Origin of the sequence: Streptomyces sp. NPDC001401, from assembly GCF_042895385.1 — a bacterium.
In the GTDB taxonomy this organism is placed as follows: Bacteria; Actinomycetota; Actinomycetes; order Streptomycetales; family Streptomycetaceae; genus Streptomyces.
This window is the reverse complement of the sequence record NZ_JBIAWI010000003.1, coordinates 112100-339083: the sequence shown is the minus strand read 5'-3', so window position 1 is coordinate 339083 and position 226984 is coordinate 112100. Positions and strand designations below refer to the sequence as shown.

General features: G+C 70.7%; 208 protein-coding genes, 1 tRNA gene, 2 pseudogenes and 1 riboswitch (2 of these 212 cut by a window edge). Of the genes and pseudogenes, 126 read left to right on the top strand and 85 right to left on the bottom strand.

Features of this window, described 5'->3' with window-relative positions:
* From ACFY10_RS13535 to ACFY10_RS13525, 3 genes are all read right to left on the bottom strand, one after another.
* Positions 1 to 202, bottom strand: the beginning of a protein-coding gene (locus ACFY10_RS13535) for a hypothetical protein (RefSeq protein ID WP_390665237.1). Its footprint begins 533 nt before the window's first position; the window shows 202 of its 735 coding nt (coding positions 1–202); it begins with the start codon at positions 200 to 202; the stop codon falls past the left edge of the window.
* A 142-nt stretch (positions 203 to 344) separates the two neighbouring features.
* Complete coding sequence (locus tag ACFY10_RS13530; RefSeq protein WP_390665236.1) at positions 345 to 2030, bottom strand: carbohydrate binding domain-containing protein; 1686 nt, start codon at positions 2028 to 2030, stop codon at positions 345 to 347.
* A gap of 220 nt (positions 2031 to 2250) precedes the next feature.
* The gene (locus ACFY10_RS13525) at positions 2251 to 3387 is read right to left on the bottom strand and encodes an ATP-grasp domain-containing protein (protein WP_390665235.1); all 1137 of its coding nucleotides are present in this window, start codon (positions 3385 to 3387) and stop codon (positions 2251 to 2253) included.
* A 268-nt stretch (positions 3388 to 3655) separates the two neighbouring features.
* Here ACFY10_RS13525 and ACFY10_RS13520 point away from each other — a divergent pair, with 268 nt between their 5' ends.
* Positions 3656 to 4516: a metallophosphoesterase family protein gene (locus ACFY10_RS13520; protein ID WP_390665234.1), complete on the top strand. Its 861-nt coding sequence runs from the start codon at positions 3656 to 3658 to the stop codon at positions 4514 to 4516.
* Entirely contained in the window at positions 4513 to 5196 is a 684-nt protein-coding gene (locus tag ACFY10_RS13515; RefSeq protein ID WP_390665233.1) for a 4'-phosphopantetheinyl transferase, read from the top strand. The genes ACFY10_RS13520 and ACFY10_RS13515 overlap by 4 nt, the downstream gene beginning before the upstream one ends.
* A gap of 25 nt (positions 5197 to 5221) precedes the next feature.
* On the opposite strand, the gene ACFY10_RS13510 is transcribed toward ACFY10_RS13515, so the two are convergent.
* A complete protein-coding gene (locus ACFY10_RS13510; protein WP_390665232.1) occupies positions 5222 to 5458 on the bottom strand; it encodes a hypothetical protein in 237 nt (78 codons plus the stop codon).
* Between the two features lie 240 nt (positions 5459 to 5698).
* Here ACFY10_RS13510 and ACFY10_RS13505 point away from each other — a divergent pair, with 240 nt between their 5' ends.
* Positions 5699 to 6742 carry an alpha/beta fold hydrolase gene (locus tag ACFY10_RS13505; protein WP_390665231.1) on the top strand — a complete coding sequence of 348 codons (1044 nt, stop codon included), beginning with the start codon at positions 5699 to 5701 and terminating at the stop codon, positions 6740 to 6742.
* Positions 6739 to 7257, top strand: coding sequence for an ankyrin repeat domain-containing protein (locus ACFY10_RS13500; protein ID WP_390665230.1), 519 nt, complete (start codon positions 6739 to 6741; stop codon positions 7255 to 7257). Before ACFY10_RS13505 ends, ACFY10_RS13500 begins: the two co-directional genes overlap by 4 nt.
* Before the next feature lie 20 nt (positions 7258 to 7277).
* Here the strand turns inward: ACFY10_RS13500 and ACFY10_RS13495 are convergent, their stop codons facing one another.
* Positions 7278 to 7808 carry a toxin-antitoxin system, toxin component gene (locus ACFY10_RS13495; RefSeq protein WP_390665564.1) on the bottom strand — a complete coding sequence of 177 codons (531 nt, stop codon included), beginning with the start codon at positions 7806 to 7808 and terminating at the stop codon, positions 7278 to 7280.
* 32 nt (positions 7809 to 7840) lie between these two features.
* The gene (locus ACFY10_RS13490) at positions 7841 to 8494 is read right to left on the bottom strand and encodes a helix-turn-helix domain-containing protein (RefSeq protein ID WP_390665229.1); all 654 of its coding nucleotides are present in this window, start codon (positions 8492 to 8494) and stop codon (positions 7841 to 7843) included.
* Positions 8495 to 8717: 223 nt separating this feature from the next.
* On the opposite strand from ACFY10_RS13490, the gene ACFY10_RS13485 reads away from it, so the two are divergent.
* A complete protein-coding gene (locus tag ACFY10_RS13485; RefSeq protein WP_390665228.1) occupies positions 8718 to 9380 on the top strand; it encodes a hypothetical protein in 663 nt (220 codons plus the stop codon).
* Positions 9381 to 9394: 14 nt separating this feature from the next.
* Here the strand turns inward: ACFY10_RS13485 and ACFY10_RS13480 are convergent, their stop codons facing one another.
* Both ACFY10_RS13480 and ACFY10_RS13475 read right to left on the bottom strand, forming a co-directional pair.
* On the bottom strand, positions 9395 to 10156 hold the full coding sequence (locus tag ACFY10_RS13480) for a cache domain-containing protein (protein ID WP_390665227.1): 762 nt from the start codon (positions 10154 to 10156) through the stop codon (positions 9395 to 9397).
* A 35-nt stretch (positions 10157 to 10191) separates the two neighbouring features.
* Positions 10192 to 10917 (bottom strand): FadR/GntR family transcriptional regulator, encoded by a 726-nt coding sequence (locus ACFY10_RS13475; RefSeq protein ID WP_390665563.1) that lies wholly within the window; start codon positions 10915 to 10917, stop codon positions 10192 to 10194.
* 136 nt (positions 10918 to 11053) lie between these two features.
* Between ACFY10_RS13475 and ACFY10_RS13470 the strand changes: the two genes are divergently transcribed.
* The 16 genes from ACFY10_RS13470 to ACFY10_RS13395 all read left to right on the top strand — a co-directional run bounded on the left by ACFY10_RS13470 (position 11054) and on the right by ACFY10_RS13395 (position 28858).
* On the top strand, positions 11054 to 12091 hold the full coding sequence (locus ACFY10_RS13470) for an ABC transporter ATP-binding protein (protein ID WP_390665226.1): 1038 nt from the start codon (positions 11054 to 11056) through the stop codon (positions 12089 to 12091).
* A 26-nt stretch (positions 12092 to 12117) separates the two neighbouring features.
* Positions 12118 to 13317, top strand: a complete 1200-nt coding sequence (locus tag ACFY10_RS13465; RefSeq protein WP_390665225.1) for an ABC transporter substrate-binding protein — start codon at positions 12118 to 12120, stop codon at positions 13315 to 13317.
* Between the two features lie 5 nt (positions 13318 to 13322).
* Positions 13323 to 14216: an ABC transporter permease gene (locus tag ACFY10_RS13460; RefSeq protein ID WP_390665224.1), complete on the top strand. Its 894-nt coding sequence runs from the start codon at positions 13323 to 13325 to the stop codon at positions 14214 to 14216.
* A 50-nt stretch (positions 14217 to 14266) separates the two neighbouring features.
* A complete protein-coding gene (locus ACFY10_RS13455; RefSeq protein ID WP_390665223.1) occupies positions 14267 to 15082 on the top strand; it encodes an ABC transporter permease in 816 nt (271 codons plus the stop codon).
* A 69-nt stretch (positions 15083 to 15151) separates the two neighbouring features.
* The gene (locus ACFY10_RS13450) at positions 15152 to 16303 is read left to right on the top strand and encodes an NAD(P)/FAD-dependent oxidoreductase (RefSeq protein ID WP_390665222.1); all 1152 of its coding nucleotides are present in this window, start codon (positions 15152 to 15154) and stop codon (positions 16301 to 16303) included.
* On the top strand, positions 16300 to 16602 hold the full coding sequence (locus ACFY10_RS13445; RefSeq protein WP_390665221.1) for a (2Fe-2S)-binding protein: 303 nt from the start codon (positions 16300 to 16302) through the stop codon (positions 16600 to 16602). Before ACFY10_RS13450 ends, ACFY10_RS13445 begins: the two co-directional genes overlap by 4 nt.
* Positions 16595 to 18004 carry an NAD(P)/FAD-dependent oxidoreductase gene (locus tag ACFY10_RS13440; protein ID WP_390665220.1) on the top strand — a complete coding sequence of 470 codons (1410 nt, stop codon included), beginning with the start codon at positions 16595 to 16597 and terminating at the stop codon, positions 18002 to 18004. The genes ACFY10_RS13445 and ACFY10_RS13440 overlap by 8 nt, the downstream gene beginning before the upstream one ends.
* On the top strand, positions 18001 to 18891 hold the full coding sequence (locus ACFY10_RS13435; protein ID WP_390665219.1) for a dihydrodipicolinate synthase family protein: 891 nt from the start codon (positions 18001 to 18003) through the stop codon (positions 18889 to 18891). The genes ACFY10_RS13440 and ACFY10_RS13435 overlap by 4 nt, the downstream gene beginning before the upstream one ends.
* Positions 18892 to 18907: 16 nt before the next feature.
* Entirely contained in the window at positions 18908 to 19909 is a 1002-nt protein-coding gene (locus ACFY10_RS13430; protein WP_390665218.1) for a proline racemase family protein, read from the top strand.
* A 41-nt stretch (positions 19910 to 19950) separates the two neighbouring features.
* Positions 19951 to 20631 carry a GntR family transcriptional regulator gene (locus tag ACFY10_RS13425; protein ID WP_390665217.1) on the top strand — a complete coding sequence of 227 codons (681 nt, stop codon included), beginning with the start codon at positions 19951 to 19953 and terminating at the stop codon, positions 20629 to 20631.
* A 46-nt stretch (positions 20632 to 20677) separates the two neighbouring features.
* On the top strand, positions 20678 to 21673 hold the full coding sequence (locus tag ACFY10_RS13420) for a LacI family DNA-binding transcriptional regulator (protein ID WP_390665216.1): 996 nt from the start codon (positions 20678 to 20680) through the stop codon (positions 21671 to 21673).
* Positions 21674 to 21783: 110 nt separating this feature from the next.
* Entirely contained in the window at positions 21784 to 23127 is a 1344-nt protein-coding gene (locus ACFY10_RS13415; RefSeq protein WP_390665215.1) for an ABC transporter substrate-binding protein, read from the top strand.
* A gap of 5 nt (positions 23128 to 23132) precedes the next feature.
* Positions 23133 to 24089, top strand: a complete 957-nt coding sequence (locus tag ACFY10_RS13410; RefSeq protein ID WP_390665214.1) for a carbohydrate ABC transporter permease — start codon at positions 23133 to 23135, stop codon at positions 24087 to 24089.
* Positions 24086 to 24964, top strand: coding sequence for a carbohydrate ABC transporter permease (locus ACFY10_RS13405; protein ID WP_390665213.1), 879 nt, complete (start codon positions 24086 to 24088; stop codon positions 24962 to 24964). Before ACFY10_RS13410 ends, ACFY10_RS13405 begins: the two co-directional genes overlap by 4 nt.
* 42 nt (positions 24965 to 25006) lie before the next feature.
* Complete coding sequence (locus ACFY10_RS13400; protein WP_390665212.1) at positions 25007 to 26626, top strand: glycoside hydrolase family 13 protein; 1620 nt, start codon at positions 25007 to 25009, stop codon at positions 26624 to 26626.
* 87 nt (positions 26627 to 26713) lie between these two features.
* Complete coding sequence (locus ACFY10_RS13395; RefSeq protein WP_390665211.1) at positions 26714 to 28858, top strand: discoidin domain-containing protein; 2145 nt, start codon at positions 26714 to 26716, stop codon at positions 28856 to 28858.
* On the opposite strand, the gene ACFY10_RS13390 is transcribed toward ACFY10_RS13395, so the two are convergent.
* From ACFY10_RS13390 to ACFY10_RS13375, 4 genes are read right to left on the bottom strand one after another with little or no spacing between them, the layout of a single operon-like run.
* Positions 28827 to 29648, bottom strand: coding sequence for an ABC transporter ATP-binding protein (locus ACFY10_RS13390; protein WP_390665210.1), 822 nt, complete (start codon positions 29646 to 29648; stop codon positions 28827 to 28829). The two genes, ACFY10_RS13395 and ACFY10_RS13390, sit on opposite strands and share 32 nt — an antisense overlap.
* A 24-nt stretch (positions 29649 to 29672) precedes the next feature.
* Entirely contained in the window at positions 29673 to 30449 is a 777-nt protein-coding gene (locus tag ACFY10_RS13385; protein WP_390665209.1) for an ABC transporter permease, read from the bottom strand.
* Complete coding sequence (locus tag ACFY10_RS13380) at positions 30446 to 31219, bottom strand: ABC transporter permease (RefSeq protein WP_390665208.1); 774 nt, start codon at positions 31217 to 31219, stop codon at positions 30446 to 30448. The genes ACFY10_RS13385 and ACFY10_RS13380 overlap by 4 nt, the downstream gene beginning before the upstream one ends.
* The gene (locus ACFY10_RS13375) at positions 31216 to 32184 is read right to left on the bottom strand and encodes an ABC transporter substrate-binding protein (RefSeq protein ID WP_390665207.1); all 969 of its coding nucleotides are present in this window, start codon (positions 32182 to 32184) and stop codon (positions 31216 to 31218) included. The genes ACFY10_RS13380 and ACFY10_RS13375 overlap by 4 nt, the downstream gene beginning before the upstream one ends.
* Positions 32185 to 32340: 156 nt before the next feature.
* On the opposite strand from ACFY10_RS13375, the gene ACFY10_RS13370 reads away from it, so the two are divergent.
* Positions 32341 to 33192, top strand: coding sequence for an IclR family transcriptional regulator C-terminal domain-containing protein (locus ACFY10_RS13370; RefSeq protein ID WP_390665562.1), 852 nt, complete (start codon positions 32341 to 32343; stop codon positions 33190 to 33192).
* Here ACFY10_RS13370 and ACFY10_RS13365 read toward each other — a convergent pair.
* Genes ACFY10_RS13365 through ACFY10_RS13355 form a run of 3 tightly spaced genes read right to left on the bottom strand, consistent with a single transcriptional unit; the run spans position 33107 to position 35288 of the window.
* Positions 33107 to 34042: a PDR/VanB family oxidoreductase gene (locus ACFY10_RS13365; RefSeq protein WP_390665206.1), complete on the bottom strand. Its 936-nt coding sequence runs from the start codon at positions 34040 to 34042 to the stop codon at positions 33107 to 33109. The genes ACFY10_RS13370 and ACFY10_RS13365 overlap by 86 nt on opposite strands.
* Positions 34039 to 34218, bottom strand: coding sequence for a hypothetical protein (locus ACFY10_RS13360; RefSeq protein WP_390665205.1), 180 nt, complete (start codon positions 34216 to 34218; stop codon positions 34039 to 34041). The genes ACFY10_RS13365 and ACFY10_RS13360 overlap by 4 nt, the downstream gene beginning before the upstream one ends.
* Positions 34215 to 35288: a Rieske 2Fe-2S domain-containing protein gene (locus ACFY10_RS13355; RefSeq protein ID WP_390665204.1), complete on the bottom strand. Its 1074-nt coding sequence runs from the start codon at positions 35286 to 35288 to the stop codon at positions 34215 to 34217. Before ACFY10_RS13355 ends, ACFY10_RS13360 begins: the two co-directional genes overlap by 4 nt.
* Before the next feature lie 347 nt (positions 35289 to 35635).
* Here ACFY10_RS13355 and ACFY10_RS13350 point away from each other — a divergent pair, with 347 nt between their 5' ends.
* Positions 35636 to 37015 carry a DEAD/DEAH box helicase gene (locus ACFY10_RS13350; RefSeq protein WP_390665561.1) on the top strand — a complete coding sequence of 460 codons (1380 nt, stop codon included), beginning with the start codon at positions 35636 to 35638 and terminating at the stop codon, positions 37013 to 37015.
* 133 nt (positions 37016 to 37148) lie between these two features.
* A complete protein-coding gene (locus ACFY10_RS13345) occupies positions 37149 to 38549 on the top strand; it encodes a RodZ domain-containing protein (protein WP_390665560.1) in 1401 nt (466 codons plus the stop codon).
* Positions 38550 to 38675: 126 nt separating this feature from the next.
* Here the strand turns inward: ACFY10_RS13345 and ACFY10_RS13340 are convergent, their stop codons facing one another.
* Both ACFY10_RS13340 and ACFY10_RS13335 read right to left on the bottom strand, forming a co-directional pair.
* On the bottom strand, positions 38676 to 39515 hold the full coding sequence (locus ACFY10_RS13340; protein WP_390665203.1) for a hypothetical protein: 840 nt from the start codon (positions 39513 to 39515) through the stop codon (positions 38676 to 38678).
* 279 nt (positions 39516 to 39794) lie between these two features.
* Positions 39795 to 41186: a glutamate decarboxylase gene (locus ACFY10_RS13335; RefSeq protein ID WP_390665202.1), complete on the bottom strand. Its 1392-nt coding sequence runs from the start codon at positions 41184 to 41186 to the stop codon at positions 39795 to 39797.
* A 323-nt stretch (positions 41187 to 41509) separates the two neighbouring features.
* On the opposite strand from ACFY10_RS13335, the gene ACFY10_RS13330 reads away from it, so the two are divergent.
* A complete protein-coding gene (locus tag ACFY10_RS13330) occupies positions 41510 to 42820 on the top strand; it encodes a chloride channel protein (RefSeq protein WP_390665559.1) in 1311 nt (436 codons plus the stop codon).
* A 296-nt stretch (positions 42821 to 43116) separates the two neighbouring features.
* Here ACFY10_RS13330 and ACFY10_RS13325 read toward each other — a convergent pair whose 3' ends face one another.
* Together ACFY10_RS13325 and ACFY10_RS13320 are read right to left on the bottom strand one after the other, a co-directional pair.
* Positions 43117 to 44535, bottom strand: coding sequence for a DUF2252 domain-containing protein (locus tag ACFY10_RS13325; protein WP_390665201.1), 1419 nt, complete (start codon positions 44533 to 44535; stop codon positions 43117 to 43119).
* 427 nt (positions 44536 to 44962) lie between these two features.
* Entirely contained in the window at positions 44963 to 45892 is a 930-nt protein-coding gene (locus ACFY10_RS13320) for a YhjD/YihY/BrkB family envelope integrity protein (RefSeq protein ID WP_390665200.1), read from the bottom strand.
* Positions 45893 to 46086: 194 nt separating this feature from the next.
* Here ACFY10_RS13320 and ACFY10_RS13315 point away from each other — a divergent pair, with 194 nt between their 5' ends.
* Positions 46087 to 46731, top strand: a complete 645-nt coding sequence (locus ACFY10_RS13315) for a GAP family protein (RefSeq protein WP_390665199.1) — start codon at positions 46087 to 46089, stop codon at positions 46729 to 46731.
* An 18-nt stretch (positions 46732 to 46749) separates the two neighbouring features.
* Here the strand turns inward: ACFY10_RS13315 and ACFY10_RS13310 are convergent, their stop codons facing one another.
* Both ACFY10_RS13310 and ACFY10_RS13305 read right to left on the bottom strand, forming a co-directional pair.
* Positions 46750 to 47145, bottom strand: coding sequence for a hypothetical protein (locus tag ACFY10_RS13310; protein WP_390665198.1), 396 nt, complete (start codon positions 47143 to 47145; stop codon positions 46750 to 46752).
* A 94-nt stretch (positions 47146 to 47239) separates the two neighbouring features.
* Entirely contained in the window at positions 47240 to 48577 is a 1338-nt protein-coding gene (locus tag ACFY10_RS13305; protein WP_390665197.1) for a hypothetical protein, read from the bottom strand.
* Positions 48578 to 48734: 157 nt separating this feature from the next.
* Here ACFY10_RS13305 and ACFY10_RS13300 point away from each other — a divergent pair, with 157 nt between their 5' ends.
* Positions 48735 to 49157 (top strand): DUF6325 family protein, encoded by a 423-nt coding sequence (locus tag ACFY10_RS13300; RefSeq protein ID WP_390665558.1) that lies wholly within the window; start codon positions 48735 to 48737, stop codon positions 49155 to 49157.
* A gap of 16 nt (positions 49158 to 49173) precedes the next feature.
* Here the strand turns inward: ACFY10_RS13300 and ACFY10_RS13295 are convergent, their stop codons facing one another.
* The gene (locus ACFY10_RS13295) at positions 49174 to 49542 is read right to left on the bottom strand and encodes a hypothetical protein (RefSeq protein ID WP_390665196.1); all 369 of its coding nucleotides are present in this window, start codon (positions 49540 to 49542) and stop codon (positions 49174 to 49176) included.
* Positions 49543 to 49918: 376 nt separating this feature from the next.
* On the opposite strand from ACFY10_RS13295, the gene ACFY10_RS13290 reads away from it, so the two are divergent.
* Positions 49919 to 50176: an SHOCT domain-containing protein gene (locus ACFY10_RS13290; protein ID WP_390665195.1), complete on the top strand. Its 258-nt coding sequence runs from the start codon at positions 49919 to 49921 to the stop codon at positions 50174 to 50176.
* Positions 50177 to 50344: 168 nt separating this feature from the next.
* On the opposite strand, the gene ACFY10_RS13285 is transcribed toward ACFY10_RS13290, so the two are convergent.
* A complete protein-coding gene (locus tag ACFY10_RS13285) occupies positions 50345 to 51493 on the bottom strand; it encodes a PucR family transcriptional regulator (RefSeq protein WP_390665557.1) in 1149 nt (382 codons plus the stop codon).
* A gap of 164 nt (positions 51494 to 51657) precedes the next feature.
* On the opposite strand from ACFY10_RS13285, the gene ACFY10_RS13280 reads away from it, so the two are divergent.
* Positions 51658 to 53145 carry a long-chain fatty acid--CoA ligase gene (locus ACFY10_RS13280; RefSeq protein ID WP_390665194.1) on the top strand — a complete coding sequence of 496 codons (1488 nt, stop codon included), beginning with the start codon at positions 51658 to 51660 and terminating at the stop codon, positions 53143 to 53145.
* 43 nt (positions 53146 to 53188) lie between these two features.
* On the opposite strand, the gene ACFY10_RS13275 is transcribed toward ACFY10_RS13280, so the two are convergent.
* Complete coding sequence (locus tag ACFY10_RS13275; protein ID WP_390665193.1) at positions 53189 to 54106, bottom strand: LysR family transcriptional regulator; 918 nt, start codon at positions 54104 to 54106, stop codon at positions 53189 to 53191.
* Between the two features lie 260 nt (positions 54107 to 54366).
* On the opposite strand from ACFY10_RS13275, the gene ACFY10_RS13270 reads away from it, so the two are divergent.
* Both ACFY10_RS13270 and ACFY10_RS13265 read left to right on the top strand, forming a co-directional pair.
* Entirely contained in the window at positions 54367 to 55038 is a 672-nt protein-coding gene (locus ACFY10_RS13270) for a type 1 glutamine amidotransferase domain-containing protein (RefSeq protein WP_390665192.1), read from the top strand.
* A gap of 98 nt (positions 55039 to 55136) precedes the next feature.
* Positions 55137 to 55304, top strand: a pseudogene (locus ACFY10_RS13265) (type 1 glutamine amidotransferase domain-containing protein); the annotation flags it as partial.
* A gap of 432 nt (positions 55305 to 55736) precedes the next feature.
* Here the strand turns inward: ACFY10_RS13265 and ACFY10_RS13260 are convergent.
* Positions 55737 to 56063 carry a carboxymuconolactone decarboxylase family protein gene (locus ACFY10_RS13260; RefSeq protein WP_390665191.1) on the bottom strand — a complete coding sequence of 109 codons (327 nt, stop codon included), beginning with the start codon at positions 56061 to 56063 and terminating at the stop codon, positions 55737 to 55739.
* Between the two features lie 310 nt (positions 56064 to 56373).
* On the opposite strand from ACFY10_RS13260, the gene ACFY10_RS13255 reads away from it, so the two are divergent.
* Positions 56374 to 56742 (top strand): amphi-Trp domain-containing protein, encoded by a 369-nt coding sequence (locus tag ACFY10_RS13255; RefSeq protein ID WP_390665190.1) that lies wholly within the window; start codon positions 56374 to 56376, stop codon positions 56740 to 56742.
* A 573-nt stretch (positions 56743 to 57315) separates the two neighbouring features.
* Here ACFY10_RS13255 and ACFY10_RS13250 read toward each other — a convergent pair.
* The 4 genes from ACFY10_RS13250 to ACFY10_RS13235 all read right to left on the bottom strand — a co-directional run bounded on the left by ACFY10_RS13250 (position 57316) and on the right by ACFY10_RS13235 (position 62054).
* Complete coding sequence (locus ACFY10_RS13250; RefSeq protein WP_390665556.1) at positions 57316 to 58020, bottom strand: NPP1 family protein; 705 nt, start codon at positions 58018 to 58020, stop codon at positions 57316 to 57318.
* An 86-nt stretch (positions 58021 to 58106) separates the two neighbouring features.
* Positions 58107 to 60287, bottom strand: a complete 2181-nt coding sequence (locus tag ACFY10_RS13245; RefSeq protein WP_390665189.1) for an RICIN domain-containing protein — start codon at positions 60285 to 60287, stop codon at positions 58107 to 58109.
* A gap of 53 nt (positions 60288 to 60340) precedes the next feature.
* Positions 60341 to 61711: a lectin gene (locus ACFY10_RS13240; protein ID WP_390665188.1), complete on the bottom strand. Its 1371-nt coding sequence runs from the start codon at positions 61709 to 61711 to the stop codon at positions 60341 to 60343.
* Between the two features lie 127 nt (positions 61712 to 61838).
* On the bottom strand, positions 61839 to 62054 hold the full coding sequence (locus ACFY10_RS13235) for a hypothetical protein (protein ID WP_390665187.1): 216 nt from the start codon (positions 62052 to 62054) through the stop codon (positions 61839 to 61841).
* A 90-nt stretch (positions 62055 to 62144) separates the two neighbouring features.
* Here ACFY10_RS13235 and ACFY10_RS13230 point away from each other — a divergent pair, with 90 nt between their 5' ends.
* Positions 62145 to 63206: an NAD(+)/NADH kinase gene (locus ACFY10_RS13230; protein WP_390665186.1), complete on the top strand. Its 1062-nt coding sequence runs from the start codon at positions 62145 to 62147 to the stop codon at positions 63204 to 63206.
* Between the two features lie 19 nt (positions 63207 to 63225).
* On the opposite strand, the gene arsM is transcribed toward ACFY10_RS13230, so the two are convergent.
* Positions 63226 to 64122, bottom strand: coding sequence for an arsenite methyltransferase (gene arsM / locus ACFY10_RS13225; RefSeq protein ID WP_390665185.1), 897 nt, complete (start codon positions 64120 to 64122; stop codon positions 63226 to 63228).
* 127 nt (positions 64123 to 64249) lie between these two features.
* Between arsM and ACFY10_RS13220 the strand changes: the two genes are divergently transcribed.
* The 4 genes from ACFY10_RS13220 (at position 64250) to ACFY10_RS13205 (ending at position 66576) form a co-directional block, all read left to right on the top strand.
* Entirely contained in the window at positions 64250 to 64621 is a 372-nt protein-coding gene (locus ACFY10_RS13220) for an ArsR/SmtB family transcription factor (protein ID WP_390665184.1), read from the top strand.
* Complete coding sequence (locus ACFY10_RS13215) at positions 64618 to 65352, top strand: aquaporin (RefSeq protein ID WP_390665183.1); 735 nt, start codon at positions 64618 to 64620, stop codon at positions 65350 to 65352. The genes ACFY10_RS13220 and ACFY10_RS13215 overlap by 4 nt, the downstream gene beginning before the upstream one ends.
* A gap of 29 nt (positions 65353 to 65381) precedes the next feature.
* Positions 65382 to 65807 carry an arsenate reductase ArsC gene (locus ACFY10_RS13210; protein ID WP_390665182.1) on the top strand — a complete coding sequence of 142 codons (426 nt, stop codon included), beginning with the start codon at positions 65382 to 65384 and terminating at the stop codon, positions 65805 to 65807.
* Positions 65808 to 65952: 145 nt separating this feature from the next.
* Positions 65953 to 66576: a DUF1326 domain-containing protein gene (locus tag ACFY10_RS13205; protein WP_390665181.1), complete on the top strand. Its 624-nt coding sequence runs from the start codon at positions 65953 to 65955 to the stop codon at positions 66574 to 66576.
* A gap of 14 nt (positions 66577 to 66590) precedes the next feature.
* On the opposite strand, the gene ACFY10_RS13200 is transcribed toward ACFY10_RS13205, so the two are convergent.
* Genes ACFY10_RS13200 through ACFY10_RS13185 form a run of 4 tightly spaced genes read right to left on the bottom strand, consistent with a single transcriptional unit; the run spans position 66591 to position 71256 of the window.
* A complete protein-coding gene (locus ACFY10_RS13200) occupies positions 66591 to 67253 on the bottom strand; it encodes an ATP-binding protein (RefSeq protein ID WP_390665180.1) in 663 nt (220 codons plus the stop codon).
* 7 nt (positions 67254 to 67260) lie between these two features.
* A complete protein-coding gene (locus ACFY10_RS13195; RefSeq protein WP_390665179.1) occupies positions 67261 to 67488 on the bottom strand; it encodes a hypothetical protein in 228 nt (75 codons plus the stop codon).
* Between the two features lie 32 nt (positions 67489 to 67520).
* Complete coding sequence (locus ACFY10_RS13190) at positions 67521 to 70898, bottom strand: NACHT domain-containing protein (protein ID WP_390665178.1); 3378 nt, start codon at positions 70896 to 70898, stop codon at positions 67521 to 67523.
* A 13-nt stretch (positions 70899 to 70911) separates the two neighbouring features.
* The gene (locus tag ACFY10_RS13185; protein ID WP_390665177.1) at positions 70912 to 71256 is read right to left on the bottom strand and encodes a trypco2 family protein; all 345 of its coding nucleotides are present in this window, start codon (positions 71254 to 71256) and stop codon (positions 70912 to 70914) included.
* 471 nt (positions 71257 to 71727) lie between these two features.
* Between ACFY10_RS13185 and ACFY10_RS13180 the strand changes: the two genes are divergently transcribed.
* Positions 71728 to 73782 (top strand): phosphocholine-specific phospholipase C, encoded by a 2055-nt coding sequence (locus ACFY10_RS13180; RefSeq protein ID WP_390665176.1) that lies wholly within the window; start codon positions 71728 to 71730, stop codon positions 73780 to 73782.
* Between the two features lie 77 nt (positions 73783 to 73859).
* Positions 73860 to 74699 (top strand): phospholipid scramblase-related protein, encoded by an 840-nt coding sequence (locus ACFY10_RS13175; RefSeq protein ID WP_390665175.1) that lies wholly within the window; start codon positions 73860 to 73862, stop codon positions 74697 to 74699.
* Positions 74700 to 74815: 116 nt separating this feature from the next.
* Here the strand turns inward: ACFY10_RS13175 and ACFY10_RS13170 are convergent, their stop codons facing one another.
* Together ACFY10_RS13170 and ACFY10_RS13165 are read right to left on the bottom strand one after the other, a co-directional pair.
* Positions 74816 to 75781 (bottom strand): hypothetical protein, encoded by a 966-nt coding sequence (locus tag ACFY10_RS13170; protein WP_390665174.1) that lies wholly within the window; start codon positions 75779 to 75781, stop codon positions 74816 to 74818.
* Complete coding sequence (locus ACFY10_RS13165) at positions 75778 to 76587, bottom strand: phosphatase PAP2 family protein (RefSeq protein WP_390665173.1); 810 nt, start codon at positions 76585 to 76587, stop codon at positions 75778 to 75780. The genes ACFY10_RS13170 and ACFY10_RS13165 overlap by 4 nt, the downstream gene beginning before the upstream one ends.
* A gap of 239 nt (positions 76588 to 76826) precedes the next feature.
* Here ACFY10_RS13165 and ACFY10_RS13160 point away from each other — a divergent pair, with 239 nt between their 5' ends.
* Positions 76827 to 77441 (top strand): TetR/AcrR family transcriptional regulator C-terminal ligand-binding domain-containing protein, encoded by a 615-nt coding sequence (locus ACFY10_RS13160; RefSeq protein WP_390665172.1) that lies wholly within the window; start codon positions 76827 to 76829, stop codon positions 77439 to 77441.
* Positions 77442 to 77587: 146 nt separating this feature from the next.
* Here the strand turns inward: ACFY10_RS13160 and ACFY10_RS13155 are convergent, their stop codons facing one another.
* Genes ACFY10_RS13155 through ACFY10_RS13145 form a run of 3 tightly spaced genes read right to left on the bottom strand, consistent with a single transcriptional unit; the run spans position 77588 to position 81124 of the window.
* Positions 77588 to 78634, bottom strand: a complete 1047-nt coding sequence (locus ACFY10_RS13155) for a DUF2510 domain-containing protein (protein ID WP_390665171.1) — start codon at positions 78632 to 78634, stop codon at positions 77588 to 77590.
* 50 nt (positions 78635 to 78684) lie between these two features.
* A complete protein-coding gene (locus tag ACFY10_RS13150; RefSeq protein WP_390665170.1) occupies positions 78685 to 79839 on the bottom strand; it encodes an anhydro-N-acetylmuramic acid kinase in 1155 nt (384 codons plus the stop codon).
* Positions 79840 to 79843: 4 nt separating this feature from the next.
* Positions 79844 to 81124 carry an MFS transporter gene (locus ACFY10_RS13145; RefSeq protein ID WP_390665169.1) on the bottom strand — a complete coding sequence of 427 codons (1281 nt, stop codon included), beginning with the start codon at positions 81122 to 81124 and terminating at the stop codon, positions 79844 to 79846.
* Between the two features lie 181 nt (positions 81125 to 81305).
* On the opposite strand from ACFY10_RS13145, the gene ACFY10_RS13140 reads away from it, so the two are divergent.
* Positions 81306 to 83990 carry an ATP-binding protein gene (locus ACFY10_RS13140; RefSeq protein WP_390665168.1) on the top strand — a complete coding sequence of 895 codons (2685 nt, stop codon included), beginning with the start codon at positions 81306 to 81308 and terminating at the stop codon, positions 83988 to 83990.
* 106 nt (positions 83991 to 84096) lie between these two features.
* Here ACFY10_RS13140 and ACFY10_RS13135 read toward each other — a convergent pair whose 3' ends face one another.
* The 8 genes from ACFY10_RS13135 to ACFY10_RS13100 form a co-directional block, all read right to left on the bottom strand.
* On the bottom strand, positions 84097 to 84888 hold the full coding sequence (locus tag ACFY10_RS13135; RefSeq protein WP_390665167.1) for an SDR family NAD(P)-dependent oxidoreductase: 792 nt from the start codon (positions 84886 to 84888) through the stop codon (positions 84097 to 84099).
* A gap of 81 nt (positions 84889 to 84969) precedes the next feature.
* The gene (pcaD, locus tag ACFY10_RS13130) at positions 84970 to 86094 is read right to left on the bottom strand and encodes a 3-oxoadipate enol-lactonase (protein WP_390665166.1); all 1125 of its coding nucleotides are present in this window, start codon (positions 86092 to 86094) and stop codon (positions 84970 to 84972) included.
* Positions 86091 to 87425 carry a 3-carboxy-cis,cis-muconate cycloisomerase gene (pcaB, locus tag ACFY10_RS13125; RefSeq protein ID WP_390665165.1) on the bottom strand — a complete coding sequence of 445 codons (1335 nt, stop codon included), beginning with the start codon at positions 87423 to 87425 and terminating at the stop codon, positions 86091 to 86093. The genes pcaD and pcaB overlap by 4 nt, the downstream gene beginning before the upstream one ends.
* Positions 87422 to 88027, bottom strand: coding sequence for a protocatechuate 3,4-dioxygenase subunit alpha (pcaG, locus tag ACFY10_RS13120; RefSeq protein WP_390665164.1), 606 nt, complete (start codon positions 88025 to 88027; stop codon positions 87422 to 87424). The genes pcaB and pcaG overlap by 4 nt, the downstream gene beginning before the upstream one ends.
* 6 nt (positions 88028 to 88033) lie before the next feature.
* Entirely contained in the window at positions 88034 to 88807 is a 774-nt protein-coding gene (pcaH, locus tag ACFY10_RS13115; protein WP_390665163.1) for a protocatechuate 3,4-dioxygenase subunit beta, read from the bottom strand.
* 20 nt (positions 88808 to 88827) lie between these two features.
* Positions 88828 to 90030, bottom strand: coding sequence for a thiolase family protein (locus ACFY10_RS13110; protein ID WP_390665162.1), 1203 nt, complete (start codon positions 90028 to 90030; stop codon positions 88828 to 88830).
* Positions 90027 to 90671 (bottom strand): CoA transferase subunit B, encoded by a 645-nt coding sequence (locus ACFY10_RS13105; protein WP_390665161.1) that lies wholly within the window; start codon positions 90669 to 90671, stop codon positions 90027 to 90029. Before ACFY10_RS13105 ends, ACFY10_RS13110 begins: the two co-directional genes overlap by 4 nt.
* The gene (locus ACFY10_RS13100; protein WP_390665160.1) at positions 90671 to 91426 is read right to left on the bottom strand and encodes a CoA transferase subunit A; all 756 of its coding nucleotides are present in this window, start codon (positions 91424 to 91426) and stop codon (positions 90671 to 90673) included. Before ACFY10_RS13100 ends, ACFY10_RS13105 begins: the two co-directional genes overlap by 1 nt.
* 210 nt (positions 91427 to 91636) lie before the next feature.
* On the opposite strand from ACFY10_RS13100, the gene ACFY10_RS13095 reads away from it, so the two are divergent.
* The gene (locus ACFY10_RS13095; protein ID WP_390665159.1) at positions 91637 to 92101 is read left to right on the top strand and encodes a MarR family winged helix-turn-helix transcriptional regulator; all 465 of its coding nucleotides are present in this window, start codon (positions 91637 to 91639) and stop codon (positions 92099 to 92101) included.
* Positions 92102 to 92115: 14 nt separating this feature from the next.
* Here the strand turns inward: ACFY10_RS13095 and ACFY10_RS13090 are convergent, their stop codons facing one another.
* The gene (locus ACFY10_RS13090; protein WP_390665555.1) at positions 92116 to 93066 is read right to left on the bottom strand and encodes a DUF3048 domain-containing protein; all 951 of its coding nucleotides are present in this window, start codon (positions 93064 to 93066) and stop codon (positions 92116 to 92118) included.
* A 265-nt stretch (positions 93067 to 93331) separates the two neighbouring features.
* Here ACFY10_RS13090 and ACFY10_RS13085 point away from each other — a divergent pair, with 265 nt between their 5' ends.
* Positions 93332 to 94522, top strand: coding sequence for a zinc-dependent alcohol dehydrogenase (locus ACFY10_RS13085; protein WP_390665158.1), 1191 nt, complete (start codon positions 93332 to 93334; stop codon positions 94520 to 94522).
* Positions 94523 to 94531: 9 nt separating this feature from the next.
* Here the strand turns inward: ACFY10_RS13085 and ACFY10_RS13080 are convergent, their stop codons facing one another.
* Entirely contained in the window at positions 94532 to 95593 is a 1062-nt protein-coding gene (locus tag ACFY10_RS13080; protein WP_390665157.1) for an ATP-dependent DNA ligase, read from the bottom strand.
* 74 nt (positions 95594 to 95667) lie between these two features.
* Between ACFY10_RS13080 and ligD the strand changes: the two genes are divergently transcribed.
* Complete coding sequence (gene ligD, locus ACFY10_RS13075) at positions 95668 to 96678, top strand: non-homologous end-joining DNA ligase (RefSeq protein WP_390665156.1); 1011 nt, start codon at positions 95668 to 95670, stop codon at positions 96676 to 96678.
* On the opposite strand, the gene ACFY10_RS13070 is transcribed toward ligD, so the two are convergent.
* From ACFY10_RS13070 to ACFY10_RS13050, 5 genes are all read right to left on the bottom strand, one after another.
* Entirely contained in the window at positions 96675 to 97499 is an 825-nt protein-coding gene (locus tag ACFY10_RS13070) for a hypothetical protein (RefSeq protein ID WP_390665155.1), read from the bottom strand. The two genes, ligD and ACFY10_RS13070, sit on opposite strands and share 4 nt — an antisense overlap.
* A complete protein-coding gene (locus tag ACFY10_RS13065) occupies positions 97499 to 100276 on the bottom strand; it encodes a CHAT domain-containing protein (RefSeq protein WP_390665154.1) in 2778 nt (925 codons plus the stop codon). Before ACFY10_RS13065 ends, ACFY10_RS13070 begins: the two co-directional genes overlap by 1 nt.
* Entirely contained in the window at positions 100269 to 101183 is a 915-nt protein-coding gene (locus ACFY10_RS13060) for a hypothetical protein (protein ID WP_390665153.1), read from the bottom strand. The genes ACFY10_RS13065 and ACFY10_RS13060 overlap by 8 nt, the downstream gene beginning before the upstream one ends.
* 175 nt (positions 101184 to 101358) lie before the next feature.
* A complete protein-coding gene (locus ACFY10_RS13055; RefSeq protein WP_390665152.1) occupies positions 101359 to 103554 on the bottom strand; it encodes an OmpL47-type beta-barrel domain-containing protein in 2196 nt (731 codons plus the stop codon).
* Complete coding sequence (locus tag ACFY10_RS13050; RefSeq protein WP_390665151.1) at positions 103554 to 106040, bottom strand: ThuA domain-containing protein; 2487 nt, start codon at positions 106038 to 106040, stop codon at positions 103554 to 103556. Before ACFY10_RS13050 ends, ACFY10_RS13055 begins: the two co-directional genes overlap by 1 nt.
* A 189-nt stretch (positions 106041 to 106229) precedes the next feature.
* On the opposite strand from ACFY10_RS13050, the gene ACFY10_RS13045 reads away from it, so the two are divergent.
* Positions 106230 to 107177: a multicopper oxidase domain-containing protein gene (locus tag ACFY10_RS13045; RefSeq protein WP_390665150.1), complete on the top strand. Its 948-nt coding sequence runs from the start codon at positions 106230 to 106232 to the stop codon at positions 107175 to 107177.
* A 68-nt stretch (positions 107178 to 107245) separates the two neighbouring features.
* Positions 107246 to 108283, top strand: coding sequence for a LacI family DNA-binding transcriptional regulator (locus tag ACFY10_RS13040; protein WP_390665149.1), 1038 nt, complete (start codon positions 107246 to 107248; stop codon positions 108281 to 108283).
* 79 nt (positions 108284 to 108362) lie between these two features.
* Here ACFY10_RS13040 and ACFY10_RS13035 read toward each other — a convergent pair.
* Positions 108363 to 108579, bottom strand: a pseudogene (locus tag ACFY10_RS13035) (hypothetical protein).
* A gap of 204 nt (positions 108580 to 108783) precedes the next feature.
* Positions 108784 to 109569, bottom strand: coding sequence for a VOC family protein (locus ACFY10_RS13030; RefSeq protein WP_390665148.1), 786 nt, complete (start codon positions 109567 to 109569; stop codon positions 108784 to 108786).
* A 215-nt stretch (positions 109570 to 109784) separates the two neighbouring features.
* Between ACFY10_RS13030 and ACFY10_RS13025 the strand changes: the two genes are divergently transcribed.
* From ACFY10_RS13025 to ACFY10_RS13010, 4 genes are all read left to right on the top strand, one after another.
* Positions 109785 to 110030 carry a WhiB family transcriptional regulator gene (locus ACFY10_RS13025; RefSeq protein WP_390665147.1) on the top strand — a complete coding sequence of 82 codons (246 nt, stop codon included), beginning with the start codon at positions 109785 to 109787 and terminating at the stop codon, positions 110028 to 110030.
* 415 nt (positions 110031 to 110445) lie between these two features.
* Complete coding sequence (locus tag ACFY10_RS13020) at positions 110446 to 110634, top strand: hypothetical protein (protein WP_390665146.1); 189 nt, start codon at positions 110446 to 110448, stop codon at positions 110632 to 110634.
* The gene (locus ACFY10_RS13015) at positions 110631 to 111332 is read left to right on the top strand and encodes a cytochrome b N-terminal domain-containing protein (protein ID WP_390665145.1); all 702 of its coding nucleotides are present in this window, start codon (positions 110631 to 110633) and stop codon (positions 111330 to 111332) included. The genes ACFY10_RS13020 and ACFY10_RS13015 overlap by 4 nt, the downstream gene beginning before the upstream one ends.
* The gene (locus tag ACFY10_RS13010) at positions 111332 to 112306 is read left to right on the top strand and encodes a hypothetical protein (RefSeq protein WP_390665144.1); all 975 of its coding nucleotides are present in this window, start codon (positions 111332 to 111334) and stop codon (positions 112304 to 112306) included. The genes ACFY10_RS13015 and ACFY10_RS13010 overlap by 1 nt, the downstream gene beginning before the upstream one ends.
* A gap of 73 nt (positions 112307 to 112379) precedes the next feature.
* On the opposite strand, the gene ACFY10_RS13005 is transcribed toward ACFY10_RS13010, so the two are convergent.
* The 3 genes from ACFY10_RS13005 to ACFY10_RS12995 all read right to left on the bottom strand — a co-directional run bounded on the left by ACFY10_RS13005 (position 112380) and on the right by ACFY10_RS12995 (position 116099).
* The gene (locus tag ACFY10_RS13005; protein ID WP_390665143.1) at positions 112380 to 113354 is read right to left on the bottom strand and encodes an acyl-ACP desaturase; all 975 of its coding nucleotides are present in this window, start codon (positions 113352 to 113354) and stop codon (positions 112380 to 112382) included.
* Between the two features lie 216 nt (positions 113355 to 113570).
* Entirely contained in the window at positions 113571 to 114347 is a 777-nt protein-coding gene (ddaH, locus tag ACFY10_RS13000) for a dimethylargininase (protein WP_390665142.1), read from the bottom strand.
* A 138-nt stretch (positions 114348 to 114485) separates the two neighbouring features.
* Entirely contained in the window at positions 114486 to 116099 is a 1614-nt protein-coding gene (locus tag ACFY10_RS12995) for an ABC-F family ATP-binding cassette domain-containing protein (protein WP_390665141.1), read from the bottom strand.
* Between the two features lie 311 nt (positions 116100 to 116410).
* On the opposite strand from ACFY10_RS12995, the gene ACFY10_RS12990 reads away from it, so the two are divergent.
* A complete protein-coding gene (locus tag ACFY10_RS12990; RefSeq protein ID WP_390665140.1) occupies positions 116411 to 117082 on the top strand; it encodes a GPP34 family phosphoprotein in 672 nt (223 codons plus the stop codon).
* Between the two features lie 276 nt (positions 117083 to 117358).
* Here ACFY10_RS12990 and ACFY10_RS12985 read toward each other — a convergent pair whose 3' ends face one another.
* Complete coding sequence (locus ACFY10_RS12985) at positions 117359 to 117775, bottom strand: SsgA family sporulation/cell division regulator (RefSeq protein ID WP_390665139.1); 417 nt, start codon at positions 117773 to 117775, stop codon at positions 117359 to 117361.
* A gap of 252 nt (positions 117776 to 118027) precedes the next feature.
* Here ACFY10_RS12985 and ACFY10_RS12980 point away from each other — a divergent pair, with 252 nt between their 5' ends.
* The 5 genes from ACFY10_RS12980 (at position 118028) to mmpA (ending at position 120828) form a co-directional block, all read left to right on the top strand.
* Positions 118028 to 119104: a WD40/YVTN/BNR-like repeat-containing protein gene (locus tag ACFY10_RS12980; RefSeq protein ID WP_390665138.1), complete on the top strand. Its 1077-nt coding sequence runs from the start codon at positions 118028 to 118030 to the stop codon at positions 119102 to 119104.
* 56 nt (positions 119105 to 119160) lie between these two features.
* Positions 119161 to 119523 (top strand): plasmid stabilization protein, encoded by a 363-nt coding sequence (locus ACFY10_RS12975; RefSeq protein ID WP_390665137.1) that lies wholly within the window; start codon positions 119161 to 119163, stop codon positions 119521 to 119523.
* Between the two features lie 24 nt (positions 119524 to 119547).
* Positions 119548 to 120285, top strand: a complete 738-nt coding sequence (locus ACFY10_RS12970; protein WP_390665136.1) for an endonuclease V — start codon at positions 119548 to 119550, stop codon at positions 120283 to 120285.
* 71 nt (positions 120286 to 120356) lie between these two features.
* Positions 120357 to 120614 (top strand): hypothetical protein, encoded by a 258-nt coding sequence (locus ACFY10_RS12965; protein WP_390665135.1) that lies wholly within the window; start codon positions 120357 to 120359, stop codon positions 120612 to 120614.
* 67 nt (positions 120615 to 120681) lie between these two features.
* Positions 120682 to 120828, top strand: coding sequence for a morphogenic membrane protein MmpA (gene mmpA, locus ACFY10_RS12960; RefSeq protein ID WP_390665134.1), 147 nt, complete (start codon positions 120682 to 120684; stop codon positions 120826 to 120828).
* Positions 120829 to 120835: 7 nt separating this feature from the next.
* On the opposite strand, the gene ACFY10_RS12955 is transcribed toward mmpA, so the two are convergent.
* A complete protein-coding gene (locus tag ACFY10_RS12955; protein WP_390665133.1) occupies positions 120836 to 122014 on the bottom strand; it encodes a saccharopine dehydrogenase family protein in 1179 nt (392 codons plus the stop codon).
* 90 nt (positions 122015 to 122104) lie between these two features.
* On the opposite strand from ACFY10_RS12955, the gene ACFY10_RS12950 reads away from it, so the two are divergent.
* The 8 genes from ACFY10_RS12950 to ACFY10_RS12915 all read left to right on the top strand — a co-directional run bounded on the left by ACFY10_RS12950 (position 122105) and on the right by ACFY10_RS12915 (position 132693).
* Positions 122105 to 122485 carry an MmcQ/YjbR family DNA-binding protein gene (locus tag ACFY10_RS12950; RefSeq protein WP_390665132.1) on the top strand — a complete coding sequence of 127 codons (381 nt, stop codon included), beginning with the start codon at positions 122105 to 122107 and terminating at the stop codon, positions 122483 to 122485.
* A gap of 122 nt (positions 122486 to 122607) precedes the next feature.
* Positions 122608 to 123744 (top strand): CaiB/BaiF CoA transferase family protein, encoded by a 1137-nt coding sequence (locus tag ACFY10_RS12945; RefSeq protein WP_390665131.1) that lies wholly within the window; start codon positions 122608 to 122610, stop codon positions 123742 to 123744.
* Positions 123741 to 124883, top strand: a complete 1143-nt coding sequence (locus ACFY10_RS12940) for an acyl-CoA dehydrogenase family protein (protein WP_390665130.1) — start codon at positions 123741 to 123743, stop codon at positions 124881 to 124883. Before ACFY10_RS12945 ends, ACFY10_RS12940 begins: the two co-directional genes overlap by 4 nt.
* A 44-nt stretch (positions 124884 to 124927) precedes the next feature.
* Entirely contained in the window at positions 124928 to 126142 is a 1215-nt protein-coding gene (locus tag ACFY10_RS12935) for an acetyl-CoA C-acetyltransferase (RefSeq protein WP_390665129.1), read from the top strand.
* A 50-nt stretch (positions 126143 to 126192) separates the two neighbouring features.
* Positions 126193 to 128364 carry a 3-hydroxyacyl-CoA dehydrogenase NAD-binding domain-containing protein gene (locus ACFY10_RS12930; protein WP_390665128.1) on the top strand — a complete coding sequence of 724 codons (2172 nt, stop codon included), beginning with the start codon at positions 126193 to 126195 and terminating at the stop codon, positions 128362 to 128364.
* Between the two features lie 312 nt (positions 128365 to 128676).
* Positions 128677 to 130305 carry a thiamine pyrophosphate-binding protein gene (locus ACFY10_RS12925; protein ID WP_390665127.1) on the top strand — a complete coding sequence of 543 codons (1629 nt, stop codon included), beginning with the start codon at positions 128677 to 128679 and terminating at the stop codon, positions 130303 to 130305.
* 109 nt (positions 130306 to 130414) lie between these two features.
* Entirely contained in the window at positions 130415 to 131890 is a 1476-nt protein-coding gene (locus tag ACFY10_RS12920) for an ROK family protein (RefSeq protein ID WP_390665126.1), read from the top strand.
* A gap of 62 nt (positions 131891 to 131952) precedes the next feature.
* Entirely contained in the window at positions 131953 to 132693 is a 741-nt protein-coding gene (locus ACFY10_RS12915; RefSeq protein WP_390665125.1) for an IclR family transcriptional regulator, read from the top strand.
* A 19-nt stretch (positions 132694 to 132712) separates the two neighbouring features.
* Here the strand turns inward: ACFY10_RS12915 and ACFY10_RS12910 are convergent, their stop codons facing one another.
* From ACFY10_RS12910 to ACFY10_RS12900, 3 genes are read right to left on the bottom strand one after another with little or no spacing between them, the layout of a single operon-like run.
* Entirely contained in the window at positions 132713 to 134173 is a 1461-nt protein-coding gene (locus ACFY10_RS12910) for a sugar ABC transporter ATP-binding protein (RefSeq protein WP_390665124.1), read from the bottom strand.
* A gap of 1 nt (position 134174) precedes the next feature.
* Positions 134175 to 135239: a sugar ABC transporter substrate-binding protein gene (locus ACFY10_RS12905; protein WP_390665123.1), complete on the bottom strand. Its 1065-nt coding sequence runs from the start codon at positions 135237 to 135239 to the stop codon at positions 134175 to 134177.
* Positions 135240 to 135274: 35 nt separating this feature from the next.
* The gene (locus ACFY10_RS12900; RefSeq protein WP_390665122.1) at positions 135275 to 136303 is read right to left on the bottom strand and encodes an ABC transporter permease; all 1029 of its coding nucleotides are present in this window, start codon (positions 136301 to 136303) and stop codon (positions 135275 to 135277) included.
* Between the two features lie 347 nt (positions 136304 to 136650).
* Here ACFY10_RS12900 and ACFY10_RS12895 point away from each other — a divergent pair, with 347 nt between their 5' ends.
* On the top strand, positions 136651 to 137376 hold the full coding sequence (locus ACFY10_RS12895) for an SDR family NAD(P)-dependent oxidoreductase (protein ID WP_390665121.1): 726 nt from the start codon (positions 136651 to 136653) through the stop codon (positions 137374 to 137376).
* Here the strand turns inward: ACFY10_RS12895 and ACFY10_RS12890 are convergent.
* Positions 137353 to 138084, bottom strand: coding sequence for a MerR family transcriptional regulator (locus tag ACFY10_RS12890; RefSeq protein ID WP_390665120.1), 732 nt, complete (start codon positions 138082 to 138084; stop codon positions 137353 to 137355). The genes ACFY10_RS12895 and ACFY10_RS12890 overlap by 24 nt on opposite strands.
* A 221-nt stretch (positions 138085 to 138305) precedes the next feature.
* On the opposite strand from ACFY10_RS12890, the gene ACFY10_RS12885 reads away from it, so the two are divergent.
* Genes ACFY10_RS12885 through ACFY10_RS12875 form a run of 3 tightly spaced genes read left to right on the top strand, consistent with a single transcriptional unit; the run spans position 138306 to position 141217 of the window.
* On the top strand, positions 138306 to 139772 hold the full coding sequence (locus ACFY10_RS12885; protein WP_390665119.1) for an amino acid permease: 1467 nt from the start codon (positions 138306 to 138308) through the stop codon (positions 139770 to 139772).
* Between the two features lie 42 nt (positions 139773 to 139814).
* The gene (locus ACFY10_RS12880; RefSeq protein WP_390665118.1) at positions 139815 to 140303 is read left to right on the top strand and encodes a macro domain-containing protein; all 489 of its coding nucleotides are present in this window, start codon (positions 139815 to 139817) and stop codon (positions 140301 to 140303) included.
* On the top strand, positions 140300 to 141217 hold the full coding sequence (locus tag ACFY10_RS12875; RefSeq protein ID WP_390665117.1) for a PfkB family carbohydrate kinase: 918 nt from the start codon (positions 140300 to 140302) through the stop codon (positions 141215 to 141217). The genes ACFY10_RS12880 and ACFY10_RS12875 overlap by 4 nt, the downstream gene beginning before the upstream one ends.
* Positions 141218 to 141251: 34 nt before the next feature.
* Here the strand turns inward: ACFY10_RS12875 and ACFY10_RS12870 are convergent, their stop codons facing one another.
* Positions 141252 to 142742, bottom strand: a complete 1491-nt coding sequence (locus tag ACFY10_RS12870) for a M1 family metallopeptidase (protein ID WP_390665116.1) — start codon at positions 142740 to 142742, stop codon at positions 141252 to 141254.
* Between the two features lie 199 nt (positions 142743 to 142941).
* On the opposite strand from ACFY10_RS12870, the gene ACFY10_RS12865 reads away from it, so the two are divergent.
* Positions 142942 to 144900, top strand: coding sequence for a Xaa-Pro dipeptidyl-peptidase (locus ACFY10_RS12865; RefSeq protein ID WP_390665115.1), 1959 nt, complete (start codon positions 142942 to 142944; stop codon positions 144898 to 144900).
* Positions 144901 to 145012: 112 nt separating this feature from the next.
* Here the strand turns inward: ACFY10_RS12865 and ACFY10_RS12860 are convergent, their stop codons facing one another.
* On the bottom strand, positions 145013 to 145969 hold the full coding sequence (locus ACFY10_RS12860) for an FAD-dependent oxidoreductase (RefSeq protein WP_390665114.1): 957 nt from the start codon (positions 145967 to 145969) through the stop codon (positions 145013 to 145015).
* Positions 145970 to 146035: 66 nt separating this feature from the next.
* Here ACFY10_RS12860 and ACFY10_RS12855 point away from each other — a divergent pair, with 66 nt between their 5' ends.
* The 4 genes from ACFY10_RS12855 (at position 146036) to ACFY10_RS12840 (ending at position 153723) form a co-directional block, all read left to right on the top strand.
* Positions 146036 to 147067, top strand: a complete 1032-nt coding sequence (locus ACFY10_RS12855) for an oxidoreductase (protein WP_390665113.1) — start codon at positions 146036 to 146038, stop codon at positions 147065 to 147067.
* Positions 147068 to 147197: 130 nt separating this feature from the next.
* Positions 147198 to 151433: a trypsin-like peptidase domain-containing protein gene (locus ACFY10_RS12850; RefSeq protein ID WP_390665112.1), complete on the top strand. Its 4236-nt coding sequence runs from the start codon at positions 147198 to 147200 to the stop codon at positions 151431 to 151433.
* Between the two features lie 51 nt (positions 151434 to 151484).
* Positions 151485 to 153125 (top strand): ABC-F family ATP-binding cassette domain-containing protein, encoded by a 1641-nt coding sequence (locus tag ACFY10_RS12845; RefSeq protein WP_390665111.1) that lies wholly within the window; start codon positions 151485 to 151487, stop codon positions 153123 to 153125.
* A 121-nt stretch (positions 153126 to 153246) separates the two neighbouring features.
* Positions 153247 to 153723 (top strand): DUF1003 domain-containing protein, encoded by a 477-nt coding sequence (locus tag ACFY10_RS12840; RefSeq protein WP_390665110.1) that lies wholly within the window; start codon positions 153247 to 153249, stop codon positions 153721 to 153723.
* A 42-nt stretch (positions 153724 to 153765) separates the two neighbouring features.
* Here ACFY10_RS12840 and ACFY10_RS12835 read toward each other — a convergent pair whose 3' ends face one another.
* From ACFY10_RS12835 to ACFY10_RS12825, 3 genes are all read right to left on the bottom strand, one after another.
* A complete protein-coding gene (locus tag ACFY10_RS12835; RefSeq protein WP_390665109.1) occupies positions 153766 to 154329 on the bottom strand; it encodes a putative glycolipid-binding domain-containing protein in 564 nt (187 codons plus the stop codon).
* 139 nt (positions 154330 to 154468) lie between these two features.
* Positions 154469 to 156862, bottom strand: a complete 2394-nt coding sequence (locus tag ACFY10_RS12830) for a Tex family protein (protein WP_390665108.1) — start codon at positions 156860 to 156862, stop codon at positions 154469 to 154471.
* Between the two features lie 154 nt (positions 156863 to 157016).
* Positions 157017 to 157886 carry a hypothetical protein gene (locus ACFY10_RS12825; protein ID WP_390665107.1) on the bottom strand — a complete coding sequence of 290 codons (870 nt, stop codon included), beginning with the start codon at positions 157884 to 157886 and terminating at the stop codon, positions 157017 to 157019.
* A 113-nt stretch (positions 157887 to 157999) separates the two neighbouring features.
* Here ACFY10_RS12825 and ACFY10_RS12820 point away from each other — a divergent pair, with 113 nt between their 5' ends.
* Together ACFY10_RS12820 and ACFY10_RS12815 are read left to right on the top strand one after the other, a co-directional pair.
* The gene (locus ACFY10_RS12820) at positions 158000 to 158971 is read left to right on the top strand and encodes a GlxA family transcriptional regulator (protein ID WP_390665106.1); all 972 of its coding nucleotides are present in this window, start codon (positions 158000 to 158002) and stop codon (positions 158969 to 158971) included.
* Between the two features lie 9 nt (positions 158972 to 158980).
* Positions 158981 to 159616 carry a DJ-1/PfpI family protein gene (locus ACFY10_RS12815; protein WP_390665105.1) on the top strand — a complete coding sequence of 212 codons (636 nt, stop codon included), beginning with the start codon at positions 158981 to 158983 and terminating at the stop codon, positions 159614 to 159616.
* Here the strand turns inward: ACFY10_RS12815 and ACFY10_RS12810 are convergent.
* Positions 159603 to 160358, bottom strand: a complete 756-nt coding sequence (locus ACFY10_RS12810) for an enoyl-CoA hydratase/isomerase family protein (protein WP_390665104.1) — start codon at positions 160356 to 160358, stop codon at positions 159603 to 159605. The genes ACFY10_RS12815 and ACFY10_RS12810 overlap by 14 nt on opposite strands.
* A gap of 245 nt (positions 160359 to 160603) precedes the next feature.
* On the opposite strand from ACFY10_RS12810, the gene ACFY10_RS12805 reads away from it, so the two are divergent.
* Entirely contained in the window at positions 160604 to 161116 is a 513-nt protein-coding gene (locus tag ACFY10_RS12805; RefSeq protein ID WP_390665554.1) for an ATP-binding protein, read from the top strand.
* A 23-nt stretch (positions 161117 to 161139) separates the two neighbouring features.
* Here the strand turns inward: ACFY10_RS12805 and idi are convergent, their stop codons facing one another.
* From idi to galE, 3 genes are all read right to left on the bottom strand, one after another.
* Positions 161140 to 161733 carry an isopentenyl-diphosphate Delta-isomerase gene (gene idi / locus ACFY10_RS12800; RefSeq protein WP_390665103.1) on the bottom strand — a complete coding sequence of 198 codons (594 nt, stop codon included), beginning with the start codon at positions 161731 to 161733 and terminating at the stop codon, positions 161140 to 161142.
* Positions 161734 to 161988: 255 nt separating this feature from the next.
* Positions 161989 to 162930 carry a cation diffusion facilitator family transporter gene (locus tag ACFY10_RS12795; RefSeq protein ID WP_390665102.1) on the bottom strand — a complete coding sequence of 314 codons (942 nt, stop codon included), beginning with the start codon at positions 162928 to 162930 and terminating at the stop codon, positions 161989 to 161991.
* A gap of 149 nt (positions 162931 to 163079) precedes the next feature.
* On the bottom strand, positions 163080 to 164045 hold the full coding sequence (galE, locus tag ACFY10_RS12790) for a UDP-glucose 4-epimerase GalE (RefSeq protein WP_390665101.1): 966 nt from the start codon (positions 164043 to 164045) through the stop codon (positions 163080 to 163082).
* Between the two features lie 278 nt (positions 164046 to 164323).
* Between galE and ACFY10_RS12785 the strand changes: the two genes are divergently transcribed.
* The 21 genes from ACFY10_RS12785 (at position 164324) to ACFY10_RS12685 (ending at position 188916) form a co-directional block, all read left to right on the top strand.
* The gene (locus tag ACFY10_RS12785; RefSeq protein ID WP_390665100.1) at positions 164324 to 166117 is read left to right on the top strand and encodes a DUF5941 domain-containing protein; all 1794 of its coding nucleotides are present in this window, start codon (positions 164324 to 164326) and stop codon (positions 166115 to 166117) included.
* On the top strand, positions 166114 to 166866 hold the full coding sequence (locus tag ACFY10_RS12780) for a sugar phosphate nucleotidyltransferase (RefSeq protein WP_390665099.1): 753 nt from the start codon (positions 166114 to 166116) through the stop codon (positions 166864 to 166866). The genes ACFY10_RS12785 and ACFY10_RS12780 overlap by 4 nt, the downstream gene beginning before the upstream one ends.
* Positions 166854 to 167915, top strand: coding sequence for an iron-containing alcohol dehydrogenase family protein (locus ACFY10_RS12775; protein ID WP_390665098.1), 1062 nt, complete (start codon positions 166854 to 166856; stop codon positions 167913 to 167915). The genes ACFY10_RS12780 and ACFY10_RS12775 overlap by 13 nt, the downstream gene beginning before the upstream one ends.
* On the top strand, positions 167893 to 168672 hold the full coding sequence (locus ACFY10_RS12770; protein ID WP_390665097.1) for a CDP-alcohol phosphatidyltransferase family protein: 780 nt from the start codon (positions 167893 to 167895) through the stop codon (positions 168670 to 168672). Before ACFY10_RS12775 ends, ACFY10_RS12770 begins: the two co-directional genes overlap by 23 nt.
* 5 nt (positions 168673 to 168677) lie before the next feature.
* The gene (locus tag ACFY10_RS12765; protein WP_390665553.1) at positions 168678 to 169550 is read left to right on the top strand and encodes a glycosyltransferase family 2 protein; all 873 of its coding nucleotides are present in this window, start codon (positions 168678 to 168680) and stop codon (positions 169548 to 169550) included.
* Positions 169551 to 169649: 99 nt separating this feature from the next.
* Positions 169650 to 170579: an ABC transporter permease gene (locus ACFY10_RS12760; protein ID WP_390665096.1), complete on the top strand. Its 930-nt coding sequence runs from the start codon at positions 169650 to 169652 to the stop codon at positions 170577 to 170579.
* Positions 170572 to 171351, top strand: a complete 780-nt coding sequence (locus tag ACFY10_RS12755; RefSeq protein ID WP_390665095.1) for an ABC transporter ATP-binding protein — start codon at positions 170572 to 170574, stop codon at positions 171349 to 171351. Before ACFY10_RS12760 ends, ACFY10_RS12755 begins: the two co-directional genes overlap by 8 nt.
* A 401-nt stretch (positions 171352 to 171752) precedes the next feature.
* Positions 171753 to 172640: a squalene synthase HpnC gene (gene hpnC, locus ACFY10_RS12750; protein ID WP_390665094.1), complete on the top strand. Its 888-nt coding sequence runs from the start codon at positions 171753 to 171755 to the stop codon at positions 172638 to 172640.
* Positions 172637 to 173587, top strand: coding sequence for a presqualene diphosphate synthase HpnD (gene hpnD, locus ACFY10_RS12745; protein ID WP_390665093.1), 951 nt, complete (start codon positions 172637 to 172639; stop codon positions 173585 to 173587). The genes hpnC and hpnD overlap by 4 nt, the downstream gene beginning before the upstream one ends.
* On the top strand, positions 173587 to 173724 hold the full coding sequence (locus ACFY10_RS12740; RefSeq protein ID WP_390665092.1) for a DUF6380 family protein: 138 nt from the start codon (positions 173587 to 173589) through the stop codon (positions 173722 to 173724). The genes hpnD and ACFY10_RS12740 overlap by 1 nt, the downstream gene beginning before the upstream one ends.
* Positions 173721 to 175151, top strand: a complete 1431-nt coding sequence (gene hpnE / locus ACFY10_RS12735; RefSeq protein WP_390665091.1) for a hydroxysqualene dehydroxylase HpnE — start codon at positions 173721 to 173723, stop codon at positions 175149 to 175151. Before ACFY10_RS12740 ends, hpnE begins: the two co-directional genes overlap by 4 nt.
* Positions 175151 to 176278 carry a polyprenyl synthetase family protein gene (locus ACFY10_RS12730; protein WP_390665090.1) on the top strand — a complete coding sequence of 376 codons (1128 nt, stop codon included), beginning with the start codon at positions 175151 to 175153 and terminating at the stop codon, positions 176276 to 176278. Before hpnE ends, ACFY10_RS12730 begins: the two co-directional genes overlap by 1 nt.
* A gap of 116 nt (positions 176279 to 176394) precedes the next feature.
* Positions 176395 to 178401: a squalene--hopene cyclase gene (gene shc, locus ACFY10_RS12725; protein WP_390665089.1), complete on the top strand. Its 2007-nt coding sequence runs from the start codon at positions 176395 to 176397 to the stop codon at positions 178399 to 178401.
* A complete protein-coding gene (locus tag ACFY10_RS12720) occupies positions 178401 to 179042 on the top strand; it encodes a 1-hydroxy-2-methyl-2-butenyl 4-diphosphate reductase (protein WP_390665088.1) in 642 nt (213 codons plus the stop codon). Before shc ends, ACFY10_RS12720 begins: the two co-directional genes overlap by 1 nt.
* Before the next feature lie 5 nt (positions 179043 to 179047).
* Complete coding sequence (hpnH, locus tag ACFY10_RS12715; RefSeq protein ID WP_390665552.1) at positions 179048 to 180070, top strand: adenosyl-hopene transferase HpnH; 1023 nt, start codon at positions 179048 to 179050, stop codon at positions 180068 to 180070.
* A gap of 4 nt (positions 180071 to 180074) precedes the next feature.
* Positions 180075 to 181232, top strand: a complete 1158-nt coding sequence (ispG, locus tag ACFY10_RS12710) for a flavodoxin-dependent (E)-4-hydroxy-3-methylbut-2-enyl-diphosphate synthase (RefSeq protein ID WP_390665087.1) — start codon at positions 180075 to 180077, stop codon at positions 181230 to 181232.
* A gap of 27 nt (positions 181233 to 181259) precedes the next feature.
* Positions 181260 to 183194 (top strand): 1-deoxy-D-xylulose-5-phosphate synthase, encoded by a 1935-nt coding sequence (gene dxs, locus ACFY10_RS12705; RefSeq protein ID WP_390665086.1) that lies wholly within the window; start codon positions 181260 to 181262, stop codon positions 183192 to 183194.
* On the top strand, positions 183191 to 184576 hold the full coding sequence (locus ACFY10_RS12700; protein ID WP_390665085.1) for an aspartate aminotransferase family protein: 1386 nt from the start codon (positions 183191 to 183193) through the stop codon (positions 184574 to 184576). The genes dxs and ACFY10_RS12700 overlap by 4 nt, the downstream gene beginning before the upstream one ends.
* Before the next feature lie 98 nt (positions 184577 to 184674).
* A complete protein-coding gene (locus ACFY10_RS12695) occupies positions 184675 to 188064 on the top strand; it encodes a hypothetical protein (protein WP_390665084.1) in 3390 nt (1129 codons plus the stop codon).
* A 97-nt stretch (positions 188065 to 188161) separates the two neighbouring features.
* Positions 188162 to 188800: a helix-turn-helix domain-containing protein gene (locus ACFY10_RS12690; protein WP_390665083.1), complete on the top strand. Its 639-nt coding sequence runs from the start codon at positions 188162 to 188164 to the stop codon at positions 188798 to 188800.
* Positions 188797 to 188916 carry a DUF6126 family protein gene (locus ACFY10_RS12685; RefSeq protein ID WP_384255167.1) on the top strand — a complete coding sequence of 40 codons (120 nt, stop codon included), beginning with the start codon at positions 188797 to 188799 and terminating at the stop codon, positions 188914 to 188916. The genes ACFY10_RS12690 and ACFY10_RS12685 overlap by 4 nt, the downstream gene beginning before the upstream one ends.
* A gap of 33 nt (positions 188917 to 188949) precedes the next feature.
* Here ACFY10_RS12685 and ACFY10_RS12680 read toward each other — a convergent pair whose 3' ends face one another.
* Positions 188950 to 189747: a tyrosine-protein phosphatase gene (locus ACFY10_RS12680; RefSeq protein ID WP_390665082.1), complete on the bottom strand. Its 798-nt coding sequence runs from the start codon at positions 189745 to 189747 to the stop codon at positions 188950 to 188952.
* 170 nt (positions 189748 to 189917) lie between these two features.
* On the opposite strand from ACFY10_RS12680, the gene ACFY10_RS12675 reads away from it, so the two are divergent.
* The 5 genes from ACFY10_RS12675 (at position 189918) to ACFY10_RS12655 (ending at position 196372) form a co-directional block, all read left to right on the top strand.
* Positions 189918 to 191987: an alpha-galactosidase gene (locus ACFY10_RS12675; RefSeq protein ID WP_390665081.1), complete on the top strand. Its 2070-nt coding sequence runs from the start codon at positions 189918 to 189920 to the stop codon at positions 191985 to 191987.
* A 324-nt stretch (positions 191988 to 192311) separates the two neighbouring features.
* Positions 192312 to 192470: riboswitch (cyclic di-AMP (ydaO/yuaA leader) on the top strand.
* 4 nt (positions 192471 to 192474) lie between these two features.
* Entirely contained in the window at positions 192475 to 193389 is a 915-nt protein-coding gene (locus tag ACFY10_RS12670) for a peptidoglycan DD-metalloendopeptidase family protein (RefSeq protein ID WP_390665080.1), read from the top strand.
* Between the two features lie 210 nt (positions 193390 to 193599).
* Positions 193600 to 194745 (top strand): GDSL-type esterase/lipase family protein, encoded by a 1146-nt coding sequence (locus ACFY10_RS12665; RefSeq protein WP_390665079.1) that lies wholly within the window; start codon positions 193600 to 193602, stop codon positions 194743 to 194745.
* Positions 194729 to 195442, top strand: coding sequence for a DUF6250 domain-containing protein (locus ACFY10_RS12660; protein WP_390665078.1), 714 nt, complete (start codon positions 194729 to 194731; stop codon positions 195440 to 195442). Before ACFY10_RS12665 ends, ACFY10_RS12660 begins: the two co-directional genes overlap by 17 nt.
* 144 nt (positions 195443 to 195586) lie before the next feature.
* Positions 195587 to 196372 carry an SGNH/GDSL hydrolase family protein gene (locus ACFY10_RS12655; RefSeq protein ID WP_390665551.1) on the top strand — a complete coding sequence of 262 codons (786 nt, stop codon included), beginning with the start codon at positions 195587 to 195589 and terminating at the stop codon, positions 196370 to 196372.
* A 78-nt stretch (positions 196373 to 196450) separates the two neighbouring features.
* Here the strand turns inward: ACFY10_RS12655 and ACFY10_RS12650 are convergent, their stop codons facing one another.
* The 3 genes from ACFY10_RS12650 to ACFY10_RS12640 form a co-directional block, all read right to left on the bottom strand.
* Positions 196451 to 197071: a TetR/AcrR family transcriptional regulator gene (locus ACFY10_RS12650; RefSeq protein WP_390665077.1), complete on the bottom strand. Its 621-nt coding sequence runs from the start codon at positions 197069 to 197071 to the stop codon at positions 196451 to 196453.
* Positions 197072 to 197181: 110 nt separating this feature from the next.
* Entirely contained in the window at positions 197182 to 197565 is a 384-nt protein-coding gene (locus ACFY10_RS12645; protein ID WP_390665076.1) for a VOC family protein, read from the bottom strand.
* Between the two features lie 82 nt (positions 197566 to 197647).
* Positions 197648 to 198826 carry a Glu/Leu/Phe/Val dehydrogenase dimerization domain-containing protein gene (locus ACFY10_RS12640; RefSeq protein ID WP_390665075.1) on the bottom strand — a complete coding sequence of 393 codons (1179 nt, stop codon included), beginning with the start codon at positions 198824 to 198826 and terminating at the stop codon, positions 197648 to 197650.
* A gap of 391 nt (positions 198827 to 199217) precedes the next feature.
* Between ACFY10_RS12640 and ACFY10_RS12635 the strand changes: the two genes are divergently transcribed.
* Entirely contained in the window at positions 199218 to 200474 is a 1257-nt protein-coding gene (locus tag ACFY10_RS12635) for an MBL fold metallo-hydrolase (protein ID WP_390665074.1), read from the top strand.
* 52 nt (positions 200475 to 200526) lie between these two features.
* The gene (locus ACFY10_RS12630; RefSeq protein WP_390665073.1) at positions 200527 to 201315 is read left to right on the top strand and encodes a DUF429 domain-containing protein; all 789 of its coding nucleotides are present in this window, start codon (positions 200527 to 200529) and stop codon (positions 201313 to 201315) included.
* Between the two features lie 37 nt (positions 201316 to 201352).
* Here the strand turns inward: ACFY10_RS12630 and ACFY10_RS12625 are convergent, their stop codons facing one another.
* Positions 201353 to 201739, bottom strand: coding sequence for a cupin domain-containing protein (locus ACFY10_RS12625; protein ID WP_390665072.1), 387 nt, complete (start codon positions 201737 to 201739; stop codon positions 201353 to 201355).
* A gap of 113 nt (positions 201740 to 201852) precedes the next feature.
* On the opposite strand from ACFY10_RS12625, the gene ACFY10_RS12620 reads away from it, so the two are divergent.
* The 8 genes from ACFY10_RS12620 (at position 201853) to ACFY10_RS12585 (ending at position 208046) form a co-directional block, all read left to right on the top strand.
* Positions 201853 to 202245 carry a helix-turn-helix domain-containing protein gene (locus tag ACFY10_RS12620; RefSeq protein WP_390665071.1) on the top strand — a complete coding sequence of 131 codons (393 nt, stop codon included), beginning with the start codon at positions 201853 to 201855 and terminating at the stop codon, positions 202243 to 202245.
* A gap of 75 nt (positions 202246 to 202320) precedes the next feature.
* Complete coding sequence (locus ACFY10_RS12615) at positions 202321 to 202731, top strand: VOC family protein (protein WP_266963214.1); 411 nt, start codon at positions 202321 to 202323, stop codon at positions 202729 to 202731.
* Between the two features lie 384 nt (positions 202732 to 203115).
* A complete protein-coding gene (locus ACFY10_RS12610; RefSeq protein WP_390665070.1) occupies positions 203116 to 205281 on the top strand; it encodes an ATP-binding protein in 2166 nt (721 codons plus the stop codon).
* Positions 205282 to 205361: 80 nt separating this feature from the next.
* Positions 205362 to 205796: a roadblock/LC7 domain-containing protein gene (locus ACFY10_RS12605; protein ID WP_030936144.1), complete on the top strand. Its 435-nt coding sequence runs from the start codon at positions 205362 to 205364 to the stop codon at positions 205794 to 205796.
* A 2-nt stretch (positions 205797 to 205798) separates the two neighbouring features.
* Complete coding sequence (locus tag ACFY10_RS12600; protein ID WP_030936141.1) at positions 205799 to 206170, top strand: DUF742 domain-containing protein; 372 nt, start codon at positions 205799 to 205801, stop codon at positions 206168 to 206170.
* Positions 206148 to 206747, top strand: coding sequence for an ATP/GTP-binding protein (locus ACFY10_RS12595; protein ID WP_099932743.1), 600 nt, complete (start codon positions 206148 to 206150; stop codon positions 206745 to 206747). The genes ACFY10_RS12600 and ACFY10_RS12595 overlap by 23 nt, the downstream gene beginning before the upstream one ends.
* A 60-nt stretch (positions 206748 to 206807) precedes the next feature.
* The gene (locus ACFY10_RS12590) at positions 206808 to 207389 is read left to right on the top strand and encodes a GAF domain-containing protein (RefSeq protein WP_390665069.1); all 582 of its coding nucleotides are present in this window, start codon (positions 206808 to 206810) and stop codon (positions 207387 to 207389) included.
* A gap of 57 nt (positions 207390 to 207446) precedes the next feature.
* Positions 207447 to 208046: a TetR/AcrR family transcriptional regulator gene (locus ACFY10_RS12585; RefSeq protein ID WP_390665068.1), complete on the top strand. Its 600-nt coding sequence runs from the start codon at positions 207447 to 207449 to the stop codon at positions 208044 to 208046.
* Between the two features lie 20 nt (positions 208047 to 208066).
* Here the strand turns inward: ACFY10_RS12585 and ACFY10_RS12580 are convergent, their stop codons facing one another.
* Positions 208067 to 211789: a CHAT domain-containing protein gene (locus ACFY10_RS12580; protein WP_390665067.1), complete on the bottom strand. Its 3723-nt coding sequence runs from the start codon at positions 211787 to 211789 to the stop codon at positions 208067 to 208069.
* A gap of 43 nt (positions 211790 to 211832) precedes the next feature.
* Here ACFY10_RS12580 and ACFY10_RS12575 point away from each other — a divergent pair, with 43 nt between their 5' ends.
* Together ACFY10_RS12575 and ACFY10_RS12570 are read left to right on the top strand one after the other, a co-directional pair.
* A complete protein-coding gene (locus ACFY10_RS12575) occupies positions 211833 to 212180 on the top strand; it encodes a hypothetical protein (RefSeq protein ID WP_390665066.1) in 348 nt (115 codons plus the stop codon).
* Positions 212181 to 212185: 5 nt separating this feature from the next.
* Positions 212186 to 213097: a hypothetical protein gene (locus ACFY10_RS12570; RefSeq protein ID WP_390665065.1), complete on the top strand. Its 912-nt coding sequence runs from the start codon at positions 212186 to 212188 to the stop codon at positions 213095 to 213097.
* Between the two features lie 224 nt (positions 213098 to 213321).
* Here ACFY10_RS12570 and ACFY10_RS12565 read toward each other — a convergent pair whose 3' ends face one another.
* From ACFY10_RS12565 to ACFY10_RS12555, 3 genes are all read right to left on the bottom strand, one after another.
* Positions 213322 to 213927 (bottom strand): GPP34 family phosphoprotein, encoded by a 606-nt coding sequence (locus ACFY10_RS12565; protein WP_390665064.1) that lies wholly within the window; start codon positions 213925 to 213927, stop codon positions 213322 to 213324.
* A 141-nt stretch (positions 213928 to 214068) separates the two neighbouring features.
* A complete protein-coding gene (locus tag ACFY10_RS12560) occupies positions 214069 to 215301 on the bottom strand; it encodes a YbfB/YjiJ family MFS transporter (protein ID WP_390665063.1) in 1233 nt (410 codons plus the stop codon).
* Positions 215298 to 215600, bottom strand: coding sequence for a muconolactone Delta-isomerase family protein (locus ACFY10_RS12555; protein WP_390665062.1), 303 nt, complete (start codon positions 215598 to 215600; stop codon positions 215298 to 215300). Before ACFY10_RS12555 ends, ACFY10_RS12560 begins: the two co-directional genes overlap by 4 nt.
* Positions 215601 to 215751: 151 nt before the next feature.
* Here ACFY10_RS12555 and ACFY10_RS12550 point away from each other — a divergent pair, with 151 nt between their 5' ends.
* The 10 genes from ACFY10_RS12550 to ACFY10_RS12505 all read left to right on the top strand — a co-directional run bounded on the left by ACFY10_RS12550 (position 215752) and on the right by ACFY10_RS12505 (position 224665).
* Positions 215752 to 216690: a LysR family transcriptional regulator gene (locus ACFY10_RS12550; RefSeq protein WP_390665061.1), complete on the top strand. Its 939-nt coding sequence runs from the start codon at positions 215752 to 215754 to the stop codon at positions 216688 to 216690.
* 128 nt (positions 216691 to 216818) lie between these two features.
* On the top strand, positions 216819 to 217532 hold the full coding sequence (locus tag ACFY10_RS12545) for an SDR family NAD(P)-dependent oxidoreductase (RefSeq protein WP_390665060.1): 714 nt from the start codon (positions 216819 to 216821) through the stop codon (positions 217530 to 217532).
* 32 nt (positions 217533 to 217564) lie between these two features.
* The gene (locus ACFY10_RS12540; protein WP_390665059.1) at positions 217565 to 217936 is read left to right on the top strand and encodes a YybH family protein; all 372 of its coding nucleotides are present in this window, start codon (positions 217565 to 217567) and stop codon (positions 217934 to 217936) included.
* Positions 217937 to 218158: 222 nt separating this feature from the next.
* Positions 218159 to 219187, top strand: a complete 1029-nt coding sequence (gene tdh / locus ACFY10_RS12535) for an L-threonine 3-dehydrogenase (RefSeq protein WP_390665058.1) — start codon at positions 218159 to 218161, stop codon at positions 219185 to 219187.
* Between the two features lie 49 nt (positions 219188 to 219236).
* On the top strand, positions 219237 to 220430 hold the full coding sequence (locus ACFY10_RS12530) for a glycine C-acetyltransferase (RefSeq protein ID WP_390665057.1): 1194 nt from the start codon (positions 219237 to 219239) through the stop codon (positions 220428 to 220430).
* A 31-nt stretch (positions 220431 to 220461) separates the two neighbouring features.
* Entirely contained in the window at positions 220462 to 221364 is a 903-nt protein-coding gene (locus ACFY10_RS12525) for a LysR family transcriptional regulator (protein WP_390665056.1), read from the top strand.
* 194 nt (positions 221365 to 221558) lie between these two features.
* Positions 221559 to 222143, top strand: a complete 585-nt coding sequence (locus ACFY10_RS12520) for a helix-turn-helix domain-containing protein (protein WP_390665055.1) — start codon at positions 221559 to 221561, stop codon at positions 222141 to 222143.
* On the top strand, positions 222140 to 222673 hold the full coding sequence (locus ACFY10_RS12515; protein WP_390665054.1) for a GNAT family N-acetyltransferase: 534 nt from the start codon (positions 222140 to 222142) through the stop codon (positions 222671 to 222673). Before ACFY10_RS12520 ends, ACFY10_RS12515 begins: the two co-directional genes overlap by 4 nt.
* 54 nt (positions 222674 to 222727) lie before the next feature.
* The gene (locus ACFY10_RS12510) at positions 222728 to 223087 is read left to right on the top strand and encodes an MmcQ/YjbR family DNA-binding protein (RefSeq protein ID WP_390665053.1); all 360 of its coding nucleotides are present in this window, start codon (positions 222728 to 222730) and stop codon (positions 223085 to 223087) included.
* A 237-nt stretch (positions 223088 to 223324) separates the two neighbouring features.
* Positions 223325 to 224665, top strand: a complete 1341-nt coding sequence (locus ACFY10_RS12505; RefSeq protein ID WP_390665550.1) for an MFS transporter — start codon at positions 223325 to 223327, stop codon at positions 224663 to 224665.
* A 73-nt stretch (positions 224666 to 224738) separates the two neighbouring features.
* On the opposite strand, the gene ACFY10_RS12500 is transcribed toward ACFY10_RS12505, so the two are convergent.
* Entirely contained in the window at positions 224739 to 225662 is a 924-nt protein-coding gene (locus tag ACFY10_RS12500; RefSeq protein WP_390665052.1) for a transketolase family protein, read from the bottom strand.
* 90 nt (positions 225663 to 225752) lie between these two features.
* On the bottom strand, positions 225753 to 226460 hold the full coding sequence (locus ACFY10_RS12495; protein WP_390665051.1) for a transketolase: 708 nt from the start codon (positions 226458 to 226460) through the stop codon (positions 225753 to 225755).
* 149 nt (positions 226461 to 226609) lie between these two features.
* On the opposite strand from ACFY10_RS12495, the gene ACFY10_RS12490 reads away from it, so the two are divergent.
* A tRNA-Pro gene (locus ACFY10_RS12490) sits at positions 226610 to 226683 on the top strand.
* A gap of 225 nt (positions 226684 to 226908) precedes the next feature.
* Positions 226909 to 226984 carry the beginning of a phosphatidylserine/phosphatidylglycerophosphate/cardiolipin synthase family protein gene (locus ACFY10_RS12485; RefSeq protein ID WP_390665050.1) on the top strand. 1223 nt of this gene lie beyond the right edge of the window, so the window shows 76 of its 1299 coding nt (coding positions 1–76); it begins with the start codon at positions 226909 to 226911; its stop codon lies beyond the right edge, outside the window.

Sequence of the window (226984 nt, the reverse complement as noted above, 5' to 3'; positions counted from 1 at the left end):
CGTAGGCGAGCGACCCGTTGAAGAGGTGCTTGCGGTCGCTCACGACCGAGGCCTGTAAGTCCGCCTGCCCGGGGCGCAGCCCCGGCGCCTCGCCACTGCCGCCGCTGGTGTCGCCCACACCGCAGGAGGCGAGGAGGGCGACGAGGCCGAGAGCGAAGAGGAACGACAGACGCCGGCCGGCAGTGATGCTCCTTCTCCTCACGCCTGCGCCGCCTCGGTCATGAGCCGCCCCCGGATCCCGTGCCGTCGAGCCGCGGGAAAGCCCCCGCGGCGGGTCGGTTCAAGATTCTTCCCGCCGCGGGGGCCCGGGCGCCAGCCCTTCTTCCAGCCTCCTCAATTGCTCCTCAGCCGGTGAAGCCGGCCGTGATCGAGGTGAACTGCCAGTTGTTCTGGCTGATGCCGGAGCAGTTGCTCACCACGCCGCCGCCCGGGCACGGCCGGTCGCGGTTGACCGACCAGAAGGCGAGCCGGGCGATGTGGTGCGCGTTCGACCAGTCCTTGATCTGGGTCCAGATCGCCGGAGTGGTGGTCTCCTGCTGGTCGGACAGGCCGTTCATGCCGGAGATCCCGATGTGGGAGTAGGCGGTCGTGTCGTCCCAGCCGAACGTCGACTTCAGCTTGGCCTTCAGGCCCTCCGCCGCGTTCACGGTGTTGCCGTACATGTCGGAGCCGCCGCCGAAGTCGAACGGCATGATCGTGAAGACGTCGATGTTGGCGCCGAGCGACTGCGCCTGCTCGATGAGCCGGTTGCCGTAGTACGTCGGGCCGGTGGTCGACGTGCCGAAGGTGACGATGGTCTTCAGGCCGGGGTTGTTGGCCTTGACCGTCTTCAGGGCGGTGAGGATCTTCGCCTGGACGGCCTCGTTCTCGAACTCGTCGGAGTTCTCGATGTCCATGTCGATCGCCTTGAGCGAGTAGGCGTCGATCACCTTCTGCAGGGCTCCGGCGAGCGCGCTCGCGGAGGAGCAGTTGGCGCCGAGCTTGCTGCCCTGCCAGCCGCCGAACGACGGCACGATGTCACCGCCGGCGGAGCGGATGGCGTTGATCGCGGACTGGTCGGCGCCGCCGGTCAGCGGCCGGCTGCCGTCCCAGGCGGGGGTGCAGCCGCCCGAGTCGAGCACGAAGGCCATCGTGAACCACTTGATGCCGGTCGCGCTCATCACCGTCGAGGGGCTGGGCGGATCGCCCCAGCCTTCGTAGAGATACGGCGCGGCCTGCTTGAAGCCGCTCCCGCCGCCACTGCCCGCGTCCGTCGTCACGCTCACGGAGTTGGAGGCCCCGGAGGTGTTCCCGGCCGCGTCCCGCGCCTTGACGGTGAAGGTGTACGACGTGCTGGGCGAGAGCCCGCTGACCGTAGCGGACGTACCGGACACGGTGAGCACGTTGTTCGAGCCGCTGTAGATGTCGTACGCCGTGACACCCACGTTGTCCGTCGACGCGTTCCACTTCAGCGACACGCTCGACGAGGTCTTGCCGGTGGAGGTCAGCCCGGTCGGCGCGGTCGGCGCCTGGGTGTCCGAGCCGCCACCGCCACCGGGTCCGTCGAGGCTGATGTCGTCCGCGTAGTAGGCGCCCTGGGCGTACCAGCCGTGGACGTAGATGGTGGCGCTGGTCTGCGAGGCACCGGTGGTGAAGGAGACGGACAGCTGGCTGTACGCCGACGGGGACGTGGTCCAGTTCGAGGCGCCGCCGCTCACGCCCAGGTAGACGTAACTGCCGCGCACCCAACCGGCAAGGCTGTACGTGGTGTTGGGCTGCACGGAGACGGTCTGCGTGCACTGGGCGTTGTCGCTGTCCGTCACCGCCCCCTGCAGGGCCTTGGAGCCGCCGTGCACGGGGGAGGAGACGACCGAACCGAGGTTGCCGGTGCAGGTCCAGGGGGAGAGGCTGCCCGACTCGAAGCCGGGATTGGTCAGGATGTTGGCCGCTTGGGCCGTGCCGGGAAGGGCGATGGCTCCGGCGAGCGCGAGGGCGGCGGAGCCGAGCAGTGCGAGAAGCCGACGTCTGTGACGTCCGAGTGTGTTGCGCACGCGATCTCCCTGAAGGAATGGGGGCGTTCGGGAGTGCACAGAGGTGCAGAGAGGTGCGCAACACAAGTTGGTATGGACCAATCCCGGTGTCAAGGCCTGACGCCGAATTGGTCCATACCGGTGGGTGGACCCGGGGTTTTAGGGGCGCGGGGCTGTGCCGATATGCGGCTCCGCCGCGTGGGCGCGACAAGCCACAGACAACCCGCACCCGGCCGACAACCTAAAGCGGCAGTACCGACGCCGCAGCCCCGACGGAGTCAACCGGCTCGGATACGGGTGCGGGCAGCGCCGGCAGCAACGGCCCGGCCTCCTCCACCCTCTGCTGCGGCAGCGAAACCGCCCGCAACGGCCGCGGCCCCGACACCACCGTGTAGTCCTGCCCCACGAACGGCGGAACCATCTCGCCCGGGTCCTCGCCCAGCGCCAACTGCACCGCCGCCCAAGGGGCGTTGACGCCACACAGCGACAGCTGATGCAGTCCACCCGCCGGCCGCGTGTTGACATCCATCAACACCGGCTCGTCGCCGAACATCCGGAACTGGATGTTGGAAAGATAGTGCAGCCCGAAACCCTCGGCCAGACGTCGCGCCGGCTCCAGCCACTGCTCGTGCAGCGTGAACCCGCGCCGCCGGCCGTTCTTGGTGCGCCCGATCGCCAGCCGCACCCGGTTGTCCGGCCCGGTCAGGCAGTCCACCGACACCTCCGGCTGCTCCAGGCGCGGCATCACCAGCCAGTCGACCGGCTCGTCGGCCTGCTGCAGCGCCTCCACCACCAGATCCAGCGGCACATACGGGCCCGGGAAGCCGTTGAGGTGAACGAGTGAGAAGGGGGCGCGCGTGACGATGCGGAAGCCCACCCCGCCCGCGCCGGACGCCGGCTTGAAGCACGCCTTGTGCCCGCCCGCCTCCAACTCCTCCACGGCGGCGACGAGTTCACCCGCGGTCCGCACCCGCCACCACGGCGGCACGGGCACACCGATCGCCTGGACCGCCTCGTACGCGATCACCTTGTCGTGGAAGACGGCCACCGCCTCCGGAGGCGGCGCCAGCAGCGCCGTACCGACCGCCTCGAACTCGGCGCGGTGCGCCACGATCGCCGACTGGTGCAGCCGCGGCACGAACACGTCGATGCCGCGCCGCGCGCACTGGTCCAGTGCGAACTCCACATACGCGGCCGGGGACAGGCCCTCCGGCTCCAGCTCGGCGGTGTCGGCGGCGGCCAGCACGGGGGAGTCCGCGTCCCCGTGCGTCGCATGGATCTCCACGGCCCGATCGCTGGGATTTCGCCGCAGCTGATCCATGAAGAACACGTTCTCCGCGTACGTGCGGTTGAGCCAGACGCGTACGCGAGAGACCATGCAGGGCCGTCCTTTCACGGTTCGCGGGCACGGCTGAGCAGCCCGTGCCCGGGCAGGGGAGTTGGAGGGTCACCAAACCGCCCTTGAATGAAGGGAAGTTCGTGGCGGTGGTGTTGGGGCGATCATACGGCTTCGAAGAGGCCGCGCGTGCAACGTCCGTGTTACGGATTCCGCGATCTTGCCGCCTTGAAGGTGAGCCGGGAAATGTGTTCTCGTGGTCTCATTCGTGAGTGCGCGGGGTGCTCAGGGTGCACGGAGGGGGCGAGAGGTGACGTCGACGGCCGGTGGTGCCGGACAACTGCTGGCCATCAGCGACCTGCACATCGGATACGCCGAGAACCGCGCCCTCGTCGAGGCGATGCGCCCCGAGTCCGACGAGGACTGGCTGCTCGTGGCCGGCGACGTCTCGGAGACCGTCTCCGACATCCGCTGGGCCCTGAAGACCCTCGCGAGCCGCTTCCGCAAGGTCGTCTGGGCGCCGGGCAACCACGAACTGTGGACCCACCCGAAGGACCCCGTCACCCTGCGCGGCGTCGCCCGCTACGAGCACCTGGTCGCCATGTGCCGCGAGCTGGGCGTGACGACACCCGAGGACCCCTACCCGGTGTGGCAGGGCCCCGACGGCCCGGTGGCCGTGGCACCGCTCTTCCTCCTCTACGACTACTCGTTCCTGCCGGCCGGCTGCGCCACCAAGGAGCAGGGCCTGGAGTACGCGCACGGCACCGGCATCGTCTGCAGCGACGAGTTCCTGCTGCACCCCGACCCCTACCCGAGCCGCGAGGCCTGGTGCCGGGCCCGGGTCGCCGAGACCGAACGCAGGCTCGCCGCCCTCCCCGCCGACCTGCCCACCGTCCTGGTCAACCACTACCCGCTGGACCGGCACCCCTGCGACGTCCTGTGGCACCCGGAGTTCGCCATGTGGTGCGGCACCGGACTCACCGCCGACTGGCACCGCCGCTACCGCGTCGAGACCATGGTGTACGGGCACCTCCACATCCCGCGGACCACCTGGCACGAGGGTGTCCGCTTCGAGGAGGTGTCCGTCGGCTACCCCCGCGAATGGCGCAAGCGGCCGCAGCCGCCGGGGAGACTGCGCCGCGTACTGCCGAAGGAGGTCGGGGTCGGGTGATCGAGGAGCTGCTGCCGGACGAGGTGGTGGCCGTGGAGGTGCACGGCGACGACGGGAGCGAGCCCGCGCCGCTGTACCCCGAGGAGGCACAGGTCGTGGCGCAGGCGGTCGAGAAACGCCGCCGCGAGTTCGCCCTCGTACGCGCCTGCGCACGCCGCGCCATGGAGAAGCTCGGCGTGCCGCCGCAGCCCCTCCTGCCCGGCGAACGCGGCGCACCGGGCTGGCCGCCCGGCCTGGCCGGCAGCATGACCCACTGCGACGGCTACTGCGCCGCCGCCCTGGTCCGCGCCACCGACCTGGCCTCCGTCGGCATCGACGCCGAACCCCACCGGCCGCTCCCGGGGGGCGTCCTGGACGCGGTCGCCCTGCCCGCCGAGGCGGCCAGGCTGCGCCACCTGGCAGTGCAGCACCCCGAGGTCCACTGGGACCGGCTCCTGTTCAGCGCCAAGGAGTCCGTCTACAAGGCATGGTTCCCCCTCACCGGACTGTGGCTCGAGTTCACCGAGGCCGACATCGAGGTCTTCGTCGACCCCGACGAGCGGCTGCACGGCGGCTTCCGCGCCGAACTCCTCGTCCCCGGCCCGATGGTCGGCGGCCGGCGGCTCGGCCACTTCGAGGGCCGGTGGACCGTCCAGCGGGGGCTGGTGGCGACGGCGATCGCGGTCCCGCACACGCCCTGAGCCCCCGCCCGGCGGCCGCCGGCCGTCACGGCTGCGGGCACCAGCTCTGCAGCAGCCGGAAGAACTCCTCCTCGTTCCCCGCCAGTCCCGCGGCAGCGAGCGCCTGCTCCGCCTCGGCCAGCACGGCGGGCGGGACGACGGCTGGTCGGCACGCCTCCGGCGGACCGGGCACGTCTGCGAACGCGGCCCGTACGGTGTGCAGCAGCCGGAGATAGGCCTGTACGGCGGTGCGCTCGCGGTCGGTCAGTACAGCAGTGGGCATCGGTCGGCTCTCCCCGTGTCGGCGTCGTCTCTCCCGCACCCGTCGGTGCGCACACCCCGCACAAGGGGGCGCAACTCCAGCTTGCCGCCCGCCACTGACAATCGGGTTTGCCTGTGTGTCGATTCGCCCGCTTAGCGGAGGCGAAACGTCCCCGAAATCCCTTGTGGGAAACCGGCCCTACGCTGGATTACAAGGGCTTTCGGCCGCTTCCGCGGCGGCCACGGAACGGGAGGCAAGTGCGTGGTCGACGTCCCGCACCGGCGCCCGGTGCGCACCGTACGGCTGCGCCCGGTGGGCGACGGAGAACTCGAGTTGCAGTACCGCGTGGTGCACGGATACCGGCGCGCCTTCCGCATGGCCGGCGAGGGTCCGGCGCTGGTGCTCATCCACGGCATCGGCGACTCCTCCGCGACCTGGGCCGAGCTGATCCCCGACCTCGCCCGCACGCACACCGTGATCGCCCCCGACCTGCTCGGCCACGGGGCTTCGGACAAACCGCGCGCCGACTACTCGGTGGCGGCGTACGCGAACGGCGTACGGGACCTGCTCACCACGCTCGGCATCGAGTCGGCAACCCTGGTCGGGCACTCGCTGGGCGGGGGCGTGGCCATGCAGTTCGCCTACCAGTTCCCCGAGCGCACCGAGCGGCTCATCCTGGTGAGCGCGGGCGGTGTGGGACGCGAGGTCAATCCCGTGCTGCGGCTGGTCTCCCTGCCCGGGGCCCACCTGATGCTGTCCACCCTGCGGTTGCCGGGAATGCGGCTGCAAGTGGGGCTGGCGGTGCGCCTGATGAAGCTCCTGGACACCGACCTCGGCCAGGACGCACCCGAACTGCTCACCCTCGTCGACGCCCTGCCGGACGAGACCTCCCGCAACGCCTTCATCCGCACCCTGCGCGCGGTCGTCGACTGGCGCGGGCAGGTCGTCACCATGCTCGACCGGTGCTATCTCACCGAGGGCATGCCGACCATGCTGCTGTGGGGCGACCGGGACAGTGTGGTGCCGGTGCGGCACGCGTACGGGGCGCACGAGGCGATGCCGGGGAGCCGGCTGGAGATCTTCGAACAGGCAGGTCATTTTCCGTTCCACAGCGACCCCGCGCGGTTTGTGTCGCTGGTCGAGGAGTTCACGGCGAGCACGCATCCGGCCGACTGGAGTCGGGAGCACTGGCGTGAACTCCTCGTCGAGGGGCGTCCCGGGAGCAGTGCCGGGCGGCCGGACACGGCCCGGAATCGGGAGGTGGAGCGGGATCTGAGGGAGGCGAGCGAGCGCAGTGCAACGTGACAGATCCCGGCTGGTCGCGGCCGTCGACGAGTGGATATTGCCTTGCCCCCTCAGGTGATCCGTCGGTAGCCTCGGCTCTCATGAACCGTCGGCGGCAGAAGAAGCTCTCGCGTCATCTCTTCGCGGCGATTCCGATGGGCGACACCGCCCGCGCGAGGGCTCTCCTGCGGGCCGGGGCCGATCCGGCAAGGGCCGACGGCGAGGGCACCACGCCCCTCTATGCGGCATCCGTGAACGGGGAAGCCGCCATCGTCCGTCTGCTCCTGACGTCCGGTGCCGCCCCGGACACCGAGAGCCGTGGAATCGGCGCGGAGGGCACACCGTTGTGCGCTGCCGCGTGCTGGGGGCACACGCAGGTGGTGCGCGAGCTGTTGGCACACGGCGCCGACCCGAATCTTCGTGAGGACCACGGCACCGGCTGGTCCCCGCTGGACTGGGCGGACAACGGCCCTCATCCCGCAACCGCCGCTCTCCTCACCGCGGCGGGCGCGACGCCCCGCCTGCCAACCACGTGACAGAGCCGACCGACGCGTACTCAGCCCTGCGGCCCCAGATACCCCAACGACGCCTCGATCCGCCCCGCCAGATGATCGCGCGGCACCGGCCCCCGCAGCCCCGAACCCGCCAGCCAGGTACGGCACTTGCTGGCGAGGAGCAGGCCGAAGGTCTCGGCCTCCTGCTCGTCGGCCAGGTCGAAATGGCTGCGGGCGGCCACCTTGCGGACGGTGGCCCGCAGGTCCGCGTCGTCGCTGAGCAGGCGGGCCGCGACCCTGGCGCCCTCGACGTGATGGCTGCAGTGCCCGGCCTTCATGTGCCACAGTTCGTGGCCGAGGATCACCAACTGGTGGTCCGGGGCGGTCCGTTCCTCGATCACGACGAGGTCCTGGTCTGTCATGTCCAGCCACAGCCCGCTCGCCGTGCCGGTCGGAAAGGCGGCCACGCGGAAGTGGACCGGCCGGCCGCGGCGCCTGCTCATCGCGTCGCACAGCGCCCCGTACAGGTCGTCGGGCGGCGCCGGCGCGGCCAGTGTGAGCTCCGCGACCAGTTCGCCGCACAGGCGGCGCATTTCCCTTCCGATGCCCACAGCTCTCCCCAGGCTCACGCTTCGGGCCGCTTGACGCTCTCCAGGAGCATGTCCAGCCACTCGGCGACCTTGTCGCGGTGCTGGTCGGTGGGCAGTTGTGCGGCCCGCCAGGCGATTCCGCGGACGCCGTGGTCCTGCAGCAGCCGCTCGAGCGGGTCGTCGGCGGCCGCGGCCGCCTCCCGCTCGGCGAGTCTTTGCAGGAGTTCCTGCTCCACGCCCTGCAGGGCGCCCGTGAGGGCCTCGGGGTCCTCGGCCGTGAGGAATCCGGCGTGCACCCGGAAGAAGCGCTGGATGGCGTCGCAGTGCTCCATGGTGGGGCGCCGGTCGCCGTTGATGAGCGCGCCGGCCTGCTGGCGCGACATCCCCGCGCCGTCGGCGATCTCCTGCTGCGTGTACTTGCGCCCGTTGGGCTTGAGCCGGGTGCGGCGCAGCAGGTCCAGCCGCTGCAGGAACCGTTCCTGCACATCGGGCTCGCCCGCGGGGCGGCCCCTCAGCAGGGCCCTGACCACGGGTTCGGGGACGCCCGAGGCGGTGGACAGGCGGCCGGTGTCGAAGACCTCCGCGTGCGGCACGCCGAGCCGGTCGGCGAGCGCGGTGACGCGTGCGACGACGGCCGGTAGCGCAGCGGTCGTAGCCGTGGTGCCCGGACCCTCGAAGCCATCCGTCACCGACAGATCTCCTACGTTTCTCACAGGCTTCTCACAAGCGGTTGCCGTGAACTCGACGGAGATTACCGGGTAGTTCGAACTCGCATCCAGGTGTCGCCACAACTGTGGCCAATTTCAGCCGTCAACAAGCACGAAATGCCACGATAGTTGACACGACTTGAGTCGGGGCCGCAGGATCAAGGCGCCGCGTGAAGGCCGCAGAGGCAAGAGGGGTGACCTCCCGATGGCGTATCAGGCAGGAGGGCAGCGTCCGGCACCGCGGCCCGTCCCCGAGAGTCTCGAGGCCCAGGCGTATCTGCAGGACTACGCCGCCCTCCTGGAGGCAGTTCCCTTTCCGTCGTTCGTCCTCGACCACCGCTGGGACGTCGTTCTCTCGAACAACGCTTTCGCGTCACTTTTCCGTGAGATGAGCCCGCATCCGACGGCGATGCCGGGCGACAACTTCCTCAGGTTCGTCCTGTTCCACCCGGACGCGGGCACGGTCCTCGGCGAGCACGAGTCCAGCTGGTGCCTGCCGATGCTGGCGCACTTCGCGGCCGCGGTCGAGCGCTACGGCCACGACCACGGGCTGCAGTCCATCCGCCGCGACATCGCCCAGGACCCGATCATGGAGGCCGCCTACCGGCAGGGCCTGCCGCACTGGATCCGCGCGGTCGGCGAACAGGCGGTGGCGCACGACGGCGCCGTACGCCCCCTGACGCACCCCGATCCGCGCTGGGGCGCCACCGACTGCCGCGTGGTCGACGAGACCCCGAGGACGCTGCAGGACATGGGGTACACGCGGATGACGCTGGTGCTGCGGGAGACGCGCCCCGCCCGCTCCAAGGCCCGTAAGGCCCGGCATGCGGCGGCGCACCTGAGGGTGGTGCCGGCCGCCGAGGCCTGACCGCCCCCCCACCGTCAGCGCGGGGAGATCACCAGCACGAGGGGGATGTCCCGGCAGGGCACCAGCCGCAGTCCGCGATACCGTGCCGGCCGCGCCCGCTCCAGTACGGCGGCGAAGTCCGGCCCCTTGGTGAGGGATCCGGCGAGATGGGCGGGGTCCGCGGAGGCCGTCACCCGCCCGCGTGCGTTCACCAGATGGGCCGGCCCGGGCAGTCGGCGCAGCATCGGCATCACGGCCGCCTCGAAGTGCCGTAGGTACACGTCCGCCGCGGCGACTCCGGCGAACCGGCCTGCCATCTCGACCGGCGCGGACAGGGTGAGGCTGTACTCGTCGGAGCAGAGGTAGTCGACGTAGGGCCCGGCCACCGCGCGTTTGCCGGTGTCGCGGGGGAGGGCGAACCAGTCCCAGTGGGTGTAGTCCGCGTACGCCGACTGCTCGGGGTCGAGGTCGAGCAGCAGCGGCCGCACATCGCCGTCCGAGCCGCTCTGCCACCACTCCAGCCAGGCCGGTACGTCGGTGAGCAGCCCCGGTGCGGCGACGAAGCCGACGCCGGAGACCAACTCGTTGCGGGCGAGGCGCAGATGCAGGCCGGGGCGGAGTGCGGCGAGGTCCACGGTCGCGGGGCGGCGGCCCTCGGCGGCCACCCGGCCCAGCAGCTCGGCGGTGTCGGTGCGGGTGGCGGCCACGGCGTCGAAAACGCTCTCCAGAGCGGAGCGGACCCCTGCCGCGACCGACTTCTCCGGTGCCGTGCCGACTACTGCCGTCGCGAGGCTCATGCGCGCCCTCCAGCGGACGGGGACCGGTCGCGGCGCTACAGGGTCAGGCGCAGGGCGATGAGCCGCGCCGTGGAGTCCTGGACGCACCGCTCGGCCAGTTCCCTGGCCGTTTGGTGGGCCCCATCCTGCACGGCCGAGATTACGGAGCGGTGACGGTCCGCCACCTCTTCACGATATGTGTCGTCCCCGAGCACAAGACACAGCAGCGCCCCGATCTCGGTCTGCAGCGCCACCTGTTCCCGGGTGAGGCGCGCCGACTGCGCGGCGGCGGCCAGCTCCACATGGAAGCGGCCGTAGACACGACTGCGGGCCGCCGCGTCCGCCGCCTGCTCCAACTCCTCGGCCGTACGCCTGAGTTGTACGAGGTCGTCCGGCTCGGTGCGCTCGGCGGCGAGCCGGGCCGCCGTGCCCGACAGGGCGGCCCAGTGGTCGCCGAGGTCGCGCAGCTCCTCGGTGCTCCAGCCGCGCAGACGCACCTTGAGCCGCTCCTCGCCGGGGACCTCGGGCAGGGACACGAAGGAGCCGCCGCCGCGGCCCCGGCGGGTGGTGAGCAGGCCCTGCTGGCGAAGGGCCATCAGGGCCTCGCGCAGGGTCACCGTGGACACCCCGAGCTGCCCGGCCAGCTCGCTCTCGCCGGGCAGCTGCTCGCCGTCGGCGAGCAGCCCGAGCTCGATGGCGTCGCCGATCCGGCGGACCACGGCGTCGACGCGCGCCCGGCTGTCCACCGGGGTGAAGACGGCTCTGCGGGCGCCGCCGTTCATCTGCTGCTGCTTCACGGCCACCACCTTGTGCGTTGACTCAAGCTTTACCCTAAGGGGGCCTTGAGCTTTGAACTATGACTTCATATCTTTCCGTGCAACGTAGCAACGTACGAGAACGCCAGAAAGGTTCCCGTCCATGGAGGGAATTGCGATCCGGCTGCAGGATCTGCGGAAGTCGTTCGGGGAGACGACCGCCGTGGCCGGGATCGACCTGGAGATCCGGGACGGCGAGTTCTTCTCGATGCTCGGCCCCTCCGGCTCCGGCAAGACCACCGTCCTGCGCATGATCGCCGGGTTCGAGATCCCCACCGCGGGCCGGATCGAACTGGCCGGCCAGGAGGTCACCGGCCTCGCCCCCTTCGAGCGGGACGTGCACACCGTCTTCCAGGACTACGCGCTGTTCCCGCACATGACCGTCGAGCAGAACGTCGCCTACGCCCTCAAGATCCGCAGGGTGCCCAAGGCCGAACGCCTCGTCCGCGCCCGCAAGGCCCTCTCCGAGGTCCGCCTCGAAGGCTTCGGCAAGCGGCGCCCCGCCCAGCTCTCCGGCGGCCAGCGCCAGCGCGTCGCCCTCGCCCGTGCCCTGGTCGGCCGCCCCCGTGTGCTGCTGCTCGACGAACCGCTCGGCGCCCTCGACCTCAAGCTGCGCGAGCAGATGCAGGTCGAGCTCAAGGAGCTCCAGCGCGAGGTCGGCATCACCTTCGTCTTCGTCACCCACGACCAGCAGGAGGCCCTGACGATGAGCGACCGCATCGCCGTCTTCGACCAGGGCCGCATCCAGCAGGTCGGCACCCCCGCCGAGATCTACGAACGCCCCGCGACCCCCTTCGTCGCCTCCTTCGTCGGCACCTCGAACCTGCTCGAGGGCGAGTCCGCCCAGCGCGTCGTCGGCAGCCCCGGCATCTACAGCATCCGCCCCGAGAAGATCCGCGTCCTGAAGGAGTCCGCGGAGGCCGACCAGCCGGACCACACCACCGCCACCGGCACCGTCGCCGAGGTCGTCTACCTCGGGGACGCCACCCGCTTCCTGGTCGACCTCGACGCCGGCGGCCGCCTCACCGCACTCCAGCAGAACCTGGAGACCTCCGCCGAGGACGTCGCCGCCTACCGCGGCACCCGGGTGCGACTGCAATGGCACCGCCGCCACACCGTCCAGGTCCCCGACACCCGCTGAAGCCCTTGTCCCGTAGGGAGAACGACGTGCGCCCCACCCGAACGCTCCAGGTCGCGGCTTCCGCAGCCGCCCTGCTCCTCGCCGCCACCGCCTGCTCGTCCTCCGGCAACGGCGGCTCCTCGGCCACCGGCCTCAACCCCCCTGATCTCAAGGCGCCCACGAAACTCGGCAAGACCGAGGGCAAGGTCAACCTGATCGCCTGGGCCGGCTATGTCGAGGACGGCTCCAACGACCCCAAGGTCGACTGGGTCAGCGACTTCCAGAAGCAGACCGGCTGCCAGGTCAACTCCAAGGTCGCCGCCAGCTCCGACGAGATGGTCAAGCTGATGAAGACCGGCGAGTACGACGCCGTCTCCGCCTCCGGCGACGCATCCCTGCGCCTCATAGCGTCGGGCGACGCCGCACCCGTCAACACCAAGCTCGTACCCAACTACAAGGACATCTTCAGCGGCCTGAAGAACGGCAGCTGGAACTCCGTCAAGGGCCAGATGTACGGCATCCCGCACGGCCGCGGCGCCAACCTGCTGATGTACAACACACAGAAGGTCACGCCCGCGCCGACCTCCTGGTCCGCGGTCTTCGACGGCGCCGCCAAGTACAAGGGTCACGTCACTGCGTACGACTCGCCGATCTACATCGCCGACGCCGCGCTGTATCTCAAGGCCACCAAGCCCGAGTTGAAGATCAAGGACCCGTACGCGCTCGACCAGAAGCAGTTCGACGCCGCTGTCGCCCTGCTGAAGAAGCAGAACGCGGACATCGGCGAGTACTGGAGCGACTACCTCAAGGAGATCTCCGCCTTCAAGAGCGGCGACTCCGTCGTCGGCACCACCTGGCAGGTCATCGCCAACCTGGCCGCCGGCGAGGGCGCCAAGGTCAAGGCCTTCGTGCCCAAGGAGGGTTCGACCGGCTGGTCCGACACCTGGATGGTCTCGGCCAAGGCCAAGCACCCCAACTGCGCCTACAAATGGCTGAACTGGATCGTCTCCCCGAAGGTCAACGCCCAGGTCGCCGAGTACTTCGGCGAGGCGCCCGCCAACTCCAAGGCCTGCGAACTGACTTCGGACAAGAACTTCTGCACCACCTACCACGCGGCCGACGAGAGCTACTGGAAGAACATCGCCTTCTGGAACACGCCCATCGAGCAGTGCCTCGACGGCCGGACCGACGTCAAGTGCGTGCCGTACGCCAAGTGGGTCCAGGCCTGGACCGAGATCAAGGGCTGAGCCGGATGACCGTCGCTGTCGAGCGAGCCGGCGGGCGGGGCACCGTCCGGCGGCTCGCCGGGGCGCTGCACCGCCGTCCCCGGCTCCGGCTGACCCTGCTGCTGGCCGCCCCGCTGCTGTGGCTGGCCGTGCTCTATCTCGGCTCGCTCGCCGTGCTGTTCGTCTCCGCGTTCTGGACCACCAACTCCTTCACCTCCGAGGTCGTGAAGGTCTGGTCGACCGACAACTTCCGCGAGTTGTTCACGACACCGGTGTTCCGTCAGGTGATCCTGCGAAGCGTGGGCGTGGCTCTGGCCGTCACCGCCCTGTGCGCGGTGATCGCCTTCCCGCTCGCCTTCTACACCGCGCGCGTGGCCGGGCCGAGGTGGCGGCCGCTGCTGGTGGTCGCCATCCTCACGCCGCTGTGGGCCAGCTATCTGGTGAAGGTGTATGCGTGGCGGCTGATCCTGTCCGAAGGCGGGCTCGCGGACTGGATGCTGAAGCCGTTCGGGCTGAGCGGGCCGGGGTTCGGCCTGCCGGCCACGGTGCTGACACTGACGTACCTGTGGCTGCCGTACATGATCCTGCCGATCCACACGGCGTTGGAGCAGCTGCCCGCCAATTTGGTCGATGCGTCCGCCGACTTGGGCGCGCGGGGCTGGCGGACCTTCCGGTCGGTGGTGCTGCCGATGGTGCTGCCGTCCGTCGCCGCCGGGTCGATCTTCACCTTCTCGCTGAGTCTCGGCGACTACATCACCGTGCAGATCGTCGGCGGCAAGACCCAGCTGATCGGCAACGTCGTCTACTCCAACATCGAACTCAACCTGCCGATGGCGGCAGCGCTCGGCACCGTGCCGGTCGTCGTCATCGTGGTGTATCTGCTGGCGATGCGTCGTACAGGTGCACTGAGCAGCCTCTGAGTCCCTGAATCCCTGCGTTTCTGAGCCTCTGAAAGGGGGTGCTATGTCACATGCCACTCTCCCGATCCGCGCGTATCGCGCTGCGCATCGCCGCCGGCCTCGGCTTCGCCGTCATCTACGTGCCACTGCTGCTCGTCCTCGTCAACTCCCTCAACCCTGACCGCAGTGCGAGCTGGCCACCGCCCTCCCTCACCCTCCACTGGTGGTCCGTCGCCTGGCAGAACTCCGGTGCGAGGGAAGCCCTCTGGGTCTCCGTCAAGGCGGGCCTCGGCGCCACCGCCATCGCCCTGGTCCTGGGCACTCTGATCGCCTTCGCCGTCGCCCGGCACCGGTTCTTCGGCCGCGACGCCATCTCCTTCGTGGTCGTCCTGCCGATCGCCCTGCCCGGAATCGTCACGGGCATCGCCCTCAACTCGGCCTTCGGTACGGTCCTTGCGCCGCTCGGCGTGGGCCTCGGCCTGTTCACGGTGGTCGTCGGACACGCCACCTTCTGCATCGTCGTCGTCTTCAACAACGTCGTCGCCCGGCTGCGCCGCACCGCCGGCTCGTACGAGGAAGCGGCGATGGACCTGGGTGCCAACACCTTCCGGGCCTTCGCCGACGTCACCTTCCCGCTGGTGCGCTCGGCGCTGTTCGCGGGCGGACTGCTCGCCTTCGCGCTCTCCTTCGACGAGATCGTGGTGACGACCTTCACCGCCGGGCCCGGCATCGAGACGCTCCCCATCTGGATCTTCAACAACATGACCCGCCCGCAGCAGGCGCCGGTGGTGAACGTGGTGGCGGCCGTGCTCGTCCTGCTCTCCGTCATACCGATCTACGTCGCTCAGCGGCTGTCGGCGGATACGGCGACGGGTAGTCGCGTGTGACGGGCGCTCGTGGGTGAAGGGCGCTCGCGCCCTGTTCCCAGCCTCAGTGATATGTGACATAGTACTGACGTGAGTCAGCCACTGACCTGCGACGTCATGGTCGTCGGAGCCGGCATGACAGGCGCCGCCTGCGCCCTGTACGCCTCCCGCGCCGGCCTGGACGTCATCGTCGTGGACCGCGGCCCCGTGGCCGGCGGCACCACCGGTGCGGGAGAAGGCAACCTCCTCGTCTCCGACAAGGAGCCCGGCCCGGAGCTCGACCTCGCACTCCTCTCCAACCGCCTGTGGGCCGAACTGGCGCAGGAGTTCGGGGAGGCCATCGAGTACGAGGCCAAGGGCGGCGTCGTGGTGGCCACCTCCCCCGGCAGCCTCACCGCGCTGGAGCGCTTCGCCGGCGAGCAGCGGGCGGCCGGAGTCGTCGCCGAACCCGTCGCGGGCGACGCGTTGTACGCCCTCGAACCCCATCTCGCCCCCGGCCTGCCCGGCGCCGTCCACTACCCGCAGGACTCCCAGGTCATGCCCGCCCTGGCCGCCGCCCACCTCGTCCGGGCCTCCGGCGCCCGCCTGTTCACCGGCCGCACGGTGACCGGCGTCCTGCACAGGGCGGACGGCACTGTGCTGGGAGTTCGCACCGACAAAGGCGACATCCACACCCCGGCGGTGGTCAACGCGGCCGGCACCTGGGGTGCCGACCTCGCCGCGCTCGCGGGCACGAGCCTGCCCGTTCTCCCGCGGCGCGGCTTCGTCCTCGTCACCGAACCGCTCCCGCGCATGGTCCACCACAAGGTGTACGCCGCCGACTACGTGGCCGACGTGGCCAGCGACTCGGCCGCGCTGCAGACCTCGCCGGTCGTGGAGGGCACGGCGGCGGGACCGATCCTGATCGGCGCGAGCCGCGAACGGGTCGGCTTCGACCGCTCGTTCTCGCTGCCCGCCCTGCGGGCCCTCGCGGCGGGCGCGACCCGCCTGTTCCCTTTCCTCGCCGACGTCCACGCCATCCGCTCCTACGCCGGCTTCCGCCCGTACATGCCCGACCATCTGCCCGCCATCGGCCCCGACCCCAGGGTCCCCGGCCTCTTCCACGCCTGCGGACACGAGGGCGCGGGCATCGGGCTCGCCACCGGCACCGGGCACCTGATCGCCCAGACCCTGACCGCGAAGACACCCGACCTGGACCTGGACCCGTTCCGACCCGACCGCTTCCCCGAGGAGGCGCCGTGAGCTCCCCCCTGGACCTGGCACAGGCCCACCCGCGCCCGGCCTTCACGGTCACGCTGGACGGCCGCGAGATCGAGGCGCTGCCCGGCCAGACGGTCGCCGCCGCGCTCTGGGCGGTGGGCGTCACATCGTGGCGCACCACTCGGGGCGCGGGCCGCCCGCGCGGCGTCTTCTGCGGGATCGGCGTCTGCTTCGACTGCCTGGTCACCGTCAACGACCGCCCGGGCAGGCGGGCTTGCCTGGTTCCCCTGCAGCCGGGCGACGCGATCCGCACCCAGGAGGGGACCGGCCACGATGACTGACCGACCCCACCTCGCCGTCATCGGTGCGGGCCCGGCGGGCCTGGCCGCGACCGTGGCCGCCGCGGCGCACGGTGTCCGGGTCACGCTCGTCGACTCTGCCGGGCAGGCGGGCGGCCAGTTCTACCGGCAGCCCGCCGCCGAACTGCGCGCGCACCGCCCCCAGGCGCTGCACCATGACTGGCGGACGTGGGAGCGGCTGCGGGACGGCCTGGACACACACGTAAGGGCAGGCACAGCAACGCACTTGACGGACCATCACGTCTGGTTCGTCGAGCGGCACGCGGACCGGTTCACCGTGCACGCCCTGCTCGGCCCCGAGCAGGAGGACCCGGTGGCCGTGCACGCCGACGCCGTGCTCCTGGCCACCGGCGGCTACGAGAAGGTGCTGCCCTTCCCCGGCTGGACCCTCCCCGGCGTCCTTTCCGCGGGCGGCGCCCAGGCCATGCTCAAGGGAACCCTCGCGGTGTCCGGACGTACCGCCGTGGTCGCCGGCACCGGACCGCTGCTCCTGCCGGTCGCGACCGGCCTCGCGGCGGCCGGAGTGGAAGTGGCGGCGCTCGTGGAGTCCGCCGACCCCCGGGCGTTCGTACGGCGGACCCGGGCGCTGGCGGCACAGCCCGGCAAGCTCGCCGAAGGGGCCCGGTACGCCGCCCAGTTGGCCCGCCACCGCGTACGCACCCTCACCCGGCACAACGTCGTCGAGGCGCACGGCACCGAACGCCTGGAGGCGGTGACGGTTGCCGCCCTCGACGGCGAAGGGCGGGTCCGGCCCGGCACCGGGCGGCGCATCCCCTGCGACACCCTCGCCGTCGGCCACGGCATGCTCCCGCACACCGACCTCGCCGAAACCCTCGGCTGCCGCCTCGACGCGATGAACGTCCACGTCGACGACGAGCAGCGCACCGACGTGCCCGGCGTCTGGGCCGCGGGCGAGACCACCGGCATCGGCGGCTCGGCCCTCGCGCTCGCCGAGGGCCACATCGCCGGACGCTCGGCGGCAGCACGCCTCGCGGGCCGCGCACCGGACCCGCGCGAGTGGGCCGCGGCCGCCAGGACCCGTACCCGGCTACGGGAGTTCGCCGCCGCGCTCGACTCCGTGTACACCCCGCCCGCCCACTGGAGCGAGCAGGCCACCGACGACACCGTCGTGTGCCGCTGCGAGGAGGTCACCGCGGGCGCCGTCCGCGAGGCCGTCGCGGAACTCGGCGCCGGCGACGTACGCACCGTGAAGCTGCTGACCCGGGCCGGCATGGGCTGGTGCCAGGGCCGGATGTGCGCACCCGCGGTCGCCGGGCTCGCCGGGTGCGAACTCGCCCCGTCCAGAAGGCCGTTCGCACGGCCCGTGCCGCTCGGCGTCCTCGCCCGCGAGCACGCTCACCCCACCGAGAGAGGATCCTCATGACCGACCACCGTCCCTGGCGCGGCGTCCTCGTCGCCACCGCGCTGCCGCTGAACGACGACCTGTCCGTGAACCACGACCAGTACGCCGAGCACTGCGCCTGGCTCGTCGAGAACGGCTGCGACGGCGTCGTCCCCAACGGCTCGCTGGGGGAGTACCAGGTGCTCACCCCCGAGGAGCGCGCCAAGGTCGTGGAGACGGCGGTCGGTGCGATCGGCGGGCAGCGCGTCATGCCCGGCGTGGCCGCGTACGGCTCCGCGGAGTCCCGCCGCTGGGCCGAGCAGGCCCGTGACGCCGGCTGCCACGCGGTGATGCTGCTGCCGCCCAACGCCTACCGCGCGGACGAGCGTTCGGTGCTCGCCCACTACGCGGAGGTCGCGAAGGCAGGGGTGCCGGTCGTGGCGTACAACAACCCGATCGACACCAAGGTCGACCTCGTACCGGAACTCCTCGCGAAGTTGCACGGGGAGGGGTACATCCGCGCCGTCAAGGAGTTCTCCGGGGACGTCCGCCGCGCCTACCGGATCGCCGAACTCGCCCCGGAACTCGACCTGTTGATCGGCGCCGACGACGTCCTGCTGGAACTCGCGATCGCGGGTGCGAAGGGCTGGGTGGCCGGCTACCCGAACGCCCTGCCCGCCGCGAGCGTGGAGCTGTACCACGCGGCAGTCGAGGGAGACCTGGTCACCGCGAACCGGCTCTACCGGCAGCTGCACCCGTTGTTGCGGTGGGACTCCCGGGTGGAGTTCGTGCAGGCGATCAAGCTGTCCATGGACATCGTCGGGCGGCACGGGGGCCCGGTCCGGCCGCCCCGTATGCCGCTGCTGCCCGAACAGGAGGCGGCCGTCCGCGCGGCCACCGAGAAGGCCGTCGCCGCCGGACTCGTATAACGGAGGACCGAGGACCATGCGCAGCAGACTCGTCCTGCACGCCGTCGACTCGCACACCGAGGGCATGCCCACCCGGGTGATCACCGGTGGGATCGGGACCATCCCCGGTGCGACGATGAACGAGCGGCGGCTGTACTTCCGCGAACACCGTGACGACATCAAGCAGTTGCTGATGAACGAGCCGCGCGGGCACTCCGCGATGAGCGGCGCGATCCTCCAGCCGCCGGCCCGGGCCGACTGCGACTGGGGCGTCGTCTACATCGAGGTGTCCGGCTATCTGCCGATGTGCGGGCACGGCACGATCGGCGTCGCGACCGTGCTCGTCGAGACCGGCATGGTCGAGGTCGTCGAACCGGTCACCACCATCCGCCTGGACACCCCGGCCGGAGTCGTGGTCGCCGAGGTGGCGGTGGAGGGCGGCGCGGCCAGGTCGGTGACGCTGAGGAACGTGCCGTCGTTCGCGGTCGGGCTCGACCGCAAGGCGGTGTTGGCTGACGGACGGTCAGTAACATATGACATGGCATACGGCGGCAACTTCTACGCCATCCTCCCGCTGGACCAGTTCGGCCTTCCCTTCGACCGCTCCCGCAAGGACGACATCCTCGCCGCGGGCCTGGCCCTCATGGACGCCATCAACGCCGAGGACGAGCCCGTCCACCCCGAGGACCCGTCCATCCGCGGCTGCCACCACGTCCACCTCTACGCCCCCGGTTCCAACGCCCGCCGCTCCCGGCACGCGATGGCGATCCACCCCGGCTGGTTCGACCGCTCACCCTGCGGCACCGGGACGAGCGCGCGCATGGCCCAGCTGCACGCGCGCGGCGAACTCCCCCTGCACACCGAGTTCGTCAACGAGTCGTTCATCGGCACCCGCTTCACCGGCCGTCTCCTCGGCACCACCGAGGTCGCGGGCCGTCCCGCCGTGCTGCCCAGCTTCACCGGCCGCGCCTGGATCACCGGAACCGCCCAGTATCTGCTGGACCCGGAGGATCCCTTCCCTGCGGGATTCGTGTTGTAGGCGACCCGATAATGTCCGGTGACCCTAGGAGGACGATCACCATGGCCCAGCAGCAACGCCCTGCCATTCCCTCGCTCGGCGGCAGGAAGCCCAACTTCCGGGAAAAGGTCGTGGACGTGCTGCGGGCCGCCCTGGTCTCCGGTGAGCTGCGCCCCGGCCAGGTGTACTCGGCGCCGGCCCTCGCCCCCCGGCTGGGTGTCTCCGCGACTCCGGTGCGCGAGGCGATGCTCGAGCTGGTGAAGGACGGCATGGTCGAGATCGTCCCGAACAAGGGATTCCGGGTCACCGAGGTCTCCGAGAAGGAGCTCGACGAGTACACCCACATCCGCTCCCTGATCGAGATCCCGACGACCGTCGGCCTCGCGACCACCGCCGACCTCGACGACCTGGAGGCGCTCCGCCCGCTGGCCGTGGAGATCGTCACCTCCGCCACGAGAGGCAATCTCCTCGACTACGTCGAGGCCGACCTGCACTTCCACCTCGGCCTGCTCGCCCTGGCCGGCAACGACCATCTGGTGGAGGTCGTACGGGACTTGCGGCAGCGTTCACGGCTGTACGGACTGACCGCTCTGATCGAGGCGAAGCAGCTGCAGGCCTCCGCCGAGGAACACCTCGAACTCCTCGATGCGCTGCTCGCGCGCGACACCGAGGCCGTGCGTGAGGTGATGACCCGGCACCTCGGGCACGTCCGCGGTCTGTGGGCGGCCGGCAGAGAAGAATGACGCATCTACGCAAGCCGCTTGCGTTTCTTGCGTTATTCTTGCGCGCATGACGCGACGACTTGCTGAGGTGGCGAAGAAGGTCGGGGTCAGTGAGGCCACGGTCAGCCGGGTGCTGAACGGCAAGCCCGGGGTCTCGGAGCCCACCCGGCAGGCGGTGCTGAGTGCCCTGGACGTCCTCGGCTACGAGCGGCCCACGCAGCTGCGCGGCGAGCGCGCGCGGCTCGTCGGCCTTGTACTGCCCGAGCTGCAGAACCCCATCTTCCCGGCGTTCGCCGAGGTGATCGGCGGGGCGCTCGCCCAGCTCGGCCTGACTCCGGTGCTGTGCACGCAGACCAAGGGCGGCGTCTCCGAGGCCGACTATGTGGAGCTGCTGCTGCAACAGCAGGTCTCCGGCGTCGTCTTCGCCGGTGGCCTGTACGCCCAGGCCGACGCCCCGCACGACCACTACCGCCGGCTCGCCGAGCGCAACATCCCGGTGGTACTGGTCAACGCGTCCATCGACGACCTCGGCTTCCCCGGCGTCTCCTGCGACGACGCGGTGGCGGTGGAGCAGGCCTGGCGGCATCTCACCTCGCTCGGACACGAGCGGATCGGGCTGGTGCTGGGACCGGGCGACCATGTGCCGTCGGCGCGCAAGCTGGCTGCCGCGCGGGCTCTCGGGGACCTGCCGGACGAGCGCGTGGCCCGGGCCATGTTCTCGATCGAGGGCGGACATGCGGCGGCCTCCCGGCTCATCGACCGGGGTGTCACGGGCATCATCTGCGCCAGCGACCCCCTGGCGCTCGGCGCGATCAGGGCCGCGCGCCGCAAGGGGCTCGGCGTCCCCGCGCAGGTCTCGGTCGTCGGCTACGACGACTCCGCGTTCATGAACTGCACCGAGCCCCCGCTGACGACCGTCCGCCAGCCCATCGAGGCCATGGGGAGGGCAGCCGTCGAGTTGCTGAACGCGCAGATCAACGGCAGTTCCGTAGCGCCTGAAGAGCTGCTGTTCGAGCCCGAGTTGGTGGTCCGCGGGTCGACCGCTCAAACGTCTCGTCCCTGAGATCCACCCGACTGTCAAATAATTACAGATTGCGCGCGACATCTTGCGGACAGATGTCGCCGGTGCTTGAGTGTGCGGCGCCCACCGCTCCTGCCCAGAGGGGTCCACAGATGAGAAGCACCGGGTTCCGCCGTACGTTCGTCGCGCTCAGCGTCTGCTCTCTTGCCCTCACCGCCTGCGGGTCGAATGACGACGACTCGGCGAGCGGCAAGACCCGCATCACGGTCAACTGCGAGCCGCCCAAAAGCGCCAAGGTCGACCGCGGGTTCTTCGAGCAGGACGTCGCCTCCTTCGAGAAGCAGAACCCGGACGTCGACGTCGTCGCGCACGACGCGTTCCCCTGCCAGGACCCGAAGACCTTCGACGCCAAGCTCGCCGGCGGGCAGATGGAGGACGTCTTCTACACGTACTTCACCGACGCCGGGCACGTCGTCGACATCCACCAGGCGGCCGATCTCACCCCGTACATCAAGGCGTTGAAGAGCTACGGCACCCTCCAGAAGCAGCTGCGCGACATCTACACCGTCGACGGGAAGATCTACGGCATCCCGCGCACCGGCTACTCGATGGGTCTGATCTACAACCGCAAGCTCTTCGAGAAGGCCGGCCTCGACCCCGACCAGTCCCCGGCCACCTGGGACGAGGTCCGCGCCGACGCCAAGAAGATCGCCGCTCTCGGGGGCGGCACCGTCGGATACGCCGACTACAGCGCCCAGAACCAAGGAGGCTGGCACTTCACCGCCGAGCTGTACTCCCAGGGCGGCGACGTCGTGAGCGCCGACGGCAAGCAGGCCACCATCGACACACCCGAGGGGCATGCGGTCCTGCAGAACCTGCACGACATGCGCTGGAGCGACAACTCCATGGGCAGCAAGCAGCTCCTCGTCATCAACGACGTCCAGCAGATGATGGGTTCGGGCAAGCTCGGCATGTACCTCTCCGCCCCGGACAACATCCCGATCCTGGTGAAGGAGAAGGGCGGCAACTACAAGGACCTCGCCCTCGGTCCGATGCCCGGCGGCAAGGGCACGCTCATCGGCGGCGACGGCTACATGTTCAACAAGCACGACACGCCCGCCCAGATCCGCGCCGGCCTGAAGTGGCTCGACCACATGTTCCTCACCCCGGGCACGGGCTTCCTCGGCGACTACGCCCGCGCCAAGAAGGCGGACGCCCCGGTCGGACTGCCCGAGCCGCGCCTGTTCACCGGCACCGCCGACGCCAAGGACCAGCAGGTCAAGAAGGCCAACGCCAATGTGCCGGTGGAGAACTACCAGCCCTTCCTCGACGGCAACCACACCCTCCAGCTGAAGATCGAGCCGCCGGACGCCCAGCAGATCTACTCCGTCCTCGACGGCACCGTCTCCGCCGTCCTCACCAAGAAGGACGCCGACATCGACCAGCTGCTCAAGGACGCCTCCGGCAAGATCGACAGCATCCTGGCGCGGGGCTGACGCACATGACGAAGACGGCCGAGCGGCAACCAGTCGGCAAGGTCGCCGTCCATCCGGTCCAGGCGCCGCCCCCGGCAGGGGACCGGGGGCGGCGCCGCCTCGCCGACCAGGCCCGTGCCTACGCCTTCCTCCTCGGAGGCCTCGTCTGCTTCGCCCTGTTCTCCTGGTACCCGGCGATCCGCGCCGTCGTGATCGCCTTCCAGAAGTACACGCCGGGCTCACCGCCCGAGTGGGTCGGCACCGCCAACTTCACCCGCGTCTGGCACGACCCCGAGTTCACCGCGGCCTGGCGCAACACCCTCACCTTCACCCTGCTCGCCCTGCTCATCGGCTTCGCGATCCCCTTCGTGATGGCCCTCGTCCTCAACGAACTCCGCCACGCGAAGGCCTTCTTCAGAGTCGTGGTCTATCTGCCGGTGATGATCCCGCCGGTGGTCAGCGCACTGCTGTGGAAGTGGTTCTACGACCCCGGAGCCGGCCTCGCCAACGAGGCGCTGCGCTTCCTGCACCTGCCCACCTCGAACTGGTCCAACGGCGCCGACACCGCGCTCATCTCCCTTGTCCTCGTGGCCACTTGGGCCAACATGGGCGGCACCGTCCTGATCTACCTGGCCGCCCTCCAGTCCATCCCCGGCGAGCTGTACGAGGCCGCCGAACTGGACGGCGCGAACCTCCTCCAGCGCATCCGGCACGTGACGATCCCTCAGACGCGCTTCGTCATCCTCATGTTGATGCTCCTGCAGATCATCGCCACGATGCAGGTCTTCACCGAACCGTTCGTGATCACTGGCGGCGGACCGGAGAACGCCACGGTCACCGTCCTCTACCTGATCTACAAGTACGCCTTCCTCTACAACGACTTCGGCGGCGCCTGCGCGCTCAGCGTCATGCTCCTCGTGCTGCTGGGCGCCTTCTCCGCCGTATACCTGCGCCTCACCCGCTCCGGAGAGGAGGACGCATGAGCGCCACCCGCACCCTCGTCTCCCCGGCGACGCTCGCCCGTCCGCGCGGGAGGGCCGTGTACTGGACGGTGTTCACCGTCGTCCTCGTCCTGTTCGCGCTCGCCTTCCTGTTCCCCGTCTACTGGATGGTGACCGGTGCGATGAAGCCGCCGGACGAGGTGGCAAAGACCCCGCCGACGCTCATCCCCGAGCACTGGCGCCTGGGCGGCTACACCGACGCCTGGGACCTCATGGAGCTGCCGCAGCACCTGTGGAACACGGTGGTCCAGGCGGCCGGCGCCTGGGCGTTCCAGCTGGTCTTCTGCACGGCCGCCGCCTACGCCCTGTCCAAACTGCGGCCCGCCTTCGGCAAGTTGATCCTCGGCGGCATCCTCGCCACTCTCATGGTCCCGGCCCAGGCCCTCGTCGTACCGAAGTACCTGACCGTCGCCGACCTCCCCCTGATCCACACCAGCCTGCTCAACGACCCCCTCGCCATCTGGCTGCCCGCCGTCGCCAACGCCTTCAACCTGTACCTGCTCAAGCGGTTCTTCGACCAGCTTCCGCGAGACGTCCTGGAGGCCGCGGAGATCGACGGCGCCGGGAGGCTGCGCACCCTGTGGTCGATCGTGCTGCCCATGTCGCGGCCGGTCCTGGGAGTCGTGTCGATCTTCGCGCTGGTCGCCGTGTGGCAGGACTTCCTGTGGCCGCTGATGGTCTTCTCCGACACCGGCAAACAGCCGATCAGCGTGGCCCTCGTCCAGCTGTCGCAGAACATCCAACTGACGGTGCTCATCGCCGCGATGGTGATCGCCAGCATCCCGATGGTCGCCCTGTTCCTGCTCTTCCAGCGGCACATCATCGCCGGGATCAGCGCGGGCAGCACCAAGGGCTGACGCAGCCGCCCCGTTCTCCCGTTCTACAGAAAGGGAAGCTCAGTGGGACAGCCCACCCATGCCCTCAAGCAGCCGAAGGACCGCGACTGGTGGCGCTCCGCAGTCATCTACCAGGTCTACGTCCGCAGCTTCGCGGACGGCGACGGCGACGGCACCGGCGACCTCGCAGGCGTCCGCTCGCGACTGCCCCACCTCGCCGAACTCGGCGTGGACGCCCTGTGGTTCACCCCCTGGTATCTGTCGCCGATGAAGGACGGCGGCTACGACGTCGCCGACTACCGCGCCGTCGACCCGGCCTTCGGCACGCTCGCCGAGGCTGAGAAGCTGATCGCCGAGGCCGGGGAGCTGGGCATCCGCACCATCGTCGACATCGTGCCCAACCACGTCTCCGACCAGCACCCGTGGTTCCGGGCCGCGCTCGCCGCCGGACCCGGCAGCCCCGAGCGCGCACTGTTCCACTTCCGGCCCGGACGCGGCCCGGACGGTGAACTCCCGCCCAACGACTGGCCGTCCCAGTTCGTGGGTTCCACCGAGCCCGTGTGGACGCGGCTGCCCGACGGCGACTGGTACCTGCACCTGTTCACGCCGCAGCAGCCCGACCTCAACTGGGCGCATCCTGCCGTCCGCCAGGAGCACGAGGACATCCTGCGGTTCTGGTTCGAGCGCGGCGTGGCGGGCGTCCGGATCGACTCGGCGGCGCTGCTCGCCAAGGACCCGCAGCTGCCGGACTTCGTCCAGGGCCGCGACCCCAGCCCCTTCGTCGACCGCGACGAACTCCACGACATCTACCGTTCCTGGCGGGCCGTGTCCGACGAGTACGACGGAGTGTTCGTCGGCGAGGTCTGGCTGCCGGACGCCGAGCGCTTCGCCCGCTATCTGCGCCCCGACGAACTCCACACGGCCTTCAACTTCGCCTTCATGACCTGCCCCTGGGACGCCGACGGGCTGCGTACGTCCATCGACGAGACGCTCGCCGAGCACGCACCCGTGGGTGCCCCCGCCACCTGGGTGCTGTGCAACCACGACGTCACCCGCACGGTCACCCGCTACGGCCGTACCGACACCGGCTTCGACTTCGCCACCAAGGCCTTCGGCACCCCGACCGACCTCGCCCTCGGCACCCGGCGCGCCCGCGCGGCCGCCCTGCTGTCGCTGGCCCTGCCCGGAGCCGTCTACGTCTACCAGGGCGAGGAGCTGGGCCTGCCCGAGGCCGACATCCCCGTCGACCGCATACAAGATCCGATGCACTTCCGGTCGAACGGCACCGACCCGGGACGCGACGGCTGCCGGGTGCCGCTGCCCTGGGCGGCGGCCGCGCCGTACGCGGGTTTCGGCTCGCGCGAGGAGCCGTGGCTGCCGCTGCCCGAGGACTGGGCGTCGTACGCGGTCGACCGCCAGGCCGAGGACCCCGGCTCGATGCTGAGCCTCTACCGCATGGCGATCACGATCCGCCCCGTCTTCGGCGTCGGCCCGCTCACCTGGCTGCCCGCACCCGACGGCGTCCTCGCCTTCGCCCGTGCCGAGGGCGCCGTCCTGTGCGTGGTCAACCTCGCGGAGACCCCCGCCAGCCTGCCTCCCCACACTCAACTGATCCTCGCCAGTGGTCCGTTGGCCAGTGACGGCCGCCTGCCGAAGGACACCGCGGTCTGGCTGCGTGCCTGAGACCACACCCGACCGCAACACCCCGCTATCCCCGCACCCCCACCCCGAAGGGATCAGCACATGCACAGGACCAGACCTGTCAGGCCCATGCCAGTGATCGGCGCAGTCGTCGCCCTCTCCGCCGGCATGCTCGTCACCCTCGCCCCCGCCGCGCACGCGGCCTCCGGCGCCACCCTGCCCTTCACCTCGGTCGAGGCCGAGTCGGCGACCACCACCGGCACCAAGATCGGCCCCGACTACACCCAGGGCACCCTTGCCTCCGAGGCGTCCGGGCGCCAGGCCGTGCGCCTCGCCTCCGGTCAGCGTGTCGAGTTCACCGTGCCGAGTGCGACCAACGCCGTGAACCTCGCCTACAGCGTCCCGGACGGCCAGTCCGGCGCACTCGACGTGTACGTCAACGGCCAGAAGATCGCCAAGACCCTCGCCGTCACGTCCAAGTACTCGTACATCGACACCGGTTGGATCCCCGGCGCGAAGACCCACCACTTCTTCGACAACGCCCGGATGCTGCTCGGTCAGAACCTGCAGGCGGGGGACAAGGTCGCCTTCGAGTCGACGGGTACTCAAGTCACCGTGGACGTGGCCGACTTCGAGCAGGTCGCCGCGGCCGCCGGCCAGCCGGCCGGCTCGGTCTCGGTCACCTCCAAGGGCGCCGACCCCAGCGGCAACGCCGACTCCACGCAGGCCTTCCGGGACGCGATCTCCGCCGCGCAAGGGGGAGTGGTCTGGATCCCGCCGGGCGACTACAGGCTGACCTCCTCGCTCAGCGGAATCCAGAACGTCACGCTCCAGGGCGCAGGCAGCTGGTACTCCGTCGTGCACACCTCCCGCTTCATCGACCAGTCCAGCTCCTCAGGGGGCGTGCACATCAAGGACTTCGCGGTGATCGGCGAGGTCACCGAGCGCGTCGACTCCAACCCGGACAACTTCGTCAACGGCTCGCTGGGGCCGAACAGTTCGGTGTCCGGCATGTGGCTGCAGCACCTGAAGGTCGGCCTCTGGCTGATGGGCAACAACGACAACCTGGTCGTCGAGAACAACCGCATCCTCGACACCACCGCAGACGGCCTCAACCTCAACGGCAACGCCCGCGGCGTCCGCGTCCGGAACAACTTCCTGCGCAACCAGGGCGACGACGCGCTCGCCATGTGGTCGCTGTACGCGCCGGACACCGACAGCAGCTTCGAGAACAACACCATCTCGCAGCCCAACCTCGCCAACGGCATCGCGGTCTACGGCGGCACCGACATCGCCGTGAAGAACAACCTGGTCGCCGACACCAACGCCCTCGGCAGCGGCATCGCGATCTCCAACCAGAAGTTCCTCGACCCCTTCTCCCCGCTGGCCGGCACGATCACCGTCGACGGCAACACGCTCGTGCGCACCGGCGCGATGAACCCCAACTGGAACCACCCGATGGGCGCGTTGCGCGTCGACTCCTACGACAGCGCCATCAACGCGACCGTCAACATCACCAACACGACCGTCACCGACAGCCCGTACAGCGCTTTCGAGTTCGTCTCCGGGGGCGGGCACGGCTACCCGGCCGGCAACATCACCGTCAGCGGCGCGACCGTGAAGAACACCGGTACGGTCGTCGTCCAGGCGGAGACACAGGGCTCGGCGAAGTTCAGCAACGTCCAGGCCACCGGGGTCGGCGCGGCCGGCATCTACAACTGCCCCTACCCGAGCGGCTCCGGCACCTTCACCCTCACCGACGGCGGCGGCAACTCCGGCTGGAGCAGCACCTGGGACGACTGCTCGACCTGGCCGCAGCCCGGCCAGGGCAACCCCGACCCCGACCCGGCCCGCAACCTCGCCAAGGGCCGCCAGGCCACCGCGACCGGCTCGCAGGACGTCTACACGCCCGGCAAGGCGGTCGACAGCGACGCGAACACCTACTGGGAGTCGACCAACAACGCCTTCCCGCAGTCCTGGACGGTCGACCTGGGCTCGGCGCAGGCCGTGCGCCGGCTGGTGCTGAAGCTGCCGCCGTCGACCGCCTGGGGCGCACGCACACAGACCATCACCGTGCTGGGCAGCACCGATGGTTCGACCTACTCGACCGTCGTGGGCTCCACCGGCTACCGCTTCGATCCGGCGACCGGCAACACGGCTGCCGTCTCCCTGCCCGCCGGCACCAACCTGCGCTATCTGCGGCTGTCCGTCAGCGCCAACACGGGTTGGCCGGCCGGGCAGTTCAGCGAGGTGGAGGCGTATCTGACTTCGTGACCGCGTCCCGCGGGGTGCCGCGCTTCGCCGCCTGGATCTGCTCGTACACATGGGTCCGCAGCTCGGCGAAGCGCGGGGCCACCCGGGTGTGCAACTGGTCCCGCTCGTCGGGCAGATCGACCTTCAGCTGTTCCTGTACGACGGTGGGGGAGGCGGAGAGAACGACCACCCGTTCGCCGAGGTAGACCGCCTCGTCGATGTCATGGGTGACGAACAGGATCGTCATCCCGCGCTCCCGCCACAGCCGCCGTACCAGGTCCTCCAGATCGGCGCGGGTCTGCGCGTCGACCGCCGCGAACGGCTCGTCCATCAGCAGGACGTCGGGCTCGTAGGCGAGCGCCCGGGCGATGGCGACGCGCTGCTGCATACCGCCGGACAGCTGCCACGGGTACGCCCCCGCAGCGTCCGTCAGCCCGACCGACTCCAGAGCGTCCGCGACCAGCTCCCTGCGTCGCGCCTTGCTCAAGTCCTTCTGTTTCAGGGGGAGTTCGATGTTCTCGGCGACCCGCATCCAGGGGAAGAGACTGCGCCCGTACTCCTGGAAGACGAACGCCATGCCGGGAGGCGGCCCGCTCACCGGCTTGTCCGCGAGCAGCACCTGGCCGGCCGTGGGGGCGAGCAGTCCGCCCACGCACTTCAGCAGCGTCGTCTTGCCGCAGCCCGACGGGCCGACCAGGCATACGAGTTCGCCCGCCTCCACCGTGAAGGTGAGGTCGCGGACCGCCTCGACGCGGCGGCCCGATCCCTCGTAGACCTTCTTCAGACCGGATACGGAGAGAAGCGCCTGCATGGATCGCCCTTCCACGATGTTCACTCAGGACCGCCGGGTGGACGCGCGCAGGCCGTGGTACCAGGCGAGCACCCGGCGCTCGACGACCTGGAAGACGACGGAGAGCAGGAAGCCGAGCAGGCCGAGGACGAGGATCCCGGTCCACATGTCGGGGATCGCGAAGCTGCGCTGGAACTGGACGACGGTGAAGCCGATGCCGTTGCTGGCCGCGAACATCTCACTGATGACCATCAGGATGATGCCGATGGAGAGAGCCTGGCGCAGGCCCGCGAAGATCTGCGGGCTCGCCGAGCGCAGGACCAGGCTGCGCAGCCGGGCGAGGCCCGTGATGCCGTAGGAGCGGGCGGTTTCCAGCATGACCGGGTCGACCGCGCGCACGCCCTCCACCGTGTTGAGCAGGACCGGCCAGACGCAGCCGCCGGCGATCACGACGATCTTCATCGTGTCGCCGATGCCCGCGAACAGCATGATGACCGGGACGAGGACCGGGGGCGGCACCGCGCGCAGGAACTCCAGGACCGGCTCGCAGAACGCGCGCACCCGCCGGTAGGAGCCGATGACCGTGCCGAGTGCGATGCCGACGACGGCCGCCGTGGCACAACCCGCCGCGAGCCGCAGGATGCTCGGCAGTACGTCCGTGCGCAGTCGGTCGGCGGTCCAGACGTCCGGGAAGGTCTGCAGGATCGTCCGCAGCGGCGGCCAGAACGGGTCGGTGCTGCCGTCCGACGCGACCCACCAGACGGCGACCAGCACCACGGGCAGGGCGAGGACGAAGAACAGCCGGACGACTGCGTGCCTCACACCATCACCTCCCCGCGCACCGACTGGTGCCAGGCCAGCGCCCGCCGCTCCACCGTGCGCGCGCCGACGTTGATCAGCAGTCCCAGCAGTCCGGCGACCACGATCAGCGCGTACAGCTCGGGCACCGCCTGCGAGGTCTGCGCGACCGCGATCTGCTGCCCCAACCCCGGTGCGCCGATGACCAGTTCGGCGGTGACGGCGAGGATCAGCGCCACCGCCGCGGCGAGCCGCACGCCCGTCATGACGTACGGCAGCGCGGTCGGCCACAGCACATGGCGCACGCGCGCCCAGGTGCCGAGGCCGTACGAGCGTGCCGTCTCCTCGGCGACCGGGTCGACGTCCTGGACGCCGTACAGGGTCTGGATCAGCACCTGCCAGAAGGACGCGTACACGACGAGCAGCAGCACCGACTTGAGTTCGGTGCCGTACAACAGCACTGCCAGGGGGATCAGGGCGACCGAGGGGATCGGGCGCAGGAACTCGATCGTCGAGGCCGTCGCCTCGCGCAGGTACGGCACGACGGACAGGACCACGCCCACGACGATCCCCGCGCCGACCGCGATCGCCAGGCCGATGGCCCAGCCGGTGAGGGTGTCGCCGAGCGCCGACCAGAACGTGCCGTCGGTGACCTCGTCCCACAGGGCCGAGGCGATACGGCTGGTCGGCGGGAAGTAGTCCTCCTTGACGAGGCCGAGCCGCGGCACCGCCTCGCCCAGGGCGAGGAAGGCCGCGAGGCCGGCCGCACCGAGTGCGGCGTTCGCACCCTTCATGGCAGCAGCGTGTCCAGGTCGGGAGCCTTCTTGAAGAAGCCGAACTCCTGGCCCAGTTTCTCCTGCGCGTCGATCGAGGAACGGTTCGCCTCGGCCGGCCACTTGGGCAGGGTCACCTTGGCCAGCACCGAGGCGGGGACCTTCGTGTACGTGGTGACGATCTGACGGACCTCGTCCGGGTGGGCGTCCGCGTAGGCGAGGGACTGGGCGGTGGCCGTCTGGAACTTCTTCACCACCTCCGGGTTCTGCTGCGCGTACTGCGTCGACGTGAAGTACATCGCCACGGTGAGGTCGGGCGCCACGTCGACCAGCGGCGAGGCGATCTCGCGGCCGCCCTGGTTCTTGATGGTGGTGAGCGCGGGCTCGACGGCCATGGCGGCGTCGACCTGGCCCTTGTCCAGCGCGGCGGGCATCTGGTCGAAGGGGATCTCGACGAACTTCACCTTGTCCGGGTCGCCGCCCGCCTTCTTCACCGATGCCCGCACCGACAACTCGACGATGTTCTTGAGCGTGTTGACGGCGACCTTCTTGCCCTCGAGATCCTTCGCCGTCTTGATCGAGCTGTCCTTCTTCACCAGGGTCGCCCCGAAGTCCTTGCCCTGCACGCCGGTTGAGGCGACGCCGTTGGAGATCGCCTTCACGGGCACGTCGTTGGACTGGGCGAGCATCAGCGAGAACACGTTGGAGAAGCCGAACTGGTACTGGCCGGAGGCCACGGCGGGCACGATGGCGGCCCCGCCGGAAGCGAGCGTCGGCGACAGCTTCAGGCCCTGCTTCTCGTAGAAGCCCTTCTTCTCGCCGAGGTAGAGGGGCGCGACATCGACGATCGGGATGAGCCCGACCTTGACCGTGGTGATGCCCCCGGACGACGCGCCCGCTTTCGGCGAACTCCCGCCGGACGAGCCACAGGCCGTCGCGACGAGCAGGAAGGCGCCGGCGGTGAGACCGGCGAACAGACGGCGCATGGCTCCTCCTGTGCAGAGAACGGTGCAGCGGTGTTCCGACAGGTTGTGCGCAAGGCGCACAGTAGTGCGCGGACTTGCTGAGCGGGAAGGTAGAAGCCGCAACGGGTCCGGTCAATGGGTTCGCCGACAACATTGTTGACACTTTTGGAGGTGGCGATGCCGGCGGGAGCCCGTCCACCACACTTCGTCAGGTCCTTCGAGCGGGGCCTCGCCGTCATCCGCTCCTTCGACGCCGAGCATCCCGCCCGCACGCTGAGCGAGGTCGCCGACAGCTGCGACCTGACCCGCGCCGCCGCCCGCCGCCTGCTGCTGACCCTGGCCGACCTCGGCTACGTCCACCAGGACGGCCGGCTCTTCCGCCTCACCCCGCGGGTGCTCGAACTCGGCTACTCCTACCTCTCCAGCGTCACCCTGCCGCAGATCGCCGAACCGCATCTGGAGCAACTCGTCGCGCAGGTGAGGGAGTCGTCGTCGCTGTGCGTCCTCGACGGGGACGACATCGTCTACGTCGCCCGGGTCCCGACCCGCCGCATCATGTCCGCGACGATCACTGTGGGCACCCGCTTCCCGGCCCATCTGACCTCGGTGGGGCGGGTGTTGATGGCGCACCTCCCGGACGCGGAGATCGACGACCGGCTCACCCGCACACAGCTGCGCCCCCTGACGGACAGCACCATCGTGTCGGCACCGGCCCTGCGGGCCGAACTGGGCCGGGTGCTGCGTCAGGGGTACGCCGTCGTCGACCAGGAGCTGGAGGAGGGGCTGAGGTCGGTCGCCGCCCCGGTGCGGGGCCGGGACGGCGAGGTGGTCGCGGCCGTCAACATCGCCGTCCCGGCGGGCCGCAACTCCGTCGAATCGATCCGCCGCGACCTGCTGCCGCACCTGCTCGCGACGGTCGCCCGCATCGACGCCGACCTCGCGGTCACAGGTCCAGCACGAGCTTCTTCCCACGGCAGCGGGACACACAGATCATCATCGTCTCCCCGCTCTGCCGTTCCTCGTCGCTGAGCACCGAGTCCCGGTGCTCCGGGGTGCCGTCGAGGACATCGGTCTCGCAGGTGCCGCAGGTCCCCTCGGTGCAGGAGAACAGCACCTCGACCCCGGCGGCACGCACGGCGTCCAGCACGGAGACGTCCGCCGCGACCGCCACCGTACGGCCGCTCTGCGCCAGCTCGACCTCGAACTCACTGTTCTCGCCGACCTCTTGGGCCTTCGGCGAGAACCGCTCGACCCGCAGCCGCTCGGCCGGACACCGCTCCTCCACCGCGTCCAGCAGCGGTCCGGGACCGCAGCAGTAGACGAGCGTGCCCTCGGGCAGCTCGTCCAGCACGGAGCCGAGGTCGAGGAGCCCGGTCTCGTCCTGCGGGGCGACGGTCACCCGTTCCCCGTACCGCCCCAACTCCTCGGTGAAAGCAATGGAGTTGCGGGTACGACCGCCGTACAGCAGCGTCCACTCGGCACCTGCGGCCTCGGCGGCGGCCAGCATGGGCAGGATCGGCGTGATGCCGATCCCGCCGGCGATGAACCGGTACCGAGGTGCGGTCTCCAGCCGGAAGTGGTTCCGCGGCCCGCGCACCCGCACCTTGTCCCCGCGCCCCAACTGCTCGTGCACATGGGCGGATCCACCGCGCCCGTCCGGCTCGCGCAGCACGGCGATCCGCCACACCGAACGGTCCGCGGGATCGCCGCACAGCGAGTACTGCCGCTCCAGCTCCGGCCCGAGCACGACGTCGACATGGGCGCCCGGCTCCCAGGCCGGCAACTCCTCGCCGAGCGGGTGGCGCAGGGTGAGGGCGAGCACTCCGTCGGCCGCGAACTCCCGCTGGTCGACGACGAGTTCGGCTTCGTACACGGTCATGAGCTGTTCCCTCGGGGCGCGCTGGGGGAGTGTCCTTCGGGGTGGCCGAGCATCCACTCCCACATCTCGATCGGATCCTGGGCGCTCTGCTCGGCGCCGCAGTGGCAGGTGCCGTGCAGGATGTCGGTGCCCGGCAGCCAGTCGATGCGGTAGATCTCGCCGGTGGGGCTGCTCACAGGACCTTCTCCACCGGCTTGTCGCCCTCCTCGACCAGCCGGGCGAGGATACGGCGGGCGGCCAGGCCACCGGTGTCGATGTTGATGCTCAGCTCCTGGTAGCCGGTGCGTTCGGTGCCGAGCGTCTTGTGCAGCAGATTGAGCGCGACCACGTCCTGCATGACCACGGTGTGGTTGTTGCTCCGCATGAACTCGGTGACCTCGGCGTCCTCCGTCGCCCAGTCCCGCGAGACGGCCCAGAAGTCGTACACCTTGCCGTCCGTCGACGGCGTGATCGCGTACGTGATCTCGGTGTGGAAGCCGCCCGGGTCGCTGCCGTCGGCCTCCGGCAGGACGCCCACCGGTGCGATACGGCTGTGCAGCAGATACAGGCAGGGCGCGTGGTACTCGATGTCCTGCCAGCGCGTGATCCGGCCCGAGATGCCGGTGGAGTTGGCGTAGAACGGCGGGCACTCGGCGTCGTCCATGTGCCGGCTCACCCGGACGATGCCCGCCCCCTCGTCGACCTCGGTGGTGATCGGTGTCTCCGCGACCTCGGGGGTGCCGATGTAACCGCCGTGCAGATACGTCTCGTGGGACAGGTCGAGGAGGTTGTCGACCAGCAGCCCGTAGTCGGCGTCGATGGGCTCCATACCGCGGACGGTGACCCAGCCGGGCGCATCGAGGTGCCGGGCCCGCGGGATGGTCTGCGCATCGGCGAGCGCCGGGTCGCCGATCCACACCCACACCAGCGAGTCCAGCTCGACCACCGGGTAGGAGGCGACACGGGCGGTGCGCGGGATGCGCTTCTGCCCCGGCACGTACACGCAGGTACCCGTCGTGTCGTACGTGAACCCGTGGTAGCCGCACACGAGCTTGTCGCCGTCCAGCCGGCTGGGCTTCTCGTGCAGCGGGAAGCGGCGGTGCACACAGCGGTCGGCGAGCGCGACCGGCGACCCGTCCTCCTCCGTCCGGTAGAACACGAGCGGTTCACCGAGGATCGTCCGGCCGAGCAGCTCCTCGCGCCCGACCTCGTGGCTGTAGGCGGCGACGTACCACTGGTTCCTGGCGAAACTCGTCGTGTGCGGCATGGCTGCGGCTCCCGTCGTTGGGTGATGGCGACATCGTCGGGAAGGGCGTCACGGGGGCGCAATACGGCTTCCGCCTCACGGAAGGTTCGATGTAAAGGGCCTGGTCAGAGGGTTGATCTGGATACGCCTTGGTGCTCGACCTCGGCCGATGGGCGGTCACCGGCAGGGCCCGGGCGGTGTGCCCCGTGCTAACGTTGCGCGTTTGCAGTGTCGCTGTGTCGGTGTCCGGTTCGTGGTCCCTGGCAGGTGGCCGCGTCCCCGCCGCGCCTTCCTCGGTACGGTCCCCCTTCGGAGGAAGGCTTTCTGTGAGCGAATCAGCACGTGCCGATGCCCGGCAGCAGGACGATGTGTCCGAGGCGTCGGGCGCCACTGCGGCTCTGCCGCCGGCGGCGTCCTTCGCGGAGCTGGGGCTGCCGGCCGAGGTTCTGCGGGTGCTCGACGAGCACGGCGTGACCGTGCCCTTCCCCATCCAGGCGGCGGCGCTGCCGAACGCGCTCGCGGGACGGGACGTCCTGGGCCGGGGCCGCACCGGATCCGGCAAGACGCTCGCCTTCGGGCTCGGGGTGCTCGCCCGGACGGCCGGGCGGCGCGCGCAGCCGAAGGAGCCGCTGGCGCTCGTTCTGGTGCCCACCAGGGAGCTGGCGCAGCAGGTCGGTGAGGCGCTCACCCCGTACGCCGAGGCGCTGCGGCTGCGGCTCGCGACCGTGGTGGGCGGGGTGTCCATCGGACGGCAGGCCGCCGTGCTGCGGGACGGCGCCGAGATCGTCGTCGCCACGCCCGGCCGGCTGCACGACCTCATCGGCCGCAAGGGCTGCCGGCTGGGACAGGTGCGCATCACGGTCCTGGACGAGGCCGACCAGATGTGTGACATGGGGTTCCTGCCGCAGGTCACAGAAGCGCTGGACCAGGTGCGCCCCGACGGGCAGCGGATGTTGTTCTCCGCCACCCTCGACCGCGACGTCGACCAGCTGGTGCAGCGCTACCTGCGTGACCCCGCCGTCCACTCCGTGGACCCCTCGTCCAGCTCGGTCTCCGCGATCGAGCACCACGTCTTCGTCGTGCACGGCCCGGACCGGTACGCCGTGACCACGGAGATCGCCGCCCGGGACGGCCGCGTCCTGCTGTTCCTGGACACCAAGCACGGTGTCGACCAGCTCACGCGGCATCTGCGGGCCAGCGGTGTGGCCGCCGCCGCCCTGCACAGCGGGAAGTCCCAGCCGCAGCGCACCCGGACCCTGGCCCAGTTCAAGAACGGGCAGGTCACCGCGCTGATAGCGACGAACGTCGCCGCACGCGGCCTGCACGTCGACGACCTCGACCTCGTGGTCAACGTCGACCCGGCCACCGACCCCAAGGACTATCTGCACCGGGCGGGCCGCACGGCCCGGGCCGGCCGCTCCGGCACCGTCGTGACACTCGTCCTGTCCGGACAGCGCCGCGAGACGAGCCAGGTCATGGCGGACGCGGACGTCGCCCCCAAGGTCACCAAAGTGCGGTCCGGCGAGGCGGAGCTGAGCCGGATCACCGGCGCCAAGGCCCCCTCCGGAACGCCTCTCGACGGCGGGCCGGCCATACCGCGCCCCAAGAACCACAACGCCCCGTTCCGCGGCCTGGGCAGCACCAAGGACGCGAAGACCGGTTCCGGCGGCAGGCCGTCGCGCAAGAGCAGCGAGGCCCGCAAGCTCGCGGAGGCCCGCAAGGCGGCCCGGGTGCGGCGCGGCGGCTGAGCCGGGCTTCCCGGACCTCCGGGCGGTGCCTTCGTCTACGCTGCTGGACGGATACGCGGGACCGGAGATCGGCCGGGGTGCAGCGGACGGCGTCGCGTACGGGTGACCGTGCGCAGGGGGAGGCGTGCAGGCGATGGAGAACGGCGCGGACCTGCCACGGCGGATCGGTGTCTACACCGTCGAGCGAGAGCTGGGCGCGGGCGGCATGGGGACGGTCTACCTCGCCCGGTCACGGGGCGGTCGGGCCGTCGCGGTCAAGGTGGCCCGCCCCGAGCTGGCGGCCGACCCGCACTTCCGTGCACGGTTCCGCGCAGAGGTCGAGGCCGCCCGCAGAGTCGGCGGCTTCCACACGGCTCCGGTCGTGGACGCCGACCCCGACGCGGAGGCGCCCTGGCTGGCCACCGCATACATCCCCGGGCCCACGCTCGCCGAGCTGATCAAGCGTCAAGGGCCCATGGGCGAAGAGCAGTTGAGGTCTCTCGGGGCAGCGCTGGCCGAGGCGCTCCAAGCCGTCCACGCCTGCGGGCTCGTACACCGGGATCTGAAGCCGGGCAACATCATCATGGCCGACGACGGCCCACGCGTCCTCGACTTCGGTATCGCGCGGGCCGTGGAGTCCACCCGGCTGACCGCCACCGGGGCGGCCTTCGGCACTCCCGGATACCTCGCGCCCGAGCAGGCGCAGGGCGACGAAGTCGGCGGTGCCGCCGATGTGTTCGCGCTCGGGGCCGTACTCGTCGCGGCCGCCGGAGGCAGCGCGTTCGGTACCGGCACGCCCATGGGGCTGATGTACCGGTCGGTGCACGAGCCCGCTGATCTCTCCGCGCTGCCGGGGGAGTTGCGGTCGCTGGTCGCCGCCTGCCTCTCCAAGGATCCGGCCGGCCGTCCCACGCCCGAGGCGCTCCTGGGCTCGCTCGGACCGGACCCGGACCCGAGCCCGGAGCTCGTACCGGACCCGAACACCCTCGCGCTCGCCACCCCCGACCGGCCGCGCGTCGCACCGCCGGTCCCGGTCGAGCCTCCCGCCGATCCCGGCCGCGTCGACGAACCTCTCCGGCCCGCCCCGGCCGAAGCCTCGCGCATGCCCCGCGTGGTCACCCTGCTGATCGTGGCCGCGGCCGTGACGAGCGCGCTCGTGGGCGGCCTCCTCGCCCTCACACGGCAGGGGGACGACAACAAGGGCGGCGGCCCCTCCGTCACCGCTTCGGATTCCCGGCGGGCCACGTCACAGGCTTCCGCTCCACCGTCCACGCCCGCCTCCTCCCGGGTGAGCGCAGCCCCCAAGGACCGCGTCACCGTTCTGGTGACCGCCAAGAGCGGGCGGAGCTGGATCTCGGCGAAGGACCACAACGGCCGAATTCTGTTCGACGGTCTGCTGGGCAACGGCGAGAGCAAGAACTTCACGGACAAGACCCAGATCACCCTGGTCCTTGGCGATGCCTCCGTTCTCCAGCTTGTCGTCAACGGCAAAGAGGTCCCCGACGAGTTCCAGCCCGGCCAGGTCGAACGCCTCACCTACGGCAGAAGCGACTAGTGAGGCCCGAGGGCCCTTCCGGCAACAACAACCACATGCCGTGCGGACCCGCCATCGAGCCGATCTCCCACTCCCTGTCGGCGGAGCGCCGTCGCCCCGCGTGCCGTGGCACGTACCAGCGGCGCTCTACGGGTGCTCGCGCATCTGGAGGATGCCGCCGACGGAGAAGCACAGGGCGCCGATGAGGGTGCCCCAGTTGGCGATGTCGATATTGACCGGGCTGCCGGTGGCCGGGCGGGTGTACGCGGCGAGTGCCGAGACCATGAACGCGACGGACCCGAGCTGGTTCACCGCCACGACCCACCATCCGAGGCTGCGCAGGAGCAGCCGGGGCCGGCCGTGGCAGACCTCGACCAGGGCGAGATGCCCGGAGGCCAGGAACAGCACGCAGCCCACCACGTCGGGCACCCAGATCAGACGGTTGACCTGGTGGACGTTCAGCCCTTGGAGGAAGGAATTCAGCAGGTTGACACCGAAGACCAGGGTGCCGGTGAACAGCAGGAAAGCGCTCAGCCAGTCCACCCGCGTGGGCTCGTAGCTCCACCAGTGCCAGCGGTGGGTGACCAGCGCCCTGCCGCCGATCACGTGACGGGGCGCGTTGATCACCTGCAGCAGCGAGGCGTACCCGCCGGTGTTGAAGAACAGCCCGCCGGCGAAGTAGATCGAGGCGCTGTCGGTGGCGTCGCCGGAGCCGAACTGGGACACGGCGGCGCCGGCCGCGAACAGGGCCCCGCCGATGACGAAGGCGGTCGCGGCGATGGCGTTGAGCCTGCGCATGCGGCGGACCGAGATCTCGTCGGCACGGGTGTGCCGACGGCCCTCCTCGCCGGGTGTGTGGAGGGCGAGCAGTCCGCGGCGCCGTGCGAGCCGTGACTCCCAGACCGCCTCGCCGCCGCCGGGCAGGCGCCAGGTGACTCGGGTGGTGAACGGTCCCGCGCCCTCGGCGCGCTGCTCGGGCTGCTCCACGGCCCGAGACTAGACCGCTGAGCAGGCCGTCTCCCGGGCGAAACGCCGACCCGGTCCCGTGCCCGGGGGCAGCCTGCCGCCGCCGGCCCGAGCGACGGTGGGCGCTGGCGGACCTGGTCCAGGCCCCGCCTGGCGGGATGGTCGTCCGGAGGACATGGCCCGGGCCCGCGTGCCGAACGCGCGGTCACCACGCCGCTTCTCTGCGGGCCATTGGCAAGCCGGGCTCTGGACAGCCTGAAGCCTCGACCGGCCGTCGGCCGACTCCCCCCGTCCTGGCCGTCAGTGGTGGAAGCCGGCGCGCTCCGCGTCGTGCGGACCGCCTTCATCGAGGTGCTTGATCGCTCTGCGCATGTCGTCGGCGAGGAGTTCGATTTGGTCACGGTCGACGCCGTGCCGGACCAGGACGCGCTGGACGACCGTCTCCTGGCGGTTCGGCGGCAGCGGATAGGAGGGCACCTGCCAGCCGCGCAGTCGCAGCTGGTCGGAGAGGTCGTAGAGGCTCCAGCTCGACGACGCCGGGTCGGTCAGCGTGTACGAGACGGCCGGCAGCGCGCCCGCGCCGTCGTAGAGGAGTGTGAAGGGACCCATCTCGGTGATCTGGCGGGCCAGATGCTGCGCGGTGTCGGCGCAGGACTGGTAGACCCGCCGATACCCCTCGCGGCCGAGGCGCAGGAACATGAAGTACTGGCTGACGACCTGTCCGCCGGGGCGGGAGAAGTTCAGCGCCAGGGTCGGCATGTCGCCGCCCAGGTAGTCGACGTGGAAGACCAGGTCCTCCGGCAGGGCGGACTTGTCGCGCCACAGCGCCCAGCCCACGCCGAGCGGCGCCATGCCGTACTTGTGGCCGGAGGCATTGATGGAGGCGACGCGCGGCAGCCGGAAGTCCCAGGTCAGATCGGGGTGGAGGAAGGGCGCGATGAAGCCGCCGGAGGCCGCGTCGACGTGCAGCGGGACGTCGAGGCCCGTCTCCGCCTGCAGGCGGTCGAGCTCGGCCGCGATCTCCGCGACCGGTTCGTAGGTGCAGGTGTAGGTGACGCCGAGGATCGCGACGACGCCGATGGTGTTCTCGTCGACGTACTCGCGCAGTTGGTGCGGCTGCAGACCGGTCGCGCCGGGTTCCACCGGGACCTGGCGCAGCTCCACGTCGAAGTACCGGGCGAGCTTCTCCCAGCACACCTGCACCGGCCCGCACACGAGGTTCGGGCGGTCGGTGGACAGGCCGGCGGCGCGCCGCCGGTCGCGCCAGCGCCACTTCAGGGCGAGGCCGCAGAGCATGGCGGCCTCGCTGGAACCGGTGGTCGAGCAGCCCACCGCGTTGGCGTCGCCGCCCGTGCCGGCCGGCGCGTGCCAGAGGTCGGCGAGGATGTTGACGCAACGCGACTCGATCTCTGCGGTCTGCGGGTACTCGTCCTTGTCGACGATGTTCTTGTCCAGGCAGAGGTCCATCAGGCGGCGGATCTCGTCGTCCGTCCAGGTGGTGCAGAAGGTGGCCAGGTTCTGTGCGGCGTTGCCGTCCAGGAGCAGCTCGTTGCGCAGCAGCTGGAAGACCACGGGCGGTGGCGCGGGGAACTCCGGCATCGACCGCTTGGGCAGGGGTCGCTCGCTCAGTGGCGAGGCGAAGATGTCGACGGCAGGGTCGGCCGCCGGCTCCTGAGCGTTGTGCAGAGCCACAAGTCACCTCACGTAGCAGTCTCAGATCTGAATCCGACGCTACGGATCGGCCCCGGGTCCGGCATGAGGACGTAGGCCATCTCGGGCATGACTCGGCGAGCCTCGGCCCTGTTCCTCGTCCCTCGCGAGGAGGGGGGATTTTCCCCACTGGCTCGGCAGCGTGGCGACGGGCAATGGATGACCGACTGGATAGCATCGTGGCGTTATGGGTTGAATCACCTGTTGTGTCCTGACCTCGGGAGGACCCCATCGCCGGGACGAAATCGTCAGCGGCCGTGTCCGCGCCGGGGAATCAGCCCCAAGAGGCCGACCAGCTGCGGAACATGCTGCGCCGGCCCGAATACCGCAAGGCGCTGGTGTTCTGCGGGCTGATCGGTGTTCCGGTGGCGCTGCTCGCATTCTGGTTCCTCGTGGCGCTCCACGAGCTGGAGCAGCTGATCTGGACGGACTGGCCCAGGGACCTGGGCTGGAAGCAGGCTCCCTGGTGGTGGGCGCTGCCCCTGATGGCCGTGGCCGGGGTGGTCGTAGGTCTGGTGGTCGCCCGGCTTCCCGGGCGGGGCGGGCACATCCCGGCGGGCGGTCTGCATTCCGGCGGGGTCACCAAAGAAGCACTCCCCGGTGTCCTGATCGCCGCGCTGGTCGGTCTGCCGCTCGGGGTCGTACTGGGTCCCGAGGCGCCGCTGATCGCCCTGGGCGGCGGTCTGGCCCTGCTCTTCGCCAGCCTGGTCCGCGCGCCCCAGACCAAGGCGAGCACGGCGTTGCTCGGCGCGGCCGGGGCCGCGGCGGCCATCTCGGCGCTCTTCGGGAACCCGGTGGTGGGGGCCGTACTCCTGATGGAGGTGGCCGGGATGGGCGGGCCGCAGCTTTTCGCGGTCATGCTGCCGGCCCTGCTGGCAAGCGGAGTCGGGGACCTGATCTTCACCGGGTTCGTGCACTGGACCGGCCTGGAGACCGGGAGCCTGGACATCGGGCTGCCCAAGCCGCCGCCGCTCGACTGGGCGGACGTCCTGTGGGCCCTGCTGATCGCGCCGGCCCTCGCCTTCCTCATCCACTGGGTCTTCGTGGGCGGCAGGTTCGTGGCCGGCTTCGTGACGACCCGGACTGTACGGAACACCACCCTGTGCGCGCTGGGGGCGGCGGGATCCATCACCCTCTTCGCGATCGCCACCGGCCGTTCGCCGGCCGAGGCCGCCCTGTCCGGGGAGGACGCCCTGGCCGGCCTGGCGCAGGACCCGCACGCCTGGTCGGTGGGCGCCCTCGTCGCGGTGCTGGTGTTCAAGGCCCTCGCGTACACGTTCTGTCTGGGCAGCCTGCGCGGTGGCCCCGTCTTCCCCTCCCTGTTCCTGGGCGGGGCGGCCGGTGTCCTGCTGGCTCCGCTGCCCGGTCTGGGGCTGGTGCCGGCGATGGCGGTCGGGATGGCGGCGTCGCTGACCGCGGCCCTGCGGGTGCCGGTGAGCAGTGTGGTCCTTGTCGTGCTCCTGCTGGGCAACGTGGACACGGTGGCGCTGGTGGTGCTGGCCGCCGTGGTGTCCTTCGTCGTGGTCGAGCTGCTGCCGCAGGGCCCGCGGATCCCCGCGTTCAGTGAGCCGCCTGCCGGTCGAGCGCGTCGTTCGGGGGCGTCGCGGCCATCATGAGACGACGGCTGGGTGAAGGCCGCCCGGCGGGGAGCAGCGCGCATCCATCTGCTCGAAGGTGCAGCGGGCCTGATGCTCGAGCTGTCGGCGCGTCACATGGGAGGAGGGGGGGCGCGAACGGGAAGTGTCCGCCGCGCCGTCGTGGTCCAGCAGCGACGCGAAGGTGCCGGGAGAGTCGAAGCGCGGTGCCGCGAACCAGTCGATCACCTGCTCGGAGCCGGCCGGGCAGCGGTCTGCGGGTCCCCCATCAGTCCGTGGTCGGCGATGGGCGGGTGGCGCTCCGGGGTGGTGTCGCTTCACGCCGCTTCGGCGGGGACCCGCCCTGCCCGAATGGCATCCACCAGGGCCTGGTGGTCCTTTTCGTTCTGGTCCGCGTACAGCTCGGCGAACGTCGCCAGCGCGCGGTCGAAAGTGTCGCCGCTGCCCAGATACGCGGCGATCGCGATCCGGTCGCCGGACCTGGCGTGGGCGCGGGCGAGCGTGGCGCCGCACAGCTGGCCGAACAGGCCCATCCCCTTCGGCGACATGTTCTCGGCCACGGCGACGCCCTTCCAGTCGCGCAGCTGGCGTACGTAGAAGTCCCGGCGCCTGCCGTCGATGCCCTGGGTGCGTTCCCAGCCGAGGAAGATGTCGCTGGTGGCCTGCATCAGCCGCTGGCCGGCGACGACGCGCTCGCCCTGGGTGCGGAAGGCGCCGGCGCCGGCGTAGGGCGCCAGCACCGACTCGTCGGCCTCTTTGGCCTGCAGGAACAGCGGGTCCTCGTCGTCCCTGCCGAGCAGCAGCACGATCCAGCAGCGGGTTCCCACACTGCCCACCCCGACGACCTTGCGCGCCATGTCGGCGACGCGGTAGCTCTCCAGGAGGAACCGGCGGTCGGACTGCAGAGTCTGGCCGTAGTGCTCGATCAGCCGTGTGATCTCCTTCTCCAGCGTGCTGCGTTCGGCTTCCGGAAGCAGGTCCGCCAGCCGTACCAGGAGCGGCGGGTCGGGAGCGATCAGGCGCTCTCCGTCGACGATGTGGGTGAGTTTGTCGAAGACCTGCACCGTGTCATGCGCGCGGGCCCGCTCCCGGGCCCGCTCCCAGAGGTAGCTGTTCTTGGCACCGAGCTCCAACGCGAACTGCTGCTGCAGTTCGTCCGCCTCGAAGCGGGTGTACCAGACGTCGAGGTTGCCCAGCCCAGCGAAGGTGCGCATCTGCTCGCGGTAGGACCGCACGGCCGAGCGCACCACCGATGCCCGTTCCTTGGCGCTGAAGCCGTTCGCCCGGCCCGCGATGACCAGGCTGGCGGACAGGCGCTTGACGTCCCACTCCCACGGGCCGGGCAGCGTCTCGTCGAAGTCGTTGATGTCGAACATCAGGCGGCGTTCCGGGGAGGCCAGCAGTCGGAAGTTCAGCATGTGCGCGTCGCCGCACAACTGCGCCCTGATGCCGCTGCGTGGGGTGTCGGCAAGGTCCGCGGCCATGATGGCGGCGGCTCCACGGTAGAAGCGGAACGGTGATTCGCTCATCCTGCCGTAGCGGATCGGTACGAGTTCCGGGACCCGCTTCGCCGACTGCGTCTCGATGACATCCACCGGGTCGGTGCGCTTCGGGGGCGGTGTGAACTCGGCGTGCGCGGACCGAGGTGCCGTGGTCCGGGCGGCCTTGCCGAGCGCGGCCCGCTCCTTCGGGGTGCGGTGCCGCATGTCGTGGCCGGTGGGGTTGTTCTCGTTCATTGCAGACGCTCCACGATGTGGTCGCCGACACGCATTGCGTTGGCGATGGCCGTCAGTGCCAGGTTGTTGTGCCGCATGTAGTAATGGCCGGCCACGCCCGAGCTGTTGGCCAGGCCCTGGGCGTCGGACTCCGTGCCCCTGAGTCGGAGGAAGCCGTCGGCCCTGGTCGCAGCGAGCCCGGTTTTTCCCTTGATGAAGACCGCCGTGGAATCCCAGTCGGCCCGTTCACGGGAGAGATGGTCACCCCGCTCGAGAAGGGGGCCCCTTTCCCGCCGGGCGTCAGTCGACGGGCGAGAGTCCCCGCGCCCGCGCCCGCGCCGGTGCCCGCGCCGGTGCCGGTGCCGGTGACGTCATGGTGTCGCGGGTCGTTCATACCGGCCGCCGTTCTCGGGGCACGCCCCGGTCCTGCCGGTGAATCGGTCGACTGCTATCCGTTTTCCAACGTATCTCCGGAGGTCACGCCGGGCGACTCGGGTGTACCCAGGCGCCGCGCCACCGCAGGTTCACGTGCGATCACCACACCTGCGGTGATGCAGAGGGTCACGACCGCGCACAGCGCGATCAGCCACGACAGCAGGGTGAAGACCGCACCCAGCGATCCGTACCTGTCGAGGCTGTGGTTGAGAGCCCTGGGCACATACAGCTGCGCGGCCGAGGTGAGGACGCTCAGGGCCGTTCCCGTCAGGAGAGCACCCGGCAGCAGCGGCAGCCACGGCACCCGCCCGGTCAGCAGCAGGTGCTGGGTCCACCACCAGATGCCGACCTCGGCGACCAGCAGCAGCGGCACGCCCAGCCACAGTCCGTGGCCGAAGCCGTTCCGCAGGGCTCCCTGCACCGCGATCATGCCCAGCCACGCTGCGAGCCAGGCGATCCAGCGCCACGCGGCCACCCTCGCACCGGCTTTCGGAAGACTCCAGGCGCGCTCGCAGAGCCGTTGCATGGCACGGCTGCACGCGGTGGCCGAGAGCAGCACCATCAGCCCGCTGAGGATGCCGGTGGTCTGGCGCAGTTCGGAGATGTCCCCCTGGTAGACCTTCCGCAACTGGTCGTCCGCGCTTCCGGTCAGTCCGAAGACGTCGTGCACGGAGTTGACGAACTGGTCGCGCAGCGCCTGCGGGGCGACGGAGGCCACCACGAAGAGCAGCGGTACCACAGTGAGGAACGTCTGTGCGGCCAGCCGCGTCGCGGAGTCCAGCACGTTCACCGAGATCAGGTGCGACAGGAGATGCGTGATCACCGGGAACCGCGTCTCGGCCCGGCTGCGCAGCCCGAGCAGTCGGGCGCGAACCGAGGCGCCCCGCTCCCGGAGGGGGCGCGAGGTCGGGCGGTCCGGTCCGGGGCCGGTGCCTGGCTGCATGGTGTCAGAGTGCCGTCGCAACCGCCTCGCGGCCCGTGGCGTGAGCACTGGTGAGGGCCGAACGGGTGGGAAAGGGCCTGGGCCGACGCCCCGGGGTGCCGAGGATTTGTGGGCATCCGGAGCGGCGGTGACGATGAGGCCATGAGCGAGACCGGCCGGCCGGTGGGGCCCGCGCGGCCCCCGAGGGGGCAGCGATGGTGCTTGACCTGATCCTCATCGGTCTGGCGATCGCTGTCTTTCCGCTGTCGGTGACCGCGTTCGTCCTGGTGCTGTCGGCGCGCCGCGGGATCTGGAAGGGCCTGGCCTTCATCATCGCCTGGCTCGCCTGCTTCGTGGCTGTCCTCGCCGCGGTGCTGCTCACCACCGGCGGCAAGCCGCCGGCTCCCAAGTCCCCGCCCTCCACGGCCTCGACCGCCGTCAAGCTCGCCATCGGGGTGGGCCTGGTCTGTTACGCCGGGCACCGCCACCGGTCCGGCCCCCGGCGGGGGCCCTCCGGCGGGATGATGACGCGGCTCGACCAGATCTCTCCGTGGGCCGCGGCTGGGCTGGCGCCGCTGCTGCAGCCGTGGGGGCTGGTGGCGGCGGGCGCGGCGACGGTGGTGCATGCCGACCTGTCCCATGCCTCCTCCTACCTGGCACTGTTTGGCTACTGCCTCCTCGCCACCAGCAGCCTGCTGGCGATGGAGATCTACGCGACGTTCGCCCCCGACTCCGCCCGCGTGCGGCTCGGAAAGCTGCGTACCGGGCTGCAGGAGCATCAGGACCAGGGGCTCATCGGGCTGTCACTGGCGGTGGGGCTGTATCTGGTGGGGCGGAGCATCTACCAGCTGACGTCCTGAGCGCGGGAGGCCGGGGTCTCACAGCACGGTGAGCGGATCGACCTGGGAGCCGGTCGCGGAAGGCAGCCGTGGAGGCGCGATCACACACAGGAACACGGGCATCATCGCGAACTCCCGGATCCTCGTCGTCGCGGCCATGGTCGTCGGACCGGACTGCGGGGCGATCACCAGCGTCACGCTCGGCGTCGACCGGTACTCGGGGCACAGGATCCGGCGGGGGAGCGCCGCCCTGCTCGTCGGTTCCTGCTCGCCGACGCCGCCACGTTCCTCTTCACGGTGGCTGGTCGCCGCGCCGGCCGGAATCGTCGGGACCTTGTTCCTGGCGTGTCTCGTGCGCTTCCGTCGGCTGGGACGAGGCGTGAGGCTCGCCGAAGCACTGCTGTTGAACCTCGGCAACCTGATCGTGGTCGGCACCGCCATGCTCAAGTGCCGGCGGGCGATCCGGCGCCGCGTGGGCAAGCGCCGGGACGAACGCGCGGTTCACCGGACACCGCCGCGGCGACGGGTCTCACGCGGGCGCGGTGTCCAGGAACTCGCGGATCGCGAAGGCCACCAGCACGATCACCGCCGTCCAGATCACGACCATCATGGTCGGGTAGTTCCAGGTGAACAGGACGATCGCGGCCACCACCAGGATCGCAGCCCCGATCCACGCCTTGAAGCGGTGCACGAACCGGCCCACTGCTCCCAGGCGCAGCCCCGCCGAGACGGCCACGTCCCGCCCGGCGCCGATGCCCCTGGTGCAGAAGTGGCGGGTGAGCACGGCGACTCGGGACGGGCCGATGAAGAAGGCCCCGAGGGCCGTGACCAGGGCCAGCGCCCCCACGGCCCGCACGCTGGAGCGCAGGAACCTCACCAGTGAGTCGTAGACGGCGCCCGCGGCGTCCGCGTTCGTCCCCTGCGGCAGATGGTCCAGATACACCGCACGGAAGACGGTGAGGCACACACCCAGTAGCACCATGGCGAGGAACACTCCGATCGCGGCCCCGATCAGCGCCCGCCGGCGATGGGACGCCAGGAACACGCCCGCGGCGGCGATCAGCACCGCGATGACGGGCAGCCAGTTGCCGATGATCTGCAGCACCCTCAGATACGACTTGATCTTGCCGACGTCCTTCCCCTGGACCACGACGAAGTCCGTGTGGACGTCCGGGATCTTCGCGGCCACCGCGAATCCCGAACTGACCAGTCGATCCTTCACCTGGGCCACGATGGGTCCGACATCGATGGCGACCTGGTTGTTCTTCAGTGAGACCGCCGCGTCGGCCGACCCGGTCAGCGCCTTGTCCACGGCGGTGTGGGCCCGGCGGTTGGCGTTGGTCCAGGCCGTCTCGAAGGCGCTGCTGGAGACCACCCGCAACACGGTGCTGTGCACCAGCTCCTTCAGACCGCTGTCGATGGGACCGCTCAGGTTCCCGATGAGGCTGGCGGCCTTGGGCGGAACACCCTTCTGCGACGCCGCGTCACTCAGCTGCGCGACCAGCGCATCCACGTCGATCTGCTTGAGTACGGCGTTGGTGACCCGGGTGGTGACTGCCTGCTGGACGTCGGGGTTGGACGCCAGCGGTGCCACGGTTGCGACGTAACGGTCGGTGTTGCGGATGATGCTGTTCGCCCAGACCGCGACCACGGCGAGCAGCGCCAGCAGGGACGCCAGGATGATCAGCAGCACCGAGCCGAGCGCCCGGAGCCGGTGCTTCGGCTCGTGCCGGGCGCTCTCCAGTTCGCTCACCCGGCGGCGCAACTCGTCAAGTTCTTCGGCCTTCTGTGACGAGAGCCCCTTTTCGGCGGCAGGAGTCACAGGAGGGCGCTCCGGCTCGGGTTGGGGTGTGTCGCTGCCTGTCATGCCTTCGATGAGATCCCGGCGGGCGCCGCCCAGCGACCGGGATGGGCCGGTGGGGTGACGGTTCGTACCGGGTGCGACGGCCGATGCCCGGTGATGCAATGGCATCAGGGGATCCACGAGCACCAGAGGTGACGCTGTGAGCGAGCAACTCGAAGAGATGGGACCCATCGACTACGTGGTGGTGGAGTTCCCCGGCAACCGCATGACGGGCGAGGGCTTTCCGCTGCTGGTCGATCTGGTGGACCGCGGCCTCATCCGGATCCTCGACCTGATGTTCATCAGGAAGGAAGAGGACGGTTCGGTGACCGCCCTGGAGATCGCCGATCTCACCGGTGACGGCAAACTCGACCTAGCCGTCTTCGAGGGCGTCCACTCCGGCCTGTTGGGCCAGGACGACCTGGAGGAGGCCGCCGAGGCTGTGGAGCCCGGCAACTCCGCCGGCCTGCTGATCTACGAGAACGTGTGGGCCGCGCCCTTCGCCGCCGCCCTGCGGCACGGCGGAGCCCAGCTGGTCGCCTCCGGACGGCTCCCCGTACAGGCAGTCCTCGCCTCGCTCGAGGCGGCCGAGGCCGCCTCCTGAGGCGCCGGCCGCGGACTCAGCTGGTACCGGGAACGACGTAGTAGCTCAGCCACGGGGACTGGCCGGGTGTGAAGGCGACGGACGTCTGTGTCGCGAGGTAGAAGCTCTGTCCGCCGACCCGGCCGCTCTGGTCCTGACCGGCCGATGTCAGCACACAGCGGGCGTTGGTGTAGAGCCGGATGTCGTACTGCGTGTAGTTGACCACGCGGTAGGCGCCGCCCGGCAGGCGATGGCAGCCCGTGACCGGCGTGCTCTGGATCACCACCTCCCGCTTGGCCGGTGTCGTGTAGACGATCTGGCCCATGGCGGAGTCCGAGCATCCCGCTGCGGCGAGCATGAGAACGATGGCTCCGGCCCGGCGGCCGACGCGGCGACGACAGATCATGGCGACGAGTCCTCGTCTGTGCGGGAAGTCAGCGGGAAGCCTGCGGCCTCTCCGGCCCACGCTGCCGTGACCACCGGTCCGCGTCATCTGATGCGCGACCAGTTGGATGAATTCCGCAAGCCGGCTGCGGATCTCGGCGCTGATCGTGCTGCTGCCGGTCGGGTTCACCGGGCTGCGGCGTCGGTGCCCGTCCGGGCGCACAGGGCCCGGATGACGAAGCCGTCCACGACGATCGGAGCGATGGCCCGGAACGGGTAAAAATGCCGAAATGCAGGGCGATCCGAGCGGTGGTGCAATGGAAGTGCGCGGTGCGCCGACAAGGGGGTGCGCCGACTCGGTGGGGCGTTCGTCGATTCCAGGTGAGAAAGGAATCGCCATGCCAGGTCTTCTTCGCGGAGTCGCCCGCACGGCGGTCGTCGCGGGAACGGCGACTGCGGTGTCCAACCGCGTGTCGCGCCGTCAGCAGGGCCGCTGGGCCGCCCAGGAACCGCAGCCGCAGCCGCAGCAGGCCGCGGCACCGGCCGACGACATGGGCAGCACGCTGGACCAGCTCAAGCAGCTCGGCGAACTCAAGGCACAAGGCGTGCTCACCGAGGCCGAGTTCGAAGAGCAGAAGCGCAGACTCCTCGGCTGAACCGATCCCGTTGGACCGCAGCAGCAGACGGCGCCGCCTGCCGTGATTGGAATCAGGGGCGTTGTGTCGGGTCGTCCTGCACGTGCGCGGAGCGGGACGCCGACCGGAGCGTTGACGAGCTCGGCCGGCAGGAGCCGGGCGGGGGAGTCACCGACGGGCGCCGCTGAGTCACGCACCCGCCCGGCGGACCGCCAGCAGTGCCGCGCCGATGTCCGCCGCCGCGCGCGGATCGGACAGGGAGCGGCCCGCCAACTCCTCGATGCGGCGCAGCCGGTAGCGGACGGTGTTGGGGTGGACGAAGAGGCTGCGCGCCGCGTCCGTGGCGGAGCCTGCGGCGGCGTACCAGTGCTCCAGGGTCTCCAGGAGACGGGAGCGCTCCGCGGCCGGGAGATCGAGCAGGGGCCGCAGGACGACCTCCACGAGGTGCGCCGCCTCGGCCGGGGCGGCGGCGACGACCATGGCCAACGGGTTGTCGTCGAACCGCGCGACGCCGGGGCCGGTGCCCTTGAGGCCGGCCAGAGCCAGCCGGGCGAAGCGCAGAGCCTGGGGGGTGTCCCGCAGCGAGTGGAAGCACGGGCTGACACCTACGCGGGCGCCCGCGCGCCGCAGGATGCGCAGGCAGGTGCTCTCCGCGGTCGCCGTGGGCAGCGCAGCCAGACCGATCTGCTGGTCGGGCAGCAGCCGCCAGGCGAAGTGGACCTGGGCCTGACGCAGCGCCGCTTCCGTCCCCGCCAGCGGCTCCTCGCCGGGCGCGTCGGCCGCCGCCACGGCGACCACGTAGGGCCCGCGGTCGGGCAGACCCAGCTCGCGGGCGGCCTCCCACAGCGTGCGGTCGGCGATGACGCCGGTGAACAGCGCCTCCACCAGGGCCGAGCGGCGCGCCTGACGCCGCGAGGTCAGCTCGGCGGTCGTCTCCCGGTAGGCCGCCGCGACCGCCTCCGCGTAGCGGCCGAACAGGGCCCAGACCTCCGCGGACAGGGACACCAGTTGGGCGTCGGTGACCTCGGGATGGGTGCGTGCCTCGGCGAGGATGTCCGTCCACAGGAGCTCGAAGCCGATCCGGTACGCGTGCAGGGTGTCCGCCAGCGGCACGCCCTGCTCGGCGCGGAGGCGGCCGGTCTCCCGGGCCGGGCTCGGATCCTGCGCGCCCGCGCGGCCGAGCTGCTCCAGGAGCAGGTCCGCATTGGCGGTGCACGAGCGGCGCAGCGAGTCGAAGGGGATCAGCGACTCGTCCTTGTAGGCATCGACGTCCGAGCGGATACGCTGCGCCATCCGCTCGCCCAGTTCCGGCAGCCTCGCATGAAGCGCCGAGACCACCCCTGAGAGATCCATTCCCGCAGCGTAACGCCCCTGTTTTGTCCTTGGGAACAATCCGGGAGGCCAGACGCTGTCATGGCCCATATAGGCCGTCGCCTCGGACATCTGCACGATGTCGTGAGCGTGAACAGCGGATTTCGACGGCGACATTCGTGGAGGCGGTCATGGCCAATCTGGCGGAGTTCCTGGTGGAGACGGCACGGCGGCAGCCGGAACGCCCCGCGCTGCGGCTGGGGGGCCAGGTCACCAGCTACGCGGAGCTCGACGAGCGCAGCGCCCGCGCCGCCGCGCTGCTGCGGGCCGAGGGTGTACGGCCGGGAGACCGGGTCGCTCTGATGCTGCCCAACGTTCCCGAGTTCGTCGTCCTGTACTACGGCGTGCTGCGCGCCGGAGCAGTCGTCGTACCGATGAACCCGCTGTTGAAGACCCGGGAGACCGAGTACCACCTGCGCGACTCGGGCGCGCAGATGCTCTTCGAGTGGCACCAGGCGCCGGGCGAGGGTGCGCAGGGTGCGGCCGCTGCCGGAGTGCGGCACATGGCCGTCGAGCCCGCCGCCTTCGCGGGCCTGCTGGCCGGGCACGAGCCGCTGCCGGAGGTCAGCGAGCCGGGCGGCGAGGACGTGGCCGTGCTGCTGTACACCTCCGGCACCACCGGCCGCCCCAAGGGCGCCACGCTCACCCACACCGGGCTGCGGCACAACACCGAGGTCAACGCGGTCCACGTGCAGCGGATGACGGCGGACGACGTGGTCGTGGGCTGTCTGCCGCTGTTCCACATCTTCGGCCAGATCTGCACGATGAGCGTGACCCTCCGCGCCGGTGCCTCGCTCGTCCTGATCCCCCGCTTCGACGCGCAGACCGTGCTGGACGCCATCGCCCGCGACCGGGCGACGGTCTTCGAGGGCGTGCCGACCATGTACGCGGCACTGCTCCAGCACCCGTCGGAGGCCGACGTGTCCACGCTGCGGATGTGCGTCTCCGGCGGAGCCTCGCTGCCGGTGGAGATCCTGCACGGCTTCGAGCGTCGCTTCGGCTGCATGGTGCTGGAGGGCTTCGGCATGTCGGAGACGAGTCCGGTGGTCACCTTCAACCACCCCGACCGGCCGCGCAAGGCCGGGTCCATCGGCACCCCGATCAAGGACGTGGAGGTGCGGCTCCTCGACGACAAGGGCAAGGACGTGGCTCCCGGCGAGATCGGTGAACTGGCCGTCCGCGGGCCGAACGTGATGAAGGGGTACTGGAACCGCCCGGACGAGACGGCGGCCACCATCCCGGACGGCTGGCTGCGCAGCGGCGACCTCGCGCGTCAGGACGAGGACGGCTACCTGTACATCGTCGACCGCAAGAAGGACATGATCATCCGCGGCGGTTACAACGTCTACCCGCGCGAGATCGAGGAGGTGCTCCACGAGCACCCGGCCGTTGCGCTGGCCGCGGTGGTGGGCGTGGCCGACGCACACCTGGGCGAGGAGATCGCTGCCGCGGTGGTACTGCGCCCGAAGGCGCAGGCCACGCCCGACGAGCTCCGGCAGTTCGTCAAGGAGCGGGTGGCGGCGTACAAATACCCGCGCGAAGTGTGGCTCGTGGACACGCTGCCGACCGGCCCCAGCGGCAAGATTCTCAAGAGGGAGATCAGCGCGCCGGTGGGGTGAGGCCGATGCGGTTGAGCGATACGTCGCGTTGGCCCCGGCGTTGCTAGGTCGGCTCCCAGGTTTTCGCCGCGGCCAGGAGGTGCTCCCGGACGAGTGTCACGTGCGGGTTGGTGGAGCTGCCCGGGCGTTGCACTAGGTAGGCGGTGTTGATCGGCGGGTCCTCCGGCTGGTGCAGCAACCGCAGAGCGCCGGAGGCGAGTTCGCTTCGGCACAGGTAGCTGGGCAGGACGCTCCAGCCGGCGCCGGCGGTGACGGCGGTGAGGACGCTGCGCAGGTCGGGGACGGTGATTGCGGCCTGGGCGTGCAGGCGGCGGTCGAAGACGTGGCGCCAGTAGCGGCGGGCGATGGGCAGGTCCTCTGCATAGGCGATCAGGGGGAAGCTCTCCAGGGCGGTGGGCAGCTCCTGCCCCTTGAGCCGTTCGGCCCATGCGGGAGCGGCGACCAGCACGAATTCCTCGTCGGTGAGGAGTTCGACGTGCAGCGTCCGGCCGCGGGGCCGCCGGGTGGCGACGAGGAGGTCGTGGCGTCCGGCCCGCAGTTCTTCCAGCAGCGGTTCGGTCAGTCCGATGGCCACCCGCAGCCGGACGCCTTGCGCGATCAGCGGGGCCAGCACCTTCAGGCCGGCCACGCTCATGAACTCCGCGGGTCCCGCCAGATGCACCGGTGCCACGGTACTGCTCGGCTCCTCGCCGGTGATGACGGCCAACTGGTCGAGGGGGGCCGACAGCCGGGTGGCGAGTTCGTCCGCGTGGGACAGCGGGGTGACGCCTTGCGCCCGGCGTTCGAACAGCTTGCGGCCCAGGCGGTTCTCCAGTGCCCGGATCTGCGTGGTGACGGTGGACTGCGACAGGCTCAGCTGACGTGCGGCGGCGGTGAAGGAGCCCAGGCGGTGCACCGCGAGGAAGGTGCGCAGGAGGTTCAGGTCCAGCGGGCCGGACCCCTGAGTGTCGTGATCGCTCACGGCCTCGAGCCTACGAGATACGCACGGCAGCCACATGCCGCCCGTTCTCGGGGACGAGTCATCGGGTCACCGATACCTGGCATCGGTCTGTTCATTGGCGCGGATACTTCAGCAGCTTTAGTTTCGAGACCTGAGACCACTGGGTTCTCTGGACCACCAGCGTCGGTGACGTTCCTCCTTACCCGGTCCCGAATGCACAGCCACAGCCGGCCGACACAGGAGACGTGTGAAAAGTGAGACGGAAAAAGATTCTGGCGGTGGTGACAAATCAGGCCACCTACGGGGCGAGCAAGCATCCGACCGGCCTCTGGCTGGGTGAACTCGTCCATTTCTACGACAAGGCGATCAAGGCCGGCCACACCGTGGATGTGGTCAGCCCGGCCGGCGGCGAGGTGCCACTCGACCCTCGAAGCCTCGGCCGCCTGTTCACCGACCGGACGGTTCGCAATTACCGAGCCGACGCGGCCTTCATGACCTCCCTGAAGTCGACCACATCCGTTGCCGACGCAGATCCGGACGACTACTCCACGATCTTCTTCACGGGCGGACACGGCACCATGTGGGACTTTCCCGACAGCGCCGGCCTGCGGGGAACAGCCGAGGCCATCTACGCCGGGGGCGGCATCGTCTCCTCGGTCTGCCATGGCGCCTGCGCCCTCATCAACCTCCGTGACACCGACGGGAATCCGCTCGTACGGGACCGCACCGTCACAGGCTTCGCGACGGTCGAGGAAAAACTGGCCGGTGTAAAGGGCAGGGTGCCGTTCCTGCTGGAGGACGAACTGCGCGCGAAGGGAGCCAAGTATGTGCGCTCCACTGTCCCGATGACCCCGCACGCCGTGCGCGACGGCCGCCTGATCACGGGCCAGAACCCGGTGTCTACGAAGGCCGTCAGCGACTTGATCCTCGCGGCCTTGGCCGAGACCGAGTAACCGGACTGAGTAACGGGACCGAGTAACCACGACGGAGACAGGGGGCGCCCGCATCTGTGGTGGGCCGCCCGAACAACCCGGCTCCAGGACGCCGCACCATGCCAAAGATCCTTTTCGTGATGACCGGCGCCGACGACCACTGGACGCTGGCGGACGGCACCAAGGACCCGACCGGCTTCTGGGCCGAGGAGGCCGTCACCCCGTACCAGGCGTTCGCGGCCGCCTGCCACGAGATCGTCGTCGCCACGCCGGGCGGCGTCGTGCCGCCCTCGCCGACTACGACGCCGTCTTCTACCCCAGTGGCCACGGCCCGGCGGCATCGCAGCCAGTCCCCGAAGCCGAAGCCGAAGCCGAAGCAGACGGCAGGGTTGTGGTGCGCGGCGGAAGCGGCCCGACGCGTCGCAGGCGAGGGCGGTCGCGAGCGAGCGCATCGAGGCGGGCGCGCGGCGCAGCATCGTGAGGGTTTTTGCCTGGCTGGAGGTGTGAAAGTGACGTCGGTGGACTGCACAGGTTGAGCTGGGCCACACGACGATGGTGCGCGGATTGGCCGCGGTCACCTGGGAGATGAGCTGGTTGTCGAAGTCCGACAGGTTGATGTCGGCGACGTGGCTGGCCTCGGCCTCGTTGTAGCCGACGATGAACACGGGCGACGCCTCGCGTACCCGCGGATCATCGATGCCGGGGGGGGGCGGCTGCTCTCAGCCCTCAGCCTCGATCTGGGCGTCGGCGACGGCGATGGCGATGCCCATTGCCGTGGCGATGTTGCCTGCTGCCGTCATGACGCGGGCGGTGCCCACGATGGGCGCGATGGCGACCAGGACGTCCTGTAGCTGGTCGGGGGTCAGGCCGGCTTGCAGGGCGGGGTCGATGTGAGCCACGTAGGAGATGGGCGGGGCGTCCGAGGCGGCGAGCGCCGCGATACGCGTGAGCATGAACATGTCTGGAGCCAGCCCGCATCGCTCGATCGAGTCGACCGTCATGGCGGCGAGGGTGTCCAGGACAGGGGTTTCCGACGCAGTGGACATGTCGCATGCCCTCCTGGTGAGTTTTGGGGCCCGAGGGGGTGTGGGAGGGAAGGAACCGAGTTCCGCGATTGTTGGGGCTTCACCTCAACCGTAGAACCCATCCGAGCCTTGCGCATGGGGACGCTCATGGTCCGCCCGCCGCCATGGTGGCGGGCGGAAAGTTAGGTGAGGGTCCGGCCTGGCGGAGTTCCGTCGGATTCAGCGCCGGCGGCGCGGGTTCCGGCTCTGCGTTTGGCCATGAGGATGTCCGATCCCATGAATGGCCTCAGAATTGGCATTATGGCCTGTTTGTTCCGGATCGGAGATTCCCATGAAGGACCTCAAGTTTGAGCAGAAGAGCACGCTGTCTCGCATTGAGGCGGCTGACCGGCTCACGGCACTGGCAGATGCGCTGAGGGAAGGCGGGGATGCCGAATGGGAAGTCGGTCCCGGGACGCTGAGCCTGCGGATCCCCGACGACCTTCGTAGCGAGGTGGAGGTCGAGGTCAGTAACGGGGAGATCGAGCTGGAGATCGAGTTCAAGTGGCCGACCGGATCGACCGGGACAGCGACGTCGCGGGCGGTCGCGAGCACAGAGGAGCCGGCGAGGCGGAAGAGCGTGCCCGCCAAGACCGGTCGGAAGAGCACGGGCGCCAGCAGGAGCAGGACCGCGAAGAGGTCCGCCACGAAAGCCCCCTGAGGCATGCGGTGGGCTTGGACGGCAGCGGAGGCTTCACGGGGCTTGTCGGCTCTCATATGACGAGGGGGGCCTTGATCCGGCTGGTGCGTCCCTGGAGATGGCCTACGGGACCGATTGCGTGATGCGAGCAGTCGAGTCCTCAGCGTCGGCAGGTCGACGTCCACCAGTACACCGTCCCGTTTGACCACGCAGCCGGCGACGAGGACGGTGTCGACCAGGCCGGGATGGATCGCGGGGGAGGGCTGCGGGACTTGGACGGCCCGGTGCAGGTCAGGGCGGTGGCCGGGAGCTTGGACTTGAGGTGGTGGTGCGCGGGAAGCTGGAGCCGCTGCGAGCGAAGACGACCAAGCTCGCCGACCGCGGCCGGCAGCACAAACGCCCGGACGGGAAGTTCACCGCACGCCCGTAGCGCACGCCAATCGCCGTGACCGCCCACCCGACCAGCACGCTCGCGGCCCTCGCCGACATCGTCACGGCCCTCGCCGCCGAACGGCACGCCACCCACGAGCAGATGCAGGCCCGGCACACCGCTATGCGGTGAAAGGGGTGCCGGGCCCGATCAGGGAGACGTCGTCAGGCGTTCGGGTCGAACGGGATGCCCGACGGCATGGAGTGGGCGAGGGCGTACTCGAAGTCTCCGTCCTTGATCTTGATGGTGGCCGCGCCGAAGTCGGCGCTCAGGAGCTTGTCGCGATAGCCGGCCGGATAGCCGTTCCAGCCGACCAGGCGCGGGTAGAACCAGCCGCCGGTGGCGTTCTCCGGAGGCTCGTCGTTGGTGTTGGCGAAGCGGAAGTCGTGGGTCGAGACGCCGTCCTTGTGGTAAACGATCTTGGGGTGGGTGCCGTCGAAGCGGACGGCCGAGGCGGCCGCCACCTGGTAGCTGCTGTGCTGCGACACGGACACGTACTGGACCTGGTTGTCGCTGATCCACACCACGACGTGCTCCCAGTCGTGCCGGTGCCCGATGGCCGCCGGACCGAGCGTCGCCTGGTCCTTCTCGAAGTAGCTGGCGTACATCACGGCGCACCAGCCGTTGTTGCACTTCTCGCGCGAGTACGTGTTGGCGTTGGCCAGTTGGGCGTAGTCGTGGCAGTGGCCGTTCACGTCGCCGCCGAGCGCCAGGCCCGGGTTGATGGTGCCGTCGGCGCCTATGGCCGCGGTGGCGTAGCAGCCGTCGCCGTCGTAGTCGTAGGCGGGGGAGAAGATCTGTTCCAGGCCGTCGGCGTTCTGGGGGAGCAGCGTCAGGACGTTGGCGCTCGCCTGGGCCGGGAGTGCCATGACGAGAGCCAGCGCTCCGATGGCGGCGGCGAGCGCCGTCCTGCGGGGCCTTCTTGCCGCAAGCAGTGGGTTGCGCACGTCAACTCCTACGGGTAGCTGGTCAGGTTGGCGACATTGGTGCCGGAGTTGGACGGGCCGCCGGTGTTGTTGATGACGTGGCTGATGGTGCCCGTGCCGCCGAGGGAGACGGTCACCATGCTGGTGAAGCGGACGCCCGAGGTGTTCGGCGCCTCGATGGCGTGCGCGGCGACGACACTCGGGTTGACGTTGAAGTAGCAGTAGCTGCCGAGCCCGTAGGCCTGGTGACTGGTGACCGAGTCGGCGACCTTGTAGGCGGCGTAGCCCTGGGTGGAACCGTTCATCCAGGCGGACTGGTTCGGTGGGTCGTACGGCATCTCGTTCTGGAAGAAGTAGGTGCGGCCGCCGTTGCCGTTCCAGACGGTCTGGTACTTCTGGAAGTGCTCCACGAACAGGCCGTACATGGTGACGTCGTCGCCGTTGACGATCATTCCGGTGTCCGCGGTGTTGCTCGTCCAGCCGACTCCGCTGCCGTGGTCGGCGCGCCAGATCCACATGTGGTCGCCGATGACGTTGTCGCTGTTGACGACGAGGCTGGTGGTCGCTTTGCCGACGCCCGCGCCGCCGATGCGGAAGTACACGTCGTGCAGGGAGGTCGGGTCGGCGGTGTGGGAGGCGGAGGAGCCGGTCGGCCCGACCTCCAGCAGGGAGGGCGAGTTGGTGGTGCCGGCGTCGAACAGCAGGCCCGCGATCTTCACGCCGTCGACGTCGGCGACCTTCATCGCGGTGACGCCGTTGTCGGGGACGAAGGTGGCCAGGCCCAGGCCGAGGACGACCGTGTCCGCACGGGTCACGTTCAGCGTCTGGTCGAGGTGGTAGACCCCCGGGGTGACCAGGAGGTTCTTGCCCGCGGCGAGCGCGGAGTTGATCTGTGCGGTGGTTGCGCCCGGCTTGACGACGTAGAAGGAGTCCAGCGAGAGCGAGCTGCCGGAGGCCCCGTTGGCCCAGCTGGTCCCTGACGAGTTGGACCGCACCGACGGCACGAACACCTGGTAGGCGCCGTTGCCGTCGACGTACAGGAACGGCTTCTCGCGGGAGACCGGGCTCTGGGCGACCGTGGTGTACGGCGGGTTGGGGAAGCTGGTGGCGGGGACGCCCGTGCTGCCGGTGAAGACCATGTTCCAGTTGGAGCCGGTCCAACTGCCGAGCTGCGAGTTGCGGGTCAACCACTGTTGCTGCGTACCCGAGTTGACCTGGCCGTCGACCTTGCTGTCGGCGATGAGACCGCCGCTGGACCAACCGCCGTCGTCCAGCGCGAGGTTGCCGCGCAGGTGCATCCGGCGGTACGCCGCTGCCTGCGAGACCGCCCAACGGTCGCTGCCCCCGGTCGGGTTGACCGAGAGGTTCTCCGCGCCGCGCCAGAAGTTCTGCGTGGCGTTGCCCTGGAACCAGTCCGCCTCGGCGTGCACCGCGCCGTTGATCGTCACCGCGTCGGGCGACAGACCGAGGCCCAACACCTGGGTGTAGAAGCCGACGTTGACGTCCGCGCTGTAGGCGCCGGGCTTGAACAGCACGGCGTAGCGCTGCGAGCCGAACTGGTTGGTCTCCTGCTGCTGGAAGATGGAGTTGAGCCGGCTCTGGATCGTCGACGAGGACATCGACGGGTCGAAGACGACGACGTTCGGGCCGAGGTCGGGGTCGGTGGCCGACTGGTTCACCGGCACCACCTGGAAGCGCTGGGCCGCGGTGCCGTTGCAGGTGTACTGCACGAACTGCACACTGTCGGCGGTCGAGGCGCCGGGGTCGTCCAGGCACTTGCCGCTGTTGCGGTTGACGAAGTGGTAGGCGCCGCCGCCGTCGTCCACCGGCAGCCACTGCTGGTTGGCGCCGCCGCCGTAACTCCACAGGTGGACCTGCGCGTTGTCGGCGGTGGAGACGTCGGCGACGTCCGCGACCTGGTCGGTGTCGTTGCCGTTGTTGATCCGGACGTATCCGTCACTGGTGGCGGTGAAGCTCCACTGCTGGGCCGTGGTGCCGTTGCAGCTGTACTGCTGCACGACGGTGCCGTTGGCGGTGGCGGCCGCCTTGGCGTCGAGGCATCTGCCGCTCGCGGCGTTCATGACGGTCGCAAAGCCCGTGGGCAGGGCGGAGGTTGCGGCCCGCGCGGGGCTGCCGGTGAGCAGGGACGCGGCCGTTACGGCCACCAGGGCGGCCGCGGCGGATCTGCCGCGGCGCGGTAGGGAAGGCATGGGTACTCCTAGCCGGAAGCGGGAGGGGGAGAGAGGCGGTGAGCGGCCGAGGATCAGCCGGTGTAGGCGGCGAAGACGCGCGTGTAGTCCCAGTCGGACTGGCCGACGCCGGAGCAGCTGTCGGCGGGGCCGCCGGTGCAGGGGCGGTCGCGGTTGGCGGACCAGAACGTCAGCCGGGCCAGGTGATGCTGCTGGGCGTAGGCGAGGATGGTGCGGAAGTCGGCGACGGTGACGGTCTCGTTGTTGTCGGTGATCCCGTTCATCGACGAGATGCCCATGTCCCGGTACGCCTGGTCGTCGCCGTAGCCGTAGGCGCTCTTGAGTGCGGACTCCAGGCCCTCGGCGGCCTGCACGGTCAGGTTGCCCATGTTCTGGCCCGCGCCGCCGAAGTCGAACGGCATGATGGCCCAGGCGTCCACGGTCAGCCCGGAGGACGCGGCCCGGTTGATGAGGCTGGTGTCGGGGCCGCTCTGTCCGGTGCCGATGGTGATGTACACCTTCAGGCCGGGGTTGTCGGCCTTTACGGTCTTCAGCGCGTCCACCGTGCGCTGCTGCACGGTGGGGTTGCTGTAGGCGTCGGCCTCGATGTCGATGTCGATCGCCTTCAGGCCGTAGGCGTTGATGACCTTCTGGTACGCCCCCGCCAGCTCCCCGGCGCTGGAGCAGGAGCTCTCCAGCTTGTTGCCGCTGTACCCGCCGAAGGACGGGATGATGTCACCGCCGCCTGCCCGCACGGTGTTCACGGTCTGCTGGTCGACACCCCCGGTCAGGGCCCGGCTGCCGTCCCACTGCGGGTTGCAGTAGCCGTTGCTGAGGACGAAGGCGAGGGTGAACCACTTGACGCCGGTCGCGTTGGTGATCGTGCTCGGGTTCGGCGGGCTGCCCCAGCCGTTGTAGAGGTACGGCGCCACGGCCATCGGCGCGGACGGGGTGCTGCCGTCGCCGGTCGCGGGCGCGGTCCACTTCTGGTTGGCCGCGCCGCTGCAGCTCCAGATCTGTGCGCGGGCACCGTTGGCCGAGGAGTTGTCGGTGACGTCCAGGCACTTGTCGGCCTGCGGGTTGACGATGTCGTGGGCGGCGGTGACCGTCCACTGCTGGTTCGCGCCGCCGCTGCAGCTCCACAGCTGGACCTTCGCGCCGTCGGCGGTCGAATTGCCGGTCACGTCAAGGCACTTGCCGAGGGCGCGGACGGTGCCGTCGCTGCCGACGGTCCACTGCTGAGCCGCGGTGCCGTTGCAGTCGTAGAGCTGTACGGCCGTGCCGTCGGCGGAGTTGGCGCCGGCGACGTCGAGGCACTTGCCGGCGAGTCCGGTGATGGTGCCGGTGGCGGCCTGCGCGGGAGATGCCGTGAGCAGGCCGGTGGACAGGGTGAGGGCGGTGACCGCGAGGACGGCGGATGCGGGGAGGGGCCTCGGTCTGGCCATGGCGGGGGCGGCCTTTCGTGGGGGGTGGGGTCGCCCGGTGAAACTAAAGGTACGGACCACTTACGTCAAGACATGAAGTAAGAGTTGAGGAAAGGGAGTTGAGCGGGCACCCTGCGTGCCGTCCACCTCACGGCGGGCCGCCCCTGTCGTACAGAAGGTGGAGCTGGCGGGACAGTGCCTCGGGATCCGGGGCACCGGCGTCCCGGGCGAGGTCGGTGAACAGGGCCCGGATCCACGCCCGGGAGGCGTCGGACGCCTCCTCGATGGCGCTGCCGTGCCGTGCCTCCGCGCCGGCAGCTACGAAGGCGCAGCCGTGGTAATTCGGGCGCGCTGGCCGCCGCAACTGCCGCCGACTGCGTCCGCAAGAGCGACACTGGGGTCGCCCTGCGCACCGAGGCCACCACCAGGTGGCCGAGAACCTCCGGAGGCGGAAGTGACAGTGAACCGGCTGGGCCTGGTCGTGCACGGCGGACGCCCGGAGGCCGTGGCGGCGGCCGGCCTGGTCCGCGCGTGGTGCGCGGAACACGGCGTGCGGTGCACGGACATCGACGTGTGGCACGACGGTGGGCGACGCAGTGCCCGTGAGGAGGTCGAGGCCGCGGGAGAACCCGACCTCGTGGTGACCCTGGGCGGCGACGGCACCTTCCTGCGCGGCGCCCGGCTGGCCGCCGCGAGCGACGCCCTGGTCCTGGGGGTCGACCTGGGCAGGGTGGGCTTTCTGACGGAGGTGTCGGCCTCCGCGGTGCGTTCGGCACTGGACGCGGTGCGGGAGGACCGGTTCGAGATCGACAGCCGCATGCTCCTCGCGCTGCGCGCCTCGCGCCGGCTGGAGGTGCCGTCCGGCATGGAGACCCTCATCGAGTACGGCCGCGGGCCGCTCCTGCCGCCACCGCAGGTGCGGCCCGACTGCGAGGTCGACAAGGACTGGGGCATCCCCCTGGAGGTCACCGCGCTCAACGACATCGTGCTGGAGAAGCTGGTCAGGGACCGGCAGGTGTCGGTCGGGGTCTACGTCGCCGGCAGACTCCTGGCCTCCTACTCGGCCGACGCGCTGCTGGTGGCCACGCCGACCGGCTCGACGGCCTACAGCTTCGCCGCCGGCGGGCCCGTGGTCTCGCCCCGTGCGGAGGCCCTCGTCTTCACCCCGGTCGCCCCGCACATGGCCTTCGACCGCTCGGTCGTCACCGCCCCCGACGAGCCCGTCGGGCTGCGCCTGCTGGAACGTTCGGGACCGGCCGCGGTCAGCATCGACGGCCAGCTGCGGGGCGTGCTCGACCCGGGGGACTGGATCGGCGTGTACGCCGCCCCGCGCCGCCTGCGGGCCGTCCGGCTGGGCCCGATGGACTTCTACGGCCGCCTGCGCGAGCGGATGAACCTGACCGACGCCCCGGCCGCGATCGCCGACGGTTCCCCCGCCCCGCTGTGGTCGGTCACCACGCCGCCGCCAGGTGACCTCGCCCATCTGACCCTGCTGACGGCCCCGGACGGCTCCTGACCGGCCGCGTCTGCTCGGCTCAGTTCTCCTGGCAGCCGCACCCCGAGGCCGACTTGGCCTCGGCGACGCCGAGAGCGGGGTCGGCGGCGGTCTCGGCCGACGTGCAGCAGGCGTTGACGCCACAACACGCATCGGCCGACTCGGCCGTACCGGAAGGTGCTTCGGTGCTCGCCGGCTTGGTGGCGCGGACGATGGCGGAGTGCATGCCATCGGCGACCGGCTGGGTCGGGGTGATCTCGATGTCGGTGAACCCGGCTGCCTCCAGGCCCGCCCGGTACTCGGCGAAGGACAGCGCACCGGCGATGCAGCCGACGTAACTCCCGCGCTCGGCCCTCTCGTCCGAGGCGAGGTCGTCGTCGGCGACGACGTCGGAGACGCCGATACGCCCTCCGGGCCGCAGCACGCGGAAGGTCTCGGCGAAGACGGCGGGCTTGTCGACGGACAGATTGATCACGCAGTTGGAGATCACCACATCGATGGTTCCGGCGGGCAGCGGAACGGCCTCGATGGTGCCCTTGAGGAATTCGACGTTCGTGGCCCCTGCCTTCTCGGCATTGGCGAGCGCCAGGGCGAGCATCTCCTCGGTCATGTCCAGGCCGTACGCCTTCCCCGACGGCCCGACGCGGCGGGCCGAGAGCAGGACGTCGATGCCGCCGCCGGAGCCGAGGTCGAGGACGCGCTCGCCCTCGCGCAGTTCGGCCACGGCGGTGGGGTTGCCGCAGCCGAGGGAGGCGGCGACGGCCTCGGCGGGAAGCGCGTCGCGCTCGTCGGCGGCGTAGAGGGTGGAGCCGAAGTTCTCGTCGACCTCGACCGGCTCGGGCCCGCAACAGGCGGTGCTGCCCTCGGTGACCTTCACAGCTGCGGCGGCGTACCGCTGCCGGACGGTCTCGCGCAGGTCGGTGGACTGCTCACTCATGGCTTTCTCCCGGATGACTCATGGCTTTCTCCTGGATGGCGGGGCGCGACATCGGCCCGGAGCGGCTTGTATTGACGTTCGTTGATGCAACCTTGCGCCTTGGATCGAGAAACGTCAACATAGAGGCATGTCGAAACAAGAGCTTGAGGTGATCGGCCAGGACTCCGGCTGCTGCCCCGATCTGGCATCCGCGCCGCTGGACGACGAGCGGGCGGCGGAGCTGGCGAAGGTGTTCAAGGCCCTCGGGGACCCGGTCCGCCTGCGACTGCTGTCGATGATCGCCTCCCGGGAGGGCGGGGAGGTCTGCGTGTGCGAGATGACGCCGGCCTTCGACCTGTCCCAGCCGACGATCTCCCACCATCTCAAGCTGCTCCGCCAGGCCGGCCTGATCGACTGCGAGCGCCGTGGCACCTGGGTCTACTACTGGGTGTTGCCCGGCGCCCTGGACCGCCTCGCCGGATTCCTGACCACGCCCCAGCCGGCAGGACTCACCGCGTGATCCCGTCGCTGGGCCGCCGCGTCGCGGCCGAGGCCATCGGCACCGCACTGCTGGTCGCGATCGTCGTCGGCTCCGGCATCCAGGCCACCGAGCTCTCCCGTGACGTCGGCGTCCAACTGCTGGCCAACTCGCTTGCCACCGTGTTCGGCCTGGGAGTACTCATCGCCCTGTTCGGCCCGGTGTCCGGCGCGCACTTCAATCCCGCGGTCACCCTGGCCGCGTGGTTCACCGGCCGACGCGCCCCGGACGGCCTCACCGCGCGGGACGTCGCCGCGTACGTCGCCGCCCAGATCGCGGGTGCTGTCGGCGGGGCGGTGCTGGCCGATGCGATGTTCGCCAAGCCGCTGGTGAAGTTCTCCACCCACGACCGCTCCGCCGCCCATCTGTGGCTCGGCGAGATCGTGGCGACCGCCGGACTGATCGCCCTGATCTTCGGCCTCGACCGCATCGCCCGCACGGCCATGGCGCCGGTGGCGGTGGCGTCGTACATCGGGGCCGCCTACTGGTTCACCTCCTCCACCTCCTTCGCCAACCCGGCGGTGACCGTCGGCCGCGCCTTCACCGACACCTTCGCCGGTATCGCGCCCGCCTCCGTCGCCCCGTTCATCGCCGCCCAGCTGCTGGGCGTTGTCGTCGGGCTGAGTGCCGTCACAGTCGTGTACGGCCGTCCCGGCCCTGCCGTGGAGGAGAGTGCCGTCCCGCACGGCGAGCCCGAACTCGCCTCCCCCTGACCCCATCCCCTTCGAGAAGGACACCCGCCGTGAGTACTCCCGCCCCGCGCCCCTCGGTCCTGTTCGTCTGCGTGCACAACGCCGGCCGCTCGCAGATGGGCGCCGCCTTCCTCACTCACCTAGCAGGCGAGCAGGTCGAGGTCCGTTCGGCCGGCTCGGCCCCTGCCGACACCGTCAACCCGGCCGTGGTCGAGGCGATGAAGGAGGTGGGGATCGACATCTCCGCCCAGACGCCGAAGATCCTCACCACCCAGGCCGTGCACTCCTCGGACGTGGTGATCACGATGGGCTGCGGCGACACCTGTCCCGTCTTCCCCGGCAAGCGCTACCTGGACTGGCAGCTCGACGACCCGGCCGGTCAGGGCGTCGCTGCCGTCCGGCCGATCCGGGACGAGATCGAGCAGCGCGTACGCGGCCTGCTCGCCGACCTGGGCATCCCGGCCGCGGTCTCATGACGATCGCAGGATGACCTTCTCCGGGCGAGTGGGCGGTATGCACCGTATTGCCATTTACATGCACCTTTGACGGGTCTAGCGTGAGAGTACGGCGTAAACATACAGATGACGCTCGCCGCCATCTCCATCCGGAAGGGGAGCGGTCATGTCATGGTCGATCTCCGGCACGTATGTGGCCGGTTGCTCGTGCGTGGTGCTGTGCAGTTGTCCGTACGACGGTCAGCCGCGGGATGCCAAGGGCGGTACCGAGTGCCTGGGCACCGCCGTGTTCCATGTGGCCGACGGGAATCTGGACGGCCTGGACCTGTCCGGCGTCGACTTCGCGTTCTACAACCACTTCCCGTCCCATCTGTCCGCGGGAAACTGGAAGGTCGGGCTGGTCGTGGACAGCGCGGCCAGCGGTGAGCAGGCCGAGGCCCTGGAGCGCATCCTGTCCGGCCGGGAAGGCGGCCCCTTCGGCCAGCTGTCGCAGTTCTACGGCGAATACCTGGGCATGGAGCGGGCCGGGGTCTCCCTCGCCGGCGAGGACAAGCCCGGCTTCACGGTCGAGGGCCGCACAGAACTCTCGTACGAGCCGCTGACCGGCCCGGACGGCAGCTCGACAAAGATCAAGAACGCCATGTTCGGGTTCGCCCCCGAATTCGAGGTCGGCAGGACCACAGGGCGATCGGACGCCTTCGGACTGAGTTACGACGCGTCGTACGGCGAGACGGCCCAGTACGTCTTCAGCAGCGAGGAGACCGAGGGAGCCGCCCAGGGGCGTGCCTGAGCGGCACCCGACCGTCAGTCATTGGACCGGTCGTCCACCCGAATGTGCAGGTCCGGCCAGGCTGTGGCCAGACGCTTCAGCCGGCCCTCCGCCAATAGCTCTGCCGAAATCCCTTCCGAAACCCCTACCGAAATCCCTACCGAACGAGATGGCGCGTCCGGTTTGAAGTGCACGAGTGTCCCGGTGGTGCCGTCGGTCTCGACCGGTTCCAGGTCGGTGACCGGGACGCCGTGTTCGTAGCGTTGGGTCCAGGCCCCGTTGAGGCGGCGGTTGGTATGGATGAGCCATTCGCTGAGGGCTGCGACAACAGACATGCCCCGACGTGGGTGGCCGTCCGGAAGCAGTTCCGCGTCGGGGAAGTCGAAGAACCGAAGGTCCTTTGACGCCATGACGGGTTTCTTCACGATCTGGCCTTGATCGTCCATGCGGGTGTCAGTGCCCCGTCCGTCATCCGCCACGGACAAGGAGCCATCCGGGTGGAGAGTGACGAGGCAGTGCCCGCCGCCCTTGCTCGATGCTTCATCGGCGGCATAGGCAAGCACCTCGAGGACAAGGTGCCACGGGCCCCCCGGAGCGAACTCCGCGGGACTTTGCTGGATATGCGCCAGATGACCCAGGTCGATGAAGCTGGACCAATCGTGCGTGGTGTTGACCCACGAACCTCTTGAGACCTCCATCGGACAACTACACCTCGCCGTTGGCGAAGAGCTCGAGGTGTCCGCACTTGGGGCAGCGGAACGCCTCTATCTGCCGGCGGGGACGACCCATCCGCTTGGCACCCCCGAAAATCCCGCGCTCCAACGCGCCCTCGATCCAGCGCGCGTACCCGCGCGAGTGCTCGCCGGTGTCCTCGACGAAACCCTCCACCAGACCGACGGTGCCGCAATGGGTGCACGTGTAGTTGTTGTTCATCCCCGTGAGTGTAGGTAAGGGTGCGGCCGGGGTCAGGGGGTCTTCCAGAGGCGGAAGCGGGGTTTCTTCGCGAGGGGAGCGGTTCTGCTGTCGATGTGCACTCGATGCTCGCCCGGCAGTTCCTTCTCTCCGGTCAGACGGACTCTCCCGGACGCGTTGATGGTGACGGAAGAGTCGGGGACAGCCCGCAAAGCCGACACGTCCGCTTCCAGTGTCATGAAAGAGCGGTGCTCCAACTGGGCACTGAATGTCGTGAGGTTGGGAAACACATCCCGCAGTTCGCCGAAATCAATGCGGTTCTGTACTTCCGCCCTCAGGTACAGGGACCGGATCTGCGGAAGCGGCGGCAGACGAAGTTCCGCAAGACCGGACAGCTGGTCGAGATCCATATCAAGCTCGACGAGTTCGGGCAGTGCCGGCAGATGTCTCAACTCGGCCGCGGCAAAGGGAGTACCGGCATCAGCGGCCAGATGAAGTCTCGTGAGCCCCGGCCAGCGTTCTATGCCGTCGAGTGATGGCGCGCTCAGAGTTGTCGGCCCCAAGGTGAGGCCCCGCAGACCCGAAGGCAGGGGCAGATCCGTCAGCCTCCCCCAGGGCCAGCGGCTGTTGACGGCGATCGAAGTCAGTCGCCGCAGTTCGGCGAGGGGGCTCATGTCCGGCCCCACCGGCATCTTCTCCAACTGCAGATGCTCAATGTTCGTCTCGGAGATGTGCGAGTAGTCCTTGAGGCTGCCGCAGTCCTGGAGCCCCAGCGAGCGCAGGCGTGGCGCACAACCGCTGAGAAAGCCGAGATCACGGAAGGAGTCATTGCTGACCAGCCGCAGTTCGGTGGGCTCGGTGGCGGCCAGCCCGGGCAGCATGAGATCCGTCACGAAGGAGCCGTTGATCTCCAGGGTCATCACCCGACCGATCCGGTCCAGTGCGGACAGCTGGGAATCCGTGCTCACGGTGAGATACGCACCGGTCAGTTCCATCCCGGACAGGATCCCGTCGACGAACCGCTGGTCGTCGAATGAACTCCAGGCGTCCACCACCTTTTTCCGTACCACGGCATCCGGATGGTCTCGGAACTGCCGCAGGATCTGGAAGGCGTGCTCGCCGCCGATTCGGGCGGCCGTCTCCACGGTGGCCGCCGCCTCCCGGTCGTCCAGCTGATCCGGCCCCGGAAGGAGATCGAGCACGACCGGACCCGCACCGGCCAGTTTCTCCGCCGCCTCGGAATCCCGAGGCGGGAGCAGTAAGGCCGCTCGTTCCTCCGCCTCGCGCCGCACCGCCGGTGCCAGCATGGTGGCGTGTTCCAGGCTGGCGGCGGCAAGCAGGTGCAGCCGGGTACGGATCTCGTCGTCCGGCGCGGCATCTCCCCGCTCCAGCAGCCCGCCGATCAACATCGCCCGTTCCTCGGGGCGGCCGTGGCCCACGGCCATCCGGACGACGTCCTCCCACTGGGGGTCGGCGGCATGTTCCGCGACCTGCGGGAGATCCTGGGCCTCGACCGCCGCCTTCGCCCCGAGATAGTCCTGGAACGTGCGGTGGACGAAATCGACGGTCTGCGGGGTGGGTTCCCGCAGGAGACCGCTGCGGCGCACAAGGTGGCGCAGGACATCCCCTGCCCGGTCCGGCGGGGCCACACCGGGCATCGCGGGCAACAACCGCTCGATCAGCCTGACCACCTTGTGCTGCTCCGCCTCGGTCTGGCCGTTGCGGATCAGCCACCAGGCAAGCTCCTGGAGGAGCTGACGCTGAGCGTCCTCCGGAATGTCGAAGCCCTCCGGTTCGCCCACATCGCGTTCCTTGTCACGGCGGACGAGCAGCATGGTGAGTGCCGCGCCGTACAACTCCATCCGGCTCTCCGGCAGGTAGGTACGGCGATCGCGGTGCAACGCGCAGATCATGGCGCACATCAGCGGGTTGGTGGCGAGCCGGGCCAGGTCTCGCTTCCGTCGCAGGGTGTCCAGCAGGCGCTCTCTGTACCGGTCACGCTCCGGCGCGGCCTCGGCGCTCTCTCCGAACGCGGCCAGGTGCCAGCGCCCCACGAATGCCTCGACATCCTGCTGGTTCATGGGCAGCAGCGTCAGCTCGGTGAAGTCCCGGCGGGCCAGCCAGCCCTCGCTCACGGCGGTGGGGCGGGTGGTGATGACGCAGTTGCAGTCCGGGTAGGCGGCCAGCAGCCCGGTGAGCCATTCCTGGGTTCGTTCCCGGTCACGTTCGGGGATCTCGTCCACGCCGTCGATGAGGAGCAGCGCACGGCCGGAGCGCATCACCTCCTCCGCCCAGTCGGGCGGCGGGCTGAGCGGAGTACCCGTGGCGGCCAGGAAATTGCCGGGACCGGGCAGCGACGCACCCTGTCTGATCAGGGTGCGCAACGGCAGGACGAAGGGCACGCAGTCGTCGAGATGGCCGAGCCGATAGCTGAAGTCGTCCCGGGCCGCGGTGATGGCCAGCCACTGGATGAGGGTGGTCTTCCCGGATCCGGCCAGACCGCGCAGCAGCACCCGGCGCCTTCCGGACAGAGCGGACTCGACGCGCTGACGGGCGCTGGACATCTCGTGCCGGGGGGCGGTTTCCAGGAAGTCGGTACGGTCCTGGCTGCTCTGGTGGGACAGCTCCAGGCTCAGATAGGCGGTGTCGAGCGGCCATTGCGCATGGTCACTCCGGCTGAAGTCGAGCCCGAAGATGCGGAGTTCGCCGTAGTTCCGCTCCACGTACGAGCGGTAGTCGGATTCGAAACCGGTGCGTGGTGCGCGGCTCCGGCCCGCGTCTTCCAGGGTGGGCAGCTCTCCAAGGTGTTCGAAGTGCGCGTCGTAGAACCCGCCGGCGATGTGGATCGCGGTTGCCGGGACGGCCGTGAGACGACCATGCTGCCAGCCGTCGGGGTCGGTGGTCACCACGCCCACCAGCAGCTCTCCGTCGAAGAGAGCTGCCCCGGACATCCCCGCCCACGGGGAGCCGCCGTCCTGCCGGGGCGCCGGGGGCGTATGGACGAGGTCGACCACGTACCGTCCACGCACCATGCTCGACCCCGGCTTGAGGGTCCCGACCAGTTGCTCGCTGTCGAGCTGCCCTGTGCCACCGCGTTGAACGGCGGGGAAACCGATCGCCTGGCAGTCGGGGCGCGGTTTCAGATCGCTGGTCTGCCCCCAGCGGACCGGCCCCCAGTCAGCGGCGGTTTCGGGCGCGACCAGGTCATCGGCGGCCAGCAGCAGTGCCACATCGCAGTTCTCGTGGGTTCCCTCCCAGACCAGTCGGCAGGGGATCCGGCCGCGCCCCTCGGGGACGACGGCATGCAGGCTGTCGCTGCCCACGACGACATGGGCGGCGGTGAGGACCAGCCGTGGGCCGAGGAGATATCCGCTGCCCTGGTGAGAGACGCCCAGGACGGCGGCGATGCGCTCCTTGCGCGGACCGGACACGCGCATCCCCCGCCTAGTCGGTGCGGCCGAAGGCCGAGGTGTCGGCGGGGGCGTCGTTGCCGACCTCCCAGCCATTACCCGTACGCGCGCTCTTGGGCCGGAGCGTGAAGCCGACCCGGTGGGTGTGCGCCGTGGACCGGCCGGCATCGGCGTCGGCCGACAGCACCCAGGCGCGCACACCGGACTTCACGCGCACGTCACGGCGCAGTTCGACCGTGAACTCCAGATGGATGTCCCCCACCTCGAAGCGCAGTTCACTGCCCGTTCCGCGCGCTGCGGCGGTGAGCAGTTCGTCGCGCACGGCCTGGACGGCGTCCGCCAGCTCGATCCCGTCGGTCCCGGTGAAGTCGTCACTCACCTGATCAACGCTATGCCAACGCCTCCGTCCCGCGCCATGAGTTCGGGCCCTGCCGTCACGGACGCCTGCTGCCAGGTCTCGCCGCGCTGTCCGTCCGAGGACGAGCGGATCGTCATCGCCGACCCGCTGCCCGGTCGTGCGTGTGCTGGTCGAGGCGTTCCACCCGCGCAGCCGCCTTCTCCGGTTCGGCCGCCTTGCCGCACCCGAGCGGGCGATCCTGATCCGCGTCGCCGCCGCGCGCCGGACACAAGCGGCGCTGCTCGCCGCAGAGTTGATGTCGGCGAGCTCTTCGCCCTGCCCGCCCGGCCATCCGGCCGGCAGACGCGGCCGGCGCGGTACACCTCACGTACCGACGACTTTCACATTGGCGCCACCGGACCCTTCCCTGACGTTTGGTGCTCTTGGAACACTCGCACCGCGCACAATCCGTCATGTTCCCGCCATCCGCACCAGGATGAGAGGCACCCACCCATGCCCGAAGTCAACCGGCGCCGATTCCTGCAACTCGCGGGCGCGACCACCGCCTTCACCGCCCTGTCGAACAGCATCCAGCGCGCCGCCGCGCTGCCCGCGAACCACCGCACGGGATCCATCGAGGACGTCGAGCACATCGTCGTCCTGATGCAGGAAAACCGTTCCTTCGACCACTACTTCGGCTCGCTCAGGGGCGTCCGCGGCTTCGGCGACCCGCGTCCGGTGGTGACCCGGCAGGACGGGAAGCCGGTCTGGTATCAGTCGGACGGCACCAAGGACCTCCTCCCCTTCCACCCGGACGGGGACGACCTGGGCCTCGCCTTCATCCAGGACCTCCCGCACGGCTGGAACGACGGACATGCCGCCTTCAACGGGGGCAAGTACGACAAGTGGGTCCCCTCGAAGGGTTCCACGACGATGGCGTACCTGACCCGCGACGACATCCCGTTCCACTACGCGCTCGCCGACTCCTTCACCATCTGCGACGCGTACCACTGTTCGTTCATCGGCTCGACCGACCCGAACCGCTACTACATGTGGACCGGTTACACGGGCAACGACGGACAGGGGGGCGGGCCGGTCCTGGGCAATGACGAGGCCGGTTACGGCTGGACGACCTACCCCGAGCGCCTGGAGAAGGCCGGCGTCTCCTGGAAGATCTACCAGGACGTCGGCGACGGCCTCGACGCGAACGGTTCCTGGGGCTGGATCCAGGACGCCTACCGCGGCAACTACGGTGACAACTCGCTGCTCTACTTCAAGCAGTACCAGAACGCCAAGCCCGGCGACCCGCTCTACGACAAGGCCCGCACCGGCACCGACGCCCGCAAGGGCGAGGGCTTCTTCGACCAGCTGAAGGCCGACGTGAAGGGCGGCAAGCTGCCGCAGATCTCCTGGATCGTCGCCCCCGAGGCCTTCACCGAGCACCCCAACTGGCCCGCCAACTACGGCGCTTGGTACGTCTCCCAGGTCCTCGACGCGCTCACCTCCGACCCGCAGGTGTGGGCGAAGACGGCCCTGTTCATCACGTACGACGAGAACGACGGCTTCTTCGACCACCTGGTCCCGCCGTTCGCACCGGGTTCCGCGGCGCAGGGCAAGTCCACGGTGGACCCCGCCCTCGACCTGTTCAAGGGCGACAGCAGCCACCCCGCCGGTCCCTACGGGCTCGGCCAGCGCGTGCCGATGATCGTCGTCTCGCCCTGGAGCAAGGGCGGTTACGTCTGCTCCGAGACGATGGACCACACCTCGATCATCCGGTTCATGGAGCGCCGCTTCGGTGTCCACGAGCCGAACGTCTCGCCCTGGCGGCGGGCCATCTGCGGCGACCTGACCTCCGCGTTCGACTTTTCCCGCACGGACACGAAGCCGGTCGCCCTGCCGGGCACCGACGGCTACCAGCCCCCTGACCACAACCGCCACCCCGACTATGTGCCGACCCCGCCGGCCAGCCCGGTCCTGCCCAAGCAGGAACCCGGCCTGCGCCCGGCGCGTCCCCTCAAGTACGCCCCGTACGTGGACGGGTCGGCGGACACGGCCTCCGGGAAGTTCACCCTGACCTTCGCCTCGGGCGCGAAGGCGGGCGCCGCCTTCCTCGTGACCTCCGGCAACCGCACCGACGGCCCGTGGAGTTACACCACCGAGGCCGGCAAGACCGTATCCGACGCCTGGAACTCGGCGTACTCGAACGGCTCGTACGACCTCGCCGTGCACGGCCCGAACGGTTTCCTGCGCGTCTTCAAGGGGCCGAACAAGGTGGCAGGGCCCGAGGTCACCGTGCGCCACGCCGGCGACGACATCGAGCTGACCTTCACCAACAAGGGCTCCGGCACGGTCGGTCTGAAGGTGTCCGGCGGATACGGATACAAGCCGCGGACCTTCACGGTGCGTGCCGGTGCCACGGTCAAGTACACCGTCGACCTCACGGCGAGCCGGCGCTGGTACGACCTCACCGTCACGTCCCAGGCCGACGCGACGTTCCTGCGGCGATTCGCCGGGCATGTCGAGAACGGGCGGCCGGGGGTGAGCGACCCGGCGATCATCACCGGGTGAACTGTCGGGTAAAGGCTGGAGAACAGCGGATCGCGGGGACTGGCCAGGTGCCGGTGGGTGCGCGGTAGTGTGCCCCGGTGACCACGCATTCGAACACTCCTGCAGGCTGGTACCCGGATCCGCACGGAGCGCCTCAGACCCTCCGTTACTGGGACGGCACCCAGTGGACCCAGCACACCAACACGGACCAGCAGCAGGCACCCCAGCAGCAAGTGCCGCAGCAGCAGGTGCCGCAGCAGGCCGCCGGGCCGGATCCGCGTGTGCAGCGTCAGGTGCAGCAGCAGGCCGGGGTCGCCGCCGGTGGCCCCGGCGGCGGCAGCCTGTTCACCGAGCCGGTCCTGGTGGTCAATCAGAAGGCCAAGCTGATCGAGCTGACCAACGAGTACAAGGTCATGGATCAGAACGGCAACCAGATCGGTTCGGTCAGCGAGATCGGGCAGAGCGCGCTGAAGAAGGCGCTGCGCTTCGTCTCCAGCCTCGACCAGTTCATGACGCACCGGCTGGAGATCCGTGACGCCTACGGCCAGCCGCAGTTGGTGCTGACCCGGCCCGCCAAGGTCTTCAAGTCCAAGGTGCTGGTGTCCCGTCCGGACGGTTCGCCGGTCGGCGAGATCGTCCAGCAGAACATGATCGGGAAGATCAACTTCGCGATGAACGACGCCAACGGCCAGCAGGTCGGCGCGATCAAGGCGGAGAACTGGCGGGCCTGGAACTTCGCGATCGTCGACCACGCCGACAACGAGGTCGCCCGGATCACCAAGACCTGGGAAGGCCTCGCCAAGACGATGTTCACCACCGCGGACAACTACGTCCTGCAGATCCACTACAAGCTGCCCGAGCCGCTGCTGAGTCTTGTCGTGGCGACGGCACTTACTGTGGATACGGCGTTGAAGCAGGACTCACGCGGCCTGGGCTAGCGGCGCGATGGGTGGTCGGCCCACTGCGGCGTCGTCGTGGCTGGTCGCGCCCACGCGGCGGAGCCGCATATTGATAGCCCGCGCCCCTTCAGGGCGGTGCCGGACCGCCGGCTTGGTCAGAGCGGCGTGAGGTGCCCCGGATCCGAAGGCTGCCGGGGGACCAACGCCGGTTCCGGTGTCGCCGTTTCCGGCCGTAGTGCCAGGACCGCGGCCACCGGGTGCTCCTCATCGACCGTGCCGGCGGGAGCAACCGCAGCGACGGGAGAGGGAGTTACCCGGGTCAGCAGTACGACGCCCCAGGATGCAAGTGCCGCGCCCGCGAGGGCGAGCAGGATGCCCTCCGCGCCGCCGCGCAGGCCCTGTCCGAGCAGTGTGAGGCCGATCACCGAGGCCGCCACCGGGTTGGACAGCGTCACCATCGCGAGCGGGGCACCGAGCCCGCCCCGGTACGCCGTCTGGGACAGCAGCAGTCCGCCCACCGCGAAGGCGGCCACCAGCACCGCCACCAGGACGACCTGCAGGCTCAGCGCGGAGCCCGAGCGGTCGGTCGCGGCCACCGTCACGGTCTGCGTGAGCGCCGACGCGACGCCCGAGGCGAACCCGGAGGCGGTGGCGTGCCGCAGGCCCGGCCGGGCACCCGGCCGCGACAGCAGCCCGATCAGCGCGGCCGTGGACCCCGCGACCGCCAGCGCCTCGGTCAGGCTCAGCACCTGCTCGGGGGCCGACCCGGAGGCGGTGACCAGCAGCGCGGCCAGCCCGGCCAGCGTCAGCGCGGTGCCCCGCCACTCGGTCGCGCTGACCTTCCGCCCGGCCGCCCGCGCCCCCATCGGCACGGCGGCGACCAGCGTGAGCGCGCCGAGCGGCTGAACGACGGTGAGCGGACCGTACTTGAGGGCCACGACGTGCAGCAGGGCCGCGCCGGCGTTGAGGCCGACCGACGCCCACCAGGCGCCCGTGCCCAGCAGGCGCAGCATGCCGGTGTCGGAGCTGCGGGAGGCGAGCCGCTCCTGGGCCACCGCCGCGGCCGCGTAGGCGACGGCGGAGACCAGCGAGAGGGCGACGGCGACGAGTGTGGCGGTCATCGGCCCGCTCCTACGAGGACGTTGTCGTCGGCGACGGGTGCGGCGAGCTTCTCGCTGCCGCGCCCGGCCGTGGTGACGGTGCGGTGCGGCCGGTGGATCAGCGCCAGCGCGGCACCGAGCATGGCGGTCGCGACGATCGCGTCGAGCCAGTAGTGGTTCGCCGTGCCCACGATGACCAGCAGTGTCACCAGCGGATGCAGCAGCCACAGCCAGCGCCAGCGGGACCGGGTGGCCGCGATCAGGCCGATCGCGACCATCAGGGCCCAGCCGAAGTGCAGTGACGGCATCGCCGCGAACTGGTTCGAGAGGTGGTCCGAGGACGGCGGGCCGTACACCGAAGGCCCGTACACGTGCGCCGTGTCGACGAGACCGGTGGCGGCCAGCATCCGCGGCGGGGCGAGCGGGAACAGGAAGGGCAGCACCAGGGCGGCGGAGGTGACCGTGGCGAGGACCCGGCGGGCCCACACGTAGTGCGCGGGGCGCCGCAGGTAGAGCCAGATCAGGAAGGCCGCGGTGGCCGGGAAGTGGACGGTCGCGTAGTAGGTGTTCGCCAGGCGCACCAGCGTGTCGCTGTGCAGCAGCACGGACTGCACCGCGCCCTCGCCGGGCAGATGGAGCGTCCGTTCCAGGTCCCACACGCGGTGCGCGTTGCGAAGGGCTTCGCCGGTGTGGCCGGTCGCCAGCTGACGGCCGAACTTGTAGACGAGGAAGAGCCCTGCGACGAGCAGGAACTCACGGACGACCGGAGGCCGCGCTATCGCGTCGGTCTCTCCTTCTGCTTCTGCAGGCTCGGTGCGGGCATTCATCCCCCGGCCCCTTCGCTGACGGTGGTGCGTGTGCTGGTACGTGGTGAGACCCGGGCCGGAGCCCGAACTCATCGGTACGCTTGCGTGCCGAAACGAAAGCGTTCCGATACGGGAGTGTACCGATACGCGGCCGTTCCGGTACACTGGCGTATCGATTGAGGTAGGACACACTGGATCCAGGGAATAGATCCAGCGGATGCAGCGGACAGAGCGGGACGAGAGGCAAGGGAGAAGAGCAGATGACGTCGCAGGCCGCGGACGGACCGGAGACGGTCGCCGCCTCGCGCCGCTCCAAGATCACGCGCGAGCGTGAGCAGGAGTTCTTCGACGCCGTCCTCGAGCAGATCCGCGAATGCGGATACGAAGCCGTCACCATGGAAGGGGTCGCCGCCAGCACGCGCTGCAGCAAGTCCACGCTGTACCGCCAGTGGAAGACGAAGCCCCAGTTCGTGGTGGCCGCCCTGCGCTCCCGCCGCAAGGCCCGCTTCGAGGGGATCGACACCGGATCGCTCGCGGACGACCTGCGCGAGGCCGCGCGGGCCGTGGGCCGCTGGTCGCTGAACGACACCAAGCTGCTGCAGGCCCTCGGGCACGCCGTCACCCAGGACGCCGACCTCGCCAAGGCACTGCGGGAGGCGCTCGTCGACCCGGAGATCGCCGCGCTGAAGGAGATCCTCAGGCGCGGGGTCGAGCGTGGCGAGGTCACCGCCGACCATCCGGCGCTGGAGTACATCCCGGCGCAGATGTTCGGCGTCGTGCGCGCCCGGCCCGTCGTGGACGGCGAGTACGCCGACCCCGACTACCTGGTCCGCTTCGTCGAGGCCGCAGTGCTTCCGGCACTGGGACTCACCTGAGAATCAGGCCGCCGTCCATGGGATGACTGGACGGCGACCTGCTCGCGCCGCACCGTGGGGACGGGGGCGGCGCGTACCCCCCGGCCGGGTGGGGCTCCTCTTGAGCGGAGGGGTGCCCCACCCGGCCGACCGGTGTCCGGGGCGGTTCACACCTTCTGGCCGTTGCCGCCGCCGGTCGACACCTTGATGCCCTTGGTGATGTCGTCGATCACGGACAGCTTCTGGCCGACGTCGACGCCGAAGCGGACGATGACGATCTGTTGCGGGTCCGCGGGGGAGGGGAAGGCGAGCGACTCGACATAGCCGTCGGCACCCTTGCTGGTGACCGCCTTCCAGCGGACCAGGTAGCCCTTCTGTCCGGCCACGGTGACCGCCTTGGACTCGAGCACGTCGTGCGAGGTGATCGAGCCGTAGACCTTGCCGTAGTTCTGCTCGGCGTTCGCCGAGATGTCGGCCTTCGCGACCGCCTCGGCCGTGCTGTCCTGGTGTTTCAACGCCAGAGCCGGCGCCGAGAACGCCCCGCCCTTCGTGCAGGTCTGGGTGGTGTCGCCGGGGCACTTGTAGGAGTCGTTGGACGAGATCTGCGCGCCGGCCTCGGTCTGCTGGCCGTACCAGCCGTCCGGGATGGGCAGGCTGATCCCGCTGATCGCGTCGGTCACCGAACCGCTCTCGATCTTCGGAGCCTCGGACTGACCGGGGGCGGGCGGCTGGGTCCCGCCCGAACCGCCCGAGCCACCGTTGCCGCCGCCCGGACCACCCTGGCCGCCCTGACCGCCGCCCGGGCCACCCTGGCCGCCGGTGCCGCCCTGTCCCTGCTGCGAGTTGACGTTGCCGCCGCCCGAACTGTCGTTGCCCGCCAGCGCGTACACACCCACACCGATGCATGCGAGGACGACCACGGCCGCCCCGACGGCAATGCCCGTGCGCAGACCGCGCCGCGGAGCGGCCGGCGGCTGGGCGGGGTATGCCGGATAGCCGGGATATGCCGCATAGGCCGGATCCGCCGGAAGGGCAGTGCTCGCCGGATCCGCCCCGGCCGTCGGCGTCTGCGCCGGGGGACCCCATACGGTGGCCGACCCCGCCGGGCGGGTCCGGTCCGTCCATGCCTTGCCGTCCCACCAGCGCTCGGTGGCGGGACCCTCACTTGTCTGCCCCGGATCGGGATACCACCCGGGAGGAGTCACCTGCGTCATGCCCCCACCGTATGAGGCCTCGGTGAAAGCGGGATGAGAGGATTCCGGATTCAGGTCACCACCAGCCGTTTCGGCGCCCGCGCGACCGGCGCCGGCAGCCGCAGTCCGTCCCGGCCGGGTGTGATCGAACCGAGCACGCTCGCATGCCGCGCCCCGGTGCTCGCGGGCTCGGTGCCCGCCAGACCGTGCGCGGTCAGGAACCCGAGCACGGCGAACGCGTACGCCTCCTTCGCGTCCGACACCAGCCCCAGCTCGTCGGAGCTGCGCACCGCCAGCCCCGGCAGCCGCTGCCCCAGCATCCCCATGAGCACCGGGTTGCGGACCCCGCCGCCCGAGGCGATCACCTCGGTGGCGCGCAGGGCGAGCACGGCGTCCGCGACCGTCCGCGCGGTGAGCATGGTCAGCGTGGCGACCACGTCCTCGGCCCGGAGCGTCCCGAAACCGGCCAGCGCGTCCCGCAGATAGCCGAGGTGGAACAGTTCCTTGCCCGTCGTCTTGGGCGCGGGCAGCGCGTAGTACGGCTCCTCCAGCAGCCGCCGCAGCAGCGGTTCGTGGACGGTGCCGCGAGCGGCCAGCGCGCCGTCGACGTCGTAGGCCATGGTCCCGCCGCTGAACCCCCGTGCCGCCGCGTCGATCAGCGCACACGCGGGCCCGGTGTCGAAGGCCGTGCCGTCGGGTGCGGTGAGGTTGGCGATGCCGCCGAGGTTCAGGGCGACGGGGGTGCCGGGGCGGCCGCGCAGCCAGAGCAGGTCGACCAGGCCGACCAGGGGTGCGCCCTGGCCGCCGGCGGCGATGTCGCGCGGCCGGAAGTCGGCGACCACCGGCAGCCCGGTCGCCTCGGCGATCCAGGCGGGCTGCCCGAGCTGCAGCGTGCCGTGCACCTTGCCGCCGTCCGTCCAGTGGTAGACGGTCTGCCCGTGCGAGGCCACCAACTCGGCCTGCCCGTCGCACAGTTCACGGTCCGCCCGGACGGCCGCCGCCGCGAAGGCCTGTCCGATCCCCGTGTCGAGCCGGCACACCTCCGCAAGCGACGTGGCACCCGGCGGCAGCGCGGCCGCGAGCGCCTCCCGCAGCTCCTCGTCGTAGGCCTCGCTCACCATTCCCAGCGGCTCCAGTACGAGGCTGTCGCCGACGAGGCTCAGATCGGCCGCCGCCGCGTCGATGGCGTCGTAGGACGTGCCCGACATCAGACCGATCACCCGCATCCGCTCAACCCGCTTTCCGTTTCGGTGCCTTGACCAGGGCGAGGACGCTCACCGCGCACGTCGCCGCCGCGTAGTACCCGGGGACGTCGACGTTCCCGGTCCGCTTGACGGTTTCCGTAATGATGAGCCCGGCACAGCCCGAGAACACGGCATTCGAGAGTGCGTAGGCGAGTCCCAGGCCCGTGTAGCGCACGTTCGTGGGGAAGAGCTCCGAGAGCATCGCCGGTCCCGGCCCCGCCATCAGTCCGACCACCGCACCCGCCGCGAACACCGCCGCACCCTTCACGGTGTTCGAAGTCCCCGTGTTCTGAAGGAGGTTGAGCAGCGGCAGGGACAGGAGCGCCACCAGCAGCGCCCCCGTCAGCATCACCGTCCGCCGCCCCACCCGGTCGCTCAGCAAGCCTGCCGGGACGATCGTGACCGCGAAGCCCGAGTTGGCCAACACGGTTGCGATCAGTGCCTGTTGGAAGCTGGCGCCGAGGGTGCTCTGCAGATACGACGGCAGCACGACCAGGAAGGTGTACCCGGCCGCCGCCCAGCCCATGATCCTGGCCGCGCCCAGTGCGATGGCGCCGGCGACCTCGCGCCGGGGTGGGCTCGCGGTGTCGGTCTCGCGCCGGAACGCGGGCGTCTCCTCCAGCCGCAGTCTCAGCCACAGCGCCGCCAGCCCGAGCGGCAACGTCAGCAGGAACGGCACCCGCCAGCCCCAGTCGCCGAGCTGCTCCTCCGTCAGAAGAGAGCCCAGCAGCGCCGCCACCCCCGCACCGCCCAGCAGCCCCAGCGCCACCGTGAACGACTGCCACGACCCGTACAGCCCGCGCCGGCCCGGCGGTGCGGACTCCGTCATCACCGCCACCGCACCACCGAACTCCCCACCCGCCGACAGCCCCTGAAGCACCCTCAGAAACGTCAGCAGCCACGGAGCAAGAGCCCCGACGCTCGCATACGTCGGCAGCGCACCGATCAGCGTCGTCGCGACCGTCATCAGCACGATCACCAGGATCAGCACCGGACGCCGGCCCATCCGGTCGCCCAGCCGCCCGAACAGGGCAGCCCCGACCGGCCGGAAGAAGAACGCCAGCGCGAACGACGCATACGTCTTCACCAGCGCCTCGACCTCGCTGCCGCCCTCCGGGGTGAAGAACCGTGCCGCGATCACGGTCGCGAAGTATCCGTAGACCCCGAACTCGTACCACTCGACCAGGTTGCCCACCGAACCCGCCGCCAGGGCCCGTACCGCAGACGAGTCCCGCACGGCCCGGCGTTGTCCGAAAAACAGCGTCATTTCAGCGCCTTTTGACTGTCGGTTACCTTCGCACAGGCAGATCACCAGCTTCATGCGTCGCCTGCCTGCACCCGCTGTCACCCATCACGGCAACAGCTACCCGGACCGGCCTCCACTTCCGCAATCGGACGGCTACGCTCGATGTCTGTACGTCGTTCGGGCGACTTGGGGAGGTAGCGGGATGACGGAGGTCCGGCCCATGGAGGCCGCCTCGGCCTCCCTGTGGGAGCGCGACGAGGAGATCGCCGCCGTCGAGCAGGCGATCGACACCCTGTGCGCCGACCGCTCGTCCTCGGGCAGTCTGCTGATGGTCCGGGGCGAGGCGGGACTCGGCAAGACCGCCCTGCTGGCCGAGACCCGCCGCATCGCCGAACGGCGCAACTGCACGGTGTGGTCGGCCCGCGGCGGCGAGACCCTCAGATCCGTCCCCTTCAACGTGGTACGGCAGTTGTTGCAGCCCGCGCTGGTGTCGCTGATGCCGGAGGAGGCCCGCGAGTACCTCGGCGACTGGTACGACATCGCCGGCCCCGCCCTCGGGCTGACGGAGCCGGGCGAACGCCAGGCCGACCCGCAGGGCGTGTGCGACGGCCTGGTCGCCGGGGTGCGCCGGCTGGCCCGCCGCGACTGGCCGCTGGTCCTGCTGATCGACGACGCGCACTGGGCCGACCAGGAGACGCTGCGCTGGCTCGCCGCGTTCGCCGAGCGGCTCGACGACCTGTCCGTCCTGGTCGTGGTCGCCAGGCGGCCCGGCGAGGTCAGCGGCGAGAGCGCCCGCCACCTCGACGCGGTCGCCGCCGCCGCGGGCCGCCCCGACGCCACCCTGAGCGCCCTCACCCCGGACGCCACCGCCGGCCTCACCCGCGCCACCCTCGGCGCGCACGCCGACGCCCCGTTCTGCCGCGAGGTCTGGGCCGTCACCGGCGGCAACCCGTACGAGACCGTGGAACTCCTCGCCAAGGTCCAGGACAGTGAACTGGAGCCGACCGAGGGCGCCGCCGCCGAACTGCGCGCCCTCAACCGCTCGGCCCGCGGCGGCGGTCTCGTCGCCCGCCTCGAGGAACTCGGCATCGACGCCACCCGGTTCGCCTGGGCGGCGGCCATCCTCGGCACCGGCATCTCCGTCGGTCTGGTCGCCGAGCTCGCCACCATGGACCAGGACGACGCGCTGCGCTGCGCCGAACTGCTGCAGGGCGCCCGCATCCTCACCGAACCCGACCCGGCGAGCGCCCAGGCCGGGGACGGCGACCTGGAGTTCGTGCACCCGCTGATCGCCACCGCCGTCTACAACTCCATCCCGGACGCCCTGCGCACCGCCATGCACGGTATCGCCGCCCAGGTCGTCACGGAGTCCGGACTCGGCGCCGCCATGGCCTCCCGGCACCTTCTCCAGGTACACCCGGACGACGACGAGGAACTCGTCGAGCAGCTGCGCGAAGCCGCCCGCGAACACCTCGCCGTCGGCGCCCCGGACGCGGCCCGCCGCTGCCTGGAGCGCGCCCTGCTGGAACCGCCCGTTCCAGAGGTCCACGCGCGCGTGCTCTTCGAACTCGGCTGCGCCACCCTCCTGACCGCGCCCGCCACCACCATCGACCACCTGCAGTCCGCGCTCGGCATGCCCGGCCTCGACGGCGACGAGCGCGTCGACGCCGTCTTCCGCCTCTCCCAGGCCCTCCTCCACAACGACCAGATGGAAGAGGCCGTCCGCACGGTCGAGGCGGAGGCCGCCCGGCACGAGCAGGGGCCCGCCAAGATGCGGCTGCAGGCCGTGCAGTACATGTGGGAGGGCATCTACGCGGGCGAGTCGACCTCGCCGGGACGCTCCCAGCGCCTCGCCGACCTCGCCTCGACCTGCACCGGCCGCGACAACTCCGAGCGTGCCCTGCTCATGCTGCGCGGCTTCGACGCCCTGCTCCGCGGCGAGAACGCCGAGGAGGTCGTCGAACTGTGCGACCGCGCTCTCGTCAACGGCCGCCTCGCACCCGGACTCGGCTGGACCGACACCGAGTGGGGCATCGAACTCCTGCTGATGCTCGGCAACTCCTACACCTACACCGACCGCCTCGACCGTGCCGAGAGCCTGTACAACGAGGCCCTGCGCACCTACGAGTCGGCCGGCTGGAGCGGCGGCCACCTCGCCCTGGCCCACGCCCACGTCGGCATCGCCCACCGCAGGCGCGGCCGGCTGCGGGAGGCCGAGGAGTCCCTGCGCGAGTCGCTGCGCCTCGCCGAGCGCGTCGGCCGCGGACTGCCCCTGTACTGGTGCATCTCCTGCAACCTCGTCGAGGTCCTGCTCGCCCGTGGCCATGTCGACGACGCCTGGGCGATCGCCGACCAGACCGGCTTCGCGCCGCCCTACACCTACGCCATGGTGATGCCGGACCCGCGGTCCGTGCGCGGCCGGCTGCTGCTCGCCGTCGGCCGCACCAAGGACGGCATCAACGAACTGGAGGAGGCCGAGAAGGCCGTCGTCGCGCGCGGTCACCACAACCCGGTGCTCGTCCCCTGGGCCCTCGACCTCGCCCGGGCCCTCGCCTCGGAGGACCCGGCCCGAGCGGGTCGGCTCGCCGCGGATGTCCGCCGGCAGGCCGAGCTGTTCGGTACGGACACCGCCATCGGGGAGGCTCTGCGGTGCGCTGCCGCGCTGGAGACCGGGCAACGGGCCGTACGGCTGGCGGCGCAGGCCGTGGCGTATCTGGAGGCCTCGCCCTGCCAGTACGAGCATGCGGCGGCGCGTATCGAGTACGGGATCGCTGCGAGGTCTGTTTCTGAGCTGAATCGAGGGTTGGCGCTGGCTCGGTCGTGCGGGGCGGACGGGTTGGTGGCGAAGGCTCAGGAGGTGCTGGAAGTGGGCCGCGGGTTGCGCTGAAGAGCTCGGTACGAAAGGTGCTACGGCGACTGAGGGTCGTTTGTGGCTGGGCGCGCCCACGCGGCGGAGCCGCATATCGACACAGCCCCGCGCCCCTTAAGGGCGGCTACAGCGCGAGGAGTTGGTCTGTGACCGCCGACAGGCGTTTCTGCACCTCGCTGTCGTACGTTGCCTCGTGTGCCCTCGACGGGCTTGTGCCGTCGAAGTAGGCGCCTGTACCCAGGTCCTGCGTTGCCAGGGCCAGTACTCCCGGCGCGCCGTCGGCCACCGTGTTCCACGGTGTGACCCCACCCTCGCGCACCATCGCCGTGTCCATGAAGGTCGCCGGGTGGAGCACGTTCACCGAGACACCCGTGCCCGCCAACTCCTCGGCGAGGGCGAACGTATGGGCCGCCAGGGCGAACTTTGCGCGGCGGTATGCGGCGAAGCCGTCGTAGCCGCGGCGGAATTCGATGTCGTCGAAGTCGAGGGGGTCCTGGCCGACCGAGCCCACGTTGACGATTCGGGAGGGTGTGTTCGCGCGCAGAACGGGCAGCAGGGCGCGGGTGAGTACGACCGGTGCCAGGTAGTTCACGGCGAGGCGCAGTTCGTGGCCGTCGGTGCTCAGTTCGCGCTCCGCGCCGGGCGCGCCCGCTCCCACGCCCGCGTTGTTGATCAGGACGTCGAGGTCGGGGTGGGCGTCGGTGACGTGGGCGGCCAGCTCGCGTACCTGGGTCAGTGAGGCGAGGTCGGCGACGTATCCCTCGGCGTCGCCCTCGGTGCGCAGCTCCTCGACCAGCTGCTCCGTACGGCCCGGATCGCGGCCGTGAGCGAGGACGACGTGTCCGGAGCGGACCAGCTCGAAGGCGACGTAGCGGCCGAGGCCGGAGGTGGCGCCGGTGATCAGGATGGTGGACATGTCTCCACCGTAGGCACGCGGTGGAGACATGTGCGAGGTGCTGCTGAAGCTACGACCAGCAGGGTCACCCTCAGGGCCGGTCTAGAGGTCGTCCTCCTCCGCCAGCACCCGCTGGGCCACCGCGAACGCGGAGTTCGCCGCCGGGACCCCGCAGTACACGGCCGTCTGCAGCAGTACGGCGCCGATCTCCTCGGGGGTGAGCCCGTTGCGCCGGGCCGCCCGCACGTGCATGGCCAGCTCGTCGTAGTGCCCGTGCGCGACCAGCGCCGTCAGTGTGATCATGCTGCGTTCGCGGCGGCTGAGCGTCGGGTCGGTCCAGATCTCGCCCCAGGCGTAGCGCGAGATGAAGTCCTGGAAGCGGGCGGTGAAGGGCGTCTGCCGGGCCTGCGCCCGATCCACGTGCGTATCGCCGAGCACCTCCCGCCGTACCTCCATCCCGCGCTTGGCGCCGCCGCCGAGGTGCGCACGGAGGGCTGTCAGCACGGCCTCCGGGCACTGGGCGGGCGCCAGATGTGCGGCGTGCGGAAGCTCGACCAGCGTGGTGGAGCCGGACACGGCGTCCGCGATCTCCCGCAGATGGGGCGGCGGGGTCGCCTTGTCCTCGCGTCCGGCGATCAGCAGCGTGCGCACGGAGATCTCCGGGAGCCGGTCGCGCAGGTCGAAGGCGGCCAGCGCCTCACAGCAGGCGGCGTACGCCTCGGGGTCGGCCTCCGCCTGGTCCCGCACCAGCTCCGGCACAGTGAAGCCGGGTGTGAACCACCGGGCGTCGGCACTCGCCACGAGCGAGCCCAGCCCCTCGCGCCGCACCAGCTCGGCCCGCTCCTCCCACGGCTTCGAGCCATTGAAGTGCGCGGAAGAACAGATCACGGCCAGCGAGGACACCCGCTCCGGGTGGTGGAGGGCAAGATGCAGGCCCACGGCACCGCCGAGCGACACCCCGGCGTACGCGAACCGCTCGATCCCGAGCGAGTCGGCGAGCGCGAGCACCAGGTCGGCGAGGTCACCGACGGTCGCGCCGGGGCCGATCAGGCCGGGCGCGGACCCGCCGTGCCCCGGCAGGTCCCAGCGGACGACCCGGTGGGTGATGGACAGCTCGGGCGCCACCTTGTCCCACAGCGCGTACGACGTCCCGAGCGAGGGCCCGAGCAGCAGCGGGGGAGCGGAAGTGGGCCCCTCGGTACGGTGGTTGAGGAGTTTCTCGGTCAACGTCGCTCCAGGGCACGGTCGGTGAGGACTCCGGCGGAGCCGGTGTAACGGGCGGGATCGGTTAGCTCGTCGAGGTCCACGTCCTTCAACTCCGGCTCCTCGGCGAGCAGTTCGGCCAGCGGGCGGCCCTCGGTGTAGGTGCGCTTGGCGAGGCCCGTGAGCAGGGTCTTGGCGCGGGCGCGGCCGAGGACGGGGGCCAGCTCGGCGGACAGCCGCTCCGAGACGATCAACCCGCGGGTGAGGCCCAGGTGTTCACGCATCACGTGCGCATGCACCCGCAGCCCCTCCATCAGTTCGGCGGCGTCGCGGGCCGCTCCGCCGACCAGCCGCAGCAGCTCCCGGAGCGGCTCCCACTCGGCGTGCCAGGCCCCGGCCGGCCGCTCGTCCTCGGCGGCCAGCGACCCGTACAGCGTGGCCGCGAGCTGCGGAGCCCGCCGGGCCGCGGCCGCGATCAGCGTGGACCGTACGGGGTTCGCCTTGTGCGGCATGGCCGACGAACCGCCGCCACTGCCCTCCGCGACCTCGGCGATCTCGGTACGGCCGAGGGCCAGGACGTCCGCGGCCGCCTTGCCCAGCGCCCCGGCCGCGAAGGCCAGACATCCGGCGAGATCGGCGATCGGCGTGCGCAGGGTGTGCCAGGGCAGGAGCGGCTCCCGAAGCCCGAGTTCGTGGGCGTAGGCCGCCGTCAGGGCCTGCGTGTCCTGGGCGCCGTACACGGTGAATGCCGCCAACGTCCCTGCCGCGCCGCCGAGTTGGGCGGGCAGCGAGTCCCGTACGGTCTTGATCCGGTCCCGTGCGTCGAGGGTGAGCGACCGCCAGCCGGCCGCCTTCAGCCCGAACGTCGTCGGTACGGCGTGCTGGGTGAGCGTCCTCCCCGGCATCGCGGTGTCGCGGTGCTCGGCGGCCAGCCGGGCCAGCGCCCGTTCGGTGCGGTCGAGGTCGGCGAGGATCAGGTCCAGGGTGCGCACGGCCACCAGCATCGTCGCCGTGTCCATGATGTCCTGGCTGGTCGCGCCCCGGTGGACGTAGGGCCCGTACTCCTCGCCGACCGCCCTCGTCAGATCGGCGACCAGGGGGATGACCGGGTTGCCGCCGCCGCGGGCGCGCTCGGCGAGGGAGCGTACGTCGAAACGGGCGGCGTCGGCCGCCTCGGTCACCGCGGTCGCCGCCTCGGCCGGAGCGAGGGCGAGAGCGGACTGGGCCCGGGTGAGGGCGGCCTCCGCGTCGAGCAGGGCCTGCAGGAAGGCCGCGTCGCCGGTTGCGGAGGCAGCGGGGGAGCCTGCCCACCCGGGGGCGAGCAGGCCGGTGTCGTCGGAACCGACAGAGGTCACTTGAACTCCAGGAAGACCGTCTCGCCTTCGCCCTGAAGGCGGATGTCGAAACGGTATGTGCCCTTGCCGTCGTCCTTCGCGATCAGCGTGCCGCGTCGCCCGTCCGGCACCTGGGACAGCACCGGGTCCGCGGCGAGCACCGCCTCGTCACCGGGCAGATAGATCCGGGTGAACAGGTGCACCAGCAGCCCGCGCGCGAAGACGCACACGCTGATGTACGGCGCACTCTGCCCGCGTGCGCCGGGCCGCAGCGTCCGCGCATACCAGTGGCCGTTGGCGTCCGTCTGGATGCGCCCCCAGCCGGTGAACTCCACCCCGTTGCGGCCCAGGTAGCCTCCGCTCGCCGGGTCACGCCGGATCGAACCGTCCACCTGCGGGACGTTGCCGTCGGGGTCGGCGCCCCACAGCTCCACGAAGGCGTCCGGCAGTGGGTTGCCCTCGCCGTCGTACACATAGCCCTGGACGGTGATCGTGTCCGGGTGGCCGACCGGGGCGATGTCGCCGCCGCCGGGGAAGGGCAGGGCGTGGCCGTAGAAGGGGCCGACCGTGTGCGACGGGGTCGGGAGCACGGTCTCCGGACGGCTCGTGTCGATCTTCGTCATGGCAGGTCAGCGCCCTTCTTCGATCCAGGTGGCGTTCGGCCCGTCGAGCACGATGTCCCAGTGGTAGCCCATCGAGAACTCCGGCACGGACAGGCCGTGGTCGTACGTCGCGACCAGCCGCTGCCGGGCCGCGTCGTCCGTCACCGACTGGATGATCGGGTCGTACGGGAACAGCGGGTCGCTCGGGAAGTACATCTGCGTCACGAGCCGCTGGGTGAACGCCGTGCCGAAGAGCGAGAAGTGGATGTGCGCGGGTCGCCAGGCGTTGAGGTGCTGGCGCCACGGGTACGGGCCCGGCTGCACGGTGGTGAAGTGGTACTGCCCGTCGCCGTCGGTCAGCGTGCGGCCGACACCCGTGAAGTTCGGGTCCAGCGGGGCGTCGTGCTGTTCGCGCTGGTGCGCGTAGCGGCCGGCCGAGTTGGCCTGCCAGATCTCGACGAGCTGGCCGCGGATCGGGCGGCCGTCGCGGTCCAGCAGCCGGCCGGAGACGGTGATGCGCTCACCGATCGGCTCGCCGGTGTGCTGCTTGGTGAGGTCGTTGTCGATCTCGGTGATGTCGCGCTCGCCGAAGGCGGGGGAGGACAGCTCCACCAGCTCCGGGTCCTTCGTCACGTCGATGGTGATCGGCGGCTGCTTGGGGTGACGCAGGACGGACGAGCGGTACGGCGCGTAGTCGCGGCGCGGCTGGTGCTCGACGGGCGCACCGTCGGCGATCCGCTTCTCGTACGCGGCGTGCTCGGCCGCGATCTCCTGGTCGATGTCTTGCTGGGTGAGAGTCATGGGAGGTTCCTCGGGGGTTCTTAGCGTTCGAGGACGAGGGCGAGGCCCTGGCCGACGCCGATGCAGAGGGTGGCGACGCCAACTCCCGCTCCCTTGCGGGCGAGTTGGTGGGCGACGGTCCCGGCGAGCCGGGCACCGGACGCGCCGAGCGGGTGGCCCAGGGCGATGGCGCCGCCCTGCGGGTTGAGGATCGCGGGGTCGAACTCGGGCCATTCGGCGACGCAGCCGAGCACCTGGGCGGCGAAGGCCTCGTTGAGTTCGAGGACGGACAGGTCGGCGAAGGTCTTGCCCGCCTTGGCCAGGGCGCGGTTGACGGCCTCGACCGGGGCGAGCCCGAAGTAGTGCGGGTCGAGGGCGTTCACCCCGGTGGCGGAGATCCGGGCCAGCGGCTCGCGGCCGGTGGCCTTCAGGCCTTCCTCGTCGACCAGGAGCAGGGCGGCGGCACCGTCGTTCAGGGGAGACGCGTTGCCCGCGGTGACGGTGCCGTTCTCCGTGCGGAAGGACGGCTTGAGCTTGGCCATCGCGGTCAGGGAGGCGTCCGGGCGGATGCACTCGTCGGCGGCGAAGACCACCGGGTCGCCCTTGCGCTGCGGGATGCTCACCGGCGCCAACTCGGCCTCGAACAGGCCCTGTTGCTGTGCCGTGGCCGCCTTGCGGTGGGAGGCGAGGGCGAATTCGTCCTGCTGCTCTCGGCTGATCTTGTGCTTGTCGGCGATCAGTTCGGCGGACTCGCCCAGCGGGATGGTCCACTGCGGGTCCATCCTTGGGTTGACCATGCGCCAGCCCAGCGTGGTGGAGTACAGCTCGGCGTGGCCGGCCGGGAAGGGCCGGTCGTTCTTGGGCAGTACGTACGGCGCCCTCGTCATCGACTCCACCCCGCCCGCCACGGCGATCGAGGCGTCGCCGACGGCGATGGCGCGGGCCGCCTGGATGACCGCCTCCAGGCCGGAGGCGCACAGCCGGTTGACCGTCACGCCCGGCACGGAGGTGGGCAGTCCGGCGAGCAGGGCGGCCATGCGGCCAACGTTGCGGTTCTCCTCGCCCGCCCCGTTGGCGTTGCCGAAGTACACGTCCTCGATCCGGGACGGCTCCAAGTCGGGCGTGCGGGCGAGGAGTTCGCGGATGGCGTGGGCGGCCAGGTCGTCCGGGCGGATGGATGCGAGGCCGCCGTTGTAGCGGCCGATCGGCGTGCGGACCGCGTCGACGATGTAAACCGTGTTCACAGCAGGTCCTCCGGGACGGTCAGCTTGGCGTCGGTCTTGGCGACGACCTCGTCAACGGCCACACCGGGCGCGACCTCGGTCAACACCAGCCCGTCCGGTGTCACGTCGATCACGCCCAGATCGGTGATGACTCGGTTCACACACGCTTTGCCTGTGAGCGGCAGCGCGCACTCCTCGAGGATCTTCGGGCTGCCGTCCTTCGCGGTGTGCGTCATCACCACGATCACGGTGCGGGCCCCGTGCACCAGGTCCATCGCCCCGCCGATGCCGGTGACCAGTTTGCCCGGGATCGCCCAGTTGGCGAGGTCACCGCCCGCGGACACCTGCATCGCACCCAGCACCGCGACATCGATGTGCCCGCCCCGGATCATCGAGAAGGACAGCGCCGAGTCGAAGAAGGAGGCGCCCGGCAGGACCGTCACGGTCTCCTTCCCGGCATTGATCAGATCCGGGTCGACGGCGTCCTCGGCCGGGTACGGGCCGGTGCCCAGGATCCCGTTCTCCGACTCCAGGACCACCTCGACGCCCTCGGGGAGGTAGTTGGGGATCAGCGTCGGCAGGCCGATGCCCAGATTGACGTACTGCCCGTCCTGCAGCTCGCGCGCGGCCCGGGCGGCCATCTGCTCACGTGTCCAGGCCATCAGCTGCTCACCGTCCGCTGCTCGATCTTCTTGTCCGCCGCCTGCTCCGCCGTCAAGGCGACCACCCGCTGCACGAAGATCCCGGGCAGATGCACCGCATCCGGATCGATCTCCCCCGGCTCCACCAACTCCTCCACCTCGGCGATCGTCACCCGCCCGGCCATCGCGGCGAGGGGGTTGAAGTTCCGGGTCGACTTGTTGAACACCAGGTTCCCGTGCCGGTCCCCCTTCGCCGCCCGCACCAGCGCGAAGTCGGTGCGGATGCCGCGCTCCAGCACGTATTCGGTGCCGTCGAACTCCCGCACCTCCTTCGGCGGCGAGGCCAGCGCGACGCCGCCCTCACCGTCGTAGCGCCAGGGCAGCCCGCCGTCGGCGACCTGCGTCCCCACCCCCGCGGGGGTGAAGAAGGCGGGGATACCGGCGCCGCCGGCCCGCAGCCGCTCCGCCAGCGTGCCCTGCGGGATCAGTTCCACCTCCAGCTCCCCGGCCAGATACTGCCGCGCGAACTCCTTGTTCCCGCCGATGTAGGAGCCGGTCACCCGGGCGATCCGCCCCGCCGCCAGCAGCACCGCAAGGCCGGTCTCCATCGCCCCGCAGTTGTTGGAGACGACGCCGAGGCCGGTGACCTCGCGCTCGTACAGCGCCTGGATCAGCACGTTGGGCACACCGCTCAGTCCGAAGCCGCCGACGGCGAGTGTCGCGCCGTCCGGCACATCGGCCACCGCCTCCGCGGCCGTGGCGACCACCTTGTCCATCCGTGAAGCCCCATCCCGTCCGAGCGCCCGGTCACGAATTAATCAGGGCACTGAGTATTTCGGTGAAGTTTCTTTCACGCTGCCACTGTCGCGGCGCAGCGTCAAGACCCAGGGGAACTGCAAGGTCAGCGGTGCGGACAGTGCTACAGACAGTCGATGGGGCACCCGGTATCGTTCAGTGCACCAACGAATTCGACCTCGGGAGCGCACATGGCCGCGGTGGACCTCACCACCCACCCCGGGCACCTGGCCCGGCGGCTGCAGCAGGCCCACTACCTGCTGTGGAACACGATGGTCTCGGAGGAGATCACCTCGCCGCAGTTCGCGGTCCTCAACGCGCTCGTCGCCGAGCCGGGCCTGGACCAGCGCACGGTGGGGGAGCGGGTGGGGCTGGACCGGTCGACGATCGCCGAGGTGATCAGCCGGCTCGGGCGTCGCGGGCTGCTCGACAAGGTGCGTGATCCGCAGGACGGCCGCCGTTTCCTGCTGCGCCTGACCGACGACGGTGTGCGCACCCACCGCAAGCTGACCGTGCGCACGGCACGGATGAACCAGGTCTTCCTGGCGCCGCTGTCCGCCGAGGAGCAGTCGGTGTTCTTCGATCTCATCCGGCGGGTCGCCGATGCGGCCGAGGGGCTCCGCAACCCGGCGGAATCCCTCGTAACGCAGGGCTGAGCGCGCCGGACCGATCACGGGGCCTTCGCCAGGACCACCCACACCTGGCCCTTCGCGAAGTTGGCGGGCTTGCCGTCCTTCGTCGTGAACTGTGTGCCGTCGGTGGCTTTCCTGCGCTGCCAGTTGACGTCGTAGACCCGTCCGTCGCGCAGGACCTGCGCCTTCCCGGAGCCGACCGTCTCGGTGTACGGCGTGTTGTTGCCGAGCACGTCGTGGAAGGCGGACTGGCGCACCTTCACGTACTGCACGACGACCGTCGCCGGCGCCACCGGCTTTCCGTCGGCCGTCCTCGTGGGTGTCCCGTCCATCGCGACCAGGTAGCGGTGCAGGTTCGCGGACCAGGTGAAGGCGAAGCCTGCGGCAGGGTAGCGGATGGTGCGTCTGTTCTCCGGTTTGCCGCCGGCGGGTGCGGAGCCGAAGCGGAAACCGGTCGTCAGCGCCTTCGCGCCCGGTGGTGATGCCAACAGGCGGGCGGGGCGCAGGTAGAGGTTGTGCGGTGCGGGTCTGTCGGTGCCGCGGAAGTAGGCGCCGGACGCCTTTGCGGGCGGCTCCGCCTGCAGTGGCGCGCTGTTGATGAGCGGCAGCAGCTTGTGCTGCGCCCCGGAGAAGGCGAGCGTCGGATTGTGGAACTGCCGCAGCAGCTCGAGATCCGACTCGCGGGCGCTGCGCACCGGCCCGACCACCTTCGGCAGCGTGGTCGCGTATACCGCCATCAGGCGGCTCAGCCCGCCCTCGACCTGTTCCGCGTACACGACGTCCGCCGAGTCGAGCCCCGTCTGGGGCCGGGCCGCGGGCGCGTTGTCGATCTTTACGGCGAGTACGGGGGTGCCGCTGACGAGCTGCTGCGACTGCCCGGGGGTCGGCGTCTGCTGTCGGCCGCGTCCGTCCTGTGCCGGGCCGTGGTGATCCGTGCAGCCCGCCGCCAGCGCGGCCGTCGCCGTGGCGGCCAGCAGCGCCACTGCCATCGAGGCGCGTCGCGGACGCGCCAACCGTCCCGTGCTCACCGTGGCCACCACATCCCGTTGTCAATGATTGTGCGCTTATACGTTCATTGATGGCCATACCCGCTCGGTTCTGATTGTGCGCGTTCGATAGGCCCATTGGCCCTGGCCCAGCTCCGGCCCTGCTCGCCGGCCTTGCTCCTGCTCCCGCTTCGGGATGCGGCCGGGCGGGTACCCGGGCGGCACCACAGGACCGGACACACCGATGCGACGGAGGGAGCGCCACGCGATGAAGGCTGTGACCTGGCAGGGGAAGCGGGACGTGCGGGTGGAGGACGTGCCGGATCCGAGGATCCAGGAGCCGACCGACGCCGTCATCCGCATCACCTCGACGGGGCTGTGCGGCTCCGATCTGCATCTGTACGAGGTGCTCACGCCGTTCATGACGCCGGGCGACATCCTCGGACACGAACCGATGGGCGTCGTCGAGGAGGTCGGGGCCGGGGTACCGGACCTTGCGGCGGGCGACCGTGTCGTGGTGCCGTTCCAGATCGCCTGCGGCAACTGCTGGATGTGTCTCACGGGTCTGCCGACGCAGTGCGAGACCACGCAGGTGACCGGCGAGGGCATGGGCGCCGCCCTGTTCGGCTACACCCGCCTGTACGGCGCGGTGCCGGGCGCGCAGGCCGAGTACCTGCGTGTGCCACAGGCGCAGTACGGCCCGATCAAGGTCCCGGACGGTCCGCCCGACGACCGCTTCGTCTATCTCTCCGACGTCCTGCCCACCGCCTGGCAGGCGGTCTCCTACGCGGGTGTCCCGGAGGGCGGCAGCGTCGCCGTGCTCGGTCTCGGGCCGATCGGTGACATGGCCTGCCGGGTCGCCCAAGTGCGCGGCGCGGAGCGGGTGTTCGGGGTGGACCTGGTGAGCGAGCGGCTGCGCCGGGCGAAGGCGCGGGGTGTGGAGACGTACGACCTGAGGAGCTTCGACAGCGAGAAGGAACTGGTCGCCGCGATCCGTGACCGGACCGACGGCCGCGGCCCCGACGCCGTGATCGACGCGGTCGGCACCGAGGCCCACGGCAGCGCGGCCGCACGGCTGGCCCAGCAGGCCTCGGCCCTGCTGCCCCGGAAGATCGCCGGCCCGCTCGCCGAACGCCTCAGCATCGACCGGCTCGCCGCCCTGCACACCGCCATCGAGCTGGTCCGCCGCGGCGGCACGCTCTCCCTCGTCGGCGTCTACGGCGGCACGGCCGACCTGGTGCCCCTGCTGACCATGTTCGACAAGCAGATCCAGATCCGCATGGGCCAGGCCAACGTGCGCCGCTGGAGCGACGAGATCCTCCCGTACCTGACCGACGAGGACCCGCTCGGCGTCGACGACTTCGCCACCCACCGGCTGCCGCTCACGGACGCGCCGCACGCGTACGAGATGTTCCAGCGCAAGCAGGACGGTGCGGTCAAGGTGCTGATGCAGCCCTGAGCCGTTGAGTCAGCCGAGGATCTCGCGCAGGTCGTAGCGCACCGGCTCCTCCAGCTGGGCATAGGTGCAGCTCTCCGGGGTCCGGTCCGGGCGCCAGCGGCGGAAACGGGCCGTGTGCCGGAACCGCGCCCCGTTCTCCATGTGGTCGTACGCCACCTCGGCCACCCGCTCCGGCCTCAGCGGCACCCAGGACAGGTCCTTCTTGCCCGACCAGCGGCTGGGCGCGCCGGGCAGCCGGGCCGTCTCGTGCGCCGCCTCGTCGGACCAGGCCGCCCAGGGGTGCCCCTCGGCGTCCGCCATCCGCAGCGGCTCCAGCTCCTCGACCAGCTCCGCGCGCCGCTTCATGGGGAAGGCCGCCGACACGCCCACGTGCTGCATGGCGCCGCGGTCGTCGTAGAGGCCGAGCAGCAGTGAGCCGACAATCGGGCCGCTCTTGTGGAAGCGGTAGCCCGCGACGACGACGTCCGCAGTCCGCTCGTGCTTGATCTTGAACATGGCGCGCTCGTCCTGGAGATAGCGCCCGGTGAGCGGCTTGGCGATGACGCCGTCCAGGCCCGCCCCCTCGTACTGCTCGAACCAGCTCTGCGCCACGTCGATGTCGGTCGTGGCGGGGGCGAGGTGCACCGGCGCGGTGACTTCGGCCAGCGCCCGCTCCAGCAGCGCCCGCCGGTCGGTCAGCGCCACGTCCAGCAGCGACTCGTCCGCCAGCGCCAGCAGATCGAAGGCCACGAAGGACGCCGGGGTCTTCTCGGCGAGCATCCGCACCCGCGAGTCCGCCGGGTGGATGCGCTCGGTGAGCGCGTCGAAGTCGAGGTGCCCCTCCCGCGCGATCACGATCTCCCCGTCCAGCACGCACCGCTCGGGCACCCGCTCCTTCAGCGCAACGACAACCTCGGGAAAGTACCTGGTCAGCGGCTTGCCCGTACGGCTGCCGAGCTCGACCTCGGCCCCGTCGCGGAACACGATGGCCCGGAACCCGTCCCATTTCGCCTCGTAGTGCATGCCCGGCGGGATCTTCGCCACCGACTTGGCGAGCATCGGCTTCACGGGAGGCATCACCGGGAGATCCATGCCTCCGATTCTGCTCGCATACGTCGTCTGTCGCCCGGTATGCGAGGTTTACGATGTGTGCCTACCGTTGCCGTATGGGTGAAGCGGTGGAACTGGAGGCGGCCGGCCGCACCGTCCGCCTGTCCAGCCCGGACAAGATCTTCTTCCCCGAGCGCGGTTTCACCAAGCTGGACCTCGCCCGGTACTACATCGCGGTAGGCCCCGGCATCCTCCGTGCCCTGCGCAACCGGCCCACCACCCTGGAGCGCTACCCGGACGGTGTGAACGGCGAGAACTTCTTCCAGAAGCGGGCACCCAAGAACATGCCCGACTGGATCCCGACCGCCCACATCACCTTCCCCAGCGGCCGCAGCGCCGACGAGATGTGCCCCACCGAGGAGGCCGCCGTCCTGTGGGCAGCCCAGTACGGCACCCTCACCTTCCACCCCTGGCCGGTGCGCCGCGACGACGTCGACCGCCCCGACGAACTCCGCATCGACCTCGATCCGCAGCCCGGCACCGACTTCGACGACGCCGTGCGCGCGGCTTTTGAACTCCGCAACGTATTGGAGGAGTTCGGCGGCCTGCGGGGCTTCCCCAAGACCTCCGGCGGCCGCGGCCTGCACGTCTTCGTGCCGATCGAGCCGCGCTGGACCTTCACCCAGGTCCGGCGCGCCGCCATCGCGGTGGGCCGGGAGCTGGAGCGGCGGATGCCGGAGCAGGTGACCATCAAGTGGTGGAAGGAGGAGCGCGGCGAGCGCATCTTCGTCGACTACAACCAGACGGCCCGCGACCGCACCATCGCCTCCGCCTATTCCGTACGACCCCGCCCGCACGCCCCCGTCTCGGCACCCCTGACCTGGGACGAGGTCGGCGTCGCGCACCCCCAGGACTTCGACATCGCGACCATGCCCGCGCGCTTCGCCGAACTCGGCGATGTGCACGCGGACATGGACGACCACCGCTATTCGCTGGAGGCCTTGCTGGAACTTGCCCGCCGGGACGAGCACGACCACGGGCTGGGTGATCTGCCGTACCCGCCCGAGTACCCCAAGATGCCGGGGGAGCCCAAGCGGGTACAGCCGAGCCGGGCGAAGAAGACCTAGGGCCTCCCGAGGTCACCGCTCCCGAATTGGGGCAGCGCTTCGAGTGCGGCCTCGGGATCGGCCCCGGCGTCGTCGAGGACGTCCGTGGGCACGTCCGTCGGCCTCCCGGCCGCGTTGCGCAGTTCCCGCAGATCTCCGTACTGGGCCTCGACACCGCGCATGAACCTGCGGCGCAGCCGCAGCACGCGGAAGAACGGTGTCACGTTCTCCCCTATCAGTTCGAGAGCGAGCCCGGTGGAACGGGCCACGCCCATACGCGTCGCGAGGTCGGCCAGGGCGACGGGGCCCGAGCCTAGGGCCGCACGGGCAGCGAGCTCGATGCTTGAACCCTTGTCACCCCCGATGAGCACCGTGGCATGCTCGGCTGTCACTAGGTGGCTCACTACGCACCACTCCAGAGGCCAGGTCCCCGCCCAGTGGCGTCGCACGAGCTCGGTGGCCAGGAGCGGCTGTGAGGCGAGCCTTCTCTCCGCGAGTCCCCGATAGGCGACAAGGACCGAGTTGCCGCGGGTGAACTCGACGAGGGCGCCCGCCTGTCCATCGGTCAGCGCAGTGAACGGGCCGCCGGCCTGGCCCGAGGTCTTGAACACGATGTTCACCTGACCGTTGGTGCGCCAGGTCAGCTCGTCCCGTGTCGCGGGGGTGACGGATGGGACTGTGATGCCGTGCTCCTCCAGGGAACTGATGGGGACGAGACCCCCGCCGCTCACCGTGCCGATCTCGCCCAGCACGTGGCGGGCCGAGGGATGCCAGGTCACCCAGTACCCCTTGCCCCACAGGCCGGAGAGTTCGTGTATGAAGGCTCGTGCCGGATTGGCCATCAGTCGACTCCGTAGTGCTGGAAGCAGTCCGTGTAAACGCTGTCGCTGAACGGTGGATCCCCGCGCGGGAGCCGGGACGTGCCGAGCCGCTCGGCCGCCTCGGCACGGGACATGGTGGCCAGTCGCGCCCGAGCCGAGGCCAGCGCGGCTGACGGGTGCTCGGGCCCAGCCGTGTAGAAGGCATTCATGAGCAGAGCGGCCGCCCCGTCGTGCGCCGGCCACAGCGATGCCACCACGTTGCGTGCCCCGGCGACCAGAAATGCCCCCGGAAGACTGGTGAACTCGCTGGCCCCGTGCAGCCGCGGCAGCCCGGAATCACAGGCCGCGAGCACCACCAGGGCGCAGTGCGGCAGATGGAGCCGTCCGGTGATCTGCGCCGCGGTGAACAGCTCCAGACCGTCCGCCGCACGTGGTATCGGGGCGCCGAGCGGATCGCGCTCCGCGTCTGCCTCGACCTCGAGGCCGGTGCGGAAGGCGCTCAGGGCGTTGAAGTGTCCGTGGCAGGCGAAGTGCACCCGGCCCGCGGCGGGCAGCGCGGAGAGCAGCGCTCCGGTCCGTGGAGCACAGGCTTCGTAACCCAGCTCCGCGGGGATGTCACGGGCCGCGTGGCGCAGGGTGCTGGAGGGATCCGCCACCGACACCCACGGGCGGCGCCCGTCGCTGGCACGGGCGCGCAGGATCGGCAGTGCGCCGGGCGTGGGCAGGACGCTAACGGCGCAGTCGGGAAAGCGTGACGCGAGTCGCCAGTAAGGGGCTTGGAAGAGTTCGTTCTCGGGCGTGAGCATGATTCGGTCTGGGGGCCGCGCGCCGGCCTCGCCGACCACCGAGGCGATGTGCGACCACAGGGACGCGTCGAGCACGCCCAGCGCCCGTGCGGCGTCCTCCTCCGCCTCTTCACGGTCGTCCGGGTGCGCACCGAGCAGCTCCCGACGGGTGCGCTGGAGTCGGCGCAGCAGTCTCATGCGTTCCTCCTGCGGCCAGTGGGCGAACGTAGTGCTGGCCGAGCCCTCGCTGGTGAGACACGTGACGGCGACACCCTCCGGCACGGTCAGCAGATCGACGAGGACCTCACCGGGCGCAAGCGAACCGCTCAACTCGTCCAGGGGAACCGGATCGGAGCTGACGCTGAGCCTGACACCGGACCGAGCGGCCTGCCTCGTGAGCGCAGCCGCACTGTCCTCTCTCTCCGCGATCGCTTCGGCCAGATGCCGGTGTTCGGCTGCGGCCAGTTGCACGGCGGCTTCGGCGGCGCGCAGCCGAAGCATCGCATCGACGAGTTCGGACGGCCCGGCGTCCTCGACGCTTCGGCCTGCACGCAGCGCCTCGGTCATGGTGGCGGCCCGGGCCCGCTGACCGATCTCCAGCAGGGTGTCGGGTCGCGGTTCGAACCCCGCGGGATCCGCCCCGGCTGCGATCATGCCCGGGCTCGGACGGTAGCTCGCCGACGCGATGATCACAGCCACGTCGTACGCCTTGCCCAACGCGAGAGCAATGCTCTGTCGCAGCTCGGCCGCGGCGGATCGCCTGCACAGCCGCTCGCCGAGCTCCATGGCGGGACGCACTTCGGCGAGTGCCTCTTCGAGCCGCTTGCGGACCAGGAGGCAGCGGGCCAGGTTCGTTCGGCAGTGGACTTCCTGCAGCTGATCCCCAAGCCGTCGGGCGGCGCCGACGGCGACTCGGAAGGAGAGCTCGGCCTGCACAGTCCGCCCCGTCCTGAGCAGGGCAACGGCGAGACCGTGGCGCGCGGCGAGCTCGTACGACGGGTCGTGGTTGCTGCGTGCCTCCTTGAGACAGGCACGCAGCAGCGGGACGGCTTCGTCAGCCCGCTCCGGATGACGTTCGAGGAGCGCGCAGGCGCGTTGCCAGGGGGAGCCCTCTGGCTCGTTTCCCTCTGCCGAGCCCGCGCTAAGCCGATACCCCCAGTGCGCGGCCCAGTCCGGACGACCCGCTGCCTCTGCCTCGGCAGCCGCCTGCTCCATGATCTGCCGACCCCGCTCGTGGTCACCGAAGTAGCCCCAAGTAATGCCCGTCTCGCTGAGTGCGAAGGACGCGTACGACGGGTCGCCGGCGGCGAGGGCGAGAGTCCTGGCGTCCTCCAGAGCGCCCAGGGCCTCCTCGAAGCGGCCGGCCTCGCGCGCGATCACCCCGTGCCGCCCGGCGAGCCGGTACGGCTCGATCACCGGGACAGTCGCCTCGTCGACCTGGCACTCCCTGACGTGTCGGGCGGTGCGGATTGTCTCCAGCGAGTCGGCCGCACGGCCGCGCTGCATCGCAGCCTCCGCCTTTTCGAACAGCGCCATGCACAGATCAGCCCTGCTCGCCCGCTGTTCGGCCTCGGTGATGACGGAGGGAACCTCGCGGTCCAACTCCTCGTATGCTCCGGCCTTCCTGAGAACCTGCAGGCGCAACCGGCGTGCCGTCAGGCGGAGCTCGGGTGACTCGGCAAAGTATGCGACGGCCCGGTCCAGGAATCCGCGGACCCGTTCGGAGATCCGGTCGTCCGCCAACCGACGGGAGCCGAGAAGCAGGACGACGCCTTGCGCACGGGGACCGAGCGGGCGGGCAGCATGCTCGCCGAGCTCGATCATCGTGGTGGCACGCAGCACCGACGGTTCGGCTCCAATGGACCCGATGAGCTCGGCCACTTCGTTCCACCGCGTGGACGCGTCCTCCGGGTCGCCGGGAAGTTGTTCCAGCAACCGACTGGCATCGCTGCTGGACACTTTGCCGTTGAGTACGGCGGCCACGAGCCCAGCCACCCCGTGCTCGTCAGCCATCCGTCCCTGCGCTCCCGTTCTGGTCCGCCGCGAACGCGTCTGCGACGTCGGAGATGTGAGCGACGAAGTCTTCGGGCAGCGATCCGAAGACCGTTGCCCGGACCTCGTGCGGGTCTTCGCCCAGTAGCTCGGCCAGGCCCTCTGTGGTGTACATGGCGTACGCGCCGTGCACCATGACGGATTTGTCGCGGAGGTCGAGACCCGCCTGTGTCCACGCGGAAGGAGGAGCGAGGCAGCAGAGCCAGAGTCGCATCATCGCGAACTGCGGACCCTGGTCGAAGTAATACGGCAGGTACGGCAGGTGGTCGGCGAGCTTGTTCGCATACGCGCGGACCTCCGGGAACTCCCAGACTTCCCGTGGATCGTCCAGTGGAATGTCGAAGGTGATGACCAGTCGGCCGCGCATCGACCTAAGCTCTGCCATGCGCTCGGTGCCATGACGGAACTCGTGGTGTGAGAAGGCGAGAACGAACGGGTAGACGTCACCGGCGGCCAGAAGGTCGCGCGAGACCGCCATGACCACGGTCTGCGCCTCCTCGTGAGAGTCCTCCGCGACCTGCCGCGCCAGCCTGGGACTGCGCATGTCCACCTTTCCCGCTTCGAGTTCACCGGCCACCCACGCCGACAGCACGTCGTCCTCGAATGCCGCGTCGTAGGCCCAGGCGATCACGGTCGCCAACTGGCCATAGGCGTGCCAGCTGCCGACCCGGTCGATGGCCAGGGACCCCAAGGCGCGGCACGTGATGACGCTCAACTCCGGTTCCTGTCGGATTAGTTCGATCAGGGCATCCCAGTCGACCTCGGAGGTGCCTTCCGTGCGTACGACCAGCGAATCCAGCCGTTCCACGAACGCTTTCATCGCGCCTTGTCCGTCGGCGTCCTGCGGCGCTGCGCTATACCCGGACATGGTGCCCCCGTCTCCCGAGGGCCGGCTCTCGCGCTCGCCCCCTGCAGGAAGCGTCCTGCGGGCTTGGCCCGGGGGGAAGGGGCATGTGGCCAAGACGCCGGTGGCGTACGGCAGGTGCCGTAGTCGGCGTGCCGTACGCCACGGGCAACGGGGCCAGATCAGGTGACTACAACGACTACAACTCCTTGATCCGGATGTCCCGGTAGGAGATCACGTCCGTCGTGCTGTGCACCTGCAGCCCGATGTAACCGGAGGCGAACCGCCGCCCGTCCGTGCCCGGGTCGTCCGAGCGCGGCGGGTAGAAGACCTGGCCGCCGGTGTTGTCGAACTCGTTGATCAGCGCGCCGTTGCGGTAGACCGAGTAGTGCTGGTCGACCACGCGGATCTCGTAGTCGTTCCAGGTGCCCTTCTGGGTGACGCCGGCGCCGGCCAGCCCCACCCGGTCGAAGCCGTAGATCGAACCCGTCTTGTACATGTCGCCGTCGGGCCGGTCGAGCACCTGCACCTCGTGCCCGTACTTGATGGCGACCCACTCAGGGCGTGACTCCTCCGGGTGGTCGTGGACCCACGGGAAGCGCACGAACACACCGGAGTTGGCGTTCCCGGTGCCCGGGGCGTCGTCCCGCCACTGGAGCTTCAGCGAGAAGTCGCCGTACTTGCGCTGCGGGAACCACAGCATGCCCAGGCCGTCCTTGGTGGTGCCGCTGGTGATCGAACCGTCGGGGTTCAGGGCGAACGAACCGCCGCCCACCTGCTCCCACTTGGCGAGGGAGTCGGCCGTCCCGTCGAAGATCTTCCGGTAGCCCTCGGTCTGACCCGGCTTGCCGATCCCGGACTGGCGGGCGGCCTTCTGGATGGCGTCGTACTCGCGCTGGTCGACGACGCCTTCCTTGAGGAGCTTGTCCAGGACGGTCTTGACGTGCTTGAGGAACAGGACGTGAGACGTCCACTCCTTCTCGTCCTCGATCAACTCGTTGATGCGGCATCGGTTGTTGGTGACCCGGTTCGGTACGCCCGAGTCGACCGTGCCGACGATCACCGTCAACCGCTCGTCGTATTCAGGGCAGTTGGGCGGCGGCACCGGGCTCGACACCACGGTGAGACTCACCGTACGGGCCTCGGCGGTGTTGCCCGCCTTGTCGGTCGCCCGGTACGCCACGGTGTGCGCGCCCGCACGGCCGACCAGTACCGGGGCGGTGTAGGCGAGGTACGGTCCGCCGTCGAGCGAGTACTCGATCCGGTCGACGCCCGACCCGCCCTCGTCGGTGGCCGTCACGGTCACCTTGGCGCTGCCCACATATGCACCGTCGGAGTTCTTCGTGCCCTCCACCGTCACACCCGTCACCGGCGGTGTGGTGTCCTGCGCGGGCGCCGACACGACCGTGAACTGCACGCTCTTCTCGGCCGATGCGTTGCCCGCTTTGTCGGTGGCCCGGTACCTCACGCTGTGAGTGCCGAGCTGGTGCACCATCACGGGCGCGGTGTACGGCGTCCAGGCCCCGGAGTCGACGGCGTACTCGATCGTGTTGACCCCGGACCCGGTGTCGGACGCGGAGACGGTCACCGTCGCCATGTCGAGGTAGGCCCCGTCGGCGTTCTTTTCACCGCTGACCGTTGCCGAGGTGTCCGGCGCGGTCGTGTCGTCCGAAGGCGGCGCCACCACCGTGAATTGCACGCTATTCTCCGCGGACACGTTGCCTGCCTTGTCCGTGGCGCGGTAGCGGACCTTGTGGCTGCCGACCTGGTCGACCACGACCGGTGCGGTGTACGGCTGCCAGGCGCCGTCGTCGCCGATCGCGTACTCGATCCGATCCACGCCCGAACCGCCCGTGTCGCTCGCGCTGATCGCCACGCTCGCCGAACCGACGTACTGGCCCTGCGAGTTCTGTGTACCGGTCACGACCGCTGACGTCTCGGGTGCCGTCGTGTCCTCGCCGCCGCCCTGGGTGACCACGAGGGTGCCCTGCATCTGCCCGTGGCCGGGGATCGTGCAGTGGTAGAAGTACCGGCCGGGCGTGAGGGTGACCTCGGCGGTGTGGCGGCCGCCCATGTCGTCGTTCGGGTTGGCCAGGATGTTGAGCTGGACGTCGTTGTTGTACTCGGGGTCGGACGTCTCGAAGGTCAGCGTGTGCGGCATGCCGGTGGTGTTGCCGGTCGCCGTGCTGTTCTCGAAGACGATGGTCGCCGTGCCCGCGACCGCCGTCGTGGGCGCCGATGCGTACTTGGTGATGTCGTCACCAGCCGTCCAGGTGAGCACCTGAGCGGCGGCGGCCTGATCGGTTCGTTCGGGCTGCGCACCGGCCGTCGTCTGAAGCCCCAGCATCATCAGTATGGTGGCCAACAGGGCCGTCAGGACTCTTTGTTGCCGCATCACTGGCCTCCCCTCGCCAGCTGGTCGGCGGCCGGAGTCGGCCCGCCGCCGGTGTAAGTGACCCGCCACAGCGCCGACTTGGAGTCCGAGGTGAAGAACCCGCGCCCGTAGTCGAGGACGTACAGCGCCCCGTCCGGACCGAACTTCCAGTCCATGAGGTTCTTGATCCCGTCGTTGCCGACCGGGACGATCTTCTTCAGCGACTCCGAGTGCACGGGCAGACCGCCGTCTCCCTGCGTCTTCGGATCGGTGATGACCGCGTTGCGCGGCTGGTCGGCGTCGTAGAAGTCGCCGACGAACCACTTGCCGTCCCAGTACGACGGCCACTTGGTCTCACTGGTGCTCGCCGCGTCGTAGCGGTAGACCGGCCCGTTCATCGCCGCCTGGCCGCCGCCCTTGAGCCACGGCAGCAGATAGGTGGCCTCCTCCTGCTTGTACGAGGGGATGCCGTTCGCGTCGCGCGGGTAGTCCGGGGCGCCGCCCTGGGGCGAGTACCAGATGTTGTTGCCGGTGACCGGCGGGAGGTTGACGAGACCGTCGTTGTTCGGGGACTCGTTCTTCGGGTGGTCGCAGTCGTACCAGCCCAGTGGCTTCGACGGGTCCGGCAGGTTGCGGTCCCGGTAGGGCTGCTTGTTGCCCATGCAGTACGGCCAACCCCGGTTGCTCGCCTTGGTGATGGCGGCGAACGTGTCGTACTTGGCGGGACCCCATGTCGTGGAGGGCGCCGAAGCGTCGGGGCCGACCCAGCCCGCGTACAGCACGTCGGTCTTCTTGTCGACGAAGATCCGGGCCGGGTTCCTGACCCCCATCACATAGATCTCGCCGCGCGTCTTGCCGCCGCCCTCGTCGGTCTCCCTGCCGGTGAAGAGGTTGCCCTCCGGGAGCGTGTACGTCCCGTCGGGCTCCGGGTGGATGCGCAGGATCTTGCCGTTGAGGTTGTTGGTGTTGCCTGCGGTGCGGCGCGCGTCGGCAAAGGAGACGCCCTTGTAGCTGGGCTGCGGGTTGTTGCCGGAGTAACCGCCGCTGAAACCACTGGAGTTGTTGTCGCCGGTCGCGATGTACAGGTTGCCCTTCGAGTCCCAGGTCATCCCGCCGCCCGCGTGACAGCAACTGTGCACCTGCACCGGCCACTTGAGCAGCACCTTCTCGCTGCTCAGGTCCAGCTTGTCGGTGGCGAGGTCGAGCGTGAAGCGGGAGACGCGCCGCTCGGCCGTCTGCGTGTCGCGGTTGAGCTGCGAGTGGGGTGTGTAGTGCAGATAGACCCACCCGTTCTGCTCGAACTTCGGGTCGATCTCGATGCCGAGGAGCCCCTCCTCGACCTTGGTGAGCTCGTCGCCGCCGCCCTTGTTGCCGAAGACGGTCAACTCGCCTGCCAGGGTGACCTTCTTGGTCTTCGGGTCGTAGACGTGGATCTGGCCCGTGCCCTTGCCGACGTCGGGGTTGTTCCAGTCGGTGATCACGGGTTGGGAGGAGTCGGCGCCGCCGCGCCCGATGTACAGCACACGTCCGTCGGGCGCGGTGACCAGGCCGTGCGGCTCGCCGATCTGATCGTTCCGGCCCGGTTGGTTCGGCTGGGTGAGCCGCTCCGCCTTGTAGTTGGCGTTGATCGTCGCCTTGCAGTCGGCCTGCACCAACCGCGTCGTCCACAGCAGCGCACCGCGCAGATGGTCGCGGAAGTCCGTCTCGTCGTACGACGACACCGTGCCGCCCATGCCCGTGTAGAAGGAGCGCCCGCCGTCGTAGTCACGGCACCAACTGACCGGATGATCCCAGCCGTTGGCGCTCGTGCCCGGCTTGTACGTCGACTCGCGCACCCGGGCGACGGTGTGCACGTCACCGGACGGATTCTTCACCCAGTTGAACCACTGATCGGGCCGCTTCCACTGCAGCGGCAGGTCCTTGGCCGCCGGATGCTGCCGGTCGCCGACCTCGACGACCGCACGCTGCACGGTGGTTGGGCTGGAAGCGGCGGGCCGGGCGCCGACCAGACCGGTGAACCAGTCCGAGTACGGCTCCGCGCGCGCCGCGTCATGGATGCCGAGGAACCCGCCGCCCGCCTCCATATAGGCCTCGAGCCCCGCCTCCTGCTCCGGTTCCAGGACGTCGCCGCCGCCGGTCAGGAACACGATCGCGTTGTAACGGCCCAGCCTGGTCTCGTTGGTGAAGACCGAGGCGTCGTCCGTGGCCTCGACCTTGAACCGCTGGTTCGCGGGGCCGGACAGGCCGATCTTCTCGATCGCCTCGATACCGGCGTTCACGACCGGCGACTCGTCCCCGGCCGCCGCGGAACCGTAGAAGATCAGCACCCGTACATTCGCGCCGCCCGGTGGCGACTTGACGGACATCGTTGTCAGGAATGGTTCCGGGGCCGGGCGCGCGTTGGCGACGGGACCCGAGAGCAGTCCCGCCCCGAGGACCCCCGTCGTGACGGTGGCCGCCCAGGCCCGTCTTCTCGCGCTTCTTGTGCTCAACCCTCGTAAGTGCATGGGCACCTCCTTGGTCACAGCAACAACGCCAAGGAAGCTAGACCGCTTTGCATGACTCGCCAATACCTATGACCGCAATCGCACGAACTTTGTCCTGAGTGTGGATAAACCGCTTCGGGGCCGGTACCGTCTCACAGGTTCATCACAGGTACGTCTCCGCAAATCCCGTATCGACGTGGGGAGTTCTGCATGGACAGACGCCGATTCGACCGGCGGCACGTGCTGTTGGGCGGCGCGGCCGTCGCGACATCGTTGTCCCTGGTGCCGGAGGCCGCGAGCGCCGCCGGTCCGGCGGGGACCGCGCCGGCCGGGGGAGAGGTCAAGCGCATCAAGCTGTACGCCGAGAAGCTCGCCGACGGACAGATGGGCTACGGCCTGGAGAAGGGCAAGGCGACGATCCCCGGGCCGCTCATCGAACTCAACGAGGGCGACACGCTGCACATCGAGTTCGAGAACACGATGGATGTGGCGGCGAGCCTGCACGTCCACGGCCTTGACTACGAAGTCTCGAGCGACGGAACGAAGTTGAACAAGAGCGACGTCGAGCCCGGCGGGACCCGCACCTACACCTGGCGCACCCACACCCCCGGCCGCCGCTCCGACGGCACCTGGCGGGCGGGCAGCGCGGGCTACTGGCACTACCACGACCACGTCGTCGGCACGGAACACGGGACCGGCGGGATCAGGAAGGGCCTGTACGGCCCGGTGATCGTGCGCCGCAAGGGAGACGTCCTGCCGGACACGACGTACACGATCGTCTTCAACGACATGTCGATCAACAACAAGCCGGCGCACTCCGGGCCGAACTTCGAGGCCACGGTGGGCGATCGGGTCGAGTTCGTGATGATCACGCACGGCGAGTACTACCACACGTTCCATATGCACGGTCACCGCTGGGCGGACAACCGCACGGGCATGCTGACCGGCCCGGACGACCCCAGCCAGGTGATCGACAACAAGATCGTGGGCCCGGCGGACTCCTTCGGCTTCCAGGTCCTCGCGGGAGAGGGCGTCGGGGCGGGCGCGTGGATGTACCACTGCCACGTCCAGAGCCACTCCGACATGGGGATGGTCGGGCTCTTCCTGGTGAAGAAGCCGGACGGCACGATTCCGGGGTACGAGCCGCACGAACACTGAGAGCGCTCTCACCGTGCCCACCCTCCCGGAGCTATCCTGATCGGCACCTGCCGACGAGGAGCTTCGAAGTGACCGACACCGCACCGCGCCCCACACTGGAGGCCGTGGCTGCCCGGGCGGGCGTGTCCCGGGCCACCGTCTCCCGGGTGGTGAACGGCGGCGACGGGGTGCGCGAACCCCTCGTGGCACGGGTGCGGCGCGCGGTGGAGGAGCTCGGGTACGTGCCGAACCAGGCGGCCCGCAGCCTGGTGACCAGGCGGCACGACGCCGTCGCCGTGGTCATCGCCGAACCGGAGACCCGTGTCTTCGCCGATCCCTTCTTCGCGCTGCAACTCCGCGGCATCAGCAAGGAGTTGACGGCCCACGACAACCAGCTCGTGCTGCTGCTCACCGAGGGCCGCGACGACCACGCCCGCGTCGGCCGCTATCTCGCCGGGGGCCACGTCGACGGGGCGCTCGTCTTCTCGCTGCACCTCGACGACCCGCTGCCCGGGCTGATTCAGCACGCGGGTGTGCCGACCGTGTTCGGCGGACGGCCCGGCTGGAGCGACGGCCGCAGCGGGGTGGTGTACGTCGACAGCGACAACCGTGGCGGCGCCCGCGAGGCCGTACGCCATCTCGCCGGCCTCGGCCGTACCCGGATCGCGCACATCACCGGCCCCCTCGACCAGACGTCCGCGGCGGACCGGCTCGACGGCTTCCGGGACGTCATGGTCGACGCCGACCCGCGGCTGATCGTCGAGAGCGACTTCACGCCTGCAGGGGGAGAGCGGGCTATGCGCGAACTTCTCGACCGCCGGCCCGACCTGGACGGCGTGTTCGCCGCCAACGACCTCACCGCGGCGGGCGCCATGCGCGTGCTGCGTGAGCGCGGGCGGCGGGTGCCCGACGACGTTGCCGTGATCGGCTTCGACGACATGCTGCCCGTCGCCGAGCAGACCGATCCGCCGCTGACCACGGTCCGTCAGGACATCGAGGAGATGGGCCGGCTGATGGCCCGGCTGCTGCTGCGGCGCCTCGGTCCCCGCGGCACCGACCAAGGTGTCGGGGGCGCACCGTCCAGCGTGGTCCTGCCTACGACACTGGTGCGGCGGGTCTCGGCCTGAGCCGCATATGGATACGGCCCCGCGCCCCTTGCGGGGCGCGGTATCGCACCGGAGCGCGCGGTGACCGCCGGTGGTGCGGTCAGGCCTGGCGTGGGGCCGCGTGCCGTCGGGGGAGCTGGTGATCGATCCGGTAGGTGTTGGTGCGGCCCTCCCTGGTGTGGGAGAGATAGCCGGCCTGTTTCCAGGTCGGAAATGATCTTCTGGACGGCGCGTTCGGTGAGGCGGCAGTGCGCGGCGATGTCGCGGATCCGGGCGCTGTGGTTCAGGGAACGCCACTGCCCGAGGGCGTGCAGCAGCGGCCGGCGGCCGCCGTCGCACAGGCGCGCGCGGCCGTCCCGCCGGCCTGACCGGGCGCCGGAGCTCGTGGTGCTCCGTCGGGGTGTGTGACTGCCGGCGGTGACGATCGCGCGCTCACCGGCGCACGGCCGGGGCCGCAGGAGCGGGGCCCGGCCGGCTCGTCGGACGCGCCGCGGGCGAGACCGCCCGGCGGCGTCATTCCCTCAAGTCTGCGGTGGTGCGCTCTTGATGACCGCGAAGCGGGCGCCGTAGGGGTCGGCGAGTTTGGCGAAGCGGCCCACGCCCTCGATGTCGGTGGCGGGGACGCGGATCTCACCGCCCAGTTCCCTTGCCTTGGCGACCGTGGCGTCCGTGTCGGCGACCTCGAAGTACGGCAGCCAGTACGCGCGGTCCTCCGACGGGTCGTCGGCGAGCGGGACGATGCCGCCGAACATGGAGTCCTCGCCGCCTCCGGCGGGGTTGACGGTGGTGTAGGTGCCACCCGGGAAGGGCACCGCCGCCGTCTCCAGGCCGAGCGTCTCGTGGTAGAACCAGGCGGCCGCGGCGATGTCCGGGGTGTACAGCTCTACCCAGGACAGGGCGCCGGTCTCGTTCGCCACGTCGACGCCCTTGGTCCGGCCGGGCTGCCAGATGCCGAACGGCACGCCCGCCTTGTCGGCGAGGATCGCCATGTGTCCCTCGCCCATCACGTCCATGGGCTGCATCAGCACACTGCCGTGTGCCTGCTCGGCCGCCTTGGCGGTGGCCTCGGCGTCCCCGCTCTGGAAGTACACGGTCCAGGACGGCGGGCCCTGCTCGGGCGTGGTCTGCATCCCGCCCGCAGCGGTCTTCCCGTCCAGCTGGAAGAAGCCGTAACCGCCGGCGTCGGGCCCCGCCGACTGGAACCTCCAGCCGAAGAGGCCGCCGTAGAAGGAGATGGCGCCGTCGATGTCGGACGTGCCGACGTCGATCCAGTTGGGAGCGCCGTTGACGAAACGGGTGGTGAGCATCTTCGCCCTCCTCGGAAGGGTCCCGTTCTCTGCTCTGCCGAGTCTTGCACCGCCCACTGACAATCGCTGCCGGAGCGTTCTTTCCGCCCTCTTCCGCGCGCCGCCGTGCGCCGCGGTGTGCGGGGACGCCACCATCGGGGTGGTCGGGGGCCTTGCGGGGCGGCGTTGATGACGCGTTGATCGAACGTTTTTCGGTCCGCGGCACTATCTCGCCCATGCACATCGACACCATCACCCCGGCCGACCTCGCCTGGCAGGCCCAGGCGCTGTGCGCGCAGACGGGGGCGGACTTCTTCTTTCCCGAGCCGGGCAGCTCGGTGCGCGAGGCGAAGCGCATCTGCGGCCTGTGCGAGATGCGTCCCGCCTGCCTCGAGTACGCCCTGCAGAACGATGAACGCTTCGGCGTCTGGGGCGGCCTGTCGGAGAAGGAGCGGCTGGAACTCAGGCGGACGACGCACTGACGGGCCGCGTCCCGGCGGAGCAGCACCTCGACGAGAATCCGGCGAGGTATTGCGCGTTGGGTGGGACGGGTTCAAGCTGGGTGACCTGTTCGAGACGAACGGGGGGGCGTCGTGCCCGAGGGGCGTCACTCCGGCACCAGAAGCGACGGATCAGTAGCCCTCGCGTCGCTCACAGCTCTCAATTGGTGATCAGAAGCGAAGGAAGCCGCCGGCAGAGCCGGGCCGACGAAATTCGGCACCCGCATGGCCGAAGATCCCCGCAGTGCCCGGAGTGCGGCGAAAGCCCACGGAGCGCCCCCACCGAAGCATGTTCCCGTTGGGCCTTATGGCCCATGGTCCGGGCGATCCCGGATGCCCAAATCTCAACGAAGCGCTTCGCTTGTCATGGCGGTGCAGAGGGATGGGGAGGCAGAACATGGCAATCACAGGACTCCTGCTGTCGGGCGGCCGTGTGCTCGCCGCGCCCATCGATCTCAACGGGACCGGGCGCTATGTGCACTGGGGTGTGATCCAGTTGTCCGTCGCGAACCTCGTGGTCATCGGTGTGATGGTGGTCGTCTTCGTCGTGGCCCTGTTGTTGCCCTTTCCCGGAGGCCGCAAATGAGTGACCCGGGCGAGCGCGCGGCCACCGGTCCGCACGGGAACGAGTCCACTTCGGGCGGCTGGACCGGAGCGGTGCGGCGGCGGGCGGTCTCGGCACTGCCCCCGGACAAGCTGCTGCCGGACACCCAGCCGGCATACATGGCCTCATGGATCTACGTCTTCGGCGTGCTCACCGTGGCCTCGCTGATCGTGGTGCTCGTCACCGGCGGGGTGCTCGCGCTGAAAGGGCCCGCGTGGTGGCATGTCTCGGCGACGGGCAAGTATGTGAACGGCCTGCACCTGTGGAGCGTCGAGCTGTTCATGTTCTTCATGGTCATCCATCTGTGGGGCAAGTTCTTCATGGCTGCCTGGCGCGGCCGGCGGGCCCTGACCTGGGTCACCGGCGCGGTGTGCTTCTTCGCCTCGATCGGCACCGCCTTCACCGGCTACCTCGTCCAGCAGAACTTCGACTCGCAGTGGATCGCCGGGCAGGCCAAGGACGGGCTGAACTCGGTCGGTATCGGCGCGTTCTTCAACGTGCTGGACTTCGGGCAGATGCTGATGTGGCACATCGTGCTGCTCCCGTTCGTCCTCGGTCTGCTGACCGCCTGGCACATCCTGCTGGTCCGGCGGCGCGGAATCGTGCCGCCCATCGGGGCGACCGATCCCGCTGACGGCGCCAAGGCCGCGTCCGCGCCCGCACAGGGGGAGGTGTCGTGATGCGCCGACGATCCGAGAAGTCCGCGGTGCCGGACCCGGCCGACTTCCCCACCCGGCCGTACGACCTGGTCAAGGAGTTCACCATCGCCCTGGTGGTGGTCGCGCTCCTCACCGCCGGTCTGGCCGCACTCTTCTCCTCGCCCGACGACAGGCCGGTGACCCTGGCCTCCTGGTCGCGTGCGGCCGGCGCGGACTTCACGGCCACAGCAGTCGCCGAACTCGGCGGCACCAGCGGAACGGCCGAGTACGGACCGCCGTACAACCACACGCCCGACGCGGCCCAGAAGATCGGCCCGCTCGGGCTGCAGAGTGCCGCCGGGGTCCGCATCCCGATCGACACCGCCAACGACTTCGTGCTCCGCCCGCTGACCGACGCCCCCGAGCCTCCCGGCGTCCGCGTGGCACTCGCCGCCTGGTCCGCAGCGCCGGCCTCCCGGCAACAGGCGTGGACCAAGGCCTACTCCGACGCCCTGGCGAAAGCGCCCGGCGGTGACCCCGCCAAGGTCGCGGGCGGCGACTACGGCCCGGTCCCCGTCCTCACCGCGCGCCTTCTCGGCCTGGCCAGGTCCGGTGCCCTGGACGGGCAACTGCAGGCCGAGGGCAAGTTCTACCAGACCGACTACACCCGCCCCCTGCTCTTCCTCTCCGACGGCTCCTACCTGGAGTCCCTGGCCCGCGCCCAGCACCTGGGCGGCGACCAGTGGGGAATGATGAACGAGACCGGGAACTACCCGGGCCAGGCGTGGCTGTGGCTCTACACGTTCTGGTACCAGATCGACCCCTTCAAGTCGTCCGGCAACGCCGACGCCCTGATCTGGGGCCTGATGGCCGTGCTCAGCCTGGGCCTGCTGCTGGTGCCCTTCATCCCCGGCGTGCGGTCCATCCCGCGCTGGACGCGCGTGCACCGGTTGATCTGGCGCTCGTACTACCGGGAACGGGAGGCTGCGGTGCGGGCCCGGCAGTCGGAAGACTGAAGGCCACATGACAGCACAGGCTCGCCGGTACGAGTGCGTACCGACGAGCCTGTGCGTGCAGTCAGGTGTGCCGTCAGCCCGCGGCGCGCGCCGCCATGCGCGCCTTGCGTGCCGCCAGCTTCTCGTCGAACTTCAGGGCCTCCGCGTCCAGGCCGCCCATGAACAGTCCGAGTTCGTCCTGGGCCTGCTGCCCCTCGGGGCCGAGGCCGTCGATCTCCATGACCTTCAGGAAGCGGAGGACCGGCTGGAGCACGTCGTCGTGGTGGATGCGCATGTTGTAGACCTCGCCGATCGCCATCTGTGCGGCGGCCCGCTCGAAGCCGGGCATACCGTGGCCGGGCATCCGGAAGTTGACGATCACGTCGCGCACGGCCTGCATGGTGAGATCGGGCGCGAGCTCGAAGGCCGCCTTGAGCAGGTTCCGGTAGAAGACCATGTGGAGGTTCTCGTCGGTCGCGATGCGCGCCAGCATGCGGTCGCAGACCGGGTCGCCCGACTGGTGGCCGGTGTTGCGGTGCGAGACGCGGGTCGCGAGCTCCTGGAAGGCGACGTAGGCCACCGAGTGCAGCATCGAGTGGCGGTTGTCCGACTCGAAGCCCTCGCTCATGTGGGCCATGCGGAACGCTTCCAGCTTGTCCGGGTCCACCGCGCGCGAGGCGAGCAGGTAGTCGCGCATCACGATGCCGTGCCGGCCCTCCTCGGCGGTCCAGCGGTGCACCCAGGTGCCCCATGCGCCGTCGCGGCCGAAGAGCGAGGCGATCTCGTGGTGGTAGCTGGGGAGGTTGTCCTCGGTGAGGAGGTTCACGACCAGGGCGATGCGGCCGAGCTCGGTGACCTTGGACTGCTCCTTGTCCCAGGCCTCGCCGTCCTCGAAGAGACCGGGGAAGTTACGGCCGTCCGACCACGGGACGTACTCGTGCGGCATCCAGTCCTTGGCGACCTTCAGATGCCGGTTGAGTTCCTGCTCGACCACTTCCTCCAGCGCGTACAGCAGACGGGCGTCGGTCCAGGCGGACGAGCTGCCGAGTTGAGGGGACGTGATCGTCACGGGTACTCCAGGGGGACGCGGTACAAAGCGGAACAAACCGGCGAGCGGTGCCGGAACTTACGAAAGCGTAGGCTACGAAACCGTAGGTTACGTTGCCGTAGGTTAAGTGCGATGTAAAGATCCCTGATCAGGCCATGTTTCCTAGGATTTCCAAGGACATGCCGGAAGCCCCAGGACCCGCAGGTCCCGGGGCTGAAAGGATGATCCGCTCACTCGTCAGGCGTACAGCTCCCGGAGTCGCACCGAGAGGCATGTCACACAGCCCTCGAGCTTCTCGAACTCGCTGATGTCCACCACGGCGACCTCGAAGCCGAGGTCGGTCAGCAGCTCCGCCGTCTTCGGCGCGCTCGCCGCCATCAGCAGCTTGCTGCCGCCGAGGAGCACGACGTGGGAGCCGGCCTCCTCGGGCACCGACAGGAAGCGCGGGAACAGTGAGGGCCGGTCCACCTTCGGGATGTGCCCGATGACCGTTCCGTCGGGCAGCGCGGTGACCGCCGACTTCAGGTGCAGCACCTTGCTGACGGGTACGGCGACGACCTGCGCCCCGAGCGGCTCGAAGGCGGCCCGCAGCTGCTGCACGCCGGCCGCGTTGGTGCGCCCGCCCCGGCCGACGTAGATCGTGTCGCCGACCTTCAGCACGTCGCCGCCGTCCAGGGTGCCCGGCTCCCAGATCCAGTTCACCGAGCAGCCCAGGCGCGCGACGGCCTCCTCGACGCCGGCCGTCTCGTCCCGCCGGGACGCGGCGCCGGGGCGGGTGATCAGCGCGACGTTCTTGTACATGACGACGGTGTCCTCGACGAACACCGAGTCCGGGCAGTCGTCCTCCGGGTCCACCTCGACCGTCTCCCAGCCGTGCTCGCGCAAGGCCTCGACGTACGCCTCCCACTGCTCGACCGCGAGATCGAAGTCGACCTTCTCCCGCTCGATGTGCGTCACCAGCCCTTCGGCGAGGCGCGGGCTCGGGCGGCGGACGAGGGCCTTCTTGCTGGGCACTGGAGGGACTCCGAATCGGCGGGACGGCAGACCGGGCGTCCAAGACGCGACACCCGGTCCGCCATCATGCAACCCCGATCCGCGACGGCAAAACCCTCGTTGCCAGGCTGTGCCCCTCCTGAGATGCGCAATCGGGAGCTATCCGATCGCCTCCGGCGTCGTCTCCTGCAGTTCACCGTCCAGCAGCAGCCACCGGGTGATCCCGATCGACTCCAGGAACGGAAGGTCGTGGCTGGCCACGATCAGTGCCCCTTCGTACGACTCCAGGGCCGACGTCAGCTGCCGCACGCTCGCCATGTCGAGGTTGTTCGTCGGCTCGTCGAGCATCAGCAGCTGCGGTGCGGGCTCGGCCAGCATCAGCGCGGCCAGGGCCGCCCGGAAGCGTTCTCCGCCGGACAGGGTCGCCGCCTTCTGATCGGCGCGGGCGCCCCGGAACAGGAAGCGGGCCAGCCGCGCCCGGACCCGGTTGTTGGTGGCGCCCGGCGCGAACCGGGCCACGTTCTCGGCGACCGACAGCTCGTCGTCGAGCACGTCGAGGCGCTGCGGCAGGAAACGCAGCGGCACGTGCGCGCGTGCCTCGCCCGACACCGGCGCCAGCTCCCCGGCGATGGTGCGCAGCAGCGTGGTCTTGCCCGCGCCGTTGCGCCCGATCAGCGCGACCCGCTCCGGGCCACGCAGATCGAGCCCGCCGGCCACGCGCGCGCCGTACGCGAGCTCCAGGTCCATCAGCGTGAGGACGTCACGGCCCGGCGGTACGGCCGTGTACGGCAGGTCGACGCGGATCTCGTCGTCGTCCCGTACGGCGTCCACCGCCTCGTCGAGCCGCTCCTTCGCCTCGCTGAGCCGCTCCTCGTGCATGATGCGGTGCTTGCCCGCGGACTCCTGCGCCGCGCGCCTGCGCGCCCCCATGACGATTTTCGGCTCGCGCTTCTGCTCGAACATCTTCTGCCCGTACCGCTTGCGCCGGGCCAACTTGACCTGGGCGTCGGCCAGTTCACGCTTCTGCTTGCGGAAATCGGCCTCCGCGACGCGCACCATCCGCTCGGCCGCCTCCTGTTCGGCGGCGAGGGACTCCTCGTACGCGGAGAAGTTTCCGCCGAACCAGGTGACCTCCCCGGAGCGCAGGTCGGCGATCTGGTCGACCAGCTCCAGGAGTTCGCGGTCGTGGCTGACCACGACCATCACTCCCGGCCAGGACTCGACGGCCGTGTACAGCCGCCTGCGCGCGTACAGGTCGAGGTTGTTGGTCGGCTCGTCCAGCAGCAGGACGTCCGGGCGGCGCAGCAGCAGGGCCGCCAGCCGCAGCAGCACCGACTCGCCGCCCGACACCTCGCCGGTGGTGCGGTCCAACTCGATGTGGCCGAGGCCGAGTTCGCCGAGCGTGGCGAGGGCGCGCTCTTCCACGTCCCAGTCGTCGCCGACCGTCTCGAAGTGCTCCTCGGCCACGTCGCCCGCTTCGATGGCGTGCAGCGCGGCCCGCTGCGCGGCGATGCCGAGCACCTCGTCGACGCGCAGCTGGGTGTCGAGCGTGACGTTCTGCGGGAGATAGCCGACCTCGCCCGCGACGCGTACGGCGCCGTCGGCCGGTGAGAGTTCACCGGCGATCAGCTTCAACAGGGTCGATTTCCCCGACCCGTTGACGCCGACGAGCCCGGTCCTGCCGGGACCGAAGGCGACATCGAGCCCCTCGAAGACGGGGGTGCCGTCGGGCCAGGTGAAGAACAGGGACGTACAAGTGATGGAAGTAGACATACGGGCCTCGCGGTTGCTCGATGCGGAAGGGGGCAAACGCGTATCGAGACACCGGCGACCAAAGGCGGGAAAGGAGAGCCCTGAGGCAGAAGGCGGGGCACGAAAAAGCCCTGCTCCATCGGGACGGCTCGAATGCCGAGGTCGCACGCTGCGCACACACCTCACGTGTGTGACACGGTGTCTCAGGACCTCAGACGAGCAACGTCCTTCTCCAATCGACGGCAACAGAACCGCTGTACACCGTAGGAGGGGGTGCGCGGGCTGTCAACGAATTAACGTGACCCCCGACCCCACCGCACGAAGGAGTCCCCGTGCCCGACGGCCCGCTCTCACTGCCCGCCCGGCTCTATCTGCTGGCCTGGGACACGAACACCACCGAGGTCACCGGCGCCGCCGGCCTTCCTCATCTGGTGCGGGCCGGCGCCCTCACCGAACTGGCCCAGCGCGGTCTGCTCGTCGACGAGGACGGCATCGCCACGCCCGCCGACATGGACTCCCTCACCGGGGACGCCGCCCTCGACGGGCTCCTGGAACTGGTCCGCGAGTCCCGCCCGCACCGGTGGCGGACCTGGGTGACGCTGCACGCGCGCGTGACCCTCGACGCCGTACGGGAGCAGCTGACCGCCGAGGGATATCTGCGGGCGCAGAAGAAGCGGGTCCTCGGCGTCTTCCCGAGCGTGGAGCACGTACTGGCGCAGGCTGCCGTCGTGGACGCGCTGCGCGAGGAGGCGCGGCAGGTTCTGGAGGGCCCGGTGTCGGTCGCGGACGTCTCCGGCCGGGACGCGGCCGTCGTCGCCCTCGCCGCCGCCGCGGAACTGCGCACCCTGGTGCCGGGCAAGGACCGCAAACGCCACCACGCGCGCGTGGCGGAACTGACCGAGCGCAGCGGTGCGGCGGCGCCCGCACTGCGGAAGATCGTCACCGAGGTCCAGACGGCGGTGACCGCATCCCTGACGGCAGCCGCCGTGGCGACGGGCGACTGACCCGTCCCCGACGCCTCACGCAGCTGGCGGATTCATCGACGGAATCGACGGGCCACCGGTCGCCACACACGCCCTGGTCCACCGCACCGCCCGGGAACTACTGGAGGCGGGACCTACGAGGCGCTGGCCGACGGGCTGGAGTATGGACAGCTCAACGCCCTGCTGGGAGCAACACGCTGAGCGGCACCCCCCTAAGGGGCGCGGGGAACTGCGCGACCAGCCACAACGGACCCGCAGACGACAAACGACCCATCGCGGCCCCACCCAGCGGAGCGCTCAGCAGGCGTCCCGGATCAGTTCCGCCAGGTCGTGGTCCAGGTCCAGCTGCAGGTGCTCCAGACCCACGGGCACCAGAGCGCTCGTGGCGTCGAGGAACCGGCGTATCTCGTGCGACAGGACGTGCACGACGGCGGTGCCCTCGGGGGCGTGGAACTCCAGGACGGTGCGCTCGTAGCCGTACGGCCGCACGCGCACGTCGCCGTGGCCCTCGGGCCCGTGCAGGCCGGCCGCGAGGAGGTCGCGGGCAAACGTCCAGCAGACCTCCACACCCTCCAGGGTGGCCGGGGCCGGGAAGGTCATACGGACCGCGAACGGGTCGCTGCGGTCGTAGTGCAGCTTCGCCGGGATGCTCGGCATGCGAGGCGCGGCGGCGACGAGGCGGGCCTCCACGGGGTGTTCGATGACGGTGGACAACGCCTTTGCTCCCTTGTGACGGCCGGACGGACTTCCGGGCGGATTGGGCCGGGCACTGCTAGAGACGCTGGAATCAGCCAATCCGTGCACACCGATTTCGAGTGACCTGTGTCACCGTATTCATGCAGTGGAGTGACGGAGTCCATTTCCCGTGCCCCGATGGGCAGTTGTGGCGAGGGGCTGCCATCTGGACGGGGTCCGGGGCGTCGGCTAGCTTCGCCCGCCATGAGGCGTATGGGGAACACGCGACGAATGAGACGTACGTTTCGCACGGTGGCCGCGGGGGCGGTGTGCTCGGCGGCGCTGGCCGCCCTGACCGCCGTACCCGCACAGGCACAGGAGCGGGGGCACCGGGCGCCGCACTGGGAACTGAAGGACACCGGCGCGACCGGCGTGCGCTTCCGGGGCCTGTCGGCCGTCAGCCGGGACACCGCCTGGGTGGCCGGAACCGGCGGCACCGTGCTGCGCACCACCGACGGCGGGGCGAGCTGGCGGAACGTCTCGCCGCCGGGCGCCGCCGACCTGCAGTTCCGGGACATCGAGGCGTTCGACGCACGGCGCGCCGTGGTGCTGGCCATCGGCGAGGGCGAGGCCTCCCGCGTGTACCGCACCGACGACGGCGGCACGACCTGGACCGAGTCCTTCCGCAACACCGACACCAAGGCCTTCTACGACTGCCTGACCTTCTTCGACCGCCGCCACGGCCTCGCCATGAGCGACCCGGTGGACGGCAAGTTCCGCATCCTGTCGACCGGCGACGGCGGCCGCTCCTGGAAGGTGCTTCCCGGCGACGGCATGCCGGCCGCCCTGGACGGTGAGGCGGGCTTCGCGGCGAGCGGCCAGTGCCTGGTCGCCTCGGGCCCGTCGGACGTCTGGCTGGCCACCGGCGGCGGTGCACGCGCGCGCGTGCTGCACTCCGCCGACCGCGGGCTCACCTGGACGGCCACCGACACACCCGTCCCCGCGGGCGACCCGGCCAAGGGCGTCTTCGCGCTCGCCTTCCGCGACCGCACCCACGGCCTCGCGGTCGGCGGCGACTACCGCCCCGACCAGTCCTCACCGCAGGCCGCGGCCCGCACCGACGACGGCGGCCGCACCTGGCAGCCCGCCAGCACCCCACCGCCCGCCTACCGCTCCGGCGCCGCCTGGCTCCCGCACAGCCGCACCGCCGCCCTCGCGGTCGGCCCCACCGGCACCGACCTGACCACCGACGGCGGACGCACCTGGCGGACGGTCGACACGGGCACGTACGACACCGTGGACTGCACCGCCGACCTCGGCTGCTGGGCCGCGGGGGAGCAGGGGCGGGTGGCGCGCCTGGAACCGTGACGCATGGGGCTCGAATCCGGGTACCCGGACGCTGACGGCGAGAGGAGTGAGCGCACATGCCACGCGGTTCGAGCCCCAAGCGGGAACGCCAGTACGAACACTCCCCCACTCTCGACTGCGCTCGAGCGGGGGGACCCCCATCGGAGAGCGCGCAGGACCGGGGAGAGAGCAAGAAGCGCGCCGAGGAGATCGCCGCGCGGACGGTCAACAAGGAACGCGCCCGGTCCGGCGAGTCGAAGACCGCGAGCCGCGTCTCGACCCAGGACATGTCGTCCGGCAGGCGGGGCGGACAGCGGTCGGGCAAGGGCTCTCAGGGCCCGACCTACGACCAGCTCTACGAGGAGGCCAAGCGCCGTGGCATCCAGGGCCGTTCGGACATGAACAAGAGCCAGCTGCAGCGGGCGCTGGGCGGCAAGTGAGGGGCCCGTACGCTCGTCCTCACCATGATGACCGTACGCATCCCCGCGGGCTGGCCCGCGACCGAGGAACAGGCCCGCGCCGTACAGGACGAACTGCGGACACGGGTGGTGCTCGACGAGCCGGGACCGCCGCCCGGCACCGGGCATGTCACCGGCGTCGACGTGGCCTACGACGACGAGCGGGACGTCGTCGCGGCCGCGGCGGTCGTCCTGGACGCCACGAGTCTCGACGTCGTCGCAGAGGCGACGGCCGTGGGACGCATCTCCTTCCCGTACGTGCCCGGCCTGCTCGCCTTCCGTGAGATCCCCACGGTCCTCGGCGCCCTCGACGCCCTGCCGTGCCCGCCCGGCCTGGTCGTCTGCGACGGCTACGGCCTCGCCCACCCGCGCCGCTTCGGCCTCGCCAGCCACCTCGGCGTCCTGACGGGCCTGCCCACGATGGGCGTCGCCAAGAACCCCTTCACCTTCGCCTACGACGACCCGGGCGCCCCGCGCGGCAGCACGTCACCGCTCCTCGCGGACACCGAGGAGGTCGGCCGCGCGCTGCGCACCCGGGAGTCCGTCAAGCCGGTCTTCGTGTCGGTCGGCCATCGCATGAGCCTCGACAACGCCTGCGCCCACACGCTGGCGCTCACCCCCGCCTACCGCCTCCCGGAGACGACCCGCAGGGCGGATGCGTTGTGCCGACAGGCGTTGCGGGAGGCCGCTGCCCCGAGGAAGCCACTGGCCGACCGTGCGGCGGCGGATCCCACCCGGTCGTAGGGACGCACCCTGAGATCGAGGCGGCCCTGGAGCTCGCGGGGGACCGCGGCCGGTGGAGCCGTGGACGTGAGGTGTTCGAGCTGGTCCGCCGAGGCTGGGCGGTCGAGGAGCAGCTCACGCAGGAGCAGCGGATCCTGTTCCGCCTCGCGGAGCTGGTCGGCAAGGTCGGCCACAACGAGGCCGGGTCTCCTCCGTTCTTCGACCACGACGCGGGGTGGCAGATCGGCCCCCTCGCCCGGCGGCTCGCCACTGCCGCACCCGACCCGGCCGTGCGGGACCGGATCGCGGACGCGCTCGGCGGCCGGCCGCCGGAGCCGCTCGACGGATGATCTGAGTACCTGGACTGAGTACCCGTACGGATGTGGCCGCGGTGCGCCGCTCGGCAGGCTGTGCCGCATGACGACGCACCGCGCCCCGAAGCCCCTCGCCGACCCCAACCGTCCCGTCGAGCGTGCCGTGACGGCCGCGCTGGTCCTCGCCGTGCTGGCGGGGCTCGGCTGGATCGCCGGGATGCTCTACACGGTGGCGGGGTGGACGTTGTAGGGCAGGTTCACCGGCTCGCGGCGACCCGGAAGGTGATGCCGGCCCCGCGCAGGCGCTCGGTCAGCGCGTCGCCCATCGCGACCGCCGTGGTGACCTGGCCGGCCGTCGGCGGAAGGTCGTCGAAGGCCAGCGACAGGGCCGACTCGGCGAACATCTTGGCCGTCTCGTCGTAGCCGGGGTCGCCGCCCGCGACCTCCGTGAGCACCTGCCGGCCGCCGCCCGCGCCCACGAAACGGACCTTGAACCAGCTCTTCGCCCGCTTCTCGGCGCTCGGCCCGTCGCCGGGCTTGAGCCGGCCCGACAACCAGCGCCGTGCGGGCGGCAGTTGGGCGGCCGCGATGAGGCCGCCGACGGCCGCGATCCCACCCACCGCGAGCGGCAGGTGCCGCACCGCCGCGTAGTGCCGGTAGCGGAAGTCGGGGCCGTACCGCTCCAGGGCCTTGGCGGACCGGCCCACGATCTGCGCGTCGATGGTCGGCAGCGGCAGTGCCCACGCGCCGACCTCCTTCGCGAACCGCGGCACACCCGTGGGAGCGGCGGCCCGCCGGCCCACCAGGCGCGGCTCGTGCCGCCTGCGGTCCCGCTCGGCGGCCAGCATCGGCCGCACCCGCGAGAACTGGTTGAGTGCCGACGCGAACGTGCCGCCCGAGAAGGTGGCGTCCGCCGTCACGAACCCGTCCACCGTCAGCGGCACCCCCTCCGGCAGCTGCCGGACCGTGAAATACGCGCCCAGGTCATGGGGGATGGAGTCGAAGCCGCACGCGTGCACCAGCCGCGCACCGGTCTCACGCGCGCGTGCGTCGTGCCGGACGTACGTCAGGTCCACGAACTCGGGCTCACCGGTCAGGTCGAGATAGTCCGCACCGCTGTCCGCGCAGGCGGCGACCAGCTCCTCGCCGTACGTCACGTACGGCCCCACCGTGGTGGCCACCACGCGCGCGTGCTCGGCGAGTTCGCGCAGCGAGGCCGGATCGGCCACGTCCGCCCGCAGCACCCCGACCTTCCCGGTGCCGGGCAGCCGCTCGCGCAGCTGCTCCAGCTTCTGCTCGCTGCGGCCCGCGATCGCCCAGCGCAGGTCGTCGGGTGCGTGCGCGGCAAGGTACTCCGCGGTGAGCGTCCCGACGAAGCCCGTGGCTCCGAAGAGCACGATGTCGTACGGACGGTCCGTCCTGTTCAGCCTGCTCATGACACCCCTCGGTCCGCAGCACGCGCCGTTGTCGGTGGCCGAGGCTAGCGTGAAGAGTGCGGAGCCCGACGACGAGCCCGGAGGTAAGCGGTGACCGTGCCCAAAAGCGCCCTGAAGAAGTGGGAGAAAGTGCGCGAGTTCGCCCTCGGGCTGCCGGGTGCCGCAGAGGAGTTTCCGTGGGGTGAGACCGTGGCGAAGGTCAACAAGAAGGTGTTCGTGTTCCTGGGCGTGGATGACGGCAGCTATCCGCTGGGCATCACGGTGAAGCTCAGGGACGAGGCGGCCCACGCGCACGCCCTCACCTCCCCGGGTGCGGAACCCGCCGGATACGGCCTGGGCAAGGCCGGCTGGGTCCGCATTCCGCTCGCGGAGCAGGGCGCCCCGGCGGCGGAGCTGCTGTGCGACTGGGTGGAGGAGAGCTACCGGGTGATCGCGCCGAAGCGCCTGATAGTCGAGCTGGACGCGCGCTGAGCCGCAGGCTTCCGCGGACACAACTTGGCTAAGCGCTTGCTCTCCCGGGTCTTGTGTCCGCTGGAACGTGTTCCTAACATCACCAGTGTTACAGCAGTTGTGTCACAACCCCTGGGGACTGCATGGCAGAGGCAAGGACGCCTGGACACGGCCCGCTCACCGGCGTGCGCGTGGTGGAGCTGGCCGGCATCGGGCCCGGCCCGTTCGCCGCCATGCTCCTCGCCGACCTGGGCGCCGACGTCGTCCGCGTGGACCGCCCCGGCGGCGTCGGGCTCGCGATCAACACGGAGTACGACATCACCAACCGCAACAAGCGCTCGGTGATCGTCGACCTGAAGTCCGCGGAGGGCTCCGCGCGCGTCCTCGACCTCGCCGAACGCGCCGACATCCTCATCGAGGGCTACCGCCCCGGCGTCGCCGAACGCCTCGGCGTCGGCCCGGAGGCCTGCCACGCCTGCAATCCCAAGCTGGTCTACGGCCGCATGACCGGCTGGGGCCAAGAGGGCCCCCTCGCCCACCGTGCCGGCCACGACATCGCGTACATCGCGCTCACCGGCACCCTCGGCATGATCGGCGCCCCGGACGAGCCGCCGGCCGTCCCCGCCAACCTCCTCGGCGACTACGCGGGCGGCTCCCTCTACCTGGTCGTCGGCGTCCTCGCCGCCCTCCATCACGCGCGCGGAGGCGGCACCGGCCAGGTCGTCGACGCCGCCATCGTCGACGGCACCTCCCATCTCGCCGCGATGATCCACGGCATGCTCGCCGCCGGCGGCTGGCAGGACCGGCGCGGCGCCAACCTCCTGGACGGCGGCTGCCCGTACTACGGCACGTACGAGACGGCCGACGGGAAATACATGGCGGTCGGCTCCCTGGAGCCGCAGTTCTACGACGAGTTCGTGCGCGTCCTCGGCATCCCGGAGCACTCCGAAGCCCGCAAGGACTGGGCCCGCTGGGGCGAGCTGCGCGAGGCGGTCGCGGCCCGCTTCAAATCCCGCACCCGGGACGAGTGGACGGCCGTCTTCGAGGGCACGGACGCGTGCGTGGCGCCCGTACTGTCGCTGCGCGAGGCCCCGCACCACCCGCACCTCGCCGCCCGCGGCACGTTCACCGACCACGGCGGCATCACCCAGCCCGCCCCCGCACCCCGCTTCTCCGCAACCCCCACGGCCGTACGCACCGGCCCCGCGCAGCCCGGCGCCGACACCACCGACGTGGCGCGCGACTGGGACGTACCCGACCTCCTGAAAGGCCTCGAATGAAGCGGCAGATCTTCGCCCCCGAGCACGACGCGTTCCGCGCGACCGTGCGTGCCTTCCTGGCCAGGGAGGTGCTGCCGTACTACGGGCAGTGGGAGAAGGACGGAATCGTCTCCCGCGACGCCTGGCGGGCGGCCGGCAAGCAGGGCCTGCTCGGGCTCGCCGTGCCCGAGGAGTTCGGGGGCGGCGGCACGTCCGACTTCCGCTACGCCACCGTACTGGCCGAGGAGTTCACCCGCGCGGGTGCGCCCGGGCTCGCCCTCGGCCTGCACAACGACGTCATCGGCCCGTACCTCACCGGCCTGGCCACCGAGGAGCAGAAACGCCGCTGGCTGCCCGGCTTCTGCGACGGCTCGATCATCACCGCCATCGCCATGACCGAGCCCGGCGCCGGCTCCGACCTGCAGGGCATCCGCACCCACGCCGAGGACAACGGCGACCACTGGCTGCTCAACGGCGCCAAGACGTTCATCTCCAACGGGATCCTCGCCGACCTGGTGATCGTGGTCGCGAAAACGACACCGGAGGGCGGAGCGCACGGACTGTCACTACTGGTCGTCGAGCGCGATATGGAGGGCTTCGAGCGCGGCCGCAACCTCGACAAGATCGGCCAGAAGGCGCAGGACACGGCCGAGTTGTTCTTCAACGACGTGCGCGTGCCCAAGGAGAACCTGCTCGGCACGCTCAACGGCGCCTTCGTCCACCTGATGACCAACCTCGCGCAGGAGCGCCTCAGCATCGCCGTCTCCGCGATCGCCGCCGCCGAGCACTTGCTGGAGATCACCACCGAGTACGTCAAGGAGCGCGAGGCCTTCGGCCGGCCGCTCGCCACCAAGCAGCACATCCGCTTCGAGATAGCCGAGATGGCCACCGAGTGCGCCGTCACGCGCGCGTTCCTCGACCGCTGCATCGAGGACCACTCGGACGGGCAACTCGACGCCGTGCACGCCTCCATGGCCAAGTGGTGGGCGACCGAGCTGCAGAAGCGGGTCGCCGACCGCTGCCTCCAACTGCACGGCGGCTACGGCTACATGACCGAGTACCCGGTCGCCCGGGCCTTCACCGACGGCCGTATCCAGACCATCTACGGCGGGACCACCGAGATCATGAAGGAGATCATCGGCCGTTCCCTGCTCGGCTGAAGCCGCTCCCGCTCGGCCTACCCTCATCCCCGAAAGGCTTTCCAGTGAGCACCGAAGCGTACGTGTACGACGCGATCCGCAGCCCGCGCGGCCGCGGCAAGGCGAACGGCTCCTTGCACGGCACCAAGCCCATCGACCTGGTCGTCGGACTCATCCACGAGATCCGCGACCGCTTCCCCGGCCTGGACCCGGCGGCGATCGACGACATCGTGCTCGGCGTCGTCGGCCCGGTCGGCGACCAGGGCTCCGACATCGCCCGCATCGCCGCGGTCGCAGCCGGCCTGCCGGACACGGTGGCCGGCGTACAGGAGAACCGCTTCTGTGCGTCCGGTCTGGAGGCCGTCAACATGGCCGCCGCCAAGGTCCGTTCGGGCTGGGAGGACCTGGTCCTCGCGGGCGGCGTGGAGTCCATGTCCCGGGTGCCGATGGCCTCCGACGGCGGCGCCTGGTTCAACGACCCCATGACCAACCTCGCCGTCAACTTCGTGCCGCAGGGCATCGGCGCCGACCTGATCGCCACCATCGAGGGCTTCTCGCGCCGGGACGTCGACGAGTACGCGGCCCTCTCGCAGGAGCGGGCGGCCACGGCGCAGAAGGAAGGCCGCTTCGACCGCTCCGTCGTCCCCGTGAAGGACCGCAGCGGCCTCGTCGTCCTCGACCACGACGAGTTTCCGCGCCCGGGTACGACCGCCGACTCCCTCGCCAAGCTGAAGCCGTCCTTCGCGGACATCGGCGACCTGGGTGGCTTCGACGCGGTGGCGCTGCAGAAGTACCACTGGGTCGAGAAGATCGACCACGTCCACCACGCGGGCAACTCCTCCGGCATCGTCGACGGCGCCTCCCTGGTCGCCATCGGCTCCAAGGAGGTCGGCGAGCGCTACGGCCTCACCCCGCGCGCGCGGATCGTCTCCGCAGCCGTCTCCGGCTCCGAGCCGACCATCATGCTCACCGGCCCCGCGCCCGCCACCCGCAAGGCTCTTGCGAAGGCCGGGCTGACCATCGACGACATCGACCTCGTCGAGATCAACGAGGCCTTCGCGGCCGTCGTCCTGCGCTTCGTGCGCGACATGGGCCTGTCCCTGGACAAGGTCAACGTCAACGGCGGCGCGATCGCCCTCGGCCACCCGCTCGGCGCGACCGGCGCGATGATCCTGGGCACGCTCGTCGACGAACTGGAGCGCCAGGACAAGCGGTACGGCCTCGCGACCCTCTGCGTCGGCGGCGGCATGGGCATCGCCACCGTCGTCGAACGCATCTGAACACCCGGCGGAACCAAGAGACTTCAGAGACTTCTACGGAGACCCTCGTCATGACTCAGAGCACCACCATCCGCTGGGAACAGGACCGCACCGGCGTCGTCACCCTCGTCCTCGACGACCCGAACCAGTCCGCGAACACCATGAACCAGGCGTTCCGCGACTCCCTCGCCGTGATCACCGACCGCCTGGAGGCCGAGAAGGACTCCATCCGCGGCATCATCTTCACCTCCGCCAAGAAGACCTTCTTCGCCGGCGGCGACCTGCGCGACCTCATCCGGGTCACCCCCGAGACCGCGCAGGACCTCTTCGACGGCGGCATGGCGATCAAGCGCAACCTGCGCCGCATCGAGACCCTGGGCAAGCCGGTCGTCGCCGCGATCAACGGCGCGGCCCTGGGCGGCGGTTACGAGATCGCCCTCGCCTGCCACCACCGGGTCGCGCTCGACGCACCCGGCTCGAAGATCGGCTGCCCCGAGGTCACCCTCGGCCTGCTGCCCGGAGGCGGCGGCGTCGTCCGCACGGTCCGCCTGCTCGGCATCGCCGACGCGCTGTTGAAGGTGCTGCTGCAGGGCACCCAGTACAACCCGCAGCGCGCGCTCGACAACGGCCTCGTCGACGAAGTCGCCGCCACGCAGGACGAGTTGCTCGCCAAGGCCCGCGCCTTCATCGACGCCAACCCCGAGTCGCAGCAGCCCTGGGACAAGCCCGGCTACCGCATCCCCGGCGGCACCCCCGCCAACCCCAAGTTCGCGGCCAATCTGCCCGCCTTCCCGGCCAACCTGCGCAAGCAGACGAACGGCGCGCCCTACCCGGCGCCGCGCAACATTCTCGCGGCGGCCGTCGAGGGCTCCCAGGTCGACTTCGAGACGGCGCAGGTCATCGAGGCGCGCTACTTCGTCGAGCTGGCGGCGGGCCAGACCTCGAAGAACATGATCCAGGCCTTCTTCTTCGACCTCCAGGCCGTCAACTCCGGCGCCAACCGCCCCAAGGGCATCGAGTCCCGTCCGGTCCGCAAGGTCGCCGTGCTGGGCGCCGGGATGATGGGCGCGGGCATCGCCTACTCGTGCGCCCGCGCGGGCATCGAGGTGGTCCTGAAGGACGTGTCGCCGGAGGCCGCGGCCAAGGGCAAGGCCTACTCCGAGAAGCTGTGCGCGAAGGCGGTCTCCCGGGGCCGTACGACGAAGGAGAAGGCGGACGCGCTGCTCGCCCGCATCACGCCGACGGCGGATCCGCAGGATGTGGCCGGCTGCGACGCGGTCATCGAGGCCGTGTTCGAGAACCCGGAGCTCAAGCACAAGGTGTTCCAGGAGATCCAGCACCTCGTCGAGCCGGACGCGCTGCTGTGCTCCAACACGTCGACGCTGCCGATCACCGTGCTGGCCGAGGGAGTGGAGCGCCAGTCCGACTTCATCGGACTGCACTTCTTCTCGCCGGTCGACAAGATGCCGCTCGTCGAGATCATCAAGGGCGAGCGCACGGGCGAGGAGGCCCTGGCCCGCGCCTTCGACCTGGTCCGCCAGATCAAGAAGACCCCGATCGTCGTCAACGACTCCCGCGGCTTCTTCACCTCCCGCGTGATCGGCCACTTCATCAACGAGGGCGTCGCCATGGTCGGCGAGGGCATCGAGCCCGCGTCGGTCGAGCAGGCCGCCGCCCAGGCCGGCTACCCGGCCAAGGTGCTCTCCCTGATGGACGAGCTGACGCTCACCCTCCCGCGGAAGATCCGCAACGAGTCCAAGCGGGCCGTCGAGGAGGCGGGCGGCACCTGGCCGACACACCCCGCCGAGGCCGTCATCGACCGCATGGTCGACGAGTTCGGGCGCCCCGGACGCAGTGGGGGAGCGGGGTTCTACGAGTACGGGGAGGACGGCAAGCGGGCAGGCCTGTGGCCCGGGCTGCGCGAGCACTTCACCCGTGAGGGCGCCGAGATCCCCTTCGCGGACATGCAGGAGCGCATGCTCTTCTCCGAGGCGCTCGACACGGTCAAGCTCCTGGAGGAGGGCGTCCTGACGTCGGTCGCCGACGCCAACATCGGCTCCATCTTCGGCATCGGCTTCCCCGGCTGGACGGGCGGCGTCCTGCAGTACATCAACGGCTACGAGGGCGGCCTGCCGGGCTTCGTGGCACGCGCGCGTGAGCTGGCCGAGCGGTACGGGGAGCGGTTCGACCCGCCCGCGCTGCTGGTGGAGAAGGCGGAGAAGGGGGAGCGGTTCGGGGACTAGTGAGCCGCCCCTGCCTTTCCCGTCCCCTGGGGGCTGCGCCCCCAGACCCCCGCTTTTCGGCCTGAACGGCCTCGTCCTCAAACGCCGGACGGGCTGAAAGAGCAAGGCCCGGCCGGCGAAAAATTCAGCCCCTCCGGCGTTTTGAGGAGCGGGGGTCCGGGGGCTGGCCCCCGGGTCGGGACGGGTAGGGGCGGCGGGGGCGAGAAACCGCCTCGTATCGCTCAGCGACACGGCCCACTTGCCACCCCGGCCAGGGACCCCGCAGGCTGACGGCGAAAGGCTCGCACGGTCGCCGTCCCCGAGGAGCCCCCCATGGGATACCGTCCCGCCCTCGCCGTCCTGGACATCCTCCGCGGCGAGGGCGTGGACCGCGTCTTCGGCAACCCCGGCACCACCGAACTCCCTTTCCTGGCCGCCCTGGCGGGCGCCCACGGCGCCCCCGAGTACGTGCCCGGCGTCCACGAGGGCGCCGTCGTCGCCATGGCCGACGGCTACGCCCGCGGCACCGGACGGCCCGCCTTTGTGAGCCTGCACATCGCCGCCGGTCTCGCCAACGGCCTCATCGGACTGCTCAACGCCCGCCGCTCCCGCACCCCCCTCGTCGTGACGGCAGGCCAGCAGGACCGCCGCCACCTCCAGCAGGACCCCATGCTCTCCGGCGACCTCATCGGCCTGGCCACCCCGGCGGTGAAGGCGACGTACGACGTCCAGCACGCCCACGACCTGCCCCTCGCCCTGCGCCGCGCCTTCGCCCTGGCCGTACGGCCGCCCGCCGGACCGGTGTTCCTGTCCGTCCCCATGGATGTGTTCGGCGAGGACACCGAGGTCGACGTCCCGGCCCGCACTCCCACACCCCCGTCCGCCCCGGCCGCGGGACTCGACCGGGCCGCCCATCTGCTCGGCGCCGCCGCCCGGCCCGCGATCGTCGCCGGGGACGGAGTGGGCCGCGAGGACGCCGTCGCCGCGCTCGTGCGCACGGCGGAGGCGTGCGGTGCCGTGGTCCACCACCAGCCGATGGCCGACTGCCTGAACTTCCCCACCACGCACCCGCTGTACGCCGGGATGCTGCCGCCCCGCCACGACGCCATCCGCGCCGCCCTCGCCGCCCACGACACCGTGCTGATCGCGGGAGCGCACGCCTTCACACCCCACCAGTACAGCCCGGGGCCCGCGCTGCCGCCCGGACTCACCGTCGTCCAGCTGGACTCGGACCCGCACGAGATCGGCCGCAACTTCCCCGCCACCGCCGGACTCGTGGGCGCCCTCGGCCCCTCCCTGCACCGCCTCGCCGAGCTGCTGCCCGACCGCGTGCCCGCCCACACCGCCAAGGCCCGCATCCTGCGCGCCGGCGAACGGCACACCGCCGAACGCGACCGTGCCGAGTCCGCCGCCCGAGCCGCCTACTCCCCGGCCCCGCTCGCCCCGTGGGCCGCCGCCCACGCCGTGGCCCGCGGCCTCCCGCCCGACGCCGTTGTCGTCGAAGAGGCCATCACCGTCGGCCTGTTGCTCCGCCGCTTCGTCCGCCTCGACCGCCCCGGCAGCTACACGCACACCGTCGGCGGCGGCCTCGGCTGGGGCATCGGCGCCGCCGTCGGCCGCGCCCTCGCCGAACCCGGCCGCCCGGTCGTCGCCGTCCTGGGCGACGGCTCCACCCTGTTCGGCCTGCAGGGACTGTGGAGCGCCGCGCGCCAGAACGTCCCCGTCCTGTTCGTGGTGATGAGCAACGGCGCCTACCGCACCGTCCAGGACACCTACGAGGCAATGGGCAACCAGGGCACCTGCCCCGGAACCGAGCTCGGCCACCTGGACTTCACCCTGGCGGCCCGCTTCTTCGGGGTCGACGCGGTGCGCGCGGACAGCGCGGACCATCTGCGTGAACTGGTCGCCGGGGCGGGCGAGTTGACGGGGCCGCTGCTGGTGGACGTACCGCTGCGGCAGTAGTGGGCCACGGGCCGCCGACGCCCTCGGCGGATCCGTACGGGGCCCTGTACGGCTCAGTCGGCCACTCCCACACTGGGGCACAGCATGTGCGCGTGTTGGGGGGAGCACCATGTTTGAGTGGCTGGACCGGCTCATCGGCATGGCGGACGACGTACGGCCCGAGGAGGCCAAGCGCCTGGTCCGGCTCTCCACCATCAGTGTGATCGCCGCCGTCGTCTGGGCGGTCGCGGTGATCCCCGTGGCGCACGGCGTGGTCGTGTGGGTCCCGGCGTTCGCCTTCGGTTTCATCGCTGTCGTAGCCCTGGCGATCGCCGTCGTGCGCACCCTCGCTGCCGGCCTGGCCGACACCGAGGAAGCCATACGAGAGGTGAGGACGCAGCTCCAGACACGCACCCCGAGCGGTCGTCACATCGGATGCCGTGTCGGCCGCCGACGACTGGAATGCGGTCTGCTGCACGTCACGGAAGAGACCACCGCTCTCCCGGACACGGATCAGATCGGTGCCGTGCACGACGAGAGGGATGTCGTGCGCGCGAACGCCGACGACGAGCGGTTCCGTCACGACGAGCTGTTCGACGCCATCGGTGACGCACTGAAGGAACAGATCGAGCGAGCCTTCCGCAAGGACCTCGAGATCGAGTCGATCGGGCTCGCCCTGCCGGGCGGCATCGTGCCGGACCGCGGCGACTTCGCCCGGACGGTGGAGGGAGTTCCCCTCACGGCGGGCGAGCACGTGACTTCGCGCATCGCGGACACACTGATCGAGAAGTGCGGAACAGACATGTTGCGGAAAGTCTTCCGCACCGACGAACACCAGCCGCTGTCCCACATCATCCATCTCGACAACGACGCGCGCTGTGCGGCCCGTTGGCTGATCACCGCCGAAGGAGCGGACTGGCGGGACTTCGTCTGCGTCTTCGCCGGCACCGGTGTCGGATCCGGCCTGGTCCTGGACCGCCACGTCTACTACGGGGCGAAGTTCCGCGCGGGCGAGGTGGGCCACGTCGACCTCAACATCGGAGACGCCATGGTGCTGGGCGGCAAGAGCCTGCCGCCCAGCGAGTGCTCCTGCGGGCGCAGGGGCTACCACTTCGAGTCGCTCGTCGGCATCGGCGGGCTCGGACAACTGGCCCGCACACTGGACGCCGCATCGCTGACGGCGATCCTGGAGCGCTACTGCGCGACCTCTCACTACGAGGACTTCCTCGCCAAACTGGACCCCGACGAGGGAGCAGGCATGACCCTGCTGCGTCTGTTCCGCGACACGGACGACGAACTCCGCAGCATCCGGCGGGACTTCCACCCCTACCTCGACACACTGATGAAACTGTACGGAAGGCTCTTCGGCGTCGGCATCACCGCGATCCTCGATGTCCTCGACCTGCCCCACGTCGCCCTGTGCGGCACGGTCCCCGAGTATCTGAGGGGACACGCCGGTTTTGTCGACGCCGTGCAGGGACATCTGGCCGCCAATGTCATGGGCGGGGTCAGCGACCCTCTGTTCGGACGGATGCGAGCGTGGGGCTGGCGCGGAGCCGCCCTGCTCGCCCGCGATCCCGACTACCTGAAGAGGCGCTTCCTCTGAGGTCCGCCGCTCACAGCACCCCACACCTTGCCAGCCCCCACGCAAGCCACCACCATCGATCCATGACGGACGGTCAGCTGCCGAAGTCGGTGCTCGCGCGTGGCGTGCTCCTGCTGCGTGCCTGCGGCGACGCCGAGACCGCTCTCACCCTCGCCGAGCTGGCCCTGTGCACCGGACTGCCGAAGCCCACCGCGCACCGGCTGATCGGTGAGCTGGTCCGGCTCGGCCTGGTCGAGCGCACCGGGGAGGGCAGTTACCGCATCGGGCTCGGGCTGTTCGTGCTGGGCCAGTCGGCGCCGACCGTGCGCGAGCTGCGGGACGCGGCCCTGCCCTACCTGGGCGATCTGCACGAGGCGACGCAGGAGAACGTGCACCTGGCTGTCCCAGACGGCACCGACACGCTGTTCCTGGAGAAGGTCACCGGCCGCCGCTCCACCCCGATCGTCTCGCGCACCGGAGGCCGCCTGCCCGCGCACTGCACGGCCACCGGCAAGGTGTTCCTCGCCCAGGACCCGCGCCCGCCGCACTGCCCGCTGCCCCGCCTCACCCCGCGCACCCTGGTGCTGCCCGGTCAGCTCGCCCGCGACCTCGCCCTGACCCGGGCCCGCGGCTACGGCGTCAACCTGGAGGAGGCCGAGGTCGGCGTCTCCGCCGTCGCTGCCCCGATCTACGCCCACGGCCACGGCCCCCGCCCCGTCGCCGCCATCTCCGTCACCGGCGGCACCCGCCGCCTCGACGTCGACCGCGTGGGGGCGCGGGTGTGCGCGGCGGCGAGGGCCCTGACGCGGATGCTGTCTGCCTGACCCGGCGTCTGCGCCCGGACTACGGAACCGCCTGCTGCATCGCCACCGCCAGCGCATGCTCGGTCAGCCGCTCCCCGTGCACCTCCCCGGTGACCCGCCCGCGCACGAACACCAGCACCCGGTCGCACACCTCCGTCAGCTCCGCGAGGTCGGTCGAGGCCAGCAGGACGGCCGCGCCGCCCGCCGCCAACTCGGCCACGATGCGGTGCATTTCGGCGCGTACGCCGATGTCCACGCCGCGCGTCGGATCGTCGAGCACCACGATCTTCGGCTCCGTGGCCAGCCATTTCGCGAAGACGACCTTCTGCTGGTTGCCGCCGGACAGCCGCGCCACCACGTCGTACGGGCCACCGCGCAGCCGCAGCCGCTGCGTCAAGTCGGCCGTGCGGCGCACCAGTTCGGTGCGGGAGGGCAGCATGCCGCCGCGGCCCAGTGCCAGCCAGCTCACCGTCGTCGTGTTCTCCCACACCGTCCGGTCCGCCATCAGCCCGTAGCGCTTGCGATCGCTCGGCACGAAGGCGACGCCCGCGCGGACCGCGTCGCGCAGTGAGCGCGGCAGGCCGTGGCCCGCGATGTCCACCCGGCCCGCCGAGACCCCCGCACGCCCGCACACCACCTCCAGCGCGCTGAGGTGGCCTGCCCCTTGCAGCCCCGCGACCCCGACCACCTCGCCCGCCCGCACCGTGAAGGTCACGTCCGTCAGCCGTCCCGGCACGCTCACCCCGGACAGCACCACCGGCGGCGGCAGGTCGACGACGGCACGTGTGCGGTGCGGCGGCTGTTCCGGGCGGCCGCCCAGCATCGCCGTGACCAGTTCCGGTACGTCGACCTGGGCGCGGCGCACGCCGGCCAGGGCGACCCGCCCGTCGCGCAGGACCGTCACGCGGTGCGCGAAGCGCATCACCTCGTCCAGGAAGTGGGTGACGTACAGGACGGCGATGCCCCGCCCGGTGAGGGTGCGCAGCACCCGTTCGAGGCGGTCGACGGCGGCGGCCGGGAGGGCCGACGTCGGCTCGTCGAGGATCAGCAGCCGGGGCCCCAGCAGCAGCGCCCGCGCGATCTCCGTCAACTGCTGGTCGGCGAGGGGGAGTTCGCCGAGCTCCGTGCCGAGGTCGAGGTCCAGTCCCAGCTCGGCCAGGACCGGCCGGGCCGCCCGGTCCATCGCGCCCCGGTCGAGCAGGCCGAACCGCCGCGGGGGCTCCTGCGGGAAGAGGTTCTCGCGCACGGTCAGGTCCGGGAAAAGGCTCAGCTCCTGGGAGACGACGGCGATCCGGGTGTCCCTCGCCGACCGCACCGCCCCCGCGTCCGCCGCCAGCGCCCCCGACAGGATCCGTACCAGCGTCGACTTGCCCGCACCGTTCTCGCCCACGAGCGCATGCACCTCGCCGCCCCGCAGCCGGATGCCGGCCCCGTCCAACGCCCGTACGCCGCCGTACGACTTGACCAGTCCCTGTGCCACGAGGATGTCGCCGTAGGTCATCTCAGCGGGCGTCCTTGAGCGGTTTGAGGTTGGCCTGCTGGTTGCCCAGGAGCTTGTCGATCGTCGGCTTGTACCAGTCGTAGGCGGCTGTCGCCGACTTCTGGCGGGCGATGATGTCGTCGATGTCGGAGGAGTCCACGACGCCGCCGGGGGACAGGAACCAGCCCTCGGGCAGCTTGCCGTCCTTGTTGCGCACCGCGTCGATCAGCATGGCCGTGGAGAGATAGCCCTTGAGGAAGTGCTGCGGGTCGATGGTGACGAAGTTCGAGCCGTCCTTGACCGCGTCGAGGGTCTTCGGGTCGACGTCGAAGCCGGCCGTCAGCCACTTGCCGTGCTCCGCCTTCTTGATCTTGGCGAGGTTGTAGCTGTCGGCGTCGCCCACGCCGAGGAAGGCGAGCGCCCTGGGGTGTGCGTTCACCTGGGCCGACCAGGAGCTGTAGTTCTGCCCGGGATCGCTGTACGTCTGGAAGGGGCCCAGGACCTTGACTCCCGGCGCCTGCTTCTTGAACGTGTCGGCGATGCCCTTCGCGCGGTTGTCCAGCACCGGTGTACCGGGGTTGGGCACGCCGATGACGATCTCGCCCTTCGGGCCGGCGCCGAGCCGCTTCAGCGCCTCCTTGGCCATCAACTCGCCGAGCGCGTAATTGTCGTTGCCCACATAGAAGTTCACCTTGCTGCCGTCGGTGGGCGAGGTGTCCAGGGCGACGATCGGGATGTTTTTGTCGACGGCCTGTGCGGCGGGGCGGGTGAAGATCGGCGGGTCGAGGTTCTCCAGGACGATGCCGTCCTTGGCGCGTGCCGTGAGGTTCTGGAAGAGCTGCACCTCGGCCGGTCCGTCGGTGTTCGGCGGCCCGACCGCCTTGAAGTCCACCTTGCCCGCGTGACTCGCGGCGCTCTCGGCGCCGAGCACCATCTCGTGGGCGAAGTTGAGGGAGATGTTGGCGACCGCGATGCCCATGTCCAGCTTGCCGTTCTTGCTACCGGGGCTGTTGTTGCCGCAGCCGGCGGCGCCGAGCAGTACCAGAGCGCCGAGCGCGGCGGCGGTCGTACGGAGTCGGGCGTGCATCACGGGCCTCCAAGAGCCTTGCGCAGGCCGGGTGTTCACTTGCGTCGGCGTCCGGTGCGCCGCAGCGCGCTGTCGGCCGCGACGGCGACGAGGATGACCCCGCCGGTCGCGAACGACGTCCAGTTGATGGGGACTTCGAAGAAGACGAGGCCGGAGGCGACGACCGAGAGGATCATCGCGCCCGCCACGGCGCCGACGACCGAGCCGCGTCCGCCGGCCAGCGGGGTGCCGCCGATGATGCATGCGGCTATGGCCTGCAGCTCGTAGCCCTGGCCGAGCGTCGGGTCGCCGGCGCCGTAGAAGGCGAGTGCGAGCGAGGCGGCGCACGCCGTGGTCAGGCCGGACAGGGCCAGTGCCCGGATGCGGGTGCGGACGACCGGGATGCCGCTGAACGCGGCGGCGTCGGGGTTGGAGCCGATCGCCCGCACCCGGGCCCCGAAGCGGGTGCGGGCGAGCACCACCGCGAGGACGACGACCACCGCGAGCAGCACCCACAGCGCGAACGGCACGCCGCCTGGATCACCGCCCGCGACGGTGAAGAACGAGTCGTCCAGCGGCAGATCGGTGATCTGTTTGCCGTCGGCGAGCGCCAGCCCGACACCTCGGTAGAGCATCAGCGTGCCCAGCGTCACGATGAACGACGGCAGCGCGAGCAGCGTCGTCACCAGGGCGTTGAACACGCCGAGCACGATCCCGGTCACCAGCATCACCGGCACCGCCAGCCACGGCTCGAGACCGTCCCGCACCAGCAGCGCCCCGACGACCAGGCACATCGCGTAGGTGCCGCCCACCGACAGATCGACCTCGCGCATGGCGAGCGCGAAGACCATGCCGCACGCCATCAGCGAGATGTAGACGGAGTTGTGCGCCGTGGAGAGCAGGTTGTCCGTGTCGAGGAAGTCCGGGTACGGGATGCCGATCCCGGCGATCAGCAGCCCCAGCACCAGCAGCACACCCAGCTCGTCCCGCACCAGCCGCCGGGGCAGCGGGCCGAGCCGGCGCAGCCCGCCACCCTGATCGCGGGCGCGCTCGGCGTCGTCCACGGCACGCTCGGTCTCGGTCATCGGGCACGGCTCCCGTATGGCTGGTGCTGGGTCTGTCCACGGCCCGTCCAGGGGGCGGTCGCCCCGCAGCGTCGACCTCATGGGCCCGGGCGGCAACAGCGCCGTTCCAGCGAGTGAAATGCGCCCAAGGGCCCGTCCGGCGGATCAGCTCGGCGTCGCGGGGTCTGGCACGCCCATCTGCGGCGTTGTCGTCGGTTGCCGACGCTCCGCGTCGACGCCCTCCTCCGCCTTGCAGCTGCACGCACCAGACCCCGCTCGGGTCGGCCACAAGGCGCAGTTCCTTTCAGCCGACCTGATCCGCCGGACAGGCCCTTGCCGAGTGCCTGACGGGTCATCACACTCGGCCCATGGAGACGCGTACCGCCCTGGTGACCGGAGCGGCACAGGGCCTCGGGCAGGAGTTCGCCGTCGCGCTCGCCGGGCGCGGCTACCGGGTCGCCTGTCTCGATCTCGTCCCGCAGACCGAGACCGCCGGGAGGGTCCTGGACTACGTGGAGCTGGTCGGCGACGTCACCGACGAGGAGCAGGTAAGGGCCGGACTGGAGCGGGTGATCGACCGGTTCGGCGCGCTGCATGTCGTGGTCAACAACGCCGGCGTCTATCCCGCGAAGCCCTTCGAGGAGACGACCGCCGAGGACTGGCGCCGGGTCATGCGCGTCAACCTGGAGGCGCCGTTCCTGGTGGCCCGGGCCGCGCTGCCGTATCTGAAGGCGGCCGGGTGGGGCCGAATCGTCAACATCGCCTCGGCGGCCGTGTTCACCGCGCCGCCCACGATGGTCCCCTACGTCGCCTCGAAGACGGGCCTGATCGGTTTCACCCGAGCGTTGGCCGCGGCCCTCGGCCCGTACGACATCACGGTCAACGCGATCGCGCCGAGCATGGTGCGCACTGCGACCGCGGAGCGGACGGTCGGCGCGGACGGCGGCTTCGAGTCCATCCGCGACCGGCAGGTCGTCCGGCGCACCCAGGAGCCGTCCGACCTGGTCTCGACCCTCCTGTACGTGGTGGACGAGGGCAGCGGCTTCCTGACCGGGCAGACGCTCAACGTGTCAGGAGGGTCGGCCTTCCTCTGAGACGGCGAGCCACTGGTGCACCTCTTCCTTGAGCGACCGCTGGAAGGTCGTCAGCAGCGCCTGCACCACGATGGGCTGCATGTGCGCGGACAGGGACTTCACGTCCTCCTCGGCCCGCTCGGACACCTCGCCCCGGAACAGCTGCGACAGTTCGTGTGCGGCGGCCCGCGAGTGCTCGATCAGCACCTTGCGCGCCGCGAGGATCGCCTCCTCGGACAGCGGGACGTCGAGGAGCTGTACGGCGAGCCGGAGCAGGCCGGAGTCGACGCGGTAGGCGTCCCCGTCGGGCCGGACCACGTTCATGGCGCACAGCCGCTCGACGTCGTTCTCGGCCAGCGGCCGCCCGGCCCGGCGCTGCAGCTCCGCCGCGGTCACCGTCTCCACGGTGTCCGGCGCCCACGAGGCCACCACGGCCCGGTGGATGGCAAGGTCCTGGTGGCTCAGGCCGGGCGGCAGCTGCGCCATGTAGCGCTCGATCGCCGCGAGTGTCATGCCCTGGTGCTGCAACTCCTCGATGAGCGCCAGCCGGGCCACGTGCTGCTGCCCGTAGTGGCCCACCCGGCGCGGACCGATCACCGGCGGCGGCAGCAGCCCCTTGGTGCCGTAGAACCGGACCGTGCGGACCGTGATGCCGGCCCGCGCGGCCAGTTCGTCGATCGTGAGCGTCGGCTCCCCGGTATCGCTGTCGGTGTCGGTGTCGGTCGTCATGTGCAGCAGTATCGCTGTCACACCAGTACTGCGAAACCCGGTGCGAGGGGCTCGTGGGGCTTGTGAGAAGTGCCGCTCTGTGATCTACGCCATCGCATGCGCCCCGCCACCTGGGGGAAGGTGCCGCGTTGGTCTGCGCCTTCCACCGATGGCGCGCCGATCGAGAACGTCCGGACACCCGAGCGCGACCCGCTCGGGCGCACCAGAGAGTGGAACCACCTGTGAGCAAGGACGCCGTGGACACGGCACAGGCCGCCACCCGGACCGACGCGGCCCAGGTGCCCGCGGACGCGGGCGACGCCGGCTACAGCAAGGACCTCAAGGCCCGCCACGTCAACATGATCGCCATCGGCGGCGCCATCGGCACCGGCCTCTTCCTGGGCGCCGGCGGTCGCCTGCACAACGCGGGCCCGGCACTTGCGCTCGCCTATCTCGTCTGCGGCGTCTTCGCCTTCTTCGTCGTCCGGGCGCTGGGCGAACTGGTCCTCTACCGCCCGTCCTCCGGTTCCTTCGTGTCGTACGCGCGCGAGTTCCTCGGCGAGAAGGGTGCCTACGTCGCCGGCTGGATGTACTTCCTGAACTGGTCGACCACCGGAATCGCCGACATCACCGCAATCGCGCTCTACACGCACTACTGGAGCATGTTCACGAGCATCCCGCAGTGGGCGCTCGCCCTGATCGCGCTGGCCGTGGTGCTCGCCGTGAACCTGATCTCGGTGAAGATCTTCGGCGAGATGGAGTTCTGGTTCGCGATCATCAAGGTGGCCACGCTCGTCGGCTTCATGCTGATCGGCATCTTCCTGCTGGCCACCCAGCACGAGGTCGGCGGCCACACCCCCGGCCTGAGCGTGATCAACGACCACGGCGGCGTCTTCCCGCACGGCATCATGCCGGTCGTCCTCGTCATGCAGGGCGTGATCTTCGCGTACGCCGCCCTGGAACTGGTCGGCGTCGCCGCGGGCGAGACCGCCGAGCCGGAGAAGGTCGTCCCGCGCGCGGTGAACTCGATCATGTGGCGGGTGGGCCTCTTCTACGTCGGCTCGGTCGTCCTCCTCGCCCTCCTGCTCCCCGGCTCGGTCTACTCGGCCGACCAGAGCCCGTTCGTCACCGTCCTGTCGAAGATCGGCGTCCCGGCGGCGGGCGACGTCATGAACCTCGTGGTCCTCACCGCGGCGATGTCGTCCCTGAACTCGGGCCTGTACTCCACGGGCCGCATCCTCCGCTCGATGGCGATGGCCGGCTCGGCCCCCAGGTTCACGGCGCGCATGAACCGCAGCCAGGTCCCCTACGGCGGCATCCTGCTCACCTGCGCGGTGTGCGTGCTGGGCGTCGGCCTCAACTACCTCATGCCGAGCCAGGTCTTCGAGATCGTGCTGAACGTGGCCTCTCTCGGCATCATCTCGACCTGGGTGATCATCATGATCTGCCACCTGGTCTTCGCCCGCCGCGCCAAGGCCGGCCTGCTCACCCGACCGTCCTTCCGCCTGCCCGGCAGCCCGGTCACGGAAATCACCACGATCACCTTCCTCGTCGCCGTCCTGGGCCTGATGTGGAACGACCCCGAGGTCGGCCGCAAGACCCTGCTCCTGATCCCGGTGATCGCGGCGATGCTGGTCGGCGGCTGGTTCGCGGTCCGGCGCCGGGTCGGCCGGGACGAGGACCGGGAGCTGGCGGACCTGACGAAGTAGCAGGTCAGAGCGACTGTCAGTGGCATCGCCTACGGTGGCGTCATGTCGGAGATCATCCATGTCCGGGGTGACGCCACCGTTCCGTCGGTGAAGGGCGTCAAGGTGATCGCCCATGTCTGCAACGACATCGGGGGATGGGGAAAGGGTTTCGTCCTGGCGGTATCGCGCCGCTGGCCGGAGCCGGAGGCGGCGTATCGGGCCTGGCACCGCGACCGCGCGGCGAACGACTTCGGGCTGGGCGCGGCCCAGTTCGTCCAGGTCGAGCCATACGTGTGGGTGGCCAACATGGTCGGGCAGCGCGGGATCGGGACCGGCAGCAAGGGCGTCCCGGTGCGCTACGAGGCGATCGACACGGCCTTGGTCCGACTCGCCGACAAGGCGCTGGAGCTGCGCGCCTCCGTGCACATGCCCCGGATAGGCTGCGGCCTGGCCGGAGGCAAGTGGTCCCGCATCGAACCGCTGATCACCGAGCGGCTCGTGAAGCGTGGCGTCAAGGTCACGGTCTACGACCATGGGGAGGGCCGGAGTTGAGCCGTGAGACCGATGTCCTCGTGCTGGGCGGGGCCGGCGTGGACACCATCGTGTATGTGCCGGAGCTTCCGTTGCCGTACGCGGACAGTTACATGATCGAGCGCGGCATCCGTACCCGCGCCGGACAGACGGGCGACTTCGTGGCCCTCGGTCTGAACGCCCTCGGGCTGCGCGTCCATCACCTCGACATGCTCGGTGAGGACCCCGAGGGCGACCTGGTCCGGGCTCTGCACCGGGAGAACGGCATCGCCCTCACCGCCGTCCCCCAGCCCGCCGGCACCAAGCGCGCGGTCAACCTAGTCGGCCCCGACGGCAGACGGCTGTCCCTGTACGACACGAGCCGCGCCCACGCCGACGACCGTCTCCCACAACCGACGGTGCGGGCGCTGGCCGGGGCGAGCCGCCACGTCCACGTCGCCATCACCCAGCCCTGCGCCCACGCCTTGCCGCTCCTGCGCGAGTCGGGCGCGACCATCTCCACCGACCTGCACGACTGGGACGGCGAGAACCCCTACCACGAGCCGTTCGCCCACGCCGCGGACGTCGTCTTTCTGTCCGCCGCGGCCCTGGCCGACCCCGAGCGGACCATGCGCCGTATCGCCGACCGCGGACGGGCCGAGGTGGTCGTGGCCACGGCCGGTGCGAAGGGCGCGTACCTGCTGGCCGACGACGAGCTGACCCGCATACCGGCCGCCACGCCGCCCGCACCGGTGGTGGACTCCAACGGCGCGGGCGACGCCTTCGCCGCCGCGTTCCTCTACGGCTGGCTGAACCGCGAGGCACCACAACGCTGCGCCGGGTACGGAGCGGTGGCCGGTGCATACGCTTGCACGGTGCCGTCGACGGAGACGGACGCGATAGGCAGGGACGAACTCCTGGCCCGGGCGGCCGATCCGGAGTCCACCGGGCGGTGAGGGGGCCGGGCGTTCACCCCGACCCCCTCGGGGATCAGTGCCCGTGCACGTCGTTGGTCGCCGCGATCTTCTTCCAGGACTTCGGCTGGACAGGAGCCGCCGCCCCGGCGATCGACGCAGCCCGCGCCGCAGGTGCGGCAGGCTTCACCGGCTGGAACAGCCACGCGTCGAACAGCGCGGACAGCGACTTCCCGGACACCCGCTCGGCGTACGCCTCGAAGTCGGCGACGGAAGCGTTGCCGTACGCGTGCTCCTGAGGCCAGCCCTTGAGGATGGCGAAGAACGCGTCATCGCCCACTTCGTTGCGCAGTGCCTGAACCGCCAGCGCGCCCCGGTCGTAGACGGCGATGTCGAACTGGTTGTCCGGACCGGGGTCCCCCGGCTTGACGGTCCAGAACGCGTCGTCCGCCGGGTGCGAGGCGTACACGTAGTCGGCGAGCTGCTGCGTCGTGCCCTCGCCCTCGTGCTCGGACCACAGCCACTGCGCGTACCGCGCGAAGCCCTCGTTGATCCAGATGTCCTTCCAGCCCTTCAACGACACGCTGTCGCCGTACCACTGGTGTGCCAGCTCATGCACGACCACCGACGTGTTGGAGCCGTTCGCGAACTGCTTCGGGCTGTAGTACACGCGGGTCTGCGTCTCCAGCGCGTACCCGGTGGTCGTGTTGGGCACATACCCGCCGGCCGAGCTGAAGGGATACGGCCCGAAGTAGCCGCTCAACCAGTCGACGAGCTCCCCGGTGCGCTCCACGCTCGCCCGCGCGGCCCCGTCGTTGTCGCCGAGGTCCTTGCTGTAGGCGTTGACGACCGGCACGCCGCCCTCGGAGGTGCTGGTCGTGATGTCGAACCTGCCGACCGCCAGCGTGGCCAGATAGGTCGCCTGCGGCTTGTTCTCACGCCAGTTGTAGCGGGTCCAGCCAAGTTTCGAACTCGTCGACTGGAGCGTGCCGTTGGAGAGCGCCTGGGTGCCGTCCGGCACGGCCACCGACACGTCGTAGGTCGCCTTGTCCAGCGGGTGGTCGTTGCTCGGGAACCACCACCAGGCCGCCTCGGGCTCGTCCGCCGCGACCGCCCCGTCCGGCGTGCGATGCCAGGCGTTGAAGCCGTACGCGCTCTTGGCCGACGGCACCCCGCTGTAGCGAACCACCACGGTGATCGGCGTGCCCTTGGCCAGCGGCGTCTTCGGCGTCACCACCAGCTCGTGCTGGCCCGAGGTCGTGAAGGACGCCTTCGCGCCATTGACCCGCACCTCGCTGACGTCCAGCAGGAAGTCCAGGTCGAAGCTGGACAGGTCCTGCGTGGTCTTGGCCAGAATCGTCGCCGTACCCGCCAACTCGTCGGTGGAGGGCTGGTATTGGAGACGCAGGTCGTAGTGGGAGACGTCGTATCCGCCGTTGCCGTAGGCCGGGTAGTAGGGGTCGCCGATGCCCGGAGCGCCGGGGGAGTAGCTCGCGGCCGACGCCGGGATCGCCAGCATCAGGGACGCGGCAGCGAGTGCGCCCGGCGTGATGATTCTGCGGTGCACGAAAGCTCCAAGTCGTAGGGGTTACGAAGTCTGGTCGGAGCCTATTGAGTCCCTGTGCCCCCGGGCATGTCCATGACCCCACGTGTCACACGATCGCCATTCGGCCGTCATGAGCAGCCGCCCCCCCACTTCCTCACCGGTCTCGCAGGCGTCCGATTGCACTCTTCTGCACGGGAGTTGACCGATGTACCGTCCGCGCATGCCCATACGCACGCGCTTCACGACCTGGAGACCGCTCGCAGCGGCGGCCGTCGCCGCCCTCATGGCAGCGTTCCTCACCCCCGCGGCGGCCCACAGCGCCCCGCAGGAAAGCCGCCCCGTCTACTCCTACGACAACGCCATCCGCGAGGCCGTATGGGTGGACACCGGACTCGACTCGGATGGCGACGGAAAGGCCGACCGGGTCGCCGTCGACATCGTCCGCCCCCGCGAACCCGCTCAGCAGGGCCGCAAGATACCGGTCATCATGGACGCCAGCCCCTACTACTCCTGCTGCGGCCGCGGCAACGAGAGCCAGAAGAAGACCTACGACGCAAACGGCAACGTTGTCCAGATGCCGCTCTTCTACGACAACTACTTCGTGCCCCGCGGCTACGCCTTCGTCGGCGTCGACCTCGCCGGCACCAACCGCTCCGACGGCTGCGTCGACGTCGGCGGCCGCTCCGACATCCAGTCCGCGAAGGCCGTCGTCGACTGGCTGAACGGCAGGGCCAAGGCGTACACGACCCGCACCGGCACCACGGCCGCCAGGGCGACCTGGACCAACGGGAAGACCGGCATGATCGGCAAGAGCTGGGACGGCACGATCGCCAACGGCGTCGCCGCGACCGGCGTCAAGGGCCTCAGGACCGTCGTCCCGATCAGCGCCATCTCCTCCTGGTACGACTACTACTTCGCCAAGGGCGCCCCGCTCTACGACTCCGGCCCCGACGCGCTCTCCGACTACGTCGACAGCCCCGACGCCCGGGCCAAGTGCGCCGCCGTCCAGCAGAAGCTCGTCGACGGCGCCCCGCGCACCGGCGACTGGACGCCGTTCTGGACCGAGCGCGACTACGTCAAGGACGCGAGCAAGGTGAAGGCCAGCGTCTTCCTGGCCCACGGCATGCAGGACCTCAACGTCCGCACCAAGCACTTCGGCCAGTGGTGGGACGCCCTCGCCAAGAACGGCGTCGAGCGCAAGATCTGGCTCTCCCAGACCGGCCACGTCGACCCCTTCGACTACCGGCGCGGCGGCTGGGTCGACACCCTGCACCGCTGGTTCGACCACGAACTCCTCGGCTACGACAACGGCATCGACCGCGAGCCCATGGCCGACATCGAGCGCCACCCCGACCAGTGGGTCACCTCCAAGGTCTGGCCCCCGACCGCTACGGCCACCACGACCCTGCGCCCGGCCACCGGCACCCAGGCAGGCGTCGGCACCCTCGGCCTCACCAAGGGCGACGGCTCCGAGACCTTCACCGACAACCCGCAGCTGAGCGAGACCGACTGGGCGTCGAAGATCGACACGTCGACCCCCGACAAGGCCGGCTTCGTCACCAAGCCCCTCACCCACGACCTGCGCCTGTCCGGCTCCTCCAAGGTCACCGTCACCGCGACCCCGACAACGAAGACGGCCCACCTGTCCGCCGTCCTCGTGGACCTCGGCCCCGACACCATCCGTGACTACGCCGACTCCGCCGAGGGCATCACCACCCTCACCAACCGCACCTGCTGGGGTGCGAGCACGACGGGCGACAGCGCCTGCTTCAAGGTCACCGAGGCGAAGAAGGCGGCCGTCGACTACACGGTGTTCAGCCGCGGTTGGGCCGACCTCGGCAACTACGCCTCCGACCTCAAGGGCGTCCCGCTCACCCCGGGCAAGGCGTACACCATCACCCTGGACCTCGCAGCCACCGACCACGTCGTCCCGGCCGGCCACCGCCTCGCCCTGATCGTCGCGGGTACCGACAAGGACCTCATCGACCCACCGGCCGACAAGCCGACACTCACCCTGGACCTGTCCCGCACATCGGCTCATGTCCCGCTCGTCGGAGGCGCGCCGTCATTCGCGCGGGCCACTTCCGGCAAGTCGTCGGCAGCATCCGAGGCCACGCCCCTGAAGGGGGTTCGTGCCCCGAGCGGCGCATATCGCGTACCGGGAGACACCGCGCCCTAAAGGGGCGCGGGGCTGAGTCGATATGCGGCTCCGCCGCGTGGGCGCGACCAGCCACGACGACGCCGCAGACGAATGACGGCACCATTGCGGCACACCCCGCGGAGCGGAGCGCTCAGGCGGCCGGGCAAACCAGCCCGGCCGCCTCCTCCGCACATCCCCACGCCACAGTCACACCCGCCCCGCCATGACCATAGTTATGCACCAACACCCGCCCCCCGGGCAGCAGTTCCCGCTCCAGCCGGACGGCACCCCGCACCGGCCGCAACCCCACCCGGTGCTCCAGCACACGTGCCCCCGCGATCTCGGGCCGCAGCGCCGCACACCGCCGTACGATCGCCTCGGCCACCGCCGGATCCGGCTCCAGCGACCAGGCGTCCTCGTCGGCCGTGCCACCCAGCAGCAGCCGCCCCGGCTGCGGGAAGAAGTACGCCATCTCCCCGTCCGCGTCGGTGGACGTGAGCCAGGTGCGGATGCCGGGGTTCTCCACGACGACCAACTGCCCGCGCACGGGCCGCACGGACGCATCCGGAACGAGCTCACGCGCCCCCAGCCCCGTGCAGTTGACGACGACCGGTGCGTCCACCTCCGCGAACCCGGCGACCGTCCGCTCCTCCACCACCCCGCCCGCCTTCGCCAACCGCTCCCGCAGCCACGGCAGATGAGTCGACATGTCGATGAGCGGCAGCCGCGCCCACAGCCCGGTCCCGGCGTACTCCTCGGCCGTCGACGCCCGCAGCCCGGGCACCCGGGCGGCCGCCCAGGCCTCGGCCCGGTCGAGATCCGCCTCGCCCAGTACCCCTTCGGCCATGCGTACGCCGGTCGACTCGGGCCGCGTCGCCAACTCCTCGTACACATCGAGCGATTGCAGCGCCCAAGCGCGCGCCCGCGCGACCGGCTCGATGCGGTACGGCCACCACAGCGCGCCCGCAACCGCCGAGGTGGTCCGCTCCACGGGATCCCGCGTCCACACCCGCACCCGTACGCCGCGCTCGGCGAGGACGACGGCCGTGGTCAACCCGACGACCCCGGCGCCGACCACGATGACATCGTTGTTCCGCGAGCTCTCCACGCGGGGACGTTAGCGGAATGTGTCATGCCGTGCTCAGACAGCTCCCACTCTGGGGATACTCACAGCATGTCTGCCGAGTACGCGACCTTCGGCCTGGCACCGGCGATGCGTGCCGGTGGAGTCCTCGCCAACGGTGACTACCAAGTGCACCGGGACTTCGTGGACTTCATCGTCGACGGCCGCCCGCTGCTGTTCCAGCTCTCCGACCTCGACGCCGTCTCCCCACTCGCCTCCGACGTCCCACCCGCCATCTTCACCGAACAGGTCCGCAGCCTCCTCCTGGAGGCGGAGCCACCGCTTCCGGACGGCCGCTACATCATCTACGGCTGCCCCGAGTGCGCGGACCTGGCCTGCGGCGCGGTCACCGCGATCATCGAGCGGGAGGGTCAAGAAGGGGAGGACTACATCTGGCGGGACTTCGCCTGGCAGACCGACGAACACGTCGACCTCGAACTCAACGGCTACCACGGGATCGGTCCCTTCCGCTTCCACGGCGCCGAGTACCGCGAGGCGCTGGCCGCCCTCCTCGACGCCGATTCGCCGGGCACCCGCCGCCGTGTCCTCCTGATCGGCGCCCGAGTCGCCCTGCTCGCCAAGCTCGCCGCCGCCCTGCGCACCATCGGCATCGGCGCCGACATCGCCCACGACACCAATGGTGTCCACGCCGACGAACTGCGCGCCTACGGCGCCGTCGCCTTCGGCCGCGCGATCACCCAGGACGAACGCGCCGCCGTACGCAGCTCCTTCGAGCAGGCAGGCGTCGAGGTCACCTATGTCGAAGGCCTCGCCCCGATAGTCCCCTTGCTGGTCGCCCAGATCGAACACGCCCTGGACCGCAGCCCGGTGGCGCAGCGCCGCCTGACCCGCCTGGTGGCGGCCGACGGCGAGGCGGGCGTCGAGGTCACCTCACCCTGCCGGGTCCGCCTCACCGCGTACCGCCTCGACCGCCTCTACCGCACCCACACCCACGAGGTCTTCGACGGCGTCCTCGAACCGGGCCGCCACCGCATCGCCCTGGACGCCAAGGCGGTGAAGGGGGAGGCCTTCGTGGTGGCGCGGACGGCAGGGAGCGTACTGGTGGAGGCGATGGCGCGCTGACGTGCGCGGGGCCTTGCGCTCATGACGGACATGCGGTCCCATGCCGGTACGAAAGGTGTGCAAGACCGGGGGAACTGATGTCTTTCGTGGGGGAGTTGCCGAGCTCGGCCCGGGAGGGGCGGAGAACGGCATGACGACGGGGTTCGAGCGGCTCGGTCCGGCGGTCGCCAGGATCCTCACGCCGGACGGCGAGGTCGTCGGCGCGGGGTTCCTCATCGCGCCGGACACGGTCTGCACCTGCGCGCACGTGGTCGCCCGGGCGGCAGGGACGCAGGGCGCGGAGCCGCAGGACACGGTGGGAATCGACTTCCCGCTCGGGGAGTCCGCGACGGTCCACCGGGCGACGGTGGTGACCTGGCGTCCGGCCACCGCGGACGGCGACGCCGACGCGGCCCTCCTCAGGCTGCCGGCCGCGCTGCCCGCGGGGTCCGTGCCGGTGCGGCTGGTGGGCGGCGACGACGTCTGGGACCACCGGTTCCGCGTCCTCGGCTTCCCGGCCGGCTCCGACCAGGGCGTGTGGGCGAACGGCAGGGTGCGCGCTCCGGTCGGCGGCCGCTGGACGGCGCTCAGCGAGGAGTACGACCGCATCCGGCGCATCTCGCCCGGCTTCAGCGGCGCCCCGGTCTGGGACGAGGACCTCGGCGGTGTCATCGGCATGCTGGTCGCCGCCGAACGAGGCACCGGCGAGAGCGTCGCCTACCTCGTCCCCGCCGCCGAACTCGTGGGCCTGCGACCGGGGTTGCAGGGCTGCCCCTACCGCGGCCTGGAACCGTTCCGGGAGGAGGACGCCGACCTGTTCCACGGCCGGGAGGAGGACATCGCCCGGATCACCGCGTCCGTGCACGACCACGCCCTGGTGACAGTCGTCGGCGCATCGGGCAGCGGCAAGTCCTCCCTCGTCCGCGCCGGAGTGCTCCCCGCCCTGCACGCCGAAGGCTTCACCACGACCGTCTTCCGCCCGATCCGCGGCACCCGCCCTGTACGAGCCCTGGTGCGCACCCTTGCGGCCGAGGCCGGGACGGATCCGACCCGGGCGGCGGCGGCCGACGACCCGGCCGAGGAGGCGTCGCTGCTCACGGAGGACCTCCTGGACCACGGCGGGGAGCGCGGGCACGTGCTCTTCCTGGACCAGTTCGAGGAGGTCGCGGCGACGGACCCGGACGCGGCCCGCCGTCTCCTCGCCCTGGCCACCGCGATGATCCGAGCCGTACGCCCCACCGACCGCCGCCTCCTGCGGGTGATCGCAACCGTGCGCCACGGCTCCCTCGACGGCCTGGTAGCGGCAGACACCGCTCGACTGCTCAGCGAGGGCACGGAGATCATCGCCCCTCTGGACCGGGACTCCCTGCTCCGGGCGATCACCGAGCCCGTGACCCGGGCCCCCGGCATCGGCTTCGAACCGGGCCTCCCCGAACGCATCGTCGACGAGGCCGTGGACGAGCCCGGCAGCCTCCCGCTCGTCCAGTTCGCCCTCACCCGCCTCTGGGAGGAGCGCCGCCACTCGGTCCTCACGCACGAGGCGTACGAGGCCCTGGGAAAGGTCGGCGGAGCCCTCTCCGCGTACGCCGAACTCAGCGTCGCCCGCGCCCTGGACGAGGTCGGCGAGGACACCCTGCGCCGCCTCCTGGCCCAACTGGCCCGCCCCGACGAGCGGTTCGACTTCGTCCGGGTACCGGTCCGGGTGGACGGCCTCGACCCCGGCCTGCGCGACGCGGCGTACGAACTGGGCCGCAGCCGCCTGGTCCTGTTCAACCGGACACCTGCGGGCGAGGAGATCGTCGACCTGGCCCACGAGGCTCTCGTACGACAGTGGCCTCGGGCCCGGGACTGGCTGGAGGAGTCGCGGGAGTTCCGGGTGTGGCAGGAGCAGTTGCGGACTGCGATGGGGGTGTGGCGGGACAACGGACGGGATGCCGGGGCCCTGTTGCGGGGTGCGTTGCTGGAACGGGCGCTGGAGTGGCGGGAGCGCAGGGCGTCCGACATCGGCGAGGAGGAGCTGCAGTTCATCGAGCAGAGCCGGCACTGGAGGCGGCGGGGGGTGCGGCGGCTGCGGGTGGTGACGGCGGGGATCGCGGTGCTGGGGTTGCTGGCGGCCGGGCTGGCGGTGTGGGGGTTGCGGACGAGTGCCGACCGGAACGAGGCGAACCGTGATCTGAGGCGGGAATTGGCGGGGCAGGTCTCGGAGGTCCTGGGGGCACGGGCCGGCGAATGGGCCCAGGGGGCGCCGTCCACGGCAGTGCAATGGGCCGAGGCGGCCTGGCACAGTGCTCCGACCCCGGCGGCCCAACAGGCGTTGCTCGACCAGTACATGGCCACGCGGTCCACCCAGCGGATCGACCCCGGGCGCTGGCCGGACGGGGTGAGGTCGGTCACGGCCGCCGCGGACGGCAGCGTCATCGCCGTACTCGACGCCAAGAAGGAGTCGACGCTGACTCTGTGCGGTGACGGGCTGCCTACGTGTGTGTCGAACCCCGGCTTCGCCTCCGTGCTTCGGCAACGAGACGGCGTGGCGCTGAGCGACGACGGCAAGCTGCTCGCCCTGGCGTCCGCCGACGGGCGCCTCGCCCTGTGGCGGCTGACACCGGGCGGACACGGTGAGCCGGTTCGGCTGCGGGGCGCCCAGGCGTTCTCGGACAACGACGTTACGGAACGCAAGACGGTGTCCCTGGACTTCTCGGCCGACGGCCGAAGGCTGCTGGAGGTGTCGGGCGCCACTTTCGACGACAACGACTACAACCACGTCGTCGTGCGGATGTGGGACACGGCGGTGCGCGGGCGCCTGCCGGTCGCCGCCGCGAGCGCACGCGGTGTCATGGGCGCCTCCGTACTCACTGACGATGGCCGGCTGATCGTCACCGAGGACTCCGACCTGAGACGGGGCGAGTCGGGAGGAGTGGTCGTCATCCGACCCGGGGACGGCAGGGCATGGGGTCCCGACTTCGTGGACGGGGGAGTCCTGGACCGGGACGGCCGGCTCACTACGCTGAGCGATGCCGACGACAAGATCATGCGCAAGACGTTCGAGACCGGCTCCGGCCACTGGTCGCCTTGGCGGACGGTCCGGGCCATGCATTCCGAAGAGTTCATCCTCAACTACGAGTCCCTGGACGCTACGGGCCGCTTCCTCATGGGGGAGGAGTGGTTGGCGGGCCCGGTCGACGGCCGCGTCCTGATCGACACGAAGACGGGCCTGACGTACGAGACCCTGCTGCCCTCGGGGGTCGGTGACTCCGTGCCGGAGGGGGTTCGCTGGGCCGTGGCGGCCGGCGGCCGAGGCTCCTTGACGCTCTCCGTCGTCGTGGGCCGCGACCTGTGGAGCGTTCGGGCCACCCGGCGCGAGGAGACCCTCCTGGAGAGCAGGCCGGGCTCCCCGCCGTCGAGCGAGAGCCGTTACCAGAACGGGCGCGACCGGGTGATGTGGAGCGACGGGACATTCGTCTTCGAGGACCGGCAGACCGGCCGGCGGACCAAGGTCACCCTGCCCGAAGAGAGGGACTGGACCCTGATGTTCGCCGAGGAGCGGCGCATGGCACTGGTCTGGAGCGAGGACGCCTTCGTGCTGCTGCACCCGGCCGACCTGCGGGGCCCGCACCGGCCGGTCTCCCTGCACGGAGCTCACATCTTGGACGCGGGGACCTTGCCGGGCGGCCGGTTCCTGCTGCTGACGGACAAAGGGGCCTTACTCGTGGACGCCGATGGACACGCGCGGCGTCTGGTTCACGACCCATGCATGTCAGGCACAGCGGCGGCACAGGAGCCCACCTGCTTCGACGTCGAGGGGCGACCGGGGCATCCGGATCAGGTAGTCGTGCAGAAGTACGACGGCTCCGTCCTGCTGTGGGACATCGTGAAGGGGGCACGGCTGCGGTCCTGGCGGGTCACCGGTACGGATCAGTCGCGCGGCGGCGCCGTGTTCAGCCGTAACGGCGAACTACTGGCAGTGCTGGGCGGTCGGGGCGACGTCCACCTCTGGAGCCTGGGGGCGGTGGGCCGAGGGGTCGGGACACACGAGGTCCAGGCCCATGCCCTGCACCACCTGGTCGCGCTCTCCGACGACGGCACGCTCGTCGGCCAGGACGCGAACAGGTCCGGCGTCCAGGGGTCCATCAGGTGGCTGGGACTGGTCCAGGAACGTGCGCTCGCCACGTGGGACTGGGACGCCGGGGACAGTGAGCAGCTCATAGCCCGCGCAGAGGCGCGCGGCGGGAACATCGCTCTGACGAGCGGCCACACGATCGTCTCCATACCCGTACGGCCCGAAGACTGGTTCCGCGCCCTCTGCCGCATCCAACACCGTCCCTTCACCTCCACCGAACTCCGGTCTCTTCCTGCCGGCGCCCCCACCACCCCACCCTGCACCCCGTGACCAGCGGCCGTACCGCACCACCCGCTCACCGCTCGCTAGGATCACCCCCTGATGACTGCCACCCTCGTCGCCAAGAACCTCACCGCCGGCCACGGCGACCGCTCCCTCTTCACCGGCCTCGACCTCGTCGTCGCGCCCGGCGACGTGATCGGGCTGGTCGGTGCCAACGGCGCGGGCAAGTCCACGCTGCTCAGGATGCTCGCGGGGCTCCTCACGCCGGAGGAGGGCGAGCTCAGGCTCTCACCGCCCACGGCCACCATCGGCCACCTCCCGCAGGAGCCCGAGCGCCGCCCCGGCGAGACCATCCGCCAGTTCCTCGCCCGCCGCACCGGCGTCGCCGAGGCCCAGCGCGTGATGGACGAGGCCACGCAGGCCCTGGTCGACGGTGCACCCGGCGCCGACGACGCGTACGCGACCAGCCTGGAGCGCTGGCTCGACCTCGGCGGCGCCGACCTGGACGAGCGGGCCGAGGAGGTCGCCGACTCGCTGGGCCTGGCCGTGGACCTGGACCAGCCCATGACGTCCCTGTCCGGCGGCCAGGCGGCACGCGCGGGCCTCGCCTCCCTCCTCCTCTCCCGCTACGACGTCTTCCTCCTCGACGAGCCGACCAACGACCTCGACCTGGACGGCCTGGAGCGCCTGGAGCGGTTCGTGAAGGGCCTGCGCGCCGGCACCGTCGTCGTCAGCCACGACCGCGAGTTCCTCACCCGCACGGTCACCAAGGTCCTCGAACTCGACCTCGCCCAGCAGCAGATCACCCTCTACGGCGGCGGCTACGAGGCCTACCTGGACGAGCGGGACGTCGCCCGGCGGCACGCCCGCGAGGACTACGAGGAGTACGCCGACAAGCGCGCCGCCCTCCAGGACCGGGCCCAGATGCAGCGCTCCTGGATGGACAAGGGCGTCAAGAACGCCCGCCGCAAGGCGAACAACGACAACGACAAGATCGGCCGCAAGTTCCGCAGCGAGGCCAGCGAGAAGCAGGCCGCGAAGGCCCGCCAGACGCAGCGCATGATCGAACGCCTCGACGTCGTCGAGGAGCCCCGCAAGGAGTGGGAGCTGCGCATGGAGATCGCGTCGGCCCCGCGCTCGGGCGCCGTCGTGGCCACTCTGCGGGACGCGGAGGTACGGCGCGGCGACTTCACCTTCGGCCCGGTCTCCCTGCAGATCGACTGGGCGGACCGGGTGGCGGTGACCGGGGCGAACGGTGCCGGCAAGTCGACCCTGCTCGGCGCCCTGCTCGGCCGGATCCCGCTGGACGCGGGCCACGCGAGCCTCGGCTCCGGCGTCCTGGTCGGCGAGGTCGACCAGGCCCGCAAGCTGTTCCACGGCACGGAGGCTCTGCTCGACGCGTTCAGCGCCGCCGTACCGGACACCGAGCCGGTCGAAGTGCGCACCCTGCTGGCCAAGTTCGGCCTGAAGTCCGACCACGTCCTGCGCCCGGCGGCGACCCTGTCCCCGGGCGAACGCACGCGCGCCGCCCTGGCGCTGCTGCAGGGCCGAGGCGTCAACCTCCTCGTCCTGGACGAGCCGACCAACCACCTCGACCTGCCGGCCATCGAGCAGCTGGAGTCGGCCCTCGACGCCTACGAGGGCACCCTCCTCCTGGTCACCCACGACCGCCGCATGCTGGACGCGGTCCATGTGAACCGCCGTCTGGAGGTGGCGGACGGAAAGGTCACGGAGCGCTAGCGGCTCGACTCCTGCACCTGCCGTGTCGTTCGTCCCGGGAGCCCGTGCGGGGACCATGGTCGCCTGCCGCGTACGCTGACGGCGATTCCTCGTCGGACACCGGGCAGGACAAGGGGAGGCCATGGGCTCTGCGGCGAAGCGGCCGACCGTGCGGATCGCGCACGAGCAGGACGTCCTTGCACGGATGCGCGGGACCCAGGACCGGATCGCGGACGCGATCACCGCCTTCGCCGGGACCATGGCGTTCGTGTATCTGCACGCCCTGTGGTTCGCGGTGTGGATCGTGTGCAACGAGGGCGTGTTCGGCCACGGGGCGGTCTGGGACCCGTACCCCTTCGGGCTGCTCACCATGATCGTCAGCCTGGAGGCGATCTTCCTGTCCACCTTCGTGATGGTGAGCCAGAACCGCCAGGCCGCCCGCGAGAACGTACGCGCCGACCTGGACTTCGAGACCAATGTCCGCTCGGAGGTGTGGGCCGTCCACATCGGCCGTTCCCTCGGAGTGGACCCCGTGGAGGTCGAGCGGCGCATTCAGGAGCTGCTCGCGGAGAACCGCGCCCGGATGAACGGCACCGCTCCGCCTCCCGAGAAGAGCTGAGCCGCCTGGCACCCCCAGGGTGGGGCGGCTCAAACCCCGGCATCAGCGCAGGCGCGTAGCCATCCCCGGATAGTCGACGACGCAGCCGTCCGCGTCGAACTCCAGGTCGCTGCGGAACTCGCCGGAGGCGAACCGGACGTGGCCGCCGCCGTCGGTGCGCCCGAGGTGGGTGTAGGTCTGCAGCGACGGCCGTACCACCAGGCCCGGCACCGACACCCACGCCATCAGGAACTCCCGCTCGCCGGGCGCCCGATGGAGGTCGTGCCGCAGCACCGGCATGGTGTTGGTGAGCGGGCACAGTCCCAGATCGCAGTCGAGCGCACCGTCGACGCCGGGCAGCGGTTCGCCGTCCGCGGTCCACCGGCCGGCGTCGTCGCGCCGCAGGTCGAGAGTGCGGGTACTGGTCTCGGTCTCCGCCGTCACCGCCAGCCGCCGGGTCACGAACCCTTCACCAGTCGTGAGCTCGTACGAGATCCAGTACGGCTCCGGAACGGTCCCGACGGCCCGCCCGTGGGCCAGCAGCGAGCCCTCGGCGAACTCGACCCACGCGGTCTCGTACCCCCGGCTTTCGAGTACTTCCCAGGTGATGGCGTGCGCAGCGACCATGCAGCCACCTTAGGTCTGAAGGGGCGCGCAGCGCCCTTCTCAGGGGCGCGGGGCTGCGACATCTTGCGGCTCCGCCGCGGGGCGCGACCAGCCACAACCGGCCCGCAGCTCCCCACGGCCTCCCGCCGGAGGCGCAGGCTCAGCGCTTACCCTTCGGATCAAGCAACCCGGCCCGGCGCAGAGCATCGGCCATCGCACTGTTGGCCGGCGGCGGTGCCTGACGGGAACCGCCGCTCTGTCCGCCGCGGCCTCCGCCCTGACGCTGCTGCTGCCGCCGCTGCTGAGGCGGACGCGCACCCCGCTGCCGGCGGTCGTCTCCGTCGCCCTGCGGTGCGGCTTCGTCGTCCAGCCGCAGCGTCAACGAGATCCGCTTGCGCGGAATGTCGACGTCCAGCACCTTCACCTTGACGATGTCCCCCGGCTTCACCACGTCCCGCGGGTCCTTCACGAACGTCTTCGACATCGCGGACACATGCACCAGCCCGTCCTGGTGGACACCGACGTCCACGAACGCACCGAAGGCCGCCACGTTCGTGACCACGCCCTCCAGGACCATCCCGGACGCCAGGTCGGAGATCTTCTCGACGCCCTCCTTGAAGGTGGCCGTCTTGAACGCGGGCCGAGGGTCGCGCCCGGGCTTCTCCAGCTCCTTGAGGATGTCGGTGACGGTCGGCAGACCGAACGTCTCGTCCACGAAGTCGTTCGGCTTCAGCGAGCGCAGCACGCCCGTGTTGCCGACGAGCGACGCCACCTCCTGGCCCGACGTCTTCACCATGCGCCGGACGACCGGGTAGGCCTCCGGGTGCACGCTGGACGCGTCCAGCGGGTCGTCGCCGCCGCGGATCCGCAGGAAGCCCGCGCACTGCTCGTACGCCTTCGGGCCGAGCCGCGCCACGCCCTTGAGCTGCGTGCGCGACTTGAAGGGGCCGTTGGCGTCGCGGTGCGCCACGATGTTCTCGGCCAGCCCGGAGGTGATGCCGGAGACGCGGGCGAGCAGCGGGGCGGACGCCGTGTTGACGTCCACGCCCACGCCGTTCACACAGTCCTCGACCACCGCGTCCAGCGAGCGCGACAGCTTCACCTCGGACAGGTCGTGCTGGTACTGGCCGACGCCGATCGACTTGGGGTCGATCTTCACCAGCTCTGCCAGCGGGTCCTGCAGCCGGCGCGCGATCGAGACGGCGCCGCGCAGCGACACGTCCATGTCCGGCAGCTCCTGCGAGGCGAACGCGGACGCCGAGTACACGGACGCGCCCGCCTCGGACACCATCACCTTGGTGAGGTTCAACTCCGGGTGCCTGGTGATGAGTTCACCGGCGAGCTTGTCGGTCTCGCGGGACGCCGTGCCGTTGCCGATCGCGACCAGCTCGACCGCGTGCTCCTTCGAGAGGCGGGCCAGCTTGGCGATCGCCTCGTCCCACTTGTTCGCCGGGACGTGCGGGTAGATGACGTCCGTGGCCACCACCTTCCCGGTGGCGTCGATGACGGCGACCTTCACACCCGTACGGAAGCCCGGGTCCAGGCCCAGCGTCGCGCGCGTGCCGGCCGGGGCGGCGAGCAGCAGGTCGCGCAGGTTCGCCGCGAACACCTGCACGGCCTCGTCCTCGGCGGCCGTGCGCAGCCGCAGCCTCAGGTCGATGCCGAGGTGCACCAGGATGCGGGTGCGCCAGGCCCAACGGACCGTGTCCGTCAGCCACTTGTCGGCGGGACGACCGCGCTCGGCGATCTGGAACTTCCCGGCCACGATGCCCTCGTACGACGAAGGGCCGTCGGTGGGCTCCTCCGGCTCCAGGACGAGGTCGAGGACCTCCTCCTTCTCGCCGCGCAGCATGGCGAGGATGCGGTGCGAGGGCAGCTCGGTGAACGGCTCGGCGAAGTCGAAGTAGTCGGCGAACTTGGCGCCCGCCTCCTCCTTGCCGTCCCGCACCTTGGCGGCCAGGCGGCCGCGCACCCACATGCGCTCGCGCAGCTCGCCGATCAGGTCCGCGTCCTCCGAGAACCGCTCGGTCAGGATCGCCCGGGCGCCGTCCAGAGCCGCCTGCGGATCGGCCACACCCTTGTCGGCGTCGACGAACGCGGCGGCCGCGGCGAGCGGATCGACGGTCGGGTCGCCGAGCAGCCCCTCGGCCAGCGGCTCGAGACCGGCCTCGCGCGCGATCTGCGCCTTCGTACGCCGCTTGGGCTTGTACGGCAGGTAGATGTCCTCGAGCCGCGCCTTGGTCTCGGCGCCCCGGATCTGCGCCTCCAGCTCGTCCGTGAGCTTGCCCTGCTCGCGCACCGACTCGAGGATCGCGGTCCGCCGCTCCTCGAGCTCCCGCAGATAGCGCAGCCGCTCCTCGATCGTGCGCAGCTGCGCGTCGTCGAGCATCTCGGTCGCTTCCTTGCGGTAGCGGGCGATGAAGGGCACCGTCGAACCGCCGTCGAGCAGCTCCACGGCAGCCTTGACCTGCCGCTCCCGTACGCCGAGCTCCTCGGCGATCCTGCCTTCGATGGACCCTACGTTGGTGGACCCGCTGGACCCGGGTGTCGTCACGATCCCGTACCGCCTTCTCACTGAGGTTGCGCCGCAATTGTGGCAGGTGGCACCGACAGTCGGGGATCAGGGCGGAAACCGGCGGGGCGTGGCGGCCGAGGCTCCTCCGAACAGCCGGGCCAGGCGGGCCGGGAGGGGCGGCGCCCGGCTTTCGTCAGCGCTTGCCGATCAGGTCCGCCGGGTAGGCCCCCGCGACAAGTGCCGCCTTCGCGAAGGCAGCCCCCAGCTCCGTCAGCCGCGCGACAGCCTCCGCCCCGAGGTGCTCGTACGGCGCCCGGTCCAGCCGGTCCGTGTCGGCCTCGATCTGCGCCCGCAGCACGACGCCCCGCTCCGTCAACTCACCCGCCTCGTCCAGCAGCCCGCGCTTCCGCAGCCGCCCCGAGGCCGCGTCCCAGTCCTCCTGTTTCCAGCCGCGGCTGCCGAACACCCACTTCGGCGTCATGCCCTTGCCGGTCGCGGTGTGGGTCACCACCGCCTCCAGACCGTCCAGTTCCGCGGACATCAGGACGGCGAGGTGCCCGTCGCCCCGGTGCTCGCGCAGCAGCGTGATGGCGTGGAAGTACGCCAGATGCGGTTCCTCGGGCACCGGCAGGTCGGCGTAGGCGGAGTACAGCGGCCGTGCCGCGCGCGAACAGGCCTCGGCGGCCCGCAGCGCCAGCCGCGCCGCCTGAGCCATCTCCTCGGACGCCACGGTGTCCTCGCCCAGCAGGCGGCGCAGGGTCGCATCGACGGCACGCGCGCGTGCGGCCAGGATCTGCCCGGGCGCGGCGGTCTCCCACACGGCGGGCACATGCCGGGCCACGAGCTCGTACTTGTAGTTGTAGAACGTCGCCGCCACCGTGCCCGGCCCGACCGCCCCCAGCGCGGCCGCCCGCGCGGCGAGGTTGACGGCCCTTGGGTGGGTGATGCCGAGAGCGCCCAGTTCCCTGCCCAGGTCGGGCGAGAAGTAGTACGTCGCGTGCAGGGAGTTGAGCGCGTTGTGGCAGCGGCGGCCGGCGCGCGGATCGAGGGCGGCAGTAGTCATGACGTGCAGGTTACCGACTGGTCGGTACGGGCTCCAGTGTCGTGCGGCGGATGGCAGGAAAGGTGGGGAACTCGTCATTGCGGCCATCCGCGCCGCTGCCGAGAATCGTCGGTATGCCGCAGCGAACCGTCCTGGTCGTCCTCTTCGACGGCGTCCAGAGCCTCGATGTCACCGGCCCCGTGGAGGTCTTCGCGGGCGCCGAGCAGCACACTCCGGGCATCTACCGCATCCGTACGGCCTCCCTGGACGGCGCCCCCGTCCGAACCTCCAGCGGCCTGACCCTCGTACCGGACCAGGCCCTCGCGGACGCGCCCGCCCCGCACACCCTCCTCGTGCCGGGCGGTCGGGGCACCCGTCGTCCGGTGCGCGACGCGCGGCTGACCGACTGGCTGCGCGTGCGCGGCCCGCGCGCGGAGCGCCTCGTCTCCGTCTGCACCGGCGCCATCCTGCTTGCGGAGGCGGGCCTGCTGGACGGCCGCCGCGCCACGACCCACTGGGCGTACTGCGACAAGCTCGCCCGTGACCACCCGTCCGTCGAGGTCGACCCCGACCCCATCTACGTGCGCGACGGACACCTCTACACCTCGGCCGGCGTCACCTCGGGCATCGACCTCGCGCTCGCCCTGGTCGAGGAGGACCTGGGCCGGGAGGCGGCCCTGGCCATCGCCCGCCACCTGGTCGTCTTCCTGCGCCGGCCCGGAAACCAGGCCCAGTTCAGCGCCCAGCTGGCCGCCCAGACCGCTCGGCGCGAGCCGCTGCGCGAGGTCCAGCAGTGGATCAACGAGCACCCGGGCGGCGACCTGGACGTCGAGTCCCTCGCCGCCCGCGCCGCCCTCTCGCCCCGCCACTTCGCCCGCGCCTTCCAGGCGGAGACCGGAATGACACCCGGCCGCTACGTCGACCGCGTGCGCCTCGAACACGCCCGCCGCCTGTTGGAGGACACCGCCGACGGCGTCGAGGAGATCTCCCGCGCCAGCGGCTACGGCACCCCGGAGGCGATGCGCCGCGCCTTCGTCAAGGCCCTCGGAACGGCCCCGGCCGAGTACCGCCGCCGCTTCCGCCCCGCACCCACACCCGCATCGTGAAGGGAAACCATGCAGATCGCCCTTGTCATCTACGACCGCTTCACCGCCCTCGACGTCGTCGGCCCGTACGAGATCCTCTCCCGCATCCCGGACGCGGAGACGGTCTTCGTCGCCGCCGAGGCCGGCCCCGTCCGGACCGAGACCGGATCGCTGGCGATCACCGCCGACAAGGCCCTGGCCGAGGCGCCGAGCCCCGACGTCGTGGTGGTCTCCGGCGGACCGGGCCAGAGCGCGCTGATGGAGGACGAGCCTCTCCTGGACTGGCTGCGCACGGCGGATGCCACCAGTACCTGGACGACCTCCGTGTGCTCCGGCTCCCTGCTGCTCGCCGCCGCGGGCCTCCTCAAGGGCCGCCGGGCCACCTCGCACTGGCTGGCCCTCGAACAGCTCAGGCCCTACGACGTCGAGCCGACCGGTGAACGGGTCGTGTTCGACGGGAAGTACGTCACCGCGGCCGGAGTGTCGTCCGGCATCGACATGGCGCTCACCCTGGTTGGCCGGATCGCGGGCGACGACCTGGCCCAGGCCGTGCAACTGGGCACGGAGTACGACCCGCAGCCGCCCTACGACGCCGGGTCGCCGCAGAAGGCGCCCGCGCACATCGTCGACAAGCTCCGCGCGCGCAGCCGCTTCATCCTGACGTAGGGACACTCCAGGTGAAGCGCGGCTGCCTGCGCTCCAGGAACGCGGCGACGCCCTCCACGGTGTCGCCGCCGCCGCGTGCCTGCTCCGTCCAGTACGCGTCCCGGTCGGTGTGCCCGTTCGCGAACTCCTTCGCCGCGGCCTGGGTGAGCTGCGAACGGGACACCAGGATCCGGGTGAACTCCGCGACCCGCTTGGCGAGTTCGCCCTGGGGCAGCACCTCGTCCACCAGGCCGGTGCGCAGCGCCCGCTCCGCGTCGATCAACTCCCCGGAGAACAGCAGGTACTTGGCGGCGGCCGGACCCACCAGCGACACCAGCCGACGCGTGGAGGAGGCCGGGTACACGATGCCGAGCTTCGCCGGCGTCACCCCGAACAGTGCCCCCTCCATGGCGAACCGCAGATCGCAGGCCGCCGCCAGCTGCGACCCGCCGCCCACGCAGTGCCCGCGGATCGCGGCCAGCGTCGGCTTCGGGAAGGCGGCCAGGGCCTCCTCGGCCCGCACCGCGAGACCCTGCGCCTCCTCCGGCGACCCCTGCAGCGTGGAGATGTCGGCCCCCGCGCAGAACGTCCCGCCCTCCCCGGTCAGCACCAGCGCCCGTACGCCCGGGTCGGCCGCGAGGGTGTCCAGCAGCGGAGGCAGGGCGGCCCACATCGCGGCCGTCATGGCGTTGCGCTTGGCCGGGTGGTGGATGACGACGGTGGCGACCGAGTCGGTGACATCGTGCAGCAGCTGGGGCTCCATGGGCCGGATGCTAGCCGCCGTGCCCGGCATGTGATCAAGAAGGGGCGGCCAAACCCGTACAACCCGAAGAGTTCGCGAAGTCGGCTGAAGGGGGACAGGAGCAGTCCCACAACTGACCGCGTCATACGCCAACGGTCATAAATGCTCGATACCTGCTGACTTGTGTTCAGTCATCCGGAGCGCTGCGGGTCGTTACCAACACTCGACGTGTGGTGACAATCGAGCGCAAGGGTGGCGACCGGACGATGGAGAACCACGGGCGCGGGTCCGGCCCACGCCCAGAAGGCGGCGCGTACGAGGAGCCCCTCCATCCGGGGCCCGCCGATCCGCTGCCGTACGAGGGTGTCTGGCGGTTCACCGCTCCCGCCGTCGACGCCTCGGTCCCGCAGGCGCGGCACGCCGTACGCGACCTGCTGTACCGCCAAGGCGTGCCCGTCTCCGAAGACCTCGTCCACGGGCTGCTGCTGATCGTCTCGGAGCTGGTCACGAACGCCGTCCGGCACGCGGCGCTGCTGTCGCCGATGCTCGCCGTGGAGGTCGCCGTCGGCGCCGAGTGGGTGCGGGTGTCCGTGGAGGACAACCACCCCTACCGCCCGACCGCCCTGGAGGCCGACCACGGAGGCGAGGGCGGCCGCGGGCTGCTCCTCGTCACCGAGGTCGCCCGGGAGGCGGGCGGCGTGTGCGACGTCGAGCACACGTCGAGCGGCGGCAAGGTGATCTGGGCCGCCCTGCCGCTCAAACCCCTAAGGGTGCTCTAGGCCCAGTCGTCAGGGCCTGAGGGTCACCAGCCGGCCGACGGGCCGGTCAGCTCCCTGACGGCCGGGCGGGCCGCGTCCAGCACAGTCATGAACCAGGACGAGAAGGTGTCCTTGGCGTGTCGCTCCGCGAGCTCCGCGGGGCTCACATAGGCCGTGGCGCCGACCTCCTCCGGGTCCGGCCGCAGCGGGGACTGCACCAGGCCGACGAACAGGTGGTTGTACTCCTGCTCGACCAGGCCCGAGTCCGGGTCCGGGTGGTTGTAGCGGACCGTGCCCGCCTCGGCGAGCAGCGAGGGGGACACACCCAGCTCCTCGTACGTCCGCCGGGCCGCCGCCGCGAAGGGCGCCTCACCGGGGTAGGGGTGGCCGCAGCAGGTGTTCGACCACACGCCGGGGGAGTGGTACTTGCCCAGCGCCCGCTGCTGCAGCAGCAGCCGGCTGCGCTCGTCGAAGAGGAAGACGGAGAAGGCGCGGTGCAGCTGACCCGGCGGCTGGTGGGCGGCGAGCTTCTCCGCGGTGCCGATCGTGACGCCGTTGTCGTCGACCAGTTCCAGCAAAATCGCGTCTGCGGCGCCGTTCGACGGAGTGTGCGTCGCGGTGGCAGGTGTGATCGGCATACCCATCCTTCACATCGGTCTTCGCACCCCAAGTCTGCCGTACGAAACCGGCACTCCCGGCACTTCGCGGCGCGCCCGCATGTCCCGCGCACGGCGCGGGCCACGGCCGTCACCGGCCGAAGACCGGAAGAGGGGCCCGGTGGTTGATCGTGCCCGGCGAGATCGGCGGGGAACCGTCCGGGCAGCGCTGTGAGGCTTAACGACGCAGGGTCGCGCCGGACGGCTGCATTCCGGCCAAGGTGCGCCCCACCTGCCTCAATGGCACACCCTCGCCTCGTGCTCCGCGTGCCCGCCCGGCTCCAGCTGGAAGGTGCAGTGCGCCACGTCGAAGTGGTCGCCCAGGCACTCCTGGAGCTCGTGGAGCATCTTCTCGTGGCCGATCGCACTGAGGACGTCGGAGCGCACGACCACGTGCGCGGACAGCACCGGCATACCGGACGTGATCGTCCAGGCGTGCAGGTCGTGGACGTCCTCGACGCCGTCCAGAGCCACGATGTGGGCCCGTACGTCCGCCATGTCCACGTCCCTGGGGGCCGCCTCCAGCAGGACGTCCAGGGTCTCGCGCAGCAGCTTGACGGTGCGGGGCACGATCATCAGGCCGATCACGAGCGAGGCGATCGGGTCGGCGGCCTGCCAGCCGGTGGCGAGGATGACCAGCGCCGAGATGATCACCGCGAGCGAACCCAGGGCGTCAGCGGCCACCTCCAGGAACGCGCCGCGCACGTTCAGGCTCTCCTGCTGGCCGCGCACCAGCAGCGTCAGCGAGATCATGTTCGCGACCAGGCCGATCAGACCGAACACGATGGTCAGCCCGCCCTCGGTGTCGGCGGGCGTGACGAACCGCTGGATCGCCTCGTACAGGACGTAGCCGCCGACGCCGAGCAGCAGCAGGCAGTTGGCGAGCGCGGCGAGGATCTCGGCGCGGGCGTAGCCGAAGGTGCGGTTGCCGCTCGGCGGGAGGTTGGCGAAGTGGATCGCGAACAGCGCCATGCCCAGGCCCAGCGCGTCGGTCGCCATGTGGGCGGCGTCCGCGATCAGCGCGAGCGAGTCCGCGAGCACACCGCCGACGATCTCGACCACCATGACGGTGAGCGTGATCGACAGCGCGACGCGCAGCCGCCCGCGGTACGCCGCCGCGGCCGTACCGGTGGGCGGGGCATGCGAGTGCCCGTGTCCGTGATCGTGCCCAGCCCCCATGACAGCCGCCCTCCTGTGTTCCGCCCGGGATCACAGTGAACTACGGGTGGGGGGTACTGGGCAACGCGGCACTGAACACCGTTGTCATGTGCCCTGACCTGCGGAAACGATACGCAGGTCAGGGCACCCTCAGTTCCTGTGTTGCGGTGTCACTCGCCGTGGTGCAGCTGCCAGCCCTGCCACGCCGACTCGACCATCTCGCGCACCCCGCGCCGGGCGGTCCAGCCCAGTTCCTCGGCGGCCCGGGCGGCAGCCGCGACCGCGCGGGGCGCGTCCCCGGGGCGGCGGGCCTCGACGAGGGGCGGGCGGCGGTCGCCGGTCACCTCGCCGATGACGGTGATCAGCTCGCGGACGGAGACGCCCTCGCCGCGGCCGATGTTCACCGTGAGGTCACCGCTTCGGCCGGCGAGCCGCCGTGCCGCGGCCAGATGCGCCTCGGCCAGGTCGGCGACGTGGATGTAGTCGCGGATGCAGGTGCCGTCCGGCGTCGGGTAGTCGTCGCCGAAGATCCGCGGGGCCTCGTCGCGGGTGAGCCGGTCGAAGACCATGGGGACGATGTTGAAGACGCCCGTGTCGGCCAGCTCGGGTGTGCCCGCGCCGGCCACGTTGAAGTAGCGCAGGCAGACCGTGGAGATGCCGTGCGCCCGGCCCGCCGCCCGCACCAGCCACTCGCCGGTGAGCTTGGTCTCGCCGTACGGGTTCACCGGCGCGCACGCGGTGTCCTCGGTGATGAGGTCCACATCGGGATTGCCGTAGACGGCCGCGGACGAGGAGAACAGGAACTTGCCGACCCCGGCCTCGGCGACCGCCTCCAGGAGCGTCGCCAGACCGCCGACGTTCTCCCGGTAGTAGCGGGTGGGCTGCGCCACGGACTCGGCGACCTGCTTGCGCGCGGCGAGATGGACGACGCCGGTCACCTCGTACTCGGCGAAGACCCGCTTCAGCAGGTCGCCGTCGAGCGTCGAGCCCTCGACGAGCGGCACGTCCGCCGGCAGCCGCTCGGGGAACCCGGCCGAGAGGTCGTCCAGCGCGACGACCTGCTCCCCGGCCTCGGTCATGGCCCGCACCACATGGGCCCCGATGTATCCCGCTCCGCCTGTGATCAGCCATGTCATGGTCGCCCACCCTATGCCGACGCCACCCGGCGATCCCCAATGTCCCGGATGCCTGATCTGGGGGGCGCGGTTTGTCGGCGGGACCCCGGATCACCGATGATGATCGCGGCAAAGGCCAGTGGAGACGGCGTTGATCGGCCCGTGAACGGGCGGTGAACTCCGCTCTCCGGGCATCAGATAGCCTCTGCCGACATGCCGCCCGCCTGGTGCAGCCAAGGGGCGCCCCCATCGTGCACATGACCGGCGCCAGCGCGTCGGCACCCAGGGAGTGAGTTCGGTTGTCGACCGCCATCCTCACCGGTCAGCCGGTCCCCGGATCGTCGATCGAGGGCGATCTGCGGTCCCTCGGCTTCGACGTACGGACCGCCTCCGACACCGCCGACGCCGAGACGCTGCTGGCCCAGGCGCCCGCCGACCGGCGGGTCGCCGTGGTCGACGCCCGCTTCGTGGGCCACCTGCACGCACTGCGCCTCGGCCTCACCGACCCCCGCTTCCCGCTCGCCGCGATCCCGGGCGCCGTGACGGCCCAGCCGGCCGGCCGGCAGGCCCTGACCCGCGCGATGGCCCGCGAGAACTCGGCCGGCGGCGGCACGGCACTCGCCGTCGACAGCCTCGCCGACCGCATCGTCACCGCCCTCGACACCGACGGCGTCGAAGTGCACCGCCCGGAGCTCGGCAGCCTGGTTGCCGCCGTCCCCGCCGACCCGCAGTCCCGCAACGAGGCACGGCAGGCCGTCGCGAACGTCGACGACGAGGCCGTACGTCTGAAGTCGGCCGTGAAGTCCCGCGACGGCTTCTTCACCACGTTCTGCATCAGCCCCTACTCCCGCTACATCGCCCGCTGGTGCGCCCGCCGCGGCCTGACCCCGAACCAGGTCACCACCGCCTCCCTGATCACCGCGCTGATCGCGGCCACCTGCGCGGCCACCGGCACCCGCGCCGGCTTCGTCGCCGCGGGCGTCCTGCTGATCGCGTCCTTCGTACTGGACTGCACCGACGGCCAGTTGGCGCGCTACTCCCTGCAGTACTCCACGCTCGGCGCCTGGCTCGACGCCACCTTCGACCGGGCCAAGGAGTACGCCTACTACGCAGGCCTCGCGCTGGGAGCGGCCCGCGGCGGCGACGACGTATGGGCCCTCGCGCTCGGCGCGATGATCCTGCAGACCTGCCGGCACGTCGTCGACTTCTCCTTCAACGAGGCCAACCACGACGCCACCGCCAACACCAGCCCCACGGCGGCCCTCTCCGACAAACTGGACAGTGTCGGCTGGACGGTGTGGGTGCGCCGCATGATCGTGCTGCCGATCGGCGAACGCTGGGCGATGATCGCGGTGCTGACCGCGGTCACCACGCCCCGGATCACCTTCTACGTCCTGCTCATCGGCTGCGCGTTCGCGGCGACCTACACGACCGCGGGGCGTTTGCTGCGGTCGCTGACCCGGAAGGCGCGGCGCACGGACCGGGCGGCGCAGGCGCTGGCCGATCTGGCGGACAGCGGGCCCCTGGCCCAGCTCTTCTCGCGGGCCGTGCTGGCCGGAAAGCCCGCCCTCGCGCCCTTGGTCGCCGCAGTGGGTGCCCTCGTGGTGGTGCTCGCCGCCTGGTTCGACGATCCGGGGTGGCCGCTGATCCTGTGCGCGGGCATCTATGTCCTGCTGTCGGCCGAAGCCGTCTCGAACCCCCTCAAGGGCCCCCTCGACTGGCTGATCCCCCCGCTCTTTCGCGCCGCCGAATACGGCACCGTCCTGATCCTGGCGGCCAAAGCGGACGTGAACGGAGCCCTTCCTGCAGCTTTCGGGCTGGTGGCGGCCGTCGCCTACCATCACTACGACACGGTGTACCGCATCCGCGGCAACGCCGGAGCGCCGCCGGCCTGGCTGGTGCGCGCCATTGGGGGGCACGAAGGGCGGACGCTGCTCGTCACCGTCCTGGCCGCCGCGCTCACCGCTTCGCAGTTCAAGGTCGCGCTCACGGCGCTCGCCGTGGCCGTCGCCCTGGTGGTGCTCGTCGAGAGCATCCGCTTCTGGGTGTCCTCCGGGGCCCCCGCCGTACACGATGAAGGAGAACCCGCATGATCGGCCTCGTGCTGGCGGCCGGCGCCGGACGGCGTCTGCGCCCCTACACCGACAGCCTTCCCAAGGCGCTGGTGCCGGTGGGGCCCGCGGGCATAGAGGGCGAACCCACGGTCCTGGACCTGACTCTCGGCAACTTCGCCGAGATCGGCCTGACCGAGGTCGCGATCATCGTCGGCTACCGCAAGGAGGCCGTGTACGAGCGCAAGGCGGCGCTGGAGGCGAAGTACGGCCTCAAGCTCACCCTCATCGACAACGACAAGGCCGAGGAGTGGAACAACGCCTACTCCCTGTGGTGCGGCCGTGACGCCCTCAAGGACGGTGTGATCCTCGCCAACGGCGACACCGTCCACCCGGTCTCCGTCGAGCAGACGCTGCTCGCCGCGCGCGGCGACGGCAAGAGGATCATCCTCGCCCTGGACACGGTGAAGAACCTGGCCGACGAGGAGATGAAGGTCGTCGTCGACCCCGAGCAGGGCATGACGAAGATCACCAAGCTGATGGACCCGGCCGAGGCGACCGGCGAGTACATCGGCGTGACGCTCATCGAGGGCGACGCCGCCCCCGAGCTGGCCGACGCCCTGAAGGCGGTCTGGGAGACCGACCCGCAGCAGTTCTACGAGCACGGGTACCAGGAGCTCGTGAACCGCGGCTTCCGCATCGACGTGGCGCCGATCGGCGACGTCAAGTGGGTCGAGATCGACAACCACGACGATCTCGCCCGGGGACGGGAGATCGCATGCCAGTACTGACCCGGCTCATCCCCTCACCGCTCGTCGTGGACATCCGCCCGGGTGCCCTCGACGACCTGGCCTGCGTGCTCGCCGACGAGCGCATCTCCACCTCGGGCAGGCTCGCCGTCGCCGTCAGCGGCGGCTCCGGCGCCCGGCTGCGCGAGCGGATCGCCCCGACCCTGCCCGGTGCCACCTGGTACGAGGTCGGCGGCGGCACCCTCGACGACGCGGTGCGGCTGGCCGGCGACATAAAGGCCGGCCACTACGACGCGGTCGTCGGCCTCGGCGGCGGCAAGATCATCGACTGCGCCAAGTTCGCCGCGGCACGCGTCGGCCTGCCCCTGGTCGCCGTGCCGACGAACCTGGCGCACGACGGCCTGTGCTCGCCCGTCGCCACCCTCGACAACGACGCGGGCCGCGGCTCGTACGGCGTGCCGAACCCGATCGCCGTCGTAATCGACCTGGACGTCATCCGTGAGGCACCGGCGCGGTTCGTGCGGGCGGGCATCGGGGACGCGATCTCCAACATCTCCGCGATCGCGGACTGGGAGCTGGCCAACCGCGTCAAGGGCGAGAAGATCGACGGTCTCGCCGCCGCGATGGCGCGCCAGGCCGGCGAGGCGGTGCTCAGGCACCCGGGCGGTATCGGCGACAACGAGTTTCTCCAGGTGCTCGCCGAGGCGCTGGTCCTCAGCGGTATCGCCATGTCGGTGTCGGGTGACTCGCGGCCGTCCTCCGGGGCCTGCCACGAGATCAACCACGCCTTCGACCTGCTCTACCCCAAGCGAGCTGCCAGCCACGGCGAGCAGTGCGGCCTCGGCGCCGCCTTCGCGATGTACCTGCGCGGCGCGCACGAGGAGTCGGCGTACATGGCCGAGGTGCTGCGCCGGCACGGGCTTCCGGTGCTCCCGGAGGAGATCGGCTTCACGGTGGACGAGTTCGTCCGCGCCGTGGAATTCGCCCCGGAGACCCGGCCCGGCCGCTACACGATCCTCGAACACCTCGACCTCAAAACCGACCAGATCAAGGACATTTACGCCGACTATGTCAAGGCCATCGGTAGCTGAACTCCGCCCGGTCGTCCACCCCGCAGGGGTCAAGGACCGGCGCAGCGGTGAGCACTGGATGGGACGCCTCTACATGCGTGAGGTGTCCCTGCGGGTCGACCGCTACCTGGTGAACACCAGGGTCACGCCCAACCAGCTCACGTATCTGATGACCGTCTTCGGCGTGCTCGCCGCCCCGGCCCTGCTGGTGCCGGGGATCGCGGGCGCCGTGCTCGGCGTGTTCTGCGTGCAGATGTATCTGCTGCTGGACTGCGTCGACGGCGAGATCGCGCGCTGGAAGAAGCAGTACTCGCTGAGCGGCGTCTACCTGGACCGGGTCGGCGCCTACCTCACCGACGCCGCGGTGCTCGTCGGCTTCGGGCTTCGCGCCGCCGACCTGTGGGGCAGCGGCCGTATCGACTGGCTGTGGGCCTTCCTCGGCACCCTGGCCGCGCTCGGCGCCATCCTGATCAAGGCCGAGACCGACCTGGTCGGCGTCGCCCGCCACCAGACCGGCAAGCCGCCGGTCCAGGAGTCGGCGGCCGAGATGCGCTCCTCCGGCATGGCGCTGGCCCGCAAGGCCGCCTCCCTGCTGAAGTTCCACCGGCTGATCCTCGGCATCGAGGCGTCCCTGCTGATCCTGGTCCTGGCGATCGCCGACCAGATGCGCGGCGACCTGTTCTTCTCCCGCCTCGGCGTCGCGGTGCTGGCCGGCATCGCCATGCTGCAGACCCTGCTGCACCTCGTGTCCATCCTCGCCTCCAGCAGGCTGAAGTGAGCGGCATGAAGGTCGGCGCGGTGATCATCACCATGGGCAACCGCCCCGACGAGCTCCGCGCCCTGCTCGACTCGGTCGCCAAGCAGGACGGCGACAGGGTCGAGGCGGTCGTGGTCGGCAACGGCTCGCCCGTCCCGGACGTCCCCGAGGGCGTCCGTACGATCGAGCTGCCCGAGAACCTCGGCATCCCCGGCGGCCGCAACGTCGGCATCGAGGCCTTCGGCCCCAGCGGCCGCGACGTCGACGTCCTGATGTTCCTCGACGACGACGGACTCCTCGCACAGCACGACACCGCCGAGCTGTGCCGCCAGGCCTTCGAGGCCGACCCGAAGCTCGGCATCATCAGCTTCCGCATCGCCGACCCCGACACCGGGGTCACCCAGCGCCGCCACGTCCCGCGTCTGCGCGCCGCCGACCCGATGCGCTCCTCCCGGGTCACCACCTTCCTCGGCGGCGCCAACGCCGTCCGTACCAAGGTCTTTGCCGAAGTCGGCGGCCTCCCGGACGAATTCTTCTACGCCCACGAGGAAACCGACCTGGCATGGCGGGCCCTGGACGCGGGCTGGATGATCGACTACCGGTCCGACATGGTGCTGTACCACCCGACGACCGCGCCCTCGCGGCACGCGGTCTACCACCGCATGGTCGCCCGCAACCGCGTCTGGCTGGCCCGCCGCAACCTCCCCGCCCTGCTGGTCCCGGTCTACCTCGGTGTCTGGCTGCTGCTCACCCTCGTCCGCCGCCCCTCGCGGCCGGCCCTGAGGGCATGGTTCGGCGGGTTCCGGGAAGGCTGGACCACTCCGTGCGGGCCACGCAGGCCGATGAAGTGGCGTACGGTGTGGCGGCTGACCCGACTGGGCCGACCCCCTGTGATCTGACAAGCTCGTTCCAGAGAGAGCAATTCGGACCCCACCCGGGTCCCTGGCTCATGCCATGCCCGCACAGGCTGCGCATCCCGAAGACGAAAGTTTCCACCAGTGAGTGAGACAACGCACGACGGCACGGTCGCCCTGAGCGCGTCCCTGTCGCCCGACGAGGGCCTTTCGGCGAGCCGGCTCGCCGACAAGTACGGGCTGACCGTGAGCGGCGCCCGGCCCGGCCTCGTCGAGTACGTCCGCCAGCTCTGGGACCGGCGTCACTTCATCCTCGCCTTCTCGCAGGCGAAGCTGACCGCCCAGTACAGCCAGGCCAAGCTCGGTCAGCTGTGGCAGGTGGCCACACCGCTGCTGAACGCCGGCGTGTACTACTTCATCTTCGGCGTCATCCTGCACGCCAGCCGGGGCATGTCGCAGGACGTGTACATCCCGTTCCTGGTCACGGGCGTGTTCGTGTTCACCTTCACGCAGAGCTCGATCATGACGGGCGTGCGCGCGATCTCCGGCAACCTCGGCCTGGTGCGCGCCCTGCACTTCCCGCGTGCCTCGCTGCCCATCTCCTTCGCGCTGCAGCAGCTGCAGCAGCTGCTCTTCTCGATGATCGTGCTGTTCATCATCGTGATCGGCTTCGGCAGCTACCCCGGCCTGTCCTGGCTGCTGATCCTGCCGATCCTGTCCCTGCAGTTCCTCTTCAACACCGGGCTCGCGCTCATCGTGGCCCGCATGGGCGCCAAGACGCCGGACCTCGCCCAGCTGATGCCGTTCATCCTGCGCACCTGGATGTACATGTCCGGCGTCATGTTCTCGATCAACCACATGCTGGCCGGCCGCTCCGAGGCGTTCATCCGCGTGATGCAGCTGAACCCGGCGGCCATCTACATGGACCTGATGCGCTTCGCGCTCATCGACGGCTACGGCGCCTCGAACCTGCCCCCGCACGTCTGGGCGATCGCCCTGTTCTGGTCCGTCGTCGTCTCCGTCGGCGGTTTCGTGTACTTCTGGAAGGCAGAGGAGCGGTACGGCCGTGGCTGAGCTGAACCCCGGGGAGCTGATCCCCACCGTCATCGCCGACGAGCTGCACATCGTCTACCGCGTCCACGGCGCCAAGACCGGCAAGGGCAGCGCCACCGCCGCCCTCAGCCGCATCGTCAAGCGCGGCGAGGAGCGCGGCGTGCGCAAGGTGCACGCCGTCAAGGGCGTCTCCTTCGTCGCCTACCGCGGCGAGGCCATCGGCCTCATCGGCTCCAACGGCTCCGGCAAGTCGACCCTGCTGCGCGCCATCGCCGGCCTCCTCCCGGCGGAGAAGGGCAAGGTCTACACCAACGGCCAGCCGTCCCTGCTCGGCGTGAACGCGGCCCTGATGAACGACCTGACCGGCGAGCGCAACGTCATATTGGGCGGGCTCGCCATGGGCATGTCCCGCGAGCAGATCAGGGAGCGCTACCAGTCGATCGTCGACTTCTCCGGCATCAACGAGAAGGGCGACTTCATCACCCTGCCGATGCGCACCTACTCCTCCGGCATGGCGGCCCGCCTGCGCTTTTCCATCGCCGCCGCCAAGGACCACGACGTCCTGATGATCGACGAGGCGCTGGCCACCGGCGACCGCAAGTTCCAGAAGCGCTCCGAGGAGCGCATCCGTGAGCTGCGCAAGGAAGCCGGCACGGTGTTTCTCGTCAGTCACAACAACAAGTCGATCCGCGACACCTGCGACCGCGTCCTGTGGCTGGAACGCGGCGAGCTGCGCATGGATGGGCCTACCGAAGAGGTCCTCAAGGAGTACGAGAAGTTCACCGGCAAGTAGCCCACCCCGGCCTGGACGCACAGGCCAGGACGGATCGCGGGGCCCCGCCGCAACCTCTGCGGCGGGGCCCTGCGTCTGCAAAGGAAACGTCAACTCGGTTTCGCCCAAGGAATCTTGACGCCAATCGGTGTGTTGTTGTGATGTGCAGGACACCCCAGGGATCCTCGCTGCGTTGTACAACGTAAGCTGTACCGGTCCCGAAACGCGGCAAGTGGGGCGATAATGCGCGACACCCCCGACCGGGACAGCCGCGCGGACAGCCGGGCGGCGTGTCCGAAATAGTATGCATTGGGTCGGCAGTGTAGAACGGGAGATGTGACGGCAATGGCTACGGAAACTCCCCAGCTGAGCGCAGCATGTGCCGTCCCCGCCCCGGGCAGTCACCGGTGACGGGAACCGGCATGTCGCACGCCGTTGATCCGGAGCGCGGCACGCTCGACAAGGCCGCGGGCGAGAACTTCCCCGTGGCACCTTTCTTCCTGCCCAGGGCCTGGCGCGCCGACCTCATGGCGGTGTACGGATTCGCCCGCCTCGTCGACGACATCGGCGACGGCGACCTGGCCCCCGGCGGCGCCGACGCCCGTCTGCTCGGCGTGTCGCCCGAGGACGCCGAGGACCGGCTGCTGCTCCTGGACGCCTTCGAGGCCGATCTGAACCGGGTCTTCGACTCGACCCCGCGCCACCCCCTGCTGCGCCGCCTCCAGCCGACCGTCCGGCGCCACGCGCTGACCCCGGAGCCCTTCCTCGGCCTGATCGCAGCCAACCGCCAGGACCAGCTCGTCAGCCGCTACGAGACCTACGACGACCTGCTCGCCTACTGCGAACTGTCGGCCAACCCCGTCGGCCGCCTGGTCCTCTCCGTCACCGGCACCTCGACCCCCGAACGCATCCGCCTCTCGGACGCGATCTGCACGGCCCTCCAGATCGTCGAACACCTGCAGGACGTCGCCGAGGACTTCGGCCGCGACCGCATCTACCTGCCCGCCGAGGACATGAAACACTTCCATGTTCAAGATGCGGATCTCGCCACACCCACCGCGGGCGCATCGTTGCGCGCACTGGTTGCATACGAAGCAGAACGCGCCCGCGATCTCCTGAATGAAGGCGCCCCCCTCGTGGGTAGCGTCCACGGCAGGTTGAAGCTGCTGCTCGCGGGATTCGTGGCGGGGGGAAGGGCGGCGATCAAAGCGATCGCCGCCGCGGAATACGACGTACTTCCCGGCCCGCCCAAGCCCGGCAAGGTCCAGCTGCTGCGCGAGGTGGGCGTGACTCTGCGAGGAGAGGGGTGATCCGGACCGTGGAGTCGGAACAACACGTGTCCGCACCGGTACTCGCCGCCTACAGCTACTGCGAGGCCGTCACCGGACAGCAGGCCCGTAACTTCGCCTACGGCATCAGGCTGCTGCCGACGCCCAAGCGCCGAGCGATGTCGGCGCTCTACGCGTTTTCCAGGCGCGTCGACGACATCGGCGACGGCGTGCTGGCCGGCGAGGTCAAGGCGGCACGACTCGAGGACACCCGCGCGCTGCTGGCCCGGGTGCGTGACGGTGCGGTCGCCGAGGACGACATCGACCCGGTCGCCGTCGCCCTCGCCCATGCCGCCGAGACCTTCCCGATCCCGCTCGACGGGCTGGACGAGCTGATCGACGGCGTGCTGATGGACGTACGCGGCGAGACCTATGAGACCTGGGACGACCTGAAGGTCTACTGCCGCTGCGTCGCGGGCGCCATCGGCCGGCTCTCGCTCGGCGTGTTCGGCACGGAACCGGGGGCGCGCGGCGCCGATCGAGCCCCGGAGTACGCCGACACGCTCGGGCTCGCGCTGCAGCTCACCAACATCCTCAGAGACGTCCGCGAGGACGCCGGGGGCGGCCGCACCTATCTGCCCTCCGACGACCTCGCGAAATTCGGGTGCTCGGCCGGGTTCAACGGGCCGACCCCACCGGAGGGCTCCGACTTCGCGGGCCTCGTGCACTTCGAAGTGCGACGGGCCCGCGCCCTTTTCGCCGAGGGCTACCGGCTGCTCCCCATGCTCGACCGGCGCAGCGGCGCCTGTGTCGCCGCCATGGCCGGCATCTACCGCCGGCTGCTCGACCGCATCGAGCGCGACCCGGAGGCCGTGCTGCGCGGCCGGGTCTCGCTGCCCGGGCGGGAGAAGGCCTACGTCGCCGTGCGCGGTCTGTCCGGTCTGGATGCCCGGCATGTGACGCGGAGGACCGTCAGGAGGCGCGCCTGATGGACAAACAGGGCCAAGGTGATTCCACCGACGAAAAGCGGCACGCAACCCTCCGGACAGGGACGGCGTCCCTGACTGCGACGGCCGACCGTGCACCGTTCAACCACGGCGGTCGCGCAGGGGAGGGTGCACGATGAGCGACGACGGCACGCGGTCCGACGAGCCGCTTGCGGACCCGGCGGGGCGTCCCGGGAGGGACGCCGTCGTGATCGGCGGCGGGCTCGCCGGCATCACCGCCGCGCTCGCGCTCGCCGACGCGGGCGTCCGCGTCACCCTGATCGAGGGCAGGCCGAGGCTCGGTGGCCTCGCCTTCTCCTTCCAGCGCGGCGAACTGACCGTCGACAACGGACAGCACGTCTACCTGCGCTGCTGCACCGCCTACCGCTGGTTCCTCGACCGCATCGAGGGGACGGCGCTGGCGCCGCTGCAGGATCGTCTCGACGTGCCCGTACTCGACGTCGACAAGCCCGAGGGGCGGCGGCTGGGCAGACTGCGGCGCGACGCACTGCCGGTGCCCCTGCATCTGGGGCGCAGCCTGGCGACGTATCCGCATCTCTCGCTCGCCGAGCGGGCCAAGGTGGGGCGGGCCGCGCTCGCGCTCAAGGGGCTCGACCTCGCCGATCCGAACCTGGACACGCAGGACTTCGGCAGCTGGCTGACCGCGCACGGTCAGTCGGCGCGTGCCGTCGAGGCCCTGTGGGACCTGGTCGGGGTCGCCACCCTCAACGCGGTCGCGGGCGACGCCTCGCTGGGGCTCGCCGCGATGGTGTTCAAGACCGGTCTGCTGTCCGACCCGGGCGCGGCCGACATCGGATGGGCGCACGTCCCGCTGGGTGAACTGCATGACCGTCTTGCCCGCAAGGCGCTCGACTCCGCGGGCGTCCGTACCGAGGTCCGTACACGCGTCACCTCCATCTCTACTGACGAAAACGGGCGCCTACGCGTTCAGGTTCCCGGCGAGACGCTCCAGGCGGACGCCATCGTGCTCGCCGTACCCCAGCGCGAGGCCCATGACCTGCTGCCGGAGGGCGCGCTCGACGCCCCCGAAAAGCTTCTGGAAATCGGCACCGCGCCGATCCTCAACGTGCATGTCGTCTACGACCGCAAGGTGCTGGAGAAGCCGTTCTTCGCGGCCCTCGGCACCCCGGTCCAGTGGGTCTTCGACCGCACCGACGCCTCCGGACTGCGCGAGGGCCAGTACCTCGCGCTGTCCCAGTCGGCGGCGCACGACGAGATCGACGAGCCGGTCGCCGCGCTGCGCGAGCGCTACCTGCCCGAGCTGGAACGCCTGCTGCCCGGCACACGCGGCGCAGAGGTGAAGGACTTCTTCGTGACCAGGGAGCGCACGGCGACGTTCGCTCCGACCCCCGGCGTCGGGCGGCTGCGGCCCGGCGCCCGTACCAAAGCCCCCGGCCTGTACCTGGCCGGAGCGTGGACCGCCACCGGGTGGCCCGCGACCATGGAGAGTGCGGTCCGCAGTGGTGTGAGTGCGGCTGACGCCGCGCTCGCCGCCCTGGGCCGGCCCCGCCCGAGTCACCTCTTCGAGTTCGAGGAGGCGGCGTGATGCTCGATCAGCATGCGGCAGGCCCCCGCACCCCCGGTACCGCAACAAGAGGAGAGACTGTGCCCACTGTGCCCCCGGCCGAGACGGCTGCCGACGCGGTGGACGTGACCGCGCTCCTGGAGCGCGGCCGGACCCTTGCCACACCGGTACTGCGGGCGGCCGTCGACCGCCTGGCCCCTCCCATGGACACCGTTTCCGCCTACCACTTCGGCTGGATCGACGCAGAGGGCAACCCCGCCGACGGGGACGGCGGCAAGGCCGTACGACCCGCCCTCGCGGTGCTCTCCGCCGAGGTCACCGGCGCCGCACCCGAGGCCGGCATCCCCGGCGCCGTAGCCGTCGAACTCGTCCACAACTTCTCCCTCCTGCACGACGACCTGATGGACGGCGACGAACAGCGCCGCCACCGCGACACCGTCTGGAAGGTGCACGGCCCCGCCCAGGCGATCCTCGTCGGCGACGCCCTGTTCGCCCTGGCCAACGAGATCCTGCTGGAGCTCGGGACGGTCGAGGCCGGCCGCGCCACCCGCCGCCTCACCACCGCCACTCGCGCCCTGATCGACGGCCAGGCGCAGGACATCTCCTACGAGCACCGCGACCGCGTCAGCGTCGAGGAGTGCCTGGAGATGGAGGGCAACAAGACCGGCGCCCTGCTCGCCTGCGCCTCCTCCATCGGCGCGGTGCTCGGCGGCGCCGACGGCCGCACCGCCGACACCCTGGAGAAGTACGGCTACCACCTGGGCCTCGCCTTCCAGGCCGTCGACGACCTGCTCGGCATCTGGGGCGACCCGGTCTCCACCGGCAAGCAGACCTGGAGCGACCTGCGCCAGCGCAAGAAGTCCCTGCCGGTCGTGGCCGCGCTCGCGGCGGGCGGATCCGCCTCCGAGCGGCTCGGCGAGATCCTTGCCGCCGACGCCAAGAGCAGCGACTTCGAGAACTTCTCCGAGGAGGAGTTCGCCTTCCGCGCCGCCCTCATCGAGGAGGCGGGCGGCCGCGAGTGGACGGCGGATGAAGCACGCCGTCAGCACACCATCGCCATCGAGGCCCTGCACGCCATCGACATGCCCGACCGGGTGCGGGCCCAGTTCACGGCGCTCGCTGACTTCGTCGTCGTACGAAAGAGATGATCACTATCGGTCGAATAGCCCTCGCGTAGTCGCCGGCCGGTGTCGCGGGAACACGAGCACCGGCCGACGGCGGACCCACAGCAGCACGATTTGCACGACTGCACGAAGGGGAAGCCATGACAGCGACGACCGACGGAAGCACCGGGGCCCTCCCGCCCCGGGCAGCCTCGGCCAGCGAAACCGACAGCACCACCCCCGTGGCGGCGGGGGTACACGATGCCGCCGTACGCGCCGTACAACGCTCCACCGACTTCCTGCTGTCCCGGCAGGACGCCCAGGGCTGGTGGAAGGGCGACCTCGAAACCAACGTCACCATGGACGCCGAGGATCTGCTGCTACGGCAGTTCCTGGGCATCCTCGACGAGCACACCGCGCACGCCGCCGCGCTGTTCATCCGCGGCGAGCAGCGCGAGGACGGCACCTGGGCCACCTTCTACGGCGGGCCGGGCGAACTCTCCACCACCATCGAGGCGTACGTCGCGCTCCGGCTGGCCGGCGACGAGCCGGACGCGCCGCACATGGCGAGGGCCTCCGCCTGGATCCGCGAGCAGGGCGGCATCGCCGCGGCCCGTGTCTTCACCCGGATCTGGCTCGCCCTGTTCGGCTGGTGGAAGTGGGAGGACCTGCCCGAACTCCCGCCGGAGCTCATCTACTTCCCCAAGTGGGTACCGCTCAACATCTACGACTTCGGGTGCTGGGCCCGGCAGACGATCGTGCCGCTCACGGTCGTGTCCGCGAAGCGGCCGGTGCGGCCCGCGCCCTTCTCGCTCGACGAGTTGCACAAAGACGCGAACAACCCGAACCCGCCCAAGCCCCTTGCCCCGGTGGCGAGTTGGGACGGTGCCTTCCAGCGGCTCGACAAGGTGCTGCACCAGTTGCGCAAGGTCGCGCCGCGGCGGCTGCGCAAGGCGGCCATGAACTCTGCAGCCCGCTGGATCATCGAGCGGCAGGAGAACGACGGCTGCTGGGGCGGTATCCAGCCGCCGGCCGTGTACTCGGTGATCGCCCTGTATCTGCTGGGCTATGACCTCGAACACCCCGTGATGCGCGAGGGGCTGGCCTCGCTGGACCGTTTCGCCGTGTGGCGCGCGGACGGCGCCCGGATGATCGAGGCCTGTCAGTCGCCCGTGTGGGACACCTGCCTGGCGACCATCGCGCTCGTCGACGCGGGCGTGCCCGCGGACCATCCGCAGCTCGTCACCGCGGCCGACTGGATGCTCGGCGAGGAGATCGTCCGGCCCGGCGACTGGGCCGTGAAGCGGCCCCAACTGCCGCCCGGCGGCTGGGCGTTCGAGTTCCACAACGACAACTACCCGGACATCGACGACACCGCCGAGGTCGTCCTCGCCCTGCGCCGTGTGCAGCACCACGACCCGGAGCGGGTGGAGAAGGCGATCGGGCGCGGGGTGCGCTGGAACCTCGGGATGCAGTCGAAGAACGGGGCGTGGGGCGCCTTCGACGTCGACAACACCAGCCCCTTCCCCAACCGGCTGCCGTTCTGCGACTTCGGCGAGGTGATCGACCCGCCGTCGGCGGACGTGACGGCGCACGTGGTGGAGATGCTGGCCGTCGAGGGCCTGTCCCACGACCCGCGCACCCGGCGCGGTATCGAGTGGCTGCTCGCCGAGCAGGAGCCGGACGGCTCGTGGTTCGGGCGCTGGGGCGTCAACTACGTCTACGGCACCGGATCCGTCGTACCCGCCCTCGTCGCGGCCGGATTCCCCGGCTCGCACCCGGCGATCCGGCGGGCCGTGGCCTGGCTGGAGTCCGTCCAGAACGACGACGGCGGCTGGGGCGAGGACCTGCGCTCGTACAAGGACGTCAATGAGTGGAGCGGCAAGGGCGCCTCCACCGCCTCGCAGACGGCCTGGGCACTGATGGCCCTGCTGGCGGCGGGAGAGAAGGACTCCAAGGCCGTCGAGCGCGGTGTCGAGTGGCTCGCGGCCACCCAGCAGGACGACGGTTCCTGGGACGAGCCGTACTTCACGGGGACCGGCTTCCCGTGGGACTTCTCGATCAATTACCACCTCTACCGGCAGGTCTTCCCGCTGACCGCGCTCGGCCGGTACGTCCACGGCGAGCCCTTCAGCAAGAAGCCTCTCGCCGAGGCCAAGGGGGGCTGATGAGCACCCAGCCCGCCCCGGCCCCGCTGCTGATCGCCTGCGCGCTCGGCATCGAGCACCTCGCCCTGCGCGCCGGCGACCGCGGCGGTGCGGGCGGGCCCGTCACCATGCTCCGTACGGGCATGGGACCCAAGGCGGCCGAGCGCTCCGTCACCCGGATCCTCGCGGACCCGGCCCTGCGGGATGCGGCTGTGCTGGCCACCGGCTTCTGTGCGGGGCTCGCCCCCGGCATGCACCCGGGCGACCTGGTCGTCGCCGAGGAGACCCGGGATCCGGACGGAACCGTTCCGTGCGTGGGGACCGACCTGCTCGTCAAGGAGCTCGGGCGCGCCGTGCCCGGGCGCACCGTCCACACCGGCCCTCTGACCGGCTCCGATCATGTCGTGCGCGGTCACGAACGGTCGGATCTGCTCTCGACCGGCGCAATCGCGGTCGACATGGAGTCCGCGGCCACGCTCCTGAGCGCCGTGCGCACCGGCGCGCGCCCGGTTGCGGCCGTGCGGGTGGTCGTGGACGCTCCTGAACATGAACTTGTTCGAATCGGCACGGTCCGCGGTGGAATATCGGCTTTCCGCGTCCTTCGTGCCGTACTTCCAGCTTTCTTCGAATGGCACCGTTCTTTGCTGCTCCCCAGGAGGTGAGCCAGATGGCCATGCCGCTGCGCCAGTCCATCAAGGTCGCTACGTACTTGGCTGAACAGAAGCTCCGCAAGCGGGACAAGTTCCCGCTGATCGTGGAGCTGGAACCGCTCTTCGCGTGCAACCTGAAGTGCGAGGGCTGCGGCAAGATCCAGCATCCGGCGGGTGTGCTCAAGCAGCGCATGCCGGTCGCGCAGGCCGTCGGGGCGGTGCTGGAATCCGGTGCGCCGATGGTGTCCATCGCGGGCGGCGAGCCCCTGATGCACCCTCAGATCGATGAGATCGTGCGGCAGCTGGTGGCGAGGAAGAAGTATGTCTTCCTCTGCACCAACGCGATGTTGCTGCGCAAGAAGATGGACAAGTTCAAGCCCTCTCCCTACTTTGCCTTCGCCGTGCACATCGACGGGCTGCGCGAGCGGCACGACGAGTCGGTGGCGAAGGAGGGCGTGTTCGACGAGGCCGTGGAGGCGATCAAGGAGGCCAAGCGGCGCGGCTTCCGGGTCACCACCAACTCCACCTTCTTCAACACGGACACCCCGCAGACCATCATCGAGGTGCTCAACTTCCTCAACGACGACCTCAAGGTCGACGAGATGATGATCTCGCCCGCCTACGCCTACGAGAAGGCGCCCGACCAGGAGCACTTCCTGGGCGTGGAGCAGACCCGCGAGCTGTTCAAGAAGGCCTTCGCGGGCGGCAACCGGCGCCGCTGGCGGCTGAACCACTCGCCGCTGTTCCTCGACTTCCTCGAGGGCAAGGTCGACTTCCCGTGCACTGCCTGGGCGATCCCGAACTACTCGCTCTTCGGCTGGCAGCGCCCCTGCTACCTGATGAGCGACGGGTACGTGCCGACGTACCGCGAACTGATCGAGGACACCGACTGGGACAAGTACGGCCGCGGCAAGGACCCGCGCTGCGCCAACTGCATGGCGCACTGCGGCTACGAGCCCACCGCCGTCCTCGCCACCATGGGGTCCCTGAAGGAGTCCCTGCGCGCGATGCGCGAGACGGTCTCCGGAAACCGGGAGTGACGTCGTGACCGCCATCCCCTTGGGCCTCCCCGAGGTGCCGGCCCGTCCGATCGCCGAGCGGCGCGTGTCGCGGCAGATCCATGTCGGGCCGGTGGCGGTCGGGGGCGGGGCCCCGGTGTCGGTGCAGTCGATGACGACGACCCGTACGTCGGACATCGGCGCCACCCTGCAGCAGATCGCGGAACTCACCGCGTCCGGCTGCCAGATCGTCCGCGTCGCCTGTCCCACGCAGGACGACGCGGACGCGCTCGCGACCATCGCCCGCAAGTCGCAGATCCCGGTGATCGCGGACATCCACTTCCAGCCGAAGTACGTGTTCGCGGCGATCGAGGCCGGGTGTGCCGCGGTGCGGGTGAACCCCGGCAACATCAAGCAGTTCGACGACAAGGTGAAGGAGATCGCGCGGGCCGCCAGAGACCACGGCACACCGATCCGGATCGGGGTCAACGCCGGGTCGCTGGACAAGCGGCTGCTCCAGAAGTACGGCAAGGCGACCCCGGAGGCCCTCGTCGAGAGCGCGCTGTGGGAGGCGTCCCTCTTCGAGGAGCACGGCTTCCGGGACATCAAGATCTCCGTCAAGCACAACGACCCGGTCGTGATGATCGAGGCCTACAAGCAGCTCGCCGCCCAGTGCGACTACCCGCTGCACCTCGGGGTCACCGAGGCCGGCCCCGCCTTCCAGGGCACGATCAAGTCGGCCGTCGCCTTCGGGGCGCTGCTGTCGCAGGGCATCGGCGACACCATCAGGGTCTCGCTCAGCGCCCCGCCCGCCGAGGAGGTCAAGGTCGGACTGCAGATCCTGGAGTCCCTGAACCTCAAGCAGCGGCGGCTGGAGATCGTCTCCTGTCCGTCCTGCGGCCGGGCCCAGGTCGACGTCTACAAGCTGGCCGACGAGGTCACGGCGGGCCTGACCGGCATGGAGGTCCCGCTCCGCGTCGCCGTCATGGGCTGCGTCGTCAACGGCCCCGGTGAGGCGCGGGAGGCGGACCTGGGGGTCGCCTCCGGCAACGGCAAGGGCCAGATCTTCGTCAAGGGCGAGGTCATCAAGACGGTCCCCGAGTCGAAGATCGTGGAGACCCTCATCGAGGAAGCGATGAAGATCGCCGAACAGATGGAACAGGACGGCGCCGCGTCGGGGGAGCCGGCCGTCACCGTGAGTTGAACAGCACGGACCGAAGGGGGCCCGAGCGTGACCATTCTGGAGAACATCCGGGGACCACGCGACCTGAAGGCGCTGTCCGAGACGGAGCTTCGCGAACTGTCCGAAGAAATCAGGGAGTTCCTGGTGCACGCGGTGGCCAGAACCGGCGGGCACCTCGGGCCCAATCTGGGGGTGGTGGAACTCTCCATCGCGCTCCACCGGGTCTTCGAGTCGCCCGTCGACCGCATCGTGTGGGACACCGGCCATCAGAGCTACGTACACAAATTGCTGACGGGTCGTCAGGACTTCTCCAAGCTGCGCGGCAAGGGCGGCCTGTCCGGCTACCCCTCGCGCGAGGAGTCCGAGCACGACATCGTCGAGAACAGCCACGCCTCCACGGCGCTCGGCTGGGCCGACGGCCTCGCCAAGGCCCGCCAGGTGCAGGGCGAGAAGGGACACGTCGTCGCGGTCATCGGCGACGGCGCGCTGACCGGCGGCATGGCCTGGGAGGCGCTGAACAACATCGCGGCCGCCAAGGACCGGCCGCTGATCATCGTCGTCAACGACAACGAGCGCTCGTACGCGCCGACCATCGGCGGCCTGGCGAACCACCTGGCCACCCTGCGGACGACGGACAGCTACGAGAAGGTGCTCGCCTGGGGCAAGGACGTGCTGCTGCGCACGCCCGTCGTCGGAAACACCATCTACGAGTCGCTGCACGGCGCGAAGAAGGGCTTCAAGGACGCGTTCGCCCCGCAGGGCATGTTTGAGGACCTGGGCCTGAAGTACGTCGGCCCGATCGACGGGCACGACATCGGCGCCGTCGAGTCCGCGCTTCGACGCGCGAAACGCTTCCACGGGCCGGTCCTCATCCACTGCCTGACCGAGAAGGGGCGCGGCTACGAGCCCGCGATCGCCCACGAGGAGGACCACTTCCACACCGTCGGCGTGATGGACCCGCTCACCTGCGAGCCCCTCGCGCCCTCCAACGGCCCTTCCTGGACGTCGGTGTTCGGTGACGAGATCGTCGCGATCGGGGAGGAGCGGGAGGACGTCGTGGCGATCACGGCGGCCATGCTGCACCCGGTGGGGCTCGGGAAGTTCGCCGCCCGCTTCCCGGACCGGGTGTGGGACGTCGGCATCGCCGAGCAGCACGCCGCCGTGTCCGCGGCCGGGCTTGCGACCGGCGGGCTGCACCCGGTCGTCGCCGTCTACGCCACCTTCCTCAACCGTGCCTTCGACCAGCTGCTGATGGACGTGGCGCTGCACCGCTGCGGGGTGACGTTCGTGCTGGACCGGGCCGGTGTCACCGGCGTCGACGGGCCGTCCCACAACGGCATGTGGGACATGTCGATCCTGCAGGTCGTGCCGGGGCTCAGAATCGCCGCGCCACGCGATGCCGACCAGCTGCGGGCCCAGCTGCGTGAGGCCGTCTCCGTCGACGACGCGCCGACGCTGGTCCGCTTCCCGAAGGAGTCGGTCGGACCGGAGATCCCGGCGATCGACCGGGTGGGCGGGCTGGACGTCCTGCACCGCGGCCCGGGCGCCCCCGAGGTGCTCCTGGTCGCCGTCGGCGTGATGGCGCCCGTGTGCCTGCAGGCCGCCGAGCTGCTTCAGGCGCGCGGCATCTCGTGCACCGTCGTCGACCCGCGCTGGGTCAAGCCCGTCGACCCGGCGCTCCCGGGCCTGGCCGCCGAGCACCGGCTGGTGGCCGTCGTCGAGGACAACAGCCGTGCGAGCGGGGTCGGAGCCGCGGTGGCGCTGGCGCTCGGGGACGCCGAAGTCGACATCCCGGTACGGCGGTTCGGCATCCCGGAGCAGTTCCTCGCGCACGCCAAGCGCGGTGAGGTACTGGCCGACATCGGGCTCACGCCCGTCGAGGTGGCCGGGCGGATCAGCGCGAGCCTGGCCGTCAAGGAGGCCGAGGACACCCTGGCCGTCAAGGAACAGCTGGACGGCACAGTCAAGGAGAAGGCTGAATGACCAAGGAGTTCGACCTCGGCGCACTCCTGGCCGAGCGCGGAGCCGAGCGCTACGAGCTGCACGCGAAGTACCTGAACCACCAGCTCCCGCGCATGCTGCACACCATCGGCTTCGACAAGGTCTACGAGCGCGCCGAGGGCGCCCACTTCTGGGACGCGGACGGCAACGACTACCTGGACATGCTGGCCGGGTTCGGGGTGATGGGCCTGGGGCGCCACCACCCCGTCGTCCGCAAGGCGCTGCACGACGTCCTCGACGCCTCTCTCGCCGACCTCACCCGCTTCGACTGCCAGCCGCTGCCCGGGCTGCTGGCCGAGAAGCTGCTGACGTACAGCCCGCACCTGGACCGCGTGTTCTTCGGCAACAGCGGTACGGAGGCGGTGGAGACCGCGCTGAAGTTCGCCCGGTACGTCACCGGGAAACCGCGGATCCTGTACTGCGACCACGCCTTCCACGGCCTGACCACCGGGTCCCTGTCGGTCAACGGCGAGTCCGGCTTCCGCGACGGCTTCGCCCCGCTGCTGCCGGACACGGCCGTCCCCCTCGGTGGTCTCGACGCCCTGGCACGGGAGTTGAAGAAGGGCGACGTCGCCGCCCTGATCGTCGAGCCGATCCAGGGCAAGGGCGTGCACGAGGCCCCGCCCGGCTATCTGCGCGCCGCCCAGGATCTGCTGCACAGGCACAAGGCGCTGCTCATCGCCGACGAGGTGCAGACGGGGCTGGGCAGGACCGGCGACTTCTACGCCTACCAGCACGAGGAGGGTGTCGAGCCGGACCTGGTGTGCGTGGCCAAGGCGCTGTCCGGCGGTTATGTGCCCGTCGGTGCCACCCTCGGCAAGGACTGGATCTTCAAGAAGGTCTACTCGTCGATGGACCGGGTGCTCGTCCACTCGGCGAGCTTCGGCTCCAACGCCCAGGCCATGGCGGCCGGCCTCGCCGTGCTGTCCGTCATGGAGAACGAGCAGATCGTCGCCCATGCGCGCGTGACCGGCGAGCAGCTGAAATCCCGGCTCGCGGCGCTGATCGACAAGTACGAGCTGCTCGCCGACGTCCGCGGCCGCGGCCTGATGATCGGCATCGAGTTCGGCAGGCCCAAATCGCTGAAGCTGCGCAGCCGTTGGACGATGCTGCAGGCCGCGCGGAAGGGCCTGTTCGCGCAGATGGTCGTCGTACCGCTGCTGCAGCGGCACCGGATCCTCACCCAGGTCTCCGGCGACCACCTGGAAGTGATCAAGCTGATCCCGCCGCTGACCATCGGCGAGCAGGACGTGGACCGGTTCGTCGACGCCTTCACCGCCGTCATGGATGACGCGCACAGCGGTGGCGGTCTCATGTGGGACTTCGGCAAGACGCTGGTGAAGCAGGCGGTCGCGAACCGGTAGGCGACCCTTCGGGCCGGGGCTCCGCCGGGCCCCGGCCTGCAGGCCGCCCACTCGAATAATCGATCGCATGAACGATCACCGTGGGGCACAATCGCCGGATGCCGACCACCGCGGAGCAACTGCTCTCCGCACTTGAACCACTTCCGTTCCCGGCCCGCCTCGCCCTCACCGCCACGACCGCACGCCGGCTCACGGAGGAAGGGCGGCTCACTCCGCTCCTCACCGAACTCGACGCGCGCGGCCCCTATGAGCGGCGACTCGCGGCGCTGGCCGCCCTCGTCGGCCGGGACGCCGGCTTCCTCGCCGAGCGGCTGACCGACCCCGACGCGGTCGTCGCCGGGTACGCCCTGCGGGCCGCCCGCATCCTGCCCGTGCCGGACGAGGCGGTGGAGGCGGCGTACGACAACGCGCCCGCCGTACTGCGTCACCGGCTGGCCGGTGTGATCGTTTCCGGGGGCCGTACCGCGCTCGCCGAGCGGCTGGTGGCCCGGCTCGGCGCGGAATGGGGTGACGTCGAGGCCGCTCGGTTGCTGCCCGCCTGCTCCACACCCTTCGTCGCACGGGAACTGCCCCGGCTCGGGCACGCCGTCGACGGCTGGACCCGGCTCGCCCGGCGCCACCCCGGCCCGGTGCTGGACCACGCCGAACGCGCATTGGCCGAGCGGACCGACGGACGGGAGCGTGAGGACTGGTGGCGTCTGAACGCCACGACGGTCGCCGCGCTCGCGCCCCGCCGCCCCGAGGGCGTCCTGGGCCTGCTGGAGCGGTACGGTCCGCCCAGCCTGCCGCCCGGGCTCCACGGCGGGCTCGGCGCGCTGGTCGACGCGGACGCCGAGCGTGTCGTCCGCTGGATCGTCTCTCCCGACCGCCACACGCCGCGCTACGAGCCCACGCCGCCGCCCGGCGTGCTGCGCAGGCTGGTGCGGGCCGAGCCGGAGTCGCTGCCGCTGCTGGGCCGCCACTGGCTGCACCGCGGCGGTCACTTCGCCGCGTTGCTGAAGGCCATGGCCCCCGGACGGCGGGCGGCCTTCCTCGACACGGTCATCGCGGAAGGGACGAGCTGGGACCCGGCGCTTGGCGTTCTCGACCTGCTGCCGCGCGAACGACGCTGGGCCGAGGTGCGGCGGGCGGTGGCCGACTTCGACGGCCGGACCGACTTCTGGGACGACTTCGACACGCTCGCCCACGGCCCGTACGACGAGGCGCGGGCCGCGCTGCTCTCCGCCGTCCGGCGGTCCGATCCCGGCGACCGTGCGGCCGCATGGCCGCTGCTGGTGGCGTGTGCCGCCCGGGACGGCGGCCGGGAGGCCGTGGCCGAGGTGCTGACGGCAGCGGGCCGTCTGCGCAACGATCAGGATCCCGTGCGTGCCGCCGCGTTGGAGGCCCTCGCCGCGGTGCATCCGCGCCTGTTCGCCTCCGACGACGCCACGCCGCTGGACCGGATCGCCGTCGACGCCCTCGAGGCCCGGGACTGTTCGGCCGACAGCCTGACCGCCCTGCGAACCCTTGCCGAGCGCGTGCTCGTCGAGAACGCCAGGAACACCGACACGGCCCTGCGGACCTGGGCGTTGAGCACCCTGGAGCGGATGGCGGGCCGGGTCGGCGTACCGGACTTCGGCCCGCTGCACCGGGTCCTGCGGCGCGGCCAGGAGCACGAGGTGGTCGAGGCGCTGCGCCCCTGGCTGGAGGCCGCCGCGAAGAGATCCGACTTCCGGCTGCTGCTCGGCCTGGCCGCCGCGCTGGGTCCGCGTGCCCGGCGGATGCCCGAGGTGCAGGACATGCTTGCCATGGCCCTGGAGCGCGGCGACGACACGACGTTCGAGGCGGCCGCGAAGCTGTGGCTGGCCGCGCCGGCCACCCGCGGGGAACGGGTGGCCCGGATCGTCGAGCAGGAGCCGTCGGCAGTCGTCCTCTCGCCCGTACGGCGCGTGCTGGCCCGTCAGCGTACGGATCTGCTGGACGCGTTGCTGGCCGAGACCCCGCCGCACGGCCGCTTCCTGGTCCCCGCTGCCGCCCGCCCGCTGCCGGACTTCGCCGCCGCCGACCGCTGGCTGCCCCGCCAGCAGCGGGCCGCGGCACGGCTCGCCGAACGGGTGGCGGCGGACCACTCCCTGCCGCTCGACGACCGCGCCGCCGCGATCCGGGCCGCCGCACACCTCCCGGAGCTGGGCCGCGCCCTGGCGATGCGGCACAAGGACGACGAGGAGGTGGTCGTCGCCGAGGCGGCGCTCGGCGCGCTGGCCTGGACCGACCGCCCCCAGGACGTCCTGCCCGTGCTCCTGGAGCAGGCCGGCGGCGACCGGGCCCGGGTCGCCGTGTACGCGGCGGGCCGCGCCGCCCGCTTCACCGCCCCCGCCGAACTCGCCTCGGCGCTGGGCGCGTTGCTGACGGGGGAGCAGCCCGCGAAGGTGACCTCCCGCAAGGAGGCCGTACGCCTCGCGGCCCGCTTCCTGCCGCCGCGGCAGGCCGTGGCGCTGCTGACGCACGGCTTCCGTTCCCCCGACGCACACCCCGACGTGCGGTCCGCCGTCATCCGTGCCCTGCCGCCGCTGCTGGGCGTGCCGGAGGCGTGGCGCCTCCTGCAGGAGGCCGCCCAGGACGACACCCCGGCCGTGCTCCAGGCGGTCGTGGAAGTCGGCCCCTGGGAACTGGCCGAGGCACACCGCGGCGCGTACGCGGCAGTGGTCGACACGCTCTACGACGCCGGCCTGGCGTCGTACGAGGGCTACGCCGGTTACGGCTTCCTGCGGGGGCTGGCCCCCTGGACCCGGTACGCGCCCGGGCTGGCCGCCCGGATCGCCGGGACGGTGTGCGATCTCGGCAGCCGCGGGCACTGGCAGCACGCGGCCTGGGTACTGCGTGACCTGGCGCTCTCCGACCTCCCGCATCCGGTGGGCGGCGCGGCCGACGGCAGCGCGTTCCACGGTGCCGTGACCGACCTGCTGACCGCGATGCACACGCCCCAGGGAGGCTGCGAGGCGCTGGAGGACCGGGATCTGCCGGCGCTGCAGCGGCTGCGGACCCTGGTGTCGGCGTCCTCCGACGGGACCGAGCGGCCCGAGGTGCTGGAGGCGATCGCCGCTCTGCTGACGGCGGAGCCGCTGTTGGCGGGCGAACGTGCGGACCTGCTGCGCCGGTTGGTCGACCGGACCGAGGAGCCCGCCGACCTGCTGGGCCGTCTGCGCGGCCTGGCGGCCACGCTGGAGGGCGCGGGGACGGCAGTCGCCCTTCATGTCACGAGCCGGCTGGCGGGCGGCTGGGGGCACGCGGTCCGGCCCACGCGGAGCGCAGCCCTCCTGGAGGCGGCCGACCGGCTGGCCCGGGACGGCGGCACCGTCACCGGCCTGCTCGCGGTCCGACTGGTGACCGCAACGGCCGGCACCCTCGGCTGGCCGGACGAATGGCGGTCGCTGCTGAGGACGCTGCGCAGACATCCGGACCCCGACGTACGGCACCTGGCACACCAGACGATGACGGAGACGGAGTGACGTCTCGGGGCCACAGGCCTCGGCGACCATCCGAGATCTACTTGCCTCTGAGGCAAGAAATTTGCCGCAGAGGCAAGGCTCCGGCTGAATGGAGGGCATGAGCTCTCCCGAGACCGAGCCCGCGTCGGCGGGTTCGTCGGCCGGGCCGGACGAGGTCCTGCCCGCCGTCGCACCTCAGCTCCGTGCGCTGCGCCGCCGTGCCTCCCTCACCCTGGAGGCCGCGGCCCGCGCCGCCGGGCTGTCGGCGGCACACCTCTCCCGGCTGGAGACCGGGCAGCGTCAGCCGTCGCTGCCGATGCTGCTTGCGCTCGCGCGTATCTACGGTACGACGGTGTCGGAGCTGCTCGGCGAGACGGTCGCCGACCGGGACGCCGTCCTGCGCGCCGCCGACATGGAACCGACCGCGGCCGGCGGCTGGACGTACTTCCAGGCCGGCGCGCCCGGCCGCGGGATGCAGGCCCTGCGCGTCCACGTACCGCACGGCTCGCAGGGCGACATCGTGCGTGTGCACCCCGGCGAGGAGTGGCTGTACGTCCTCAAGGGGCGGCTGCGGCTGCGCCTGGGGGACACCACGCACCGGCTCGCCCCCGGCGACAGCGCCCACTTCGACTCGCTGACCCCGCACCGGATCGCCGCCCAGGACCCCGACGGCGTCGAGCTCCTGTTCGTCCACACCCTTCTGCAGAGCCCCACGGCCACGTTGTGCCTGGGCCCCACCACCGGAGACATGCCATGAGCAACATGGAGGAGAAGTTCCCGCGCGCGCTGTGGGTGCGCCTGATCATCTACATCGCGGTGGGGCATCTCTTCGCGGCCTTCATCTACCTGCTGTTCGAGATCGGGGCGAAATAGCCGGCCCGACTCGTCGGGACAGACGGTCCCGGCTCAGTCGAGCAGCCGCTCGCGCAGCAGCTCGCGGAGCTCCGGGGTGAGCGCCACACCCTGCTCCAGGTAGGTGTCGACGTCGCCCCACGTCTCCTCGATCGTCTCGAAGGCCGCCGCCAGATACTCGGCGCGCGCCTCGAACAGGGGGCTGAGCAGCTCCATCACCTCGGGGGAGTAGGCCGCGGCGGAGCTGCTGCTGCGGTGCACCTTGTAGCGGCGGTGCTTGGCGTTCGACTCCAGGTAGTCCGCGACGATCGCCTCGCGCTCGACACCCAGCGCGAGCAGTGTCACCGCTATGGACAGGCCCGCGCGGTCCTTGCCTGCCGCGCAGTGCATCAGGGCGGGCACACTGTCGTCGGCGAGCGAGCGCAGCACGTGCGCGTGCTCGGCGGTGCGCTCCTTGATGATCGTGCGGTAGGAGACGATCATGCGGTTCGCCGCCTTGCCGTCGCCGAGGATCTCGCGCAGCTGGTCGATCTCGCCGTCCCGGACCATCTTCCAGAACCCGGCGCCGTCCGCCGGGTCCGAAAGCGGCAGGTTCACATTGCGCACGCCCGGCAGTTCGACGTCCGGACCCTCCAGCTTCTGGTCCGCCGCGTTGCGGAAGTCGAAGATCGTGTGCAGCCCCAGGGAGGACAGGAACTCGGCGTCCTCCTCGGTCGCGTGCGCGAGGTGGCCGCTGCGGAACAGCACCCCGAACCGCACCCGCCGTCCGTCCACGGTCGGAAGCCCACCCACGTCACGGAAGTTGCGGACTCCGGCCAGCTCGGGTTCGGTCGACGGGATCTGCTGCGTCACGGGGGCTCCTCACGGTCCGCCCGTCCGGCGCGGCTCGTCGACGGGCGCTCTCCCGACGATACGACATGGATTCCTGAGGCAATGAGTTGTCCACAGGCGTTGCGACCAGGCCTCACGTCCCATGATGATGTTGGCGATTGGTCGCACCTGTTCGAATGTGTGGGGGCTCGATGCTCGAGATTGCCGACAATGGCCGTACGTGGCTCCTCTCGGGGCCGGCCAGCAGTTACGCCGTCCACCTCACCGAGGACGACGAGCTGCTGCACCTGCACTGGGGCCCCCGGATTGCCCTCGCCGACGCCGAGGCCCTCGCCGTCCGCCCGCTGCCCGACTACCGGCCCTTCGAGTCCCCGCTCGACGGACACGAGGAGTACCCGGTCGAGGGCGGCCCTCGCTTTGTACGGCCCGCCCTGTCCGTGCGCACCGAGGAGCGGCGCGGCACCGAGTGGCGCTTCGAGAAGTACGAGGCGGAGGGCGACCACCTCCGCCTCGGCTTCCGGGACGGCGGGCTCGCGATCACGCTGCACTACCGGATGCGGCACGACGTCGTAGAACGCTGGGTGACCCTCGACAACGAGGGGCCCGCCCTGGAGCTGCTGCGGGCCGACTCCGCCGCCTGGACGCTGCCCGAGCGCGAGGAGTGGCGGCTGTCCCAGCTGCACGGCCGCTGGGCCGCCGAGTCCCGGCTTACCTCCTCGCTTCTCACCTACGGTGAGAAGATCATCGGCAGCCGCCGCGGCCACACCGGACACCAGCACTTGCCCTGGGTCGCCCTCGACACCGACGCCACCGAGGAGCGCGGCGAGGTCTACGGCTGCGCTCTGGGCTGGTCGGGTTCCTGGCGGATCGCGGTGGCGCAACTCCCGGACGCGCGCGTGCAGATCACCGGCGGCGTCGGTTACGACGACTCCGGGCTGCTGCGTCTGGAGGCTGGGGAGTCGTACACGACCCCCGTCTTCGCCGGTCTGTGGAGCGACGGCGGCTTCGGCGGAGCGAGCCGCGCCTGGCACGCCTACCAGCGCGCGTACGTCATCCCGGACGCGGACCGGGACCGGCCGGTGCTGTTCAACTCCTGGGAGGCCACGGAGTTCGACATCTCCGAGGAGCAGCAGGGAACCCTTGCACGGCGGGCCGCGGCGATCGGCGTCGAGCTGTTCGTGGTCGACGACGGCTGGTTCGGCAAGCGCACCAGCGACCGCGCCGGACTCGGCGACTGGACGGTCAACCGGGACCGCTTCCCGAGCGGCCTCAAGCCTCTCGCGGACTATGTGCACGCCCTCGGCATGCAATTCGGCATCTGGGTCGAGCCCGAGATGGTCAACCCCGACAGCGACCTCTACCGCGCCCACCCGGACTGGGTGCAGTTCCAACCGGGACGAAAGCGGACGGAATTCCGTAACCAGCTCGTACTGAACCTGGCCCGGGAGGATGTCCAGGAGTACCTCTGGGAGCAGCTCGACGCTCTCCTCTCCAGTGCCCCGATCGACTATGTGAAGTGGGACTTCAACCGCTGCTTCACCGACGCGGGCTGGCCCGGCGAGCCCTACCCGCAGCGCCTCTGGGTCGATCATGTCCGCGCCCTCTACTCCCTGTTGGACCGGCTGCGGGCAGCCCACCCGGGCGTCGCCTTCGAATCCTGCTCGGGCGGCGGCGGCCGGATCGACCTCGGGATCATGAGCCGCACGGACCAGGTGTGGACCTCCGACAACACCGACCCGCTCGACCGGCTCGCCATCCAGCACGGCTTCAGCCAGATCCATCCCGCGCGCGCGATGGCAGCCTGGGTCACCGACAGTCCGAACACCCAGCTCAACGGGCGGGTCAGCTCGCTGCGCTTCCGGTTCGTGAGCGCCATGGCCGGAGTGCTCGGGGTCGGCGGGGACCTCACCCGGTGGACCGAGGAGGAGCTCGCCGAGGCCGGGGAGTGGGTGGGGCTCTACAAGGAGATCCGGCCGCTCGTGCAGCGCGGGGACCTCTACCGGCTGCGGCCTCCGCGCGGCGGGCTGAGCGCGGTGCAGTACGTGCGCGGGGACGAGGCGGTCGTCCTCGCCTGGCTCCAGGCGCAGAGCCACGGCGAACCCGTACCGGCGCTGCGGCTGCGAGGCCTCGACCCGACAGGCTCGTATGAATGCCTCGAAACGGGCGAAGTTCGCAGTGGTGCTGTATTGCTGTATCACGGACTGCGCACCGGGTTGCATGGCGACCTCGACGCGGCAGTTTTCCGGCTACGGCGCATCTGAGCCTTCTGTCTGGATTGGTGCTTTGGTCATTCTTCAGCCCTCTTCGTTCCAACTCGCTCAGGAATAGGGGTTCCTGAGGCAGGGCGCGTGAGGAGCGTCATATCCGTGACCGTGCGTGGCGCGTCATGTTCACGTAATTCGGGTGCTTTACAAGGGCGTTTGGGTGAGCGAGGCACCCTGGAATTCACGCACGGTCACCGGGTTTTCTCTCAAGGGATCAACAGAAACGCATTCACGGGGAACCGTCACTTGTTCCTTTGCGTCTTGGTCGCTTACGTTCGCCACCAATCCGGACGGACGCCCAATCCTGCCGCCGCCCGGTGCCCGCAGAACTCACCCGTGAACGGCAGGAGCGGGGGACCCACAGGTACAACCGCCTGTTCCGGTCTCCGGAACGGCTAGGGGTAAAGCCGCGTCGCATGCGCGGCCGGGCATCTCCAGCCCGCACCCGACAGCTCACCTCGTAGGCGCCGGAGAGGAATTCGTCATGCCCGCGAAGGGTAAGCACCGCCGCCCGAAGCCCCAGCGCTTCACCCGCTCCATCGCCGTCGCCGGAACCGGTTCCGCCGCGCTCGCTCTCCCGCTCATGGGGGCCACCGGCGCCCATGCCGCCACAACTCAGTCCGCTTCCCAGTCGGTTTCGGAAAAGGCCGTCCAGTCCCTTCCGGTCGCCGAGAAGGCGGCCCAGAAGAAGAGCGCCGCCAGTAATGCGGGTGTGCGGACCTATTCGGTGCGGACCGGCGACTATCTCTCGAAGATCGCCGACGAGCAGCATGTCTCCGGCGGCTGGCACAAGCTCTACTCGGACAACCGGCGGGCCGTCGGCGACGACCCGTCGCTGATCCACCCGGGCCTGAAGCTGACGATCGGCCGGAAGGCCGCGACGGGCACCACCAAGTCGTCGCATTCTTCTTCCTCTTCTTCGTCCGCCTCGAAGACGTCCTCGTCCTCGAACAAAACGACCGCCACCCGGACCGCCGAGTCCACCTCCACCGGCTTCACGCTCCCGGTGACCGGTGCCACCATCGGCACCGGCTACCACGTGGCCGGCAGCATGTGGTCCAGCGGGTACCACACGGGCGTCGACTTCGTCGTCCCGACCGGCACCGCCCTCAAGGCCGTCGGTGCCGGCACGGTCGTCTCCGCCGGCTGGGGCGGCGCGTACGGCAACCAGGTCGTCATCAGGCTGGCCGACGGCTACTACGCGCAGTACGGCCACATGTCCCAGCTCTCCGTCTCGGCGGGCCAGACCGTGACCGAGGGCCAGCAGATCGGCCTCTCCGGCGCGACCGGCAATGTGACCGGCCCGCACCTGCACTTCGAGATCCGCACCACGCCGGACTACGGCTCCGACGTGGACCCGGTCGCCTACCTCCGCTCGAAGGGCGTCGGCGTCGTCTGACATCCCCCACGACCACCTGCCTGACATGCTGCCGAAGGCCGGACCTCCATCCCCGGGTCCGGCCTTCGGTGTGTCCGGGTGCACTCGTGCGCCGTAGGAGTGTCGACGGCGAAGGGGTGTCGACACTGAGGGGGAATTGGGACACAGTGATCTCCGTAGCGATGCAAGCGCTTTCTCCGCCGTCGTCCGACAAGGCCTACGGAGGTCCCCGTGCCCGGCGTCGACCGACGCACCGTCGTGAGACGCGGACGTAGCTTCCTGACCTCGGCGCTGACTCTGCTGCTGGCCGTGGGCGCGCTGTTCGGCGAGGCCCGGCAGCCCGTCTTCGCCTCCGAAGAGCCGAACGTCGTAGGCCCCGACGACAGGCGGATCGCCTACGAGGGGCACTGGGGCATCACCGACGAGGCCGCCACCACCGTGAACTCCGGCTCCCGGCTGCGCTTCCGCTTCATTGGCCCCGTGGTGCACGTCCTGTTCGACGTCTCCTCGGTGACCGTGCCCGCCCAGGTGTATGTGTCGGTCGACGGCGGACCGAAGCGGCTGTTCGCCGTCGACCGCGACGACGTCGGGATCACGGCGGCGGGGCGCGGTCCGCACACCGCCGAGTTGTCGGTCAAGGACGTCTTCTCGCGGGTCAACCGGTGGACGCCGCCGCTGGAGACGGGCGTGGCCGTCAGGGGCATTCGAGGGGAGTTCCTGGGTCAACGGGTCCGTCATTCGGCCCAGTTGGTGTTCTACGGCGACTCCATCACTCAAGGCGTCATGGCCCTGTGCGACGTCAACACCTCCGACTGCGCCGACGGCACGACCGCCTACCCGACCCTGGTCGCCGACGCCCTGCACGCCTCGCTCACCCAGGTCGGCTTCGGGCGGCAGGGAGTGCTCCAGAGCGGCAACGGGGGAGTGCCGGCCGCCTCGGACGCATACGGCTGGAACTACGCGGGCTCCAGGGCCGGCCCGGACCGCCGTGCCGATGCGATCGTCGTGAACCAGGGCACCAACGACGCCTCGTACGGTGCGGCGGAGTTCCGGGCGGCCTACCGCGCCTACCTCGCCAGGCTGCGGGCCGCCGCACCGCACGCCCGCATCCTCGCGCTGCGCCCGTTCAACGGCACGCACGCCGACGACATCGCCGCGGTCGTCGCCGAACTCGCCGACCCCCGCACGGAGTTCGTCGACACGACCGGCTGGCTCTCCGTGACCGACGGGGACCTCAACGGGACCGTCCATCCCAGCGCCCAGGGCCATCGCAAGGTGGCGGACCGTCTGCTCGCAGTTCTCCGGCGCCCACCGCGACCGGTCGCGCCGTCGATCACCCCACCCGAAGGAGCCGCCTCCCGTGACGAGCACCCGTAGAGCATTCGGCGCCCTGGCCGCCGGCGCCGCCCTGGCCGCCCTCGCCCCCGCACCGGCCGCCAGTGCCTCGCCCCGCGGCCGCCTCATCGCGCGCGACGACTTCCGCCACGGTCTTGGCCGGTGGGTCGTCGAACTGGAGCAGGGCGGGACCGTCGCCGCCTCCCGCGGGATCCTGGAGGTGGACGTACCCGCCGGCGCCACGGTCTGGTTCCGGGAGCGGCTCGAAGGGCCGTACGTCCTCGAGTACACCGCCACGCCCGTTGCGGCGGGCGGCGTCAACGACCGCGTCTCCGACCTCAACAACTTCTGGAACGCCACCGACGTCCGCTCCCCGGACGACCTCTTCGCCACCCGGCGCGGCGGGGCACTGGCCGAGTACGACTACCTCAAGACGTACTACGTGGGCTACGGCGCCAACACGAACACCACGACCCGGCTGCGCCGTTACGTCGGCGAGGCCGGGGTCCGCCCGCTCGTCTACGACTACACGCAGCCGCTGCTCGTCGCGAACGAACCCAACCGCGTCCGTATCGTCTCCGACGGCTCGACGGTCCGCTGGTGGAACAACGGGCGGCTCGTCTTCGACTACACCGACCCGGAGCCGTACACAAGTGGGTACTTCGCCTTCCGGACCACGTGGAGCCACTTCCGGATCGCCGACTTCAGGGTCTGGCGGTTCACCCGTCAACATCGCTGATGGGAAGGTTATTCCGGGCTTGGCGAACCCTTTAGAAGTGGCTTATCTCACCGCGCGTCAACCCCTTCCTACGGTCGCGTAGGTCACATTCGAAGGTGAATCATGGCCGATGTGACAGACGATTCGAAGAGTGACAGCAGATCAGTGATCGGGTCGTACGTCGCGGTGGGGGACAGCTTCACCGAGGGCGTCGGCGACCCCGGCCCCGACGGGGCATTCGTCGGCTGGGCCGACCGGTTCGCGGTGCTCCTCGCGGACCGGCGACCCGAAGGCGACTTCGGCTACACCAACCTCGCCGTGCGCGGCAAACTGCTCGACCAGATTGTCGAGGACCAGATCCCGCAGGCCGTCGAACTGGCGCCTGACCTGGTCTCCTTCTGTGCGGGCGGCAACGACATCATCCGTCCAGGCACCGACCCCGACGAGGTCGCCGAGCGCTTCGAGCGGGCCGTGGTCCGGCTCACCGAAGTCGCCGGCACGGTCCTGGTGACCACCGGCTTCGACACCCGCGGCGTCCCCGTGCTCAAGCACCTGCGCGGCAAGATCGCCACCTACAACGGCCATGTCCGGGCCATCGCCGACCGGTACGGCTGTCCCGTGCTCGACCTGTGGTCCCTGAAGACCGTCCAGGACCGCAGGGCCTGGGACGGCGACCGCCTGCATCTCTCGCCCGAGGGGCACACGCGCGTGGCGCTCCGCGCCGGGCAGGTCCTCGGCCTGGAGGTACCGGCCGACCCCGACCAGCCCTGGCCGCCGCTCCCGCCGCGCGGCACCCTCGAGGTCCGACGGGACGACGTGCACTGGGCGCGCGAGTACCTGGTGCCGTGGATCGGCCGCCGGCTGCGCGGCGAGTCGTCCGGGGACCACGTCACGGCGAAGGGTGCTCTCTCGCCGGACGACATCAAGATGCGAATCTCGTCGGTGGCCTGACAGTGGTTTGAGATCGGCCCCCGCTTCGGCGGGCCGAGCAGCGGCCTGGTGGCCTGAGCCCCCGCAGAGTGCGGGGGCTCAGCGCTCCGAAGCAGTCAACGCCGCCCGCTCCAGGCCCAGTTCCCGGGCCAGCGCCTCGTCCACCCACTCCTGAGCCCGCACACGCGACACCGCACCGGCGTACGACGTCATCTGTACGGCGAGCCCGTCCAGCAGGGCCGTCAGGCGCAGGGCCGCGCCGTGCGGGTCCGGGCAGCGGAACTCGCCCGCGGCCACGCCCTCCGCGATGACCTCGGCGATCGCGGCCTTCCACTGCTTGTCGAGGTCGCGGGTGACCTCCTGCAGCGCAGGCTCGCGCAGCGCCACCGCCCACCCCTCGATCCACAGGCGCCAGCCCTTGGCCTGGCCCGTCGGCGCGTACCAGCGCACCGCCGACCGCAGCCGCCGCAGCGCCGTCGTACGGCGGCCGAGAAGCTTGCGCAGATGCCCGAGGTCGTCCTCGGCCGCGAACGTGAACGCGGCGGCGACCAGCTTCTCCTTCGTCGAGAAGTGGTACAGCACCAGCGCGTTGCTCACGCCGAGCGCCGAGGCCACGTCGGCGATCCTGACCGCCGCCACGCCCCGCGCCTCGATCTGCCCGATGGCGGCCCGCAGCAACTCCTCACGCCGCTCGGCCACACTCAACCGCACTCTCGCCACGCGGTCACCCTATTCCGTCGCCGCTGATGGCGCCGGGTGAGGGCGGGACTTGGCGGGTTCGACAGGGGTGCGCGGTGTGGGCGTACACCTACTCTGCCGGCGCGTGAGCGTCAGGAATTCATGGTCGCCCGGTCGGACTCGCTGCGCAGAACGCAGAATTCGTTGCCTTCGGGATCAGCAAGGACGGCCCAGCCCGAACCATCGGGGTTGCGGTGATCGGTGACAAAGGTGGCACCGAGGCCCAGCAGCCGGTCCACCTCCTGTTCGCGCGAGGTCTCGGGGCGCAGACACAGATGGATCCGGTTCTTGACCGTCTTGGCCTCGGGCACCTGGTTGAAGTGCAGCACCGGGCCCTCCGCCAGCAGCACCTGAGCCTCCGGGTCGCCCGGTCTGTCCTCCGGATGCAGAGGACGGCCCGTCACACTGCTCCAGAACCGAGCCAGCTCGTAGGCATCCGCACAGTCGATCGCCACGTTCTGCATTACCGAGACCATGCGCGCGACCCTTCCTGATCTCCACGCCGAACGCCACCGAATTGCGCTCAGTCCTCGCGCGGCACGGAATGCCGGGTCGCTCTCACCGGTACCAGCCGAAGCGTTCCGCGATCGCCGGCAGCCGGTCGGCGACGATGGCGTGCGCGGCCGCCCGCGGGGTCGTCCCGTCGGACTCCGCGCGGGCCAGCATCTGCTCCGTCAGGGCGCGCATCGAGCGGCGGGTGTGGGCGAACGCCTCCTCCGCGTCCGGGCCGATGTCGCCGAACAGGGTCCACCACCACCAGGCGTTCGTCCCGGAGTTGACGACCACGTCCGGCAGCACGGTCACTCCGCGCGCGGCCAGCAGCTCCTCCGCCTCGGGCAGCACGGGCATGTTGGCCGCCTCGACGATCCAGCGGGCGGTGATCTGCTCCTGGCCCGCGGTGTCGATCGCGTACGAGACCGCCGCGGGCACGAGCACCTCCGCCTCGGCCGACAGCCAGGCGTCGCCGGGCAGTTCACGGTCGTCGGGGCGCAGGGCCGCGCGGTCCACGGTGCCGTACGCGTCCCGCGCGGCGAGCAGCGCCTCGACGTCGAGGCCCGCCGGGTTGGCGACGGTGCCCTTGATGTCGGCGACGGCGACGACGGTGAGCCCCGCGCGCGCGAGGAAGCGTGCCGTGGCTCCGCCCATGGTGCCCAGGCCCTGCACGGCGACCCGTGTGCCCTCGTACGGCACACCCGCCCGGTCCAGGGCGGTCAGCGCGGACTCGGCGACCCCGCAGCCGCCGACCAGCTCGTCGAGCCCGATGCCGTCCACCTCGATCGCGAACGCGTCGGCGAGCCGCCGGCGGGCCGTGGTCTCGTCGTCGAGCAGTGGATATACCGCCTGGATCGAGGACACGAGCCCCGCCTCGGCCACTGCCCGGTCCACCAGGTCCTGGGTGAGACCGAGGTCCTCCCCGGTGGTCCAGAAGCTTTCCACGTACGGCTTCATGGCGCGCAGGTAGCGCACCAGGAGTGCGTACGCCCCTGGGTCCCGGGGATCGCAGTCGATGCCCCCCTTGGCGCCGCCCAGGGGGATGTAGCGGCCCTCGGGGTTGTAGTGCAGCGCCTCCTTCATGGTCATCCCGCGCGCGAGCCCCGCCACCTCGTCCAGGGTGCAGCCCGCGCGCATGCGCAGTCCGCCGCTGGAGACGCCGCGGACCAGCCGGTCGACGACCAGGTAGCCCTGGCGGCCGGTGAGGTGGTCGGTCCAGGTGACCGACATCAGGGGGGCGGTCATGCGATCTCCTCGCGGATGGCGATCAGGGTGGGGCGGGGGAGTCGAGGTTCCCGGATCACTGAGCGAATTACTGAATAGTCAGTCAGTATCGGAATCGGGGGCTCACCCTGTCAATGGCGGAATTGATCACCGCGGTGTCGGCGTGGTGACGGGAATGGACGCCGACGCTCCGCGGTTCTCGAAGCGGTGGGCCCATTCCTGCGGGAGGTGGGTGCGGCGGTGCAGGAGGCGAGCCGGGAGGGCGGCAAGGGGACCTCTACTTCGTAGAGGTCGTACGGTGCCGGATCTTTGGGCTTTCCTTGGAATGAGCCCGCAGCGACCCGGACGACACAGGTGTTGTCGGAGGAGCCGACCATAATGGAATGCCTCGTCGACTCCACCTGGAGGTACCGTGTCCGGTTTCCGTAGCCTGAGCTCCGGGCTCCGCGCGCTGCAGCCCGCGGCCTTCGGCGCGGACCCGAGCGGTGAGCGCCTCGCGCGCATCCGCAGATCACCGCACTTCAAGGACGGGGTCTTCCAGAATCCCGGAGGCACCGCCCGGACCCGGCCCTCCGGCTCCGCGCTGGACTTCGCGAAGGTGTTCTTCGACAAGGACGAGCGGCCCCAGCGCGCCCCCAAGGGCACGGTGCCGGTGCACCCCACGACGCTCGCCGACATCGCGAAGCCGCCCGCCACCGGACTGCGGCTGACCTGGATGGGGCACTCCAGCGTGCTCGCCGAGATCGACGGACAGCGGGTGCTCTTCGACCCCGTGTGGGGCGAGCGCTGCTCCCCGTTCTCCTTCGTCGGGCCCAAGCGCCTGCACCCCGTGCCGCTGCCGCTCGCCGCGCTCGGCCCGGTCGACGTCGTCGTCATCTCGCACGACCACTACGACCACCTGGACCTGCCCAGCATCAAGGCCCTGGCCGACACGGACACGCTGTTCGCCGTCCCCCTGGGCGTCGGCGCCCACCTCGAGCACTGGGGTGTGTCGGTGGACCGGATCCGCGAGCTGGACTGGCACGAGGCGACCAAGGTCGGCGGCCTCACCCTGACCGCCACCCCGGCCCGCCACTTCTGCGGCCGCGGCCTGCGCAACACCCAGCACACCCTGTGGGCCTCCTGGTCCGTCGCCGGGGGCGAGCACCGGATCTTCCACAGCGGTGACACCGGCTACTTCGAGGGCTTCAAGGACATCGGCGCCGAGCACGGTCCGTTCGACGCCACCATGATCCAGATCGGCGCGTACTCCGACTTCTGGCCCGACATCCACATGACGCCGCAGGAGGGCATGCGCGCCCACCTCGACCTGCAGGGCGGCGAGCCGCACGGCGTGATGATGCCGATCCACTGGGCCACCTTCAACCTGGCCACGCACCCCTGGGCGGAGCCCGGCGAGGGCACGCTCGCGGCCGCCCGCGCCACCGGCTCCCGCGTCGCCCTGCCCCGCCCCGGCGAGCCCTTCGAGCCCACCGCCGAGACCGTCCCGTCCGAGCCGTGGTGGCGCGCCGTGGCCCAGGCCCCGGCCGGCGGCTGGCCGGCCGCGGACGCCCTGACGGAGGCGGCGATCAAGACCTCCGCCGCCGGGGCCCCGGCCGGCGCGGACGGCGCCGAGCAGGGCGAGTCCGCGGAGGGCACAGGGGAGCCCGAGACCGTATCGGCGGGCTGATCTCGACGGGGGAGGCCGTGAGCCGCCCGGCATGCCAGGAGAGGATCCCGGCATGAGGCTTCAGCAGGCGGTGACGGTCGGGATCGACCTGGCCGCGAGTGCACGGCGGACCGCTGTGTGCCGTGTGGTGTGGGGAGACGACGGCGCCCTGGCGGTGGAGTTCCTCGCGCCGCAAGGGGACGAGGACCTGCTGGCGCTGGTCCGGGCCGCCGACAAGACCGGCCTCGACTGCCCGCTCGGCTGGCCGTCGAGCTTCGTGGCGACGGTCCTCGCCCACCACGAGGGCATACGGCTGCCGCCGGCGGCCCGCTTCGAGGAGCGCACGGACGGCCGGCCAGGACTGGACGCGCTGCGGTTCCGGCTGACCGATGACCTCACCTGGAAGGCCACCGCGATGCGGCCGCCGCTGTCGGTGTCCACCGATCTGCTGGGCGTCGTGGCCCTGCGTGCGGCCCGTCTCCTGGACGCCCTCGCGGCCGCGGGCACCCCCGTGCCCCGGGACGGATCGGGCCCGCTCGCCGAGGTGTATCCGGCCGCGGCCCTGAGGCTGTGGGGGATTCGTCCCGCCCGCAGCTACAAGAACGCCGGACCGGAAGCCCGCGAGGTGCGCGAGCACATCGTCCGCTCGATCGAGGACGGCCTCGGGCTGCCCCTGACCGAGCCGGTGCGTGCGCAGTGCATCGACAGCCACGACCATCTCGACGCCCTGGTCTGTGCGCTGGTCGCCCGCGCCGTCCTGGTCGGGGACACCCGGTGGCCGGACACCACGGAGGAGCGCGCCGCCGCCGGTCAGGAGGGATGGATCCACCTGCCGGGCGGGGAGCTGGCCGCCCTTCGCTGAAGATGCCGCCGGCAGGAGGGGGGCGGGAGCCGCCGTCTCAGCCCTGTTCGGGCCCGTCGACGTTGAACGTGGACTGCCCGGTCCCGGCCCTCGTGACGATGATGTCGGCAGGTTCCGCCGAGGGGTTGCTCTCCCGGTGCACGGCGCCCTTCGGCACATAGATGAAGTCGCCGGGACCGGCTTCGAGGGTGCGCGAGCCGTCCGGGCCGAACTCCATCCTCAGGGCCCCGGTGAGGACGTAGATCACCGACTCGTTCTCGCCGTGGTGGTGCCACCCGGAGACCATCCCGGGTTCGGTGCGGACGAATCCCGACCACATGCCGTCGGTGGCGAACGCCTCCTGCCGGTCCATCCCCGGAGTCGTGGGCCCGGGCCGTCGGTCACCGGGGCGGGCGAGGAGAACCTCATCGTGTCGAAGGTCCATGACGGCTCCTTCCGCTCGGGCCGTCGAGCGGCGGCCCCGTCTCGTCACCAGGCTAGCCGTGGTCCGTCGGCCCCCGCGGGGAACCGGCCGGCCAACCATGGTGTGATGGCGCCGTGAGCCGTGCCGCAGAAGAGACCAACCGCCGTATGCTGCGGGCCCGGGACGCGATGGACCGCGCCTACGCGCAGCCGCTGGACGTACCCGCCCTGGCCCGGATCGCCCATGTCTCCCCGGCACACTTCGCCCGCACCTTCCGCGCGACATTCGGCGAGACACCGCACCGCTATCTGCAGCGCCGCCGCGTCGAGCGCGCCATGTTCCTGCTCCGGGAGAGCGACCGCAGCATCACGGACATCTGCTTCGAGGTCGGCTTCGGCAGCCCGGGCACCTTCAGCCGCACATTCCGCGACATCGTCGGCCGCTCGCCGAGGGAGTACCGCAAGCAGGCCGTCGCCCTGGACGTCCCCACCTGTTTCACGATGGCGTGGATGCGGCCGAGCGCCTGACCGTCTGCTCGCCCTTCGGCCGACAGAGCAGTTTTGGATAAGTTTTCGCGGTGCCGGGCTCGTAGCGTGATGCACATGTTCACAGCAATCACGCACTCGCAGATCTACGTACTCGACCAGGACGAGGCGCTCGACTTCTACGTCGGCAAGCTCGGCCTCGAGGTCAACACCGACGCCGACCTCGGCTTCATGCGCTGGCTCACCATCAATGTCCCGGGTCAGCCGGACCGCGAGGTCCTGCTGGAGCGGCCCGGTCCGCCGCGGCTGTCCGAGGAGACGGCGGAACAGGTCCGCGAACTGCTGACCAAGGGCGCGACGGGCGGCTTCCTCATCTTCCGGACCGAGGACTGCCGCAAGACGTACGAGACCTTGAAGGCCAAGGGCGTCGAGTTCACCGAGGAGCCCACCGAGCGGCCGTACGGAATCGACTGCGGCCTTCGCGACCCCTTCGGCAACAGCATCCGTTTCACCCAGCCGAAGGCCTAGTTCAATACGCTGAGTAACGCTTGGGGGATGACTCCCGGCGGTGCGGGAGCGCCCGAAAACGGTCCCGGCGGGCCCGTGGGCGGACAGAAAAGAGCAGTCGGCGAGGGCCGGGGAGCAAGCGCTCCCCGGCCCTCGGCATTTTACTGCGACCGCTTCTGACCAGCTCTGATCGATCCGTTCTGCAACGGGATCATGCGCCCGCTCGGTTTATCGGTCTGTCGTACGAGCCCTCATACCAGAGCGGGACGCTGTGCGTGGGACTTTGTCAACTGCCCACCGCACATGATGGGTTGGCGACTACTGTGAGTGTCCATCGGGCAACGCATGCCCGAACCGCGCAGCACGCGCCCCAGGCACCGACGCACCAGTACGACGAGGACACCGATGTCTCACCTTCGCGCACCGGCCGCACGCGCAGACCGCCGCGAGGGCGGGCGGCACGGACGGCCGGTTGCCCGTCCCGTTCCCTCGCTGCCCGAGACCCACATACGGCCCCAGCTGTTGCGGCTCGCCGTGCTGCCACCGGTCGCGGTCGCCCTGAGCGCGAGCGCGGCCGTCCTGTTCACCGTCCGCACCACCGGAGCACGGCCCGGCCTCACCCTGTGGGGCGTGCTCGCCGGTGCCGCCGCGGTGGCCCTCGCGGGGATCCTGATCGCCTCCGTGGCCGCCGACCGCGCCGCCAAGTCGGTGAGTGACCGCATCGGTGCCCTGCGCCGCATCAGTGCCCGCGGCGAAGCCGACCTGCGCGACCTCGTCGAGGCGCTGCGCCGCGGCGACACCCCGCCCCAGCGCAAGCCCCGCAGCTCTCCCCCCGACGACGCCGACGACTTCGAGCTGCTCGCCGCCGACCTGACGCGCGCGCACGACGGTGCCGTCACCGCCGTCGTACAGGCCGCCCAGCTCTCCAGCCAGGCGGGCAGCGAACAGAAGCTCGAGGTCTTCGTCAACCTCGCCCGGCGCCTGCAGTCCCTGGTGCACCGGGAGATCTCCATCCTCGACGAGCTGGAGAACGAGATCGAGGACCCCGACCTGCTCAAGGGCCTCTTCCACGTCGACCACCTCGCCACCCGGATCCGCCGCCACGCCGAGAACCTCGCCGTCCTCGGCGGCGCCGTCTCCCGCCGGCAGTGGAGCAACCCCGTCTCCATGACCGAGGTGCTGCGCTCCGCCATCGCCGAGGTCGAGCAGTACTCCCGGGTCAAGCTGGTGCCCCCGATCGACGGCACGCTGCGCGGCCACGCCGTCGCCGACGTCATCCACCTGCTGGCCGAACTCGTCGAGAACGCCACGGTGTTCTCCGCCCCGCACACCCAGGTCCTGCTGCGCGCCAACCTCGTCACCTCGGGACTGGCCGTCGAGGTCGAGGACCGCGGCCTCGGCATGCCCGTCGCCGAGCAGAAGAAGATGAACGCCCTGCTCGACGACCCCGACCAGGTCAACGTCGCCAGCCTGCTCGCGGACGGCCGCATCGGACTGTTCGTGGTCTCCCAGCTCGCCCGGCGGCACGGCATCAACGTCCGCCTGCAGACCAACATCTACGGCGGGGTGCAGGCCGTGCTCGTCGTACCGCAGGGGCTGCTGGGCTCGGCGCCGGGCGTCCCCGGGGTCGCAGCGCAGCCGCACGGTGTCACCGGGGTGATGGGGACGCCCGAGCGGGCCGTACCGCCCCGGTCCCCGCAACCGCAGACGCCGCCCGTGCCCCGGCCCGAGGCCGGCGGGCGTCACGTCGCGCCCCCGCCACCCGCACCGCGACGTGCGCAGCAGCGGGAGGCGGCGCAGCCCACGGCCGCCGCGCCGCACGGCAGTCCGCTCAACGGCAGCACACAGGGCGGCAGCGGACCGGCACCGCTTCCGGTGCGCGGTGCCCACGAGGAGCGGGCCAATCCCGCGGAGGCCCTGCCCGGCATCCGGCCGGACGACCGGCGGCTCGTCTCGGAGAACGCGGCCACACCACCCACGCCCCGCACCGGCACCGTCCGCGGCACCATGGGCAAGCCCCAACTGCCGCGCCGCCGCGCCCAGGAACACATCGCACCCCAGCTGCGGGACGGCCCGGCGCCACGCCAGGAGACCGAGTACGTCGCCGGCCACGACCCGGGCCTGATGGCCGCCTTCCAGCGTGGCATCGGCCTGGCGGAGGCCCAGCAGAACCTGGAGTCGGAGCGCTCGGATTACACGGATTACTCGGAGCACTCGGAGTACACGGGAGCCGCACACACGACGTCGTCGGCGCACCCGGAACCGGAACACATGGCTTCGGCCCACATGGATCAGACGCACATGGATCAGGCACACATGATGTTGGAGCCCATGGAGCAGGCGGCGCGCATCGAGCCGCGCCCGCTCACCGATCCGGCTCACACAGTGGCCGCACCCATGCTGCCGACCTCGTCCCTGGACGTTCTCCACACGGACGTCACCGCCACCACCCCGCCGCCCTCCATGGACGTATCGCACATGGACCCGGCCCACATAGCCGAGGCGCGCCCCGCGTCCGCGCGCGGCACCGACCATCCCACCCGGCACGACGGGAGCGCACCAGCCGGATGACCACCTCTGTTCCCACCCCCGTTTCCGCCCCCACCCCCACCGCTCCCGCGGACCTTCGTACCCCAAGGAGTCGATCCACCATGGCGAGCGATGCGCCGACCGGCCATGTATCCGATCTCGACTGGCTGATGAGCGGCCTCGTGCAGCGCGTACCCCACACGACCAGTGCGGTACTTCTCTCCTGCGACGGGCTCGTGAAGTCGGTCCACGGCCTCGATCCGGACAGCGCCGACCACATGGCCGCGCTGGCCTCCGGCCTGTACTCCCTCGGCCGCAGCGCCGGGGTCCGCTTCGGCGACGGCGGGGACGTGCGCCAGGTCGTCGTCGAACTCGACTCGACCCTGCTGTTCGTGACCACCGCCGGCTCCGGTACCTGTCTCGCCGTGCTGGCCGGACGCGAGGCCGACGCGGCGGTGCTCGGCTACGAGATGGCGATGCTGGTCAAGAGCGTCCGCCCCTATCTGGTCACCGCGCCCCGGCAGCACGCCGTCGAACCCACGGCGATGAGGCCTTGAGCGTGGCGGCGGTCGGCGACGGGCCCTGGCTCGACGACGCGGCCGGTCGGCTGGTGCGCCCCTTCACGGTCAGCAACGGCCGCACCCGGCCCACCATCGCGCTCGACCTCCTGTCGCATGTGATGGCCACCGGAGCCACCCCCCTCGGCTACCTCGGCCCCGAACACGCGCAGGCGCTCGACCTGTGCCGCGCGCCCGTCTCGGTCGCCGAGGTCGCCGCCCAACTGAAGCTGCCGGCGGTGGTCACCAAGGTGCTGCTGTCGGACCTCGTCGACTGCGGGGCGCTGACCACCAAGCCCCCCGAGTTCCACCACAACCCGACTGACCGGGCCCTTCTGGAGGCAGTGCTCGATGGACTACGACGACAGCTCTGACCCCTTCCCCACCGCACTCAAGATCCTTGTGGCGGGAGGGTTCGGAGTAGGCAAGACGACCTTCGTGGGCGCGGTCAGCGAGATCGCGCCGCTCAGCACGGAGGAACTGCTCACCACGGTCAGCGCCGCGACCGACTCTCTCGACGGGATCGAGAACAAGGTCGAGACGACGGTGGCCATGGACTTCGGCCGCATCACCCTCGACCCGGAACATGTGCTGTATCTGTTCGGCACGCCCGGGCAGGAGCGGTTCTGGTTCATGTGGGACGAGCTCTCCGAGGGCGCGCTCGGCGCGGTCATCCTCGCCGACACCCGCCGCCTGGAGGAGTGCTTCGCGGCGGTCGACTTCTTCGAGCAGCGCGGCCTCGGCTTCATCGTCGCGATCAACGAGTTCGACGGCTCGTACCGCTACGACCCCGAGGAGGTCCGCGCCGCCATCGACCTCGACCCGGCGATCCCCGTCGTGCGCTGCGACGCCCGGATCTCCAGTTCCGGAGTGCAGACCCTGCTCACCCTCGTACGGCACCTCATCGCCCACGCTCCGGCGCACGCGCCGAGCCACGGCGCCCACATGTGATCCCCGCACACCGCCATGGAGCCCGTATATGCCCTGCGTCCACAGTGACGGAGCCCGCCCATGAGGTACGACCCGGCGCGCCCGGCCGGTCGTCTGCTGCTCACCCCCGAGGACAAGGAGGCCCCCGCCCGGGCCCGGCGCCTCGGTCAACTGGGCCTCGCAGAACATCCGGACCCCGCCCTCGACGCCTACGCGGACCACCTCGCCGAGCTCACCGGGACGCCGTACGCCATGGTCAACTTCATCGACGAGAACCGGCAGTTCTTCGCGGGCCTGCACCTCTCGGACGTCGCACCACCCGTGGTGAAGGCCGACGGCACCACGCCCGTGCTGGGCCGTGAGCTGGCCCGTGACCACGGCTTCTGCCCCCATGTGGTGGTCCGGCGCAAGGCGCTGGTTCTGGAGGACGTCTGCGACTACCCGCGGTTCGCGGGCAATCCGGTGGTCGACGAGTTCGGCATCCGCTCCTATCTGGGCGCACCGCTGATCGACAGTACGGGGATGGTGCTCGGCACCGTGTGCGTCGTCGACGTGGAGCCGCGGCCCTGGGGCAGGCCCGGTCTGGAGACCATCAAGTCGACGGCGGCCGATCTGGTCGCCCGGCTGGAGCGACGGGAGGCGGACGGGCTCCCGCTGCTGTGACGGCGGGCGAGGTCGACTCACTAGCCGACCGGTCTAGTACTTACGTACACTTGCGTCGTGGGACGCACCAGTGACGCCAGGCAGAAGATCCTCGGTGCCGCGCGCTCGCTCATCGAGGGGCGCGGCTACTCGGCGCTGGGCGTGGCCGAGATCTGCAAGGCGGCCGGGGTGCCGAAGGGCAGCTTCTACTACTTCTTCGAGTCGAAGGAGGCCCTCGCGCTCACCGTCGTCGACGAGCACTGGGCGGCCCAACAGCGCGACTGGGCACGCTCGTTGGGCGGCGACGCGGAACCGCTGCAGCGGCTGCGGCAGCTCTTCGAGGTTACGGAGGCCGGCCAGCGCGCCGCGCAGCTGGGCTGCGGCACGGTGTCGGGCTGTCTGTTCGGCAACCTCACTCTGGAGCTGAGCAACCGGACCGAGGCCGTCCGCGGGCGACTGCAGGAGATCTTCGACGCACAGGTCGACATGGTCGAAGCGGTGATCACCGAGGCCCGCGAGCGCGGCCACGTCACCGTGACCGACACCCGCGAGGCGGCACAGGCGGTCGTGGCCCAGCTCGAGGGCCAGGTGATGTTCGCCAAGCTGTACAACAACACCAGGCGACTGACCCCGCTGTGGGACAACTGCCGGGCGCTGCTGGGCGCCACCGGTTCATAGTGCCGCATCGGGCAAGCGGATCAGGGCCCGCTGTGGATCAGTGACGCCCACAGGTGTGGTCGGCCGGGGTGCTCGGCGCGCAGATGCCGGATGACGCGGTGAAGCGCGCGTGCCGCGTCATCGGCGGACGGTGTGGCCGGCATCAGCCGGTAGAAGTGGTCGGCCGCGCCGGCCGCGACGCCGTCGTCCAGGGGCCACAGACTCGCGACGACGTGCCGGAACCCGGCGAGCTGGAACGCGGAGGCGAGGTGGATGGACTCGTCCGCGTGCCGCCGGCCGACATGTCCGGTGGAGCACGCGGACAGGTAGGCGAGTTCGGCCTCGTGGAGGTTGCTGCGGCCGATCTCCGCGATGGACAGGACACGGTCGTGGAGGTGGAGTCCGCCCTCGGACGGTGCGTCGGGGTCGGTGCCGGCGTGGCAGGCGAAGTGTGCCCAGCTTGCCTCGGGGAGTGCGCCGGTCACGCGGGCGGCAGTGGCCTGCTCGTTGTTGAGCAGTGGCATGTCGGGATGGGCGGCGTGCAGGCTCGCCGCCTCGGCGGCGGTGGCCGGCAGGTCCGGCAGACCCGGGGTGCGGTCTAGGGCGACCGTGAGCCGGCGCAGGGCTGTCGCGGCCGGGCGTTCGCGAGCACGGGCGAGGGCGCGCAGGGTGGGTGTGTACGACGAGATCACCCGGTCGAGCGCCCCGGCCCGCCCGGGGTGCCCGGCCGCGTGCAGCGGCAGCAGCCCGAGCAGTCCGGTCGGTATCCACCACACACGGGGCAGTACTCCGTCCTCTCGGCCCAGCAGGCGTTCGACGGCGTCCAGGACCGGCTCGACCGCCGTGTCCCACAGCCGGCCGAGCACCTCCCTAAGTACCCGCTGCCGGCGCAGCTCGCCGGTGAACGAGCTTTCGTCGTGCGTTGCTTCGGTCAGCTCGGTGGCCCACGTGTCGACGTCTGCAAGCCGCAGTTCGGGCAGCGGCACCGGCAGCGGGGGCCCGTCGGCGGTGACGACGATGGCGTCGCACCGCTGCAGGCCGGCGTTGAGCAGCACGACTGCCCCGCCGGTGGCGGTCGGCCGCAGTTCGGTCCACGTCGGCGGGAGCAGGAACCGGTCCAGGCCCGGCAGTCGGCGGATCTCTGCCAGTACGGCGTCGTGCTCGGCCCACAGCCGTTTGCGCCGGTCGACGTGGTCGACGTCCCGGCCGCCGGGCGGCGCCATGGCCGGGGGATCCGGCGCGTTGAGGGCGTCGCGGACGCGGCGCAGGCGGCCGGCCAGTGCGGGGTGCTGGGCCTCGAGGTCGGCAAGGGGTGTCCGCAGGGCCAGCCGGGACGCCAGCAGGACCGCCCGGCCCAGTTCACCGGCCTGGACCGCGCCGCCAGGATCGTCAAGGGCGCAGTGCACGGCGATCGTCTCGCCGATCAGCCCCCGGTTCGTGCCGAGGCGGTGTTCGTGGTCCGCCGTGGAGGTCTCCCGCGCCGCGACCAACGGCAGTAACTCCACCGCCGTGTCGAACAGCACGCGGGCGGTGTGCAGTTCGTCCAGCACGTACGCGAGCCGACCGACCGACCAACAGGCGCGGAGCCGGTTCAACGGGGACGCCGTCGTGGCCGCGAGCGTGTCCTCCGCGAGCCGGGCGATCCGCGACCGGTCGAGGGCGCCGCCGCTGTTCCAGCGCCTCATGCAGCAGACCGCGAGGAGATGGATGCGTGCGGCCCGGTTGGGGTGGTCGTCGGGGGTGGCCGCGACCGCCTGTTCCGCGGCGTCGACGGCGCGGTCGAGGTCGGACGTGGCGCCAGTGCGCTGGAACCGCAGCCGGTAGGCGTTGCCGAGGTTGAACAGATACCGCGCGCGGTCCGGATGGTCGGCAGGGACGGCTACGGCTGTCTCCCGGGCCAGGTCGACAGAGCGGTCCAGGTCGGCCGGGTCGCCCGAGTGCTCGTACCGGGTCTGATGGGCCCGCGCGAGGTTGAACAGGCGCAGCGCACGGTCGGGATGGTCGGCGGGGGTGGCCGTGAGCGCCAGGAGTCCGAGGTCGACTGCGCGGTCGAAGTCGGTTGCGGCGCGGCTGCGTTGGGACCGCGCCTGGTGGGCGACCGCGAGGTTGGACAGGTAGCCTGCCCGGCTCGGGTGGTCGGTCGGCGTCGCGTCCACTGCCTGTTCGTAATACACGACGGCCCGGTCCAGGTCCTGCAGGCCACCGCTGTGCCCGAACCGTTGCTGGAAGGCGTTGCCGAGGTTGGTCAGGCGCATCGCACGGTCCGGATGGTCGTCCGGCGTGGCGGCCAACGCGCGTCTGCCGGCATCGATGGCCGCATCCACGTCGGACGTCTCCCCGGTGCGGGTGAACCTGGACCAGTGGGTAAGGCCGAGGTTGGACAGGCGGTACGCGAGATCCGGGTGGTCGGCGGGCGTGGCGGCCACGGCCTGTTCGTGATGCATGATGGCCCGGTCCAGATCGGCCACGTCTCCCAACCGCTCGAACCGCCCCCGCAGGGCCGCGGCGAGGTTGTTCAGGGCTGTCGCGCGGAGTGGGTGATCGGCGGGTACGGCGGCGACCGCTCGTTCGAGGCTCTCGACGGCCCGGTGCACGTCGAGGGTGTTTCCTTTCCGGTCGAATCGCGCGTGGTATGCGGCGCCGAGGTTGGACAGGCGGTACGCGAGATCCGGGTGGTCGGCGGGCGTGGCGGCCACGGCCTGTTCGTGATGCGTCACGGTCCGGTCCAGATCGGCCACGTCCCCAAGCCGCTCGAACCGCGCGCGGTACGCGACACCGAGGTTGGACAGGAACGTCGCGAAAAGGCGGAGCCCCTGGGGCGCCGCGGCGAGCGCACGACCGACGTGGTCGATGGCCCGGTCAAGGTCGGCCACCTCCCCCAGCCGATCGAACCGTGCCTGGTACGCCATGCCGAGGTTGGACAGGTAGGCCGCGCGGTCGGGAGCGGCGTCCGGTGCGGCGGCCACCGCGTGTTCGTGGAGCTCGATGGCCCGGTCCAGGTCGGCCAGGTTCCCGGTCCGCTCGAAGCGGGCATGGTAGGCGGCGGCGAGGTTGGACAGGACCGTCGCGCCGTGCGGGACACCGGTGCCGGTGTCGGTGGCGACCTGTTCTCCGATGGCGATGGCGCGATCGAGGTCCGCCGGACGGCCCGTCCGCCCGAACCGCTCCCAGTGGGCGGTGCCGAGATTGGCAAGGACTGTGGCCCAGTGAGGGGCGTGGGCGGGGGTGGCGGCCCACGCGCGCTCGCCTGTGTCGATGGCTCTGTCCAGGTCCGCGAAGTGTCCGGTCCCCTGGAACCGATGCAGGTAGCCAGTGGCGAGATTGGTCAGGTACACCCCGATGTTCGCGGCGGCTCCGGTCGCGGCGATCGCCCGTTCCCCGAACTCGATGACCCCGTCCAGGTCGTTGAGGTGCCCGGCCCGCTGGAACCGCTGGAGATGGGTGGCGCTGAGGTTGGACAGGATCAGTGCGGCGTTCGGATCGTCGTCGCGGAGGACGGCTACGGCCTCTCGCCCGATGACGATCGACTGGTCGGCGTCGTCCTCCTGCCACGTCAGCGCGTACCGCGCCCGGTGGCTCTCGGCGAGGTTGTACAGGCGGGTGGCACGGTGTGGATGGCGGTGCGGTGTCAGGGCGACAATGCCCTGGAACAACGAGATGCACGTGCCCAGCAGGCCTGTGTCACCCGACCGGGTGGCCCGGTCCAGCAGGTCGACCGCCTGCTGGTTCAACAGCTCCGGATCAAGCCGGTGGTCGGAGGTCATCGCCCGTGAGACTATCGGCCAACTGACGGAAGGAGGAGCCCTGGTGGACGCCGAACGATCGGCCCTGACCACGTTGTGCCAGGAGTTCGACGCGCTGATCGGCGAGACCCGGCTCCACTCAGCGGAACGTCAGGAACTGCTGGAACGGATCGTGGCCGAGGCGCGGGCCCGGCGCCCGTTGCTCACTCTGCTGGGCCAGTTGCTCGACACCGATCGTGAGACCACTCTGCGGACGCTTGCGACGGGGCTGCCGGGAGCCGGTCCGGGAACCGCCCGTCAGGAGAACTTCCGCTGCCCGGACGGCGCCTGCGACCGGACGGCGGTACCGCCCCCGGCCGGGGCGATCCCACGCTGCGCCGTCATGGGCGGCCGGCCCATGGAGCGGGGGTAGCGCAAGTGGGCGGGTTCTTCGAGCAGTTGGCCAAGACCCTGGCCGACCGGTGGATCAGCCTGCTCGTACTGCCCGGTGCGTTCTTCCTCGGCACGGTGTGGCTGTCCGTCAGGCTCGGCCATGCGGACGCGTGGAACGTCCCGCTGCTGACCCGGCGGGCCGAGGACACCGCCGGCACGGTCGCGGACCTGTCGGCCGGGGCACAGGCACTCCTCGTCGCGGCCGTGCTGGTGGCCGCGACCGGTGTGGGCTTCGTCGTTCAGGCGCTGGCCGGAGTCACCCGGCGCGTCTGGCTGGGGCAGTGGCCCCGCCTCCTCGACCCGCTCGCGGTGGCGCGGACGGCGCACCGACGCGCGCGGTGGCACCGGCTCGTCGAGGAACGCCGAACGCTCGAACGCGTAGGCCCGGGCACACGCACCCGCGAGCAGCAGGACCGGATCGACACCGCGGCCGACCGCGTCACCCGGCTGGCCATGGCCGAACCGGGCAGGCCGACCTGGATGGGCGACCGGATCCACGCCGTGGAGTCGATCGCCCACCACCGCTACGGACTCGACCTGGCCTACGGCTGGTCCCGGCTCTGGCTGGTTCTCCCCGACCCCGCACGTGCCGAACTCACCGCCGCGCACTCGGCGTTCGCCGCCGCGGTCGCCACCGGGACCTGGGCCGCGCCCTATCTGCTGCTCACCGTGGTGTGGTGGCCTGCTGTGCTGGTCGCCGCGGGCATCGGCCTCACCGGCTGGGTCCGCGCCCGCGCCGCCGTAGCCGATTTCACCACCCTGACCGAGGCCGTCCTCGATCTGCACGGCCGCACGCTGGCGGCCGCGCTGGGGGTCGGCGATCCCACGGAGGAGACCGGTCCGCTCACGATCGGCGAGGGCGAGCGCATCACCGACCTCGTGCGGAAGGGCCGCTAGATGTATTGACCCGCGGAGTTGTCGACGCGGGTGAAGGGAGGCTTGCCTCCGAGGGCGGTGTGGCACCGGTGGCCGCCAGGCCCTGCCGTTTGGATCAGCTCGGCGTCGCGGGCCCTGGCACGCGCTCCCTCACTGCCTCGAGGGCGTGGGGGACCCCCATGACCCCGCTCGGGGCGGCCACAAGGCACCGTTCTCTGCAGCCGACCTGATCCAAACGACAGGGCCTAGTAGCCGCGCCAGACGTTGTCGAACGCGGCGTCCTCGATCGCCTTGCGCTGGCGTACGGCCTCCAGCTCCATCACCGCGTCACCGACGGCGGCCAGCACGGTCGTGACCGCCTCGCCGGAGAGGTCCTCGTGAACCTCGGCCTGCTCTTCGTGGATGCCGGCCGCGGCAGCCAGGGCGGCGAGGACCGGTTCGCCCGACGCCCAGCGCTCCTCTGCCTGGCGGCGGGCCGGCGAGTCGACCAGCTCGGCTCGCCCGCTCCGCAGCGGAATCCGGCGACCGCGCGGCCGGGCGGTCAGTCCCACCCGCTCCAGGTCGTCGACGTAGACCGAGGACAGCCCGCGGCCCCGGCGCCACAGCCAGTCCTCGACCGACTCGTACGGCTCCTGCCGTACGAGCGAGGAGGCGGCCTCGTCCAACAGGCGGTCGCCCGTGGGCGATTGGGCGCTGGGGAGGATGCGGTCACCGTCCAGGGTGAGCGCCAGGGCCTCGATGAGGTCGAGCACCTCGGCGCCCGCGAGTACGAGCGACAGGTCGCCCTGGTCGACCGGGCGGCTGGGCGCCGCGTCCAGGGCGACGATCGCGAGGTCCCGTGCGGTGTTCATGAGCGGCTCCAGGTCAGTCGGCCGAGTGCGGGGCGAGAGCGTCGGGGCCGGCCTCAGGGTCTGCCCGGCGGATCATGCCGGCGTCGCGGGCCCTGGCACGCGCACCAGACCCCGCTCGGGTCGGCCACAAGGCGACGTTACCTACAGTTGCCCTGATCCGCCGGACAGGCCCTGTGCAGGCCGGGCGTCCTCGGTCGATTCTCGCTGCCGCGGCGGCGCTGTGTGTCGTACTACGACCATGTGGTGCGGGAAGCCGATCCGCAGCACGGCGGCGGCCGCGGCCGCGGCGAGGACCACGAGGGCGGCCAGCAGCAGCGCCCGGTGGTAGCCGTGATGCAGCAGCGGGGCGACGACCAGCGGGCCCAGGATCTGGCCGACGGAGTATCCGGCGGTCAGCAGGGCGACCGAGCGGGGGAAGCGCAGGTGGGCGCCGGTGGCCAGAGCGAGCATGCTGATGCCCAGGAACGTGCCGCCGAACAGCACCGCCGAGACGAGTGCGGCAGCCGTGCCGCCGACCAGGGCGGGCAGGGCGATGCCGACCGCCTGCACCACCAGCGCGGCGAGCAGCAGCGCGGGCCGGGACCAGCGGCGTCCCAGCCGCGCCCACAGCGCCGGGGACGGAACGGCGGCCAGCCCCACCAGCACCCAGGAGCCGGTGCCGACCCAGCCGGGGGAGCCCTGGCCGATCGCCGCGACCAGGAAGGTTCCGGCGACGATGTAGCCGATGCCCTCCAGGGTGTAGCTCACGAACAGAGCACCGAACCAGCGGTGTGTGCGCGGCGCCGTACTCCCGGTCTTCTCGCTGCTCGCGGGCGGATCCGCCTCCGGCCGCAGGTGCCACGAGCCGACGGTGAGGAGCGCGGTGAGCGCGGCCGAGGCCCACCAGGCGGCCCGCCAGTCCGCGGCGGACCGCAGCGCCAGGAGCAGCAGGCCGGACAGCGCGATGCCGGCGCCGACGCCGCCGATGGCCCAGCCGGGCAGGTGCGCCGGGTGCCCGTGCAGGTGGTGCAGGAGGGAACTGGCCGCGACGACGAAGACCAGGGCGCTCACCGCCCCGGCCAGCAGGCGCAGGGCGACCCACACCGCGGTGCTGTGGGTGAGGGGCATCGCGGCGAGCGTCGCGGTCAGTACGAGCAGGGAGCCGCGCAGGACGGTACGTGATCGCACCAGCGCCGGCAGCAGGATGCCCGCGAGCGCCCCGACGAGATAGCCGACGTAGTTGGCGGTCGCCAGGTTCGCTCCGGCACCGGCGGACAGGCCCGCCTGGGTGTGCATCAGGGGCAGGATCGGCGTGTAGACGAAGCGGCCGACTCCCATGCCCGCCGCGAGCGCCGCCGCGGCCCGGGCGACATGAGTCCAGGGGGAGGTGCTCATCGGGTGCCGTCGACCTGCCCCGGGTCGTTGGGGTGGGCCTCGAGCGGGGTGACGGCGAGGGTCATCCACGGGCGCAGCGGCAGCGTGCCGAGCACCTTCTCGTGCAGCTCCGCCTCGTCGGCGGCCCGCCACACACCGATGCTGCGCAACTCGCCCACGGGGCGCCACAGTCGGGCCAGATTGCCGGCGGCGGCCAGCTCCCTCGCGCGGACGGCCTCGGCGGCGCGCCGCCGGTCGACCTCGTCCTGGCTGGTGCCCTCGGGGACGGTGGTGGTGATCTCGACCAGGAACTCTCGCATGGTCTCTCTCCGATGCCGTTAGGTATTCCCGATGCCTTCCGGTGTCGGTGTCCGGAAGTCCGCAGTGGCCCCATCGTGCGCCCGTGACCAGCGTCGATGCCACGACCGGCTTCCTCGCTGCTGATAGGCGCAGCCTCCCAGCGCGCGTACGATGGCGCGCGTGGAACTGCGCCAGCTGCGGTACTTCGTCGCGGTCGCCGAGGAACTGAACTTCGGCCGGGCCGCCGAGCGGCTGCTCATCGCGGGCCCCTCGCTCTCCCAGCAGATCAAGGCTCTCGAACGGGACCTGGGCGTCCGGCTGTTCGACCGGGACCGCCGCTCGGTCTCCCTCACCCCCGCCGGAGCCGCCCTCCTCCCGCACACCCGCGCCCTGCTGGATCGGGCCGACGACCTCAAGCGCCGGGCCGGCCGGCTGTCTGGCTCCCAGTCGGTGCGGCTCGGTTACGTCAACTGGCTCCCGCCTGACCTGACTTCACGTACGGCGGCGGTGGCCCAGGTACATGTCGACGCCTGGGTCGCTCCCTCGCACACCCAGGCCGCCCGGGTGGCCGACGGCAGCTTGGACCTCGCCGTGTGCTGGGTACGCACCGAGGACCTCAAGCGGCTCGGGCTGCGGGCCCGGCTGATCGGCGCCGACCGGCTCTACGCCGTCGCCAAGGGTGGCGACAGCAGTGACGTACCGGATGTGGCGGCCCAGGACACGGACGTCCTCATCGACGACGACATCACCTCCTGGGCGTCCTGGAACGTGTACGCCGAGGAGCTCGCACAGGCCACCGGCGCCCGTACGGTGCGCATCTCCGACGGCGCCATCACCGGCCCCGCCTTCTTCGACCACGTCCGCCGCTGCCGCCGCCCGGTCCTCAACTCGCCCAAGGGGCAGACCACTTCGCTCCCGCCCGACCTGGTCCGCCGCGAGATCGTGGCGCCGAAGGTCTACTGGACCTGGTCCCTGGTCTGGCGGGAGGCCGAGGACCGCGCCGGGGTCCTTGCCGCCGTCGACGCGCTGTGCGCGGGCGTCGGCGACCTCGGGGTCCATGCCCCGGACGTCTGGCTGCCCGCCGACGATCCGTACGCGCTCCCGGGCTGACCTGGCCTGGAAGTCTGCGCCTCCCAGGCAGGAGGAAGCCGGTCCTTCCGCCGCCGAGCGACCCGACCTACCTTCCAAATAGTCGACCGGTCGGCTAGTACCGGTCAAACCCTCGGGAGAAGGTCATCATGAGCACTCGGAACCAGAAGGTCGCGATCGTCACCGGCGCCTCGCAGGGCATCGGCGCCGCCCTCGTCGAGGGCTACCGCAAGCTCGGATACACGGTCGTCGCCACCTCGCGCACCATCACCGCCGTCGACGACGCCGACGTCGTCACCGTCCAGGGCGACATCGCCGATCCGGCCACCGCCGAGCGGGTCGTCGCGGCCGCCGTCGAGCGGTTCGGCCGTATCGACACCCTGGTCAACAACGCGGGCATCTTCGTCGCCAAGCCCTTCACGGACTACACGGCCGAGGACTACGCCGCCGTGACCGGCATCAACGTCGCCGGCTTCTTCCACCTCACCCAGCAGGCCGTACCGCACCTGCTCGCCCAGGGCGGCGGACACATCGTCAATGTCACCACCAGCCTGGTCGATGCCGCGGACTCCCGGGTTCCGTCCGTCCTGGCCTCGTTGACCAAGGGCGGTCTGCAGTCCGCCACCAAGTCCCTCGCCGTCGAGTACGCCACCCGCGGCATCCGCGTCAACGCCGTCTCGCCCGGCACCATCAAGACCCCCATGCACGCCGAGGAGACGCACGAATTCCTCGCCGCCCTGCACCCGGTGGGCCGCATGGGCGAAGTGAGCGACATCGTCGACGCCGTGCTCTTCCTGGAGACGGCTCCGTTCGTCACCGGCGAGATCCTGCACGTGGACGGCGGCATGAGCGCCGGACACTGACACCTCGTCACATCACCGACCAAGGAACGGACATGACCACCACCAAGGACGACAAGGCGATCCTGAGCGCAGTCCTCGACCAGTGGAAGGCCGGCGTCGACGCACACCAGCCCGAGCGCGTGGCCGCCCGCTTCACCGAGGACGCCGTCTTCCAGGGGCTGCACCCGTACACCGTCGGACGGCAGGGCGTTGCCGAGTACTACGACTCCCAGCCCCTCGGCATGCAGGCGGCCTACCGCATCCTCGAGACCAGACGGCCCGCCGACGGCCTCGTCCTCGGCTACCTGGACGTCGAGTTCTCGTTCACCGACCGGCCCGCGCTGCAGGTCAAGCTGTCGGTTCTGGTGACCCGCGCGGAGGACGACTGGTACATCAGCCACTACCAGGTCTCCCGCCTCGGCTAGCTCCGCCCTCCCGAGCGGCCCCGGGGCGCACTGTCAGCGAGCGGGGCAGCTGTGAGGCGGGCGAGGCGGGTGTGAAGCGGAGCTGCGGCGCGGCTTAAGAAAACCTCGATGGACCAGGGGTGGCGTCGTACGGCAGATTGCTACGCGATTCCACCCCTCTCCCCGGTTGCGGGCGCCTTCGGCATGCCCGGACCCGGGGTCGCACCCACAGGAGCCGTAGCGTTGAAGGCGCTGGTCAAGGAGAAGGCGGAGCCCGGGCTGTGGCTCACGGACGTCCCGGAGCCGGCCGTCGGACCCGGCGACGTACTGATCAAGGTGCTGCGCACCGGCATCTGCGGCACCGATCTGCACATCCAGGCCTGGGACGGCTGGGCGCAGCAGGCCATCCGTACGCCGTTGATCACCGGGCACGAGTTCGTCGGTGAGGTCGTCGAGACCGGGCGTGATGTCGCGGACATCGGCGTCGGCGAGCGCGTGAGCGGCGAGGGCCACCTGGTCTGCGGGAAATGCCGCAACTGCCTCGCCGGGCGGCGGCACCTGTGCCGTGCCACGGTCGGGCTCGGCGTGGGACGGGACGGGGCCTTCGCCGAGTACGTCGCCCTGCCCGCCGCCAATGTGTGGGTGCACCGCGTCCCGGTCGACCTCGACGTCGCCGCGATCTTCGACCCGTTCGGCAACGCCGTGCACACCGCGCTGTCCTTCCCGCTGGTCGGCGAGGACGTGCTCATCACCGGGGCCGGCCCGATCGGCCTGATGGCCGCCGCGGTGGCCCGGCACGCGGGCGCCCGCAACGTCGTCGTCACCGACGTCAGCGAGGAGCGGCTGGAGCTGGCGAGGAAGATCGGCGCGAGCCTCGCGCTGAACGTGGCGGAGTCGGAAATCGCCGACGGACAGCGAGAGTTGGGGCTGCGCGAGGGCTTCGACATCGGCCTGGAGATGTCCGGCCGCCCCGAGGCCATGCGCGACATGATCGCCAACATGACGCACGGCGGCCGTATCGCCATGCTCGGCCTGCCCGCTCAGGAGTTCCCGGTCGACTGGGCCCGCATCGTCACCTCGATGATCACCATCAAGGGCATCTACGGCCGTGAGATGTTCGAGACCTGGTACGCGATGTCGGTGCTCCTGGAAGGCGGCCTCGACCTGTCGCCCGTGATCACCGGCCGGTACGGCTACGGCGACTTCGAGGCGGCGTTCGCCGACGCGGCGAGCGGCCGCGGCGGGAAGGTCATCCTGGACTGGACCGCGTAACCCGACCGCGTAACTCCCTTTCGGCGAAGGCATTTTAGGAGCTTCCCCCATGTTCGACTCCGTGCGCGACGACCTGCGCGCCACCCTCGACGAGATCCGCGCCGCCGGCCTGCACAAGCCCGAGCGCGTGATCGGCACCCCGCAGTCCGCCACCGTGAACGTCACCGCGGGCGGCCGCCCCGGCGAGGTCCTCAACTTCTGCGCCAACAACTACCTCGGTCTCGCCGACCACCCCGAGGTCGTCGCCGCAGCCCACGAGGCACTGGACCGCTGGGGCTACGGCATGGCGTCCGTCCGCTTCATCTGCGGCACCCAGGAGGTGCACAAGGAGCTCGAGGCCCGGCTGTCCGCCTTCCTCGGCCAGGAGGACACGATCCTGTACTCCTCCTGCTTCGACGCCAACGGCGGTGTCTTCGAAACGCTGTTGGGCCCGGAGGACGCGGTGATCTCCGACGCCCTCAACCACGCGTCGATCATCGACGGCATCCGGCTGTCCAAGGCCCGCCGCTTCCGCTACGCCAACCGTGATCTGGCCGATCTGGAACGGCAGTTGAAGGACGCGTCCGACGCCCGGCGCCGACTGATCGTCACCGACGGCGTCTTCTCCATGGACGGCTACGTGGCCCCGCTGCGCGAGATCTGCGACCTCGCCGACCGCTACGACGCCATGGTCATGGTCGACGACTCCCACGCCGTCGGCTTCGTCGGCCCCGGCGGCCGCGGCACCCCCGAGCTGCACGGCGTCATGGACCGTGTCGACATCATCACCGGCACCCTGGGCAAGGCCCTCGGCGGCGCCTCCGGTGGTTACGTGGCGGCCCGCGCCGAGATCGTCGCCCTGCTGCGCCAGCGCTCGCGGCCGTACCTGTTCTCGAACACGCTCGCCCCCGTGATCGCCGCGGCCTCCCTGAAGGTGCTCGACCTGCTGGAGTCGGCGGACGACCTGCGCATCCGGCTCGCCGAGAACACCGCGCTGTTCCGCCGCCGGATGACCGAGGAGGGCTTCGAGATCCTCCCCGGCGACCACGCCATCGCCCCCGTGATGATCGGCGACGCGACCAAGGCCGGCCGCCTCGCGGAGCTGCTGCTGGAGCGGGGCGTGTACGTGATCGGCTTCTCCTACCCGGTCGTGCCGCAGGGCCAGGCCCGCATCCGCGTGCAGCTGTCCGCCGCGCACTCGACGGACGACGTCAACCGGGCCGTCGACGCCTTCGTGGCGGCACGGGCGGAGCTGGAGGCCTGAGAACCCCGGACATATTGCGATAATCGATCCCATGATCGAAGCGCGGCGGCTCCACATCCTCCGTGCGGTGGCCGACCACCGCACGGTGACGGCGGCTGCCGCCGCGCTGTATCTCACGCCCTCCGCCGTCTCCCAGCAGCTGACCGCGCTGGAACAGGAGACCGGCCACCGCCTGGTCGAGCGCAGCGCCAAGGGCGTGCGGCTGACTCCGGCCGGCGAGATCCTGCTCGGCCACACCAACGCGGTCCTCGCCCAGCTGGAGCGGGCCGAGGCCGAGCTCGCCGCGTACAGCTCGGGCGCGGCCGGCACGGTCACCGTCGCCTCCTTCGCGACCGGCATCGCTCTGGTCGTGGCGCCGGCCGTGGCACGCCTCGCCTCCTCCGCGCCCGGCATCCGCATCCGCGTCCAGGACGCCGAGGGCGACGCCAGCCTGCCGATGGTCCTGGACCGCCAGGTCGACGTCGCGGTCGCGGTCGAGTACCGCGGGGCGCCGCCCGCCGACGACCCGCGCCTGACCCACGTATCGCTGTACGCCGAGCCCTTCGACGCGGTCGTCCCGGTGCGCCATCGGCTGGCCGACGCCACCGAGATCCCGCTGGCCGACCTGGCCAAGGACCCGTGGATCGGCCCGTACCCCGGCAATCCCTGCCACGAAGTGGTCGTCCTGGCCTGCGAGAGCGCCGGATTCCAGCCACGCCTGGAACACTCCTCGGACGACTTCCGGGCCGTCGTCGCGCTCGCCTCGGCGGACGCGGGCGTGGCGCTCGTGCCGCGCTCGGCGTTGCGCGGGATGGACCTCACGGGCGTGGTCGTACGGCCGGTGGACGGGGTCGCACCCACCCGCCGGGTCTTCGCGGCGGTACGCCGGGGAGCCGAGGAGCACCCGCTGATCCGGCCGGTGCTGGAGGCGCTGGGCGAGGCGGCCCGGGCGTAGGGAACCGGCCACCGGTCGCACGCAGTCCGGGTTGCCATGCGTGTGACGGTGAACGCCGGGGTCATGGTCAACGCCGGCTTCGTCTTCGGGCTCGACCAGGACCGCGTACGCCGGTGGCTGGAAGACCTTCGAACCGGTCTGGGGCCTGCTCGTAAGGTCTGCGGTCGTCTCACATCTGGGATAGCATCCCGAATATGAAACAGGATGTTGCCGAGACCGGGCCCGACCCGGTCGACGCCCGGCTCGGGGCCAGGCTCGCCGAGCTGCGGGCCGAACGGGGCTGGTCGCTGGGGGAGTTGGCGGAGCGCAGCGGGGTCAGCCGGTCGACGCTGTCGCGGGCCGAACGGGCCGAGATCAGCCCGACCGCCTCGCTCCTGAACCGCCTGTGCAGCGTGTACGGGCGGACCATGTCGCAGCTGCTCAGCGAGGTGGAGGCGGAGCCGGCGCTGCTGGTGCCTGCCGCCGAGCAGCCGGTCTGGGAGGACCGGGCCTCCGGTTTCGTACGACGATCCGTGTCACCGCCGCACACCGGGCTGCGCGGCGAGCTCGTCGAGGGACGGCTGGCCGCGGGCGCCGACATCGGCTACGACCGGCCGCCCGTGCCCGGCCTGGAACAGCACATCTGGGTTCTGGAGGGGGCACTCGAGGTGACGGCACAGGAGGTGGAGCACCGCCTGGGCACCGGGGACTGTCTGCGGCTGCGGGTGTGGGGGCCGACCCGCTTCCGGTGCGCGGGACCGGACGACGTGCGGTACGTCCTGGCGGTGGTGCTGCCGTGATCGTGAACCGGCTGGACTGCGATGAACTGCACGCGCGTGTGGACGCGTTGGCGGACCTCCTCGTCGACACCGTGGACGGCGGCGCCTCCGTCGGCTTTCTCGCACCGCTCGACCGAGCAGAGGCTCTCGCCTGGTGGAAGGAGCGAGCCGTGGGCGTCGCCGCCGGGCAGCTCGCCGTGTGGGCGGCGCACGACGGGCAGCGGCTGGTCGGCACGGTCGGCCTGGCCTTCCCGGACAAGCCCAACAGCCGCCACCGCGCCGAACTGGTCAAGCTGATGGTGCACCGGGACGCCCGAGGACAGGGCCTCGGGCGCAGACTCCTGGCCGCCGCCGAGGAGGCTGCCGCTGCGGCGGGCCTCACCCTGCTGCACCTGGACACCGAGACCGACAGCCTCGCCGAGCACCTCTACCGCGCGGCCGGCTGGACCCGTCTCGGCGCGATACCGGACTACGCGGCCGCCCCGGACGGCGTGCTGCGGCCGACGTCGATCTACTTCAAGAAGCTGGGGTCCGCCGCTCTCGCCGGATAGTTGGCTGATGCCCTCACCAGGTGATTGTCAGTGGGAGCGGCTACGGTGCGAGGCATGCCGGATGCCGAAGACGTACGCCGTATCTGCCTTGCTCTGCCGGACACGACGGAGAAGATCGCCTGGAGCATGCCCACGTTCCGGGTGGCGGGGAAGATGTTCGCCACGCTGCCCGAGGACGAGACCTCCATCGCCGTGCGCTGCCCCAAGGAGGAGCGCGACGAACTCGTGCTGGCCGAGCCGGAGAAGTTCTGGATCGCCGACCACGAGGCGCAGTTCGCCTGGGTCAGAGCCCGGCTCGCCGAGATCGAGGACGAGGGCGAACTGCGCGCCATCCTCGCCGACTCCTGGCGGCAGGCGGCCCCGCCCCGACTGCTGGACGCCTACCCGGAGTTGGGCCTTCCGGACGCGGACTGAAAACGCTTCGAGCGTTGTCAGTGGGGCGTGGCATGATCCGAAGTCGAGTGGGAACCGGGGCGGAGGGGGCTTCGGCTACCACCGAGACGTAGGGGTGCGGGGCTTGTGGGACCGGGGCGGGGAGGGGAGTTGGACGGGGTGACCGGGACGTCATCACAGCCGTCGGACCTGGAGGGCGGGGCGAGGGCGGAGAGACAGCAGGGCGGTTCGGAAGGAGCGGTCCGCGGACCGCATGACATCGTTGCCGAAGCCCGGACCGCGGGCGGCGGGGCAGCGGGCGGCACCGGACGGCCGGGGGACGTACGGCCGGTGTGGTCGCGGGACTTCGCGTTGTTCTTCGTCGCCCGTGCCGTCGCCCGGCTCGGCGACACCATGCTGCCCGTCGCCCTTGCCGCGGGCCTGCTGCAGCACGGATACGGAGCGGGCGCGGTCGGCCTCGCGATGGCCGCGACATCCGTCGCCTTCGCCGGGCTGGTGGTCTTCGGCGGGGTCATCGCCGACCGCTTCAGCACGCAGAGGCTGATGATCGGCGCCGACCTCGTACGTCTCGGCACACAGGCCCTCGCCGCGGCGCTGTTCTACTCCGGGCACGTCGTGCTCTGGGAAATCTGCGCCATCGGCTTCGTCAACGGCGTCGCGGGCGCCGTGTTCCAGCCCGGCGTCGCCAGCACGGTGCCCCGGCTCGCCTCCGACATCCAGGGCGCGAACGGCGCCATACGCATCGCCGAGTCCGCCGCCCAGCTCACCGGCCCCGCCCTCGCCGGTGTTCTGGTCGGCTTCGCCTCACCCGGCGGGGTCTTCGCGGCCCACGCGGCCACATACGCGGTGAGCGCGCTGTGCCTGCTGCTGCTCCGCCTGCCCCCGCTCACCCCAGCGAGCCGTCCCAAAGGACACGGCGGCGGCAGCGCCTTCCGGGCCGATCTGGTCGAAGGATGGCGGGAGTTCAAAGCGCGCACCTGGCTGTGGGGCGTGATCGCCGTCTGGTGCCTGTACATGATCGCCGTCTGGGGCCCTTCCGTCCCGCTGGTGGCGGCGGAGGTGGTGCAGCAGCACGGCCCGCGCGCCTACGGCCTGGTCAACTCCGCCCTCGGCGCCGGTACCGTCATCGGCGGCCTCCTCGCCCTGCGGCTGCGCCCCCGCCGCATGCTGCGCGCCGGTGCGCTCTCTCTGTTCGCCTTCGCAGGGTTCCCGGCGACCGTCGGGGCCGGGCTCGGCGTACCGGCGATGGCGGCCGGGGCGGCACTGGCCGGGGCCGGGATGTCCTTCTGGGGCGTGATGTGGGCGACCAGCGTGCAGACCCAGGTCCCGCCCGACGTCCTCAACCGCATCCACGCGTACGACGTCGCCGGCTCCCTCGCGATGATGCCGGTCGGCCAGGCCCTCGCCGGCCCCGCTGCCACGGCCGTCGGCGCCGACCACGTCCTCCTCGCCGCCGGAGCGATGAGCTTCGCCATACCGATCTCCTTGCTCTCGGTACCGGCGATACGCAACCTCATACGCGCCGACGCACCGACGGCGGGCTCGGGATCGGGCACGGGGGCGATGGGCGAGCGGCCGTGCTCGGAGACGACGGGCTGAAGGCGGACCCTCCACCTGCTGGGCTCGCCTCTCCCGCACCCGACGCGCACAGCCACTCGCCAACGCCCCCGCCTCACGCGACCTGCTCAGCCACCTGCCCGCCCGCTACAAACCCGCCGATCCGCTCCCGCAGCGACCGGGCGTCCAGGCCGTGCGCGGCCACGTGCTCGTCGATGCGGCCGTACCGCCGAAGCTCACGGCGGCCCACGCCGAGGCCGAGTACGCGATGGGGGAGGTCGGAGAGCGCGTCGTTCGCGGCCGCCGTCGAGGTGCCCGCCAGGTACGGCTCGACGAGGACGACCTCGGTTCCGGCCGTCTCGGTGGCCCGGCGCAGTGCGGCCGAGTCGAAGGGCCGTACGGTCGTCGCGTAGAGCACGGTCACGTCGAGCCCCTCCGTGGCGGCGAGCACGGCATCCAGCGTCGGCCCGACGGCGACGACGACGCCGCAGCGGCCTTCGCGGACGGTGAGGAAATGCTCGCCGTCGACCGGAAGCCCCTCCGCGTTCGCCTGCACGGACAACCGCACATACACCTTGTCGTCGCCCGCGGCGACCGCATGCCGCAGCAGCGTCTCGGCCTCGTCGGGATGCCCGGGCACGTGCACGGTCCAGCCGTCCAGGGTGTCGAGGAGGGCCACGTCACCGGGAGCCATGTGCGTGTATCCGCCGGCCGGCCAGTCGAAGGACCCGGCGGCGCTGACCAGCACCGCGCCCACGTCCTGATGCCCGAGGTCCAGTTTGACCTGCTCGAAGGGCCGCTCGACGAGGAAGCTGGCGAAGGTGTGCACGACGGGCCGCAGCCCGGTCAGTGCCAGCCCGGCACCGGCCCCGATCAGCAGCTGCTCGCGGATGCCCACGTTGAGGACCCGGTCCGGATGTCGCCGCCGCGCCTCGGCGAAACCGTCCTTGCCGATCTCGGCGAGGACGACCGCGACCCGCGGATCCTCGTCGAGCAGCCGTGAGACGACGGGGGCGAAACGGTCACGCATGGTGTCCATGGAAGGCCGGGCCTTTCTTGTGGTCTTGTGGTCTTGAGGACTTGAGGTCGAGGAGATGCCAGAGGGGGGAAGGGCGAGGAGGAGCGGGACTCAGGCGTTTTTCGGCTCCACTCGGGCCACGACGACATGCGGGCGGCCCGGATGCGGAGCGGTGAAGGCGGCGTGGAGCGCGTCGTGATCGCGGCCGTCGACCGTGACCGCGGACCAGCCCGCGGCCTCGAAACGGGCGGCGATGCCGCCGGGCCGGGCATGGCTGGCGGAGGAGTTGTCGACGACGACGGTGTGCAGTTGCTCCAGCCCGGCGGGCCCGGCGAAGGCGATCGCCTCGTGATTGCTGCCCTCGTCCAGCTCGGCGTCCCCGATCAGCACCCAGACCCGCGGCTCGCGCAGTCCCTGCGCACGCAGTCCCAGCGCCGTACCGACACCGATCGGCAGCCCGTGCCCCAACGACCCACTGCCGATCTCGGCCCCCGGCACGAGCACGCGGTCGGGGTGGTGCCCGAGCGGAGAGCCGTACGAGCCGAACCCTGGCAGCCAGTCCACGGGCACAAAACCCTTGGCGGCGAGCACCGCGTAGTACGCCATCGGGCCATGCCCCTTCGACAGCAGGAACCGGTCGCGTTCCGGGTCGTCCATCCGCTCCGGCCCCACCCGCAGCACCCGGTCGTACAGCACCCACAGCACGTCCAGCGTGGACGTGGCCGCCGGGCCGTGCTTCTCGTCGCCCGTCATCAGCCCCATGAGCCGCGTCAGGTCCTCGTACGCGTACGCGCGCCGCGTTTCCTCGGTGATCGTCATGCCGACGATCGTGCAACCTCAACCGAACTTCAGGTCAAACGGCACCTGTCCCCGTCGGCCCCGGACAAAGCCATGCGCGACCATCGACCCGAGTGCGGTATGGTTTCCATGCACGTTCGGCCGGGGGAAACCCCAGGTCAGACAGGCACCGGGACGTGGCGCAGCTTGGTAGCGCACTTGACTGGGGGTCAAGGGGTCGCAGGTTCAAATCCTGTCGTCCCGACGGTGTGAAGGGTCTTCGCAGGCGAAAGCCTGCGGGGGCCCTTTTCGTATGCCTCGGTTCCCGCTCCGTGGCCGTGCGCGCCCGCCACTCGTCGAGCTGCCCAATGCTCCGAATGCCTGAACTCCAGCCGCCTGCCATACCCCTGCCACACAAAGTGACCTCGCCCGGCACAGAGTGATTTCTTCGCTTCCGCGCTCCCTCCCGACTCTCGAGGAAAGGGCGAAGATGTCCCGTCCGACCGTGAGCCCGCAGCCGGCTCGCCGCTTCCGCATGCTGGCGCCCGTCGCCGTCGTCCTCTACC

Coding starts and splice junctions, on each gene's coding strand:
- ACFY10_RS13525 (WP_390665235.1), bottom strand. CDS start 3,387: ATGGTCTCTCGCGTACGCGTCTGGCTCAACCGCACGTACGCGGAGAAC.
- ACFY10_RS13510 (WP_390665232.1), bottom strand. CDS start 5,458: ATGCCCACTGCTGTACTGACCGACCGCGAGCGCACCGCCGTACAGGCC.
- ACFY10_RS13495 (WP_390665564.1), bottom strand. CDS start 7,808: ATGCGCCGCCTGTGCGGCGAACTGGTCGCGGAGCTCACACTGGCCGCG.
- ACFY10_RS13485 (WP_390665228.1), top strand. CDS start 8,718: ATGGCGTATCAGGCAGGAGGGCAGCGTCCGGCACCGCGGCCCGTCCCC.
- ACFY10_RS13480 (WP_390665227.1), bottom strand. CDS start 10,156: ATGAGCCTCGCGACGGCAGTAGTCGGCACGGCACCGGAGAAGTCGGTC.
- ACFY10_RS13475 (WP_390665563.1), bottom strand. CDS start 10,917: ATGAACGGCGGCGCCCGCAGAGCCGTCTTCACCCCGGTGGACAGCCGG.
- ACFY10_RS13470 (WP_390665226.1), top strand. CDS start 11,054: ATGGAGGGAATTGCGATCCGGCTGCAGGATCTGCGGAAGTCGTTCGGG.
- ACFY10_RS13460 (WP_390665224.1), top strand. CDS start 13,323: ATGACCGTCGCTGTCGAGCGAGCCGGCGGGCGGGGCACCGTCCGGCGG.
- ACFY10_RS13455 (WP_390665223.1), top strand. CDS start 14,267: ATGCCACTCTCCCGATCCGCGCGTATCGCGCTGCGCATCGCCGCCGGC.
- ACFY10_RS13440 (WP_390665220.1), top strand. CDS start 16,595: ATGACTGACCGACCCCACCTCGCCGTCATCGGTGCGGGCCCGGCGGGC.
- ACFY10_RS13435 (WP_390665219.1), top strand. CDS start 18,001: ATGACCGACCACCGTCCCTGGCGCGGCGTCCTCGTCGCCACCGCGCTG.
- ACFY10_RS13430 (WP_390665218.1), top strand. CDS start 18,908: ATGCGCAGCAGACTCGTCCTGCACGCCGTCGACTCGCACACCGAGGGC.
- ACFY10_RS13425 (WP_390665217.1), top strand. CDS start 19,951: ATGGCCCAGCAGCAACGCCCTGCCATTCCCTCGCTCGGCGGCAGGAAG.
- ACFY10_RS13420 (WP_390665216.1), top strand. CDS start 20,678: ATGACGCGACGACTTGCTGAGGTGGCGAAGAAGGTCGGGGTCAGTGAG.
- ACFY10_RS13415 (WP_390665215.1), top strand. CDS start 21,784: ATGAGAAGCACCGGGTTCCGCCGTACGTTCGTCGCGCTCAGCGTCTGC.
- ACFY10_RS13410 (WP_390665214.1), top strand. CDS start 23,133: ATGACGAAGACGGCCGAGCGGCAACCAGTCGGCAAGGTCGCCGTCCAT.
- ACFY10_RS13405 (WP_390665213.1), top strand. CDS start 24,086: ATGAGCGCCACCCGCACCCTCGTCTCCCCGGCGACGCTCGCCCGTCCG.
- ACFY10_RS13395 (WP_390665211.1), top strand. CDS start 26,714: ATGCCAGTGATCGGCGCAGTCGTCGCCCTCTCCGCCGGCATGCTCGTC.
- ACFY10_RS13390 (WP_390665210.1), bottom strand. CDS start 29,648: ATGCAGGCGCTTCTCTCCGTATCCGGTCTGAAGAAGGTCTACGAGGGA.
- ACFY10_RS13380 (WP_390665208.1), bottom strand. CDS start 31,219: ATGAAGGGTGCGAACGCCGCACTCGGTGCGGCCGGCCTCGCGGCCTTC.
- ACFY10_RS13375 (WP_390665207.1), bottom strand. CDS start 32,184: ATGCGCCGTCTGTTCGCCGGTCTCACCGCCGGCGCCTTCCTGCTCGTC.
- ACFY10_RS13370 (WP_390665562.1), top strand. CDS start 32,341: ATGCCGGCGGGAGCCCGTCCACCACACTTCGTCAGGTCCTTCGAGCGG.
- ACFY10_RS13365 (WP_390665206.1), bottom strand. CDS start 34,042: ATGACCGTGTACGAAGCCGAACTCGTCGTCGACCAGCGGGAGTTCGCG.
- ACFY10_RS13355 (WP_390665204.1), bottom strand. CDS start 35,288: ATGCCGCACACGACGAGTTTCGCCAGGAACCAGTGGTACGTCGCCGCC.
- ACFY10_RS13345 (WP_390665560.1), top strand. CDS start 37,149: ATGGAGAACGGCGCGGACCTGCCACGGCGGATCGGTGTCTACACCGTC.
- ACFY10_RS13330 (WP_390665559.1), top strand. CDS start 41,510: ATGCTGCGCCGGCCCGAATACCGCAAGGCGCTGGTGTTCTGCGGGCTG.
- ACFY10_RS13325 (WP_390665201.1), bottom strand. CDS start 44,535: ATGAACGAGAACAACCCCACCGGCCACGACATGCGGCACCGCACCCCG.
- ACFY10_RS13320 (WP_390665200.1), bottom strand. CDS start 45,892: ATGCAGCCAGGCACCGGCCCCGGACCGGACCGCCCGACCTCGCGCCCC.
- ACFY10_RS13315 (WP_390665199.1), top strand. CDS start 46,087: ATGGTGCTTGACCTGATCCTCATCGGTCTGGCGATCGCTGTCTTTCCG.
- ACFY10_RS13305 (WP_390665197.1), bottom strand. CDS start 48,577: ATGACAGGCAGCGACACACCCCAACCCGAGCCGGAGCGCCCTCCTGTG.
- ACFY10_RS13300 (WP_390665558.1), top strand. CDS start 48,735: ATGGGACCCATCGACTACGTGGTGGTGGAGTTCCCCGGCAACCGCATG.
- ACFY10_RS13295 (WP_390665196.1), bottom strand. CDS start 49,542: ATGATCTGTCGTCGCCGCGTCGGCCGCCGGGCCGGAGCCATCGTTCTC.
- ACFY10_RS13290 (WP_390665195.1), top strand. CDS start 49,919: ATGCCAGGTCTTCTTCGCGGAGTCGCCCGCACGGCGGTCGTCGCGGGA.
- ACFY10_RS13280 (WP_390665194.1), top strand. CDS start 51,658: ATGGCCAATCTGGCGGAGTTCCTGGTGGAGACGGCACGGCGGCAGCCG.
- ACFY10_RS13260 (WP_390665191.1), bottom strand. CDS start 56,063: ATGTCCACTGCGTCGGAAACCCCTGTCCTGGACACCCTCGCCGCCATG.
- ACFY10_RS13255 (WP_390665190.1), top strand. CDS start 56,374: ATGAAGGACCTCAAGTTTGAGCAGAAGAGCACGCTGTCTCGCATTGAG.
- ACFY10_RS13250 (WP_390665556.1), bottom strand. CDS start 58,020: ATGGCACTCCCGGCCCAGGCGAGCGCCAACGTCCTGACGCTGCTCCCC.
- ACFY10_RS13245 (WP_390665189.1), bottom strand. CDS start 60,287: ATGCCTTCCCTACCGCGCCGCGGCAGATCCGCCGCGGCCGCCCTGGTG.
- ACFY10_RS13240 (WP_390665188.1), bottom strand. CDS start 61,711: ATGGCCAGACCGAGGCCCCTCCCCGCATCCGCCGTCCTCGCGGTCACC.
- arsM (WP_390665185.1), bottom strand. CDS start 64,122: ATGAGTGAGCAGTCCACCGACCTGCGCGAGACCGTCCGGCAGCGGTAC.
- ACFY10_RS13220 (WP_390665184.1), top strand. CDS start 64,250: ATGTCGAAACAAGAGCTTGAGGTGATCGGCCAGGACTCCGGCTGCTGC.
- ACFY10_RS13205 (WP_390665181.1), top strand. CDS start 65,953: ATGTCATGGTCGATCTCCGGCACGTATGTGGCCGGTTGCTCGTGCGTG.
- ACFY10_RS13200 (WP_390665180.1), bottom strand. CDS start 67,253: ATGGAGGTCTCAAGAGGTTCGTGGGTCAACACCACGCACGATTGGTCC.
- ACFY10_RS13195 (WP_390665179.1), bottom strand. CDS start 67,488: ATGAACAACAACTACACGTGCACCCATTGCGGCACCGTCGGTCTGGTG.
- ACFY10_RS13180 (WP_390665176.1), top strand. CDS start 71,728: ATGCCCGAAGTCAACCGGCGCCGATTCCTGCAACTCGCGGGCGCGACC.
- ACFY10_RS13170 (WP_390665174.1), bottom strand. CDS start 75,781: ATGACCGCCACACTCGTCGCCGTCGCCCTCTCGCTGGTCTCCGCCGTC.
- ACFY10_RS13165 (WP_390665173.1), bottom strand. CDS start 76,587: ATGAATGCCCGCACCGAGCCTGCAGAAGCAGAAGGAGAGACCGACGCG.
- ACFY10_RS13160 (WP_390665172.1), top strand. CDS start 76,827: ATGACGTCGCAGGCCGCGGACGGACCGGAGACGGTCGCCGCCTCGCGC.
- ACFY10_RS13155 (WP_390665171.1), bottom strand. CDS start 78,634: ATGACGCAGGTGACTCCTCCCGGGTGGTATCCCGATCCGGGGCAGACA.
- ACFY10_RS13150 (WP_390665170.1), bottom strand. CDS start 79,839: ATGCGGGTGATCGGTCTGATGTCGGGCACGTCCTACGACGCCATCGAC.
- ACFY10_RS13145 (WP_390665169.1), bottom strand. CDS start 81,124: ATGACGCTGTTTTTCGGACAACGCCGGGCCGTGCGGGACTCGTCTGCG.
- ACFY10_RS13140 (WP_390665168.1), top strand. CDS start 81,306: ATGACGGAGGTCCGGCCCATGGAGGCCGCCTCGGCCTCCCTGTGGGAG.
- ACFY10_RS13135 (WP_390665167.1), bottom strand. CDS start 84,888: ATGTCCACCATCCTGATCACCGGCGCCACCTCCGGCCTCGGCCGCTAC.
- pcaG (WP_390665164.1), bottom strand. CDS start 88,027: ATGACGAAGATCGACACGAGCCGTCCGGAGACCGTGCTCCCGACCCCG.
- pcaH (WP_390665163.1), bottom strand. CDS start 88,807: ATGACTCTCACCCAGCAAGACATCGACCAGGAGATCGCGGCCGAGCAC.
- ACFY10_RS13105 (WP_390665161.1), bottom strand. CDS start 90,671: ATGGCCTGGACACGTGAGCAGATGGCCGCCCGGGCCGCGCGCGAGCTG.
- ACFY10_RS13100 (WP_390665160.1), bottom strand. CDS start 91,426: ATGGACAAGGTGGTCGCCACGGCCGCGGAGGCGGTGGCCGATGTGCCG.
- ACFY10_RS13095 (WP_390665159.1), top strand. CDS start 91,637: ATGGCCGCGGTGGACCTCACCACCCACCCCGGGCACCTGGCCCGGCGG.
- ACFY10_RS13090 (WP_390665555.1), bottom strand. CDS start 93,066: ATGGCAGTGGCGCTGCTGGCCGCCACGGCGACGGCCGCGCTGGCGGCG.
- ACFY10_RS13085 (WP_390665158.1), top strand. CDS start 93,332: ATGAAGGCTGTGACCTGGCAGGGGAAGCGGGACGTGCGGGTGGAGGAC.
- ACFY10_RS13080 (WP_390665157.1), bottom strand. CDS start 95,593: ATGGATCTCCCGGTGATGCCTCCCGTGAAGCCGATGCTCGCCAAGTCG.
- ligD (WP_390665156.1), top strand. CDS start 95,668: ATGGGTGAAGCGGTGGAACTGGAGGCGGCCGGCCGCACCGTCCGCCTG.
- ACFY10_RS13070 (WP_390665155.1), bottom strand. CDS start 97,499: ATGGCCAATCCGGCACGAGCCTTCATACACGAACTCTCCGGCCTGTGG.
- ACFY10_RS13065 (WP_390665154.1), bottom strand. CDS start 100,276: ATGGCTGACGAGCACGGGGTGGCTGGGCTCGTGGCCGCCGTACTCAAC.
- ACFY10_RS13060 (WP_390665153.1), bottom strand. CDS start 101,183: ATGTCCGGGTATAGCGCAGCGCCGCAGGACGCCGACGGACAAGGCGCG.
- ACFY10_RS13055 (WP_390665152.1), bottom strand. CDS start 103,554: ATGCGGCAACAAAGAGTCCTGACGGCCCTGTTGGCCACCATACTGATG.
- ACFY10_RS13050 (WP_390665151.1), bottom strand. CDS start 106,040: ATGCACTTACGAGGGTTGAGCACAAGAAGCGCGAGAAGACGGGCCTGG.
- ACFY10_RS13045 (WP_390665150.1), top strand. CDS start 106,230: ATGGACAGACGCCGATTCGACCGGCGGCACGTGCTGTTGGGCGGCGCG.
- ACFY10_RS13030 (WP_390665148.1), bottom strand. CDS start 109,569: ATGCTCACCACCCGTTTCGTCAACGGCGCTCCCAACTGGATCGACGTC.
- ACFY10_RS13025 (WP_390665147.1), top strand. CDS start 109,785: ATGCACATCGACACCATCACCCCGGCCGACCTCGCCTGGCAGGCCCAG.
- ACFY10_RS13020 (WP_390665146.1), top strand. CDS start 110,446: ATGGCAATCACAGGACTCCTGCTGTCGGGCGGCCGTGTGCTCGCCGCG.
- ACFY10_RS13015 (WP_390665145.1), top strand. CDS start 110,631: ATGAGTGACCCGGGCGAGCGCGCGGCCACCGGTCCGCACGGGAACGAG.
- ACFY10_RS13010 (WP_390665144.1), top strand. CDS start 111,332: ATGCGCCGACGATCCGAGAAGTCCGCGGTGCCGGACCCGGCCGACTTC.
- ACFY10_RS12995 (WP_390665141.1), bottom strand. CDS start 116,099: ATGTCTACTTCCATCACTTGTACGTCCCTGTTCTTCACCTGGCCCGAC.
- ACFY10_RS12980 (WP_390665138.1), top strand. CDS start 118,028: ATGAGACGTACGTTTCGCACGGTGGCCGCGGGGGCGGTGTGCTCGGCG.
- ACFY10_RS12975 (WP_390665137.1), top strand. CDS start 119,161: ATGCCACGCGGTTCGAGCCCCAAGCGGGAACGCCAGTACGAACACTCC.
- ACFY10_RS12970 (WP_390665136.1), top strand. CDS start 119,548: ATGATGACCGTACGCATCCCCGCGGGCTGGCCCGCGACCGAGGAACAG.
- mmpA (WP_390665134.1), top strand. CDS start 120,682: ATGACGACGCACCGCGCCCCGAAGCCCCTCGCCGACCCCAACCGTCCC.
- ACFY10_RS12955 (WP_390665133.1), bottom strand. CDS start 122,014: ATGAGCAGGCTGAACAGGACGGACCGTCCGTACGACATCGTGCTCTTC.
- ACFY10_RS12945 (WP_390665131.1), top strand. CDS start 122,608: ATGGCAGAGGCAAGGACGCCTGGACACGGCCCGCTCACCGGCGTGCGC.
- ACFY10_RS12940 (WP_390665130.1), top strand. CDS start 123,741: ATGAAGCGGCAGATCTTCGCCCCCGAGCACGACGCGTTCCGCGCGACC.
- ACFY10_RS12930 (WP_390665128.1), top strand. CDS start 126,193: ATGACTCAGAGCACCACCATCCGCTGGGAACAGGACCGCACCGGCGTC.
- ACFY10_RS12925 (WP_390665127.1), top strand. CDS start 128,677: ATGGGATACCGTCCCGCCCTCGCCGTCCTGGACATCCTCCGCGGCGAG.
- ACFY10_RS12920 (WP_390665126.1), top strand. CDS start 130,415: ATGTTTGAGTGGCTGGACCGGCTCATCGGCATGGCGGACGACGTACGG.
- ACFY10_RS12915 (WP_390665125.1), top strand. CDS start 131,953: ATGACGGACGGTCAGCTGCCGAAGTCGGTGCTCGCGCGTGGCGTGCTC.
- ACFY10_RS12910 (WP_390665124.1), bottom strand. CDS start 134,173: ATGACCTACGGCGACATCCTCGTGGCACAGGGACTGGTCAAGTCGTAC.
- ACFY10_RS12905 (WP_390665123.1), bottom strand. CDS start 135,239: ATGCACGCCCGACTCCGTACGACCGCCGCCGCGCTCGGCGCTCTGGTA.
- ACFY10_RS12900 (WP_390665122.1), bottom strand. CDS start 136,303: ATGACCGAGACCGAGCGTGCCGTGGACGACGCCGAGCGCGCCCGCGAT.
- ACFY10_RS12895 (WP_390665121.1), top strand. CDS start 136,651: ATGGAGACGCGTACCGCCCTGGTGACCGGAGCGGCACAGGGCCTCGGG.
- ACFY10_RS12890 (WP_390665120.1), bottom strand. CDS start 138,084: ATGACGACCGACACCGACACCGACAGCGATACCGGGGAGCCGACGCTC.
- ACFY10_RS12880 (WP_390665118.1), top strand. CDS start 139,815: ATGTCGGAGATCATCCATGTCCGGGGTGACGCCACCGTTCCGTCGGTG.
- ACFY10_RS12865 (WP_390665115.1), top strand. CDS start 142,942: ATGCCCATACGCACGCGCTTCACGACCTGGAGACCGCTCGCAGCGGCG.
- ACFY10_RS12855 (WP_390665113.1), top strand. CDS start 146,036: ATGTCTGCCGAGTACGCGACCTTCGGCCTGGCACCGGCGATGCGTGCC.
- ACFY10_RS12850 (WP_390665112.1), top strand. CDS start 147,198: ATGACGACGGGGTTCGAGCGGCTCGGTCCGGCGGTCGCCAGGATCCTC.
- ACFY10_RS12845 (WP_390665111.1), top strand. CDS start 151,485: ATGACTGCCACCCTCGTCGCCAAGAACCTCACCGCCGGCCACGGCGAC.
- ACFY10_RS12840 (WP_390665110.1), top strand. CDS start 153,247: ATGGGCTCTGCGGCGAAGCGGCCGACCGTGCGGATCGCGCACGAGCAG.
- ACFY10_RS12835 (WP_390665109.1), bottom strand. CDS start 154,329: ATGGTCGCTGCGCACGCCATCACCTGGGAAGTACTCGAAAGCCGGGGG.
- ACFY10_RS12825 (WP_390665107.1), bottom strand. CDS start 157,886: ATGACTACTGCCGCCCTCGATCCGCGCGCCGGCCGCCGCTGCCACAAC.
- ACFY10_RS12820 (WP_390665106.1), top strand. CDS start 158,000: ATGCCGCAGCGAACCGTCCTGGTCGTCCTCTTCGACGGCGTCCAGAGC.
- ACFY10_RS12815 (WP_390665105.1), top strand. CDS start 158,981: ATGCAGATCGCCCTTGTCATCTACGACCGCTTCACCGCCCTCGACGTC.
- ACFY10_RS12810 (WP_390665104.1), bottom strand. CDS start 160,358: ATGGAGCCCCAGCTGCTGCACGATGTCACCGACTCGGTCGCCACCGTC.
- ACFY10_RS12805 (WP_390665554.1), top strand. CDS start 160,604: ATGGAGAACCACGGGCGCGGGTCCGGCCCACGCCCAGAAGGCGGCGCG.
- idi (WP_390665103.1), bottom strand. CDS start 161,733: ATGCCGATCACACCTGCCACCGCGACGCACACTCCGTCGAACGGCGCC.
- ACFY10_RS12795 (WP_390665102.1), bottom strand. CDS start 162,930: ATGGGGGCTGGGCACGATCACGGACACGGGCACTCGCATGCCCCGCCC.
- galE (WP_390665101.1), bottom strand. CDS start 164,045: ATGACATGGCTGATCACAGGCGGAGCGGGATACATCGGGGCCCATGTG.
- ACFY10_RS12780 (WP_390665099.1), top strand. CDS start 166,114: ATGATCGGCCTCGTGCTGGCGGCCGGCGCCGGACGGCGTCTGCGCCCC.
- ACFY10_RS12775 (WP_390665098.1), top strand. CDS start 166,854: ATGCCAGTACTGACCCGGCTCATCCCCTCACCGCTCGTCGTGGACATC.
- ACFY10_RS12770 (WP_390665097.1), top strand. CDS start 167,893: ATGTCAAGGCCATCGGTAGCTGAACTCCGCCCGGTCGTCCACCCCGCA.
- ACFY10_RS12765 (WP_390665553.1), top strand. CDS start 168,678: ATGAAGGTCGGCGCGGTGATCATCACCATGGGCAACCGCCCCGACGAG.
- hpnC (WP_390665094.1), top strand. CDS start 171,753: ATGTCGCACGCCGTTGATCCGGAGCGCGGCACGCTCGACAAGGCCGCG.
- ACFY10_RS12740 (WP_390665092.1), top strand. CDS start 173,587: ATGGACAAACAGGGCCAAGGTGATTCCACCGACGAAAAGCGGCACGCA.
- hpnE (WP_390665091.1), top strand. CDS start 173,721: ATGAGCGACGACGGCACGCGGTCCGACGAGCCGCTTGCGGACCCGGCG.
- ACFY10_RS12730 (WP_390665090.1), top strand. CDS start 175,151: ATGCTCGATCAGCATGCGGCAGGCCCCCGCACCCCCGGTACCGCAACA.
- shc (WP_390665089.1), top strand. CDS start 176,395: ATGACAGCGACGACCGACGGAAGCACCGGGGCCCTCCCGCCCCGGGCA.
- ACFY10_RS12720 (WP_390665088.1), top strand. CDS start 178,401: ATGAGCACCCAGCCCGCCCCGGCCCCGCTGCTGATCGCCTGCGCGCTC.
- hpnH (WP_390665552.1), top strand. CDS start 179,048: ATGGCCATGCCGCTGCGCCAGTCCATCAAGGTCGCTACGTACTTGGCT.
- ACFY10_RS12700 (WP_390665085.1), top strand. CDS start 183,191: ATGACCAAGGAGTTCGACCTCGGCGCACTCCTGGCCGAGCGCGGAGCC.
- ACFY10_RS12695 (WP_390665084.1), top strand. CDS start 184,675: ATGCCGACCACCGCGGAGCAACTGCTCTCCGCACTTGAACCACTTCCG.
- ACFY10_RS12690 (WP_390665083.1), top strand. CDS start 188,162: ATGAGCTCTCCCGAGACCGAGCCCGCGTCGGCGGGTTCGTCGGCCGGG.
- ACFY10_RS12685 (WP_384255167.1), top strand. CDS start 188,797: ATGAGCAACATGGAGGAGAAGTTCCCGCGCGCGCTGTGGGTGCGCCTG.
- ACFY10_RS12675 (WP_390665081.1), top strand. CDS start 189,918: ATGCTCGAGATTGCCGACAATGGCCGTACGTGGCTCCTCTCGGGGCCG.
- ACFY10_RS12670 (WP_390665080.1), top strand. CDS start 192,475: ATGCCCGCGAAGGGTAAGCACCGCCGCCCGAAGCCCCAGCGCTTCACC.
- ACFY10_RS12645 (WP_390665076.1), bottom strand. CDS start 197,565: ATGGTCTCGGTAATGCAGAACGTGGCGATCGACTGTGCGGATGCCTAC.
- ACFY10_RS12640 (WP_390665075.1), bottom strand. CDS start 198,826: ATGACCGCCCCCCTGATGTCGGTCACCTGGACCGACCACCTCACCGGC.
- ACFY10_RS12630 (WP_390665073.1), top strand. CDS start 200,527: ATGAGGCTTCAGCAGGCGGTGACGGTCGGGATCGACCTGGCCGCGAGT.
- ACFY10_RS12625 (WP_390665072.1), bottom strand. CDS start 201,739: ATGGACCTTCGACACGATGAGGTTCTCCTCGCCCGCCCCGGTGACCGA.
- ACFY10_RS12615 (WP_266963214.1), top strand. CDS start 202,321: ATGTTCACAGCAATCACGCACTCGCAGATCTACGTACTCGACCAGGAC.
- ACFY10_RS12610 (WP_390665070.1), top strand. CDS start 203,116: ATGTCTCACCTTCGCGCACCGGCCGCACGCGCAGACCGCCGCGAGGGC.
- ACFY10_RS12605 (WP_030936144.1), top strand. CDS start 205,362: ATGGCGAGCGATGCGCCGACCGGCCATGTATCCGATCTCGACTGGCTG.
- ACFY10_RS12595 (WP_099932743.1), top strand. CDS start 206,148: ATGGACTACGACGACAGCTCTGACCCCTTCCCCACCGCACTCAAGATC.
- ACFY10_RS12590 (WP_390665069.1), top strand. CDS start 206,808: ATGAGGTACGACCCGGCGCGCCCGGCCGGTCGTCTGCTGCTCACCCCC.
- ACFY10_RS12580 (WP_390665067.1), bottom strand. CDS start 211,789: ATGACCTCCGACCACCGGCTTGATCCGGAGCTGTTGAACCAGCAGGCG.
- ACFY10_RS12565 (WP_390665064.1), bottom strand. CDS start 213,927: ATGAACACCGCACGGGACCTCGCGATCGTCGCCCTGGACGCGGCGCCC.
- ACFY10_RS12560 (WP_390665063.1), bottom strand. CDS start 215,301: ATGAGCACCTCCCCCTGGACTCATGTCGCCCGGGCCGCGGCGGCGCTC.
- ACFY10_RS12555 (WP_390665062.1), bottom strand. CDS start 215,600: ATGCGAGAGTTCCTGGTCGAGATCACCACCACCGTCCCCGAGGGCACC.
- ACFY10_RS12550 (WP_390665061.1), top strand. CDS start 215,752: ATGGCGCGCGTGGAACTGCGCCAGCTGCGGTACTTCGTCGCGGTCGCC.
- ACFY10_RS12545 (WP_390665060.1), top strand. CDS start 216,819: ATGAGCACTCGGAACCAGAAGGTCGCGATCGTCACCGGCGCCTCGCAG.
- ACFY10_RS12540 (WP_390665059.1), top strand. CDS start 217,565: ATGACCACCACCAAGGACGACAAGGCGATCCTGAGCGCAGTCCTCGAC.
- ACFY10_RS12530 (WP_390665057.1), top strand. CDS start 219,237: ATGTTCGACTCCGTGCGCGACGACCTGCGCGCCACCCTCGACGAGATC.
- ACFY10_RS12525 (WP_390665056.1), top strand. CDS start 220,462: ATGATCGAAGCGCGGCGGCTCCACATCCTCCGTGCGGTGGCCGACCAC.
- ACFY10_RS12520 (WP_390665055.1), top strand. CDS start 221,559: ATGAAACAGGATGTTGCCGAGACCGGGCCCGACCCGGTCGACGCCCGG.
- ACFY10_RS12510 (WP_390665053.1), top strand. CDS start 222,728: ATGCCGGATGCCGAAGACGTACGCCGTATCTGCCTTGCTCTGCCGGAC.
- ACFY10_RS12500 (WP_390665052.1), bottom strand. CDS start 225,662: ATGGACACCATGCGTGACCGTTTCGCCCCCGTCGTCTCACGGCTGCTC.
- ACFY10_RS12495 (WP_390665051.1), bottom strand. CDS start 226,460: ATGACGATCACCGAGGAAACGCGGCGCGCGTACGCGTACGAGGACCTG.